Below are 195,730 nucleotides of genomic sequence, written 5' to 3'. Positions count from 1 at the left end.
GGAGAGCCTCATCCTCGGCAATGCGTACCATCCGCCCGTGCTCGGGTTGAGCCGTCGTGCACTCGGCACGTAGAGGGCATTGGCCGCATACCTTTGCATCGAATTCCACGACAGACCCAGGCTTGAAGGGCAGCCTCTGGCCTCCTGGGCATGTGACTGTCCGGCTCCTCATGTCCAGCTTGAATGCTGACTTGGGCAACAGTTCCCCATTCTGTGTCGCCCACGGCTTGCACAGCACCTCGCCTCGCTGCTCCAGCACCGACTCCACCACCGGGCTTTTGATGTACCCACGGTCGATGTACAGCTCGCCAATCTCCATTCCCTGCCGTTGCATGTCCTTTTGGAGTTCTGGGGTGGCTTCCGCCTCGGGCCGATTTGCTGGGGTGACGGTGCACGCCACGATGAGGTCCAACTCCATCTCCGCCGCGATGTGTTGTTTGAAGCCGTTGAAGCGCTTGCTCTGGCTCTTGCGCCCGTGACGCATTTCGCCGTCTTCCACCGACACGCGCCTGTCGTGCGCCACGGTCTGGCGGATGCGCACTCCTCCTCCGTCCGGGTCCGGCTCCAGGTCCTGGCCGCGCAGTTGCTCGAGCGTCTTGAGGTGCCCCGCCAGGGGCTCCTCCACGAGTTGCTCGGGCAACTCCCGCCGCAGCCATTGCACCAGGCTGTCCAATTGTTGGATGAGGACTTGAAGCGCCCGTGTCCTCTGCCCGGCTTCATTCCAATCCACATCCAGCGCCTTCTTCACGCTCGACTCCAGCAGCAGGGGAATGCCCGCCTCGCGACACACCCTGTCAGTGGAGCATTTCAGCAGCCCCGCGACGCATGCCACCACCTTGCGCGCGGCATGACCCAGCAGGTTGAAGGTGTCCTCGACGCGGCCTGCTCCCTCCAATGGGCGCGAGTCGATGGCCACTCGCAGCGAGGACTTCAGCGCGCGCCAGCCGAACTCCTGCTGGCCCATGGCCACCTCCACGCTCTTCTCCAGCAGGCGCCGGTCCATGTTGGCGCCAATGAGGCGGTGGCGGAAGTCGCACAAGGCCCCCTTGGAGAAGGCTGGCTCGCTGTGGCCCAGGCAATCCAGCACCATCTGCACGCGCAGGTCGAAAACAGTCAGCTCCACCATGGTGGCATCCGAGGCGCCCAGATAGCCCTGAAGGAGCGTGGCCATGGCCATGCGTGCCGGAGGCAGCGGTTCTTTTCCCGCCCCCGTCTGGCGATACATGGTTTCCAACTCGGCCTGGAAGGCCTCATCGAAGAGCTCGTGGCGGTGTCTGCGCAGGAAGGCGAAGAGCTTCCCGGTGCTCTTCATCCGCTCGATGATGCGCTCCTCCTGCTCGCTCAGCTCCTGCTTGGGCCTCCACCGCTCTATCTCCATGGTTACCTCGCTCCGCCTCACGGCTGAAGTAAGGTGTCCATCCTGCCCCTTCTCTGTCGAGCCTCCTTCCAAGCCCTCGAAATCTCTAGAGCTTCAATCCGTCCGGTGCTCTAGGAGGACGATGTCCGGCTCGATGGTTCCGCGCAGACCCGACCAACCCTCTTGCGTCACGATCTGGCTCATCATGTCCTCGGGCATGTGTCTCCACTCGCCCGTCTGCGGATCGACGTAGAAGCGCGGATGGAGCAGGTACTTCCCCTTCAACAGCTTATCGAGCGCCTGGCTCAGACACGGCCAGGCCGTCTCGTGCTTGAAGAGTCCCAGGTAGGCGGCCCACGTCGTGCGCTCCCCCACCTTCACCTCCTGGCATTGCTCCCGCGTCGGGCTCTTCCCACCGAAGTGGTACTCATTTACTTCCTGCTCCGCGCTGCGCACGCACCGCACGATCTCCTCTTCGACCTTCTTGAGCAGATCCGTCGCCAGCGCCACGCCCCGGCGCTCGGCGGAGCCGATGTGCACGGTCGTCATCATCACTCCCGCCATGCCAGCGACAGCGACCTTGGCCGCCAGCGAAGGAGTTCGCCCCACCGTCCCGGCGGCCTCCTCCGCGACCCGCGCCAGTTCGGACGAGCCGGTGCAGCGTTCCCACTGACCCGGATTCTTCTTGAGGCAGCACTCCGGGGTCAGGTCCCGTGGACCACACTCCATTCCGAGCAAGGCCTCATCCGGCTCCGACAGACACCCCGCATGGAGCACGGCCAAGAGCACCAGCAACCGCACGGCCCCACTTCTTGCGGTATGCAGTATGGGGGCTACCATGGAGGTCACCATGACGAAGCGCGAGAACGGCGGAGTGGAACCCGGGAGCGAACAGCCCGCCATGGTAGCTGGAAGCGCGGGCAATCGCTGGTCTCGGCGCCGTCTGTTGCTGGGGGCCCTGGGGCTGGTGTCCGTCGCGGCAGTCGGCAGCCAGCTCGCCCTGGATGGGTTCGATGAAGGCAAGCCGAGCGCCGACGAGAACCCCTGGGAGGATCTGTCGCAGCAGCGCCTCTGGCTCTGTTTCGCAGGCCATCCTGGTGCGTACTCCTTCCTGGACCGGATGCTCCGGCCGCCCATCCACAGGACGAATGCGCCCGCACGGTTGATACGGGCATGTCTCCACCTGGAGCACGGCTCGCTGGACGCGATGCGGCGCGACCTGGGGTGGCCCGAGGTGAAGCACACGCAGGAGGCAGCCCTGCTGCTGGCGCTCGCCGAGCGCCGCGCCCGGTCCCCGGATTGGCGGCATGCCTTCTTCGAGTCCTGGGTCGAGCTCGGACGTCCGGATTTCAGCAAGAGCCCCCTGCTGCCCGAGCCCGTGATGAAAGACGAGAACCTCGTCCCCCTGGTGCATGACGAGAAGATGCCGCTCGCGGGGCCCCAGGGATTGCCGATGCTGACCGTCGTCCCAGAGCAAGATGACTTCCTGGAATGGGGGCCCGGCGAAGTGCGCATCAGCGACTCCGTGCCCCTGCTCATGGCCCTGCGCGAGCGGCTGTTGCTACTCGGAGCGGAGACGCCAGCACGCCAGCAACTGCTGCCCGCCGCGGAAGCGAGGCTCACTCAGCTCACTGGCCCCACTCCTTCCACCCTCCAGCTGGCCCTGCGCGTCTTCCTCGCGGAGCGTCCCCCCGAGGCCCTCTTCCAACGCCGCGACCTGGAGGCCCTCGAGCCGCTCGTCTCCCTGGAGTGGAAGCAACCGTCCAGCGAGCCTTTCTTCCGGGAGATGCGTGAGTCCCTGAAGGACGTGTTGCTGCTGCCCGGCCACCATGCCTTCCTGCTGGCCACCTGGGCCCAGGGAGTATCGCTGGGCAAGGAGCTGCAGCGGCGCGCCCGGGCCAGCGCAGCCCACCTCAACGAGAACGAGCGGCGGTGGATGGGGCGGCTGCTGTGGGAGGTCGGCACCCGCCTGCGCGAGCAGCACTCTCGCCTGGAGCTGGAAAGAGGACTGCTGCTGCAGGTGTACGGCTCCGAGCTGACGGGTCACAGCCCGACGCGGATGGAGAGCATCGACCTGTGGGTGGACCTGGGCAGGTGGGAGGAGGCGCTGAAGCGCTCGGGCTTCAAACGCTGGCCCCTGGCCTCGCTGCATGAGGAATCCTGCGAGCCCCGGATGCGCGACGAGCACACCTGGCTGAAGGCCTTCGCGGGCAAGAACGAGCTGCCCTGAAGCCGTCTGCGTGCGCCCTCAAGCCGCTTCCGTCCGGGGCACCTGGGCGAGGGCCACGCGAAGCTCCTCGCGCACCGCACGCAGATCCTCGGGGAGGGCCTCGGGGGCGAAGCCCGCGTCCATCTCGCGCGCCACGCCCTCCAACTTGAGCCGCCAGGAGGCGAGCCCCTCGGCATCACCCTCCCCGGGCCTCGCGTCGAGCACGGCGCGCCCGGCCTGGGCGATGCGCTGTGCGCGAGCCAGGGGGCCCGCGCTGGCCTCGAGCGCGGCGGCGGACAGGGCCGGGTTCTCCGAGTGCGCGAGCAGTTCCCGCAGCACATCGCGCGCGAGCGCCTGGGCCTCCTGGGTGGGCACGGCGTAGACGAGAGGCCACAGGTCGGCCATGCCCGGGGTGGCGCGCCCGGCGAGCGCGGCGGCGGCGGCCACCAGGCGCTGGGCCTTCACCATGCGCCGGTCGCTCAGGGAAATACCCGCGCCACGCAGGGTGCGCAGCGCGTGGGCCAGGTGGGGACGCACCGGCCCGAGGTCCGCCTCGCGCGCCGCCCGGGCCAGCACATCCAGCGCCTCCAGCGAAGCGGTGCGCGCCTCCTCGGCCTTCCACAGCGACGCGCCACCGGCGAGCAGATCCTCCAGCCGCGGGTCCGGCACGGGCGCGACGAAGGTGCGGACGAGGAAACGGTCCGCGAAGGCGGCGAGGGCCTCGTCCTCGGGCAGGGCGTTGGAGGCGCCCACGCACACGCGCAGGGGGCAACTCATGCGGGTGTGGCCGCGGCGGAAGACGCGCTCGTTGAGCAGGCCCAGCAGCGTGTTGAGGATGGCGGTGGAGCCGAGGAACACCTCATCGAGGAAGGCCACCTCGGCCTCGGGCAGCATGCCGGCCGTCTCCGTCTCCACGAGCCCCTCGCGCAGCTTGCGCAGGTCCACCGGACCGAAGATTTCCGAGGGCTCGGTGAAGCGGCCCAGGAGGTACTCGAAGTAGCCGCCGCCGAGTGCCCGCGCGGTGCGGCGCACGGCCTCGCTCTTGGCGGTGCCGGGCGGGCCGATGACGAGCAGGTGCTCACCCGCCACGGCACACAGCGCCACCAGCTCCACCATGGCCTCGCGCTCCACCAGACCCTGGCCGGCGTCGGTGAGGGCGTCACGAACCGAGCGGGCAGCCTCGTCGAATGAGAAAGACATGGAGCGGGACTCTACCCGGCCCACGTCCACGGCCGAACGCCCACCGGGAAACGTACCCACTGTATGGGTAGACCCGATGGGGCGGGTCTGGGCTAGACTCCGCCCCGCATGCGACACGTTGCGAGTCTCGGAGGCCTTGTGTTGGCGCTGTGGGCGGGGACATCGGCAGCGGGGCCCTGGCGGGGTTATGCCTCGGCCACCACCGGCTTCGTCCTCGATCACACCTCGGGCATCCGGGCCATGGGTGGTGCGTTGCAGCTCTATGTGGGCGCGGAGACGCCCTTCGGGCTGTCACTCGGGCTGGTGGGTGAAGGTGCCGAGACGTGGGGAGCAACCATCAATGGCCAGCAACTGCAACTGGACTACCAGTCGGTGGGGCTGGAGATGAGGCTGCGCTTCCTGCGGGATGGAGGGGTGAACCCGTGGGTGGGGCTGAGGGTGTCGCAGAGCCGCTCGACCCCGCTGACGCTGGATGACCTGGGCTCTCCGCGGCGGATGCTGCACGCCGGGTTGAGCACGGCGGTGCGGCTGGGGCTGGACGCGTGGCTGGGCGACCACCTGGGCATCACGGCCTCCACGGCGTGGCAGTGGTGTGACGTGCGGGTGGACAGCTCCATGAGCCCCTCGCTCGACGAGTGTGCCAAACCGCTGCACAGCATCCTGCTGGGCCCCACGCTGCGCTTCTAGCCCGCGCCCCCAGGTGTTCACTGTCGCGCGGCGCGCCGGTGCCGGGCCCACGAGGCCCGGCCACGGCCCGGGGACGGTGGCTAAGGTGGGCGCATGAATCGCGAATATCACCGCTGGTACAGCTCCCGGCTGGGCCGGGACATGGAGGTGCTGCTCTTCGGGCACTCGGGCGAGCCGGTGCTGCTGCTGCCCACCAGCCGGGGCCGTTTCTATCAAGCGGAGGACTTCGGGCTCATCGGCGCCATCGCGGACCGCATCCAAGCGGGGCGCTACGTCGTGGTGTGCCCGGACTCGGTGGACGGGGAGAGCTGGTTCAACACGTCCATCCATCCGCATGACCGGGTGGCGAGGCACGCGGCGTACGAGCAGTACCTGTTGCACGAGGTGGTGCCGCTGCTGATGTCGCGCAGCACGGGAGGCCGGCTGACGCTGGGCGGGTGCAGCTTCGGAGGCTTCCACACGTACAACATCGGGCTGAGGCACCCGAACACCTTCCGGCGGCTGGTGTCGATGGGGGGCAAGTTCGAGACGGCGGACTTCCTCGACGGCCACCAGGACGACAGCGTGTACTACCACTCGTGCATGCAGTGGCTGCCGGGGGTGTCGGACGCGGCGCAGCTGGCGGCGCTGCGCCGGGTGGAGATGGTGCTGGCGGTGGGCGAGCACGACTTCTGCCGGCCCTCGAACGAGCACCTGTCGAAGCTGCTGTGGTCGAAGGACATCAACAACCACCTGGCCATCTGGTGGGGAGGCACGCACGACTGGCCGGTGTGGCGGGAGATGATCCAGCACTACCTGCCGTGGTGAGGAGTGGGGCTCAGGAGCCCTGCCGCTCGCGCTCACGCAGGGCGACGAACTCGGCGGCGAAGTCGAGGAACTTGCGGATGGCGCTCTCGTGGTCGCCATCGCAATCCCGCAGGTACTTCACGTCCCAGCCCTCCCCCGGGAGCTCATGCTTCACGTCGCGGAGCCATTGGAAGAAACGGCGATACTCCTCATCCTTGATGCCGTTGGCGTCTTCGCAAGAGAGATAGCCATCGATGAAGGCCGCCATTCGGATGACGTTGATCTCCCCCATGTCCAGCAACAATCCTCGCGTCTTTTCCTGCCGCAAGCGCATCAGATAATCGAGCAGATAGACATGGCGGCGCGGCGCGACATCCGGTGGAGAACCCTGCTCATTCATGGTTTGGACACCACCTCCCAGGTGATTCCTTTCTGGGCATGAAGCCGGGAGAGGTAATCGGACAGTTTCATCCCGAATGGCCCTGTATACGCATCATGAATCATGTCCCCGACCCTGACAGCCACATGGTAGCCAGTGCGAGAGACGGAAGCATGCTTGGCGTTCGCAAGTTCGAAAACCATGTAGGGCTTCGTTTCATCGGTCTTGAACGCGATGTATTGCGGTGTCTGTCCAAGCTTGCCGTAGGCGGTGTGAATGAACTGGGCCACCTGCTGGCACCTGCCGGCCGTCTGATTCGCGACGTTGTAGGCAGCTTGCAGGTCCACCAACCACGCCGGTGCAGCCCGCCCCGTATGCAACTGGTACATCGTGATGGCGCCAGCGATGTCACCGCGAGCCACGTACGCCAGTAGCTTGACCTGGAAGGTGTTCGCGGCCAGCACACTGGCCTGGACCACCGTGGCCGCCACCATGGGCGATGCAGCCTGAACAGGACCGGACGCGGCCCCCACCACCAGCAGGAGCCCGAACACCCATCCTCGAAGCCTTCGCACCCTCACGCCTCCAGGGGACGGAGGGTGCCGGCGCTCTGACGCTCGAAGCGCCAGAAGAGCGCGAGCGCCACGGTGGTGAGCCCCAGGCACAGGCCCCACCAGATGCCCACCACGCCGAGCTTCAACCCGAAGCCCAGCAGCAGCGCCACCGGCAGGCCCACCCCGTAGTGCCCCACCAGGTTGGCCAGGAAGGTGAACCGCGTCTCCCCCGCCCCGCGCAGCACGCCCGCGCCCACGCCCTGGATGCCATCGGAAATCTGGAAGACGGCCCCCACCATCAACAACGGCACCAGCAGGGGAATCACCTCGGACGGCGTGCCCATGAGGCGGGCCAGCGGCTCGGGGAAGAGGGCGAACACCAGCGCGCACAACGACATGAAGCCCGCGCCCGAGACGAAAGCCATCAACCCGCTCATGCGCGCCCGCGGCGTATCGCGCGCCCCCACCGCCCAGCCCACCCGCACGCTGCCCGCGTTGCCAATGCCCATCGCCACCGTGAAGGAGAGGCTGGCATAGGAGATGGCGATCTGATGCGCGCTCATGCTCTCCGGCCCCAGCTTCCGCGCCAGCAGGCCCGCCAACGAGAAGACGCCCACCTCCGCCGTGATGTGGAGGCCAATGGGGACACCCACCCGCAGAGCCTGGAGGATGTCCGCCCGGACCGGCCGCACCGAGGGCAGGCCCCCGGACACGGGAATCTGGCGCACCGACCACGCGACGATGGCCCACTGCAGCACGCAGCACAGCAGCGTCGCGATGGCCGAGCCCTTCACCCCCATGGCGGGAATCAGGCGCAGCGGCCCACACCACGCGGGCAGCACCTCGCCGCCGAAGACGAAGAGGATGTCCGCGCCCAGGTTGAAGATGTTGGCCACCACCGTGGCCACCACCAACGGACGGGTGAGCGCCGCCGCCTGCAGGTAGGAGCGCGTGTTGATGAAGAGCAGCACCAACGGCAGGCTGGGCGCACGCCAGGCGAGGTAGTCCTGCACCAGCGGCAACTCCCCGGCCCCTACCCCGAAGAGGGGCAACAGCCAGGGAACCACCACCACCATCGGCACCGCCAGCACGCTGCCCGCCAGCAGCGCCAGATAGCTGCCCTGCCACAGGAGTGCCCGCGCGCGCGTCGCGTTGCGCGCTCCGAAGGCCTGCGACATCAGCGGGTCCACCCCCATCATCAACCCCACCGCGAGGCTGCTGACGGCGAAGAAGACGGAGGTGGCCACGCCAATGGCGGCCAGGGACTCGGTGCCCGCCCGGCTCACCACCGCCGTATCCACCAGGCTCATCATGGCCTGCCCCGCCTGGGCGATGGCGACGGGCAGGGCGAGCTTCCAGAGCTCTCGGAACTCTTCGCGGCGGCTGGGCAATGAAGCGGGTGGCATGGGCGCGAGGGGCTATAGCGGGTTTCCGCCTGGGATGCGCGGCTACCCTCGCGGACGTCCCAACCCCTGCTCGCCTGACCCATCAGCCGGCCGCCTGCTCCCCCAACAGACGGACGGCCGTCCCTCCCTCACTGCGAGGTGTAGGGGTTGAAGCGCGAGGTGGCCAGGGGCGAGGCCAGGTTGCTCACGTGGGACACGCGCACGCCCGCGTCGCCGATGGCGTACACGTAGTCATCCGCCATCACGCTGCGGCGCACGGCGGGCGTGTACACCCAGCTCCACTGGTTGAAGTTGATGACCTGGTACGCGTCCTTCATGGAGATGGAGCCCACCGGGGTGAAGCCGGCGGCCGTGTCCACGCGGAAGACGCGCAGCTCGCTCACGAAGTTGTTCCAGTAGTCAGTGGAGGACGACTGCGTCCAATCCGAGAAGGGAATGGCCAGCAGCCCCTTGGCCGGGAAGTAGTTGAAGGCCTTGTGGTCATAGAGCGCCTCGCTGTAGCCGTAGACGGTGCCCACCAGATGCGTGGCGGTCTCCCGCGGGTTGGCCATGTCCGACACGTCGAAGAGGCTCACCTTGACGGCACGCCCGCGCCAGTCGCCGTTCTCCGGCACGTGCTGGCCCACCGTCAGCAGGTGCGAATCCCCCACCGGGTGGATGTACGAGGAGAAGCCCGGCACCTTCAGCTCGCCCACCTTGCGCGGGTGCGCGGGGTCCGACAGATCGAAGGTGAAGAGCGGATCCACCTGCCGGAACGTCACCACGTAGCCCTTCTTGCCCATGAAGCGCGCGCTGTAGATGCTTTCACCCTTGGCCAGCTCCTCGCTCTGCCCCAGCAGCTTCAGCTGGCCGCCCTCCTGCGCGTAGGTGAAGACGCGGTTGGTCGTCTCGGTGCGGCCCCACTCGTTGCCTGACTCCGCCACCCGCGTGCTGATGGTGGTGGCCACGCGCAGCACGCCCTCGTGCTCGTCCATGCTGAATTGATCCAACAGGAAGCCCGGCACCGTGGCACTGGCCACGTACGAGGCGCGGTGCGGCTGGCTCAGGTCCAGCTTGTGCACATAGGTGTGGTCCGTCTGCCCCGCCTGCGGCCACCACCACCAGTGGCGCGCGGCCATGTAGAGCGCGTCCGCGGTGGCGTACACCTCACCCGGCTCGGACACCAGCGTGACGCGGCCCGGCGGCTGGAACGTCTGCGCATCCAGGTCCAGCGACGCCACGGTGACGAACCCCACCCGGGTGGGCGCGTTCGTCTTGTGGAAGTCCTGGCAGTCGTAGCCCAGCATCTCCACGGTGCCATCCGGCAGCTTGCGCCGGCCCTCGGGCACCCACTGCGTGAGGGGGCTCGCGCGGATGAGCTGCTCGTTGTTCGCCATCAGCCGGTCGATTTCCTTCTCCAGCCGCCCCTGGTCCTCCCAGAGTTCCTTGGAGTAGTCGGGCCAGAAACGCACGCCCGAGGGCCAGCGGAAGAAGTCCCGCATCACCAGCCGCGCCGAGCCGTCCGCCAGGCGCGCGTCCTGGTAGCCACCCGGCAGGTACACCTCGCCCGTCACCTGGGGCGCGGCGAGGTCCGTCACATCCACCGTCGTCACCTTGGTCGTCGAGGCGCCGCCGTAGCCACAGGGACCCATGGAGGCGCAGTCCGCCACCATGCCACCGGCGCTACCGGAGCCACTCGAGACCGGGGACGGCTCGGACACCACGGAGAAGACGACCACCTTGTTCCCGTGGAGGAACATCTGCCGGGGCCAGCCCTCGAGCGTCACCGAGGACTCCACGCGCAGCGACGCGGCCGGCCAGGAGCGGTGCACGTACAGCTTCTTCCCGGAGAGGACGAAGATGCGCGTGCCGTCGTTCTTCACGAAGTCCGCCTCGTCCACGCCCTCCACCTGGTTGTTGGTGCCGGTATGGTCCTTCGGACCGCTGCTCCCACCGCCCGACGCATCCCCTCCAGCGGCGGGCGGAGCGCCATCCGCGTACTCCAACGGGCCGCCGAACCAACCGCCCCACCCCTTCCAATAGGAGGGCTTGGAGCTCTCCATCCTCGAGCGCATGTCGAGCACCGCGGCGTCCTCGAGATAGGACTCGAGCGCCGCGCAGCTCCCGAAGGACTCCAGCCGCGCCCTCATCTGCACCGGCTGGTTCTCGGGAATGCCGCTCCTGTCACTGCACGCCGCCAGTCCCAGCAGCGCGAGCGCCAACCCACTGTGTGTCTTCATGTTCGTGACTCCTCGAAATCGTCTTCCGGCCTGAGGTGCGGCGGGCTTCTGCCACCCGTGTGCCAGGAGCCGGGCGCCTCACGGGATGCCCGGGATTTCGCGGAGTTGGAGACGGACTGCCCGTGAGAGGAGCCTCGGAAAGTCGAGACCCCTCACACCGGACAGCCGGAAAACCGAGAGCGCTACAGCCCGCAGAAGGGCTGGATGCGCGCCTCCGTCACCTCGAAGCCCACGGCGAGCGACGACACCACCGATGGCACCGCGGGAGGCTGGTTGTAGAGCAGATAACGGGTGGAGTCCGGCATCAGGACGAGCGACTCGGAAAGGACCAGTTGCCCGCGCGGCCGCAGCTCGAGGAGCCGGTCACCCTTGTCCGTGAAGGTGATGGCCGTCAGGGACGGCGGGGCCGTCCTCGATTCCTGCCAGCGGAAGAGTGCCACCTCCGGCTCCACCGCCCCAGGCTGCGCCGCCAGCTGCATGCGCTGGACCTCCTTCTCGAAGGTCACGAAGGACATCGACGACTCACAGGGGGCCACCGGACCGCACTTCGTGGAGGAGACCCGGGACTTCGCCGGGCTCCCCGTCTCGAAGCCGTTCTCCACGTAGTACACGAAGTACTCCGATGCGCTGTCCGGCAGAGGAAGGATGAAGGGCGAATGGGGGGGCGTGCTCAGCGAGTGCTTGATGGCCATGGGTCTGCCGAGTACGCCCGCGGTCGAAACGGTGGCCGTCTGGTTGTAGTAGGCGACGCTGCCGTTGGTGTCCGTGAACATGTCCTGGTACGCCACCACGAACCCATCCCCCGAACCATCCGGCGAGGCCTGGAACCAGAGGTCCGAGAACACGGTGCCGAGCCGGGTAGGCCCCTTGCGGCTCCCCTCGTCGAGGTTCCGGGCCACCGTGACCACGAAGGACTCCTCCGGCGTCTTGACGAGCACGAGGATGTGGGTCTTGTTGACGGCCAGCTTGAGCAGGTCCGGCGCGATCGTCGAGCCACTGCCGGCCGAGGCGTCATAGGGAATCTCGATCGCATCCTTGTTGGTGAGGCTGCCCGCCCCATTCACCGTGGCCAGATAGACCCGATAGAGGGACGGCCCCGTTCCCTCCGGGGCCTGCACGCCCACCCACGCCACCGCGACCGTGTCGCCCTGGGCCGCGAGCGTGGGCAGCTTGAAGGACATGAAGGGATGGGAGAACTCCTTGCCCAACGTCCAGGTGCCATCCGCGGTGAGGGTCCTCGTCACCAGGCGCCCTGTCTCCGCGGTCAAGGTGAGCAACGTGTCCTGCGAACCGTCGGGCATGCGCCGCACGGCGATGGCGGCCGCGGAAGAGGAACCGTCGTGCTTGAGCGTCAGCTCGAGGGGGTTGGCCCAGTTGTCGGACTCGCCGTCGCAGTCGTTGTCCTGGCCATCGCACTTCTCGAACACCGGAGTGACCACATCCTCGCAGGGCTCGAAGATGCCCAGGGCATTGCACAGCTTCGTGCCCGCACTGCATACGCCCCTGTCGGAGCCAGAGCCACAAGCCACGCGTGTGCCGGGCTCGCACTCCAGCTCACTGCGGGGAATGCAACGCTCCACGATGCACACCAGACCCGGCGGGCACGGATGGTCCGAGTTGCATTCGTAGTAGGTACCGGGGCGTTCGGCCTCGAGCTCGGCGATCGTCGGGACGGTGCAGGCGAAGGCCCCCGCGAGACAGGACAGCAGCAGGAGCTTGGAAACGTGGCTCACGGCGACCCCCCTCCCGTGGAGGTGGAAGCAGGAGCGCTGGAGCTCCCGGGAATGAGGAACGTGGCGAGCGCTCCCAACGCGGCCGCGCTCGCGGTGCCGAACAGGATGTTGGCGATGAGGGCCTGGCGCTCGGCGTCCTTCAGGCGATCGGTGCGCACGTCATAGTAGGTGGTGTCGAGCGCGGACCGGACGCTGGTGGACGATTGCAGGCCGAAGAAGCTCGCCGCTCCGCCGGCCACCGCGCCCGTGCCCAGCAGCACCAGGGGCAGCACCCGGGGACCGGACGCCGCCGGGGTATTGGCGGAGGGGACATAGGCGGGCGCCTGGGGCCGCGGCTCCACGTTGGCGGTGAGATCAGGGGAGGACTGGACCGGGCGATCCGCCGGCGCGGTGGCCACGGGCGCCGGGGTGCTCTTCCCGGAGAGGCCCAGATCGGCCAGGACGGCCCGGCGAACCTCCTCGAAGTCGCGCTCCAGCTTGGGGGATACCTTCACGGGCAGCGTCGCGTCCGGCTTCAGGTAGAGCCCGGTGCGGAACGCGGCCAGCGACTCCTCCCGCTGCCCGAGCTCCGCCTGCACCACGCCCTGGTACAGGGCCACCGGCACCTCCTGCTCGATGCCCTTCGCCAACGCCTTGGCCCGGCTCAGCTGAGCCAGGGACTTTTCGTACTCAAAGCTCTCGTAGAAACGGACAGCGGCGGAGAACACGCTCTGGAAGTCCTCCTGGACGGCCGGAGTCTTGGTGGCCGGACTCTTGCGGGCCGGGCTCTTCCGGGCGGGCGGCTTCCGGGCGGGAGCGGCGGCGAGCGCCTGGGCGGGCAGGCATGCCGAGAGACAGAGAGCGAGCAGCCGCGCTCGCCCTGTCCGGAGGGAACTGGCTTTCATGATGCGCCAACGTAGCAGGAGGGAGCCCGCCGCTGGCAGCCCCCCCTCTCCGCGCCCGAGACGCGGTGGGCATATGATGAGGCCGCATCCGCCTCCAGGAGAGGGTTTTGACGCAAGTCGGCAAGTACCAGCTGGTCAGCAAGCTCGCCACCGGAGGCATGGCCGAGGTGTTCCTCGCCCGGGTGGAAGGGCCGATGGGCTTCGAGAAGACGCTCGTGCTCAAGCGCATCCTGCCGCACCTGGCGGAGGACCCGGCGTTCGTGGGGATGTTCTTCACCGAGGCGCGCGTGGCCGCGCAGCTCAACCATCCCCACATCGTGCAGATCTTCGACTTCGGCCAGGCCGACGGCACCTACTACCTGGCGATGGAGTTCATCGACGGGCCGGATCTGCGCACGCTGTCCACGCGGGCCGTGCAGGCGGGAGTGGCGCTGCCGCCGGCCTTCTGCGCGAAGGTCATCTCCGCGGCATGCGAGGGCCTGGCCTTCGCCCATGACTTCGTGGACCCGGCGAGCGGCAAGCACCTGGAGCTCATCCACCGCGACATCAGCCCCGACAACATCCTGCTGTCACGCCAGGGGACGGTGAAGGTCGTGGACTTCGGCATCGCCAAGGCCACCAACCAGAGCCACAAGACGAAGACGGGCCTCATCAAGGGGAAGATCGCCTACATGCCGGTGGAGCAGCTGCAGGGCCAGCAGCTCGACCGGCGCGTGGACGTGTACGCGCTGGGGCTGGTGCTCTACGAGCTGCTCACCGGTCAGTACCCCTTCGAGGCCACCACCGACGTGAGCATGATGCAGGCCATCCTCTTCGAGCCGCTCGTGCCCGCGTCGTCGCGGCGCCCGGACCTGCCCCAGGCGCTGGTGAGCATCCTCGACAGGGCGATGTCCAAGGTGCGTGAGCAGCGCTATCCGGACTGCGTCTCGTTCCAGGCGGATCTGGAGCGGTTCATCCTCTCCACGGGCCAGACGGTAGGTGCCCGGGACATGGCGCAGTGGGTGGAGCGGCTGTGCCCGAGGAACAGCGGGCCGGCGAAGCCCAATCCCAGCGACCGGGAGGACGTCGGCAGCAGCGCCACCCTCATGTCGCCCAAGCAGACGCCGTCCAGCGTCAAGCACCGCGCGACCATGGCCGTCCCGCTCGATGCCTCGGAGACACCTGGGAGCCAGACGAGCACCGCGCGCTTCCCGACCGCGCTGTCCCATTCCACCGCGCGGGACACCGAGCCCCCCTTGGAGCCCACGCTGATGTCTCCCAGCCAGCGTGGCCTGCCCGCGGTCCAGTCCGGGAAGCCAGCCGCGGCGGAGAATACGGCTGCTCCCGCGAAGAAGGACGCCCCCCGCCGCGCCGGTCTGGCCGCGATGGTGGGAGGCCTGGTGCTCGTCGCCGCGGGCAGTGGCTTCGTGCTCTCCCGCGCGACCAGCGCCCCTCCGGAACCCGTGCAGGCCATGTCCACGCCGCCAGCGGGACCTCCACCGGTGGCCGCCCCGCCGCCCCAGCCCGAACCGGTGGTGGCAGCCCCGGCGGCTCCAGCCCCAGCGGCACAGCCCGAGCAACCGGCGGAGGCCAGCGAGCCCGTGGCCGCGCAGACTCCCGAGCCCGCCGGAGAGCAGCCCCGGCCGGAGCCCGCCACGCCTGAGCCCACCAAGGCGCAGCCGGCGCAGCGCAAGCCCGCGAAGGCGAGGCTGGAGTTCCGCGTCCGGCCCTATGCCACCGTGTTCCTCGACGGGAAGGCGCTCGGTCAGACGCCGCTCAACAAGCCCGTGCAGGCCACCATTGGTACGCACACCGTGCGGTTCCTCAACCATGAGTTGGGAAAGGACATCTCCCGGACCATCGAGGTGAAGGCCGGTCAGCCCAACATCATCACGCACGACTTCTCGAAGTAGGGGCTCACCCGAAGTGGTACGCGGAGAGCCGGATGCCGAGCATCGTCCCGTTGTACGCGAGGCTGCCGCGGTCCTCTCCGGCCGCGCCCGCGATGACCATCAGGGGCAGCAGGTGCTCTTCGCTCGGATGGGCCTGACGGGCCGCGGGCGCCGCCGCCCACTGTGAGAGCCGCTGGTCGCGCTCCTTCGGCTCGAGCGTGGCGGCCTCGCGCAACCACGCGTCGAACGTCTCCGAGACACCGCGGGCGCTCGGGCCGAAGAAGTTGCGCAGATCGTGGTACGTCATCCCGCTGCCGATGATGAAGACGCCCTCGTCGCGCAGGGGCGCGAGCGCCCGTCCCATCGCGAGGTGCTCGCGGGGATCCAACCCCCGCTTGAGGGAGAGCTGCACCGTGGGCACCTCGGCATCCGGGTAGGTGAGCTTGAGCGGGACGAACGTGCCGTGGTCGTAGCCGCGGCTCGCATCGGTGGCCGTCTGGAAGCCCGCGGCGCCGAGCAACTCCCGCACCCGCTCGGCGAGCCGCGGCTCACCCGGGGCGGGCCAGGTGAGCTGGTACGACTCGGGCGGGAAGCCGTAGTAGTCGTAGAGCATGGGCGGCCGCGGGCTCGTCATGACGGTGGGCACGGGCTCCTCCCAGTGCGCCGAGATGACGAGCAACGCTCGCGGCGGTGTCTTCGGCAGCGCGCGGACGGAGCGCAGGTAGCCGGCGAGTGCATCGAGGCCCGCCTGATCGCCGAAGCCGAGATCGACGAACGGCCACGGGCCACCACCGTGGGGCATGAAGACGACGGGCATCCGCTGTCCGCCGGAGCCCTTCCGCTGCTCTTCCGGGCTGGCCTGCGTGTCACCGCTCAGGCTCGAAGCCGCGGCGAGGGTCGCGGCACCTACCAGGCCCACGGCCAGTGCACGCCGCCGCGTGACTCCATCACCCTGCTCGTCGCTCATGTGCTGGCTCCTCCGTCGGGAGGAGGATGCACTCACCGGGCGTCGTTGTCACACTCGTGCGAGGGACGGAACGGCAGGGCCCAGAGCCGCTGGCCGTGGGCCTCGTCCCAGGCGAGGAAGAAGACATCCCAGCCGGAGCGCACGAAGCCCACCGGGTCCGAGGAATCCATGCCCGGAGCCACCTCATCGAGCGGCACCGCTCTCCCGGGCGAGCCGTTGCTCACCCAGGGCTCGCGGCCGTGGTCCGGCGTCTCCGCGTTGAAGAACAGGTTCCCATCGATGGCGGTCAGCGCCTCGGGCAATGAGCCCCCGGCACCCGGAACGAGGTCCTCGAGGAGGCGCGTGCCGGAGGCCGTGCCATCGCTCACCCACAGCTCGCGCCCGTTCATCCCATCGTCCGCGGAGAAGAAGAGCCGGCGTCCCAGCGCGGTGAGTCCGCCGGGGAACGAGCCCTCGGAGCCGGACCAGATGTCCTTCACGCGCTGCGTCCCCTTCCGGGAGCCATCGCTGCGCCACAATTCCTCGTCAGCGGCGTTCCCCTCCGAGCTGGCGCTGAAGTACAGCCGCCCGCCCATCGCCACCAGGTCATGCAGCGTGGGGAACATGCTCACGAGCACGGGGGCCCCGCCGCTCGTCGTCATCCACAGCTCGGCCATGGTGTCGTCGTGGACGCTGGTCGACACGAAGAACAGCTTGTTGCCCACCACCGTCAGCGACTCCAGGCCACCGCCCTCGCTGGACCTCCGGAACAGCTCGGCGGCGGGGGACTTCCCGTTGGTCCGCATCAGCCGCATGAAGAATCCCTGGTAGTGGCTGATGAAGTAGAGCGACCCATCTCCCCCGCGCGTCAGCATGTAGGGGCCGGTGCCCTCGGGGCCGGGGTCCAGGTCCTCGACGAGCCACGTCCCCGCGGGCGTCCCGTCGCTGCGCCACAGCTCGCGCCCGTGCTCGGGGTCTCCAGCGGAGAAGTAGAGCAGCCCGCCGAACTCGATGAGTGCTCGGGGATACGAGCCATCCGCGCCGGGCCAGATGTCCTTCACCAGCCGGGTGCCCCCGGAGGAATCATCACTCACCCACAGCTCGCGCCCGTGCTCGCCGTCGTCGGCGACGAAGAAGACCCGGTTGCCCACACGGGTGAAGCCCATGGGCTCCGACCCTTCCGGCCCGGGACGGACATCCTTCAAGAGCGAGGTGCCACGGCCTCCGGTGCCGGTGCTCACCCAGGGCTCGCGGCCGCGCATCCCATCATCGGAGGCGAAGAAGAGAACGTGCTCGCCGCGGACCAGTCTTCCCGGCTCCGATTCGTCCGAGCCAGGAGCGACCTCCAGCAGAGGAGAAGCGGCGCGGCCACAGGGCTTCCAGCCTCCGGCTTCCAGGAGGGCCTCGCCGGCCTGGGCCTGGGCGGGAGTGGAGAGCAGGGCCAGCAGCACGGAGAACGGACGCCAGCACCTCATGGGAACCTCTCGGGTGGGGTGGGACGGCCCGCAAGGTGGGGGCGAGCGGTCCCACGGCCACCCGAGCGAGGGTCCGGGGTGAACAACCCTCGGCGAACAATCCCGGCAAGCCCACCATTTGGCTCGGACCGTGGGGCCGGGTTGGCGGGCGGGCAAGGCCACTTAGGTTTTGACCTCGAATCAGCGGAGACCCGTGGAGGCGGAGATGTCCATGAAACCGATTCTTTCCCAACCGCGCGTGCTCGCGCTGTGGCTCGTGGGATGCGCGATGTTGGCGGGCCCGGCGTGGGCGCAAACTCCCGCGCAGGTGGGGCAGTGGTCGAACGTCATGGCCTGGCCGCTGTCCGCCACCCACGCGAGCCTGCTGCCCACCGGCAAGGTGATGTTCTTCGGCGAGTTCGCTCAGGGGGATGACCCACCGGGGCTCTGGGACCCGGGCACGGGTGGAGTCAGCCGGCTGCCGGCGCCGGGCTACAACATCTTCTGCGCGGGCCACTCCTTCCTCGCGGACGGCCGGCTGCTCCTCACCGGCGGGCACATCGAGAGCCACGTGGGCCTCGAGGACGCGACGGTGTGGGATCCGTTCACCTCGAGCTTCATCCGCCAGCCGGACATGAACGATGGGCGCTGGTACCCCACCAACGTGACGCTCGCCAACGGGGACGTGATGGTGATCTCCGGCGAGACGGTGGGCACCGGCATCATGAACGAGATTCCCCAGCGCTACCTGGCGGCCACCGGGACGTGGCGGGACATGACGACGGCGCGGCTGAAGCTGCCGTACTACCCGAGGATGTTCCTGGCGCCCGATGGCCGGCTCTTCCTGGCGGGGCCGCAGCGGCTGAGCCGCTTCATGAGTACGAGCGGCACGGGCTCCTGGACCTCCGGGCCCTCGAGCAACTACGGCACCCGGAGCTACGCGCCCGCGGTGTACCTGGATGGACGGGTGCTCATCATCGGGGGAGGAGATCCACCGACGGGCACGGTCGAGCAAATCGATCTGAACGTGGCCTCGCCGGTCTGGCGGTACATGGCGCCCATGAGCACGCCGCGGCGGCAGCACAACGCGGTGTTGCTGCCGGACGGGACGGTGCTGGTGACGGGCGGCAGCCGGGGCAGTGGCTTCGACAACAAGAGCTCCCCCGTCTTCCATGCCGAGGTGTACAACCCCGCGACCAACCGCTGGACGCGGCTCGCCAGCAACACGCTCTATCGCGGCTACCACGCCACCACGGTGCTGCTGCCGGATGGGCGCGTGCTGAGCGCGGGAGGCCGCAACGCGAACTCCGCGGAGGTCTTCTCGCCGCCCTACCTCTTCAAGGGAGCGCGGCCCGTGGTGAGCTCGGTGCCTGACGTGGTGTCGCCGGGGACGACGTTCACCGTCTCGACGCCGGACGCGAGCCGGGTGACGAAGGTGACGCTGATAGCCCTGGGCTCGGTGACGCACGCCTTCGACCAGAACCAGCGGCTGCTCACCCTGCCCTTCACGCGCGGCAGCGGCACCCTCACCATCACCGCCCCGGCGAACAACAACCGGGCGCCGCCGGGCTACTACCAGCTCTTCCTGGTGAACGACGCGGGCGTGCCCTCCGTGGGACGGATGGTGCGGATTTCGACCGTCCCGTAATCCCTTTCAAGGAAGTGACCCAACAACCCCTCTCCCCTCGGGAGAGGGTCAGGGTGAGGGTGTCTGTCCCTGTTCTTCAACCCATGGACCCCAACTGTGGGCAGGGGGTTCAACCCGGGATTCGTGGCACCCTCACCCCGTCCCTCTCCCGGTGGGAGAGGGGAGATTGGGCTCAATCCCGGCGGCCGGAGAGCAACTGGGTGAGCTGGCGCGCCACCTGGGCGCACTGCTCGGCGTCGCGGCCCTCCAGGGCCGAGTAGCCGGTGGCCAGCAGCGAGCGGACGTTGATCATCGCCGCGTCCGCCTCGTCACTGGGATTCTCCTCGGCGGAGCGCTGCAGCAGCTTGGCCAGCTTCTCGCCACGCTCCAGCAGCTTGCGGAACGTCTCCTCCGTCTTCTTCGCGTCCGCCTGCGCCTGCCTCTGCGCGTAGGCGGCCTGCTCCTTCACGAGCCGCTCGGCCTCCTGGCCCGGCAGGTGGGGACGCGCCTCCAGCTTCACCGCCTCGCTCAGCCCCGACTTCAGGTCCGTGGCGCGCACCGACAGCGTGCCCTCGTTGGACAGCTCGAACGTCACCTCCAGCGGCGTGTCCGAGCGCGAGGCGCCCTGGAGGTTGCGCAGCACCACCTCGCCCAGCTTGCGGTTCTCATCCTGCATCTCGCTCTCGCCCTGGAAGATGGGGATGCGAGCCTCCGTCTGTCCGTGACGGCCCGGGTGGAAGACGTCCTTGGCCACCACCGGCACCGAGCTGTTCCGGGGAATGAGGTGCTTCACCCTCCCGCCCATCACGCCCACGCCCAGCGAGTTGCCCACCACGTCCAGCAGCAGCGCGGCGCCCGACTGCCGCGCCAGCTCGTCCGCGTGGATGGCCGCGCCCAGCGCCACCGCCTCGTCCGGGTTGACCTCGGTGGAGGGCGCCTTGCCGAAGAAGTCCGTCACCAGCCGGCGGATCAACGGCACGCGCGTCATGCCGCCCACCAGCAGCACCGTGTCCACGGAGTGCGGGTCCATCCCCGCTTCCTTCATCACCGACTCGCACACCGAGAGGCACCGCTTGGACAGCGGCTCACACAGCTGCTCGAAGAAGCTCCGCGTCAGCGCCGTCTCCAGGCCCGTCAGCTTGCGCGCCGGCTGGGTGTGGTCCCCCAGCCCGTCCAGGGAGATGAGCGTCTCCTCGTACTCCGTCAGCTCGCGCTTGGCCTGCTCGGCGGCCACCTTCAGCTTGTGCATGGACACCACGTCCCGGTGCACCAGCTCGCGGTGGTTGTCGTCCACCTGCGCCAGCAGCCATTCGACGATCTTGAGGTCGAAGTCCTCGCCGCCCAGCGCCGGGTCTCCTCCGGTGGCCTTCACCTCGTAGACGCCGTCCGTAATCTCCAGGACGGTGACATCGAAGGTGCCGCCGCCCAGGTCGAACACGAGCGCATGGCCCTGGAAGCCACGCGACAGCCCGTAGGCGAGCGCCGCGGCGGTGGGCTCGTTGATGAGGCGGATGGCGTCCAGCCCGGCGATGGTGGCCGCCTCGCGGGTGGCCTGGCGCTGGCTGTCATCGAAGTTGGCCGGAACGGTGATGACGCACTTGCTCACCCCGCGCCCGAAGAAGGCCTCGGCATCCAGCTTGAGCTCACCCAGAATCATCGCGGACACCTGGGTGACTGGCACGGTGCGCCCGGCCATCTTCACGCGCACGTCTCCGGTGTTGCCGCCCGCCAGCTGGTAGGGCACCACCGCTTTGGCCTGCTGGACCAGCTCCGGGGTGAAGCGCCGCCCGATGAAGCGCTTGGTGGCCCACACCACGCAGTCGGGGTGCTCCTTCGCGAGCTCCTGGGCCTTGGTGCCCACCACGCGCTCGGCCAGCTTGGGGGTGAGTCCCACCACGGAGGGGGTCAGCCGGCCTCCCGCGCGTGAGGGGATGATGCGAGGCCGGCCCTCCTCCACGGAGGCCACGGCGCTGTTGGTGGTGCCCAGATCGATGCCGATGACGGGGTCGCGCATTGAAGGAAGTACATGATACGCCGGAGAAGCGCGGACCCGGAGTCCCCTGGTGGACCTCCCCGGCGGGTACAGCCCCAGGGGAACTTATTGGAGACTCCGTAAGGGGAACACGGCCCGGCGTTGCCCCCGGCCGGGGGGCGTGCTAAGGGCCGCCGCGCCATGGTGAACGTGTCAATCGCCCGCCGTTACGCCCGCGCGCTCCTCGATGTCGCCACTGAAGCTGGCCGCGCCGATGCCGTGTCGGAGCAGCTCACTACCCTCTCCAGCGCCGTCGGCCAGAGCCGCGAGCTGGCGGACGTGCTGTTCAACCCGGCCTACACCCGCGAGCAGCGCGCCCGCGTGGTGGAGTCGCTCCTCAAGGCGCTCGGCCAGGTGGAGCCCGTGCTGGCCAACACCATGCGTCTGCTGGTGGACCGCAACCGGCTCGGCTACCTGCCGGACATCGCCCGCCTCTACCGGGACATGGTGGACGCCCAGGCCGGCCGCGTGCGCGGCCACGTCACCAGCGCCATCCCCCTGTCCAACGACACCCTCCAGTCGCTGGCCGGCACCCTCAAGCAGCTCACCCAGCGCAACGTGGTGCTGGAAGCCCGCGTGGACCCCTCCGTCCTCGGTGGTGTCGCCGCCCAGGTGGGCAGCACCCTCTATGACGGCACCCTGCGCACCCAGCTCGAGCAGCTTCGCCGCGAGCTGAAGCAGCGCTAGCCGTCTCGCTTGCTGGACTCCCGAGGAAGCCGAGTTGTCGGCTCCTCCCCACTTCCCGGCAAGCCCGGTATTCCCAGGGGGCCAGGGAAAGGCTATGGTGTGACCACACGGGTCCCAGCCCGTGTCCTCCACCATGGCGCAGCCCGTCCTCCACCGCTCTCATGCCGCCCCTATGGCCCCTTCTTTTTCCGAGGAGGCCCAGCAGTGCTTCGGGGCGCTACTCCATGCGTCGGGTATTGGACTGGCCTTCCTCGACAAGGAGCTGCGGTTCCGCTTCGTCAGCACCGCGCTGATGACCCTGAGCGGACTGCCCGGCAGCGCGTACGAGGGCCGCACCGCGGGCGAGGTCTGGCCCGGGATGGCCAAGGAGCTGACGCCCCTGCTCCAGCGTGCCCTGGCCGGCGAGCAGGTGTCGGGCGCGCGGGTGTCGGGCCAGCCGGGATTCCTCTCGAATACCCACGTGCGGCACTTCCGGGTCACGGTGCTCCCGGCGTCCTCGGGCGGAATGCGCTCGGGCGTGGGGCTGATGATGGAGGACGAGACGGAGCGCGTGGAGCGGGAGCAGGCGCTGCGCGAGAGCGAGGAGCGGCTGCGCGGCCTCGTCGCCGTCTCGTGTGACGGCTACTTCCTGCATGACGCGGGCATCGTCCTGGACGTGAGCCCCGCGCTGGCCAACCTCTTCGGTAGCCCGGCGGAGGAGATGGTGGGCCAGCCGTTGGCGCGCTGGGTGGCGCCCGAGTCCCGCGAGGCGGTGCAGCGGGCCGTGTCCCGGCAGGTGGAGTCCCCGTACGAGCTGACGGGGCTGCGCGCCGACGGCAAGCGCCTCTTCCTGGAGGTGCTGGGACGGCCGGTGGAGTTCTGCGGACGCAGCGTGCGGATGACGGCCGTATGGGACATCAGCGCGCGCAAGGCCGCCGAGGAGGCCGCGGCCCGGGCCGACACCTTCCGCGAGCAGTTGCTGGGGGTGGTGGGCCATGATCTCCGCACCCCCCTCTACGCCATCCAGCTCAGCGTGGGCGCGCTCCAGCGCGGCGGTGGGTTGAGCGAGACCCAGGCCCGTCAGGTGACGCACGTGTCCACGGCGGCGCGGCGCATGGAGCGGATGATCCACGAGCTGCTGGATTTCACGCGGGCGCGGCTGGCCGGGGGGATTCCGGTGCGGCCGGCGCCGCTGACGCTCGACAAGCTGCTGGAGCGGGTGGTGGAGGAGTTCCAGGCGTCGCACCCCGCGCGGCTGATCGTCTCCAAATCCGAGGGAGACCTGCGGGGGAGCTGGGACGAGTCGAGGCTCGGCCAGCTGCTGGACAACCTGGTGGGCAACGCCGTGCAGCACAGCCCCGAGGACACGCCGGTGGAGGTGAAGGCGGTGGGGGTGCCGGACGGCATCACCCTGACGGTGCGCAACGAGGGTCCGCCGGTGCCGTTGGAGGAGCGGGCGACGTTGTTCGAGCCCTTCAAGCGGGGCAAGCGCGCCAGTGGCGATGGGCTGGGGCTGGGCCTCTACATCGCCCGGCAGATCGTAGTGGCCCATGGGGGCCGCATCTCGGTGGAGTCCGGAGTGGGGCTGGGCACGCGTTTCATCGTGTGGCTGCCCCGGCACGCCCCGGGCTCCTGAGAGGGAAACCCCCTCCCCTCCAGTGTCGCTTACAGCGCCGATGACAACCGGTGCCCACGAGGGCCCTTGCGCGTTGCGGTGGGGGGGTACGCGTGGTAAGGGGGCCCCGCCATATAGGTTTCTCTGGCGGCATTCCCACCGGCCGCCCCTGTGCAAGGACGCAAGATGGAAATCCGCGCCGACGAGATCAGCAGAATCATCCGCGAGCAGATCAAGGACTACGGCAAGAAGGTCACCATCGCCGAGACCGGGACCGTGCTCTCCGTGGGCGACGGTATCGCCCGTGTCTACGGCCTCGAGGGTGTGCTGTCGGGCGAGCTGGTGGAGTTCTCCAACGGGGTGAAGGGCCTGGTGCTCAACCTCGAGGAGGACAACGTCGGTATCGCCATCATGGGTGACTTCAAGGACATCCGCGAGGGTGACCTGGTGAAGCGCACCTCGCAGATCGCCTCCGTGCCCGTGGGCAAGGGACTGCTGGGCCGCGTGGTGAGCCCCCTGGGCGAGCCGCTGGATGGCAAGGGTCCCATCACGTCCACCGAGACGCGCCGCCTGGAGGTGAAGGCGCCCGGTATCGTGAAGCGCAAGAGCGTGCACGAGCCCCTGCAGACGGGCATCAAGGCCCTGGACGCGCTGGTTCCGATCGGCCGCGGTCAGCGCGAGCTCATCATCGGTGACCGCCAGACGGGCAAGACGGCGGTGGCCATCGACGCCATCATCAACCAGAAGGGCCTGAACGTTTACTGCGTGTACGTGGCCATCGGCCAGAAGCAGTCCACGGTGGCCCAGGTGGTGGAGAAGCTGACGCGCGCGGGCGCCATGGAGTACACGGTGGTGGTGACGGCGAACGCCTCGGACCCCGCGCCGATGCAGTTCTTCGCCCCGTACGCCGGCGTGGCCATCGGCGAGTACTTCCGCGACAACAAGATGCACTCGCTCATCGTGTACGACGACCTGTCCAAGCAGGCCGTGGCGTACCGTCAGCTGTCGCTGCTGCTGCGCCGTCCGCCGGGCCGCGAGGCTTACCCGGGCGACGTGTTCTTCATCCACAGCCGCCTGCTGGAGCGCGCCGCGAAGCTGTCCGACGAGGAGGGCGCCGGCTCGCTGACCGCGCTCCCCATCATCGAGACGCAGGCCGGTGACGTGTCGGCCTACATCCCGACGAACGTCATCTCCATCACCGACGGGCAGATCTTCCTCGAGACGGACCTGTTCTTCGCCGGTGTGCGTCCCGCCATCAACGTGGGCCTCTCGGTGTCGCGCGTGGGAAGCGCGGCGCAGATCAAGGCCATGAAGCAGGTGGCCGGTACGCTGAAGCTGGACCTGGCGCAGTACCGAGAGCTGGCGGCGTTCGCGCAGTTCGGCTCGGACCTCGACAAGGCGACGCAGGAGACGCTGGCGCGCGGCGCCCGCCTGGTGGAGGTGCTGAAGCAGGGCCAGTACGAGCCGATGCCGGTCGAGAAGCAGGTGATGCAGCTGTACGCGGCGACCAACCGCGAGGACGCGAACAAGCGCGGGTGGATCCGCCAGGTTCCGGTGTCCGACGTGGTGCGCTGGATGCGCGAGTTCATCGAGTTCTCGGATGGCCGCCACCCGCAGGTCGCCAAGGACATCGCGGCCAAGCGCGAGCTGACGGCGGACATCAAGACGGCGCTGAACAAGTGCATCGCCGAGTTCAACGAGGTGTTCCAGGCGACGGCGGGCGCGAAGATCTGATCAACGCCCCGAGCTGAAGCCTCACAAGGCCCCGCGCTCCGAAAGGAACGCGGGGCTTCGTGTTTTCAATATCCCCTCGCCCCCCCGGGAGAGGGACAGGGTGAGGGTGCCACGTGCCACGGGTTGCTACGAGACGACCCGTTTCGCGACCCCGAGCGCCTTGTCCAGATACCCGGCGAGCTCGGTCAACCGGGCCACGGCCTGGGTGACCTTGTTCAGCTCATCGGCGGCCTCGGCGAGGGCGTGGTTGGTGTTGTGCATGGAGTCGGTGGCCTGCTTGAACTCGGCGGAGTTGGCGTCGAAGCGGGCGCCGAGCAGTTGCATGAGCAGCTCGCGCAGACGCTTGCCATGAGCCAGGTACTGGGCACGGGTCTCTGCGGGCAGGGCACCACTCATCGACAACTCGAAGCTGCGCTCGACGATGCGGGTCAACGTCTGGGTGTCGAAGAGCATGGGGCTTACTCCTTCTTGGGAGGCTCGCTGATGCGCTGGACGGCGGCGGCGGCGGTCTGCACACGGCCCTGGAAGGACTGCATGGCGGCGGAGAGCTCCTCGAAGGACTCCACCTTGCGCTCGGAGCGGGCGAAGAGGAGGAGGGCCTCGTGGGCATCGCGCAGGGCGCGGGCCATCTCCACGGGCTGGGCCACCACGAGGGCCTCGTAGGTATCGGAGGCGCGGCGGATGTCGTCGAGCACGGCACGGCGCTCGGCGAGGGAGAGCTTCTCGCGGTTCAGGTTGTAGAACATGACCCGGGAGGCGAGGGCCTGCTTCGCCCCGGTGAGACGCTGGGGCCCGAGCACTTCCACGAGGTCCGACTCGAGCAGGTCGAGGATGGCGTTCACCTGGGGTGCGCCCTGCTCGATGCCCTTCTGGAGGGCCGCGGCCTGCCGGGCTTCGAGGAAGAGCGAGGTGGCCACGCCCACGAGCGTCGTCACCGGCTCCACGTACCGGCTGGCCGAGGCATCTCCCCTGCCCGCCAGCGACTCCATCTGCTTGCCCAGGGTACCGAGCTGCGTGCCCAGGGCCTGGGAGCCCTCGGACAGCTTGCCGGGGTTCTCCGCGCCCGCGAGGGTGGCCAGCCGCTCGGCGTAGACGCCGAGCAGGGCAATGGCGTCCATGCGGGCCTGGATGGACTCGGGGGAGAAGAGCTTGCCCACCAGGGGCGTGGGCCGCCCCGCGGCGTCACTGGCGAACACCTCCAGGGAGGTGTCGTACAGCCGCTCGTCGAGATAGAGGTCACGCTCGAAGCGGTTGAGCTCCGAGTAGTACCGGCCGAGCGCGGTACTGGCCTCGGTGCTGCCCTCCTGGAAACGGGCCACGGGCTCGCGGAAGCTACCCGGTGTCTTGCAGCCCGCCGGCAGCATCAGTGCGAGCGCCAGCGATACACCCGCCAGGGTCCGCGCCCCTCCTCGCATCCCTCTCATGGGCTCCTCCTCCGTCGGTATGGAGTCGACCCCACCAGCCTACTGCTTCTTGATGACAGCGGTGCCCTCCACGTCCTCCGTCCAGGAGGGGGCGGGAACCAGAACGGTGTCCGGTGAACGTGGCGGGGGCGGCTTCTCGCGGGCCGCCTCGCGCTCGGCCTGGACCTCGGGCGGAGGGGGCACGTCCGTGTAGACGGCGAAGCGCACGTCGTAGGAGCGGATGACCTGCTTGCCAAAACCCCGCTCGAAGGGACGGGAGAGCAGGACGGCGTCCGCCCCGGCCTTGCACGCCGTCTCACGCAGTGCCTCGACGCGCCCCACCTGCCCCATCCACTGGTTGCCGTCGAGGGTCAGCGTGCCCAGCACCTCGTAGGGACGCGAGGGCTCCGAGGGCTCGACGCCCTCCTCGAAGAAGTCGAACGCACAACCCTCCGGCTTGGAGGGCCACTTCTTGAACTCGGCGGGCTCGCGCGTCGCCCCCGGCGTGGCGCAGGCGCTCGCGAAAGCGCCCACGAGAAGAACGAGGCACGCGCGCATCACGTGCCTCAGCCGCGCAGGCGCGGGAGGATGGCGCGCAGGCTCGGGTCCATGCCGCCGCGCGAGCCGAGCGCGGAGATGGCGCGGCGCTCGTACTCGAGCGTGTTGGCGCGCTGCACCAGCTGCACGTGGGCGCCGAGCGCCGCGGGCATCGCCAGGTCCAGCTCGTAGATGTCTCCGGCCACCAGCGTCGTCTCCGGCGAGGTGTCCGTCTCGTTCCAGATGCGGCGCAGCGCATCGTAGTAGCGGCCCCGCCGCAGGTGGACGGGACGCACCAGCGCCTCCACCTGCATCGTCTCCGGCACGGCGGAGAAGATGGCGTCCTCCGTGGAGGACGGCTCGATGAGGAACTTGCGCGCATCCCCCGAGACATGCAGCCGCTCGCGGCCGCGCGGGGCGAGCTTCGTCAGCTTCGCCTCCACCGTGGCCGTGTGCGCGTTGGTGACCACGTGCACCGGCAGCCCCGTGTCCAGCAACGCCTCCAGCACCTCTTTCGCCTCGGGCTTGAAGGCCATGCCCACCTGCGCGTACGCCTCGCGGTAGAGCGTGTCCAACAGCGCCGCGCGCTGGGCCTTGTCCTGCATCACCCCGAGCCGGTCACACAGCCGCCGCGCCACGAAGTTGGCCAGCAGGTACGGGTCCGCCGTGGCCGGCGCCACGATGCGGCCTCCCACCTCCCAGCCGTGCTCCTCGTTGCTGGCCAGCACCCCGGCCTCCACGTCCGCCCACCCCGCCTCCATCACATCCCGGCCGAGTTCCTCGGACAGGCGCCGGCGGAAGTGCTGGACGAAGGGCGCGCCTTCCGCCGCCGCGTCGGTGAACGTCCCGTCGAAATCCAGCACCACACATCGAATCGCCATCGTCCTGAGCCCCTCTCTGTCGCAGGAGGTAGGAAATAGGCTCCCGCCCCCCCCGGAATCAAGCCGGGGCGCGTCAGCCCGAGGGTGGAACCACTGGTGGCGCGGGCGTGTCAGACCCTCCGTGTAGAAGGGAGTCGCGGTCGGCGGAGGAACCGTGGGCCCTGGCGCCGGGGAGACGCTGGGGCCCACGGGGATGTCAGACCCTCCGAGTACAACCGAAAGTGTCGGCGCGAGGTAGGCGCCGTCAGGCTCCGGCGGTCCCCTGGGAAGGCCACCGGTGCATTCATGCAGTAGGGCTGCACTTCCGCCTGGCACCTCATGGGTGCGGGGGCGGCGGGGGCGGCGCGTCCGGTTCCCCTCCCCGGGCGCGCCGCCTCAACTTTTTCGGCCCCTTCCCTCTTCGCTCATGACGCGGGTGTCCGCAGGGCGCGCTCGGCATACACGCCCGGCAGCGACACGCTGAAGGTGGAGCCCTCGCCCGGGGTGCTGCGCGCCTCGATGGTGCCGCCGAGCGCCTGGACGATGGTGCGGGTGATGTAGAGGCCCAGGCCCAATCCTCCGTAATGGCGCTGGGACACGGCGCGCTCGAAGCGCTCGAAGATGCGCGAGAGGTTGCCCGGGTCGATGCCGATGCCCTGGTCCCGCACCAGCAGCACGGCGTGCCCCGCTTGCGTGGACACGGAGAGCTCCACGGGCTTGCCGGCCCCGTACTTGAGCGCGTTGGTGAGCAGGTTCGTCACGACCTGGTCCAACCGCAGCCGGTCCCACCGGCCGACGACGGGCCCCGGGGCGCTCAGCGTGACGCGGCAGCCGGCCTTGGTGGCCTGGGGCTCGAAGCGGCCCACCACCTCGCGCACCACCTCCACCAGGTCCACGTCCTCCCAGTCGAGCTCGAGCTTGCCGGCGCCAATCCGCGAAACATCCAACAGGCTGTCGATGAGGCGCGAGAGCCGGGACACCTGCCGCTCGGCGGCGTCCAGGTGCGCGAGCAGCGCCCGGCTGTCCATGGCCCCATCCCCCGCGACCCGGGCGGACCTGCGCAGCGAGTGCAGCTTGAGGCGCAGCGGCGTCAGGGGCGTCTTCAGCTCGTGCGAGGCGATGGAGAGGAACTCGTCGCGCACCTGCACGGCCTCCTTCGCCTCGCGGAAGAGCCGGGCGTTGTCCACCGAGCTGGCGGCGCGGCGCGCCAGGTCCTCCGCCAGCCGCAGCGTCCACTCGTCATACTCCCGGCCCCGGGCATAGACGAGCGTGAGCGCCCCGAGAATCCGTCCCCGGCTGAGCAGCGGCACGCACACGTAGGAGGCGAGGCCGAGCTCGTGCAGCAGCCGCGTCTGGTGCTCGTCCCGCGCGCCCGCGCCGAAGAAGGACTCCGGGACGGTGGGCAGCCACTCCGGCTCGCCGGTGCGCAGCACCCTGGCCAGGCCGCGGGACGCATTCCAGTCCAGCTCGAAGTGGCGCAGCACCTCGTACACCCGCGCCACCATCTCCGGCTCGCGGTGGGCCGCCGCGACCCGCTCGAGGCCGCCGTCCGCCGTCAGCAGGTCCACCGCGCACCAGTCCGCCAGCGTGGGCACCACCAGCCGGGCCACGTGGGCCAGGGTGGCCTCGTAGTCCAGGGAGGAGGACAGCACCGCGCTCGCACGGGCGAGGAAGGAGGCGGACTCCTCGGAGCGCCGCTGCTCGGTGATGTCGATGTGGATGCCCACCCACTCGCGCACCTGCCCATCCTCCGTCGCCACCGGCACGCCCCTCACGGACATGGTCCGGTACGTCCCGTCATGCCGGCGCAACCGGTGCTCGGCCTCGAACACCTTCCGCAGCCGCAGCGCCTCCACCCACTGCCGGACCGTCCGCCCCCGGTCCTCGGGGTGGATGCACTCCAACCAGCCGTAGCGCCCGTCGAGGTACTTCTCCCGCGGCTGGCCGGTGAAGGCCCTCCAGCTGGGCGAGTCCGCGGAGACACGGCCCTCGGCGTCCGTCGTCCACACAATCTGCGAGACGGCATGCATGAGGGAGCGGAAGCGCTCCTCGCTCTTCTGCAGGGCCTCGTGCTGGCTCCGCAGGCTCGCCGACAGCTCCTCCGCCTTCAGCCGGGCGCGCATCTGCGTCGTCACCTCGCTGGCGCACACGAGGATGCCCTCCACGCGCCCCACGCCGTCGCGCAGCGGCTGGTACACGAAGTCGAAGAAGGCCGTCTCCCGCCCTCCCTGATGGATGGGAATCGCCTTGCCCGCCACCGGCTCGCCCGTGCGGAAGACATGGTCCATCAGCTCGAAGACGTGCTGCCCGTCGATCTCCGGATGGGCCTCGCGCGCGGGCTTGCCGAGGATGTCCCCTTGCCCGACGAGCCGCAGGTAGAGCGGATTGACATAGGTGTAGACGTGCACGGGCCCCTGCAACAGGGCGATGGCCACGGGGGCCTGCGTGAAGACGCCGTGAAGCCGCGCCCGCTGGACGGCTGCTTCCAGGAGCGCCGCATGCTCGCGCGCCAGCAACTCGGCCTGCTCCTCGCGCAGCCGGGCCGCCCGCTCCTTGAGCTCCCGGTCCTTCTCGAACAGGCCCACGAAGAGCGTCACCTTGGCGCGCAGCACCTCCGGCTCGAAGGGCTTGGTGAGGTAGTCCACCGCCCCCTCCACGTAGCCCCGGACGATGGAGGACTCGTCCTTCTGGTAGGCCGAGATGAGGATGATGGGCGTGTCCCGGTGCCGCGCCCGCTGGCGGATGAGCCGGGCCGTCTCGAAGCCATCCATCCCCGGCATCACCGCGTCCAGGACGATGACGGCGAAGTCCTCCCGGAGCAGACACCTCAACGCCTGCTCCCCGGACGTGGCCTGCGTCGTGCGCACCTGGAGCGGCTCCAACACCCCCTCGAGCGCCAGGAGGTTGGTGGGGTGGTCGTCCACCAGCAGGACGGCGGGCCTGGCAGTCACCCTCGTCACGGTCGGCCTCTCCCTCGTCAATCCAGCGGACTGCCAGTCAGGCACGTCCCATGCCTGGCCGCCCCTGCCCGGGCTCGCGCGGAGGCCCTCCATCCCAGAACCCAGGAGCCCACCCGGCCCATGCCCATCCCCCCCAGGCCGTCCACTGCGCGCCCTGCTCGGAAGGGGGTGGGCCCCGCGCACCTCACGCGAGGCAGGAGGCGGGGTTTTTCTCAGCCCCTGGGAATCCCTTGGAAACGCGCAGTGGAGGACGTCCAGCCCGTCCCCCCACGCCCCCCGAGTGGACGTGACGGTATGGTGGAAGCGGGGGGAGTCCACGCAGTCATGTCCCAGCTCGATCGACCCGGTCCTCCGGAAGCCGCGGCCCTGCTCGCCGAGCGCGAGCACCTGAGGGCACTGCTGCGGCTGATGCCGGTGGGCGTCTTCATCGTGGATGCGCGGGGGTGGCCGCTGGAATCCAACCCCGTGGCGGAGAGCATCTGGGGCGGCCCGCTGCCGCGGGTGGGGCTGGAGGAGTACGGCATCTACGAGGGCTACTGGCCGGGAAACAGCCGGCGGCTGGAGGCCCACGAGTGGGCACTGGCGCGCACGCTGCGCGACGGGCACCCGGTGGTGAACGAGGAGGTGGACATCGTCGCCTTCGACGGTGCGCGGCGCACGGTGCTGCACTCCACCACGGCGCTGAAGAACCCCCAGGGCACCATCGTGGGCGCGGTGGCGGTGAAGGTGGACATCACCCCGCACCGGCAGGCGGAGCACGCCGAGGCCTTCCTCTCCGAGGCCACGCGCCTGCTGGTGGAATCACTGGACTGGGAGGGCACGCTGCGAGCGGTGGCGCGGCTGGCCACGCGCCAGCTGGCCGACTACTGCATCATCGACGTGGTGGGCGAGGACGGTGAGTTGCACCGCCTGGTGGCCGCCGCGCGGGAGCCGAAGCACCAGCCGCTGATGAACGAAGTGCTGCGTTTTCCGCCGAAGGTGGGCAGCCCCAGCCCGCTGTCGAGGGTGTTCCACGAGGGCCGCCCGCTGCTGCTGCCGGACATCACCCCCGAGGTGCTGAGCATGACGGCGCGCTCGCCCGAGCACCTGCGGGCCCTGGAGCAACTGGGGCCGCGCGCGTGCATGGCGGTGCCGCTGTCGGTGGGAGCGCGCCGGGTGGGCCTGCTCGACTTCATCCTCGCCACCCCGGGCCGGAGCTACACGGAGCGGGAGCTGAAGTACGCCGAGGAGCTGGCCCGGCGCGTGGCCTTCGTGGTGGAGCACGCCCGGCTCTACCGCGAGGCGGAGCAGGCAGTGGAGGCGCGGGACGAGTTCGTCGCCATCGCCACGCATGAGCTGCGCACGCCGCTGTCCGCGCTGAGTCTGCAACTGACGGCCCTGCAGCGGGCGGTGGACGCGGGCCGCATGCCCACCGAGGACAAGCTGCGGCGGTCGCTGGTGACGGCCCGGCGCCAGACGGAGCGGCTGGAGCAACTCGTCAAACACCTGCTGGACGTGTCGCGCATCTCCACCGGGCGGATGGAGCTGGAGCTGGAGTTGGAGGACGTGGACCTCGCGGAGCTGGTGCGCTGGGTGGTGGTCCGCTTCGAGGAGAAGCTGGCCGAGGCGGGCTGCACCACGGTGGTGCGCGCGGACGCGCCCGTGGTGGCGAAGGTGGACCGGCTGCGGGTGGAGCAGGTGGTGATGAACCTGCTGTCCAACGCGATGAAGTACGCCCCCGGCCAGCCGGTGGAGCTGCACGTGGAGCGAGGGGAAGGGATGGCGGTGCTCGGCGTGCGGGACTCCGGCCCGGGCATCACCCTGGAGGCCCAGGCGCGCATCTTCGAGCGCTACCAGCGGGCCTCGGGCAAGCACTCGCGCGAGAGCCTGGGACTGGGCCTGTACGTGGCCCGGAGGATCGCCCGCGCCCACGGCGGCGAGCTGAAGGTGGAGAGCACGCCCGGCCAGGGCGCCCACTTCTTCCTCCACCTTCCGCTCGGCTGAACGCCCCTCCCCGCCGTCCCACGCCCGGGCGATTGGCTTGCGCCGCGCCATATTTCTGAGCATACTCATTTTTGAGCATGGTCACTTCGCGGAGAGGAAGCGCCCGCCCGAAGGCCGCCGAGGCCCCGGGACTGAGGGAGCGCAACAAGCAGGAGAAGCTGGAGCGCATCCGCGAGGCGGCGCGCGAGCTCTTCGCGAGCAAGGGGTTCGCGGAGACGACGACGCGGGAGATCGCCGAGCGGGCGGGCGTGGGGACGGGGACGCTGTTCCTCTACGCACGCACCAAGGAGGAGCTGCTGATGCTCGTCCTGGCCGAGAAGGTGGAGGCGGTGCAGGAGGAGCGCTTCCGGACGCTGCCCACGCAGGCGCCGCTGCTCGAGCAGTTGCTGCACGTCTTCGAGGGCTTCTTCCGGTTGTACGCGAAGGACCCGGCCCTGGCGCGCATGTTCATCCGGGAATTGGTCTTCATGGAGCCGGGGCCCACCGGGGAGCGGATGCAGTTGGAGCGGGCCTTCGCGGCGCGGCTGGCGGGGCTGGTGGCGGCGGCACGCGAGCGCGGCGAGGTGGCCGGGGACGTGGACCTGGAGATGGCGGGCTTCAACTTCTTCTCGCTGTACCTCACGACGTTGATGGGCTGGCTGTCGGGGGCCCTGGGCCCCGGGGACAGCTGGCGCCCGATGCTCGAGCGTTCCTTCGCCCTTCAGTTGAAGGGGCTCGGGCCGGGGGCGGGGACTTCTGGAGGAAACAAGCGGAGGCGGTCATGAGCATCGAGGCAACCCTGACGCTGCGGCAGGCGCGCGAGCGCTATTTCGAGGAGAACGGCTTCGGGCAGGGCGGCAACTACGACGAGCGCTGGGTGCGGGTGGACGTGGGCCCGGTGCCATTCTGGTTCCCCAACTCGGCCGAGCGGGTGCGGGCGCTGCGCTTCCATGACCTGCACCACGTGCTGACGGGCTACCGCACGGACTTCCCCGGCGAGTGCGAGATTTCGGCGTGGGAAGTGGCGAGCGGGTGCACGGACCACTGGGTGGCGTGGCTGCTGAACCTCTCGGGGATGGGCGCGGGGCTGTTCTTCATGCCCCGGCGGATCGCGAGGGCCTTCCAGCGGGGCCTGCACACGCGCAACCTCTACCGCTCCGAGTACGGGGAAACCCTGCTGGGCCGGACGGTGGAGGAGATGCGGAGCGCGCTCGGGATGGACGTGCCGGTGCCCGCGCCGACGTGGAAGGACCGGATGACGTTCGCGGGCTGGTCCGCGGCGGCGCTGCTCATGTCGGCGGTGGGCACGGCGGCCTTCCTGGCCCCGGTCGCACTGGCGGCGTGGGCGCTGGTGAACTGGCTGCGCTGAACGGTACGAGCCCGCGCCACCCCTTCCCCCTTGAGACCTACCCGCGCGCCCTGAATATCCTTGGAGTTCAAACCACGCGAACCGAGGGGCCCGGATGGAACGAACAGCGAGCGACGCGGAGAAGCGCCGGCGCCGGTGGCTGCCGTGGTGGCTGCTGGCGGGCTCGCTGGGGGTGACGGTGCTGGGCGGATGGGGGGCGTCGCGCTCCATCTCGTCGCTGATGCAGCGGGTAGAGCAGCTGGAGCGCGAAGCCAGTGAGTCCGAGGCCCGAGTGGCGGAGCTGCAGGTGTTGAGGGACAGCATGGCGCGGCGGATGCGCCTGCTGGAGCAACAGCAGCAGGGATTGACCACGCAGACCGCGGCGCTCAACAAGCGAGCCGGGGATCAGAACGTGTTGCTCGCGCGGCGCGAGGCGGCGCGCACGGAGCTGGAGCAGTTGCTGAAGGCGGAGCTGGAGAAGGGCGAGGTCTTCCTGACGGAGACGGAGGGACGGCTGCGGGTGGAGCTGGCGGACCGGGTGCTCTTCGAGCCACGCAAGGCGGCGCTGACCCCGGCGGGAGCGGAGCTGTTGGCGCGGGTGGGAGCGAAGCTGGCGGTGGAGGGCCACCTGGTGCAGGTGGCGGTGCACACGGACGCGGTGCCAGAGACGGCACCGGAAGCGACGAGCTGGGAGCTGTCCTCGGCGCGAGCGGTGACGGTGGTGCGGCTGCTGGGGGAGAAGACGAAGCTGGGCCCGGAGCGGCTGGTGGCGGCGGGCTACGGGCCGTATCACCCGGTGGTGGTGGATGACGGACCGCTGGCTCGGGAGCGCAACCGGCGGCTGGAGCTGCAGCTCATGCCCGCGCCGCCGAAACCCACACCGCCTCCTCCGCCGCCCGCGGACCAACGGCTGGCCAAGAAACGCACGGGACAGACGCGGTAACTGGAGCGAGGCACTCCCGGAGACGCTTCACGGCGGTGTGCGCCCGGTGCATTCTCGGCCCTGGCTCATTCCGCTGGGGAACACGTGGCTCGGCTCGGTTGGCTTCACCTCTCGGCGTTCCTCTGTATCTCCTGCACCGCAACGTTCCAACCAGCGCCCTACCTGGCCCAGCCATCCCGGAGCGGGCAACTCACCGGCGCGCGGTCTCGATTCGACCAGTCATGCGGCCCGGCCTGTGCCGCTCCGGTCAATGCAAGCACCGGGGAGCTCATCGCGCCAGCGGCGACCCGGGTTGGCCAGGTGCTTGGGAAGGTCGTTCAGGCCGCGGAGGCCGTCCAGGGCCTCAATACCCTCGAACGGGCCCTGACCGGCGCGGAGTTGGATCTCGTCGAAGCAACCCTCAAGGCGTGCGTGGCGCAGGCGCACGCGGACATCAACGAGACCTATCAGCAGCGGGGTGAGGCATTCAGGTTCGAGAACGGGAAGTTCCCCAATGACGCCGAGTGCCTGAAAAGAGTCGGCTTCGATGCGGCGGGCGAAAAAGAGACCCTTGCCCAGGAACTCGGGAGGCTCAAGCACGCTGCGGCCTTCGCCTGCTTCAAGGCTCGCCTGCCTCCGGACCTCCGCGAGAACTTCACCGTTGAGCCTCGCTACAAGCCCGACCCCGAGGTGAATGGAGTCGTGCTGACGGACAAGGGCGTCAATACCCTCCATCCCGATTTCGTGGTGCACGGAACGAGGAATGCCACCGACGTGCAATGCGTCTACGAACTCAAATTCCCCTGCCTCTCCGCCCAGAAGTTGGCACCGCACAAGACCTCCTGGGCAGAGGCACAACTGAAAGCCTACCAGCTGCTCTCGAACCGATGCCCCGCGGCCATCATTTCTCCCGCCGGGCTCTTCCAACTCGGCATCCCCTGATGACTTTCCCAGTTCCTCGCATCCGCCACCGTGGACCATGCCCCGTCCACGTCAAGCTCTGGAGTGGCAAGCCACCCCGCGTTCCCCCGCGCGAGCTGCTGGCACGAGGCGTTGTCCGCTTCGCCTTCTACCTGCCCTATGACCACCCGGACATCGCCTCCGGCGTAAGCCATGCAGTCAAGAGCTACCTGGATACGGTGGGGCAGGGCCCCAGAGCCATCAATCACGTCTACACAAATGACGACGAAGGCAACCCACTGAACAAGGAGACCTGGGACTATCTTCACCACCTCCTCCGGCCTGAGCGGCCGTTCCGCTTCATCGAAGAACTCAGTGATCCCACCCTCTACCGCCTGCAGAAGAGGGGCTTCGCCACTCAACTCATCTTCGATGGTGGCTTCGGCAGCACCAACGGCTACCAACTCTGGTACCGGGCCCGCCTTCCCACGCGTACGCCCCCTCCCAACCTGGTGAGCACCCTCACCGCGACCCTCCCCACCGAGTACCTGAAAGAGCACGGATCCACGAAGGTGCGAGAGCTCGCCCTGGAGATGGCCTCCCAGCTGCGTTTCGCCACCGGTCACGTGGGCCTCGCCCTGCAGCTCTACTGGCCCCTGCGCTCCAGGGACGATGCCTTCCGCGCCGAGCTCCTCCGCTACCCGGGCATCGACCTGCGCCCGGCCTGGCTCTTCGAGCACCGGATGGGCACACGTGTCGATGGCGTCCACTGGCTCAACTTCCTCGCGCGGCCCGTGCTGGACCAACTCGGTGGAGCCGCGGCCCTTCGCGCTCGCCTCCACTCCCCCGGAACCACCGTGCACACAATCGACGAGGAGCGCGTGGTCGTCGCCCTCGGCGAGCACCCTGAAGCAGGAGACCTCTCCACCGGGCAGACCCTCCCCGCGTACCGGGAACTCGCTCGGGTGCTGGAGCCCTGGCTCGAACCGCTGGACCTCTCGGACACCACCTCCCTGGACCAGCCGCCCACCTACTCGAGCCTGCTCCTCACCCAGGACGAGGCGAAGCGCTGGTGGAGGCGCTTCCTCGACTGACACCTCGCACCTACATGCCTCCACCCCTCCCCGGAATCCGCGCGGAAAAATGCCGTGAATAAACCGGGCGGGCGGCCGTCCGAGCCTCTGGTCACCCACTGGCGCCCATTTTCCCGCCCCGGAGAATCCCTGTGCCCTCCTTCCGGCAACTGCTGTGCACCTCCCTGGCCTCGAGCCTGCTCTTCACCGCTGGTACCGCCGAGGCGCGCTTCGGTAAGCGCTCCGACTCCTCCAGCAACGACAAGGTGCACGACGCCAGCCCGGTGGGTTCGAGCAACAGCAGCGGGGGCGGTTCCAGCTCCGGCGGTTCCAGCTCCGGCGGCTCCAGCTCCTCGAGCGACGTCGCGGACACCGTGGGCACCATCCTGGACATCATCCACATCGCCGCGGATGTCGCCGAGATCGCCGCGCACGCGTCGCACTACGAGGCGACGGCCACCTACGAGACGACCTACCAGCCCCCTCCGGCCCAGGTCCAGGTGCAGGCCCAGGTGCAGCTCGCACCCGGCGAGCAGCCCATGTACCCCTACGGGCAGGAGCCGGTGGTCCAGCAGCAGGTCCAGCAAACGCAGGAGCGCAACCGCAACCTGCTCATGTTCCGGGTGAACGCGGAGGGGCTCGCGCTGGCATCAGGAGGCTCGGCGATGGGGCTCAACGCGGGCATCGAGGGCCAGCACTGGGGCGTGGCCCTGGCGGGGACCGGCATGCGGATGCCCACGGACGACGGCACGCCGGGCCAGGACAAGATCGACCTCTTCAACCTGCACCTGACGCTCGCGGTGTACACCGACGACCAGACCCGGCTGCGGCTGGAAGGCGGCATCGCCTCGGCGAAGGCACCGAGCGCCACCTTCACGGGCCCGAGCTTCGCCGTGTCCTTCGAGCGGTGCCTCAACGGCGTGTTGGACCTGGAGACCCGCGCTCAGGTCGTCCCGGCGCCGCACTTCCAGCTGGATGCCCAGGCGGGCCTCGCGCTGCACCTCAGCGCCATCAACCTGCGCGCCGGCTGGCGGGTGATGACGCTCGACGACAAGGGCCAGGTCGACGGCGTGCGGAACCGCGACTACTTCAGCGGCCCCTACGCCGGCGTCGGCCTGTACTTCTAGCGGCTCCCCTCCTCTCCCCTGCGCTTCGGAGAGGGAGGGATGGCCACGGACCCGCCGGCCGGGTCCGGGCGCGCCGCTCCGGGCTCACGAGCCGGAGATCCCCTCGGAGGAGGCCTCCATGGGAGCCGAAGCGCCGGTGGACACCGTGGTGCCGGTGGACTCGGTCTTCTTGCCCCGGCGCTTGGGCGGAGGCGCGAGCTTCGGCGCCGAGCCGAACAGCCGCTCGTACGTCTCCGGGGTGTTGATGTTGACGACCACGCCCGGGTCCTTCACCGGGATGCGGCGCATCTGCAGGCCCCGCACCGCCACCTCCAGCTGCGCCTCCGTCGAGTCCCTGTCCCGCAGCCGCTCGGCGGCGCCGCGCGAGAGGATGATGGGGAAGCCCGAGGCCCCCTCGAACTCGGGGCGGATGGCCTCCACCGAGTCCCCCATCGCCTTGATGAGCGACTTGAGCGTGGAAGCACGCAACGCGGGCATGTCCACCGGCTGCAGGAGGATGATGTCCGCCCCCTCCTCGAAGGCCGCCTCCAGTCCGGCCTTCACCGAGCTGAGCTGGCCGTCCTGCCACCGCTCGTTCTCCACCAGGTGTACGGCGGGATGCTGGTCGCGGACGGCCTCGGCCTCCTTGCCGATGACGCCGATGACCGAGCAGCCGGCCTTGCCAAACGTCGATGCGAGCGACTGCAGGAAGCTCTTGCCCCCCTCGTGCTCGATGAGCGCCTTGGAGTAGCCCATCTTCCTGGCCTCCCCCGCAGCGAGGATGATCGCCACAGCCTTCATGCCACGCCTCCTCCGGCCCCCACCGGTTGGCGTGGGGGCGACCCCCTACACCCTGGCAAGCGCGAAGCGATCTGGCCGCGCCCCCGGGGGCAGCCCGTTGGGAAGTCGGCATTCAGCAGGCCGCTGATGTTGACCATGCACGCAAGTGCTACGCCTTTCCGCCCATGATCGAACTTCCCACCTTCATCACCCGGCGCTTCCCGTACCGCTCGCGCTTCGCCCCGACTGTCTTCGGGCGGATGCATTACGTGGACGAAGGGGAGGGGCGCCCGGTCCTGCTGCTGCACGGCAACCCCACCTGGTCCTTCCTCTATCGCGAGGTGATGGCGGGCCTGGCGGGAGGACCGTACCGGGTGGTGGCGCCGGACCTCATCGGCCTGGGGCTGAGCGACAAGCCCCGGGAGCTGTCCGCGCACACGCTGCGGCGCCATGGCGAGTCCCTGCTGGAGCTCGTCCAGGGACTGGAATTGAAGGACGTGGTGTTGGTGGTGCAGGACTGGGGAGGCCCCATCGGCGCGTGGATGGCGGCGCGGGCGGGCGGCCGGGTGACGGGGCTGGTGGTGATGAACACCGCGCTCCTCAAACCCGAGCGCTTCCGCACCACGGCCTTCCACCGCTTCTCCCACATGCCGGTGGTGAGCGACGTGGCCTTCCGGCTGTTCAATTTCCCCCTGCCCGTGCTGGGGCGCACGCAAGGAGACCCGTCCTCCATCTCTGGAGACGTGGCGAGGGCCTATGCATGGCCGTTGAGGAAGGTGGTGGACCGGGCGGCGCCCCTGGCATTGGCGCGCATGGTGCCCAACGGCCCGGAGCACCCCACGGTGGCCGAGCTCACCGAGGGAGACGCCTGGGCCCGCTCCTTCCAGGGACCCGTGGAATTGGTGTGGGGAGTGAAGGACCCCATTCTCGGCCGGGCACTGCGGCGTCACCGCGAGGTGTTTCCGCGCGCCCGTGTCACCGAGACTCCCGCGGGCCATTTCCTCCAGGAGGAGGTGCCCGAGGAGATTGTGGCCGCCATCCGTCGGGTGGCGGCCGCGCGTTAGTGCAACCAGGTGGAGCGCACGCCCTGCCCGCCCGGCAGGAGGACGACGCGCGGCCGATCGCCTGCACTTCCTTCCGAAGCGAGCGTGGCGCGGGCAGTCAGAATTTCAGTCATGCGGGCCAGCGGGAGCGTGGACCAGATGCGGTGCAGCTCCTCCTCGGAGACATGGCCGAGGATTTCGCCGTGTCGTTCATCCACCACTGGCAACAGGTGCACGCCGTAACGGTGCATCACTTCGAGCGCGCGCATCACCGTGTCGCGGGGATAGAGGATGATGTCAGGCATTGCAACAACTTGGGGCTCGACAGTGCGGCGCGTCACGACTACCTCCAGTGAAGAAGCCCCTTCGGGCTCTCTCCGGCTGTAGCAAGCGGCTTGCCGTTGGGGGGATGATGGGGCATGTCCGTGAAGCCCCCCCGTACGCCGTCCCTCCCGGCGCCCCCCCTGCGTCAGCCCGAGGCCGCTCCCTCCAACCCTCTGGAGAAGGTGGGCCAGGCGCTGCAGAACGCGGCGAAGAACGTCAGCACCCACGTCAATCGGGTGGTGGACACCTTCGAGGCGCGGCTGCCCACGGGCGTGAAGCCCGCCGCGGGAAAGACGGGCTGGGAGGGCATCACCCTCACCGGCAAGCCGCTCCAGATTCCGCTGGATGCCCTGAAGAAGGTGGACCTGGGCGACCTGCGCAAGGCGCTCGAGCGCATCTTCCCGCCGAAAATCCGGGACGAGGAGGGCAAGAAGCTCGTCGATCAGACGAAGGACTTCCGCGAGACGCTGGGCAAGGTGCGCCAACTGGCCCTGGAGCTGGAGATGACGCCGGCCCACCACCCGCGCCGGGCCGAGCTGCAGAAGGCGCTGGAGGCGGCCGAGGGCAAGCTGAAGGCGGACTCCGGCTACACGCGCACCACGGCGCCCAAGCCGGGAGCCCTGTGGGTGGACCCGCAGTTCTTCGAGAAGGAGCTGGCGGGCGGGAAGCTGCACGCGAGCCACTTCCCCACGGGCACACCGGTGACGAAGCCGCCAGCGCCCATGGACTTCCTCTTCGGCAACGGGCCGCGCGAGCTGAAGCTGGGCGAGGGCGCCTCGGCACGCACGGTGCGTACGCCCGAGGAATACAAGGCGGCGGTGGCAGCGCGGCGGGCGGAGCTGGGAATGCCCGTGAAGGACGGAGAGCCGCAGGGTGTGCACCTGAGCCTCCAGGGAGGTGGCGGCAAGGGCAAGCGCTACGGCGCGATGCTGGCGGAGATGTATGAGCTGGGGGTGGTGCCCACGAGCCTGAGCGGCACCTCGGCGGGCTCCATCGCGGCGGCGTTCGCGGCGACGGGTGCGGGCCCCGAGCAGATTCAAGCCCTGGCGAAGGATCCCCGGTTGAGCAACCTCTACGACTGGGACCTGGACATGAAGGATGGAGGCCTCCTCAACGGGGAGCAGGCCTTCGAGCTCTTCGACCAGGAGCTGCGCAAGCTGACGGGCATCACGGACCGGCCGGTGACGTTCGCGGACCTGAAGGTGCCGCTGCAGTTGATAGCGGCGAAGGCCTACGACAGCGGGGCGGGGGCCAACGGGATGACGTCGGCCAAGGACCGCATCTTCGTCTTCAGCCAGGAGACGACGCCGGACACTCCGGTGGCGCTGGCGGTGCGCGCCTCGATGGCGATTCCGGGCGTCTTCGAGCCGGTGCAGGTGGTGGACCCGGCGACGGGCCGGCGCATGCACCTGGTGGACGGCGGGGCGCTGGACAACCTGCCCATGGGCTACAACAAGAACGGCCTGCCGGCGATTGGCGCGTCGCTCTACACGCGGGCCACGGGCCATCCGGCGGACCACCAGGACACGACGAAGCCACTGCCCGCGGGCAACCTGGACGCGACGAACGTGCTGTGGAACGCACTCAACGGCTACACGCTGCTGAAGGACTCGGGGGCGGACTACAACGACTACATGGACCGGACGAAGCCCCAGGCCAACCAGTTCATGCTGACGCTGCCGACGTGGGACCTCACGGACCCGAGCAAGGGCGACAGCACGCTGAAGTTCGGGTACGACGACAAGGTGGACCCGGCACTGGACGGCCAGTCGCGCCAGGTGACGCGCGACTTCCTGCGCGACTTCCTCGACGACCTGCGTGTGCCGGGCTCGCGAGGGACGAACTTCAAGGCCGAGGTGCCTCGCGACCTGCGCTTCGACGTGCCGGTGGACGTGAAGGGCAAGCGCTACCAGGTGAGCTACGCGGGAGGCGACACGCTGGTGGCGAAGCCCGCGGGTGGCGGCAAGCCCATCGAGCTCGCGGTGGGCCGGCAGCGCATCGAGGCCATGTACCTGGACAACATGGCCTTCGGAGATCTGCGGAACCAGCTCGCCTACACCCTCACGAACCCCAGGAGCGTGAAGCCGAGCTGGCTGCCCTTCTGACCGAATATCCCCTCTCCCCTCGGGAGAGGGTCGGGGTGAGGGTGCCCGTCCCCGTTCTCCAACCCATGGACCCCAATGTGGACCAGGGGTTCAACCCAGGATTCGAGGCACCCTCACCCCGTCCCTCTCCCGGAGGGCGAGGGGAAATGGCCGCGCTTGCGCCCAGGGGACTCCCTCACGGACATACGTGAAGGGGCTTATCGGCGAGCGCTCTTGCTCCGGGCCTGGTGCAGGCGGAAGTCCTCGTGCCAGGCGCCGTTGAGGCGGGCGAGCACCTCGCGGGAGTCGCTGGAGCGCTGCTTCTCCAGGGTGAGCTGCATCTGGCTGTCACCCACCAGGTAGCCGTTGGCGTACATCGTGTTCGTCCCGGGCGTGGCGATGGCCAGCTCCTCGGGAGTGCCGAGGGAGAAGTTGAACACGTCACCGGAGAAGGGCACGCGCTCGACGCCCACGAGCTTCGCCGCGCCAGCGCGGGTCAGCAGGGAGTCACCGGCCTTCAGCTCACCGGCCTGCACCACACCGCGGGTGGCCGTCACCATGGGGTGCGTCTGGGTGACCATCACCTCGCCACCCAGGGCATCCCGCAGCTTCACGAGGGGCTTGCGCTCGCCGCCGCGCGACACGGTCGTCACCGTGAGGGCCTGGCCCTGGCCATTGGCCAGCAGCTGGTCACCCACCTTCACCTGCTCCACCGGCACCTGCGAGCCATCGGCCTTCGTCACGCGCGTGCCCTCGGCGAGGCAGGCGTTGCGCCAGTCGAGGTTGAGGATGTCCTGGTAACGCGAGCGGGTGTAGGGCCGGCTGTTGCCCGCGTAGTCCACGCAGGTGGCCTTCAGCGTGGCGCGCATCATCAGACGCACGTTCTGGTACATGTCCAGGCAGTCCTTGCCGAAGTCCACCAACCCGTCGAAGGGGGCGTTGAGCTTCGTGGGGTCATACTCGTCGAAGGACGGCGTCTTGAAGGGCAGGCTCCCCTTGAAAACGCTGGTGCCGGGCATGGTGCCCGCGGAGCAGCGGCCGCCACGCTCCATCAGGACGACGGTCGCATCACTCGTCAGCGCATCCAGGGTGCATTCCGATGGCAGGGTCACCTGGTACCAGCCACGCATGGGCAGGTAGAGGTGGCTCGGGTCGTAGGCGCCGCTGGCGGGCTCCCAGTAGGCCCCGGCGGCGGGGAACCACGTGGTGTGGCTCGCCTCGGGGTCCGCCGCGCCCACGCCCGTGAAGGGCTTGGCGAAGGGCTTGAAGAGGCCGGTGACGGGATCCTTGCTGCCCGAGGCGTAATCACAATCCAGGAAGCCGGCGACGGCGCCACGCTCCAGGCAGGTGCGGATGGGATTGTCGCTGTGCATCTTCCCGATCAGCTCCTTGGGGTAGTGCACGGTGATGAGGTTGATGTCGTGCGCGCCCAGGGCCACCAGGGAGGACTCGGCCACCGTATAGGACAGGTGCTCCTCGCCCGTCTCCTCGTCGAAGGCGATGGCCACCGAGTCGACGAAGAGTTCCTCCTCCGGGCCCACCTTCAGCGAGAGCGGGAGTGGCGGCGTCTCGAGGACGGAGCTGGCGTACTCCTCGAGGGACTCGGTACCGAGCACGCGGAACTGCGTGCGCTCGGGGTTGGCGGCGAAGGCGGTGACGTCCGCGTAGGCGTAGTCGGAGCCCTCGAAGCAGGTGACGAGGCCGGTGGCCTGGAACTTCGCCACCGTGTTGTCGGCGCTGGCCACGTCGGCGAGCGGCAGCAGATGGCCACACCGCGAGTTCTCCGTGGGCCCGCTCGGGGTGAGCCGGTCCTGACGGGCCTTCGGGCCGGGCGTACCGGTCTTCTTCGCCTTGCGCAGCGTCTCCAGCTTGCGGAAGAGCTGGGGCGAGTTCTCCGGCGTGCTGCCCGAGGCCAGCAGGCGGTTCTTCACGAAGCGGAACTGCGTGTCATCCGCCAGGTCGAGCTCCATCTGCGAGTTGCGGCCGCCGCGCGAGAGCCCCTGCGCCTCCAACTGCTTCTCCCAGCCCGCGTAGAGCCGGGCCATGTAGAGCGAGTCGGCCGCCAGGGCCTGCTTGTCCACCTCGCGCGCGGGCGTCTTCTGCTGGGCGCAGCCAGCACCGAGCATCGCCAGTCCCAACATGACCGGGGCGAGGCGCGGAATCATCCGGGACGACGCATTCAGAGACAGTTTCATGGGGTTTGACCTCAGGGGCTGAAGCGGCAATCGGCTCCTCACGGACCATCGCGAGGCGGGCGGAAACTGGGGATGCCTCGCCCAATGGGAAGACGGCCCGGGGAAAGGATTTTCCTTCCCTGTCCAAACACAGACACACTTCGGGGAAAACCCGCGAACAAAGAACAATGCCCTGCGCCCACCGGGAAGGACACACGGCCAGCCGAGCGGATGTCCTCGCCCGGCTCCCCCGCGTGAGAGGGAAGAAGTTGAAAGCCTTTCATGGCTCCCGTGTAGAAAGCTGTAGAAAGGATGGGCAAATCCTTTCCCATACGCGTGTCTGTAGAAAGGATGGGGAAAAGCTTTTCCTTACCTTTTGGCCTGTAGAAAGGTGGGGGCAGGTGAGATTCCACCCAGGACCCCGAGGCTCCCCACCGGAGCATGGCGGAAAAGCAGAAGGGCCGCCCCGGTGTGTCCGGGACGGCCCCTCGGGACCTCGAGCACCTGGCCGTGGGCTACCGGCGCGCGCGCGCCAGCTTCCGGGCCTGAGACAGCCGGAAGTCCTCGTGCCAGGCACCGTTCAGCCGCACCAGCAGCGCCCGCGCGTCCACCCGCCGGGCCTTCTCCAGCGCCTCCTGCATCTGGCTGTCACCCACCAGGAAACCATCGGCGTACAGCGTGCGCGCCTCGGGCCCCAGCCCGGCCAGCTCCTCCGGAGTGCCCAGCGCGAAGTTGTAGACGGCCCCGGCATAGGGGACGCGCTCCACCGCCACCAGCTTCCGGGCACCGGTGCGCGTCAACACCGCGTCACCCACCTTCAGCTCGCGGGCCTGCACCACGCCGCGCGCCGCCGTCACCATGGGGTGTGTCTCCGTCACCCTCACCTCGCGCCCCTGCTCGTCGCGCAGCTTCACCACCGGGTTGCTCTCCCCACCGCGCGTCACCGACGTCACCGTCAGCGCCCGCTCCGTGCCCTGGGTCAGCAGCTTCTCGCCCACCTTCACCTGCTCCACCGGCACGCTCCGGCCGTCCGCCCGCATCACCCGCGTCCCCTCCGCCAGGCACCCGCGCTTGTAGTCCACCGGCCTCACCTCCTTCTTCGACGGGCAGCGGAAGGGCTCCGGCTCGCCGCCATACGGGTCCGGGCAGAAGCCCTCGGTGTAGACCCACATCTCCAGCCGCACGTTCTGCGCGTGCATCAGGCAGTTGCCCGTGCCGAAATCCAGGATGCCGTCGAAGGGGTACTCGCCGGACGCAGTGGGCGTCACCTTCCAGGGCAACTCGCCCTTGCCCACCACCGTGCCGGCCGCCGCGCCCGCGTCACACCAGCCCCCTTCGTCCACCAGGATGGCCGCCACCTTGCTGGTCACCTTCGTCACCTCGCACTCCTCCAGGACGTGGGGCATGAAATGGCCGCGCACGGGCAGTTGGAAGCGTGACGCATCCATCGGCTTCACCGGAGCCTCGAAGTACGCGCCCGGGTCGGGAATCCACGTCGGCGTGCCCGTCGCGCCACCCGAGGCCCTCGTGGCATCCACGTCCACCCCGGCGATGCCCGTGGCTCCCGAGGCCGGAAAGGGCGTCCACGACCCATCCGCCTCCCGGCGCACCAGCCCGTAATCACAATCCAGGTAGCCGCCGATCGCCCCGCGCTCCATGCACACGCGGATGTGCTTCTCGATCGTGTCCCTGAGCAGATCCTTCGGGTGCTCCAGGACGATGTCGCCCTCGCCCAGCCCCGGCACCGGGTGCAACGTGGCCGAGACCGACGTATAGGTGAGCTGCTCCTCGCCCGTCATCTCGTTGAAGGCCATGGCCAGCGAGTCCACCAGCAACAGCTTGTCGTCCTGCCGGGGCACGGAGAGCGCGAGCGGCGGCGTCTCCAACACCTTGCCCGCGTACTCCTCGTGGGACTCACTGGCGAGGTACTGGAAGGACATCTGGTCCTCGTCCGTGACGAAGGCCGTGAGGTCCACGTAGCCGTAGTCCGAGCCGCCGAAGCACGAGGTGAGCGCCGTGCCATGGAAGCGGGCGTTGGCGTCGTCTCCGCCGCCGAGGCCGAGCGGAATCATGTGTCCGCACGCCATGCCGTCCGCCGTGGCCGTCATGCCCGCGGCGAGGACCCCATCCCCCGGAGCATGCATGGGCCGCTCGGGCAGGGGCAGCCGGCGGTGGAGCTCGTCCAGGCGCACGAAGAGCTGGGGCGCGTTGAGCGCGGAGAGCCCCGAGGCCTTCAGCCGGTTCAAGACGAAGCGGTAGTGCACCTCGTCGCTCAGGTCCAGGGGCATCTTCTCGTTGTCACCGGTCTTCAAGGCCTGCGAGCGCAGGGCCGCCTGCCATTGCGCGTAGCGCCGCGCCATCTCACGCGAGTCCTCCGCGAGCTGCTGCGTGTCCACCTGTCCGGAGGCGGGGGTTTGCCGCTGCTGGCCGCACGCGGACGAGAGCGCGGCCACCATCATCAGGGTCAGCAAGGAACTTCTCATGATTCCATCCGAAGCAAGGGGGATGAGGGTGCACCTCCCCTATCCAGGGAGGAGGAGCCCTGGTGACGTGGTCACGGGTGGGGTTCAAGGTGATGGGTCGGAGTGCACACGTCCCGGCTCACCGCCAACGTGTATCCGCCTCGAGCGGCGTGCAGAGGGAACGCGGTTGCCTGTTGAATCCCGGAACACCCGAGCCAGACGTGCGTCGCACGCCCGACGTTCAAGGGTGACTCCAGATGGACGCGGCCCTCCGGAAGCGCCGGAGGACCGCAATCCCTCTCGGGAATTCAGAGCCCGGGAGGGAAAACTTTTTCCTACTTCTTCTTCACCGACTCGAGCAGCTTGCGGAAGTTCTTCTCCGCGCCGGCGACGGTACGCTCGGGGCCGGTGAGCTTGAAGAAGAGCGGACCCTCGGCCCCCTCGACGATGGCGCCCAGCAGACGGTAGCCGGGCTTGGGCGTGGAGGGGCCCATCATGGGGCCGCCGCCGGTATAGGTGCCCTTGACGTCCAGCGTGGTGACGGCGAGCCCGTTGAGCGTCTCCTTCTTGGAGCGCGCGTCCTTCTCGCTGATGGGGGTGCCATCCGCCTTCTGGAACTGGCCCAGCCAGCGCTTCACGTTGGCGTCCACCGCGCCGCCCTGGCCGGCGCCGAAGTAGAAGATGGCCAGCTCGGCGGCCTCGGCATCACCCTTGGCCGGAGCGATGCGATAGGTGGCCACGCGCATGGGCCGGGTGCCCTGCGTCTCCCAGCCCGAGGGGGACGTCCAGGTGAGGCCGCCCGCCTCGGGAGCGGCCTGGGGAGCCTGCGCCTGTGGGGCCGGGGGAGGAGTCTGCTGCGCCTGGGCCTGGGCCACGCCCACGGCCGCCATGAGTGTCATCGCACCGAGCAGTCTTTTCATGGGCCCAACCTATATCCGGGAACCGCCCCACCGGCATCGTCCGTCTTCCACCCGACGCGAAGCCGCGACCCCCGGCCCCCTCTGTCCGGCAGCGCACGCGCCATGGCCCGGAAGGCGGGGATGCCACACTCCAGGTACGAGTCAACCTTACCCCCCCAAAGGCAAACGCAGTCGGTCGTCGCGAAGAAGGACTCGCGTATGAAGAAGACACTCACGGTCGTGACGCTGCTCGCCGCGGGCGCCAGCCAGGCAGCCGGCATCGCCATCGACACCCAGGGCTCCCGCGCCACCGGCATGGGCTCGACGGGTGTGGCGAGCTCGAAGGATGCCGCGTCCATCTACTACAACCCGGCGGGCATCCTGGGGGTGAAGACGCTGGACATCCAGCTCGGCGACTCGCTCATCCTCGGGCACCTGGGCTTCACCGCCAATGCAACGGGCGTCGAGCAGACGCAGAATCCGGTGGCTCCCCCGCCGCACGGCTACATCGTCTACAAGCCCATCGAGCAGTTCGCGGTGGGCGTGGGTGTGTTCACGCCCTATGGCGCCAGAAGCGAATGGCCGGAGGACTTCGTGGGACGGCAGATCGCCCGCGGCTCGACGGTGACCACCTTCGACATCAACCCGACGCTGGCGTATGCGCCGCTGAGCTGGCTGCGGCTCGGGGTGGGCTTCCAGTCCGTCTACGGAATGCTCGATGCCAACCGGCAGATCGTCGTGCCCCCGCCCTCCCCCGCCGCCGGAGCCACGGGGGAGCTGGCGTTGTCCACCAGCGCCTGGGGCATTGGCTACAACGCGGGCATCCAGGCGGATCTGCTGCAGGGGACGGTGACGCTCGGCGTTCAATACCGCAGCCGGGTGGTGATGGACCTCGCGGGCGACGCGGACTTCTCGGGCTTCCCGGACCCGGTGGCCCCGGCGTTCCCGGATCAGCCCGTCCAGCTGGATATCGAGATGCCGGCCACGTTGGGGCTCGGCGCGTCCGTCAGGCCGCTGGAGAAGCTGACGCTGGCCGTCGACGTCAACTGGGTGCAGTGGTCCAGCATCCAACAGATCCTCTTCGAGTTCCAGACGACGCCCGAGTTCAACCTGCCCTCCGTCAAGAACTGGGAGGACCGGTGGAACTTCCACGTGGGCGGTGAGTACATGGTGACGAACGCGCTGGCGGTGCGCGCGGGCTTCGTCTACGACCCGACACCCTCTCCCGCGGAGACGCTCGCGCCGGACCTGCCGGACGCCGACCGCATCCGCGTCTCGCTGGGCGCGGGTTATGCCTTCGGGGGCTTCCGGGTGGACGCGGCCTACCAGTTCGTCTCCCTGCTGGAGACCGAGAGCACCTTCCCGCCGCTGCCAGGCACCTACCAGGGCTCCGCCCACGTGATTGGACTGACGCTCGGTTACTCGCCCTGACGCGCTCGCCCTGCTAGGGAGCACACCTGGGTGAAGAGGGGGCCCGGCACTACCGTGTGCCGGGCTCCGTCATTTCAAAGAGGTGTGTGAGGACATGAGCTCCCAGAAGCCCGGACGCAACGACCCCTGTCCCTGCGGAAGTGGCAAGAAGTACAAGGCCTGCCATGCCGCCGAGGATCGGGCGAAGGAGGCGGCCGCCGCGCCCAAGCCCGCCGCGCACCCGCTCGCCAATGACTTGCAGGCGGCGATGGACATGCTCGGGGGCGGGGACATGTCGCGCGTGTCCGAGGGGTTGGACCACCTGGGCGAGCTGTTGACGCAGTGGGGCCCGGCCCCGGGCCTGCGCTTCGATGCGGCGGCCTTCGACAAGCACGTGTCGCGGGAGCTGGAGCGGCTGGAGGACGCCGTGGCGAGGGACCCGGCGCAGGCGCGCAACTCGCTGCGGCTGGGCACGGTGCGCGAGCTGGGGACGCGGGCGTTCCTGGAGAAGCTGCGGACCACGTTGTTGGTGCGGGCCACGACGGCGGGCCTGAGCTCGGAGGACCGGCAGACGCTGTGCCTGGGAGCGCTGCTGGCCACCACGCCGAAGACGGGCAGCTTCCGGCCCGAGGACCGGCCCGTGCTGGACGTGGTGTTCGGCGTGCAGTTCCGCGAGTGGGGCGCCCGGCATGGCCAGGAGCTGGCGGCGAAGCTGGAGACGCTCGCCGAGCACGCGGACCTCTCGGACGAGGCGCGCGAGGTGCTGCGCAAGGCGGGCGAGGGCGAGATGGAGCCGCTGGTGAAGTACGTGGAATCGGATCCACAGCTGGCGGCGCGCATCACCCAGGAGGCCAAGGAGCGCTCGGGGCGGGTGGAGGCGGCGATGCGCCAGAGCATGACACCCTCCGTCTTCACACCCGAGGAGCAGGTGTGGCTCACCAGCGTGTTGTGGGAGCCGCTGAACGCGTTGAAGGCGCCGGGGATGGACGCGAAGGCCCGGAGCGCGGCGGTGGCCTCGTTCCTGGGGGCGGTGAGGACGGCCCTGGACACGGACCGGGAGATGCTGCCGGGGATGCTGGAGCGGATGCGGGCGAAGGCGAAGGACACGGCGTTGGACGAGACGACGCGGGCCTTCTTCGCGGACGCGGCGGTGGCCTTCGAGGCGGAGCCGGTGCGGATGATGTTGGCGGCGATCCTCACGTCGTACAGCGAGCCGGCGGCGCGCTCGGCGGAGGAGCAGGTGGTGAGGGCGGACCTGGAGGCGAAGACGAAGTGGACGGCGGAGGACCTGGAGCCCTACCGGAAGCTGCTGGGAGACATGAACCTGCCGGCGGCCGCCGAGCGGATCCACCGCGCCCAGGAGTGGCTGCGCGCCCACCCCATCGCGATGTAAGGGATTGCGAGCACCCTCTCCCCCTGGGAGAGGGCCGGGGTGAGGGTAGAGGTCTCCCGCACCACAGGTGAAGCCGGCACGGGCGGGAGGCTGGAGGACGAGCGGCGGAGGCACCGAGGAGAGCCGCTCTTCCAGGATGATCCAGGCTGAAACGAGGGTGGAAGGGTGGGCTCGAGGGGTGTGAGCAGGGTGACGCAACGCGAGCCCCGCGACCCGCCCGGGCTTGAGGCGTATGCTGTGGGGAACCATGACCGCGGCAAGCAAGACGACACCGGAAGCCGTAGCGCGGCACTACGACTACATCACGCCGTTCTACGAGATCATCGGCAGCAGGAGCCTGCACCTGGGCTATTGGCCCCCAGGTGAATCCGGCGGAACCTTCGCCGAGGCCCAGCAGCGCTTCACGGACCTGATGATCCAGCAGCTCGGAGCCCAGAAGGGGCACCGGGTGCTCGACATCGGCAGTGGGCTCGGGGAGCCGGCGACGCGCCTGGCGCAGAGCAGCGGATGCATGGTGGAGGGCATCACCATCAGCCCCCGGCAGGCCGCGCAGGCCGAGCGCTGGGCGAGCCTCCATGGGACGAGCGGGCAGACCTCGTTCACCTGCGGCAACGCCATGTCGCTGCCGTTCCAGGCGGGGTCGTTCGACGCGGCGTGGGCGCTCGAGTCGCTCTTCCACATGCCGGACAAGGCCGCGGCACTGCGCGAGGTGGCGCGCGTCCTCCATCCGGGCGGACGGCTGCTCATCGCGGACATCGTCGTCAAGGAGAAGGCGTCGCAGGAGGACCAGACGTTCCTCCAGAACGCGTTCGTCGCCCGGAGCTACATGAGCCCCGAGGACTACCCGTATCTCATCCGCGACACGGGCTACGAGGTCGAGCACGTGCTGGACATCACCCAGAACGTCATGGCGACCTTCGATGCGGTGTCCGCCGCCATCCGGGAGAAGGAGGAGGAGGTGCGCCGGGCGTACAGCGACGAATTCCTCGCGGCCATCCAGGAGCAATGGACGCGCATCGCGGAGACCGCGATGCGCAGCATGGGCTACATCGTCATCACGGCGAAGCGGGTGTGAGCGGAGTGGCCGCGCGCTCACCCGCGCTGGAACTCCAGGAAGTACTGGTCCGGCAGGAACTCGTGCGTCTGGGTCTGCCGGTAGCCCGCCGCCTCCAGTTCCCCGCGAACCTGCTCGGGTGAGAGCTTGTGCTGCCGGGGTGGCCCCTTCGGCGATTCCACGCGGAAGTCGATGATGACCACCCGCCCCCCGGGCCTCAGCTTCTCACCGAACCGCTTCATGTAGGCCACCCGGTCGCCGATGTGGTGGTACGTGTTCACGATGAGCGCCACGTCCACCGGCTCCGGCAGCTTTGCATCCCCCGGCTCGGCCAGCACCGCTTCCAGGTTGCCCAGGTTCTCGCGCTTCGCGCGCTCACTCATGAAGCGCGCCATGTCCGGCTCGATGTCCACGCCGTACACCCGCCCCTGGGGCACCGCCCGCGCCAGCCTCACCGCGAAGTAGCCCGTCCCCGCTCCGATGTCCGCCACCTTCGCGTCCGCCGGCAGGGACAGCGCCTTCACGACTTCGTCCGGCTTCTGCCAGGCGTCGCGCTCCGGCTCCTCGAAGCGCTTCACCCACTCCTCCGCGTTCTCGAAGCGGTGCGGCATCCCCCCGTGGTGCTCTCCGTGAGCGTGCTTCGTGTGGGCCGGTGCTTCGCTCGGTTCTGGGGATGCTCGGTGCGCGCAGGCCGCGGCGGACAACAGCCATGCGGCGAAGAGGGTGCTCACGGCTCGGGATCGGGGAAAGACACTCGGGGTCATCTTCATCTGGCTGCCTCCGTTTCAGGGGCACCGAGCGTATGCCCCACGGAGCCTGTGTCCACGGCCGTGACAGCGGGATGCTCGATAGCGGTGCAACCCGGGATGCTCGATACCCTCACCCCGTCCCTCTCCCGGGGGGAGAGGGGTTGTTTGGGTGCTCAGAGCTCCGGGAAGATGAGCAGTCCCCTCGAGGTGTCGATGACGTACACGTACCCGTCTCCTGGCACACGCATGCCGATCGCTCCCTCGTAGAAGCTCTTCCCACGGTCCGGGTCCGTCTCGCGGAACGTGTTGTAGTGCGCCACCTCCTTCGGGCTCTCCGGCACCGAGACGTCCAGCACCCTCACCCCATGGTGGTAGTACGCGATGTAGAGCCGATTCCCCTTCAGCACCATGTTGTGGATGGAGGCGTTCTCCTCCAGCTTGTACTCGCCCAACCGCTTCGGTTGCGCCGGATCCGTCACGTCCAGCACCCGCAGGTGCGCTCCCCAGTTCTCCCCTCCCTCGAACGCGATGCGCCTGTCCCCGAACTTCCCCACCGCGTTCGCGTGACTCGTCGCGTACGGGTACTTGTACGCCCCCACCTTCCTCGGATTCGCCGGGTCGCTCACGTCCACCATCACGTACCCGCCCGACCAGTGGTTGATGTACAGCATCCCCTCGAAGGCCAGCGCGTCGTGCGGATAGCCCACCGTCGGATCCGTCCCCGCTCCCACCTCCGCGTAATCACCCAGCCGCATCGGCTCCAGGGGATTCTGGATGTCGTAGATGAACGTCCGCGGCGACGGGCTCGGTGACATCGCGTACAGCCGCTCCCCCTCCACGAACACCGTGTGCACGTCGAGCTGCCCCTGTCCCGACGACACGCTCTTCACCAGTTGTGGGCTCGCCGGGTTCGTGATGTCGAACACCACCACCCCCGAGTCCGCGCTCGCCACGTACAGCGCGTTCCCCTTCGCCCACACCCCGTTCCAATAGTTGTCGTTGGGCAGGCTGAAATACGTCTTGAACACCGGTGCCTCCGGGTTGCGCACATCGAAGACCGTGAGCCCTCCCCGCTCGACTCCCTCCGGCACCGACACCACGTACGCATGGCCCTGGGTCACGTAGATGTCCACCGGCATGCCCGCATCCACGAACGACTCGGAGACGAGTCCCAGCCCCGAGGCCTCCGCCTCGCCCACGCGCCGCTCCCAGCGCTCCGCCACGAAGGTGCCCGCCCCGGTGCGCTTCCCGTTGCGGCAATTGATGTAGCAGCCGTACAGCCGCTTGCCCTCGGCCCGGCACCCCACCACCGAGTTGCGCAAAGTGACCGAGGAGGACTGCGCGCGCGTGCTCGACAGGAAGAAGGTGTCCGCGTCCACCTGCCGCTGCGTCGGCGCCGCTCCCCGGAACGAGTCCTGGCTCCCGTCCGCCGACACGCGGAAGGAACCCGCGCCAATGCCCGGGGACTCCGCGTCGAGCCGGTACAGCATCGTGTAGATGCCATCCCCCGGAATGCCGGCCAGCGTGCCCGTGTCACACCGGGAGACATCGAAGCCCTCCGGGTCTCCACAGGCGAATTCCGTGGTGTTGCGCACCGCGCACGCCGCGTAGCGGCCCGTGTCCACCCAGTCTCCCTCCAGGTCGTTGATGACCGGCGGCTCCGGCGGCTCGCGGCCGCAGGCGGACAACGGCAGGACTCCAAGGGCCAGGACCGCACAGGCACGACGCGTCCATTTCATGTCGGCGTTTCCTTTCGTGGCTCGGTGCGCCCACGATACCGCGCCCCTGAAGGGCCCCGCTCCCACCCGCGCGCACGCCCGGTGAACGAGCGGGCCACCAGACACATATCGGTCCCCTCTCACCGGGCACCGGTATACCCTTCCACCCCAGCCATTTATCGTGCGGGTTCCGCCTCTGGAGGGCCTCCCTTGAATCTCCTCTCCTCGCTCCGCCGCGCGCTGCTGCTGGCACCGCTCGCGCTGTACACCCCTCCCGCCCTGGCGCACCTGGGCTTCCCGGACACCACCAGTGTCACCATCCGCCGCGGCCACCCCGAGGACATGTTCCTCGGCGCCACCTTCGGCGCTCTCATCTCTCGCGACACGGGAAAGACCTGGAGTTGGATCTGCCCCGAGGCCATGAACTACGGCGGCTGGCGCCCGGAAACCTTCCTCTGGCAGCCCGACGGTACCCTGCTCGCGGCCACCGGTGCCTCGCTCATCCGCTCGAACGACGGCGGCTGCACCTGGACGGTGCACAACTACTTCAAGTCCCAGGGGCTATGGCCCAGCGGGCTCGCATCCCCCGCGTCCAATCCCTCGCGCCTGTGGGTGACGACGAACCGCAGCGCCTCGCACAACGGCATCTATCGCAGCGACGATGGCGGCCAGACGTTCACCCCCGTCATGCAGAGCGACACCCTCGTCTTCACCGCCGTGAAGGTGGCGCCCTCGGACTCGCGGCGCATCTACGTCTCCGGCGGCACCGCCACCAACCTGCGCATCTTCCGCAGCGATGACGAGGGAGAGCACTGGGAAGAGCTCTCCCAACCCTTCCCGCAGTTCCCGGAGCCCCGGCCCCCCAACCCCCCCCCGTACGATCTGTTCGTCCTGAAGGTGTCCGACACCAACCCGGACCGGCTCTGGGCGCGCGTCTCCTGGCAGAACTGGACGTACGTGCTGGAGAGCAAGGACGGTGGCCGCACCTTCACCTCCGTGGTCCACCCGGAGGGAGAGGCGCAGGACGGGCTCGGCGAGTACCTCATCGGCATCGAGGTCTCCGCCGACGGCAACACCCTCTGGGCCGCCACGCATACGCGTCTCTTCCGCGTCCGCGCCGGAGAGACCTACGCCACCCAGCTGCCCCTGCCCGACGGCAATGCCTGTGCGCAGCGCGAAGGGGACGTCCTCTACGTTTGCGGCGCCTCGCGCCTGCACGACTGGGCCCTGGCCACCACCGCCGACGAGGGCCAGACATACACGGCCCTCTTCAACCTGCCCGACACCAAACCCCCGGCGTGCCCCGCGGGCACCCCGACACATGACATCTGCCGGCCCTACTGGCCCCAGTTCGCCCCCACCATCGAGGCCGACCCGTACCTGCCACCCGAGGAGACGCCGGATGCCGGGACTCCGCCGGATGGGGGTTCACCCGGCGCCGGCGACGCGGGCACGAACATACCGGATGCCGGCACCACCGATCCCAGACCGGAGGAGCCCCAGCCTCCGCCCAAGAAGGGATGCTCGTCCGCCAGCGGCCTCGTGCCCGCGGCCTGTCTGCTCGTGCTGTCGACCCTCCGCCGCTCGCGGCGGCGCAACCCGGAGAACTGAGCCATGAACGTCAAACACCTGAGCACCGTCTGCGTGGCCGCCCTGGCCCTGGCCACTTCCGCCTGCGAGCCCAACACCCCCACCCCCGTGGATTGCGGAGAGCCCCTCTACGCCGGCAGGTCCACCGATGAGGCCTGGCGCGCCCTGGTGGACGTGAAGCCGCGGCCCATCGACGCCTCCCGCGCCGTCAATCTCCTCTCCCCCTCCGTGGGCGAGGTGTACCCGGCCAGCGCCACCCCGCCCACCTGGGAGTGGACCTCGCCCCTGCGCGCCTCGTTGCAGCGCCCGGCCGAGGGCATGCTCGCGCTGAAGGCGGCGCCCCGTCCCTCGCGCTCCTTCGGCGCCTGGCTGGGAGAGCTCATCCTCCCCACCGCCCACGCGCACCTGCCTCCGTACACGGGAGACCTCTACTGGGTGGAGATCTCCGCCGGCGGTGAGTGCCCCGTGGTCCAGGTACTGACCTCGGAGCTGTCCTGGCAGCTGGACGACACCTCCTGGGCCGAGCTGGGCAAGCACACGGGCAAGGACCTCACCGTGCAGGTGATGAGCGCCTACCTCGTGCAGAACCGCGTCACCGAGGGCCCCTTCCGCCTCGCCGAGCCGCGCACCTTCCGCCGGAGCGCGCAGTGATGCGGCGCCTGCTCGCGCTGCTCGCCCCGCTCGCGCTCGGGGCCTGCACCGGTACGGAACCGGCGGAGCTCGACTTCGCCCATGACACCGCCTGGCCCACCGGGCCGGAGCTGCCCGCGCTCGGTGGCGGGCGCATCATCGTCACCAACAGCCTCGATGACACCGTGAGCCTGCTGGACCTGGACAGCATGCTCTCGCCGGGCTGGGGCGAGCTGGCCCGCATCCCCGTGGGGCTCAACCCCGTGGAGCTGGAGGGGCCGCACCACGCCGCCTTCTCCCCGCGCGGGGACTACTACTACGTGGGCCTCTCCTACTTCGTGCCCGGCGCCGGCTCGGGCCCGCACGGCAACCACGGCAGTGGCACCGCGGACGGCTACGCCCTCAAGCTGGATGCGAAGGACAACCGGCTGGTGGGCTCGGCGCGCGTGGACCGCAACCCCGGAGACCTCATCCTCAGCAAGGATGGCCGCACGCTCTACCAGACGCACTTCGACATCCTGAAAATCCAGGAGGCGGCGAACAGCGGCGTCACCGACGAGAGCAAGATGAACGCGCGCCTGGCCGTCATCGACGCGGACACGATGACGCGCAAGGCGATGGTGAACCTGTGCCCGGCGCCGCACGCGGTGCGTCTGTCCCCCGACGAGAAGCGGGCCTATGCCGCCTGCATCTCGGACGAGGTGGCCGTGGTGCAGCTCGACACGGCGACGCCCACCGTCTCCAAGGTGAAGATGCCCAACGCGGGCACCGCCCTGGCGCCGAGGCACGAGCCGTATGCGCTCACAATCTCGCCCACGGATGGCACGCTGTGGGTGAGCTCGCTCAAGAGCCGCATCGTGCACTACCTGGACCCCGAGTCGCTCACGGTGCGGCCCGAGCGTTCCATCTATGGCCTGCGCGGCGCGCCCATGTTCGGCGTCGTCACCCCGGACGGCAAGACGCTCTACCTGCCCTACCAGGCGGTGGACGCCGTGGCCGTCATCGACACGGCCACGTCCGCCATCCAGGGGGAGATCCACCTGTCGGACGCGGGCTGCCTCAACGTGCACCAGGTGGAGCTCACACCGGATGGCCGGCACGCCCTGGCGGTGTGTGAGGGCGACCACCGGGGCCCGGGCACACTGCACGTGTTGGATCTCCAGGCCGGCGAGGTGGGCACGGTGGTGAAGACAGTGCAGGTGGGCATCTATCCGGACTCGGTGGGCATCCTGCGGAGGAAGCCATGAGGTGGCTGGGATTGGGAGTGGTACTGCTCGCGGCCGGCTGTGGCCCCCGGCCCGCGGCGGAGTACGGCGAGGAGCTGTTCCGTGACGCGGCGCTGTCGGAGAGCCAGTACAACAGCTTCTCGTGCGCCACGTGCCACGCCACCACGGCCACGCCGCCCGCGGACAAGGTGTACGCGGGCCTCTCGCTGTACAACGTGGCGTCCCGTCCCCACTGGTTCGGCGGCTACGAGACACGTCTGCTGGACGCGGTGAACTTCTGCTACACGGCCTTCATGCGCGGTGTCACCCCGCTCGCGCCCGAGGACCCGGAGAGCCGCGCCCTCTACGAGTACCTCGTGAGCATCAGCCCGGACGCCCAGGCACCGGCGCAGCCCTTCACGCTCGTCAAGGACATCGTCGACGTGCCCCGGGGCAGCGCCAGCGAGGGCGAGCGCGTGTACAAGGCCGCGTGCCAGGACTGCCATGGCGAACCCCACACCGGGAAGGGCCGCATCTCGGAGCTCGCCTCCATCCTCCCCGAGGTCGCCAAGGACTACGACACGCTCTTCCCCGGGGTGCCCCACAGGATCGTCTTCATCGAGAAAGTGCGGCACGGCCGCTTCTTCGGCGTGGGTGGAAATATGCCGCCCTACAGCCAGGAATCATTGTCCGACCAGGAACTCGGGGCACTGCTCGAATTCTTGGACCTCTAGAACAAACCCCCGGGAACCGTCGTAGAGTAGACGTCACCTCCCGGGGGTCATACGCATGAGCATGGCGCAGTCGTCGCAGGGATCCGCAGTAACGCAACAGCAGTTGGAGCAGCGTCTGGCCGTGTTGGGGCCCAAGGACACCACGCGTGGATTCCTCTTCGGCTCGGCGCTGGAGTTGGTGCGGAGCGAGGGGAGCGCGGATGCGCTCAAGCGCTGTGTGGATGCGGCGGGAAGCGGCAACTTCACCGCCTTCTTCTCCTATCCCGTCAGCACCTTCCTCAAGCTGACGTACGCCGCCTCGCGCGAGCTGGCCGACAAGCACGGCGGCTTCGACGGGGCGATGCAGCACCTGGGCATGCGCGTCGCGCCGCGCTTCCTCGAGTCCACCACCGGCAAGATGCTGCTGTCGCTGGTGGGCAAGGAGCCCAAGCGGCTCGTCGAGAGCATGCCCTCGGCCTACAAGACGGCGTGGGACCACGGCTCCTGCTCGCTGACGTGGAGCGGCCCCAAGAGCGGGAAGATCGACTACGTCAATGCCGTCCCCGGGGCCTACTTCGCCGGCTCGTTGATGCAGATCCTCAACGCCGCCCAGCTCAAGGGCACGCGCGTCAACGTGCGGCAGAGCACCCTCACCGACTTCTCGGTGGAGTTCTCCTGGGAGTAGGCGCGAGGGCCCCGGCCTCGCGCCCGGGGCTTCTCAGGCCACGCGCACCTGCTGGGGGGCCTCACCCGTGCCCTCCTGGTAGCGGCCCGTCTGGATGGACCAGTCGACGTTGGCGCGCACCCAGCGGCGGATGCCCGTGACGTAGCGCGCCACGTGCGCGTCATGCTCGCCGAACGAGGGCAGGCTCTTCTCCTGCTCCAGGAAGCGCCGCATCGCCGTGTCGTGCATGTCCACCGCCACGTCGATGGCCTCCTGCAGCCCCAGCCCCCGCTCCTTCTGGATGGAGAACACCAGGTTGGGGTGGAACTCGTCCTGGAGATCCTGCGCCAGCGAGAACAGGTCGTTGGCCCACGCAATCACGTCCGTGGCCGTCTCCACCAGTTGCTGCAGGGCCGGGTGCGACAGCACCTCCTCGGGCAGCAGGAAGCCCTCGATGGCCTCCACCTGGGTGAAGCCCATGTACGTGCCCACCGACAGGCGGCGCAGCTGGATGTACGTGTCCACGTCCAGGCAGAGCCGGTTGCCGCGCACCTCCGCCTCCCAGATGGTGCCCTCGAAGTAGCACTGGCAGGCGTGGATGAAGCGCTTCATCCACTGCTCCGGCATCCGCTCGGCGATGCGCTCGCGGATGCTCGCCAGCAGCCACAGCAGCGGCGGCGCGTCGTGGTAGGGAATGGCGCCCTCGAGCACCGCCCGCGCCATCTCGCTCTGCTGGCGCACCCACTCTGCGGGCACCTCGCCCACGTCCACCTGGTCATCCCACGAGAAATTCCAGATGAGGAAGTCCAGCGCCGCGCGCAGGTTCTCCTGCGGCACGTCCGGGTGGCAGCGGCCCAGCAGGAAGGGGAAGTGGCTGCGCTGCAGCTTGCGGAACACCGAGTGTCTCGCGTGCACACCCAGGTACTTGGACCAGCGCTCCAGCGCCTCGCCCTCGATTTCATTCATGAGGGGGTGCAACTCCGGAGTGATCGGGCAGAACAGTTGCGGCAGGTGAAAGGCGCTCATGGTGGTCTCGCTCTCCCCCGGACTGCTGACGAGTCTGCTTCGACACGGAGTCGTGCAAGCCATGGGCCCACGTGAAGGGTTGCCCTTTCCCACCAGACCTCCCACCCCCTGATGCAAGTCTTCACGAGACGAGGGGGGGTAGAATTCCAGTAGGACTTTTTATTCTATCCGGCCCTATCCGGATTTACGGGGAGGTCCATCCGACCCTCCAGGTCATCATGCACCCGCCCCCACCACGCCCTGTGCACGGGCTTTCCGCAGGTCCATCCGGACCCGCCGCCCGCCCGCTCCCCCTGTCCCGTAAGACATTCCTCTGCCTGCGAATGCTCCCTACCTTTGGGTCAGCAGAAGTACGCCAGCAGGAGACATCTATGGGCAGAACCTACAGTTTCGAACCCTTCAAGTCGCAGCAGCCCGCGCAGACCTACCAGGGCTCGGGCGCGCGGCTCGGCAACGCGGAGCACGAGCTCGCGTCGAGCCAGGAGCACGCCACGCTGCCCAAGGCTCCCGCGACCTATGGACAGGCCCACGCCGAAACCGTGAAGCGTTATCGCTCACGCGCCCAGGCGAGGAAGCGCGCCCCCACGGTGAAGGCGAAGGGCACGGCCAGGCCCGCGGCGAAGAAGACCACGGCCCGGGCGAAGACCGCGGCGGCCAAGAAGGCACCCGCCCGCAAACAGACGGCGGCGCCCAAGGCCACCACGGCCCGGAAGCCCATGGTGGAGAAGAGCCCCACCCGGAAGAGCGCGGCCGAGCCCGTGTCGCTGCGCAACGTCGGGCGCAAGGTGCTGTCACGTGCCGCGGCGGCGGCGAAGAAGACCGTGGCGCGCGCCGTGAAGACGGCCACCCGGCGCGTGCCGGCGAAGAAGCGCTGACGGGGAAGCGCCGAGGCGCGCGGCTCGCTCCCCTCTTCACCGGCCCCGGACGCCAAGCCATCGGAACAAAGTCCTTTCAGGGGTGAGTGAATCCGCCTTCCGGGCGCGCTCTTCACGAACTTGTCCAACAGTTGGACAAGTCTGGCGAGACCGTGCCCGGAGGGCTCCCTCCTGCTTTCGAGCTGAGGGCAGACCCCTGAACGGACTTACTTCGGCTGGCTTAGACTCGGGACCGCCATGCGTTACTTCGGAGTGGAAGAAGCCAACCGCCTCATCCCAGTGCTCACCCGCACCTTCACCCTGGTGCGGCCGTTCGTGGAGCGCGTGCACGCACTCGTGCGAGAGCTGGAGGCGCTCCAGGAGGCTGGAGCCGGCCCGGAGCGCACCGCGCCGCTGCGCGGAGAGCGGGATGCGCTCATCGACCGCATCCAGGGCGAGCTGGAGCAGTTCCAGGACCTGGGCGTGGAGCTCAAGGCCGCGGACGGGCTGGTGGACTTCCGCGCGCTCAAGGGCGGACGGCCGGTGTACCTCTGCTGGCGCTTTGGCGAGACGGCGGTCACGCACTGGCACGAGCTGGAAGGGGGCTTCGCCGGGCGGCAGCCCATCGTCCATGCCGGCGAGTTCGCCGCGTCCTACCTGAGCTGAAACTCCTGACGGAGCGGCCCTCGCCCTCCTGCCTGCCCCCAACCCCGGTTCCTGTCCCGAGAGGTACTCCCTACCTTCCGGTCCAGCGCGGGAATTCAAACCACGGGCAAGGAGACAGGGATGCGCACCTATAGCTTCGATCATTTCAAGGCGGACAAGCCGGAGCCCAGCACGACGAATCCAGGTGGTGCCGAGCAGACGCCTCCCGTGGAGCAGGCCAGGCCCCACACGGACGAGGGACTGCACTACGGACGCCAGCACGCGCAGACGGCGGAGCTGTACCGCAAGCACCGCGAGGAGCGGGAGCGCGCCGAGCAGATGCGCGTCTCCGAGACCCCCACGGAGTCCAAGACCGCGCCGCGCGAGGCGATGGAGTCGCGGACCGCCGAGCCCCCACGCCAGGACACGAAGCAGCCCCGGGCCGAGCAGTCCCAGGCGCTCGAGACGGACGAGGCCGGACAGGCGGGCCTGAAGGACCTGGCCCAGCAGGCGGTGTCGAGCGTGCTGGAGGCGGCGAAGGAAGCGGCCAAGGGAAGACCGCTCAGCGGGGCACGGAAGCTGGCCGGTGGGGCGCTCTCCGGCGTGCGCCGGGTCGCCCAGGAGGTGTCCGCCCGGACGGGCCGCACCGTGAAGAAGGAGCAGGAAAAGGTACAGGACAAGGAACAGGAAGGCGGCACGAAGAAGAAGAAGAAGGGACCGAGCAAGAAGCGCTAGCCACGGGCCCCTCGACCCACGCGCCGTTCATCCCCACCTTGGGGAGAAGGTTCTGTCCGGAGGAATCGCATGTTCCGACCCCTGAGCGTGTTGGTGACCGGTGCCACCGGAAAGCAGGGCGGTGCGTTGGCCCGCCTGCTCCTCAAACGGGGGCATCGCGTGCTCGCGTTCGTCCGCTCCCCGGACTCGCCCGCGGCCGAGGAGCTGGCGCAACGGGGCGCGGAGCTCGTCACCGGGGACTTCGATGAACCCGAGAGCCTCGAGCGCGCCATGGTGGGCGCGGACGCCGTGTTCGCCATGGCCACGCCCTTCGGGGGCGGAGGGCTCGAGGGCGAGGTGCGCCACGGCCGCCACCTCATCGACGCCGCGAAGCTGGCCCGCGTGCGCCACTTCGTCTACTCGTCGGTGGCGGGCGCGGACCAGAACACCGGCATCCCCCACTTCGACACCAAGCACGTGGTGGAGGAGCACCTGCGCCGCAGCAGCCTGCCCTATACCATCGTGGCGCCCGTCTTCTTCATGGAGAACTTCCTCGGCGACACCTATGTGCAGCGGATGCGCGAGGGGGTGCTGCCGCTGCCACTGCCTCCCCACCAGGGGCTGCAGATGGTGAGCATGGCGGATCTCGCCGCCTTCTGCGCCCGGCTGATGGAGTGGCCCGAGGAGCTCCTCGGCAAGCGCATCGAGGTCGCCTCCGACGAGGTGACGGGTGAGCAGGCCGCGGCCCTCCTCTCCTACGTCAGCGGCCACAAGCTGCACTACGAGGAGACGCCGCTGGAGGCCGTGCGCTCGGCCAACGAGGATCTGGGACGCATGTTCGAGTGGCTGCGGAATGTGGGCTACCACGCCAACATCTCCATGCTGCGCCGGGACTTCCCCGAGGTGGGCTGGCATACCTTCGAGGACTGGGCACGCGTGCAGGACTGGGACGCGCTGCTGGGCACCGCCTGGCGCGGCACCAACGCCGCCGGGCCCTAGCTTCCACCCCAGGCGGCCACCGCGGCGTCCCGGCATGTCCCCGGGTCCACTCCTTAATGTTCAGGGAGGAGAACCCCCATGCGTACGCGCGCTCCCTGGCTCGCGCTCGCGGCGCTGTTGCTCGCCGCGGGCTGCGTTACCACCACCACCCTGCAACCCCTGCCGAGCACTCCCCTCGCCCAGGCCGGCGTTGCCGTCGCCGAAGCCGATGGCGTGCGCCTGCTGGCCGCTGGGGACGCGTGGAGGGGCAATCCCTCGGACCTCGGGCGCATCGTCACCCCCGTCAAGGTCCACCTCGACAACCAGAGCGGCCGGCCCCTGCGCATCGATCCTGGCTCCTTCACACTCCAGGGCGGCTCCCGGTTCTCCTACGCCGCCCTCTCCCCCTTCGAGATGAGCGAGGAAGGCAACGCGGCCGTGGGGGGCTCGGGCTACGAGGGGGGCAACGTGGCCATGTCCATCGGCGTGGGCGTGGGCGTGTCCCCCTACTGGGCCTGGGGGCCGGGCGCGGCCGGCTGGGGCTATCCCTGGGGCCCGGGCTGGTATGGCCCCGGGTTCGGCCCCGGCTGGTATGGCTCCTACTACGGGCCAGGCTGGTATGACCCCTTCTGGGGACCGTATGCCTCCTGGTACGCGTGGCCACCGCCCGAGCCGCTGCCCACGCGCGACATGCTGCGCAATGCCCTGCCCGAGGGCACGCTGGAGCCGGGCGGCACCCTCACCGGCTTCCTCTACTTCCAGAACGTGAGCGGGCGCGAGGGCACCGTCACCCTCCAGGCGCAGCTGGTGGACGCACGCACCGGAGAGCCGGTCACCACCCTCTCCATCCCCTTCGGCGTGAGCTCCTAGTGCAGGAGCGTGGGGCGCTCGGTGAGCGGCATCGGCGGGTGGGGCAGCAGCGAGTCCTCGCCGATGAGCCCCACCTTGCGGCGGATGGCCTCCCCCTTCAGCGGCAGGCCGAAGAGCGGACCGAAGAGACAGACATCGAAGGCACCCGTGAGCAGGGGAACGAGCCCCCCCAGCGCCATCAGCTTGCCCTTGACCGAGCCCGTGGACAGGCCGCCCACCACCAGGGACGCGCCCGCCAGCATGCGCGTCCACCGCCCCGTCCTCGAAGCCATGAAGCCCACCATCATCATCCACCTCCGGACCCGGGGAAGATGGGCACGAGAGGGCAGACGACACCAGCGCCCCCGGGCCGCTCGCCACCTTCGTGCACCGGCCAACCTTCTGCGCGAGCCTGGTTGCCCGCCGGGTGACGGGCCATCGCTCCGGCCCTAGCTTGAGTGTCCGGGGCCGCCGCCCGGCGGTCCCTCCAGCGTGAGGAGGAGTGGGCACATGGCGGAGCGTTCGGAGCTGCACGAGGGCATGGTGGTCTGGACCCACCGGGGCGAGAAGCTCGGGCATGTCGTCGAGGTGACGGACCAGGGCTTCATCGTCGAGAAGGGCCTGCTCGTCTGGCGCAAGGACTACGCCGTGTCACTCGATGACGTGCGGGAGATCGTCGCGGACGAGGTGTACCTGAGCCATGGCCCCGACAGCCTCCTGTCCGGGCCGCGGGAGATCGCCCGCCCGCCCCGCCGCACCACGCACTGAGGTCCGGAGCGAGGCTCCGAGCGAGCCGTCCAGACGTCACCATCACAAAACACGAATCCCGCTCCATCCTGACGCAAGACCGCGGCTTCTCCATCCACGCCCCGAGGGCCGGGCACGAGAGGAGAAGCCACCGCACGGGAGTCGGTGCCGTGAAGAATCCGGGTGACGTACACAATCTGGAGTCCTCCCTTCTCCAGAATGGAGACCCCCTCACCTTCCCGGTGGACCCCTTCCCGCGCCTACGCCCGATGCGGGAGGGAGCCCCTCAGGAAACGGTCCACCTGCGCGAGCAGGCCCGGGCCGCGGAGGAGCTGCTCGCGGAGCTGCTGCCCCGGTGCGAGGAGTGGCTCGCGACGCTGAGATGGAAGGCCGCGTGCGCCCAGCACCTGCGCTTCGCCGGACAGCTGCTTCCACTCATCAGCGGCGCCGCGTTCCTCACCCAGCTCACCGAGAACATCGGCGTCGTCCGCTACCTGATGGGCATATTGTCGCTGCTGGGCCCCATCGTGGGGCTCTCCTCCCAGCACGTGGAGAAGACGCTGCTGCAGGGGCACACCGCCAGTGAGCTGCTGCCCAAGCTGCTGGAGGCGCGTGCGAACGGGGAGCGGCTGCGGCGCGAGCTCCAGGTGTGGCAGAGCACGGGCACGGACGAGGAGCCACTCCACGAGCTGCTGCTGAAGACCCACCGTGTGGCCCATGACATCCACACGCAGGGGCCGATAATCGGCAAGCTGCCCTGGTACAAGCGCGGCTCCCGGCGGGAGAACTCCCTGTCCGTCCCCGCCCCCGCGTGAGGGGCGGGAAGGGGTGCTCAGGCGCCGAAGTCCACGCGCTGCACCGAGTCGTCATGGCGCGCGCCCTGGTAGACGTGCCAGGCCGCGACCAGGTCCTGGAAGGGCAACCCCACCGAGCCGAAGAGGGTGACCTGCCCGGCATCGGTGCGCCCTGATTTCCCGCCGGCCAGCACCTCGCCCAGCTCCGCGTAGATGATGTCCTCGCCGAGCCCCGCCCCCGCGGGGGCGCCCATGGCGACGTTCAACGCCCGGTGGTCACAGAAGAAGGTGGACTGGCGCAGCAGCCCGGCGGAGAGCTCGGCCTTGCCCGGCTCGTCCGCGCCCAGCGCGGTGACGTGCGAGCCGCCGCGCAACATGCCCGGGAAGAGGAAGGGCTCACGCGAGGGCGTGGAGGTGATGACGATGTCCGCGTCCTCCACCGCCTCCTCCACCGACATGGCCGGGCGCACCGGCAGGTTGAGCGCGTGGTACATGCGGGTGGAGAACTCCACGGCCCGGGCCGCGTCCACGTCGAAGACGCGCACGTGGTTGAGGCTGCGCACCAGCCGCAGGCTCTTGAGCTGCATGGAGGCCTGGGCCCCCGCGCCGATGAGGGCCACCCGGGAGGCGTCCTGCCGGGCGAGCACGTCCGCGGCCAGCGCGCCCACCACCCCGGTGCGCAACGCCGTGAGGTGGCCCGAGTCCAGCATCGCCAGCAGCGCCCCCGTCTCCAGGTCATGCAGCTGCACCACGCCTTGAATGGCGGGCGAGCGGCCGGGGAACTTCGCGTGCACCTTCACGGTGTAGGCGGGAATGCCGGGCAGGGTGCCGGGAAAGACGACCAGTGCGCTGCCCTTGTCGTGCAGGGGAGCGCGGGCCCGCTGGGGCTCCGTGGAGCGGTGCTCCGCGTCCGCGCGGAAGGCCTCGCGCATCTCCGAGAGGAGGGTGAGGGCCTCCATGTGGCGGACAACATCACTGCGGGCGAGGAGAAGGGTGCTCATCTTGCCTCCAACCTAACCCTTCCCCTCCCCCGGGTGGGGCTTCGTCGGTGGGAAGCGGCCTCTACCCTCCGAGGAGGGGCGGCCAGGACGGGAAGGGCTGGCACGCCGCGACGGTGGATGAGGGGAATGCCCTACGACTCCCAGGCTCCTCCTCCAGGAACGCTGGTACGAGGCCGTGCCCATCCACCATGAGCAGACTCAAGGCGGGCCGCGGGGGTTCGCCTTGGGGGAGCGTGCATGAGGGATCAGGAGCCACCTCAACCGCCCGGACCACCCGGGCCATCCGGGCTGGAAACCGAGGGCCAGTACCAGCTCGCGGACTTCCTGCGACGGCACCGGGAGACCCTCCTCGAGGACTGGGAGCGTGCCGTACGGATGCGCCACCCGGAGCCCCTCCCGGACGGAGCCCTGCTGCGCAACCACATTCCCGAGTTCCTCGACCGGCTGGCGGACGCCGCGGAGCAGGCCTCGGTGGAGCAGCCGCCACGGATTCCCGAATTCGTCCCCGGGGAGCACGGCCTGCAGCGGCTGGAGCTGGGCTTCGAGCCGGGTGAGGTCGCCCTGGAGTACGGGCTGCTGCGCCTCTGCATCCTCCGGCGCATGGAGCGCTCGGGCCACTGGCCGGGCATCGCCGAGCTGGAGCTGCTCGACGAAGCCATCGACCAGGGCATCATCACCGCCATCACCCAGTACGCGCACATGCGCGAGCGGATGCTCCAGGCGCTGGAGCGCGTGTCCCAGGCGGCGCTCGAGAGCGAGGACCTGGACACCTTCCTGCCGCGGCTGCTCAAGGTGTTGATGGAGACGGCGGTGGCGGTGGACGGAGCCTCCATCCTCCTGCGCGAGGGGGAGCAGCTGCGGCTGCGGGCGGCGGAGGGGCTCGGGGCGGAACAGGCGCTGGCGGAGGGCCTCAGCCTCCCGTTGGACCAGGGCCTCACGGGCAAGGTGATCGCCGAGGGGCAGCCGCGCACGGTGCGCTCGGCCGCCACCCATCCCCAGCTGGGCTACGAGCCCGTCCGCGAGCTGGGCTTGCGCGCGGTCTACAGCGTGCCGCTGCAGCAGGGCGAGACGCTCGTGGGCGTGGCGCACATGGCGTCACGGACGGTGTTCGACTTCAGCGAGTCCGACAAGCTGCTCTTCCGGGCCATGGTCACCCGCGCCACCGGCTTCATCGTGCAGGCGGAGCTGGCCGAGCGCGAGCGGCTCATCCGGGCCGAGGCCCAGCACTCGCTGGCGCAGCTGGACACGTTGTTGAAGGCCTCGCCGGTGGGCATCGCCTTCCTGGACCAGGAGCTGCGCTACCTGCGCATCAACGAGACCCTGGCCAGCATCCACGGCCACTCGGTGGAGTACCACCGGGGCAAGCTCATCCGCGAGGTGGTGCCCGGCTGGGTGGCCGACCTCTACGAGCCCCTCTTCCGCCGCATCCTGGAGACGGGGCAGCCGGTGTCCAACCACGAGTTCATCAGCCATGGCCCGGACTGCAAGGGCCCGGCGCGCTACTGGCTGGGCAACTACTACCCGGTGCGCTCCGAGAACGGCGACGTGCTGGGGCTGGGCTGCGTGGTGGTGGACATCACCCCGCAGAAGGCGGTGGAAGCCGAGCTGCGCCGCTCCGGGGAGTTGCGCGAGCAGCTCATCGGGGTGCTGGGGCATGATCTGCGCAACCCGCTCAATGCCATCAGCGCCTCGGCCTTCCTGCTGCAGAGGACGGAGGACCTGAGCGAGGGGGCGGTGCGCGCGGTGGAGCGCATCCGCAAGAGCGCGGGGCGGATGGCGCGGATGCTCAATGACATCCTCGACTTCGCGCGCAGCAGCGTGGGGGGAGGCCTGCCGGTGTTGCGCGAGCGGGTGAACCTGCACGACATCGCCCGGGGAACACTGGAGGAGTTGCAGGTGACGCACCCGGGCCGGCGGTTCGAGTTGGAAGCACGGGGAGACGGGTGGGGGTGGTGGGACGCGGACCGGCTGGCGCAGGTGGTGGGGAATCTGCTGAGCAATGCCTTGCATCACGGGCGGCCGGACACACCGGTCCGCGTGGAGGTGCGCGAGGAAGGGGACGAGGTGCTGCTCTCGGTGCACAACGAGGGAGAGCCCATTCCCGCCGAGCTGCAGGCGACCCTCTTCCAGCCCTTCCGGCGGGGCACCACGGGCAAGGCGGCCACCCGCAGCGTGGGACTGGGGCTCTACATCGTCCGGCAGGTGGCCCACGCACACGGCGGCGAGGTGGAGGTGCGCTCCCTGGCGGGCGAGGGCACCACCTTCACGGTGCACCTCCCCCGCGGAACGCCGTCGCCCCCCGTGTAGCGGGGCCCGGGGCTAGGCCGGACGGGGCAGGCGGCTCATGCGCCGGGCGATGCGGAAGCCCATCTCCAGGGCCTGGCGGTAGTTGAGCCGCGGATCGCACAGGGTGGCGTAGTTGCGCTCCAGATCCCTCTCGGTGATGCCGACGGCGCCCCCCATGCACTCGGTGACGTCCTCGCCCGTGAGCTCGAAGTGCACCCCGCCCAGGTGGGTGCCGAGCTGCTCGTGCACGTCGAAGCTCTGCTCCACCTCGCGCAGGACGTCATCGAAGTTGCGCGTCTTGATACCGGAGGAGGTGCTCACGGTGTTGCCGTGCATCGGGTCGCACACCCACAACACGAGCCGGCCCGCCCGCCGCATGGCCTCCACCACCGGGGGAAGCGCGGCCGCCACCTTCTGGGCCCCCATGCGGGTGATGAGGACGAGCTTGCCCGGCTCGTTCTCCGGGTTGAGCTGTTCGGCCAGACGGACGGCGTCGTCGGGAGACACGCTGGGGCCCAGCTTCACGCCCACCGGGTTGCGGATACCGCGGAAGAACTCCACGTGCGCCCCGTCCAGGGCGCGGGTGCGCTCGCCAATCCACGGCAGGTGCGTGGTCAGGTCGTACCAGCCCGGACGCCACGGAACCTGGCGCGTCTGTGCGGACTCGTAGTGGAGGTTGAGGCCCTCGTGGCTGGTGTAGAAGTCCACGCGCGTGAGGTCCGCCACGTTGCGCTCGCCCAGGGCCTCCATGAAGCGCAGGGCCTCGCTGAGCTTGCGGGTGGTCTGCTCGTACTCCTCGCGCAGCTCGCCCGGCACGGCGGCCTGCTGGAAGAAGCTCAGGTCCCAGTACTCGGGGTGGTGCACGTCCGCGAAACCACCGTCACTCAGCGAGCGCACGAAGTTGAGCGTCATCGCCGCGTGGTGGTAGCAGGCCAGCATCAGCCGGGGATCCGCCCGCCGCGCCTCGGGGGTGAACTCGGGCCGGTTGACCAGGTCCCCGAAGTAGCTGGGCAGCTCCACACCGCCGCGCGTCTCGGTGGGCTTGGAGCGCGGCTTGGCGTACTGGCCGGCGATGCGGCCCACGCGGATGACGGGCCGGTGCCCCCCGTGGATGAGCACCAGCGACATCTGCAGCATGATCTTCTGCCGGTTGGTGATGATGTCCGGACGGCAATCGGAGAGCGACTCGGCGCAGTCCCCGCCCTGCAACAGGAAGCGGCGGCCCTGCTGGGCCTCCGCGAGCAGCTCGCGCAGCCGCTCCACCTCCCAGGAGGTGACCAGCGGAGGAAGCCGGCCGAGCTCCGCGACGACGTCCTCCACCTCCTTGGGGGCCTCGTAACGGACGTCTTGGGTGATGGGCTTCGTCTTCCAGGAAGTGGGGGACCAGGTGCTCATGCGCGAGTGCAGGAGTATCACAGGGAGCCCCTGGTCCGCTGGGTGCGACACCGGCAGCAGGGGAGATGACGTCGCGCGTGCTGGACGGGAGGCGCCGCGGGCGGACGCGGGTGGGCCGCGGGCTCTCTCGGAGGTGCGCATGGCCCGGTGTGTGCTTGGGGCGCCCCTGGCATGTCCGGACCCCATGACCTCTTCGTCCGCTACACCTTCGGCCACCCCGAGCGCGCCGCCGCCGAGCTGCGCGCCGCCCTGCCCTCCCACGTCTCCGCCGAGGTGGACTGGGACTCGCTGCGGCTGGAGTCCGGGAGCGTGGTGGACCCGGAGCTGCGCAAGACGGAGACGGATCTGCTCTTCTCGGCCCGGCTGCGCACCGGTCAATCCTTGCTGCTCTATGTGTTGCTCGAGCACCAGTCGTCGGTGGACCGGTGGATGGCGTGGCGCATGCTGCGCTACGTGGTGCGCTGGGTGGAGTCGTGGCGGCAGGCGCATCCGGAGAGCACACGGTTGCCCGTCATCATCCCGCTCGTCATGTACCACGGAGCGGATGGGACCTGGACGGCGCCACGCCGGGTGGAAGAACTCTTCGACCTACCGGAAGAAGAAGGGGCGCGGGAACACTGGCGGGCCATGGTACCGCGCTTCGAGTACCTGCTGGATGACCTGAGTGCCGAGCGGGAAGAAGCGCTGAGGGCGTGTCCCGGTCCCCCGCTGGTGCGACTGACGTGGCTGGCCTTGCGCTACGGCCGCACCGCGGAATTGGCCCACCGTCTACCGGACTGGACGGTGCTCTTCGCCCAGCTGCGGGCCACTCCTGATGGTGCCGAGAACCTCCGGATGCTCGTCCGTTACCTGCTCTATATCGGGGACAGCGCGGCCCGACAGGCGACGAGGCAGGTGTTACATTCGGTGGTGGATGCGCAACGCGCGGAGGAGCTGATGCGGAGCTGGGGCGAGAGGCTCATCGACTGGGGGATGCGACGGGGGTTGGCACGGGGCAAGGTCGAGGGACGCGCCGAAGGACGTGCTGAAGGACGTGCCGAGGATGTGATGCGGATTCTCGCCGCACGCCGTGTGTACGTTCACGACGAGGCCCGGCAACGCATCCTCTCCTGCACGGACATCTCCCTCCTGGACCGATGGTTCGATCGCGCCCTGGACGCCCGCACGCTCTCGGACGTACTGGACGAGCCGGCGCAGTAGCGCACCTCCGCGTCCGGCTCACTTCGCCGGTGGCGTAAGGGCCAGGGTGTGGAGGGCCTCGGCGACCATGCGGGTGGTGGCGTCGAGGTTCTCGAGGGAGATGAACTCGTCCGGAGCGTGGCCCATGTAGAGGTCCCCGGGGAAGGCCGGCCCGAAGTCGACGGCGCGCGGGAAGAGGCGCGCGTAGGTGCCACCCCGCACGGACAGGGGCTTCGCGTCCGGGGCATTGCGGTGCCGCTTGTAGATGTCGAGCAGCGTGGTGACGAGCGGTCCCGAGGTGTCCGCCACATGCGGCGCCCCCACGTAGCGGGCGCCCTCACCGCCCTTCACCTCCTTCACCCGGCCACCGGTGTCGCGCTCGAGCCGGGCCGCGGCCTCGTCGAGCGAGGCGTTGAAGGCCGCGCTGTCCTTGCCCTGGGGCCGGCGCATGTTGATGGCCAGGCTCACCTTGCCGTCCTTCACCCGCAGCACGTTGGGCGTGACGAGCAACCGGCCCATCAGCGCGTCCTGGTAGGCCACGCCCAGCTTCTCACCCCAGTGGTCTCCGTCGAAGCGCTCGGCCACCACCCGCAGCAGGGTCTGGATGCCATTGGGCTCCAGCGGCAGCTTCGCGGCCACGGCGGACAGGTCCCACAGCGCGTTGGCCCCCTCCTCCGCCACCGAGGCGTGCACCGCATTACCGTGGGTGGTGAGGACGAGCCGCGTGCCCTCCTGCTTCACCTCGGCCCGCAACGAGGGACGCGCCGTGCGCACCGCGTCCACGGCCTCCCGCACGGTGGCGAGCGCCTTCTCCGGCTCCAGGCCCGCGGGCTCCAGCTTCAGCGTGGCGGCACCGGGCACCTGGGTGAGGAACTCACCGGCGGTGACGTCCACGGCGCGCAACTGGCCCGGCGTGGGTTGCGCGGGCGTCGCGCCCACCTCGGCCTCGAGCGTCCAGGCGACGAAGCCTCCCTGCGCCGCCACCACCGGGTAGTCCGAGTCCACCGAGATGACGTGCGCCGGGTGCGGCTTCTGCGTCTCCGCGTACTTCGCCATGCCGGTCCAGTCACTCTCCTCGCCGTTGCCGATGATGACGAGCACCCGGCCCTGGGTGGGGCTCAGCCCCAGCTCCTTCGCCATCGCGAGCGCCACCAGGGTGGATGCCAGCGGGCCCTTGTCATCCTCGACGCCGCGGCCATACAGACGGCCCTGGGCGACATAGGGCTCGAAGGGAGGCTTCTTCCACTCGTGCGCGGGCGCGGGGACGACGTCGCCGTGGAAGACGAGCCCCAGCCGTGGCTCGCCCTCGCCCCACGACAGCTCGAAGACGTCGTTCTCCCCCACGATGCGGAAACCCAGACCGCGCGCCTTGGCCCACTGCTCCAGGAAGCGGCCCATGGCGGCGAACTCCGGGCTCTTCGCCGCGGGCAGCTCGCTTCCGACAGTCTTGAAGCGGACGAGGGACTTCGTGAGCTCCACCACCGCGTCCAGCGAACAGGCGCGGACATACTCGGCGTAGCGCTCGGCTGGCTGCTTGCCCTTCAGGGCCTGGGCGGAGAAGCGGGCGGCGCGAGCCTTCGGCGAGCCCTTGCAGCGGGCATCAGCGGCGAGGGCGAGCGAGGGAATCAGGAAGCACAGGGTGGCGAGCAGTCGGGTACGCATCGCGCCCCGGTGTACACCAGTGCCCGGGAGGTGTCCCGGGCACCTGTTCCCCAGAGGGGATGCCGCTCTCTAGCGGCCGTGGCGGCGGGTACGGACCGGAACCGGTACCGGCACCCGCCGCAAATGACCCCCGGACTGGTCGTCCTCGTCCCGGACGCCGGCACGCGCGAGGTGCTTGGACAGGCGGCCCACCAGCATCAGGCCCGCCATGCGGAAGTCGGAGAAGAGCGACCAAAGCGGGTACTTGAAGGTCGCCGGGCGATTGCGCTCGAGGGTGAAGTGGCTCACCCACGCGAAGCCGTAGCCGGACACCAGCGCGAACGGGAGCAGGTTCGCCTTGCCCGTCAGCCCCGCGGTGACGGCCAGGCTCACCGCCACCGAGGTGCCCAGGAAGTGCAGCCAGCGCGTGCTGGGTAGCGAGTGCTCACGCAGATAGTACGGCCAGAACTCGGCGTAGGTCGGGATGCGCTCGTTCATAGGTGGATTGTGCTTCCGGAGCCTCCCCATTCGTCAACCCTCTGCCACGTCTCTTTGGCGATCTGGTGTCATTCGGCCTAGGGTTGACCCACTTCAGGAAGACGGATCGTGAACGACTGGACGCCCAAGCCCATTCCCTCGGCCGCCGTCTCGAAGCTCCCCCTCACCCCGGAAGAGGGCTTTCTCCTGTCGCGTCTGGACGGATTCACGTCCGTGCGGCACCTGCCCGCCCTCACCGGCTTTCCTCCCGAGCGCGTCCAGGCCATCCTGGCCCGCCTCGTCGAGCACGGCGCGGTACTACCCGCGCCTACCCCCGCCCCCGCGCCACCACCCGCCACGCCCGCCGCGAGGAGCGGGGCCGCATCCGAGGAGCCCCAGGCCGAGACCGAGGAGCCCGGGGAGGAGGAGCCCGCGGAGGAAGCGGAGGAGCCCGAGGACGCCACGGTCGAGGCCGCCGCGGGCAACTGGCGGCAGCTGTTCGAGCGGCAGTTGCATCCGCTCCCCGAGGACCAGCGGGCGAGCCGGGCCCGGTCGGCCGAGGACCCGGAGCTGTCCGCCTTCTGCTTCGACCCGGTGCCGGCGGTCATCAAGTCGGTGCTGGAGAACACGCGGGTGGGGCTGGGGCACGCACGGCTCATCGCGAGGCACCACCACAACCCGGTGGGACTGGAGGCGCTCTGTGGCCGGGCGTCGTTCGCATCGGACGCCGGGGTGCGCCGCTGGCTGGTGCGCAACCCGCAGCTGCCGGTGAGCCTCTTCCGCCGCCTGTGGGGAGGGCGCCGGCTGATGGAGCAGTACAAGGTGGCGATGGACCGGGACGTGCCCGAGGGCACCCGCCGCACCGCGCGCGAGGTGATGCGCACGCGCTTCAACACCGCGCCGGCCGAGGAGCGCGTGGAGCTGATCCTCAACACGGAGGGCCGGGTGCTGGCCTCGCTGGTGGGGCTGGCGGTGGACGGCAAGACGGCGGCGCTGCTGTGCGGACGCACCTACCGCTCGCCCATGCTCATCCAGAACATCGCGCGCTGGAGCGCGGCGCCGCCGGCCCTCATCGTGCACCTGCTCAAACAGGAGGCCGTCCGCCGGCAGCCCATGCTGCGCCAGTTGCTGCAGCGCCATCCCAACGCTCCGGCGGACGCGAAGCGCGGCGGGTAGCGGCCGAGCCCCTCCATCACCGAACAGGAGAACTCGCATGAGCAGCCGAGTCGCGATGCTGACGCTGTCACCCCTGCTGCTCATCGCGACGGTGGGCTGCCCCCATGCCTGGAGCAGGGAGGGAACCATCGAGCAGGCCCTGGAGCGGGACATGATCGAGTACTACTCGATGAAGGACTGTGCGCTTGACAAGCGAGAGTGGGAAGATGCCTGTGCGACGTTTTACGAGAGGGAGAACAATCCCGCGGCACAGCAAGTCTGCCCCCCCGAGTGTCGCCCCACGCCTCCATCTGGCACTCCGTGAGACGGGAGAGTTCCATGAGATGGCATGCCCTCCTGGCCTCCGCGCTTGGCCTTCTTCTGGCACTGCCATTGGCGTGGCTGCTCCATGTCGCCACATCAAGAAAGGGAGCGGAAGAGCCACGCTCCCAAGGCAAGCCTCCTGTACCCATGCTCTCAAACGAGCAGCGGCGAGCCCTCCTCACCTACGGGCAATCGTGCGTTTCGGATAGGGACTGCGAGTCGCCCCTCCGGTGCTTCTTCAGCACCCACACGATGAGCCGTTACTGCACGGACAGCCGATGCGTGACGGACCTGCAATGCCAGGAAGGCTTCGTCTGCCGGACCCAGACCACCTCGGGTGGAGCACCCCTCCGCGTCTGCTCGCTGACAGGCATGCGCAAAGAAGGCGAGGCATGTTGGGAGCATGCGTCCAGCCGTGATGACGCCTGCGAGAAGGAGTTGCTCTGCCAGTCCCGATGTGGCCGCCCCTGCCAACCGGAGGAGCCTTCGTCCTGTCCCGAAGGCTTCTTCTGTCAGGAGGGGCCATTGGACGGACCCTCCTGCCTCCCCACCTGCGAGGGCCGGACCTGCCCCGACGGTCAGCGGTGCGTTGCCCTGGACAGGCCCCCGCTCAAAGGCAGACACGCCTCTATCTGTGCCACGGTGTACGGACAGGATTGCCAGCAGAATCCCTGTCCCCAGGACCAGCTCTGCCTGCTACAGACCTCACCACGGCCCGTGGATGCGGTGTGGATGCAGTGTGTCTCGGGCTGCGGCGCAGGCGCGCCGCCCTGCCCCGAGGGCACCGTCTGCAACCAGTACATGTGCCACAAGACCTGCTCCCCCGAGGACGCCTCCTCCTGCGAGCCCGGCTTCACCTGCCACCGCAAGACGGACAAGGAGCCGTGGCGGTGCGTGCCCACTCCCCGCGCCGCCGCCAACTCCTCGCCGTAGGGCCTTACTCGAAGATGCGGCCCTCGAGCGCCTCGATGGCGGCGCGAATCTCCGGGGGCACGGGCACCTTCTCGTACGTGGGGTAGCGCAGCGTGACGAGCACCGCTCCGCCCCGCGCATACCGCACCCCACTGTTCGCATCCTCCACCGCGTACTCCATGGTGATGCTGGTGTTGCCCAGCCGCGTCACCCGCGCTCCCACCACCAGCTCCGCCGGGAAGACGACGGGGCGCAGGTACTCCGCGTTCGTCGCGGCGACGATCGGCCCCACCCCGCCCTCGGGCTTCTGCATCTCCGCGCTCACCAGCCCCACCCGGGCCATGTAGGCGATCCGGGCCGCCTCGAACCAGGTGAAGTAGCGCGCGTTGTTCACGTGGCCGTACGCGTCCATCTCGCCCCACTGCACGGGGAAGCGCACGGTGATGGGAAACTCGTTCATGGCCTCGTCATGCACCACGGCCCAGGCCCTCCCGGCAACCGGAATCTTCCGCCCGCTCGCCCGCTCCCCCTCCATCTGCCCCATCACGTCCCGGGCCGGGGAGTTGACCCGGGCCCGGGGCTGGGGGACCGTCGCCTCCAGTGACACCACACGAGCCCGCCACCGCGAAGAAGCCGCAGCCCGCGGAGACGCCCGAAGCGCCCTCCCACGACGTCACCCTCCACGAAGCCGGCGAGCCCGACGACTCCGGTACCGCCACCCGGCCCGAGCAGCACGCGGACATGGTGCGCTGGCTCCACCCGTCCATGCTCATCCGCACCGGCATGGACGCGCTGGTGGCCGCCGTCTTCGGCGCTCGCGCGGACCACCGCCTCGTCGAGGCCGTGGTGCGTCCCCAGCCGCCCTACTTCGACTACTCGGAGGAGTCCCCCGGCGAGGACTTCTGGCTGGACTACGTGGCCGACACCGGTGACGGGTGGAACCCCACCTACGCCGTGGCCCGGCTGCTCGCGCTGCCCTCCCTCGAGGTGAAGGACCCCACCGGCCAGGCCCATGCCATCGAGCGTGGACGCATCCTCGTGTTCGGCGGCGACCAGGTGTACCCGGGCGCCAGCCGCGACACCTACGAGGAGCGCCTCGTGCAGCCCTACGAGGAGGCCCTGGGCCGCACCCAGGAGCCCAGCCCGGACCTGTTCGCCATCCCCGGCAACCACGACTGGTATGACGGCCTGTCCGCCTTCATGCGGCTGTTCTGCGCCAACCGCTGGCTGGCCGGCCGGCGCACCCGGCAGAGCCGCAGCTACTTCGCCCTCAAGCTGCCCCAGGGCTGGTGGCTCGTCGGCACCGACGTGCAGCTCGACAGCGACATCGACGTGCCCCAGGTGGAGTACTTCCGCCAGGTCGCCACGCACATGAAGCCCGAGGATCGCATCATCCTCTGCAACGCCGAGCCCGCCTGGGTCATGGCCACCACCGCCAAACGGCGGCGCGGCTACCTGGAGAACAACCTCGACTACCTCCAGGAGAAGGTGTTCGGCCGGCGCATCAGCCTCTTCCTCGCTGGAGATCTGCACCACTACCGCCGCCACGAGGACCCCGAGGGCAAACACAAAATCATCGCGGGCGGCGGCGGCGCCTTCCTCCACCCCACCCACGCTCCGGCGGCGCGGCGGCTGCGCGACCGGTACACGCTCAAGAAGAGCTTCCCGGACGAAAAAACCTCCCGGAAGCTCGCCCGGCAGAACCTGATGCTCATCCGCCACAGCCCGCTCTTCGGGTTGATGACGGGCGCGCTCTACCTGCTGCTCGCGCTGGTCACGTACACGGAGATTGGAAGCTACGGGCTGACACAGTTCCCCCAGGTGCTCTCCGCGGTGGCGTCCTCGGTGGTGACACGCCCCTGGTCCCTGGTGCTCGGGCTGGCCACGATCGGCGGGCTCATGGGCTTCGCGGACAAGGACTTCGGACGCTGGCGCTGGCTGGCCGGCGGACTGCACAGCCTGGCGCACATCACCGCCGCGTTCCTCGTGGCCTGGGGCGGCATGTACTTCACCGCCAGCGTCCTGGGCATCTGTCAGGAAATCCTTCCCGGCAACACCATCCTCGTGCCCGGGGCCACCCTGTGCGCCGCCGGGTGGAAGCACGTGTGGGCCAAGTTCTTCCTGGGCGCCTTCTTCACCTTCCTGGGCGGCTTCCTCGTCGGGCCCTTCATCATGGGCCTGTACCTGATGGTGAGCGTCAACGGCTTCAAGGCCCACTCCAACGAGGCCTTCATTTCGCTCGCCATCGACGACTTCAAGAACTTCCTCCGGCTGCGCATCGACAAGGACGGACAGCTCACCGTCTTCCCCGTGGGCTTGAGGCGCGTGCCTCGCCAGTGGAAGGAGACGCACGCCGGCCCCTACGCGCCCGCCTATGAGCCGGATGACCCCAGGGCCACCCCGCCCGAGCTCATCGAGCCGCCCATCCGCGTGACACCCCGGAGCCCGCGCTCCTAGCCATCCGCCCCGCTCCATCCCCGCTCAATCCCACAAGGGGGCGGAGCACTCGCCGCACTGGCGCTGCGCCAGATCCAACCACTCCAGCGCCTCGGCGAGCACCCGCGCCGTGGGCTGGCCGTGCACCTCCACCACCCCGTACAGCTCGCCGAAGCGGCTGGCCACCGCCACCACCGCCGTCCCGGGCACGCGCCCGAAGCACTCGGAGAGCTTCCACGTCACCGTGCCCTGCTCGTCCTTCAGTGCTCCTGGCAGCACTGGCTCTCCGGGCTGGCCGGGCATCATCACCGTGAAGGCCTCCACCTCCTCCTCGTGCCATCCGGGCGCCAGCGCCTCCAGCTCCGCGTGCAATCGCTGGCAGTCCTCACAATTGGCGTGCAGCAACGCCACCACCATCTCCCGCCGTTGCCAGGCCTTGCGCGTCCCGCGCTCGTGCCCATCCTCGGTCGCGAGTTGGAACAGGGGGATGTCTCGTCGCAGCGGCATGGTCCACCTCCTCTCTTCCAATAACACCCACCTGGCCCCTGAATCCCATACAGTGGCTCCACGGGATTTCCGGGAACATCTGATTGATCTCGCAGCACACCGGCCTGTTTTGGTGTAAAATTCCCGCATGACTGGCTTGTTCCTCTCCGTGCAGTCTCGCCCTGCCCTCATCTGCCTGCTGGCCGCATGTATCGCCCTGGGTGGTACCGGGTGTGCCACGGCCTCACGGGCAACCACCTCGGCACTCCCCGCGCCGGAGCCCATCGCCAAGACGGCGCCGGCCCCCGCCCCCAAGCCCGAGCCGGCTCCCGCCCCCGTGGCCAAGGCCACGCGGCCCAAGAAGCGCGCGGTGTCCCGGTCCGCGCCGATCGCCGAGGTGAAGACGGAGGCGAAGGCGGAGGCGAGGACGCCGGTGGCGGCCCGGACGGCCGAGCTGAAGAGGCCCCAGCCCGAGGCGCCCGGTGCGGGCGAGCCGGTGGCCTTCGAGCCCGCGGTGATGACGCGTCCGCAGCGGGTGAGCGGCAGGGAGCCGCAGTTGACCCCCGAGGCCCGGGCCGAGCGCGTGCGCGGCACGGCGCTGGTGCGCTGCGTGGTGACGCGGGAGGGCCGGGTGACCAACTGCCGGCTGCTCAATGGCCTGCCCTACATGGAGCAGGAGTTGCTCGAGGCCCTGTCCACCTGGCGGGTTACTCCCGTCATGGCCCAGGGCAAGCCCCTCGACGTGGATTACACCTTCGTCCTGCGCATCCCCACGGGGTGAGAGGCGGACGTCATGTCCGTCGGGTGTTCCCAATCGTGAGCGCCCGGGTCCGGGAGATTGAGCGATGCGCAGGCGGAAGCCTACGACCGGAACCTTCCTCAGGATTCCCCTCGCCGATGGCTCCTTCGGCTATGCGAGGCTGCTCGAGTCCCCGTATGCGGCCTTCTACGACTACAGGACCACGGCTCCGGACTCCGATCTGGACCGGATCGCATCGAGCCCCATCCTCTTCAGGATCGCTGTCCGCCATCTGGCCCTCGAAGAGTGGGAAGTCCTGGGGCGCAGGGCACTCGAAGCGCCCCTGACCGAGCCCGTCGTCCAATTCATGCAGGACAGGGGGGACTTCCGCCGCTGCACCATCTTCGACACAGCAGGGCATGAGCGAGCCGCCGAGCCCCAGGAATGTGTGGGTCTCGAGCGGGCGGCGGTCTGGGAACGGGATTCCGTGGAGGGACGCCTGCTGGACGCCTTCCAGGGAAGGCCCAACGCCGATGTGGAGCACCTCAAGGTCCGTCTGCGGTGACCCGGGCCGCCCGCCTGGGAAGCACCTGCCCGCCCCTCCGGCAAGGTGAGGAGGGATGGCACACGGGCGGGCCCCGCGTTAAACCCGCCACATGCCCAAGGGTTCCGTCTTCGGTGGGAAGGCCCACGGCCTCCGTCTCGAGCGCATGCGCTCCTCGCCCCGTTTCCTCGACGGGTTCTTCAAGAACACCGCCGGAGTAGGCCCCGGGCTCAAGCCGGGCAGCGCGTTCTCGACGATGGGCGAGTTCTTCTTCGGCGGCAATCAACGCACGCCCCCCGGACCCCTGCCCCTGGAGAGTCCGCTCGCCACGTGGGCCCGGCCGGTGGACACGGGGCTGCGCGCCACCTGGCTCGGACACTCGACGGTGCTGCTCGAGGTGGACGGGCTGCGCGTGCTCACGGACCCCGTCTGGGGCGAGCGCGTGTCCCCCTGGGCCTTCGCGGGGCCCAAGCGCTTCCACCCCGTACCGGTGACGCTCTCGCAGCTGCCCCCGCTGGATGCGGTCATCGTCTCGCACGACCACTACGACCACCTCGACTACCCCACCATCCTCGAGCTGGCACGCACGGACGTGCCCTTCTACACGTCGCTGGGCGTGGGCTCGCACCTGGAGGCCTGGGGCATTCCACCCGAGCGCATCACCGAGCTGGACTGGTGGGAGTCCGCCACGCTCCCCCGCGGCGAGCTGCGCATCACCGCCGCGCCCTCGCAACACTTCTCCGGCCGGGGCCTGGGAGATCGCAACCGCACGCTCTGGTCGTCGTTCGTCATCGAGAGCCCGAAGCACAAGGTCTTCTTCAGCGGCGACACGGGACTCACTCAGGAGTACGCGGAGATCCGCCAGCGGCTCGGGCCGTTCGACCTCGTCATGCTGGAGGTGGGCGCGTACCACCCTGCGTGGGGCGACATCCACCTCGGCCCGGAGAACGCGCTCGAGGCGTTGAAGCTGCTCGGCGGTGGCGCGTTCCTCCCGGTGCACTGGGGCACGTTCAACCTCGCCATCCACGCGTGGGATGATCCAGCGGAGACGCTCGTGCGGCTGGGACAGGAACAACGGGTGCACCTGGTGATGCCGAAGCCAGGCGTGCCGGTGGAGCCGTCCCGGGTGGAAACCGTGGAGCCGTGGTGGCAGTCCGTCCGCTCAAGCGAGGCTGCGCGCGAGGCTGCCCAGGGTGGCCATCGCGCCCTCGAGCCGCGGTGACCAGGGAAAGCCGCAGCTCAGGCGGATGAAGTTCCCGTAGCGCTTCTGCGCCGAGAAGATGGGACCGGGCGCGATGCTGATGCCCGCGTCCAGCGCCCGCGCGTGCAGCACCAGCGCGTCCACCTTGCGCGGCAGCTCCACCCAGACGAGCGAACCTCCCTCGGGCCGCGTCACGCGCGTGCCCTCCGGGAAGTGCTCCGCCACGGCCTCCACCATCCGCTGCACCTGGGACGCGAGCTGCCGCCGCAACGCGCGCAGGTGTTTGTCATAGCCTCCGCTGCGCAGGAAAGCGGCGATGGCGAGCTGGGGCAGCGTGGGCATGCCCACCGTCTGCGAGAACTTGAGCAGCTCCACCTTCTCCCGGAAGCGCCCCGGCGCCACCCAGCCCACCCGGTAGCCCGGCGCCAGCGTCTTGGAGAACGAGCCGCACAGCAACACCAGGCCCTCGGTGTCATGCGCCTTCGCGGGCCTCGGCCGCTGGGGGCCGAAGTGCAGGTCCCCGTAGATGTCGTCCTCGATGAGGGGAATGCCACGACCGGCGAGCATCCGCACCAGACGCTGGCGGTTCTCCTCGGGCATGCAGCTGCCCAGCGGGTTGCTGAAGCTGGGCACCACCAGCACCGCGGCCACCTTGCGCTTCGCCAGCGCCGCCTCCAGCGCGTCCAACTCCATGCCGTAGCGGGGGTGGCTCGGAATCTCCAGCGCGCGCAGCCCCCGCGCCTCAATGGCTTGCAGCGTCCCGTAGTAGGCGGGGGACTCGATGGCCACGATGTCGCCGGGACGCGCCACCGCGGACAGGCTCAGGTACACCGCCTCCGAGGCGCCACAGGTGATGACGAAGTCCTCCGGCGCGAGCGGGCAGCCCCAATCCAACGAGCGGCGCGCCACCTGCTGCCGCGTCACCAGGCACCCCGGAGGCATGTCGTACTCGATGGCCATCTCCCCGGCCTCGCGGGCCAGCAGGGCCAGCTCGCGGTTGAGGCGCCGGGCGGGCAGCAGCTCCGGAGAGGGAAACGCCGCTCCCAGGGGAACGACACGCGGATCTCCCGCCGCGCGGTACACCCGGGACACCAGCGCGCTCACGCTCACCGGCGAAGCCGAAGCCGCCGGCTGGGACACCTGGGGCTCGGCGAGCAGGGGACGCTGGCGCCGGCGCACGTAGTGTCCGGACTGGGGCCGCGTCTCGATGAGTCCCCGCGACTCCAGGTGCACATACGCCTGCAGCACCGTGGACACGCTCACCCGCTCGCTCGCGCTGAGCTGGCGCACCGAAGGCAACCGGTCTCCCGCCCGCAGCGTGCCCACGGAGATGGCCTCGCCGAGCCGCTCGGCCACCTGCTCGTACAGTTTCATCGCGCCCTCCACTCCAGACACCGGGGCCACCGCCTCCCTTAACGGGGTGGCGCCTCCAAACCCAGATACAGCTGGCCCCCGCGAGGACCAGCACAGTTCAACCCCTGGCAACTGTACCGGTAACAAACGCGCGCCGCTGAATCTGTTCCGCTCGCCACGAAAGGCCCATGTTGAGCACACCAGAGGAGGCGGAGAGATGACCTCGAGACCGCTCGTCGCCGGTGGAGAGCCCGCGAGCCTGACGCTCGCCCAGGGCGCGCTGTGGACGTACCTGCCCCGCGTGGGAGGGCTGATGCTCTCGTGCCGCGAGGGGACGGTGTGGCTCACCCGGGAGGGAGATGGCGAGGACCACGTGCTGAAGGCCGGAGACGCGCTTCAGGTGGAGGGACGCGGCCGGGTGGTGGTGCAGGCGTTGGACCCCGCGCGCCTGTGCCTCGCGCCCACGCCGCGCTCCGAGTCCTCGCGCACGCTCGAGGGGCTGCTGCTGGGCGCGCTCGGCGTGGTGGCCTTCAGCCTCACACTGCCCGCCACCCGGGTGGCCGTGCCGGAGCTGGGCAGCACGGTGGTGGGCCTGGGCCGGGCGCTGGTGGCGGCGGTGCTCGCGGGGCTGCTGCTGGCCGTGCGCCGCGAGCGGCTTCCCGAGCGCCGTCATTGGATGGGCCTCGCCCGGGTGGCCGGAGGGGTGGTGGTGGGATTCCCCATCCTGTCCGCGCTGGCGCTGCGCCACATGCCCGCCTCGCACAGCGCGGTGCTGGTGGGACTGTTGCCCGCGGCCACCGCCGTGGCCGCCGTCTTCCGCGCGCGCGAGCGTCCCTCGTGGAGCTTCTGGCTGTCGGCGCTGGCGGGGCTCGGCTGCGTGCTGGGGTTCGCACTGGCCCAGGGCGCGGGGCTGCCCACCGGGGGGGATGCGCTCATGCTGCTGGCCGTGGCCGCGGCCGCGGTGGGCTATGCCGAGGGTGCGGTCCTCGCCCGTGAGCTGGGCAGCTGGCGTGTCATCTGCTGGGCCCTGGTGTTCGCCGCGCCCTTCCTCACGCCCGTGGTGGCGCTCTCCGTGGGCCCCGAGATGCTCTCCGCCAGCCCGCGCGCGTGGCTCGGCATGGGCTACGTCTCGGCGGTGAGCATGTTCCTCGGCTTCTTCGCCTGGTACCGGGGACTGGCGCTCGGGGGCGTGGCGCGCGTCAGCCAGCTCCAGCTCGCCCAGCCGCTGCTCACCCTGGGGTGGTGCGCGCTGCTGCTCGGCGAGCCGGTGGGGCACGGCACCCTGGGCGCGGCCGCGCTGGTGCTGCTGTGCGTCTTCACGGGCGTGCGCAGCCGCGTGCGCGTCACGCCACGGTGAGGATTTCCGCGCCCTGGTCCGTCACCAGCAGGGTGTGCTCGAACTGAGCGGTGCGCTTGCCGTCCGCCGTCACCGCCGTCCAGCCATCGTCCCACACCCGGTGCTGCCAGTGGCCGAGCGTGATCATCGGCTCGATGGTGAACGTCATCCCCGGCTCCATGATCGTCGTTGCCTGGGGATCGAAGTGGTGCGGAATCTGGAGCGAGGTGTGGAAGCGCTCGCCGATGCCGTGGCCGCAGTAGGCGCGCACCACGCCCATGCCGTTCTGCGTGGCGTGCGCCTCGATGGCCTTGCCGATGACGTTGATGGGCAGGCCGGGCTTCACCGCCTCGATGCCGGCCATGAGGCACTCGCGCGTGACGCGGATGAGGCGCTCGTTCTCCGGGTCGATCGTGCCCACGGCGAAGGTGGCATTGGTGTCGCCGTGCACGCCATCCAGGTAGATGGTGATGTCGAGGTTGACGATGTCACCGTCCTCGAGCGCCCGGTTGTCGGGGATGCCGTGGCAGATGACCTCGTTGACCGAGGTGCAGATGGACTTGGGGAAGCCGTGGTAGTTGAGCGGGCTGGGGTAGCCGCCGCGGCGCACGTACTCTTCGTGGGCGATGGCATCGAGCTCGTCGGTGGTGATGCCGGGGCGGATATGGGCGGCCGTGGCGGCCATGACCTCGGCGGCGGCCTTGCAGGCGCGGCGCATGCGGGTGATGACATCCGGGCTCTTCACCTCGGAGGGAGGGAAGATGCGAGCGGGCCGCCCCGACACGGCGTAGTCCGGACGGGGGATGCTGGGGGGGACGGTGCGCATGGGGCTGATGACGCCCGGCCGGATGCCCCGCGAGGGGGCTTCGGGCCCCCGCTTGCGCGCTTCCACGGTATCCGCGCCCCGGTGGCACTTCTTGTACTTGCTGCCACTACCGCACCAGCACGGGTCGTTCGGTTTGGGCAATACCGCGGGTGCGGCCCGCACAGTGGAAACGTCGTTCATACCCTCGACCTATAGCCGCTGGGGCCGCACCGCGCACGCCTTCTCGGCTGCCTGCCTCGTGGGTCCGCCAGCCAGGACACACCGCGGCAGGTCGTCCCCCCTGGCGCCCACCGTGCGAGGCTCCACCCCGTCCCTCCTCCTAGAGCAGGAACCCCATCCTCGGTGCCCTGACGGCACGGCCCCGGCCCCCGGCATGGCGGCAGCACGGACAGCACCCGAGGCCCTGGCACACACGGCCACGCTCTGCGACGCTCGAGGCAGGAGTGTCCCGCCATGCGACCTGTCTCGTGGATGCCCGCCGTGCTCGCCACGCTACTGCTGGCCCTTTCCGCCCCGGCCCAGGACTCACCGCCGCTGCCCTCGGTGGATCTGGGCGTCCGCGAGTTCCTCTTTCATCCGCAGCTCGTGTCCAACCGGACGGACGAGGACGTGTGGCTCGTCGCGAAAGGCAGCGGCTCCTCCGCCCGGGTGTTGCGCAGCGCGGATGCCGGCCGCTCGTGGCGGTTGGACGCGAAGGCGGGCTGGGCCCTGCAGCAACCCCTCCTCGTCCGCGCGGACAACACCCTCAACCGCCTCGTCTGGTTCACGCCCGAGGTGGGCGTCGCCACCGGTGACATCGGCGCACGGGTGCTACGAACCACGGATGCGGGACGCTCCTGGAAGTCCATCCCGCTCGAGGGCGGCCTCTTCTGGGCATACGATCTGGAACGCGCGGGCCAGCGGGCATGGCTCTGTGTCTCGACCGGGCGCATCTTCCGCAGTGACGACGCCGGGGCCCGCTGGCACGAGCTGAAGGGCTCGCCGTTCGATGACGGGAACCACTGCATGGACATGTCCTTCCTCTCCCCGGAGAGCGGTTGGGCCCTGGGAAGGAATGGGTCCGTCTGGGCCACGGAGGACGGAGGAACGAGCTGGCAGCGCCTGTCCGCACCCGAGCCGTCACCGCACCGCCAACCCGTCCCGGCGCCCCAGCAGGGCCCGAGCCGCGTGGTCCGCCTCACGGCCCAGACCGCCTGGGTCCAGACGTCTGGCGAGCGCTTTCTCACCACCGACGGTGGGAAGAGCTGGCACTCCAGACCTGGAGCCACCGGTGAGAAGGATGCGCCCCTGGTCTCCGCGCGCGCTCCGGATGGCCGGCGCATCATCACCGTGGGCCCCGCGGGTGATGGCGTTCCGGTCGAGCAGTGGGTTCCCTTCCTCGGAGAGGGCGGCGACGCGGCCACGGTGGGTGAGCACACCGTCGTGGCCCTGGACGACGTGGGGGTGTCCCTCCATGTCTCGGGCCAGTTCGTGCGCGCGGGCCCGCCCGTCAGCCAGGGCTCGGATGTCCTCACCCCGCTCGAAGGCATCGCACGGAAGGACTCCGGAACATGGATGGGGTGGGTGGGCGATCAGCTCCTCGCCTCCCGGGATGAAGGCCGGAGCTGGTTCCGGGTGGGCAGCGTTCCCCAGACACCCCTGCGCGCGCTCGCCCTCCTGAAGGAAGACACGGTCCTGGCCGAGCTCGGCAACGGGACCCTGCTGCGCTCGGAGAACTTCGGGCGCGCCTGGTCACCGAGCACGAGTCCCATGGACGTCTACGACTTCGCGGTGGCCTCGGGCCGTGACGCAGCTCCAGAGACGCCCTTCGATTGTGTGCTCACCACGCCGTCCGCGTCGATGAAGGTCCGCATCGAGGAGACGGGTTGTTTCCATCACATCGCGGATCTGCTCTCCGTGAAGCTGTCTCCGGACGAAGCCGAGCTCGCGGTGGAGTACACCGAGAGACAGCGGAACGAGCGCGAGCAGGTGAAAAGGAAGCTCTCCCGCGCACAAGGAGAGAGCATCGTCCGGAAGTTGCTCGAGGCGGCGGTCCGTCAGGAGACGTCGTCCGGCTGTGGGTCCACCACGAGCTTCAAGGCCACCCTCGAGTGGTCCTGTCCTTCGGGGAAACTCCAGGAGGGGAAGGTGGAGTTCCACGCCTCGGACTGCGACCCGCGCCCCGGCATGGCCCCCATGCATGGCTACACACGGTCCCTGGGCCTCCATCAAGCCGCGTCGGAGGTGTTCGCGGGCGCCCCGTGAGCGGAGGAAGGCCTCAGCGGCCCACCTGCTCGCTGCACGCCATGCAGTGACGCGCCTCGGGGATGGCCCGCAGCCGGTGCCGGCCGATCGCCCCGCCGCAGCGCGAGCAGTGCCCGAACCGGCCCTGCTCGATGCGCACCAGCGCGTCGTCGATGTCCCTCAACTCCCGCTCCTCCCGCTCCGACAGCCGCGCCTGGACCCGCTCCGCGCGCTTCTCACCCGCCTCGTCCACCAGGTCCGGCTCCCGCCTGCTCCCCTGCCCACCGGCCTCCGTCAGGGTGAGCCGCAGCAGGCCTCGCAAGCTGCTCCGCCGCTGCATCAACGCGGTCCGTGCCTCGTTCCTCAACGTGTCCATGGCGCTTCCCCACTTCTCCGGCGCGCCCCAGGGGGACCACCGGCCAGTGGTCGCAGCCCATTTCAGGAACCGTGCCTCCCGCCGCCCTCTCCTGGGAAACCCGCCCCCCACGCGCAAGCTTTGCGGCCCCCACGACGTCCTGTGCACCCATTGCGCAGGCGGGCTCCCAGCTCCTCCCGATCGCGAGCTGGAACACCCCTTGCTCCAGGTGTGGGCATGCACGAGGACACGCGATGACATCCCTCTCCACCCACCCCACGGGCTCGCTCCTCCAGGGACTCCTTCCCCGCGAGCACGGTGTCTGGTTCCAGCTCGGCCTGCCCCTGGCCACCGCCCTCTTCGTCTCCGGCGCGCCCGCCAGCGCCCTCTGGCTCGCCGGCGCCGCGCTCGCCTGCCTGCTCGCCCATGAGCCGTTGCTGCTGCTGCTCGGCCACCGGGGCGCGCGCCGCGGCGAGCGGGATGGCGCCCGCGCCCGGTGGTGGGGCCTGCTCGTCGGTGCGTGGGGTGCACTTGCCTTCGTGCTTGGCGCGCTCTCCCTGCCCGCCGAGGCCCGGCCCTTCCTCATGTTGCCCGTCATCCTCGGCGGCGAGGTGCTCCTGCTCGCCTGGAAGCGGCAGGAGCGCACCCTCTCGGGCGAGGTGCTCGCCGCGCTCGCGCTCGGAGCCTGGGCCGTGCCCATCGCCATGGCCGGAGGCATGCCCGCCTCCACCGCGCTGACGCTCTGGGGCACCTATGGGTTGTCCTTCGGGCTGGCCACCCTGGCCGTGCGCACCGTCATCGCCAGCCACCGGCCCCACGCACACCGCGAGCGGCTGCGGTGCACGGGCGCGGCCTTCGTAGCCGCCGCTCTCCTCAGCGCGGTCCTCTGGGCGCTCGCCTCCGGGCTCCAGCCCCTGCGTGTGCTGGCGCTGCTGCCCGTGGGCCTCGTGGCGCTCGGCCTGTGCGTGGCCCTGCCCTCACCCCGCAAGCTGCACTCCATCGGCTGGACGCTGGGCGTGGCCGGCACCCTCACCCTCGTGCTGCTCGGGGTGGGGCTGTCCTGAGTCCCACGCCCTGAGTCCTACAGCGGCCGGGGAGAACCGCCCGTCGCCGGCTGACCCGATGCGACACGCGCCGAGGCCTGCTTGCGCGCCCGCTTCTCCACCGCGCGCACCGTGTCCAGCACCGCGTCCTTCTGGCCGAACCCCGCCAGGAAGCCGGGAATGGAGCCACCGGTCTCCACCGTGAAGCGGTAGACGAAGTGCGCCTTGCCCTCACCGCGCGGGGTGATGACCCAGCTGCCCTCGTTGTGACGCAGCCGCACCACACCCTCCTGCTCCGGCAGGGCCTGGTTGTCCGCGGACCACTTCTGGCGGAACGTGCCCGTCCCATCCGCCTCCAGCAGCTGCTCGTCCACCACGCGCACCACGTAGTCCCGGTTGGAGACGACGGGCAGGTCCAACTTCGTGTACGTGACGCGCGTTCCCTCGGGCCCTGTCGACAGCACCCGCGATTCCGTCACATAGGGCATCCACTGCCGGAAGCTCTCATGGTCTCGAAGCACCGACTGGATGTCCTGGATGCCGGCATTCATCACGCCTTCCGCCCAGATTTCCCGGCAGCCGGGAATGTCCGCCCGTTTGCGAACCCGGATGGTCACCTCGCCGTCGGCGACCTGTTCCCACCCGTCCTCGGCACTCGCTCCCCCCGCCACCAACGCCATCACCAACACCGCGAGCCCTGGCAGACCCCGCATGTTCGACTCCCCTCACTCTGCGGCGGGTCCTGGCCAGCTCCCCGCCCTCCACCAACGCCCACCCCGCCAGAAGTATCGACTTTTGGCACCGGCCAGGGCACGAACGTAGGCATATGACCGGGAACCTGACAGCCCCCCCACCCGAGCGCGGGCTCTTCTGTAATCGCACCCTCAACATGAGGGCCATCAAGGCCATCGGCTATGACATGGACTACACGCTCATCCATTACAAAGTGGAGGCGTGGGAACAAAGGGCCTACGAGCACATGCGCGATCGGCTCGTGGCGCAGGGCTGGCCCGTGGGCCACCTCACCTTCGATCCGATGCTGGCCATGCGCGGCCTGATCATCGACACCGAAAAAGGCAACCTCCTCAAGGCCAACCGCTTCGGCTTCGTGAAGAAGGCCCTCCATGGCACCCGGCCCATGGACTTCGAGTCCCAGCGCAACGAGTACGCCCGCACCATCATCGACCTGTCCGAGCGGCGCTGGGTTTTTCTCAATACCTTGTTCTCACTTTCCGAGGCGTGTCTGTATTGCCAGGTGGTGGATCTGCTGGATGCCGGCATGCTCGCCGGGCCCATGGGCTACACGGACGTCTACGAGCACGTGCGCCGCAGCCTGGACGCCACGCACATGGAGGGCGCGCTCAAGGCGGAGATCATCGCCGACCCGGGCCGCTACGTGCTGGCCGAGCCGGACACGGCCCTGGCGCTGTTGGATCAAAAGAACGCGGGCAAGAAGCTGCTGCTCATCACCAACAGCGAGTGGGCGTACACGCTGCCCATGATGCACGCGGCGTTCGATCCCTTCCTCAAGGGGATGACGTGGCGCGAGCTGTTCGACGTGGTCATCGTCAGCGCGCGCAAGCCCGAGTTCTTCACCACGCGCTCCTCGCTCTTCGAGGTGGTGACGGCGCAGGGACAGGAGGGGCTGCTGCGTCCGCACTCGGGGCCGCTCAAGCCGGGAGTGCCCTACTTCGGCGGCAGCGCCACGGAGGTGGAGCGCTCGCTGGGCATGAGCGGGGATGAGATCCTCTACGTGGGCGACCACATGTTCGGCGACGTGCACGTCACCAAGAACGTGCTGCGCTGGCGCACCGCGCTCGTCATCCGCGAGCTGGAGGACGAGATTCGCGCCATCAGCGCCTTCCGGGCCACCGAGGCGCGGCTGGCCGAGCGCATGCAGCACAAGGAGCGGCTGGAGGCCGAGGCCTGCCAGGTGCGGCTGGAGTTGCAGCGGCGGCGGCTGGGTTACGGCCCGCGCGAGCCCTCACCTCCGGACGAGCAGTTGCACACCCGCGCCTCCGAGCTGCGCCTGCAACTGGAGGAGCTGGACGCGGAGCTGGGCCCCATGGCGCGCGCCGCCAGCGAGCTGTCCAACCCCATCTGGGGCCTTCTGACGCGGGCGGGCAACGACAAGAGCCACCTGGCGCGCCAGGTGGAGCGCTACGCGGACATCTATACGTCCCGGGTGAGCAACTTCCTGTTCGCCACGCCCTTCGTCTACCTGCGCAGCCCGCGCGGCAGCCTTCCGCACGACCCGACCACCCCGGGCGGCACCCCCGTCTTCCCCCCCTCCACCGCCGGAGGAGGCGACACGAGCGCGCCCTGAGGCTCCGGCCGCGACCGGGAGCAACGGGTCCGATTGCTGGACCAGCTGCTCCGCCGCGCGGCCGGGAGGTCTCCCCCGAGCACCTGCCCGCTACTGCGTGCGCCGCCACAGGTCCTGCAGATCCGGCGGCAGGTTGCTCTCCACGTCCTGGGCCTCGCCCTCCGAGATGTGTTCGCGCAGGCCCAGGAACACGGCGCGCACGAGGGTCTCCACCTCGGAGGCGTCCTTGCCCAGGTCCTCCGCCACCACCCGCAGGAAGTCGTCCCGCGTCCGGCCATACGTCCGCGCCGGCTTCTGCCCCTCCTCCTTGGGCAGGAACTCCAGCAGCTTGCGCGGCAGCTGCGCCTCCAGATCCTTCGCCTCCTCCGGCTGGATGCGGTGCAGCAACGCGTTGATGACCGACACCGCCGCACACTCAACCACCCCCGGCTCCAACTTCCCGACCTCGGACAGGTGCTTGATGAAGACGGCGTAGCTGCGGCCAAGGTGGGATTGGTGGCGCTTCTCACTGCGGCTCATGGGTCCGCCGGTGGGCGTGTCGGCCATGTGGATCTCCTCTGGAGTGTCGTTTTCTGGAAGGTGGGCATGGGCGGGGGGCTGGCGGGAGCGGCCGATCAGGAAGGAGCTTCTGGGGACCCGGGCTGAGGGGACGGACTGGCTCGGGGAAGGCCGGGAGGCAGGGGAGCGGCCAGGCGACCTGGCCGATCAGCAAGGCGTGTCAGACCCCCCTAGTATGAGTAGAGCCGTGAGCCACTCGACCACCAACGGCGCGTTGCGAGTCCTTGAGCAGGGCAACCTTCTCGACGGGGCGGACCTGATGCCTGTCCAGAGCCGAAGCGGGCGGAAGAAGCGGGCTCGCAAGCCGGCGGCGCCCCCCAAGAAGATGGGATTCGTGGCGGCGCTGTCGCTGGTGGTGCAGCACGGGCGGCAGTTGGCGAAGGAAGTGGGGAAGACGGCGTTGTCGCGCTGCCCCCGCTGCGGCCACATCGGCCCCACCGAGCAGGACTTCGGCACGCGCATCATCCGCGGCGAGCGCCGGCCGCAGTCCTGGTGCCGCAACTGCCGCAAGGTTCACCTGCCGCCCCTCAAGGCCGTGCCGAACCGCTCGGGCCGCGCCGTGAAGGCCACCCTGGTGGAGACGGCCAACGAGAAGCCCGCGAAGTCCAAGCGCTCCGCCGCCCGCACGGCCGAGTCCGCGCCCACGTCCGCTCCCCGGGAAGGCCTGCTCTTCTCCATCGACGAGCTCGCGAAGGGCAAGCGCCGCACCTCCTGAATCCCCCTCCCGTCCCGCGAGCGGGCGATCAGCGCCCCGAGCCGCCCCCCGCTGAGATGACGGTGCCGTCCGCCGGGCCCATTCCTCTCCTTGCAGAGGAGGGAGAGCACCATGGCGGTTCGATCGGACTCGGTCGGCATCAAGAACCGGCGCCACGCGGCGACGTATGCCGTGCAAAATGGCCCCCAGTCGAGCAAGGGCAGACCCATCCCCTTCCGGGATGAGCTCCCGCTGCTCCGGCGCGAGCGGCTCCTGGCCCGGGCACGGCTGGGGCCGGCCTCGGAGCCCCACCTGCCGAAGCGTCCCCACGGAGAGGTGCCCGTGCGCGGGCGCAAGAAGCCCCCCAGCCAGATGCACCTCAAGCGCGACGGCGGGTGAGCCCCCGCGCGCAACAAATCCGAGACGGGCGCGATTCGCGGACTATGCTGGGAGCGAATGAGCGACTCGCTGTTCTCCTCGGAGTTCGAACCGGCCGACACCCGCTACCTGTGGCGGCTGTGGTTCGCGGACCTTCTGGACCTGGCCACCTCGGCGCTGCTGGGTTGGGGAGCGCTGCGGGCGCTGGACGTGGACCGGACGCCGGGGGCGCTCGTGGTGGCCGCGGTGGTGACGTGGGTCGCCATGTCCCTGGCGGGCGGGCTGAGCGGGTGGACGTTGTGGCGGGGTGTCCTCGGCCTGCGGCTGGTGGCGGACGGGAGCCCGCCGGGTCCAGTGCGCGGCCTCGTGCGGGCCGTGCTCGTCCCGGTGGACCTGATCATCTCGCCCTTCGTGCAGCGGCGCTACTGCGATCGCATCCAGAAGGTGCAGCCGGAGGCCGTGCCCGCGTTCACCAAGAAGTGGCAGCGCGGCCTGGTCTGGCAGGGCTTCTGGCTGGTGATGGTGTTCGCCTCGGTGTGGTTCATCGTGCTGCCCACGAAGCGCGAGGCGCTCGGCTACCTGAAGAAGCTGGACGGGTGGCGCTGCTGCAACGCGAAGACACCGCCCTCGCCCTTCAAGTGCTCCACCTCCGTGTCGCGCGCGCTGAGCGAGGCGGAAGACGGGGACGCGCAGGCGCAGGCCATCGTGAAGGACTGCCCGCGGGCCACGGCCGGGTTGGGGCGCTGAGCCAGCGAGCGCCCGGCATACGGGTGAGCCAGCGGGGGGATGGAAAACCAGCCCGGGCGTCCTTACCTCCGATGCAGGAGGCCACTCTATGGCAGTCAGGACCCGGGTAGCAGGTATCAAGAACAAGAGGCGGGTGACGAGCGCCGACGAGGCTCAACCCAACCTTCAGTCCCAGGGTGTCGGCAGGGGCAAGAAGACCGTGCCGCGCGACCAGGCCGCGGCCCTGCGGCGGCAGAAGCTGCTGCGCAAGGCTACCCCTGGCCCGGCCATGACGGAGCCCGTGGGGCACGGGCCCGCCACCACCGAGGTGCGGCCCGGCAAGCGGACCGTCACCCGGCGCAAGACGAAGCGCGGGAACGCCCTGTAGCGCTTCCCCATCCACCGACAACCCAGACACCCCTGTGATGGTCCGGCCTCCCCTGGTCATTCCGGCCGGCCATCCCTACCTCCATTGGGGGGGAGAACCCATGCCAGAGAAGACCCAGCAGTTACGTGCCAGACGCGCCAAGGCCAAGGGCACCACCCTGACGGTGAAGGCCTCGGACATCGGTGAAGTCCCCGCCGGCAAGAGCACCCACGCCCTGAAGAAGAGCGGTGGCGTCGTCGGCCGCGCGAAGACGACCGAGCGCTCCGTCAGCCGGCGCCGTCCGCCCGGCGAGGGCAAGAGGGCCCAGAGTCTCAAGCTGCCCCTGCCCGAAACGGGGAGCTCCACCTCGCGCCGCAAGACGATTCCGGACGAGGCCGCCGCTCAGTACCGCCACGGGCCGCACCGCAAGACGGTCGCCACCGAGTCCGCCGCCGCCTACCGCCGCGAGGAGCGTCCGAAGAATCCCCGCAACGAGGCCAAACAGCGCCAGGAGACGCGCGCCAAGCGCGGCTCGCCCGTGCAGGGCCGCAAGAAGGCCCCGAGCGAAATGGACATCACCCACCGCGGCGGCCCGCGCAAGCGCCTGCCCATCCACGGCGGCTGAGCGCCCGGCCCCTCCTGACGAGCAGCCTCCACGCGCCCAGCCCCCATACCCAGGGGCTCGCGCCCGGCGCTCCCGTGCAACCGCTCGCCTCCTCGGGGAGCGGTGCCGGGACACAGGGAGTGAAGCAGCGGCACGCGTCCTCGCCCTCGGGCTCCAGGCGCGCGCAGACGCTGCCCGCTCCGCATTGCGCGTCCTCGGAACACAGGGCGCCGTAGTTCCCCTCCTGCAACGCGGGCTGGAGGCAACGCGCCGCTCCTCCCTCCGCCACCGTCTCGCACGCGAGCCCCGCCGGGCACTGCGCATCGCTCGTACAGGGGGCGGTGCACAGGGACTCGAGGGGTAACTCCGGGCCTCGTGGCTCCCGTTGCCCGGCGAGGAAGGGCTGGATGAAGTCCTCGAGCAGCGCGTCCACCCGGACGTTGAAGGCCTCCTCGCGGCAGGCCACGTCACCACTCGCCGTGACTCCCACGAGGACCTCGCCTCCCTCCGCGCCTCGCACCAGCACCGGCCCTCCACTGTCCCCCACGCAGCTCATGGACGGCGCGGGGTCCGCTCGGAAGCCGCTCGCTTCCACCTGTGTCAGGACCAGCGTTCCCTGGCGGCGCTGCCCCGCGGGGGCGCTCGCGTCCTTCGTGTCTCCGAAACCCACCACCCGCGCGGATTGGCCTGGCTCCAGTGGAGCCTTCCCGGGCTCGGGAAGTGGGAGGGGAGATTCGTTCACCGGTTTCGCCAGGCGCAGCAGCGCCGCGTCGTAGGCGTGGCTCGTTCGCTCGTAGCCCGGGTGCCGCACCGCGCTGGCCACCCGGACGAAACGGCCCCCGGGCTCGGGCTCCGGCAACAGCTTCGTCCCGAGGAAGACCTCGTAGGCCCCGTCCGTCCCGAAGATCTCCAGGCAGTGCGCCGCCGTCAGCACCACGTCCGGGGCGATCAGCGACCCCGTGCACAGCAGCGTGAGCGGCTCTCCCGTACAGCGCGCCCGCCTCGCCAACAGGGCGACCACCGCGGTGTCATCCGGGGCCTCGGTTCCCGAGACCACGGTGTCCGCTCGGATGGAGGGGCTCGGCGTGGGCGATGTCGGGGCACAGGCACTCAGCATCCACAGCGCGAGCCACAGCAGGACTTGGGTTCCGCGCAGACCCTCACCCCAGCCCTCTCCCAGAGGGAGAGGGTGATCGCAACCCGGGTTCATCCGATACCCTCACCCCGTCCCTCTCCCGAGGGGAGAGGGGATGTGTCCGGAGCTGGTGCTCACCGCTTCACGCGACGCTCACCGCTTCACGTGACCTTCACTGCTTCATGCGACGCTCACCGCTTCACGTGACCTTCACCGCTTCACGTGACCTTCACCGCTTCACGCGATGCTCACCGCTCCGCCTGCTCCTGGCTCGCCTGTCCCGCCAGGGCCGCCGTCTGCTCGTGCAGCGTCGCCAGCCTCGCCCGGTGACGCGACAGCTGTATCGCCAGCCGCCTCGCCTCCTCCTTGTTCCCGCTCGCCTCCGCCTCCGCCCTCTCCTCCTCCAGCCGCTCCACGTCCCGCGTCATCAGCTCCGTCATGCGCACCAGCTTCCCGTGCTTCCACTCCGCCGTCTGCGGCTTCTCCGGCTCGATGGGATCGTTCTGCTGCGGCAATGGATTGGCCACCTCGGGCTCCGGCACCACGTCCCCCGGGCCAATGGGCACCACCGTCGCCCTGCGCTCCTCGGACGTCCCCCCCTCGCCCTGCCTGGACTTCACCTTTTCGGCCAGCCGCGCGCGCGCATCCGCTGGAATGGATATGGACGCGGACGGAGCGCTCGGAGACACCGTCACGGGCGGCGGCGCCCCGGCCGGAGCTACGGCCGGCGGCGGCCCGGTGGGCACGAAGCGAAGCATCAGCGCGGCCCCCAACACCAGGGCCGCACCGAGCGGGAGAAGGACACGGGACCGGTTGTTCATCGCTCCTCCATTCTCTCCCAAAACCGTCCGGCGCGCCGCCCCTACAGGCGCAGTTTCCAGCCGTCCGGGTGCTGCTCCACGCGCAGTAACATGGGCTGCTCGCGGACCTTCCCGTCCCGCGCCACCCGCGCGCGCACCACCACCGCGCTCGAGTCCCGCCCGTCCACCTTCGCGTCCAGCACCTCCACCAGGGAGACGCCGTGCTCGTTCAGCTCCTGCACGGTCGCCTGGCAGGTGCCGCCCTCCTTGCCGGTCAGCAAGGGAGCGAGCACCGCGCAGTCCCCCGAGGGCAGCTCCTCGAAGAAGCGCTGCACCGTGGTCCGCGCGGCCTCGGTCTTCCGGGACTCCGTATTACAGCCGAGGGCGGCCACCAGGCCCAGCCACAACGCGGCACGAGGCACCGCCCTCACGTTCAGCCAGCGCATCTCAGTAGCAGTTGCCAGCGAACATCTCGTCGTCGCTCGCGGAGACGAACTGGTCGTCGCAGTAGGCACTCGCCAGCGCGTGGCCGTTGCGCACGCAACCGTCATGGTTGGTGGCGTCCAGCGTGTACTGGGTGTCACCACCGCAGCCACCACCGCAGCGGCCGAAGCAGATGCCCATCACCTTCGGGCGGCTCCAGTGGTCCGGCTCGCCGCACACCCACGAGGTGCCGCTCATGTAGAACTCGTCGCCGCTGCACGAGGTGTGGTCACCGAGCTGGGCGATCTGCTGGTTCTTCGCCAGGTCGAAGCCGCCGTGCTGGCAGTCGTGCTTGGCGTACGAGTACCAGTTGTACGAGCCACCGCAGCTGCCCGTCCAGGAGCCGTTACACTTCGCGTAGCTGCACAGCATGGTGTAGCCACGGCCCTGCTCGCCCATCACCGTGCGCTGCAACTCCACGGAGGTGGGGTGCTGGGACCAGAGGCTCACCGCGCGCCGCAGGTACCTGGCCTCGGGCGCCGCCGCGTCACCCGCGGGAATCTGCGCGTTGAGCGCCGCGTACAGGCCCGTCAGCACCTCGCGGTCCCCGTCCAGCATCTGCGTGTCCTGGCCCGTCGCCTCGCCAAAGCCGTCCAGGTCCGACACGCCATTGACCGTGTCCACCAGGCCCGTCAGCGACATGCCGTTCTGCCGCACCTCGATCCGGTAGACGCCCTCCTCCACCTGCTTCGAGGAGAAGCTCGCCTCGGCGCCCGCCTGCGCGAAGCGGCCGGTCACCGCACCGGACTCCTGCTTCAGTTCCAGGCCGTCCACCGCCTGGGCCTCCGGGCGCGTGCTGCCACCACAGCCCAACAGCATCACCGCCGCGACTGCTCCCAAAACCTTACGCATGAGCTCGCATCCTTCCTGCACCGGTTATTTCCGATTCGCAGAAAATGAGAGACTCTCGCGATTAACGGATTTGTTACATTCCATCAAGTCGAGACGCGTCAAAGGCGTGGGCCAACAGGGTGGAAGAGGGGCAACGCCCCCGCGGCGCGCACGAGGCCCTCGGCGTCCTCGGGGAGCGACTCGTGGGCGCCGATGGCGAGCACCCCACCGGGCACCAGCCGCTCCAACAGCCGTGCCAGCACCTCGCGCTGCACGGGCCGGGCGAAGTAGGTGAAGGCCACGTTGCGGCACAGCACCAGGTGGAAGGGGCCCTCGGGCATGCCCTGGCGCAAGTCCTGGCAGCGGAAGTCGAGCCCCTCGCGGTACTCGGGCCGCAGGCACAGCTCCTCGCCCTCGGAGGAGAAGGCCTGGTCCACCCACCCGGAGGGCAGCTCGCGCAGCGTGGCGCGCCGGTAGCACCCACGGCGGGCCCGCTCCAGCAGCGAGGCATCCGCGTCGGTGGCCACCAGCTCCAGGCGGAACTCCGGGAAGCGCGGCCACAGGCCCAGCCGGAAGAGCACGGCCACGGTGTACGGCTCCTCCCCCGAGGCACACCCCGCGCTCCACACGCGGAAGACGGACTCACCCCGGGACCGTACGGCCTCCAATATCTGTGGCAGCAACGATTCACGAAGCGCCTCGAAGACGCCCTGATCCCGGTAGAAGCGAGAGATGGTGACCCGGCACAGCGCATCCAGCACGGCCCGCTCGGCCGGGTCCGCCTCCAGCCGCTCGAGGTAGGCGGGGAGCCCCACCACCCCCAGCGCCTTCATCCTCCGGCCCACGCGCTTGCACACCTGCCCGCGCACGCGGCGGAAGCCCTCGTAGCGCAGTTGCAAGTGCAATGCGGCCCATCGCAGCAATTCCAGACACTCGGCATCCGTCACGAGACACCTCCTCCGCTCCGCCGTGCCCACCCTTTCACCACCGGCCCTCCTGAACCCATACATGGAGCAGGCGCACGGCGCGCGAGTTCTCAAAAACTGGAAGTGGCGAGGCCCCCACGGTTGTTGAAGGCCAGACGGGCGAGATGTCCTCCCGGGCAAGAGGCTCGAACCGGCGATCGTCTTCACCGTTGAGAGGTCGGCGGGCAACCCCCACCTTGGCCCGACGAGTGCCGGCGAAGGCCGGCAGGAGGCAGTCATGGCCGGAGACCTGAAGCGCCCCTACCCGCGGTCCACCCTCTTGCTCACGCTGGCCGTGCTCGCGGGCTGCGGCTCCGGCGAGGAGTGGAAGCCAGAAGAGCTCGCGAGCCAGGAGCACGAGCTCCGGAGCGGGCCCCGGCGCAAGCTCTCCGGAGGCGGGACTCAGTGGGTGAACACGCTTCGCAGCGCGACGGAGACGGATGCGCCCGTGGCCGTGGTGCACGACTCGCGGGGCAACGTCCTCACGCTGGGCAACCACCGAACCCCCATCGACTCCGAGGAGAGCGTGCCTCCAGGCACTTCCGTCCTGGTGCTCTCCAAGTACTCGATGCAGGGCAGGCTGCTGTGGACGCGGCTGCTCGCGGCGCCCCCGGGCACGGGCACTCCCTACGTGCGGGGACTGGCCCTCGCCGTGGAGCCCTATGACACCGTGCTCCTCACGGGCGTGCAGAGCGGTGGGTTGGAGCTTGGCGGACGCGTGCTGCCCGCCGGGGCCTTCCTGGCACGGATGGATGGGAACGGAGCGCCGATGTGGTCCCGTCCCCTGCCCACCACCGCCACGAAGCTGGCCGTCAACACGCGGGGCCACATCACCGTCGCGGGCACCCTGACGGGCCAGGTGGACTTCGGCAACGGACCCGTCACCGGCGCCAGCAATCCCTACCTCGTCCAATACGATGCCCAGGGCACTCTGCGCTGGGTGCATGTCGATTCCGCGCGCGGCGTGACCATGGACCTCGCGCAGGATGACGCGGGAGAGCTGTACCTGGCCGGCGGCCGCTTCGTCCCGCCTTCCCCGCTCCTCGTGCCCTCCGTCTCGCGAGTGTCCGCCGAGGGCACTCCATCCTGGACGCGGTCGCTCGAGGGCGCCACGGGCGTGGCCATGAGCGTGGCGGCCCATGGTGGGCAGGTGGTGGTGTCTGGCTATTTCACGGGGAAGATCGTCTTCGGCGGCCGGGAGTTCGACGCGTACACGAGCCGCGGCTTCGCGCTCGCCTACGAAGAGGAGGGAGCCGCGCTCTGGGGCTCGCTGCTCGGCAGCACGTGGGGGCTGGTGGAGATGGACCACGGCTCGGGCCTGGTGGTGGCCGGCCGCTACACGGGAGGCGAGGACTTCGGCCTCGGGCTCGGCACGATGGAAGGCTATCCGGGCGCGACCAACGTGTACGTGCTGCGGCTCCAGCGTCCCTCGGGGAAGCTCCTGTGGAGCCACACGTACCCGTCCGCCCAGACACTGCCGGTGGACCTGTCCGTGTCACGCCAGGGAGAGACCGCCCTCACGGGTACCTTCCGGGCGCCGGTGGACTTCGGCACCGGCCCGCTGAGCCCCACGCCGGGCGCCAATACCTTCCTCGTCCAGATGGAGCGCTGAGGGCGGAGCGGAGGTCAGTCGAGGAACCTGCGCTCCCAGCGGCGTCTCTCTTCCGGAGAGAAGTCCTTGTCGTACTTGGGCCCTTCATAACGCCAGGGCTCCAGCACGCGCGCCAGCTCACGGTAGGCGGGCAGCGTGCGGCCCTGCTCGGTGTCGCCCGCCTCTGGCCATTCTCCGAGCGTCACCACCGCCCGGCCTCCGTCCAGGTCATGCACCGTGGTTCCCGGCGCGTGCAGCCGCGCACGCAGGGCGTCCACGCCGCCCAGTTCGCCCAACACCGGCTGGCCCAGGAAGGTCAGCCACGAGGGGCCGCGCACCCGCGTGCCAATGTTGTACGAGAAGGACTCCACATCGGGGATGTCCATGCCCGGGTAGCGGAAGCACCGCTCGCGAACCTCTTCACCGTTCGGACCCAGGAAAGCCAGGCCTCCGTTGCCAGAGCAGAAGGGCAGAGGAGCCGCCAGTTCCAGCGCCAGTGCCCGGACCCGCTCCGGGCCGTGCTCCTCCAGGTACTCCGTGGAGAGCCAGAACGATGCCGCGCACGCCTCCATGTCCGAGCCCCGCCACTCCGGGTCGTCGAGCCGCCTGCCCTGGTACTCGAAATGGTACCTCTGCGGACCGCTCGCCCTGGCATCTACCAGGATGACACGTGGCCAGGGTTCCTCCAGCAATTTGCGCCGGTTGATCACCCAGCCTTCCGCATTGAGTACCTGGCCATCCCCCTCGTCGTCCACATAGAAGCCGAGATTCTCCGCTCCTACCGCGTTCACGTAGGTGTCCATCGAGCGCACCACGGCCCGCGCCATCTCCGTGTGCGGCCGGCGCATGTAGAAATCCAGCCGTAACCCCTCGGTCACCGAGTAGCCACCAAACCTCGTGCGCAAACGGATCCTCGGATAACGCTCACTCACCAGAAGACTCCTTCCCGAGGACCAATGAGATGGACTTCGGGCCCGAATGCCTCCTTGTATATATCGCCTTGCCGTTCACCCGCGTACCGATGACCCGGAGGGTACGTTCTCCACACGGGTTCCTGGTCGAAGTTCACACAGCGGAACTTGAAGTCATAGACAACCAGCACCTGGAGCGGGTCTCCCGTATGGATGACCACATCCGGCTCCAGCGTCCCCTTCAGTTCCTCGCCCCCTTGCCGCAGCAGCTTCGCCAGTTCCTCGGGGGTGATGAGGGACTTCTCCTTCGACGTCCTGTTGAACCGGTAGCGCGGCTTGAGGCTGAACTTCAAGCCCAGCTCACCCAGCTTCGCCTGCGCACACGCCAGTGCCACTTCGTGCATCTCCAACCCGAGACGGATGGCCCACGTCACGCTCCGGCCCTGTGCGTCCACCGTCATGGCTTTGCACTCGGCTTCCTTGGGAACCAACCCCTCGAAGGTCCCCTTGAGCCGCGACAACACCTCCGTGCGCGCATTGTTCGCGCACTCCTTCATTTTCTCCTTGATGGAGGTCATCATCTCGGGACTCAGCGCGTGGCCTACCGCCGCGGCGGACGCCACGGCCGCCCCCACCGTCTGCACCGGCCCGGTGGCCACCTCCCTTCCACTCACGGTGGCGCAGTAGAGAGGGTTCTTCAGACAGCTGGCGCTCAGTGAATCGAGCGCATACTGGCGCGGGGCTTCACGGCCGAGCGTGCTCGCACAGGCCTCGAGCAGCGAGCAGACAGCGACCAGCCCTCCCCAACGGCGTACGAAACGGTGCGGCATGCCCTCTCCTTTCGTGGAGCCCATCATGTCGCGGCGCCAGCAACCAGACACATCCCTCGGGCGGAGGCCATGAACGTGCGTGTCCCACAGTGACGCGTGCGGCGGTCACGCGGGATACGCCGCTTCCGTCACCGTCCCTTCTCCTGCCCACGGCTCCGATGGGTTTCCGACACCACCCCATCCCTCCAGCACGAAGAAAGCGATTGGTGGGGAAATTGCTCAGGGCCGTCTCCGAGCGAGGAGGTCCCACGTGTCCAAGAAGTTCCCCCACGGCTGGCGGAAGGTGCTGGCGGGCCCGGCCTGTGCGCTCCTGCTCGCCGGCTGTCCGAGCAACGAGCTGCGGAAGGCGAAGGAATTGCCGCCCACCTCCCAGACAGAGCTTCCCGAGCCCAACAACCCGGCCTGCCAGGGCCCGAGGGCTCCGGGCCGCGTCACCCTGCACCGGCTCAACCGCGCCGAGTACGACAACACGGTGCGCGACCTGCTGGGAGACACCACCCGCCCGGCGCGAGACTTCCCTGCGGACGACCACGGCTACGGCTTCGACAACAACGCGGACGTGCTCAGCCTGGGGCCACTACTGATGGAGAAGTATGCGGCCGCGGCGGAGAAGCTCGCGGAGTCCTCGTGGCCCCGCGTGCGCACCTGCACGCCCGACCCGGCGGACCCGCTGCCCTGCGCGCGGCTCATCCTGGAGCCCTTCGCCCGCCGCGCCTGGCGCCGGCCCGTCACCCCGGCCGAGGTGGACCGGCTCCTGGCCTTCCTCCCGCTCGCGCGCGCACATGGCGAGGGCTTCGACGCGGGCATGAAGCTGGCCCTGCGGGCCGTGCTCCTCTCTCCGCACTTCCTCTACCGCGTGGAGCTGGACCCGGACCCGGCCTCCACGGCGCCCCGCCCGCTCAACGGCCACGAGCTCGCCAGCCGCCTCTCGTACTTCCTGTGGAGCAGCATGCCGGACGAAGCGCTCCTGGCCGCGGCGGACGCGGGGACACTGCGGAGTCCCGACGAGCTGGAGCGCCAGGTGCGCCGCATGCTCGCGGATCCGAAGGCCGAGGCACTGGTGGACAACTTCGCCGGGCAATGGCTGTACACGCGCGCGCTCGACTCGCTCCACCCGGACCCGCTCCTCTACCCCTTCGACGACTCGCTGCGCGAGGCCATGCGCCAGGAGACGCGGCTCGTCTTCCGCGAGTTCCTCCACGGTGACCACCCGGCGAAAAACCTGCTGGACGCGAACTTCACCTACGTGAACGACCGGCTCGCCCGGCACTACGGCCTGCCCCCTCCGGGCACGAGCCAGATGACGCGGGTGGACCTCTCCGCGCACCCGGAGCGCGCGGGCCTGTTCGGACAGGGCTCCATCCTCGCCGTCACCTCGCACCCGGACCGCACCTCGCCGGTGAAGCGGGGGCTCTGGGTGCTCGAACAACTCCTGTGCAAGGCACCACCTCCCCCTCCGCCCAACGTGGAGGGCCTGCCACCGCCGGTGGACCCGAGCATGGGCATCAAGCAACGCATGGCCCGGCACAGCAGCGATCCCACCTGCTCGGGGTGCCACCAGTTGATGGACCCCATCGGCTACGGATTGGAGAACTTCAACGCGGTGGGCGCGTGGCGGCAAAAGGAGGAAGTGAGCGGTGCCCAGGTGGACCCGAGCGGCGAGCTGCCCGGAGGCGTCCGCTTCAAGGATGGGGTGGAGCTGCGCACCCTCCTCGGGTCGGACCCGGGGCTGGAGCGCTGCATCGCCCAACACCTGCTCACCTACGGGCTGGGACGCGGGCCCTCGAGCGCGGATGCCTGCACGCTGGACGACATCGCGAGCAAGGCCCGGACGAGCGGAGGCCGGCTGTCGGACCTCATCCTCTCCGTCATCCGGAGCGAGGCCTTCACCTCGCGCGGTGGGGAGGCGGAGGACACGAACGGGGAGGGTTCACGATGAAGGACTCCAAGCTGTCACGGCGGACGATGCTCCGGGGCCTGGGAGCGCTGATGGCCCTGCCCCTGCTGGAGCAGATGAGGCCCGCGGTGGCCCGGGCGGCGGAACCCGGCGCCACGCCGCTCCGGCTGGCCGTCTTCTACGTGCCCTGCGGCCTCTACATGCCGAACTTCACGCCTCGCGGCACCGGGCGGTCCTGGACACTGTCTCCCACGCTGCAACCGCTGGCACCGGTGAAGGACGACGTGCTGGTGCTCTCCGGGCTGTCGCACGAGCCAGGGCGGCCGGACGAGTTCGGCCACCACGCGGCGGGCACGGGCGCCTTCCTCTCCTGTGTGAAGGTGGTCAAGACGAGCAGGCAGGATGACATTCGCGCGGGCGTCTCCATGGACCAGCTCGCCGCCAAGGCCCTGCGGCCCCACACGCGCCTTCCCTCGCTGGAGCTGGGCAACGACGGAGGCGACGGAACGGGCTCGTGCGACGCCAACTTCAGCTGCGCCTATGCGCGCAACATCTCCTGGGCGGGGCCCACCAGTCCCCGGGCCAAGGAGACGAACCCGCAGGCGGTGTTCGACCGGCTCTTCGCGGGCTTCGACCCGGATGCGACGCGGGCGCAGATCGAAAAGCGAAAGGCCTACGAGCAGAGCATCCTGGACTTCGTGAACGACGACGCGAAGGCGCTCCAGCAGCGGCTGGGGACGAAGGACCGGCGCAAGCTGGACGAGTACTTCACCAGCGTGCGAGAGCTGGAGCTGCGTGTGGCGGCGCTCGATCAGCAGGCCCCCACGTGCTCGAAGGGCCCGAGGCCCGAGCGAACGAACGACGTGCGCGAGAAGACGAAGGTGATGTGCGACCTGATGGTGCTCGCCTTCCAGTGCGACCTGACGCGGGTGGCGACCTTCATGCTCGGCAACGGGCGCAGCGACCGGGTGTATGACTTCCTCGGGCTGACGACGGGGCACCACACGTACTCGCACCACCAGCACCACGCGGACAACCACGCGGCGCTCGCGAAGATAGACCGCTGGGAGATGGAGCAGTTCAGCTACCTGCTGCAGCGGATGAAGTCGGTACGCGAGGGGGATGCGACGCTGCTGGACAACTCCCTGGTGTACTTCGGCAGCGAGGTGGCGGACGGCAACTCGCACGGGCACTCGGACATGCCGGTGGTGCTCGCGGGGCGCGGCGGGGGCGCGGTGACTCCCGGACGGCACGTGCGCTACGGCGGGGAGCCCATCGCCAACCTGTTCATCTCCATGCTGGACTCGGTGGGCGTGGACGTGAGCCGCTTCGGGGATGACGGCACGGGCCCCCTCCCCCGCTTGAAGGAGTGAGCGCTCAACATCACGGCCACGCTCTGTCAGGTGCTGGCCGTTGCGGGCGTGCGGCGCTGGCCCTCGCTCGCGTGTTGGGTGTTGGCTTCCCCGGGGGCAACAGGGAGAAGCCATATGCCGCGCCGCCAGATGGTGATCCCAGGCACGGGAGGAGTGCTCTACGAAAGCGCCGCGGGAGCGCGGGCCGCGACCATCTTCGAGCTCCTCACCCAGGCCGGGGCCGCACAGACACTCCGCTGCAAGCACGGGTTGGATCCCGAAGCACTTGAGCCGCTCGAGAACACGCTCGTCGCCCGCGGGTTCATGACGCTCGCCTACGAGCCCTTCGCGCACGCGTTCCCCAAGTGGGACTTCTTCGATTACGACTGGCGGCTGGACATCCGCTACAGCGGCAAGCGTCTCGCCGAGCACCTCCAGGCAGAGGCCTCCCGCGGTGACCGTTGGCGGCTGGTGGCGCACTCACAGGGAGGGCTCGTCGTCCTGGCGGCGGCCCGGCTCCTCGGCGCGGAGGAACTGGCGCGGCTCGTCCAGGGCGTGTGTTTCGTGGGCGTGCCCTTCTTCGGAACGGTGAACGCCCTGATGGCCCTGCTGGAGGGGACCTTCTTCAATCGCAGCATCCCGAAGGAGGTGGTGCGCACCTGGCCCGCCATCTACCAGATGCTGCCGCGCTGGAGCGTCACCCGGGGCAATCCCAACCGGCCCGAGCTGCTCCTCGACGCCACCTGGATGAACGCCGGGCTGATGCCCGCGCCCGGTGCGCCCGAGGACTTCTCACAACACATCGACAGAGGAATGCTCGATCGGGCGCGAGCACTCTACCGGGCCACCTCGACCGGCTACTTCGAGCCCCTGCGCAAGCTCGACTTCATCCGCATCCTCCAGGGCAACAACCTGAAGACGGCGTTCCGGCTCCCCCAGTTTCCAAGCACGGAGGAGATCATCTCCGTGGACGGCGACACGCTCGTCCCGGACCAGTTCACACGCGACAGGCTGCCCTCCTGGGTTCAGGACGAAGCCACCATCCGCCGCCTGCCCGCCGCGGAGCACTCGCTGCTCTGCGGTGACGCCAACGTCTTCGGACTCTGCCTCTGATGCGCTCCACTCCGCTCCCACTCCTCGCCGTCCTCCTGCTCGCGCTGGCTCCGGCCGCCGCTCAGACACCACCAGCCACCGGGTCCCCTCCCATCGCGGACAGTGACGGGGATGGAGTCCCGGACCTGCCTCCTGGCCAGACGGAGGCGCCCGCGTGCCATCCCGGCCGGATGGAGGCGTGCGCCGACAACTGCCCGCTCGATGTGAACCCCGGCCAGGAAGACAGCGACGGAGATGGAGCGGGAGACCTCTGTGACCCGTGCCCGTTCGTCCCCGTGAAGGACGGCGAGCACGCGGACGCGGATGATGATGGCGTGGGCGACGAGTGCGACACCTGCCGTCTGCCCAATCCCCGGAACGAGAGCGGCGAGCAGGCCCCGTGCCCCGAGCAGCAGGCCTACTCGGAGTGGAAGGATCCCAACCCGCTCGGCCGGCGGTTGCAGTTCTTCATCCGCCCGCTCGCCCTGGGGTACCGGTACCAGGGGAACTGGGTTGGCTCGACGGGCCTCGGGCTGCACCTGGGAGGCTCACTGGGCGAGTGGCGCTTCGACGAGAAGGGCACGGCCTTGAAGGTGCCCTCCTGGTACTGGTCCGCCGGGGTGTATGGCGATTCGGTGAACCTCTTCGCGGCCGAGCACCTCGGCCCCTACGCGGCGCTCGACTTCCGGCCGATGCAGTGGGCGCCCTATGCGCGCTCGTGGGCCAAGGAGTTCAAGTTCGGCGTCGGCGCGCACCTCTTCTGGTCCAAGCGTCTGGAGGGCGTGGAGAACCGCCCCCTCCATCTCGGCGTGGGACCCCGGGTGGGCTTCCTCGACATCATCTCGGTGATGCCCTTCGCCCAGTTCGATCTCGCCAACAGCGGCGGCTTCTCCTGGGGCGGGATGCTGGTGTTCGACTTCAAGGTCCTCCAGGACCTGGGCGTGCCGCTGGCGAAATGAGCAGAACAGTTCGTCCAGAAGGTTTGTAAACAGGTGCTCCGCCATGGCGGAGGGCGTCCAACCGGCATGTGGCCGTTTTCATTCGGGATTTCCCGGATGGCGATCGGGGGTCTCGCGTAGATTCCAAGAGCATGGGAAATCCAGACGCAACTCCTGGGGGGACATCGCGACAATCATTGCAGGAGATTTCGCATGTCCACCTACCGCATCCGCCCTGGCGACACCCTTTCCGCGCTCGCTTCCCGGTTCAAGACCAGCGTCTCGGCGTTGGCGCGTCACAACAAGATCGCCAACCCGAACCTCATCTACGCGGGAAGGACGCTGCGCATCCCCGGCCGGGGTGACAGCTTCGAGCCGACCAAGAGCGGCGGGACGCGCGGCGGCGGCCGCCCCGGCGGCACGGGTGGCACGAGCGGCGGCGGAAAGGTCCAGGGAAGCGGCGGCGCCGCGAGCCCGGGCAACGTGACCCCCGCGATGCGCAAGCTCGCGAGCGCGGGCCGCGCGGCGGCGCTGGGCATGGGCGGGTACAACAGCCAGGGCCTGTGCGCCACGGGCGTGAGCCGGGCCATCCAGAACGCCTTCGGCTTCAAGGTCTGGGGCAATGGCAACCAGATCGACAACAACCTGCCCCGCGACAAGTTCAAGCAGGTCAACATGTCGCTCGAGCAGGCGCTGAAGATTCCGGGCCTCGTGCTCACCTGGGAGAAGACCCCGTCGCGCCTGGGCAGCATCTACGGCCACACCGCCATCACCACCGGTGACGGCCGCTCCTCCGTGAGTGACTTCATCGAGCGCAACACGCTCGGCGCCGGTGGCCGCAGCGGGCTGAAGATCTTCATGCCGACCATGTAACGCCCACCTCACCGTGGAGCACCGCCGCCTCCGGGGACGTCACCCGGGGGCGTTGTCGTTTGAAGAGGGCACGGTAGGCTCGCCGTGGATGCACGAACCGCCCGCCTCGCCTCCCCTGCCCCGGTGGAGGCATACGCTCCTCGAGCTTCTGCTGACCACCCTCCTCCTCGCGGGAATGTTCCTGTGGTTTCCCCTGATGCGGACGGATGCCTTCTGGGCGCAGCTCGAGGGCCCCTCCATCGGAGGACTCTCGCTCGCGCTGGCGCTGCTCCCCGCGCTGCTCGTCCACCGCCTCTCGTTTCCGTTCTTCGACGCGTTCCTCGAGCGGGACGGAGAGATGGCAGCCGATCGCATTGACAAGCCGCACGACCTCGCCGCGGTGGTCATCCAGCTGCGGCCCTTCCGCTCGCTGCGCGTGCGCCAGGCCACGACCTTCCTCACCTTCTTCAACCTGCTCGCATCCTCGAGCGCACTCGCGCTGTGGCACGGGCATTCCACCGCGCACGCCTCGGAACGCCTGGAGGTGCGGTGCCAGGTCACCGGCTTCAAGAAAGGGCGCGGCGAGGATTCGCGCTGGATCCTGACGTTCGAGTGCCCGCTGCCGGGTGCGGCACCGGCGACGGCACAGACCCGGCTGCCGGAATGGCAGTGGCTGGAAGGTACACCCCCACCCCACGCGCTGCGGGCCCGCCTCCAGCGTGGCGGGCTGGGCGGCTGGCTGGTTCCACTGGAGACGGTGGAGCTCGAGGCACGGCGCCCCACACGATGAACCGGGCCAGCGTCACTCCGGAGTTTGATAGGACCCCACCCATGAACGACCCGCGCACCATCGCCGAAGGCTTCCTCACGCACCAGGTCACGAACCAGGTCCCGCCGCTCAGCTATGACGCCTGGGCCACCGACACGGTGTTGCGTGAAGCCGTGACGCGGGAGGGTGGCGGCTGGGCGGAGGCCGAGATCGCGAAGTACGGCCCCGTCGTGGGCGGGGAGTCGATGCAGCTCGGGTTCACCGCCAACGAGAACAAGCCGAGGTTCCGTCCGTTCGACCGGTACGGCAACCGTCTGGACGAGGTGGAGTTCCACCCCGCCTACCATCGCCTCATGGAGCTGGGCATCGCCCATGGCGTGCCGAACTTCGCCTGGAGACACGAGGACAAGCCCGGAGCCCACGTGGCCCGCATGGCGCTGTTCTACCTGCACAACCAGGCCGATCAGGGCACGAGCTGCCCCCTGACGATGACCTACGCCAGCGTGCCCACGCTGCGCCGCCAGCCGGAGATCGCCCGGGAGTGGATGCCCCGTGTGAGCTCGACCACCTATGACGCGCGGTTCATCCCCGCGGCGCAGAAGGGGGGCGCCACCATCGGCATGGGCATGACCGAGAAGCAGGGTGGCTCGGACGTGCGCACCAACAGCACGCGGGCGCATCCGCTCGGGAGCCGCGGGCCCGGACAGCTCTATGCGCTCGTGGGCCACAAGTGGTTCTTCTCCGCGCCCATGAGCGACGCGTTCCTCGTGCTCGCGCAGGCCGAGAGCGGGCTGTCGTGCTTCCTGCTGCCGCGCTTCACGCCGGACGGCGAGCGCAATGCCATCCGCGTCCAGCGCCTCAAGGACAAGCTCGGGGACTGGAGCAACGCCAGCTCCGAGGTCGAGTTCCACGGCGCCACCGCCTGGATGGTGGGCGAGGAGGGCCGCGGCGTCTCCACCATCCTCGAGATGGTGGCCCTCACGCGCCAGGACTGCATGATCGGCTCGAGCGGCCAGATGCGGCAGGCGCTCGTGCAGGCCATCCACCACACCCGGCACCGCAGGGCCTTCAGCAAGCGGCTGATTGAACAGCCACTGATGATGAACGTGCTCGCGGACCTGGCGCTCGAGTCCGAAGCGCATACCGTGCTCACCGCGCGCGTGTCGCGGGCCGTGGACGCGAGCCACCGGGAGACCCGGGAAGCGGCCTTCGGGCGGATCGCCACGGCCATTGGCAAGTACTGGGTGTGCAAGCGCGCGCCCGCCTTCATCAACGAGGCGCAGGAGTGCCTCGGCGGTGCGGGCTACGTGGAGGAGTCGAACCTCGCGCGGCTGTACCGGCAGGCCCCGCTCAACTCCATCTGGGAAGGGAGCGGCAACATCCAGTGCCTCGACATGCTGCGTGCCGTGACGCGCGAGCCGGCCAGCCGCGACGCCCTGTTCGAGGAGATCCTCGCCGCCCGCGGTGGACATCCGGCGCTCGACGCCGAAGTCGCGCGGCTGACGAAGGAGTTCGACGACCAGGGCACGCTCGAGTCACGCGCGCGTTACATCGTCGAGCGCCTCGCGCTGGCACTGCAGGCGTCCCTGCTCATCCGCGCCGGCAACAAGCAGGTCTCGGACATTTTCTGCGAGTCGCGGCTGGCCGGTGCACACGGACAGACGTTCGGCACGCTGCCGGGCCACGCTCCGTTCCACGCGCTCATCCAGCGCGCCTTCGCGGAGTGAGCCGGGGCGCCCGCTGTGTTATTTCTTCACGGGTCTTCAACCCGGAGGAAACCATATGGCTGGCAAGAAGCTGCTGATGCTGGTGGGCGACTACGTCGAGGACTACGAGGTGATGGTGCCGTTCCAGGCCCTGCAGGCGGTGGGGCACACGGTCCACGCTGTCTGCCCGGACAAGAAGGCGGGAGAGACGGTGCGCACCGCCGTGCACGACTTCGACGGAGCCCAGACGTACAGCGAGAAGCCGGGCCACAACTTCGCCGTCAACGCCACGTTCTCGGAGATCGAGGCCTCGCAGTACGACGGCCTGGTGATTCCGGGCGGCCGGGCGCCGGAGTACCTGCGGCTCAACCCGAAGGTGCTCCAGGTGGTCCGCCACTTCGCCGAGGCGAAGAAGCCCATCGCGGCCGTCTGCCACGGGCTGCAGGTGCTCGCGGCGGCGGGCGTGCTCGAGGGCAGGCGCTGCACGGCCTATCCCGCTTGCGGCCCCGAGGTGACGCTCGCCAAGGGCACCTACGTGCAGGTGCCGGTGGATGACGCGGTGATTGACGGCAACCTCGTCACCGCGCCCGCCTGGCCCGCGCACCCGAAGTGGATCGCCGGCTTCCTCCAGGTGCTGGGCACGCGCATCCAGCACTGAGTCACTTCGCCCACGCGGGTGCGTGGAGGCGGCGGGAATTGAACCCGCCGCCTGGCACTCCCAAAGCGGGCCTGACGGAGTTTCGTGGAAGTTTGGCGGTAGCGTGTGCCCTGCCGGGGTGTGGCCGGAGGGGACGGTGTTGGGCGCTCTAAAGAACGTGCAGATCGTCCACTTCAACAGCGTAGGTTTCGCCCTGTTTGATCGCCGTCACCGAAAGTGTCAGGTCGCTGCGGCCTTCCTCTCGAGTCCACAGAGGTACATCAAGGGTGACCGCATCCGGCTGAGACGTCTGTTCATGGATATCTACAAGCCTCTCACCGTCAACTGGCAAGGGAACAAGAGTCCGCCCATATTGCTCGACAGCAGTTCTCAACTCCGCTTCGGTCAGGCGCCCTGCTCGGCCATCCGCTGCGATCGCCGCATACCGTCCCGCCACCAGATCCTCTATCAGGCGCCGAACCTGACCCATCAGTTTCACGTCCACAGTGCGGCCTCCTACCGATTGCCGGGAATTCTGGTCGGTGTTGATGGCGTGACGCCGATCGATTTGAAGTAATCATCGGCGCGGCCAATGAGCGTTTGTGCCTCCTCAGGAGACAGCCCCGCGCGTCGCAGGGCCCCATGCTGTAGCCGAAGCGCTCCCTCACCGCCCCCCTCTCACCTGGGAGGGGGGTGCATGGGTCAGCGGGTCAGCGGGCGCGGGGAGAGCACTCGCCCTCGCCCCGGAAGTGCCCCACCGTGCGAACCAGCGCGGTCACGAAGTCCCGCAGGTTTCGCACGTTGGCGGCGCCTCCCGTTCCGTACTGGCCCATGGGCAGCTCCGTCAGGTCCACCTGCGCCAGCTCCTCCAGCGTCACTTCTCCGTCCGCGCCCGAGATGCCCAGCTTGTCGGCCGCGGCGAGCGCGTCGAACCGCATCTTCGCGTCCGTCGACTGGAGGTCGTCGAAGAAGAGGTGGTCGCCGTGAATGGTGAGCTGCACTGTCTCCTCGCCACCGTCCGGCACGGTCAGCCCCTCACCGAGGTCCGGGTGCTCGCAGTGCTCGTAGAGCGTGTTCAAGGGAAAGCCCCAGGCGAACCGCTTCGTCACCGCCCCCTTCGTGGCCGTCCCCTCCATGTACACGGACCAGCCATTCTCCTTCAGCAGGTTCACGTCCGCCGCGCTCGCGTTGCCCGCCTCCGCGCTCGCCGAGGGCGCGATGGCAAAGCTCACATCGTCCCAATCCGCCGCTGGCAGCGCGGAGAAGCTCGCCACCGTCACGGGCCCTGGCTTGTGCACGTCGAACACCTTCGCTCCCACCGACTCCGCCGCCACCTCACCGCCGTGGCCGGCCACCTTCAACTCGCCGAGCGTCACCAGGAACTTCGAATACTTCACCGTCCAGCCGTCCTCGAAGTCCTCGGCGGGGATCTCCTTCTCGATGAAGTCCTCCCCGTACGTGGTGAAGGTCACGTTTCCCGAGCCCTGGCTGCACGCCATCAGCCCCATCAGTCCCACGCCCAGCATCAGCTTCTTCATTGCGTTGCTCCTTCTACCCACGTCACGACGTAGGCACTCGTGTCTTCCACGCCGCGCACCAGGGCGTTCATCGCCTGGCTCCCAACGGGGAATGTGGAAACACCACCCTCGCCTCCGGAGGACGCCGTGGCGAAGTCGATACGGCCCAGCCACCTGGCCAGCTCCACCGTGATGCGCACCCGTCCCGCCTCCTGCTCCAGCGTCCGCTCGAAGCGGATACCCTCGATGGGCTTGGGCAGATCCATCTCCGCGTCGAAGCGCACCTGCCGGCCATCCGTGTGCACCGCCCGTCCCCGGACGCGCACCGTGTGGCCCCGCAACACGTTCTGGGTGTCACTCGCCGCCGTCGCCGGGGACAGTGTCAGCTCCATCGAGCCGTACGCTCCGGTCACCGCGTTGGCCTCACCCAGGACCGTGGGCTGTGCCGCCAGCAGGTCCACCGTCGTGGTGCTCAGCACCTCTCCCAGCGCATCGCCCGGCACGTAGTGGCCCGGGTGGGCCCACGCCGTTCCGCCGAGGAGGGCATAGGGCTCGAAGCGAGGCCACCGCGCGGAGAGCAGCACGCGCCCCTCGTAGAAGCGCACCGTGCCTACCGAGACGTGGACGGACTCCGGCGTCACCGTCCAGCCCCGCTCGTTCGGGCCTGTCATCGGTTGGACCGTCATCTCCACGGGAAAGGTGCGCCGCTGCGCCCCCGTTCCACAGCTGGCCAGGAGTGTCAGGGCGAGCATTGCCCACGGGAGAGAGACTCGTTTCATAGATGGACCTCCAAGGTGAGCGAGGCCGTCCGGGGCGGCCCCGCGGTGAAATGCCGGGCGGGGACGAGGCCCGCGGGGGCCTGGGGGTCGAAGCGGGAGCCATAGACGAACTCCCCGTCGCGCCACCGGGAATCGAGGGCGTTCTCCACCTCCAGCCGCAGGCCCACATTGCGCCACCGTGCCCCCAGCAATGCGTCCGCGAGGAACACCGTGCGGCTGTACTCATCGAAGGGAAGGGGCCTCGGGCCGATGAGTGTCAGTCCAAGCCCCGCCGTGAGCTCCACCGGCTGCCCCACGAGCGTGAGGGTCCGTGTCCAGCCCACGTCCCCCCGGGCCACCAGCGGTGCGAAGTAGGGCAGCAGGGTGTTCGTCTCGAGCACCCGTGCATGCGCCACCGTCGCGCTCAGTGCCGCCGTCACACCGGGAAGCGGGCGGGCCTGGAGCGCCCCCGAGAGACCCGCGCGGACCGTCTCTCCCGTGAAGACCGTCGTGCCCACCGTGTGGTCGAAGACGAAGTCATCCTCCACCTGCGAGGCGAACAGGCTCAGCTGTGCCGCCACCCGCTCTCCATCCCGCCGGGCTCCCAGCTCCGCGCTGCGCACCGAGACGAAGGGCGCGCGCTCCCCCTCCGCCAGGCTCCGCGCCTGGGGAGAGCGGAATCCATCTCCGTAGCTCGCGAACAATCGCCAGAGGGGAGTGAGGGAGAGCTCGAGCCCCGCCTTCGCGCCCAGATGCGTCCCGAAGGCGTTGCGGGAGTAGCCCTGGCCGTCGTGGTAGCGGGGATCCCGGAACGCCAGCGCGTCGAACACCTCCACGCCCAGCGCGTCCGCCCGGCCTCCGAGCAACAGCTTCCAGCGGCCGAGGACCAGCTGTGCCTCCGCGTAGCCCCACACGTCCGTCTGCACGAAGTTCGAGTCCACCTCCTCCGCGAAGAAGGTTCCGTCCGACTCCCGGTAGCGCCGCTGCGTCTGGGTGGCTCCATCCCGGCGGGCACCGAGCCCCATCTCCAGGGCCACGTCCTTGCCGAACGCCTGGACGAGCCGCCGGTACTCCGTGCGCGCGCCCAGCGTCCGCGCTCCGTGGGTCTGCTCCAGCCCGTCTCCTCGCGCGTCCACCCGGAAGCCCGTGAAGTTGTTGCGCAGGCGCAGGTCCGTCAGCAGGCCGAACACCTCCAGCAGCATGCGCTCCGAGCCGTGTCTCGGCAGTTCCACCCCGAGCAGCAACTGGTGCCGCGTCGCCGCGCCTCCCTGCCTTCCGAAGGGCGCATCGTAGAAGCCGCTCCGGCCCGCGAGCAGGTCGTCCTCGCGCACCACGCCGGGGGTGTCGAACCGGGTGGTGTAGCTGCCCACGAGCGCTCGCACGCGCAGCGCGCCCGCGCCCGTCTCCACCTTCGTCACCGCCTGGGCCAGCAACGAGGCCCGGCCGAAGGTCCTCCGTGGACCGAAGCCCTTGCCCTCGCCCAGTTCCACCGCGGCGAAGGTCTCCGCTTCGTCTCCCGGCCGGACCGCGGCCACCACCCGGCGCTGTCCGTATTGCCCCAGGGTTCCCGCCAGCAGCACGCCGGGCTCCTCGAGGCCCAGCTCCATCCGCACCGTCCCCGCCACCGCGAAGTCTCCCTGGAAGGCCCGGTAGGAGCCTTCCGTCACCCGCAGCTCCCGCACCACCTCGGGGATGATGAAGTTCACATCCGCGTAGCCCAGCGCGTGGATGTGGCTCACCTCGTTGACGGGCAGTCCTCCCACGTTCAACTCCACGTCCTGTCCGTGGAGCGCGTCGAACCCGCGCAGGAAGAGCTGCTGCGCCTTGCCCTCTCCACCGTGCCGTGAGGCCACCAGCCCCGGCACCAGCCGCAGCAGATCCACCGCGCCCGTCCTCGGAGCCGTGTCCAACACCTCGCGGTCCAGCGTCACCTCCGACGCGCTCCGCGCCGGCCGCGTGGCGCGCACCGTGGTGTTCGCGGACGAGGGCGTCTCGGGTTGCGTCGCGGGGGGCTCCTGGACCTCCGGCGATGGCGCCTCCTGGCGCTGCTCCACGGACACGGGAGGAACGTGCACCATCCCACCCTCGTCCCAGGGGGACGCGGCGGCACAGATCAATAGACAGAGAGAAATCACGAGATGCAGCCACACCTGGACCCTGGCGCCACGCGCGGCCGTGAACACACGGCGCACGTCACCCGGGGTCTCGAAGCCCGCACGGACAAATGCCACGCGCTCCCGCGTTCACGGGGCGCACGCTCTTTCTTCCGGGAAGGGCTTTCCTATGGGCCCTGAGGCATCGCCGTCGGTCGCGGTGGGTCACCCGGCAGCAGCAACGGGCCCCGGAAGACCGCCCACCGGATGGGCACCCAGCGCGTCACGGGCGCGAACACGTGCACCTTCGCCACCGCCACCGCGAGCAGATGCTCCACGGAGCCCGCGAAGTGCTGGTGTCCGTGGGCCCTCAGGACGGGCCCACGCTCGTCGTCCTGCTCGGCGTGGGGGGCGTGTGCATGGCCCCCCGCATGCACGTGGGAGTGGCCATGCGCCGCTTCCCATCCTCCACCGTGGCCCACCGTCGCGTGGAGCACCGGAGCCAGCGCGAGCCCGTACACCAGGACCATCAGGCCCAGGCATCCCAGGTCTTGGCGGTCATGGGCGTCCAACAAGGGCGGCGTGCTCCGGTTCAGGGAGGGATGGGGGCGGGCTCTCCCTACCGGGCTTCTCCTGGACATGCAAGGCGCCTCACCGCCCGTGCTGGCCGCTCCGACGATGGGTTCGGAACCTTCTGGAACCTCGGGTCCCCGAATCTCATACTCCCTGGCCTGGTAAGGAGCCCCACGTCGAACGCCATACAGGCGAGGAGAAAGCCATGCGTTACATTGATGGATTCGTTGCCGCGGTGCCCGCATCCAACAAGGAGGCCTACCGCAAGGTGGCCGCCGATGCCGCGCAGGTCTTCAAGGAGTATGGTGCGCTCCGGGTCGTCGAGTGCTGGGGCGACGATGTGCCGGACGGCAAGGTCACCGACTTCAAGGGCGCGGTGAAGGCCGAGCCCGGGGAGATCGTGGTCTTCTCGTGGATCGAATGGCCGTCGAAGGCCGCGCGCGACGCGGGCAACCAGAAGATGATGGAAGACCCGCGCATGAAGGTGAACACGGGCACGATCTTCGACGGCAAGCGAATGATCTACGGCGGGTTCGAGATGCTGATCGACACGTGACCCCCGCTCCACCCAGCAGTCCGCATCACGGGCGCTTGCCGAGAACCCCGGCAAGCTCCTGGATGTCCTTGACCACCAGGTCTGGCTTCGCGGCCAGGGGGTAGAGCGCCTGACCAGGACGCGCCACGAAGACGGCCTGGAATCCGGCGGACTTCGCCCCGGCCACATCCCAGCCGTGGGCCGCCACCAGGATGGCATCCTCCGGTTCGACGCCCATCTGCTCCGCCGCCCAGCGGTAGGCCCGCAGGCCGGGCTTGTAGACCTTGATGTCCTCGATGCTCAGGTTGCGTGTGAACAACTCCGTCAGCCCGGCATTCTGGAGCTGCGTCTGAACCCCGGCATATGAGGAGTTGGTCAGGGTCACCAGCGTGTAGCCCTGAGCCTTGAGTGCCTTCAATCCCTCGAGCACGTCAGGATGGGCCGGCAGCTCGAGCAAGGGCGTGACGATCGCGGTCTTCGCCTGTTCCTGAGTCAGTTCGATTCCGTTGTTCCGGGCCACCATCATGAGGGCGGCCGTGCCGACCGCGCCGAAGTCGTGGTAGTTCTCCGTGACTGTCTCGACCAGCGAGTAATGCAACATGGTCGAGAACCACAGTGGGAGCAGGTCCTGCCTTCCGCCCAGGGCCCCACCGACGGACTGACGCATGGATTCCAGGTCCAGCAGCGTCTCGTTCACATCGAAGAAGATGACCTTCCGCGTTGGGGCGGTATGCCTTTTCGGCGGCGTGGCACAGGACGCGTGGAAGCCCACCAGCAAGCAGGCCAGCAGTAGCGACAGCAGATGACGGACGGAACGCATCGGATTCTCCTGGTTCAGGGCTCATCAGAGCGGGTGACATCCCAGCGCGGCAGCCCGGGTCATGGCGGAGGCTCCGCGCGCGCCTCGCCATACGGAAGCACCACCGTGAAGGTCGAGCCCGCTCCGGGAATACTCTCGACCAGGATGCTGCCGCCATGGGCCTCGACGATCTGCCGGGCAATGAAGAGCCCGAGCCCGAGCCCGCCGTAGTGCCGATCGGAGACCGCCCGTTCGAACTTCTCGAAGATACGGGCCCTGGCCTCACTCGGAAATCCGATGCCCTGATCCCGGACCACGAGCCGCACCGTGTCCGGCCCGGGCTCGACCCTGACCTCCAGCGGCTTTCCCGCTCCGAACTTGATGGCATTCTCGAGCAGGTTGGTGACGACCTGCTCCATTCGGAACCGGTCCCACTTTCCGATGGCGGGACTCCCGGTGCGGATCTCCATCGGAGAACCGCTGCGTGCCAGTTGCTCGCCCAGGTCATCCACCACGTCACGGACCACCTGGCGGAGGTCCACCTCCTCCCGCATCAACTCGAAACGCCCCGCGCCGATGCACGAGACATCGAGGAGCTGCTCGATGAGGGTGCGGAGCCGCTCGGCCTGGGCTTCGATGCGGGGCAGCTCGCGCAGCAGGATGCCGGTGCGAACCGGTTGCTCCGGAGCACCCTGGACCGCCCGGTGAAGAATCGACAGGCGGAGCTTCAGGGACGTCAGGGGCGTGCGGAGCTCATGGGCGGCGACTACGAGGAAGGCATCCCGTATGCGGATGGCATCCTGGCCCTGCTGATACAGCCGCGCATTGTCATACGCGAGGGTGGCGTGCCGGGCCACCTCCTGGGCCAGCTCGAGCTCCTTGCTCCCGTAGCGCCGTCCCAGCGGGCCCGAGCCCAGGGTGAGCACCCCGAGCATGTTTCCTCGCGAGATGAGGGGCACCGAGATGGCGCTCCGGGTTCCGAGCGCGATGATGAGCTGCGTATGTTCCTCGCTCTCACACGTGGCCCGGATCTCCTCCTCCGACAGCTCGGGGTAGAGCCTGGGCTGACGGGTCCGAAGCACCTCGCTGGCCGGGCTGTTGCTTCCCTCCCGGGCCGGGTAGCGTTCGGCGAGCGTGTCGAGCAGGGGGCGCTTCGTGGGACTGACATGCGCCCCCGCGAGCCGGCGGATCTGCCCCTCGACCATCACGTCGATCACGCACCAGTCCGCGAAGTGGCGCACGCATAACTCACCCAGGCGCGAGAGGGTCTCACTGTAATCGAGCGTCTCGGAGAGGATGAGGCTGGCCTCCGCGAGGAACGAGACGTTCCGGTGCGCCTCCGCGAGCTCGTGGGTCCGCGCTCGCACCTGCCGCTTCAGCGCCTTGTTCCAGGTGATGACCGTCCCCACCACCACCGCCACGCCCACGAGCAGAATCACCACGACCCGCCAGAAGAGGGGATCCCGGTAGAACGGTGGCGCCCTCGCGTAGACCCATCGCCTCCAGATGGTCTCCTTTTCCTTCTCCGTTATTCGATCCAGCCCCTTCTGGATGATGCGAAGCAGGATCTGCTCATCCTTCCGGACCCCCATCGCCAGCTCATATTCGTAGGGGATCCTTCCCGCCACATGGAGGTTCGTCAGGTTCTCCTGGGTGACGTGGAAGGACAGGGCCGTGACATGCAGGATCATCGCGTCGACTTCGCCGGTCGACAGGCGCAACAGTCCCTCGAGATCATTGGGAACGGGGACGAGTTGGAGCTCGGGATGGGTGCGCTTCAGATACTCATGGGCTCCGAAGTTCTCGCCGACCGAGATCCTCAACCCCCGCATCTCCTCGAGGGTGAGCCGCTCCCAGGTCCCCTGGCGCACGACGATGAGGATGGGAATGCGGACGTACGGCTCGGAGAAGACGAGGTATTCCATGCGCTCGGGGGTCCTGGTCAACCCGCTCGCCAGGTCCACCCTTCCCTCGCGCATGTTCTGGAGCACCTCGCTGACGGTGGTGGGAGGAGCCTCGCGAAACTCGACGCCCAGCTTCGCCTCCAACAACCGGACATAGTCCGCGGTGATGCCACTGAACTCTCCCTTGTCGTTGATGAACGACAGGGGAGCGTTGATGTAGGGGCCGAGCACGATGCTGTCCGCATTGCGCTCGAGCCACTCCCGTTCCTCCGGGGTGAACGCATCCCGGGCATTCCCCTCGAAGAGCCCGCGCCCGAACACGAAGGCCGCTCCGGCCAGGACAATCAAGCCGGTGAGGACAAGCCAGCGGTGTACCCGTACTTGTTCCCGGAGCATCGGAGAGCACGCCTCCCGTCCCCGGTCACGAGAGCGGAATCCGAAGAGCCTGGATAGGGGGAACCCTCGGAAGTGGCTCGAAGCGAACGCGGAGTGTCAGGCAAACGGCCCGGGCTGAAGTGTCCATGCGCCGGAAGTGCGATGAATCACATCCCAGCCACTCCCAAGGCCGTCCCGCGGGCCAGCATGTCCGCGGCTCCTCGCGATGCTACCTTCGCCGCTTTCCTGAATCCCACGCCGGGAGTATCACCCCATGACCGAAGGTTCTTCGCGCGCTTCACGGCATGTGCTCGCCGCGCTCCTGCTGAGCACCGTGTTGTCCGCCGCGCCAGCACGAGCCGATGACGGCAACACTCCTCTGGAGGACAACCGCCACATCACCGGGTTCTATATCCAGATAGCCCCCACGTTCCAGGCGCTGCTGGATCCAGACTTCCAGCCCGGAGGCACGAGCAGTGTCCGCCCCAGCTGGTTCCTCTTCGCGCCCCACGCATCACAATCCGCGGGCAAGGGAATGCTCGGCGCCGCCCTGGCCCGACACCTCCTCGACGCAGCCCGGGGACGGCCCTCGTTCTCCGCTCCGGAGGCGCTCGGGCGGGCAGGCCTCACGGGTGTCCCGCACCTGTCCCTGGAGCAGCTCTCCCTGGAGCTCATGTTCCAGGGTCTGCCCACGGATGCGGCCGCCGCGCTCGCCGCGCTCACCACCGCGATGAACGCCGAGGCGCTCGCGGATCCCCGCACCCTCACCCGCACCGCCGCGCGTCTGGCCTTGCTCTACTGGAGCGCCCCGGCGTGGCACCCGCTCGACAAGGCGGAGTCCGTGGTGCTCACGCTGGAGCGCACGCTGCACGAGGGCAACGTCGCCATCTTCACGGACATCGGCGGCACGGCGGCCGCGTACCTGACGTGGCGCCAGTCCGCCGGAACGGTGACTCCGGAGCGCGTGCTCACGGAGTTCTCCCTGCCGGGCGCGAGTCCCGCCCAAGCCCGGCTCGCCTACGACTACGCGCTCGCCCATGCGTCCGACTCCCCGAGACCCCACGCCTTCGACGCGATCTTCCCGGGAATGAACAGCCAGAACCTGATGGTGGCGGGCCTCGCGCTCTACGAGAAGGCGCGGCTCACTCCCGGGCTCCAGGCGCGCGAGGCGTTCATCGCCATGGCCAACAACTACCTGGCGTGGCGCGAGCAGCACGACATCGTGCAGGCGGTCTTCACGCCGGCCCGGCCCCGTTGGGACGAGGTGTCACGCTCCGCGTTGATGCGGGCGATGACGCCGATGCTCGTGGTGCACTTCGGCCCGCTCGAGTGGACGTTGGCGGGTTACGCGTATGCCCGGCCAGACCGGGATGGCAATCCCCTCACCTCCCAGCCCACGGAGTACAACTGGGCGGTGTTCTGGGATCGCTGGCCGCCGATCCTCGACTCGTTCGAGCTGGGCTACAGCGACCCCGAGGCCCTCTGGGAGATGCCGGAGCCCCTCAAGGATCCCCTGGCCCACTGACCGTCCAGGAATGAGACAGCAGCGGACAGGCGCCCGCTCGAAATGCCGCCCGCAGACAGAAACGGCGGGCGGACCGATGATTTCCAGCCGGTCCCGCCGTCCATGGGTGGAAGCTCGCATCTGGAGCCATTTCCCCGGTCAAAAGGAGCCACCATGACGATCCAGGCAGCCACCCCCTACCTCATCCTCAACGGCAGGGCCGAGCAGGCGATTGCCTTCTACCAGCGTGCCCTCGGCGCGAAGGTCGAGGCGATGCAGCGCTTCGGAGACGTCGACCAGAGCTGTCCCACGGCGCTGAAGAACCGCGTCATGCACGCGCAACTGCGCGTGGGCGACGCGATCCTGATGTTGAGCGACAGCAACGAGGACACCCCACTGAAGGGCGGGAGCGTGAACATCGCCCTCCAGCTCGACGATGCCGATCAGGCCAGGCAGTGCTTCGACGCGCTGGCGGCGAAGGGCACCGTGGTCCAGCCGCTCATCGACGCCCCGTGGGGCGGGATGTTCGGCGCCCTGAGCGACGAGTTCGGCATCAACTGGATGTTCAACAGCGCCCGGGCCAAGAAGGCCTGAAAAACAACGGGCCCCGGATTCCGAAGAACCCGGGGCCCGGACCCTGGTGAGCGCGGAGCTCAGGGTTGGAGGATGGGCGGGTCGTACGGCCACGGCCACGGGTACGGGGGGTAGATGATGATGATGTTGGCGAGCCCCTGCACCTTCACGGGCGTGGAGCTGTTCGTCGTCGTGTCGTTCCCGAGCTGGCCGTAGTTGTTCTGGCCCCAGGCCCACACGGTGCCATCCTGCTTGCGCGACGCCGAGAAGTAGCCGCCCGCCTCGACCTGCGTGCTGCCCTCGTAGCCCGAGACCTGCGCGGGGGAGTAGCGGTGGGTCGTCGTCCCATCGCCCAGCCCGCCGTAGCCGTTGTAGCCCCAGGTCCAGACGCTGCCGTCCTGCTTCTGCGCCATCACGTGGTACCAGCCCGCCGCGAGGTCCGCGACGCCGCTGAGCCCCGTCACCTGCACGGGCGAGTAGCGGCTGGCCGTCGTCCCATCGCCCAGCCCGCCGAAGGCGTTGTAGCCCCAGCCCCACACGGTGCGGTTCTGCTTCAACACCAGCGTGGAGTAGCCACCCGAGGTGACGGCGAGGGCATCACCGATACCCGGCACCATCACGGGGTAATAACGGTTGGCCGTCGTCCCATCGCCGAGCTGGCCGTAATAGTTGTAGCCCCAGCCCCACACGGTGCCGTCCTGCCTCACCACGCTCGAGTGGTAGGTGCCGGCGGAGAGGCCGAGGACAGGGCCGAGAGCGAACACCTGCACCGGCGTGTTGCGGGCGACCGCGGTCCCGTCACCGAGCTGGCCGTAGGAGTTGTGACCCCAGCTCCACACGGTGCCATCCGTCTTCATCGCCAGGTTGTGATAGCCGCCCGCCTCGACGGCGAGGACGTCGGTGAGACCCACCACCTGCACGGGCGCGGTGCGGGAGATGTTCGTCCCGTCACCGAGCTGCCCCTCACTGTTGGAGCCCCAGGCCCACACGGTGCCGTCCTTCTTCAACGCCACCGAGTGGAAGGTCCCCGCGGAGACGGAGACGACGTTGCCGAGGCCAGACACCTGCACCGCCATATCCTGGTGGGTCGTCGTCCCGTCACCGAGCTGGCCGTAGGAGTTGTGACCCCAGGCCCGGACGGTGCCGTCGCGCTTCAGCGCGAGCGCGTGGTAGGCGCCCATGTCGATGTCGGTGATGGTGCTGGCCAGCGACTGCACGGGAGAGGAGCGGTGGGTCGTCGTCCCATCGCCGAGCTGGCCGTAGGAGTTGTAGCCCCAGGCCCGGACGGTGCCGTCCGTCCTGGTGACCAGCGTGGAGGTGCCGCCCGCGGAGAGCGTGGAGACGTTGGTGAGGTTGGACACCTGCACCGGAACGATGGCATTGCTGGTGGTCGCGTTACCGAGCTGGCCGTAGTAGTTGTAGCCCCACGTCTGCACGGTGCCGTCCGGCATCAGCGCCGCCGAGTGCCCATCTCCCGCGGAGAGGGTGGTGACGTTGCTGATCAGCGACTGCACCGGAATGTAACGGTGGGTGGTCGAGCCATCTCCCAACTGGCCGCTGCCATTGTTGCCCCAGGCCTGGACGGTGCCATCCTGCTTCATCGCCAGTGAATGGGTGTAGCCGGCGAAGACGCGGCTGATGCCGCTGACCGGCACCGGCACCGGGGAGAGGCGGTTGGTGGTCGAGCCGTCGCCGAGCTGGCCATAGCCGTTGTAGCCCCAGGCCCGGACGCTACCGTCCTGCCTCGCGGCCACCATGTGATAGCCGCCCACGGCGATGTCGGTGACGGAGCTGAGACCCGGCACCTGCCCCGGCGTGGGGCGATTGGTGGCCGTCCCGCTGCCGAGCTGGCCGTAGTAGTTGTAGCCCCAGGTCCAGACGGTGCCGTCCGCCTTCAGCGCCACCGTGTGATAGGTGCCCGCGCCGATGGCGACGACGTCGCTCAGGCCAGACACCCAGCGCGGCGAGAGGCTATAGGTGGCCGTCCCATCGCCGAGCTGGCCGTAGTAGTTGTAGCCCCAGGTCCAGACGGTGCCGTCCTCCTTCAGCGCCACCGTGTGATAGCCGCCCACGGCGAGGTCGACGACGTTGCCCAGCCCGGGCACGTTCACCGGCGAGTGACGCGGGGCGACCGTCCTGTCACCGAGCTGGCCGTAGTAGTTGTAACCCCACGTCTGCACGGTGCCGTCCGCCTTCAGCGCCGCCGTGTGATAGGTGCCCACGGCCGTCATGGGGCATACCTGCCGCACGTGCTTGTAGACCGACCTCACGTTGGAATGGCAGATGGCGCGGTTGCCCGCGCTGTCCAGGACCATGGGCCAGGCCTTCACCTCCAGCACATGCAGGCCACAGCTGATGCCTGACTGGCTCACGTGCCAGGTGTCCGAGGTGTTGGTGCGCTCCTCGGTGGTGATCAGCTTGCCATCGAGGCGGTACTCCAGCCGTACTCCGTTGGAGGAGGCGGAAACGGCCCAGCTTCCACCTCCAGCCAGCAGGTGCTCGTAGGAGCTGGCGCCAACCATGGTGAGGTCGGTGACGGACAGGTCCGCACAGAGCGCGTCCTGCACGGTGCCCAGGGGCTCCTCCCCTGACAACGGCGTTTCAGGTGGAGCACCACAGGCGGCCAGCAACAGTCCGCCCAATACGACGCGGAGCGACGAACGGAACAGATCTTGGAACATGTACTTCCCCCCTGTACGGCGAGGTGTAGAAGTACACTTATACACGAATTACCTGGAGAAACAAGCTTTCCATGGATAGCGGACCAACCCCCTCATCCCCGGGCAGAGAGGATCTCCAGCAAAAGGCGTGCGGTCAGTCTCGCGGTGCGCGCGTTCTCGTCGTGGGGCGGAGAGAGTTCCATGAGGTCTGCGCCGAGCAGCCGCGGTTCGGCCGAGACGGTGCGCACCACGTCGATCATCTCCCGCGAGGAGAGGCCGCCCACGCTCACCGCGCTGACGCCCGGGGCCACGGCGGCGTCCGCCGCGTCGATGTCCACGCTGAGGTAGAGCGCATCCGCGTCCTTCATGACGAGGGAGAGGGCCTCGCGGGTGACGGCCACGGCCCCGCGCTCGGCGATGTCCTCCACGGTGTAGAGGTGGATGCCCTGCTCGCGGGCCCACGAGAGGTAGTAGCGGGAGTTGGCGAGGTAGCGGATGCCCAGCATCGCGGTGCGCGAGCCGGAGAGGATGGGCGTCTCCAGGGCGCGGCGGAAGGGCGTGCCACTGGAGAGCGAGGACTCGTGGTCGTACTCGCGCACGTCCAGGTGGGCATCGATCGTCACGAGCGCCAGGCGCAGCGAGGGACGCGCGGCGGCGAGCCCGCGAATCAGCGAGCCGGTGAGGCCGTGGTCTCCACCGATGAAGATGGGACGCGCGCCCGCGGCGAAGAGGTTGCGGGAGGCCTCCTCGATGCGGGCGTGGGTCCTGGCCCCGTTCATGGAGGCGAGCGTGAGGTCTCCCATGTCCACCACCTCGCCGAGCTCGCGCTGGCCGTCGAAGGTGCCATAGGCGCCGAGGGCCTCGCGCAGGGCCTTGGGGCCGAAGCGGGCACCGGGCCGGGAGGGAATGCCGCCGTCATAGGGCAGGCCGAGCAGGACGGGCCGGTCCTGGAGTGGCGTGCCGGGCGTGAAGGAGCGCAGGAGGGCGGAAGCGCGGGGGTCGCGGGAATCGGCGGCCGGGCGCAGGCCAGCGAGCGGGTCGTGCGGAGTATCCAAGGTCGGCTCCGTGTAGGGTGGGGGTGTCTCGGTCCTCGGGCCGCATCCTTGCCATGAATCGAGCCCACATCGAAGTGTCGCAACGGAAAGGAGCCCCCATGAAGCCCTCGACGTTCCGCCTGCTCGCCCTCTCGCTGAGCCTCCTGACGATGGGCGCGGTCGCGAAAACCAAGGCGGCGCCCGGCGCCAGCTCGTCCCTGGCGGCCGAGATGCTGGCCGCGCACAACCAGGCCCGCTCGAAGGCGACGCCCACGCCAGCGCCGGCACTGCCCCCACTCACCTGGTCCCCGGAAGCGGCGAAGGTGGCGCAGGCGTATGCCAATCAGTGCAAGTTCGAGCACAACCGGAGCCGGGACAAGAAGTTCGGGGAGAACCTCGCCGCCGCGGCGCCCCCAGGCTCGAAGACGAACGCGCAGGTGGTGGAGGACTGGATGTCCGAGGTGGCCGACTACTCGTACGCGACGAACAAGTGCGCGCCGGGCAAGGTGTGCGGCCACTACACGCAGGTGGTGTGGCGCAAAACGACGCACGTGGGCTGCGCGACGGCCATCTGCACGAAGAACTCACCGTTCGGCGCGCAGTTCCCCACGTGGCAGCTCTGGGTGTGCAACTACACGCCACCGGGCAACTTCGTGGGCCAGAAGCCATACTGAGCCCATACGGTTCGATTGACCCCGCTCCCACGGAGAGACCATGCCCGAGGAACAATCCAAGCAGCTCTACGTCGCCGTCCTGCTCTACGAGTCCACGTCCGAATCGGGCGGCAAGAAGCCCCTGTACGAGGAATCGTTCGTCCTGCTCCAAGCGACGAGTGAAGAGGAGGCCCGCGCCCGGGCGGCGGAGCACGCGCGCCAGCAGGAGACCCGGTTCGAGAACGCGGAAGGGGAGCGCATCCACTACTCCCTCAAACACGTGGTCGATGTCAGCCCCGTCCTGGACGACGACTTGAAGGACGGCGCGGAACTCTACGCGCGCCACTTCAGGGACTACGGCGCGTACCATGCCTTCGAACCGTTCCTGGGAGGCTCGGTCGACTGATGAGAACACTCCTCTCCTTCATCGTAGCGGCCGTGGCGTTCTGCATCACTCCGGCCGGGCAGGACCTGGACTTCATCCCGTCCGCCTACGCCGCCAACTGTGTCGCCAAGGAAAACCTCAAGGAGAAGGCATTCTCCTTCATCAGCAGATGCCGCAAGGGCAGCATCCAGCGGGAGTTCCCGGGCGAGCTGAAGGAGGAGTCGCTCGGCATCATCAAGAACGGCTCCTCCGCCATCCACAAGAAGGCGTGGAAGCTGCTCAACGACAACCGCTTCGCCAAGTAGCTCCGAGCCACCTCACTGCTTCAGGTTATCGGCCAGGAAGCCCTTCACCTGCTCCCATGCGGCCTCCGCGGCCTCGGCGTTGTAACGCCCCGGCGCCGACGGGTTCGCGAAGGCATGCGGCGCGTCGTACTTCAGGATGCGGTGCGCCACTCCCGCGTCCGACAGCGCCTCGTCGAACTCCTCCACCACGTCGTTCGGAATCGACTCGTCCTTCGACCCGAAGACGCCCAGCACCGGCGCCTTGATGCTCTTCAGCTCGTCCACGTTCAGCACCGGCCGCCCGTAGTACATCACCACCGCGTTCAGCTCCGGAATCGTCATGCCCGCGCGCAGCGACCACGCGCCACCGAAGCACCAGCCCACCACTCCCGTGCGCGTCGACTGCACCCGCGAGGACGTCATCAGATACTGGTGCGCCGTCTTGAGAATCGCCTGCGAGCGCGCTGGATCCACCGTCTTCATGGCCGCCATCGCCTCCTCGGGCGTGGCCGCCACCTTGCCGCCGTACAGGTCCACCGCCAGCGCCGCGTAACCCTGCGCCGCCAGCCGATCCGCCCAGTGCATGATGTGCTCGTTCAGCCCCCACCACTCGTGGATGACCAGCACCCCCGGCACCGGCTTCCGCGCGTTCTCCGGCAGGCTCAGGTAGGCCCTCGCCCCGGCAATCTCCAACATCTGCCCCTTGCGCGGCGGCGCCGCCTCCGCCTTCAGCTCGTGCAGCGCCTGGAACTCCTTCTCCGTCAGGCCGCCCAGCTCCTCGCGCCGCGCTTCCGAGCTTCCCTTCTCGCCCCCCTTCTCCGCTCCCTGCTTCGCCGCACAGCCACTCAACGACAGCCACACCACTGCCGCACACCCCAGCATCGTCCGCAGGTTCATCCGCATCCCCTCCTCCGGGCCGCTCTCGTTCGCCAGGCCCTGGAGCGCTCTCCGGCGTAACGCGCCCCCACGGCCCACGCCAAGCGCTCCGTGGAGCCGCTCGCGGCCGGGTGCAAGAAAGACGACGGGCCATCGGTGCCCCCCGCAGGGAGGCGGCCCGATGGCCCGCGAGAACCACTTAGCCCTGGAGGACTACTTCCTGGCCGGCTGGCCACCCGGAGCCGCCGGCTGACCCGGCGCCGTGGGCTGGCCCGGCATCGCCGGCATCGACGGGGGCGGCTCGTTCTTCTGCACGTCGAGCAGCTCCACCTCGAACACCAGCGCCGAGCCACCGGGGATGCCCGGCGTGCCACGGTCGCCGTAGGCCAGGTCGGACGGGCACACCAGCTTGGCCTTGCCGCCCACCTTCATCTTGCCCACGCCCTCGGTCCAGCACTTGATGACGCCGTTGAGCGGGAACTGCGCCGGCTCGTTGCGCTTGTACGAGCTGTCGAACTCCTTGCCGTCCGGCAGGGTGCCCCGGTAGTTCACCTTCACGATGTCGGTCGGACCCGGCTGCGCCCCGGTGCCCTCCGTCTGCGACTTGTAGATGAGGCCGGACTCGGTGCGCACCGCGCCCTCCTCCTTGGCCGCCTGCTCCAGGAAGCCCTTGGCCTTCTCCTTCTCCTTCTCCGCGCGGGCGGTGGAGCGGGTGCGCGCCAGCTCCGGCAGCTTCGGCCCGAAGGTCTGGATGTCCACCGCCGGCTCCTTGTTCGTCACCGACGCCGTCAGGCCCGCCTTCACGAACTCCAGCTCCTCGGGCGTCATGTCGAAGACCTGGATCTGCCGGCCCAGCGTGAGGCCGAGCGCGTAGAACGTCTTCTGATCATCCGTCTGCGGAGTCGCCGCGGCACCACCGCCGCCGCCACCGCTCTGCTGCTGACAACCCGCCACGGCGATCATCAACGCCACCACCAGAAACTTCCTCATGTGTCCTTCCTTTCCAACCAGGGCGGCGACCGCCACCCATGCCGGCGCCCTTATACAAGAAGAAAGCGGCGGTCCGGCGGGGGAGCGGAACGTTCTTATCTTTTTCCGGTGGATCGGGACCCGGAGGGGCGGAATGTCCCGCCTCGTCCCCGAGTGGGTGGCCCGGGCAGGCCGGCCATCCGGAGGCACTCGGTCATGGACATCGACGTGCGGCGCGTCCTGGACTCCCTGGGAGACCCCCTGCTCGCCCTGGATCGCTCGGCGCGCATCGTCCATGCCAACGCGGGGCTGAAGGAATTGCTGGGCTGGTCCCGGCTGGAGTTGCTGGGCCGGCCCATCACCACCGTGTTTCCCGGAGGGCTGCCCGGGTGGCCCCGGGAAGAGCCAGCCCCCCGTCCCATGTCCGCCCCTCCCCAGCGGGTGGGGGCCCTGGCACGGGATGGACGTCTCCGGGAGGTGGAGGCGCGGCTGTCCCCCTGGCCCGGGGGAGAGAACGAGGGGCTGCTCATCGTCTCCCTGCGCTCGCTGGACGCCCAGGTGGAGCTCGAGCGGCAGCTGCGGCTGAGCCAGCGGGTGCAGGTGCTGGAGGCAGCGCTGACGCAGGTGTTCTCGTCCGCCTCGGACGAGGAGGAGGCCGCCTACGCCATCCTGCGCGCCTGTGGGGAGCTGGAGGGCTGGACACTGGGCACGTACTGGCGGCTGGAGCGGGGGGACTCCGTGCTGGTGCTGGCGCCCGTCACCCTCTGGACGGCGGACGAGAGCCTGGGCGGCTTCGTGCATGACACGCTGCAACGCACCTTCGCGCTCCCCGAGAGGCCACCGGGCCAGCGGGAAATCGTCTGGAGCCAGGACGTGGCACGGGACGTGCGTTTCCCGCGCGGGGACGCGTCGGCCCAGACGGGGCTGCACGGAGGGCTGCTCGTCCCGGTGCCGGGTGGCGACCGGGTGCATGGCATGTTGGAGCTGCTCAGCCGCGCCCCCCGGGAAGACCGGGAGGCGGACGAAACCCTGGGCAACGGGGTGGGCCTCTACTTCGGCCGCATCCTGGACCGGATTCAGCAACTGGACCTGGAGCACACGCGCGCCGAGGCCCCGCGCTCGCTGTGGGACTCGGACCTGCTGGGGCTCTTCACCAGCGATGCCCAGGGCCGGGTCCTGGACGCCAACCCCACCCTGCTGCGGATGCTGGGCTACTCCCGGCGGGACGTGCGCGAGGAGCGCCTCACCTGGTCCACCCTGACGCCCCCCCGCGAGCGCGCCCTGACGGAGAGCGCCCTGCGGCGGCTGCGCACCGACGGCAGCTTCCACTCCTTCGAGGGCACGCTGTTGCGGAAGAACGGCGGCGGCCTGCCGGTGCTGCTGGGCTCCACGGGCCTGGGCGAGGGGCGGGTGGTGACGTTCGCGCTGGACCTGTCGGACTGGAAGCCGGCGGAGGCCTCCGCCGAGCAGGAGGTGGATGCCCGGCTCCACGCGCTCATCGCCCACGCGCCCGTGGTGCTCTTCTCCCTGGACCGGGACGGCGTGGTCACCCTCTCCGAGGGCCACGGCCTGGTGAGGATGGGCTTCAAGCCCGGCCAGGTGGTGGGCATGTCCGTGTTCGACATCTACCGTGCCGAGCCCTCCGTGCTCACCCATGTGCGGCGGGCACTCGCCGGGGAGGAATTCCTCTCGGTGGAGGCACTGAGCAGCGGGTTGCTGTACGAGACGCACTGGGTGCCGCTGCGCGACCCCGAGGGGCGGCTGGCGGGCACGCTCGGGCTGGCGGTGGACGTCACCCGGCGGGAGTACGAGGCACGCTGGAGGGCCCGGCTCTTCTCCGAGGCCCAGGAGGCCCGCGCGGAGGCGGAGCGGATGGTGCGGCTGCGCGACGAGTTCCTCAGCGTCGCCTCGCACGAGCTGAAGACGCCCCTCACCTCGCTGAGCCTGCAGCTGCACACGCTGCTGAAGCGGGCGCGCTCCCGGCCCGGGGACGCCGAGCTGGCGCAGCGGCTGGAGAAGGCGCAGCGGCAGCTCTACAAGCTGTCGCGGATGATGGACGAGCTGCTGGACGTGTCCCGTCTGGCGGAGGGGCGGCTGCGGCTGGAGCTGTGCGACGTGGACCTGGAGCAGCTGGTGCGCGAGGTGATGGAGCGCTTCCAGGAGGAGGCCTGGCGCACGGGCTCGCGCCTGGAGCTGCGGGCCGAGGGGCCGGTGGTGGGCCGCTGGGACCGGACGAAACTGGAGCAGGTGGTGACCAACCTGATGACCAACGCACTGAAGTACGGGGCAGGAGCACCGGTGGAGGTGCGGGTGCACTCCAGCGGGGCCCTCGCGCTGCTGGAGGTGACGGACCACGGCATCGGCATCGCGCCGGAGAACCTGGAGCGCATCTTCGGCAAGTTCGAGCGCGCCGTGTCGGTACGCCAGTACGGTGGGTTTGGACTGGGGCTGTACATCGTCCGGCAGCTCGTCGAGGCGATGGGAGGAGGCGTGAACGTGGAGAGCACCCCGGGCGCGGGCGCCACCTTCCACCTCGTGCTGCCGCTGGCCGGTCCCGAGAGCGGCCTGGGACCACCGCCTCCCCAGGCGGGTCTCCATTGACGGCGCTCGGCTGCTCGGTGCCCAAACGACTGGACGGCGGTCCAGTCCGCGGGCGGAAGAAGGCCGTATATTTTCCAGCGTTCGCGGGCACACGTGGTGCGTTACATCTCTCGATGCTGTCTCACGCCCCGTTCGTGATACGGCGGCATACCCGGGATTCTGGGAGGAGCCGTGCAAGCAGGGGACGCGCCGCGCACCAGCATCTTGCTAGTGGATGATCAACCCGCCGACCTGGTGGCCCTGGAGCGCCACCTGGCGCCCTTCGCGCTGCACCTGGTGAAGGCCTGCTCGGGAGAGGAGGCCCTGCACTGCCTGGAGGACGAGGACTTCGCGCTCGTGCTCATGGACGTGCGGATGCCGGGGTTGGATGGCTTCGAGACGGCGCGGCTGCTGCGCGAGAACGAGGTGCGTCCGGTGCCCCTCATCTTCCTCACGGGGGCGCCGACGGAGGAGCACTCGCTGGCGTACGAGAGCGGGGCGGTGGACTGGCTGCGCAAGCCGGTGGAGCCGGAGATTCTGCGGGCCAAGGTGCGCGTCTTCGTGGAGTTGCACCGCGAGCGAGAGGAGCTGCGGCGCCAGCAGATGCAGCTGCGGGAGCGGGAGCGGGAGGTGCTGGAGGCGCGGCGCCTGCGGGCCGAGGCGGAGCGCGAGCGGCTGGTGGTGGAGCTGCGCGAGGCGGTGCGGTTGCGCGAAGAGTTCCTCTCCGTGGCCAGCCATGAGCTGAAGACGCCGCTGACGCCGCTGGCGCTGCGTCTGCAGTTGATGAAGCACGGGCTGGGGCAGGAGCCGCCGGACGTGGAGCGGTTGCGCGGGCATGTGGAGGTGGCGAACGGGCAGGTGCGGCGGATGGCGTCGCTGGTGGACAGCCTGCTGGACGCCACGCGCATCACCAGCGGCCGGCTCGCCCTGCGCCGCGAGCGGGACGTCAACCTGGCGGCCATCGTGCGCGACGTGGCGGCCGGCTTCGAGACGCAAGCGGTGCGCGCGGAATGCGCCATGGAGATAGAGACCCCCGCCCGGCTGCTGGGCCAGTGGGACGTGTTGCGGCTGGAGCAGGTGGTGGCCAACCTGTTGTCCAACGCGCTCAAGTTCGGCGCCGGCGGACCCGTGCAGGTGCGGCTGGAGGAGCACGCGGGGTGGGCCCGGCTGACGGTGCGCGACGAGGGCATCGGCATGGACGAGGAGGTGCGCGCGCGCATCTTCGGCCGCTTCGAGCGAGGCGTGTCGGAGCGGCACTACGGAGGACTGGGCCTGGGCCTCTTCATCACCCATGAGGTGCTGAAGGCCCTGGGCGGGCGCATCCACGTGGAGAGCGCTCCGGGGCGGGGCTCCACCTTCACCGTCGAGCTGCCGTGCTCGTGTCCCGAGGAGGCTGGCGGAGGTCCCCGCCATGATGCCTGAGTCCCAGGGGGCACGCGGCCCCCAGCGGGTGCTCGTGGTGGACGACAGCCCGTCCGACCGGCTCATGGCCGTGCGCGCCCTCACCCGGGCCTTCCACGGACTCCAAATAGAGGAGGTGGGGGAAGCGGAGCAGTGGCTCCAGGTGCTCGAGCAGCCCCGGTTCGACGCCGTCATCGTCGACTACCAGCTGCACTGGGCCACGGGGCTGGAGTTGCTGCACACCCTCCAGCAGCGCTGGCCGGGCGTCCCCGTCATCATGCTCACCGGCACGGCCGAGGAGCGGCAGGCGCTGGAGGCCGTCCAGGAGGGGCTGGATGAGTACCTGCCCAAGACGCCGGAGTCGTACGCCCACCTGCCGCGCACGGTGCGCTTCGCCCTGGAGCGGGCCCGCCAGCGCCAGGCGTTGCGCGAGTCGAGCGAGACGCTGCGCCTCGTCATCGAGGGAGTCTATGGGCACGCCATCTACCTGGTGGACCCCCAGCGGCGCATCATCAGTTGGAACGCGGGCGCGCAGGCCATCACCGGCTACAGCGAGGTGGAGGTGATGGGACAGCCCATCTCCTCCCTGCTGATACCCGAGGAGCTGCGGGGCGAGCAGCTCGAGCGGATAGTGGAGGAGGTGGAGCAGCGGGGCGCGTACACGGGCGAGGGCTGGCGGCTGCACAAGGATGGAAGCCGCTTCTGGGCGGACATCACCGTGAGCGCCCTGCGCGAGGAGGGAGGCGGGCTGCGCGGCTACGCCGTGGTGATGCGCGACGCCACGGAGCGCAAGCGGGCGGAGGAGGAGCGCAAGCGGGCCAACGAGTTCCGCGAGCGCCTGCTGGGCATCGTCAGCCACGACCTGCGCAGCCCCCTGCAGGCCATCTCGCTGCAGTCGCAGTTGCTGTCGCGCCGGGTGCATCTGGAGGTGGTGCAGACGGCCACGGCGCGCATCCTCCAGGGCGCCGAGCGCATGACGCGGATGATCGCCGATCTGCTGGACTTCACCCGGGGGAGGCTGGGGGGCGGCATCCCGGTGGAGCGCGAGCCGGGGGACCTCTTCACCTTCACCTACGAGGTGCTGGAGGAGCTGCGGATGACCACGCTGCAGACCCGCATCTCCACCCAGGCCACGGGGGATGGGCGGGGTGACTGGGACAAGGATCGGCTCACGCAGGTGGTGCAGAACCTGGTGTCCAATGCCTTGAAGCATGGGGAGAAGGGCAAGCCCCTGCGGGTGACGATGGAGGGAGAGGGGGAGCTGGTGGTGCTGTGCATCCAGAATCAAGGCACGCCCATTCCACCGGAGCTGTTGCCGCACCTGTTCGATCCCTTCCGGCGAGGCCGGGGAGAGGGCGCCAACGACGCGCTGACGGGAGGGCTGGGGCTGGGCCTCTACATCGTGCAGGAGATCGTCCAAGCGCACGATGGGAGCATCACGGTGACGTCGGATGCGCGGAGTGGAACGACGTTCACGCTGCGACTGCCGCGCCATGCACTGACGCCGAGAGAGCCGGCGGGTGAGCACCCCGGCCTCGAGGGGTGGTAGACCGCGAGTCCAGGAGGGAGAGACATGACGCAGGCCTCGATCGGAATGGGAGTGGCGCGGGTGGAGGTGGAGGTGACGATCTCCGCGCCGCGGGAGCGGGTGTGGAGGGCGCTGGTGGAGGAGGCGGGCCAGTGGTGGCCGAAGGACTTCTACGTGGGCCGGGAGCCGAAGGGCTTCGTCATCGAGGCGCGCCCGGGAGGGAGGGTGTTCGAGGACTGGGGCGGGGATGCGGGGGCGCTCTGGTACACGGTGCTGGTGGTGGAGCCACCGGCGGTGTTGGAGATGGCGGGGCACCTGACGCCGGCGTTCGGCGGGCCGGCGACGACGACGGTGCGGCTGACGCTGAAGGAGCAGGGAGGGGAAACGGTGGTACGGGTGGAGGACGCGGTGTTCGGGCGGGTGGACGAGAACACGAGCCCGAGGCTGCGAGAGGGCTGGCGCACGCTGATGGGGAGCGGGGGCCTGAAGGGCCACGTGGAAAAGAAGGCGCCGTAGAAGCCGGGGAGACCCCTCCCCCACTCGAGCCCAATCACCCCTCGCCCTCCGGGAGAGGGAAAGGGTGAGGGTGCCACGGGCCCTGGGTTGAACCCGTGCACCACCCGGAAGCCTGCCCGTCCGCTGTGCCACCAGGCCACCAGCGTGTCCTCTGGTCGCATGGCGAAGCCCGAGTCACGTGCCCACCCTGCCCCGAGAGGAGCGAGGGGGGGGACGATGAAGGCACGAGAAACAATCAGCGCACTGCTCCTGCTAGCGGGGCTCCTCACGGGAGCCCAGGCCCGAGCCGAAGACCCACAGGGCAAACACGGCTGGGACATCACGGTGGAGGCGAACACGGACTTCCCGCTGTCGGTTGGCGGGAGGCTGGGGGTGGAGTCGCCGTGGCGGCTGAGGCTGTCGACCTCGCTGGGTTACATGCCGGCGGCGTACGTGGGGCTGGTGAACGACGTGGGGGTGGGGCTGGACGCGTACGGCCGTAACGAGGCGGACCTCATCGAGAGCTCGCTGAAGAACTCGCTGGTGTGGAGGACGCACGTGGGCTGGAGGCCCTTCGCGCGAGCGGGCCTGTACGTGGAGGCAGGCTATGGACTGGTGGCGCTCGGCGGCGAGGTGAGTGCCGAGGACGTGCTGGCGTCGCTGCTCGGCATCGAGCCACCTGGGGACGCGGAGGCGCTGACGCGCGAGTACCGGGTGCGCTCGGTGTTGCACATGCTGGACGTGGAGGTGGGCTGGCGCTGGGGGCTGGGCGCGGGGTGGACGGCGCGCACGGCGCTGGGAGCGGCCTTCACGCTGGACTCCAACACCCGGGTGGAGCCGCAATTCCAGCCGAGCCAGCCGTTGCTCGTCACCGCCTTCTCGCGCCTGGCGGAGGGCCAGCTGGACAGGACGTTCGAGCGCTACGTGCACCTGCCGGTGCTCTCCTTCTCCATCGGCTACGCCTTCTGAGGTGACGGCGGAGGGCGGGTGAGGCAGAATCACCTGTGACGTCAGCCGACGTGTCGGGTTACAAGTTGACACCCGACATTCCTTTGTGGTCAAATCATGAATAATCGTATTTGACCTCAATGGAGGTGGAGTGTGCGTACCTGGAAGGCCCTGCTCGCCACATGGGCGTTGCTGAGTGCCACCGGGTGCGGTCATGGGGAGGCGGTACGGAGGGAGGAGCCCGAAGCCGGGCTGAGGGTGGAGTGTGCCCGGGGCGACGAGGGAGCGTGCGGAGCGGAGGAGTCCCGGGAGGAGACGCGGAGCAAGGGAGGGACGGTCTCCGCGCGCATCTGGGCGCTCATCGCGCAGGGGCAGTTCGCGGAGGCGCAGGTGCTGATCGCCGAGTCCGCGGCGGCGGGGCTCATCACCCAGCAGACGGCGGCGCGGATGGGAGAGCGCATCACGCTGCTCACCACGCGGCTGGGACAGGTGCCGGCGACGTTGCAGCGGGTGAAGGACTTCCCCTCTCAGTTGCGCGACCACTCCCTCTTCCAGATCAAACAGATGCTGGAGAGCAAGGACTTCACCCTGGCGACGCAGGCGCAACTGAAGCTGGCCGAGAAGCTCCTCGAGCAGCAGGAGCGGTTGATGGAGAAGGTGCAATGACGAAGACGCCCTTGCATCCCACGGTCGAGGAGCTGCTCGAGAAGCTGCGCGAGGCCCGGGAGGGCCGGGGTGTGGAGCCGCTCCGGCTGGAGCAGGTGAGGCGTTATCGCGAGCTCGTGGCGGAGAACCCCACGTTCACCCCGGCGCTGTTGGAGTTGGGACGGCTGCTGCAGCTGACGGACGAGCCCGGAGTGGAGACCGAGAAAGCCTTCGTGGAGATCCAGCGGTTGCTGGAGCAGGCCGTCGAGGTCTCGGGACGAGCGGCAGCGCCGGTGGTGGAGCTGGGCTACTTCCTGGACACCATCCGAAACTCTTCCGAGAAGGCCACGCCGCTGTACGAGGAAGGAGCGAGGAAGGCGCTGGAGACGCTGGAGGACGCGTGGGCGGGACTGCTGCGCGCCTGGGTGCACGAGCGGACGAAGGAGTCACTGAAGAAGGCGCTGGAGCTGAGCGAGCTGGCGGAGAAGGTCTTCCCGGACTCGGGCCGCATCCAGGGAGTGGTGCACGACGCGCGAAACACGGCCATCCACGATGGCCTGCTGAAGCCCTGAACTCCCTCTCCCCCCGGGAGAGGGCTGGGGTGAGGGTATCCGGCTCCAGGGTTGCACCCATGGGGCCCCGGCCCGCTCCCCGAGCAACCGAGGCCCACGGAGCGCCCATGTCCCCACCGTGGGCCCGGCTCGCGTACGCTGAACACCGCCCATGAGCCTGCTGCGCCGAGCGAAGCGAGAAGACAATCCCGAGTTGTTGGAGCTGTTCGGAGCGGTGCCGATGCAGGGCGAGCTGGTGCTGGCGACGCAGCGGGCGCCGGACTTCTTCCGGCTCTACGACATGCAGCGGGGGGACACGGAGCTCTGGGTCAACGAAGTCGAGGACGGGCTGGACGGGATGGGAGCCATCCTCGTGCGGGACGGCTGGCTGGAAGGCAGACCGTGCCGGGTGGGCTACCTGGGAGACCTGCGCACGCGCTTCTCGGCGAGGCGGAGCCGGGGCCTGGCGCGTTTCTACGGCCCGGTGCTGGAGGAGACGGCGAAGCGGCTGGGCGTGGAGGCGTTCCTCACGTCGGTGATGGCGAGCAACGCCGCCGCACTCCAAGCACTGGTGAAGCGCAAGAAGCGCCGCGAGGCCCAGCCGCACTACGCACTCCTGCGCCGCTTCTCGGCGGTATCGGTGCACTTCACCCGCCGCCGGGAACCCAAGCAGAACCGCTACCACGTGCGGCGAGCCACCCCCGAGGACGTGCCGGCGATGGAGGCACTGCTGGACGAGGACCACCGCACGCGGCCCTTCGGCTACCGGTACGACCAGGGAGAACTGCGGCACCGGCTGGAGCGCTGGCCGGGAATGAGCGTGGAAGGCAGCTACGTGGCCTTCGACGGGAGCGGGAAGCTGGTGGGGTGCACGTCGGCGTGGGACCCCGAGGCGGTGAAGCGCTACCGGGTGATGGCGTACCGGGGCTCGATGCGGTGGGTGAAGTGGGGCTACGACGCGATGGCCACGGTGCTGCGCGCGCCGAGGCTGCCCGAGCCCGGCAACGACTTCCGCTACTTCTACCTGTGCAACACGAGCGTATTGGGAGAGGACCCGGCCATCCTGCGCGCGCTGGTGGAGCGGGTGTACGCGGACCACCATGGCCGGGGCTACCACTTCTTCTCGCTGTACCTGGGCGAGGACGATCCGCTCGCCCCCGCGCTGGCGGGCTTCTTCCAGCGCAAGCTGGACTTCCATCTCTACGCGGTGACGCCGGCCAGCATGGCGCGAGAGCACTTCCCCACGGGACGCACCGGCTTCGAGATGGCGCTGGCCTGAAGCGCTGTCCGCTCAGTACGACGAAAAGGGAGGCCGCACCATGACGAGCTTCGGGTACGCGCAGCGGAACCCCGACTTCTCGTAGTTGCGTTGCGAGGCCGTGGCCGGCTCGGTGGAGGCGGTCACCAGATCCGCACCGTGCTCGGCGGCCCAGGCCATGCGCGCCTGGATGAGCGCGAGCTGCAGGCCCTTGCCCCGGTACAGCGGCACCACGCCGTCCGCGGACAGCAGCGCCACGCCGTCCGTCACGGACACCACGCCCACGCCACGGGGCTCGCCATTCTGGAGCGCCAGGAAGCAGGTATTGCCCTGCGTGCGGACGATGCCCACCCCACCGGACAGCTCCAGCTCGGACGCGGCGGGCCGGCCCAGGTAGGCGAGGAAGAAGAGCTCGGCCCAGCGCAGCTCCTCGCCCGGACGCACCGGCCGCACCTCGATCCCCGGCACGGGCGGCGGCACGGGCGTGGGCTGCCGGTACCAGACCTGGAGGAAGCGCTCCACGCGGTAGCCACGCGCCCCCAGCTTCCCGGAGAGCGAGGGCTCACAGAAGGGATTGAGCTCGATGCGGACGGCGCCCCCGCCCTGCCCCAGCAAGTCCTCGATGCGATCGAGGTCCGACAACCCCACCATCCCATCGAGCCCCACGCCGATGGCCGCGGAGAAGGACGAACGGGGCCCGAGGAACAAGGCGCGCCCTCCCGCGACACGCAGCGCGGGGACGCCCTGCCGCGAGGAGATGGGGGTGCGATCAATCTGCTCCGCCTGGGCGTTCTCGATGCGCCGCGCGAGCATGCGAGGGTCTTGCACTGGATGAGCTGGCATGGAGTCTCCCACCGCGAGTCTGCTCGCAAGCCCCCGGGAGGGTCGAGCACGCTTGCGAGACATACGTCCGGCATCTCATGCTTGAGGGATGCCAAGACTTCAACTCCTGGGATGCGTGCTGGCCCTGCTCCTCGCTGGCGCCGGGTGTACGGCGGGCCGGGTCCATTCCACACCTTCCGGGAGCGATGGCACCGAGGCGCGTCTGGAACGGGCCCGGCTCGCGCTGCGAGGGCCGGACCACGAGGCCGTGCTCACGGACCTGGAGAAGCTCGAGCGCGAGCTGGAGGCACAACTGAAGGAGCGCCCCGAGGATGCGCGGCTCCACGGGCTGCTGGCGCGCACGGCCTTCTACCTGCAACGGGAGGAGAAGGCCTTCACGGAGGCCGGGCGGGCGCTCGCGCGCGAGCCGGACCAGGCCGAATCCCACTACATCCAGGCCTTCCTGCTCGGCGGCCAGGACAAGGCCGGGGAGGCGCTCGCCCACGCCACGCGGGCCACGGAGCTGGAGCCGAAGCAGGGCCGCTACTGGCAGCTGTTGGGAACGCTGTACCTCCAGCTCGACAAGCCGGTGGAGGCGCGTGGGGCGCTCGAGAAGACGCTCTCGCTGGAGCCGAGGAACGCACAGGCGCTCTTCGTGCTGGGCCTGCTGGCCATGGACGAGGGCAGGCCGGACGAGGCGCTGGCGGCGTACGAGAAGGCGCGCGAGTACGAGCCGGATCTCGCGATGGCGCACTACAACGCCGGGCAGTTGATGCAGCTGCGGGGCGAATGGGCCGCGGCGCTGGAGCGCTTCCAGAAGGCGGCGGAGCTGGAGCCGGGAGACTGGAGGACGCGGACCAAGCTGGTGCAGCTGCACCAGGCGCTGGGCAACAAGGAGAAGCGGGACGCGGAGCGCGAGGAGGTGCTGCTGCTGCGGCAGGCGGGCAAGGTGGACAAGGACTACTTCGTCCGCGAGCAGTTCCAGGAAGCGGGCCGCACCGTCATGGCGGTGGAGAACTTCGAGCTGGAGGGCGACTGGGCCAAACGCTACGAGTTCCAGGTGTTCACACCGGACCAGGAGCGGCCCGCGCTCGTCATCTCACTGGGCTCGTACTCCTACGCCAACGTGTTCGCGCGAGAGAAGGATCCGGAGGGCCCGCGCCTGTTCCACCTGGACGGCTACCACCCGGACGGCGGGCACGACACCTATGGATTCTTCAACGGCGAGCCGTCCTACGACGAGACGCGGGAGATGGTCGTCTCCATCCTGAAGGGCGAGCTGAAGCCCATGTCCACCACGAAGCCAGGAGTGAACTGAACCGCGGATTCATCCCCCATGCGAGTGAGGCGGGGGATGGCGTGCGCAGGTAGTTTCCCGCTGCGTCCAACCCGGAGCACGGAATGCGCCGCCTGGCCCCTCGCGGAAGAACTGTTCGTCCACTGCTCGCCGCGGGGCTGCTCACCAGCGGGTACACCTGGGCCGAGGCCCCTCGAAATCCGCCCCCTCCGCCTCCCTTCAAGGTGCTGCGCGCGGAGGAGGACTACCGCTACCTCCGCGCCCCGGACGCACCGCGCACGCCCCTCGATGGGATGAAGTACCTCCCGCTCACGCGGGAAGGCACCGTGTTCCTCTCGCTGGGGGGCGACGTGCGCCAGCGGGTGGAGTTCTACCGCCACCCGGACTGGGCCGAGACACCCACCGCGAACACCGCCTGGCTGCAGCGCTACATGCTGCACGGGGACTTGTGGCTGTGGGACCGGGCCCGCGTCTTCCTCCAGCTCAAGAGCGGGTGGACGCTCTGGCGCTACGGAGGCCCGGGCCCGTTGGATGAGGACCGGGTGGATGTGCACCAGGCCTTCGTGGAGATACGCCCGTGGGAGCACGCGGACGAGGGACTCCAGGTGCGGCTGGGACGCCAGGAGCTGCAATTCGGCTCGGCCCGGCTCGTCTCCGCGCGCGAGGGGCCCAACGTGCGCCTCGCCTTCGACGGCGTACGCACGCGGTTGAGAGCCCACCACTGGGACGTCTCCGCCTTCGCCGCGTGGCCCGTGGCCACGGAGCCCGGCGTCTTCGATGATGGCCCGGTACGCACCCGCGGCTTCTGGGGCCTGTACGCGGTGCACCCGCTGCCCGTGCTCCCGGGCGCCAACGTGGACCTCTATTACCTCGGCACCTCGAACGAGCTGGCGCGCTACGCCCAGGGCGAGGGCCGCGAGCAACGCCACTCCTTCGGCACCCGGTGGTGGGGGACGAGCGGCCCCTGGGACTACAACCTCGAGGCCGTGCTGCAGGTGGGCCGCTTCGCCCGTGCACCGCTCCTCGCCTGGACGGTGGCCAGCGACACCGGCTTCACCCTCCAGAGCCTGCCGCTGTCCCCGAGATTCGGGCTCATGGCGGACATCGCCTCCGGAGACCGGGACGCGGGGGACCCATCGCTCCAGACCTTCAATCCGCTGTTCCCGCGCGGCAGCTACTTCGGGGAGATCGGCATCCTGGGGCCCTACAACTTCATGGACCTGCACCCCGTGCTGCGCCTGCACCCCACCCCCACGCTGGTGCTGACGGCCGAGTGGACCGGCTTCTGGAGGCAGAGCGTAGCGGACGGCCTCTACGGCCCGAGCGGCGTCCTGGTGCGGCCTCCCAACGGGAGCAACAGCCGCTGGGTGGGGCACCAGGTGAACTTCACGGCCACCTGGGACATCGGCCGGTACGTGCGCCTGTACGCCACCGCGTCCCGCTTCTTCACCGGCACCTTCCTGCGGAGCACGGGCCCCGCGCGGAACGTCGACTTCCTCCAGGCCGAGGTGGCCCTGCGCTTCTGAGGCAGGAGCCCGCGCCCCCTCTCACTTGGAGAGTCCCTCTCTATCAATTCGAACGGCCCTGGCACGTCCACGCGACCCCACCCTCGTCTCATCAACCGGTTACGCGGTGGTACGGGCGTTGCTCGGAGCCATGAAGCATGAACCCACAGAGGAGCAACCCATCATGACCCTCCCCGGTCCCACTCCCCGTCTCCTGACAGCGCTGCTGGTGTTGTTGGGCGCCTGTACACCGCGCGGGACGCGGCCCGCTTCCGAGCAGGCCAGTCTCATCGTCGTCAACGCGAAGGTGACCACCCAGGACCCCCGGCGTCCGGAGGCGAGCGCCCTGGCCGTGAAGGACGGCCTCATCCTCGCGACCGGAAGTGACGAGGAGGTGCGAGGCCTCGCGGGGCCGGACACCCGTGTCATCGACGCGGGAGGCCGGCGCCTCATCCCCGGCCTCAATGACAGCCACAACCACGTCATCCGCGGGGGCCTCAACTACCACCTGGAGCTGCGCTGGGACGGAGTCCGGAGCCTGCGCCGGGCGCTCGGCATCCTGCGCGAGCAGGCCGCGCGCACGCCGAAGGGCCAGTGGGTGCGCGTGGTGGGCGGCTGGACGGAGTTCCAGTTCGACGAGCGGCGCATGCCCACGCTCGAGGAGATCAACGAGGCCACGGGTGACACGCCGGCCTTCATCCTCAACCTCTACAACCAGGCCATCATCAACCGCGCCGCCATCCAGGCGCTCGGCTGGGACGCGAGCACGCCCAACCCGCCCGGAGGAGAAATCCAGCGCGGCGCGGACGGCCGGCCCACGGGCCTGCTGCTGGCGAAGCCCAATGCCCTCATCCTCTACTCCACGCTGGCGAGGGCGCCGAAGCTGTCGCGCGAGGAGCAGCTCAACTCCACGCGCCACTTCCTGCGCGAGTACAACCGCTTCGGGCTCACCAGCGCCATCGACGCGGGTGGAGGTGGGCAGAACTTCCCGGACGATTACGGCGTGGTCGAGGAGCTGGCCCGGCGCGGCGAGCTCACGTTGCGCATCGCCTACTACCTCTTCGCGCAGAAGAAGGGACAGGAGCTGGCGGACTACCAGCGCTGGGTGGGCATGACGAAGCCCGGCACCACGGTGGGCCTGCTGAAGCCCAACGGCTATCTGATGAGCGGAGCGGGAGAGAACCTGGCGTGGGCCGCGGCCGACTTCGAGAACTTCCTCGAGGAGCGCCCCGAGCTGGAGCCCGGCATGGAGGCGGAGCTGAAGCCCATCATCACGCTGCTGGTGAAGAACCGCTGGCCCTTCCGCATCCACGGCACGTACGACGAGTCCATCCGCCGTTTCCTGGACGTGTTCGAGGCGGTGAATCGCGAGACACCGTTCAACGGCCTGCGCTGGACCATCGATCACGCGGAGACGCTCAAGCCGGAGACGATGGCGCGGGTGAAGGCGCTGGGCGGGGGCGTGGCGGTGCAGAGCCGCATGACGATGCAGGGCGAATACTTCGTGAATCGCTACGGGGCGAAGGCGGCCGAGGACGCGCCGCCGTTGCGCGCCATGAAGGAGGCGGGGATTCCACTGGGAGCGGGGACGGACGCCACGCGCGTGGACACCTACAATCCCTGGGTGGCGCTGAGCTGGATGACGACGGGAAGGACGGAGGGAGGGCTCGTGCTGACGCCGCCGGACAAGAGGCTGAGCCGCGAGGAGGCGCTGGAGCTCTACACGGTGGGCAGCGCGTGGTTCTCGGGTGAGGAGGAGCAGAAGGGCCGTCTGGCACCGGGCCAGGTAGCGGACTTCGCCCTGCTGTCCGAGGACTACTTCACCGTGCCGGAGGAGCGGATCCGCGCGCTCGAGTCGGTGTTGACGGTGGTGGACGGAAAGCCGGTGTACGGAGCGGGCGAGTACACGGGACTGATGCCGGCGCTGCCTCCCATCACCCCGGCGTGGAGCCCGGTGGCGCACTTCGGCGGCTACGGAGCACCGGGAAAGACCCCCTGAACCCCCGTGTTGCGCCTACTCCCCTCTCCCTCCGGGAGAGGGACGGGGTGAGGGTGCCACGCGCCCCGGGTTCCCCCCGAGCGGACCTCACCGTGCGACCGAGCCCTCCTCGCGGGCCTCTTCCTTCCGCACGGGCACCTCGAGGGTGAACGTGGCCCCCTGACCGCGGCCGGCGCTCTCACAGGAGAGCGCTCCGCCCAGTTCCTCGGCGGCCAGCGCGCTGGTGTGCAGACCGAACCCGTGCCCGTCCTTCTTCGTGGTGAAGCCATGGGTGAAGAGGAGCGGGACGTGCTCCGGGGCAATCCCCACGCCGTTGTCGGAGACGATGATGCACATCCGGCCCGGGCTGGCCGGCACCACGCGGATGGTCAGACAGCCGTCCGGGCGTCCACTCTCCTTCACGGCGTGGCGCGCGTTGCTCAGCAGGTTGAGCAGGATCTGGAGCAGCTTGTGCCGGTCCACCCAGACGGGAGGCACGGCGGCGTACTCGCGCCGCAATTCGATTCCCGCCTTGCCGAAGGAAGCCGACTGCAGGCGTACCGCGCCGTCGATGAGCTCGGGCAGGGACACCTCCTCCACCACGCCGGAGAAGCGCGCGTACTGCTGCTGCATGCCCACCACGACGCGGATGTGATCCACCCCGTCGCACAGCGCCTGCAGCTCCGCGAGCACGGCCTCCTTGTCCTGGGTGAGCTGGGTGGTGAGCGCCTCGAGGTAGGCCGGGAGCTGCCTGCCCCGAGGATCCTCGGTGAGGAACGCGCCCAACCGCGCCTCGTTCTCGCGCAGCAACTGCACGGCCTTCTCCAGGCTGGACACCCGCAGACCTCGAATCCGCTCGGACACGATGCCGGCCGACACATTCACGCTGTTCAGCGTGTTGCCCACGTTGTGCAGCACGCCCGTGGCCACCTCCGCCATGCCCGCCTGGCGCGAGGCATCCACCAGGCCCCGGTGCAGCTCGCTCAGCCGCGCCTCGGCCGCCTTGCGCTCCGTCACGTCCCTGCCGAAAACGGTGAGCTTCAGCACCTCGCCAAGCTCGCCCCACACGGGGCTGACGGTCAGCTCCAGGTCGATCATCTGCCCGCGATCCCCCAGCGCCGGCAGGCTCACGTCCTCCTTCAGCCGATGACCTTCCCGGGCACGCTCCAGCCGCTCCTTCCAGCGCTCCTGCCGCTCGGGGGACAGGTCGCGGAAGATGAACGCGCCGGGGGGAATGTCTCCGCCGAAGATGCGCTGGAAGTACTGCTTCGCGGACTGGTTGGCGGTGAGCAGCCGCCCCTCCAGGTCCAGGGAGCACACGACGTCATCGGTGCTCTCGATGAGGCTGGACAGCTCGCCCTCGTTCTCGTGCAGCGTCCTGCGGGTCTGTTCGATCGTCGCGTGCGCCTCGGTGCGGAAGGTGAGGAACAAGGACGTCACCGCCCAGCCGAACGCGATGAAGACGGCCGTGAAGATGCCCATGGACCACTCCATGGCGCTCAACCCCGGTTGCGCGGTGGCCAGCGGGAAGAAGACGAGCGGCGTCAGGGCGCACAGCACGGACATGAACAGTCCGAGCCGCCACCCCATCAGGTAGACCGCCATGACCGGGACGAGCACGCTCGCGGCATGCGTGGACATGGCCAGCATGTCCAGGGACAGGGCCGTCGTGAGGATCGACGCCCACAGGAAGAGGCACAGCCACAGCGCCGGGAGGCGGGGCGAGGCACGCCACCGCAACAGCACCAGCACCCCCAGGAAGAACACACCGGACAGCGCGCTCGGTCCCCCCAGGCTCCAGGCGTACGGGGTGAACTGCAGGAGCCCGGTGAACACCATGGAGCCCCCGAAGCTGCACAAGGCCAGCGCGACCACCATGCGGGCCCGGCTCAGTTCCAGGGGAGCGCCATGAAGGAGGGGCGCCGGGATGAACACATCCAGCCGTTTCACGAACCGGGCCCAGAACGCGGCGAACCGATCCGTCCACCCGCGCTGGACCACTCCCCTGCTGTCTCCACCCCCCCCGGTGTCGTCGCTCGGCATCGTCCTCTCTCCGGGTCGCTGGCCGCGACTATGCCGCAACCCGCCCCGGAAACAGAGACCTCCTCCCCTGCTCAGGAAGCGAGCACGCCCCGGGGCTCGGCAGCGGGCTCGCCCAGGGGCAGCAGGAGGGTGAAGGTCGTCCCCACGCCCTGCTCACTGCGCACCCGAAGCTGCCCGCCCATCTTCTGCACCAGCGAGTGGCTGATGGACAGCCCCAGCCCGGTGCCCGAGCCCGCCGGCTTGGTGGTGAAGAAGGGATCGAAGATGCGCGGCAGCACCTCGGGAGGAATCCCGTGGCCGGAGTCCGACACGTCCACCCGCACGAAGCCGCCTTCACGCGCGGTGCGCACCCGCAGGGTGTGGCGCTGCGGCGCGCCGGGCTGCATGGACTGGATGGCGTTGATGACCAGGTTGAGGAACACCTGGCTGAGCCGGCTCTCGCAGGCGAACACGGGCGGCAGCTCGCCGTCGTACTCCTTCACCAGCGTCGCCGTGCGCTTGAGCTCGGAGTGGGCCATGCGCAGCACGAAGTCGAGGCTCCCGTTGACGTTCACCGGCGCCAGCGCGTTGTCCGGCGCGCGCGAGAAGAAGCTCATGTCGCGCACGATGTCCCGGATGCGCTTGCAGCCATCGAGCGACTCGGCGATGACCTCCTTCGCCTCGGTGAAGACGCCGGCCAGATGGGCCGGGAAGCCGGGCGTTCCCGTCAACTGCCGCTCCAGGTCCTCACTCCAGCCCTGCAGGTAGCCGAGGTTGGAGAGCACGTAGGCCATGGGGTTGTTGATTTCATGGGCGATGCCCGCCGCCAGCGCCCCCACCGACGCGAGCCGCTCGTTCTGGATGCTCTGCTGCTCCAGCCGCCGCTTCTCGGTGAGATCATGCCCCACGAGCAGCAGGCGCCGGGAGGAGCCGACCTCCTGGAGCGAGGCCACGACGTCCAGCGCGAAACGCTCGCCGCGCGGGGAGCACAGCCCCAGGTTCTCCAGGCGCAGGGTGCCGCGCGAGAGCAGGGACTGGAGCGACTGGCGCAGCGGCTCGCGCTCATGCTCCGGCGCGAGCGCCTCGAAGGAGGTGTGGAACAGCGTGGGGGCCGCGCGCCCCAGCAGCCGCTCGGCCACCGGGTTGACCTCGATGATCCGCCCCGCCTCGTCGAGCAGGAAGACGGCATCTCCGGAGGACTCGAACAGCTGGCGGTTGCGCGCCTCGGTCTGCTTCACCTGGAGGCGCAGCTTCAGGAGGAGCTCCACCTGCCGTTTGAGCGCGAGGAGGTTACGGCGCTGCTGCTCGTCGAGCACGCGCGGCTGGCGATCGATGACGCACAGGGTGCCGAGGGTGAAACCATCCTCGGACAGGATGGGGGCACCGGCGTAGAAGCGGATGTAGGGGGCACCGGCCACCAGCGGATTGGCGGCGAAGCGCGGATCCTGGGAAGCGTCCTCGACGACGAGCACGTGCTCGCGCTCGATGGCGAAGGTGCAGAACGACACACAACGCTCCGTCTCGCGCACACCGGGGAGGCCCACGTTCGCCTTGAACCACTGCCGGTCCCGGTCCACCAGGCTGACGAGCGCGATGGGCACACCGCACAGTTGCGCCGCCAGTTGGACGATGTCGTCGTATTCGGACTCGGGGAGCGTATCGAGGATGTCGTACCGACGAAGAGCCTGCAGACGCTTCTCTTCGTACAAGAGACCGGGAGGAAGCATGCCGTCTTGATCTGCATTCCCTCCCGGGATGCGGCAGTGCCCAGAATCAGCACTGTGGAAAACACAACACTGGCGGATGTGTCCTTCAACACGGAGGAAGTAGCCGGATTGAAGTCGGCCAACGCCACTGTTCCTCCCCCGCCTTCCTCAACCCGGAATCCAGTAGAGGCTGCGCCGAGTGCGCAGCACCTGCTCCAGGAATTCCGCGAAAGAACTCGCGACCTGCTTGCAGTAGGCCGGGTCCGGCCATGCCTCGTGGTCACCGTCAAAAAGGGGGTAGCGACCCTTCTCCTGGCGGCTCACATCCACCAGCACGTAGTTGCCGTCCTGTACATCGCAGAGGGCGTACACCGAGGCGGGTCCGTGCGCGTCATCATCGTTTCTCTTTCCGAAGATGGCGACTCTCGCCCGGACGATCTCCGAGAGGGGCAGGAGCTGGTAGGGTGAATCGGGAAGCCGTTCAATCAGCTCGGCGCCATTGCAGTGCAGATAGAAGGCCCGCAGGTCCGGATCCAACGTCCAGCCCACCCGCCGCTCGAACTCTTCGATCTCCTGGGGAGTGGCGGGGGGATACGGAAAATGGTCGCGCGAGATCTCATCGAGCAGGCAGCGCATGGACGTAGCCATCGTCCGCCGTGCTTCAGTCGAAGCGGTGGTGTTGCCGCGTGTCTCGCATGAAGGCGTACACGAGCAGCGAGCAGAGGATGCAGCCGGTCACGTACCAGAAGAACCACGTCTCATGGCCGGCCAGCTTGAGCCAGGTGCCCACGTACTCGGCGGTGCCGCCGAAGATGGAGACGGTGAGCGCGTAGGGCAGCCCCACCCCCAGAGCCCGGATGCGAGCGGGGAAGAGCTCGGCCTTCACCACCGCGTTGATGGAGGTGTAGCCGGAGATGATGACGAGCGCCGCCAGCACCAACAGGAAGGCGGTGAAGGCATCGCGCGTGCGCGTGAGCGCCGTGAGCAAGGGCACGGTGCAGAGCGTCCCCATCACGCCGAACCACAGGAGCACGGGCCTGCGGCCGACCTTGTCGGAGATGAGGCCGAACACCGGCTGCACCAGCATGTAGAGGAAGAGGGAGGCGACGGAGATGAGCGTGGACTGGTCCCGGGTGAGGCCCACCGAGTTGACCAGGAACTTCTGCATGTAGACGGTGTACGTGTAGAAGGCGAGCGTGCCGCCCATGGTGAGCCCGACGACGAGGGCGATCTCCCGGGGATGGCGCAGCAACTCGCGCATGGGGTGGTGCCCCGTCTTCTTCGCCGCTTCGGCCTGGAAGGCCTCGGTCTCCACCATGTTGCGGCGCATGTAGAAGCCGAAGACGGCGAGCGCGGCGCCACAGAGGAACGGAATGCGCCAGCCCCAGGCCTCCAGTTGAGGGCCGGTGAGCACCAACCGCTGCAACACCAGCAGTGTCACCGTGGCGAGCAACTGGCCCATGATCAGGGTGACGTATTGGAAGGAGCTATAGAAGCCGCGGTGGCGGGAGGTGGCGACCTCGCTGAGATAGGTGGCACTGGTGCCGTACTCGCCTCCGAGCGAGAGCCCCTGGAGCAGCCGTGCGAGGATCAGGATGACTGGGGCCAGGATGCCGATGCGCTCATAGGTCGGGCACAGGGCGATGATGAAGGAGCCCAGGCACATGAGCGTGACGGAGAGGGACAGCGCGGCGCGGCGCCCGCGCAGGTCCGCGTAGAGGCCCATGAGCCAGCCGCCCACCGGACGGATGAGGAAGCCGAGCGCGAAGACTCCAGCGGTGTTGAGTTGCTCCACCACGGGGTTGTCGTGGGGGAAGAACGACTTCGCGAAGTACAGCGAGAACGCCGAGTAGATGTAGAAGTCGTACCACTCGATGAGGTTGCCCACCGAGCCGCCGAAGATGGAGAGCAGGCGCTGGCGCACGCCCGGGTCGGCGGTGGACAGGGACTCGGCGGACGAGGACGCGAGGCCGGAGGATTCCAGGGACATCTCAGCCCTCAGTCCTTCGTGACGAAACGGAACACGTCGGCGAGCGCGCTCACGAAGCCCATCTCCTGGATGGCCCGCAGCTCACCGCCATCGAGCCACACGCCGTGGCACCGCTCGCACACGTCGAGCAGGACCTGACGGTCACGCTCGCTGCGGACCTTCTTCATGACCTGGCGGGGCTCGCACCGGGGACAGGCCAGCTCGCGCGTCTGGACCTCCTCGGCCGGCAACTTGCGCCACTCGATGAACCGCACGTTCACGTTGGATTCCAACCGCCGCAGATCCTCGCCCTCGAGCCAGTGCCCTTCGCACTGGGGGCACTGCTGCGCCTCCACGTCATCCGGGCGTACGGGGGTCATCACCTTGTCACAGCGTGGGCAGTTCATGATGCCGCCTACGGTATCAGGGCTCAGATCCAGAAGACGATGCCACGCTCCTCGTCACTGGGTCCCTCGCCGTGTCCGCCCTCGAGCAGCCAGCGGCGGTAGGCCTCGATGTCCGCATGGAGCAGATCCGCCTCGGTGCCGGCGAAGACGCCGCCTCCGGGACCGTTGGTCAGCCCCTCGCGCTGCACCTTCATGATGTCCACGTCCTGGCGGATGACCTGCGTGGTGTACCAGCGCACCAGCGGCATGAGGGCCCGTGCCACCAGCGCTCGCGGCAGGTCATACGGCAGCCGGTAGCTGATGGCCGTGTAGACGAGGCTGTCCGTGGGGCCGATGGGCGTCACCTGCGAGTTGATGGCGAAGCCGCTGCGGTCGCCCCACATGTAATCCACACGGGTGATGTTCGGGATGAAGTAATGGTCCGTGTGGACCATGGGCAGGCCACTCGGGTTGAAGATGCGGCCCAGCCCCGTCACCGTGTCCTGCTCCTGCTGGTAGGTGACGAGCACGCTTCCCTCCGCGCGCTTCACCCGGGCAGGCACCCGCTTGCGCGCCGGGTCGCGGAACCACCCCCGGTGCACGAAGACCGTGTGTGGCACATCCATGAAGTTCTCCACCAGATTCGTCACCCCGTTGGGGAAGCGCGTGACCATGAAGTACACGGTCCACTCGGGCTGACCCCAGTACGGCACGCGGAAGGCCGGGCGGCGGGCACGCTTCGCGTCTCCACCCATGAAGACGTAGACGAGCCCGTCCTGCTCCAGCGTGTCGAAGCGCTGGAGCTTCCCGAGGTCGCACGGGCGCACCTGGAGGCCCGCGCGCGCATGGCCCTGCGCATCGAGCGCCTCGCCACACTGGCTCGGCCCGAGCGAGGGCACCTCCACCACCGCGCCCGACGCGTCATACGTCCAGCCGTGGTACGGGCAGCCGATGCGGCCGTGGAAGACATCGCCCGCCGACAGGCGCGCGTTGCGGTGCAGGCAGCGGTCGCGCAGCGCCGCGGGCCGGCCGTGCTCGTCGCGGAAGAGCACGAGGTTCGTCCCGAGAATGGTGCGCGCCAGCGGCTTGCCCTGGGGGAGCTCGGTGGACAGGCAGGCGACGTACCAGAAGTCCTTGAGGGCGCCACAGCGGGTGAGGTCGGCCTCGGCCTCGAGGTCCACGGCGGGCGTCGTGACGAGCGCGAGGCTCGCGGCTTCGAGTGGGTTCCTCATGGGTGCTTCGGTCCTTGCTGGGAGAACCAAGCGGTCCAGCCTGCCTGGCGATGGAGATCCGTGGGTTTGATGTCGCCAGCGCGCTGGCCGAGCGTGATGCAGCGGGCCTCGTAGTGGCGCGCGCCCTCGGTGACGCGGAGCGCGCTCACGGGGCCGAGCTGGCCGAGCTCGCGGGCATAGCGGTAGTGGTAGCCCTCGCACAGGGCGCGCTCGAGCGCCTGGGCGGCCTCGTGCAGGCGCGCCTCGGGCACGTCGGTCTCGAGGAAGAGCCGGTAGGCCGGTGGCGCGTGGGGCTCCCACTCGGGAGCCACCATGGCGAACGGAGGACGCGCTCCGCCGAGCACCGTGGGCAGCAGCGATTCGAGCACGGTGGAGACGCGCGTGGCGGCGAGCTTCTCTCCGACGAGATCACTCACGGCATCAGCCCGGCCCAGGAAGCGCAGACAGGGCGTGGCGTGGTGGAAGCCCTCGACGCGGACGAGGTCTCCGATGCGGTAGCGCAGCAGGCCGCCGGAGGTGGAGAGGAGGACGGAGTAGGTGCGGCCGGCTGCGAGCTCATGCGCGAGCCGGGGACGGGCCTCGGGGTGCTCGGGGTCGAGGAACTCGAAGAAGTGGCTGCGGATGGCGAGCACGGGGGCGGGGGCGTCGAAGAGGGGCAGCGTGACGACGCCCTCGGTGGCGAGCAGCCCCTTGCCCTGGACTTCGACACCATGGAAACGGCGGCGGGCGGGGGCGACGGAGTGCGCGGCCTGGGCATCGGTCCACATGCTGAGCAGCGCGAGCCGGGGCCAGAGCATGCGTCCCTGGAGTCCGGAGCGCAGGGCCTCGCGAAGCACGCGAGCGCGCTCGGGCCGGGGAGAAAACCGCATCTGGGCAATCACTCCCTCTCCCTCTGGGAGAGGTCTGCACACCCCGCGTTCCAAATCCTCGGCCAGCCGCTCCCCATGCCGCTCCAGTGCATCCATGAGCAGCGTGAGGAAGCTCGGATTCCACACGCTCAGGAGCGCCAGCTCCTCACAGGCCACGAGGAACCACAGCGTCACATACCGGCACGACTCGACATCCGGCAGCCGGGCCACCGCACCGGGCACGGCGAACACACGCGAGAGCACCGGCTGCAGGAAGCGCGGGAAGTACGCCAAGTCCTCCACGCTCCCCACTGGAATTCCCCCGGCCGTCCGCCCCTGTTTGCGCCCGATCGGCGAGATGGACCAGTAGCTCGGACCCTCGCGCACGGCGGGGCGCGAGTGCAGCAGGTCGAACAGCATCGGCGCGAGCGCCCGGTGGAATTCGTCGAGCAGCCCCCTCGTCATGGGCACGTACTTGGACGCCCCCGAGGAGCCTCCCGAGGGCTCGAAGCGGATCACGGGTTCCCGGGTGAGGACGTGGGGTGTCCCTGATTTGAGCGCCTCGATGTCCGGCAGCACCGAGTCCGGCGTCGAGATGGGAACCGCCTCCTGGAACTCGCGTGCCGTGCGGATTTTAGAGAAGCCGGGGACCCTCTTGGATTGGGTCGTGTCCCTCGTGCCCCGGAGGATCCGCGCGAGGTTCTCGGATTGGGTTTCCTCGGGACGCTGGAGCGCTCGGTGGAACAGGAACGCGGCCGGCGCCTGGGCCGCCATGAGCCCCGAGAGTAGACGGCGTGATGTCAGCATGGGTTCAACCTGGGACCCGAGATACCCTCACCCCGTCCCTCTCCCGGAGGGCGAGGGGATATTGTGACAGTGGGGATGAGGACTCACAGATGAAGACTCACAGATGAGGACTCACAGATGAGGACTCACGGTGGTGGTGCTCGCGGTGATGGTCATGCCCTCACTCCCATCAGCTTCAGGCCTCGCCTCGTCCACAGCCGCACCTGCTTCATCGACAGCTCCGTCAGCGCCCACAGCAGATCCCTCGCTCGGATCTCCGCCAGGCACACCAACTCCTCCCCCTCCACGTGCGCCGGGTTCTTCCTCGCGAAGAACCCAATGTGCGGATGCGCCGCGGCCTCCCTGTCTATCGGCGACACCCCATCCCTCACCCGGTAGTGCGCGCCCGCGAAACGCACCGTCCCCTTCGTCTCGTCGTATTGCTCGCCAAACCAGCGCCCGGCCAGTGCTCGCAGGAAAGACACCCGCTCCGGCGGCGCTTCCCAGTCGTGCCGTGGCACCGTTCGCGGGAAGTGGTTCACCGCCAGCAGGTAGGTCTTGTAGCCCGCGCTCAACAGCAGCCACAGCAGCGGCCTCATCGGGTGGCGCAGCTTGCGCGCGAGCATGAAGCGCCCGAAGCGCACCTGCAGCTCCTTCTGTCCCCAGTAGTCCGGGTGGATGACGGTGTCTCCCGAGAAGACGACCTCCACCGCCCGTCCCTCCACCTGCTCCTCCGAGACGCGCAGCGTGCTGAAGCCCACCAGCTCGCCCGAGCGTCTCGCGGACAGGAGGATCACATACTGTTTGCCGGCCAGGTCCCGCGCGAAACGCTCGGCGCTGACGCCCGCGTAGCACACCTGCATCAACGCGAGCATCTGCGCGCGCTGGTGCTCGGTGAGCGACTCGCGCGAAACGGTGGCTCCCTTCAAGGCGGAGAGCATCGGACTCCCTATGGGCTGCCGCGCAGGCCCGCGGTCACGGCGGGCTGCGAGAGGACGTGGTAGCGATCGGCCTCGAGCTGCACGGTCTGCACCTCGCCGCCATACCAGTGGACCGAAGCCGTCACCGGGCCCGCATGCCTCCCGAGCCCGAAGTGCAGGCGTGGATCCGCCGAGGCACTCAGGCCCCCCATCAGCCCCACCTCCCGCACCTGCTCCACGCGCTTTCCACCCTCCTCGTAGGACACGACGACCCGCGTTCCCACCGCGCTCCGGGCCGTGCGCCGTCCATCACCCACCAGCGACAGGCCCACGAAGTGCGCCGCGTCCCCGCCCGCTCCATCGCGCAGCGTGTTGCGGTAGACGGACGCGGGCCCGTGCTGGTTGGAGATGACCGCATCCAGGTCCCCGTCGTCGTCCAGGTCCGCGAGCAGCACGCCGCGCGAGTTGTCCGGGTCATCCAGGCCCAGCTCCTTCGCCACGTCCACGAAGTGGCCGGGCTTCTCGTCGCCGAGGTTCAGGTACGCGCGGCGAGGCTCGTTCGGGTAGATGGTGCGCCCACGGATGTCGCCCCACTTGTCCGCGTACGTGTGCACCTCGGGGCCGGACTGCATCAGCTTGTGATTGACGTACCAGTAGTCCTTGCGCCCCGAGTCGTAGAGGTGGTCCAGCCGGTCATCGATGTGCCCGTTGGCCTGCACGATGTCGGGCCACCCGTCGTTGTCCAGGTCCCCCGCCGCCGCGCCCCAGCCGAAGCGCCGCTCGTTGAGCGCTCCGCGGAACGTCGCCTCGTCCTTCAGCTCGGGGACGAACGGCTCCTTCCCCGGGTACGTCATCCACAGCAGGCTGCCCTCGGCCTGGAGCGAGTGGTGCACGTTGGACACGTACACATCCAGCCACCCGTTGCGGTCGAAGTCCGCCACGCTGGAGTTCATCCCCTTGTACGTGTCCTTGCCGATCTCCCCGAACAGCTTCCCCACCACCCGGCGGAAACGCTTGCCCTGCTCGTTCAGGTAGAGCTCATCCGGGCCGAAGTCGTTGGCGATGTACAGGTCCGTCCACCCGTCCTGGTTCAGGTCCACCGTGCTCACGGCGAGCGACCAGCGCGTCTCGTCCAGCCCCAGCTTCACGGAGTCGAGCTTCTCGAAGGTGCCATCGCCCCGGGCGCGGTAGAGCACGTTGAGGCCGCCGTTGTCCGCGTTGTGCCAGCCGTTGTGGAAGAAGCGCAGCATGCGCCGGTCCCCCGCATACTCGGGCGGCGGCAGCTTGAAGAAGTTGAACGGGGTGGGCGTGGCGTAGTCCGGCAGGTGCGTGGTGAGCGCGTTGGCCACGAAGAGGTCCAGGTGCCCGTCCCGGTCGAAGTCGAGCAGCGTGACGGCCATGCTCACCGAGTGGTCCCCCACTCCGGCCCGCGTGGTGACGTCCTCGAAAGTCGCGGTGCCCGTCTCGCGCAGCTGGTTGTGCAGCAGCTTCGAGGGCCCGAAGGCCACCGCCACCGCCAGGTCCTGGTCACCATCCCCGTCGTAGTCCACGAAGGTTCCACCGGCGGCCGCGCCCTCGGTGGTGTAGCTCGCGGCGATGTGCTCCAGCGCGGGCACCTTCACGCGCTCGAAGCGCAGGTCCCCCACGTTGCGGTAGAGCGCGGCACGGTGCTCGTCCGACTTGAGCGGATTCGTGAGGAAGAGGTCCAGCTTCCCATCCCCGTCGAAGTCCCCGGTGGCCACGGCGTCGCCCACGCTCAGCACCCACTTGGCCACGTGCAGCACGCGCGGGTCCACCTTCAACAGCACGTCCCCCATCGTCGAGCCGAGCCCCGTATGCGAGGCCTCCAGCCGCTCCATGTGCAAGGGCAGCGGCCGCGATTGCACCGAGGGCGCCACCACGAGGAAGTAGCCCGCGGCCATCACCGCGCCGAGTCCCCCCACCGCCGCCAGGCGCTTCAAGGGCCCCGGCGAGAAGACTCCCGCGAAGTATGCGCGAGGCCCGCGCTGCCACAGGGCGCGTCCGTGCAGGAAGAGGAAGCGCGCCGTGGCACACGTGAGGGCCGCGTAGAAGAAGGTGAAGACGCTCTCCTTGAGGTGGAGCACCAGGTCCACCAACGTGAGGGCGAGCGCCAGGAGCACCTGGGCCCGGGGCGTCTTCGGCGACGTGCCCGGATCGGTGATCATGTAGAAGGTGAAGATGAAGAAGGCCGGCGCCCCCAGCGTGCCGAGGAAGAGCACCTCGGGCGGCAGGTGGTGACGCAGGATGTACGCGCGCAGGGCCGTCTGCAGCGCATAGAAGAAGAGGAAGCTCAGCACCAGCCAGGTGCGGCCCACGCGGAAGAAGAAGAGCACCAGCGCGGCCATCACGATGAAGGCCGAGAGCGCCACCTCGCCATTGGCCCACTGGTAGGCCGGCGCCGCGGTGATGAGCTCGCGCGTGAAGAGCAGCGAGGTGGCCACGCCGAACATCGACGGGTTGAAGACGTGGCGGCCCTCGAACGTGAGCACGTACTTGGAGCCGATGGTGAGCCACACTGGCAGCAACAACAGCCAGCTCGAGTGCGAGTAGTTGAGCAGCAGAGCCAGCGAGCAGCACGAGATGTAGCCACTCAGGGGCACCACCTTCTCGCGGCGCAGCAGCCAGCCCAGGCCCGCGTCCAGCGCGCTGCCGGCCGTGACGATGGCCAGCATCTGCCACGGGTTGCGGTTGAAGCCGAAGAAGGAGAAGCCCAGCACGCCGTACAGCGTGAGGATGGCCGCGAAGGGAATGCGCGGGTCGTTCCACCGGGGCCACACCCAGCCCCAGCGCTCGGCGCGCGGGGCCGTTTGCAACCCGGTGCCCACCGGCGCCGGATGTGCCATTGCCTGCTCAGCTCTCATTGGGACGCGCCTCCGAGCGCGCGCCGAGAGTGCACCGCCCCCGTCCCTCTGTCCAGGACGGGCGGGGGGCTTGCATGACCCCCCTGGAGCCTGCCCACCATCACGTCGATTCTCATGCTCCCCTCCTCGTGCGCGCCCCCCACCGCGGACTCCGGGCACATCCCGCTTCGTGCTCCCGTCCCCCCTGAGCTTCTCGGCCGCGCCACCGTGCCGGAACTGCTGCGCCTCGCCTTCACCCAGTGGGTGTGGATCTTCCTGTGCTGGGTGTGCATGGCGCGGGCGCCCGCCCTGACTCCCCTGTTCGCGCTGCTCATCGCCGGCCGGCTGCATGCGCTCGGCGTCGTGCTCCATGACGCCATCCACCTGCCCTGGCGCCACAAGGGCCCCGCCCTCCGGCTGTTGGAGCTGCTCGCCGGCCTCCCCGTCGCCAACACCATGGAGGCCATGCGCTACCACCACCTGCGTCACCACCGCGACGCGGGCCTCCCCTCGGACCCCTACCGGCGTCCTCCCGCGAGCCCCTGGCGCCAGTTCGTCGTGTGGCTGCGCATCTGCCCCATCCTCCCCTTCTGGGTGCTGCGCGGTCCCTTCGGGCTTCTCGCCTGGCTCATCCCCACGCTGCGCACCCCGTACGCGCGGCTCTTCCTCCAGGATCGCTCCGGCGAGGATCTCACCCACGACGCCGAGGTGCTCGACTGCGCCCGCGCGGAGACAGCCCAGGTCCTCTTCCACCTCGCGGTGCTCGCCGCCGCCCTGCGCTGGCCCTCGGTGGTGGGCCCCGGTTACGGACTGCCCTTCCTGCTGGCCTCGGGCCTGTGCGCGTGGCGGCTGCTCGCCGAACACACACCCCGTACCGTGAACGGGCGCACCCTGCGTGATGTGCTCGCCTGCACCTCGGATCATGGACTCGGCTGGATGGGCCGGCTGCTCACCGCGCCGCTCCACGTGGGCTGCCACGTGGTGCACCACCTGCATCCCCAGGTGTCCCTGCACCACCTGCCCCGCCTTCGCGACTGGTACCTCCTGCGCTACCCTGACCTCTATCCCCCCCCGCGCCGTCCCTGATGCTCGCCCCCCTCACCCGCGTCCTCATCCTCGCCCTGCTGGGGTTGTCCGCCCTGCTCGGCTTCGTCTTCTGGCGCAGGCAGAACGTCCAGGCGGCCCGCGGCGGCCGCATCTCCCCGCCCAAGCTCGCCTGGCTCTTCTACGCCATCTTCCTCTGGTTCCTCCTCTGCCCCATCGTGGCGCTCGACTCCTCCGTGCACCCGGACCTGCGCCTGGTGCTCGGCGGCTTCGGCGCCTTCATGTGGCTGCGCGGCGTGGCCGAGCTCTACATGCTCTACGTCTCCCACAACTGGCGGCCCCCGTACGGCATCGGCCATGACGTGCTGTGCATCTTCCAGCTGCTCGGCGGCCTCTCCTGGTACCAGCTCCGCCGCGACGGCCCGCCCTCGCCCCTGGACGTGTGGACCCTGTCGCTCATCGCCCTCGTGCTGGTGAGCCTCATCGTCGAGGTGCTGTACGCCACGCTCTTCTTCCACGCCGTCGCGGGACACACCACCGGCGAGGACGGCATCTGGTTCGCCGACGAGGCGCAGGCCCGCTTCCGCCGCATCAACCGCATCACCCTGGCCTGCAACATTCCGCTGTACGCGGGACTCGGTGGACTGCTCGCGGTGGCCCTCGGATTCGCGGTATAGGCAGCGTCCCGCTTCCTCCCAGGCCGGTGCAAGGAAGCGCGAACACACCCATCCGGGGGGAACACCACCATGACGCTCAAGACGCTCGCTTCCGCAGCCACCCTTCTGCTTGCCCTCTCGCCGCTCACCATCGCCTCGGCGCAGTCCGCCACCGAGAGCGTCTTCCTCTTCGAGACGCTGGACAGCTACGAGATCAAGAGCCTGAACTGGCTCAAGATCACCGGCATCGTGAGCGGCGAGGCGACGCCCCGCACCGTCGAAGTCAATGCTGGCGTCTCCGAAAGCTACAGCCAGTACCTGCGCGCGTGTGAGCGCATGGCGCTCATGGCCATGAGCAAGCCGGGCCAGTACTACTTCGAGCTGCGGCACGCCACCTACTACTCGTCGCCCCAGGTCACCGGCTGCAAGCTCGTGCGCCGCTAACGCGCTTCCCCTGAACGGACAGACGGAGGGAAGACATGACGCGATGGATATGGCTGGCGCTCGCGCTGGCGCTTGGGAGTGCGCAGCTCGGCTGTGATGAAGAGTTGCCCCCCGTGGCCTCGAAACAGGACAGCGACTTCGACGGAGTTTCGGACGCGGCGGACTGCGCGCCCCAGGACCCCGCGCGCTGGCGGACCGTGAGCGGCACCGTCTACCTCGACGGAGACCGGGACGGGCACTTCTCCGCCACCCCGGCCGGCAACTGTCTCGGTCCGGATTCGGTGGCCTCCGCGCAGCGCCCGGGCACGGACTGCGATGACACGAACGCGAGCATCTGGCGCATCGTCGAGTTGTACGCGGACAAGGATTGGGACGGATACGGGGGTGGAGAGACCGAGCCGCGCTGCATCGGCAACGCGCCGCCCGCGGGCTACTCCGAGACCGACCAGGATTGCGCGCCCACGGACCCCACGCGCCACCGGTTGATGACCTACTTCTACCGGGACGCGGACGGAGATGGCGCCTCCGTCTTCGGCGAGGGCCAGGTGTGCGCCGGCTCGCTGCTCCCCGATGGCTACTCCACCAGCGCCGGCTCCGGCTTCGACTGTGACGACACCCGCGCCGACCTGTGGCTGGGGATCGGCCTGTACCGGGACGTGGACGGGGACGGCGTGGGCAGCGGACCCCAGGAGACGCGCTGCCTGGGTGGCACCACGGAACCCGGCTACGCCTCGCGCTCGGGCGACTGCGCCCCCGAGGACAGGACGCGCTGGACGCAGGCGCGCTACTCCTGGCGCGACGCGGATGGAGACGGCGCCTGGGTGGCCGAGCCGGGAGAGTTGTGCATCGCCTCCACCCTGCCGCCCGGCTACTCCGCCTCGTGGCCCTCCTCCATCGACTGCGATGACACCCGGGCCTCGGTGAGCGTCTCGTGGACCCTCTACCCGGACACGGACGGGGATGGGGTGGGCGCCGGCACCAGCCAGACCCTGTGCGCGGGCACCACCCGGCCCGCCGGCTACGCGGACACCAGCACCGACTGCGCTCCCGGCGACGGCACGCGCTGGCAGACCCTCACCTACCAGTACCGCGATGCCGACGGGGACACCTTCACCGTGGCCTCCAGCGGCTCCCTCTGCCACGGCGGCACCACCCTGCCCGCGGGCTACGCGAACACGGCCAAGGGGAACGACTGCGACGACACGCGCGCGAGCGTGTACCAGCTCCTCCAGGGCTACCCGGACGAGGACGCGGATGGTGTGGGCGCCGGCAGCGCCTCCACCTTCTGCACGAGCAGCACCCTGCCCACGGGCCACTCCGCCCAGGGCACCGACTGCGCTCCCAGCGACGCGAGCCGCTGGCGGAGCCTCTCCTTCCAGTACGTGGACGCCGACGGCGATGGCCGCACCGTCCCCTCCAAGGGCTCCGTGTGCACGGGCAGCACCCTCCCCCCTCCCTACGCCACCACGGCCACCGGCAACGACTGCGATGACGCCAACCCCGCCCTCTTCCTCTGGCGCGTCCTCTACCCGGACAGGGATGGGGATGGTGTGGGTGCCCCTCCTCGCGCCGTCCTGTGCCTCGATGACGGACCCGTTCCCCCCGGTTACTCCATCTACGGGTTTGATCCGGACGACTCCAGGCCGGGCGTGTGGGACGTCCCCGAGGATCCCGAGACAGAAGTCCTGCTTCTCGGCGGGTGAGGGAACCGCTTACTCGCTGAGAAAAGAAAACCGCGACTTCACCGTCCTGTTTCCGTTCCAGAGAATATCTGCTAATACTGCATTTAACGCAAAATTCTAGGAACCCGGTAGCCTGCCACTGTGCGTCAAACGAGCATGGCAGGCTAGCGACGTGACGGTGACGGGGAGGTTACGGGCCCCCCACCCGTAACGCACCGTCATGGCCGTATCTCCCCTTCACCCCTGGAAGGACGGAAGATGAAGGTCTCGTTTCTCAAGAATCGCGTAACCCGCACGTGGATGATGGGCTTGTGCCTGCTGGCGGCGCCCGCCGCCCAGGCCACCAGCGTCAGGGTGCTGGATCCGCGGTTGCCCACCGTGAAGCCCACCAGTCCCGAGTTGGAGCCGGAGACGCCGGTGCAGCGTCTGGTGGTGAAGTTCCACGAGGGCACCCGGGTGCGCGTGCGCGGTGGCGTGCTGCAGGTGCTGTCCGGTGAGCGCAACCCGGACGAGCGGGGGCGCATGGCGCGCCACGGGCTCTCCGAGCTCAAGGTGTACGTGGACCTGCTGGCCGCGCTGAGGGTGTTCGTGGACGTGCCGCGCATGGGCCCGCCCGGACGCCTCTTCCGTCAGGACGAGCTCACGCTGGCCGAGCGCAAGCGTCTGGCCGAGGAGCGCAGCGGCAAGGAGATGGCGGACCTGGATCTGTACTTCGAGGTGCCGCTGAAGCCGGGGACGCTCGCCGCGGACGTGAACGGGCTGGTGATGCGGCTCAACGCGCTCGATAGCGTGGAGATCGCCTACGCCGAGGCGGCGACGGAGCCGGCGTGGTTCGGCCTCGAGGTGTCCGGCCAGGCCGGGGCCATGAGCGTGGGCTACGAGGGCCTGCAGGGCTACCTGGACGCGGCTCCGGGAGGCATTGACGCGCGCTACGCCTGGACGGTGCCGGGGGGCACGGGCACGGGCGTGAAGATCGTCGACGTGGAGGGCGCCTGGAACGGCGCGCACGAGGATCTCCCGAACTTCTTCCACGTGGGGGGTGTGCAGTACAACGACCTCGGCTGGCGCAACCACGGCACGGCGGCGATGGGGGTGATGGTGGGGCAGAACAACGGCTACGGCGTCACGGGCATCGCGCACGGGGCGCAGGTGGGCCACGAGGGCATCGCCGGGCAGAGCATCGCGAGCGCCATCACGCGCGCGGCGTTGGCGGTGGGCAAGGGCGGCGTGGTGCTGCTGCAGTTGCAGGCGAAGGGGCCGCGCAGCACGCAGGACTGCACGTGCAACACGAGCCAGTGCGATGAGGTGCCGCTGGAGTACTGGCGGGCCAACTTCGACGCCATCGCGCAGGCCACGGCCAGTGGCGTGCACGTGGTGGAGGCGGCTGGCAACGGCAGCGTGAACCTGGACTCGCCGACGTACCGCGGTGCGTTCGATCGCTCGGTGCGGGACTCGGGTGCCATCATGGTGGCGGCGGGCACGGCGGGCACGCATGCGCCCATGTGCTGGACCAACCACGGCAGCCGCGTGGATGTGCACGCCTGGGGCGAGAAGGTCGTGACGCTGGGTTACGGAGACCTGTCCAGCGCGGGCGAGAACCAGTCGTACACGGGCACCTTCAGCGGGACGTCCAGCGCGGCGCCGATCGTGGTGGGCGCGGTGGCCAACCTGCAGGGCATCGCGAACGCCACCGGCAAGGGTCCGCTGGAGCCACGCGCCCTGCGTGCGCTGCTGCGCGCCACCGGCACGCCGCAGGCCTCCAGCACGAAGCAGATCGGCCCCATGCCCAATCTGCGCCAGGCCATTCCCCAGCTGCTCGCGAAGTAGACACTTCGGGCGGACGGTGAAGTGAGAACGGAGTCCCGGAGCACCGGGGCTCCGTTTTCGTTTCCGGGGTGGAGCGCGCGGACAGCGGACCTACGCGGAGAGGGCTTCCTCGTCTCCGTGGATGAGCCAGCGCCGTGCCGACTGATCGTCCGTGAAGCGGCGGAGGATCTTGTCCGTCCCGCTCTCGCGCGCCACCCGGTTGAGCTGCAACGCGGCCATCTGGCTCTCCACCATCTCCGCCACCCGCTTCACGCCATTCTGGATGCCGAACTGCTGCACGTCCCGCAGCATCTCCGCCACCGGCGGCGCGGAGGGGCGGAAGGTGCGCATGTCCGCCTTGATTCCAATGTCCCGCCCGGCCAGCGACAGCGTGGCGGCACTCAACTCCTCGACGAACCTCGTCATCTCCTCCGGGCGGATGAACCCATCCAGGACGAGCTCGATGATGCAGTTCTGCTTGTCGACGTCGATCCGATACACGTCCGCTCTCCTTCGTGAGAGCTGAAGAGGAGTCGAGCCTAACATTCCTCCCCTGGCAGGAGAGGTCCCCCCTCCCACCATGTCGGGTAGTCAGCTTCTCTCCAGGAGGGTGAGCAACAGCTCCAACCCTCGCGCCGCCGCCGCCCGGCGGATCGTCTTCCGATCCCCCGTGAAGACGTGGCGCTCACACACGTGCGTCCCATCCCGCCGCGTCACCGCGAGGTACACGAGCCCCACCGGTTTCGCCTCCGAGCCACCCGATGGACCCGCGATGCCCGTCTCCGCGAACGCCAGCGTGGCGTGCGAGCGGGCCAGCGCCCCCTGTGCGAGCGCCAGCGCGACCTGCTCGCTGACCGCGCCGTGGGCCACCATCAACTCCACCGGCACGCCGAGCTGCTCCGTCTTCGCCTCGTTCGAGTACGGAACGAAGCCGCGCTCCACCACCGCCGACGCCCCGGAGATATCCGTGAGGCTCGCCGACACGAGTCCTCCCGTACTGGCCTCCGCCAGCGCCAGCCGCTCACCCGCGCGCCGGCAGGCCTCCAGCACCCGTCGTGCCCGCTCCTCCAACGAGGGCTCCTCCATGGATCAGCAGCTCGCTTCCGGGGTGGCACACAGGACCGTCACCAACGTCTCCTCCTTGTAGCCCACGCCCACATATCCCGGCCCCAGGCGGATGTGCACCGCCGGGTGCGGGAAGGACCAGCCTCCCTCGAGCCGGCTGGCCGGTGCTGGACGAAAGCCCGCCGTCCTCAACCGGTGGCTCCACGTCTCCACCCGCTCGTGCCGCTCGTACCGCTGCGAGTCGTCCACCGCGCCGAGGATGTCCTCGAACTCCCGGCCGAAGAACAGCTTGATGCCGTTGCGCTCGCGCTCGGGCAGGCCCAGCGCGTCCACCAGCTCGAAGTTGTGCGAGAAGTGGTGCCACGCATTGTGAAAGCGCTCGGACAGTGAATCGGTGGCGTGGTCCGAGTTCGGCTCGACCAGCACCACGGCGGCGGGCTCCACGGTGCGCAACCGGTGGAAGAGCTCCTGCCGGTCCACCCCCGCGGCCATATGGTGCATGGCGAAAGCCGCGTGCACCAGCCTCGGCCCGGGCATGTCGCGCAGCAGGGCCCAGTCCTCCTCGTCGAGCGCCTCGATGACCTTGGGAATGCCCAGGAAGCGCAAGGCAATCCCCATCTCCCCGGCGAGCGCCGTGAGGGACGTCTCCGCCTGACGCAGGCTCCGCGGGTCCGGCTCCACGCCCACCACGGTGAGCCGCCGCAACGGGGTGCCCATCTCCGCCAGCCGGCGCAGCAACGCCGCCTCCTGCCGTCCCGTGCCCAGGCCCACGTCGATGAGCGTGGCGTCCTCGTGGCCCTCGAGCAGCCCACACAGCAGGTCATTGGCGATCCGTCCCGCCATGCCCACCATGGGGAGCCGCTCGGCCACCAGGTTGAAGAGGGAGATTTGGGGCAACTCGAAGCGCCGCAGGTAGAGGTTCATCTGCTGCGCCTCGCCCACGCCCACGCGCCGGGCGAGCGCCGCGGCGAAGAGGAAGTACTGCATGTCCTCGGGCACCCCATCCACGTCCAGCCGCCGGGTGAGTGCCCCCAGGGAGCGCCGGGCCGCGGCCGACTGGCCCGTCCGCAGCTCCTCCAGGGCCCGCGTGAGCAACGCGTATTTCTCCGCTCGCATGTCCGTTCCCTCCAGCCCCTCGGGATGGGAGTCCAGAGGGAATTGAATTCAAGGGGACCGATTGGATCCCCAGCGGGAGGGAAGGAGCGGAAGTTGGGACGGAGGTGCGCTAGCGGCGGCGCTTGCCGCGTCCACCTCCGAAGGCGATGAGCAGCACGCCGCCCACCACGCCTGCGGCGCCGAGCACCAGGTCCCGCTGCGTGCGCTCGGAATATCTACCGGTGAACGTCTCCATGGCGCGCTCCGACAGCGAGCCGCTGGCGCGGTAGGCGGTCACCAGGAAGACGGTACCGGCGACGACGAGCATGAATCCCAGGATTCGGGCAATCCCCACGGCGTTTCCCCTCGAAAGTGTTGAGCCACGCAGGTTAGTGCGGAATGGGCCCCTCGGGGGTAGCTTCCGCGCCCATGGCGACCTCCCTCCTCGAGCTCTTCCTCACCCGCGCCCGTCAGGCTCCCGGACGGCCCGTCCTGGACTTCGAGCAGCAGCGCTTCACCGCCGGACAGCTCGCCGGACACGTCACCGCCTTCGCCAGTGCCCTCCAGCGCCGCGGGCTGAAGCCCGGCGAGCGCGTGGCCCTCTTCCTGGAGAACAGCCCCGCCTTCGTCATCGCCTACCTGGGCACGCAGTACGCCGGGGGCGTCGTCGTCCTCGTCAACACCCAGTACCGGCAGGTGGAGCTCGGCCACATCCTCTCCGATGCCGGCGCACGCGTCTGTGTCACCGGGGCCGCCGGGGCCGAGGAGCTCGCCCCGCTGAAGGCCCAACTGCCCGCGCTGGAGTGGCTCGTCACCGTGGAGACACCGGACGGGCCCCTGCCATGGCCCGACGTGGGCTTCGACGCGCTCCTCGCCGAGGGCGACACCCACGCCTCCCTCCCCATGCCCCGGGGCGAGCATCTCGCCGTGCTCGGCTACACCTCCGGCACCACCGGCCGCTCCAAGGGCGCCATGCTGCTGCACCGCAACCTGCTCGCCAACGTGCGCGCCGTCACCGAGGCCTGGCGCTGGACGGAGAACGACAGGCTCCTGCTCACCCTCCCGCTCTTCCATACCCACGGCCTCATGGTGGGCCTGCACGGCACCCTCTACTCCGGCGGCAGCGTGGACCTGCGCCGCCGCTTCGCCGCCCCCGAGGTCCTCTCCGCCCTCCAGGAAGACGCATCCCTCACCCTGTTCTTCGGCGTGCCCACCATGTACGGCCGGCTCGTCGAGGAGGCCCGCCGCACCGGGCTCCGTCCCCGTCCCCTCCGGCTGCTCGTCTCCGGCTCGGCCCCGCTCAGCCCCCAGCTCTTCCACGACGTGGCGGAGACGTTCGGCCAGCGCATCCTCGAGCGCTACGGGATGACGGAAACCATCATGAACACCACCAACCCCTACGAGGGCGAGCGCCGTCCCGGCACCGTGGGCATGCCCTACCCGGGCCAGGAGGCACGCGTGGTGGACGTGCGCACCCGCCAGCCGCTGCCGGACGGCGAGACGGGGGAAATCGAGGTCCGCGGCCCCCACGTCTTCGCCGGCTACTGGCAGCGCCCGGACGCCACCGCCGAGTCCTTCGACGCCGAGGGCTGGTTCCGCACCGGGGACCTCGGCATGCGGGACGGGGACGGCTACTTCCATATTACCGGCCGCGCGCGCGAGCTCATCATCAGCGGCGGCTTCAACGTGTACCCGCGCGAGGTGGAGGAGGTGCTCGCCACCCACCCGGGCGTCGCCGAGGTGGCGGTGCTCGGCCTGCCGGACCCGGACTTCGGCGAGCAGGTGGTGGCCGTCGTCGTCCCGCGCTCGCCCCCGCCCTCGGCCCAGGCGCTGGCCGACTTCTGCAAGGACCGGCTCGCCAGCTTCAAGAAGCCCCGCCGCGTCGAGTTCGTGGACGCCCTGCCCCGCAATGCGCTCGGCAAGGTGCAGAAGCACCTGCTGCGCGAGCACCTCCAGACACACGCCGCCCCTTCGAGCGTTCAGAAACCAACAGAGCCGTGAGCGTTCGGACACATGCGGACACTCGCAGCGGAATTCTCCTCGGGACGTATGCGGGGCCAGTAGTGTCCACTTGGCGAGAGAGGAGACGGGGAGCGTGAACGAAGCAGAGCAGCCCGAGGAGACCACGCGCCGGGTGCGGACCGGGTCCACCGGTCTGGACACCCTGCTCAGGGGTGGGTGGCTCCACGGTGGCACCTATATGGTCACCGGGGCGCCCGGGACGGGGAAGACCATCCTGGGCAACCAGCTCTGCTTCTCGCACGTGGCCAACGGCGGGCGGGCCGTGTTCGTCACCATGCTGTCCGAGTCCCATGGGCGCATGACGGAGCACCTGCGCCGCATGCGCTTCTTCCAGCGGGACGTCATCGGCCAGTCGCTGCACTACGTGAGCGGCTACGCCACGCTGAAGTCCGAGGGGCTCGAGGGGCTGGCGAAGCTGCTCTACCGCTCGGTGCGCGAGCACGAGGCCACGGTGCTGGTGGTGGACGGACTGCTGGCGGCGCAGGAGAGCGCCGGCTCGGTGCTGGCCTTCCGCGAGTTCCTCCATGGCCTGGGCGTGCACAACGCGCTGGCCGGCTGCACCACCCTGGTGCTCACCAACCGGCAGGAGAACGCGGCGGATCCGCAGTTCGCCATGGTGGATGGGGTGGTGGTGCTCGAGCTGCAGCAGCGGGGACTCCGGGCGGTGCGCACCGTGGAGGTGACGAAGCTGCGCGGCGAGGCCCAGCTGCTCGGCCGGCACACCTTCGACATCACCGAGCGGGGGCTGAACATCTACCCTCGCCTGGAGAGCCTCCACCGCCACCCGCCCCAGGAGAAGCTGGACCTGGAGCGGCGGCAGGGCTTCGGCCTGGCGCGGCTGGACGAGATGATGCAGGGCGGGGTGCGTCCCCACTGCTCCACGCTGCTGCTGGGCTCGCCGGGCAGTGGCAAGACGCTGATGGGGCTGCACTTCCTGGAGTGCGGCGCGCGCCAGGGCGAGCCCGGCCTCTATTTCGGCTTCATGGAGACGGCCCCCCGGCTGCTGGCGAAGGCCGACGGCGTGGGACTGCCCCTGCGGCCGGCGGTGGACTCGGGCCGGGTGGTGCTGGAGACGCGGGCGGCGGTGGAGTCGCTTCCGGACGCGCTGGCGCACGAGCTGCTGGGCCTGGTGGAGCGCCACCGCATCCAACGGCTCGTCCTCGACGGCCTGGAGCCGCTCCTGCAGGAGCCGCTAGAGCCCAACCGGGCCCCGGACTTCCTCACCGCGCTGCTCAACGTGCTGCGCTCCCGGGGGGTCACCACGATGATGACCCAGCAGACCCAGGTGCTCTTCGGGCCCCGGCTGGAGGCGAAGGTGGAGGGCGTGGAAGGCATCGTCGACAACATCGTGTTCCTCCGGTATGTGGAGTTCCGCTCCCAGCTGTACCGGATGCTGTCCATCCTCAAGATGCGCGAGAGTGACTACCAACCCGCTCTGCGCGAATTCTCCATCTCGACTCGGGGCATCGACGTGGCCGAGACCTTCGAGAGCGCCGAGGCCATCCTCACCGGATTGGCCCGTCCGCTGAATGTGAAGACCAAGCGCTCCCGCCCCAAGAAGGCGGTGCGTCGCCTGCCCTCCCGGAAGCGGAGCCGCTCATGAGCAAGCTCCTCATCGTGGACGACGAGGTGGCCATCCTGGAGGCCCTCACGGACATCCTCTCCGTGGAGGGGTACGAGGTGTCCACCGCCGCCAACGGGGCCGAGGGACTCGACCACGTGCGCAAGGACCGCCCGGACCTCATCCTGCTGGATTTGATGATGCCCGTGATGGACGGCCAGGAGATGCTGCGCCGGCTCAAGGAGGACCCGGAGCTGCGCCACACCCCCGTGGTGGTGATGAGCGCCGGGCGCGTCTCCAAGTCGGAGCTGCAGGGCAGCCGCTTCCTCGCCAAGCCCTTCGAGCTCGATGACCTGCTGGACACCGTGGCCGCCGAGCTGAACAAGGGGCACTGAGAGGCGCCCCCCTCTTCCCCTGGCCTATCCCTGCCCCGTGGCCGCGCGGAACAGGTGCGTGCGGTAGTGCGTCAGCTCGGCGATGCTCGCGCGCAGGTCCGCCAGCGCCGTGTGCCCCGACGACGTCTTCCTCAGCGGCACCATGTCCGGGAACCACGCGTTGCCCAGCACCTTGATGCTCGTCACGTCCACCTGCCGGTAGTGCAGGTAGCGGTCCAGCATCGGCATGTACTTCACCAGGAAGCGCCGGTCCGTGTGGATGGAGTTGCCACAGAGGATGCCCTCGTTCATCCCACAGTGCTGCATCACCAGCCCCGTGATTTCCCGCTCGGCCACCCGCAGCGACGTCGTCGACTCGCGCACCTTCTTCAGCAGCCCGTTGCGCGTGTGCATGTCCTTCACCACCGGCTCCATCCGCCCCAGCACCTCGTCCGGCTGCCAGATGACCCGCTCCATCTCCGCCTTCGGCACCAGGTCCGGCCCCGTGATGATGACGCCAATCTCGATGATGGCCGATTCGTCGGGGTCCAGTCCGGTCATCTCCAGATCGAGCCAGACGAAACACAAGGGATATGTCGGTGCGGGCATGGGAGGCGCAGTCTAACCCGCGGATTCCAGAACGGGGACGGATACCCTCACCCCGTCCCTCTCCCGGCGGGCGAGGGGTGGATGGTCAGGGCCTCGTCTCGACCTCCAGTGCCGCGCCGAGGAAGCGCGTGAACCAGCCCGCCGCCAGCGCCGCCACCCGCTCCAGTGCCCCCCGCTCCTCGAACAGGTGCGTCGCCCCCGGAATCACCTCCAGCGCCTTCGGCGCCAGCATCCGCTCCAGCGCCCGCTGGTTCAGGTCCAGCACGATGTCGTCCGCCCCGCCCACGATGAGCAGCGTCGGCGCCATCACCCGCTGCAGCGCGCCCCCCGCCAGGTCCGCCCTCCCTCCCCTCGACACCACCGCGCCGATCGCCTCCGGCTTCTCCGCCGCCGCCACCAGCGCCGCCGCCGCCCCCGTGCTCGAACCGAAGTAGCCCACCCGCAGCCGGCTCAACTCCGGATTCGCGAACACCCAGTCCGTCACCTGCCCCAACCGCCTCGCCAGGAAGTCGATGTCGAAGCGCAGCGCCGCCGTCACGTCGTCCTCCGCCTCCTCGTCCTCCGTCAGCAGATCGAACAGCAGCGTCCCCAGCCCCGCCGTCCTCAACGTGTACGCCACGTACCGGTTGCGCGGACTGTGCCGGCTGCTCCCGCTGCCGTGCGCGAAGATGACCAGTCCCTGTGCCCCCTCCGGCACCGCGAGCGTCCCGCCGAGCACCACCCCGCCCGCCCGCACCTCGACTTCCCGTTCCACCGCCATGTCGCTCCTCCTCTGCCGCTCAGACCCACCACGCATCCCCGGCGTTCATCGCCGACTCGGGGCCCTGCTGCTTCCTCATCCGCCCCAGCACCGCCTGCACCTCCTCGTCGGAGGTCTGCCGGAAGTCGTCGTAGTACTCGCCCACCGAGCTCATGAACTCGGCCGGGTGCACGCACACCACGCCGTCCACCTCGGGGCGCAGCGAGTCCAGCGACTCCACCGCCCCCACCGGCACCGCGAGCACGATTGCGCGCGGCCGCCGCGTCCTCAGCGCCCGGATGGCCGCCCGCACCGTCCCGCCCGTGGCCACGCCGTCATCCACCAGGATGACCGTGCGGCCCGCGATGTCCGGCGCGGGATGCGGTCCCCGGAACCGGGCGATGCGGGCCATCACCTCCTGGGACTCCCGCTCGGCCGTCTGCATCACCTCCGTCTCGGAGAAGCCCAGCGAGCGCATCATCTCCCGGTCCAGGAAGAGTGCTCCCCCCTCGGCCACCGCCCCCAGTCCCAGCTCCGGCTGCCCCGGCGCGCCCACCTTGCGCACCACCCACACGTCCAACGGCGCCCCCAGCTTCCGGGCCACCTCGTACGCCACCGGAAGTCCGCCTCGCGGCAGGCCGAGCACCAGGGGAGAGTGGGCCCCATACTCCGTCAGCAGGTCCGCCAACTGCCGGCCCGCATCCGTCCTGTCTCGAAAGCGCATGGGTCCTCCTGGGGGCGAGGGTCTCCCTCTAGGAGAAGCACGGCGCGCGCCATTGGCTCCCGACGCGCCTCCGAGGGCCGGGCCGCCTTCTCGGCACGGGTGCGCGAATCCCGCGACCATGCCCACCTGGAATGAGGGATGATGGCCACGACCCGCCCGGGCCAGCCCGGCCCCGCGGGCTTCGGAGGGGACCATGGAGCTGACCGTCTTCAGCGGCACCGCCAACCGCCCCCTGGGCGAGGCACTCGCCTGGGCGCTCGGAAGTCCCCTCGGTGACTGCAAGCTCGAGCGCTTCCCGGATGGCGAGCTGCACGTGGAGCTCGGCGAGGACGTGCGCGGGCGCAACGTGGTCATCATCCAACCCACCGTGCCGCCCGTGGGGGAGAACCTGCTGGAGTTGCTGCTGATGGCGGACGCGTGCTGGCGCGCGGGCGCCGCGCGGCTCATGGCGGTGCTGCCCTACTTCGGTTACGCGCGGCAGGACCGGCGCGCGAGCCCCAGCGAGGCCCTCGGCGGCAAGCTGGTGGCGGACCTGCTGGTGCGCGGGCGCTTCGACCGGCTGATGGCGGTGAACCTCCACACGCCTTCGCTGGAGGGGTGCTTCACCGTGCCGCTGGAGCACCTCGACGCGGGCACGATGCTGGCCGAGGCCGCGCGCCCCTACGCGGGCCCGGGCGCGGTGGTGGTGTCCCCGGACCTGGGCGCGGTGAAGCTGGCCGAGCGGTATGCGCGGCAACTCGGGCTGCCAATGGCCATCGTCCACAAGAGCCGGGTGAGCGGCTCCGAGGTGAACGTGCAGGGCCTGGTGGGCGAGGTGCGCGGACTGCGGCCCATCATCGTGGATGACCTCATCTCCACCGCGGGCACCATCGCGGCGACGGCGGAGACGCTTCACAAGGAGGGCTGTGCCGACGACATCACCGTGGTGGCCACGCACGCGCTGCTGGTGGGCCCCGCGGTGGAGCGGCTGAGCAAGGTGCCCATCCACCGCCTCATCTCCACCGACAGCGTGGTGCCGCCCAAGGGGCTGCCCTTCCAGCACGAGGTGGTGAGCCTCGCTCCGCTGCTCGCCGACGCCATCTGCCGCGTCACGGCCCACGTGCGCCCGCGCTGACGGAGGGAGACCTCCCGGGCGCGCTCTTCAGCAACTTGTCCAACTGTTGGACAAGTTGGCGCCGCTCGTCACCGGAGGGTGCTCAGGCGCGCAGCAGCGTGACCCGGCGGCCCGTCGGCGTCGTGGCGGGGGTGGCTCGGGTGCGCTCGGCGATGGGCGGCTGACCACTCCTCCGGTCGAAGATGACGAGCCATCCGCTGTCGAGTCCCAATCCCCCCAGATAACCGTCGAGCTGAGCCAGCCCGTCCTCCAGCGGGTCCTTCTCGCCTTCTCGCCACACCTTCAGCTCCAGGGCCAGGGTGTCCGGCCCGTAGCGCAGGCACAGGTCCATGCGCCCCGTGCCAATGGCGTACTCGCGCTCCAGCGTGCCTCCTCCATTGGCCACCCGGTGCAGGAAGGCCATGAGCACCAGATGAGGCGCGATCTCGTGGTAGGGCGCGGTGCCCAGCAAGGGTTGGCCGTGCTGTCTCCAGAACGCCAGGAACGCCTCCATGAGGCGCTCCATGTCGAGCCGGCCATCGGCCCGCAGCCACGTGGCGGGCAGTGGGGGGAGAGACGCGAAAGCCGTGTTCGCCAGCACCCTCGGGATGATCTCCCGGTAGAGCGGGTTGGCGACCTCCAGGCCCCCCGTCCGCGCCATGCGCACCAGTCCCAGGTCCTGGGCGAAGCGCAGGTCATCCTCGGGCACGTTGCCCAGGGCGAGGCCCGCGAGAATGGGCTCGAGGATGCGCCGCACGCGCGATTCACGCAGGCGCTCGGCGAGACTGTCCAGGTGGGTGTCCTGACGCCGGAGGAGGATCTCCTTGGCGGCGTCCACATGGGCGGCGGTGAGCACCTGACTCCGGTCGGGCACCAACTGCTCCACCATCTGCCGGGCCAGGGCGTTGACCAGCCATGGCTGGCCTTGCGTCCAATAGAAGGCCCGGTCGATGGACTCGGCAAGGAACACCTGTCCGGTGTCGTCCGTGTGCTGTTGGTACAGCTCGGCGACTTCGTCGCGCGTGAAGTTGCGCAGGGTGAGCGACTCGACCTTGATGTTGAAGGGACTGGAGGTCCCCAGGTGGCCGCGGTCACCGGAGGTCACCTTGTAGTCACGCACATCACGCAGGCCGCACAGGACGACGGAGGTGGGAAAGGCGGTGGGGCGGTCGGGGAAACCTGCGCGCAATTGACGCAATACACTCAGGAGACTCTGGCCTCGGAGGGCGTCGATCTCGTCGAAGAACAGCACCAGGGGCCGGGGGCAGACACGAGCCCAAGCAGCGAGGGCGGTCCCCAGGAGCGCGCTGTCAGGTGCGTCGGGGAACGGAGGCGGACACAACTCCGTAGGCAGATGGAGTTCGGCACTGCGGCGGATGCGCGAGAGAATGGCTCGCTGAGCCTCGGCCAGATCGTCGCCAGCCACCTCACCCTCTTCGCAGGAGAAATGAAGCGCGGCGTAACGTCCAGAGGCGGTGAGTTCTTCAGCCAGGGCTCGCAGCGCCGTCGTCTTGCCCACCTGCCGGGGAGCATGGAGAACGAAGTAGCTCTCCTGGTCGATCAGGGGGAGCACTTCGGGCAGGCGCCGCAGAGCCGGAAGCATGTAGTTGCGGTCCGCGCGGCAAGGACCAGCGGTGTTGAACCAGCGAGGCATGGGGTGAAGGTAACACCTTCCCGCCGCATGCCTCTCCCAGACATCGAGTCGCTCACGCGCTCGCCCGCTCCGTCCGGCGCCGCTGCACCAGTGTCTCGAACACGAGATACGACAGCAGCACCAGCGCCGCGAACACCACCGTCGTCCACACCAGCCACCGGTACTCCAGCGGCTCGCTCATGTGCCCCAACACCGCCTCCATCAGCGAGCCGGGCCGGTTCAGCACGTTCCAGCTGTTCCACCGCTCGAAGCGCCCCAGGTAGATGCCGTAGCCGCACAACACCGACGCCGCCAGCACCCCTCCCCACGCCGCCACCCGCCCCCACCGCTCCTCCAACAGCCGCTTCCACACCTCCAGCGACAACAGCCCCAACAGCCACCCCGTCGCCGCGAAGCTCGCCAGCATCGCCGCGTCGAACCACAGCGGCACTCCCGGCCTCGGCTTCAGGTGGATGAAGTCCGTCAGCAGGTACGGCGCGTTCGGGAACGCCAGCAGCCACGCCCTCCCAACGGCAGCAGGTTCCACCCCCTCGCCCACCCTCGCGCCTGCAGCAGCCTCGCCACCAGGGCAATCCCGTACGGCACCCACGCCAGGAACAGGTTCCACACCAGGAAGATGAAGCTCTTCCTCCCACTCCACTCCAACCGCAGGTGGAGCATCACCACCGCCACCGCGCTGCTCAGCAGCACCGGCAACAATCCGTGATGGCACAGGAGGGACAGCACTCGGGAGCGGGAGGTCGTCATGGGATTCACCAGGGTGTGGCCCCGAGGCCACGGGCAGGTCCAGCCCCTCGCGCCCCCGGCTGACACGAAGGCACGGCAACCGTGGCCACTCGGAGACAGCTCGTCACTTGGGCGGGGCTGGAAGGCATCCACCCGGCGGACAGAGCAAGCCCCGGGCCATTCCCCCGGCCTCCGGTTAATCTCCCCTCCATGTCCGATACGTTGCTCACCCACCTCGAAGCCGGAATCCTCTCCCTCACCTTCAACCGGCCCCAGAAGAAGAACGCCTTCACCGGCGAGATGTACGAGGCCGCCGCCCGCGCCCTCGTCGAGGCCGATTCCAATGACGCCGTACGCGTGGTGGTGCTCACCGGCTCGGGCGGCGCCTTCACCGCCGGCAACGACTTGAAGGACTTCCTCGAGCACCCCCCCACCGGCGAGGACAGCCCCGTCTTCCGCTTCCTGCGCGCCCTCGCCCACTTCTCGCGCCCCGTGGTGGCCGGCGTGGACGGCGTCGCCGTGGGCATCGGCACCACCCTGCTGCTCCACTGTGACTACGTCGCCGCCTCCGAGCGCGCCGTCTTCAGCATGCCCTTCGTCAACCTCGGCCTCAGCCCCGAGGGCGCCTCCAGCGTGCTGCTGCCCCGCGCCGCCGGCCTGGCGCTCGCCTCCGAGCTGCTCATGTTCGGCGAGCCCTTCGACGCGCCCACCGCCCTGCGCGCCGGCATCATCAATCAGGTGGTACCCGAGGCCAGCCTCGCCGAGACGGTCCAGAAGCGCGCCGCCGCGCTCGCCGCCAAACCCGTCGAGTCCCTGCGCCTCACCAAACGCCTGCTGCGCGAGCCCCTGCGCGCCACCGTGGACGACGCCCTCTCCCGCGAGGGCGCACTCTTCGTCCAACGGCTCGGCTCCGCCGAGGCCCGCGAGGCCTTCAACGCCTTCCTGTCCAAGAAGAAGTAGCCGGCGCCCGGGGGGCCTACGCCGCCCCCTCCAGCAGCGCCGCCTCGCCCCGCAGCCGCTCGGCCGTCAGCTTCAGCCTCCGCACCACCCGCCCCATGTCCGCCGGCGACACCGGCGGCCACACTCGCGGTGGAGTCCTCGGCAGGCTGGGTCGCTGTGGACCCTCCCCTGACGTCGTCTCTTCCGAGGGGGATGACTGGGGAACCACCAGGGGAGACAGGCCGTCGTCCGTCGCCTGCGCCATCGTCGCCTCCAAGGGGGGGAACCTCCACTCCGGAAACGTGACTCCGGGTGAAGAGGCTAGGCACCCCCTCTTGGAGCGTCAAGGCAGCCGGGCTCTGGCTGGAGAATCTGTTTTCCATCCAAAGCCCGGAAAGCCCTGAGTGTCCTGGGGACGACAGGATTCAGCGGCCGGGACGCGCCGGCACCTTCTTCGGCGAGGCGAGGAAGGACTCGACGCTAGAGCCCTGCGCCGCCTTGAAGGCGATGCACAGGTCCATCCTCTCCAACGCCTGCGCCAGCGAGCGGGTTCCACCCGGGGCGCGCTCCATGCGCTCGGTGAGGAAGGCGGCGGCCTCCTGGCGGTGCACCGGATCGCAGTATGCGGAGAACGCCCACACCAGCGCCCCCAGCCGCTCCTCCGGCATCCGCGCGGCGAGCGCGTCGTAGTTCTCCTTCACGAAGGCGGAGGCCACGTCCCGCGAGCGCACGTCCTGGCCCGCGGCGAAGAGCAGCCACGCCACCTCGCGCATGTCCACCGACGGGTCCAACAGCAGCTTCAGGTTCTCGCCCACCAGCGCGGGGTCCCGGAAGCCCGCCAGCGCGCTCACCAGGTGCTCGCGCTTGCGGCGATCCTTCTCCGAGCGCATGGCCGTCATCACCTGGCCATGCAGCGCGGCGTCCCCATGCGCCGAGGCGATGCCCAGCGCGGTGCGCAGCAGCTCCGGAGAAGCCGTCTTGCCGTCCGCCAGCCACTGCTGCGTCACCTGCTTCGCCTCGGCCACCAGCCGCGGGTCTCCTCCCTGCCTGCCCGCGAGCTCCAGCAGCACGGGCCGCAAGAGGCGCGTGTCCTCGTCCTCCCTGGCGCGCGGGGTGAAGCCGAGCGCCCGGGCCCGCGCCCCATACGTGTCCCGCAGGAAGCGGGCCCGGTCCGGCTGGCGCGCGTCCGACAACAGCGAGGGCCTGAGAATGGCCAGCAGATCCAACGACGCCTGGAACACCTGACGGTCCTGCTCCCCGGCCAGCCCCGGCAACAGGCCGAGCGCGTCCGAGGCCGGCATCGCCCCGGCGTTCACCAGCGCCTGCACGTCACCGATGAGGGCCACGCGCTCGGCGCGCGAGAGGTGGCGGCTCTCGGTGGACATCAGCCGGCCCAGCATCTGCGTGTCCAGGGCGGAGCGGTAGTAACCCGCGCCGTCCGCGTTGGGCATCACCCAGGTGGGGCACGTCTTCGCCTCGGGCAGGGGAAGCTCGGCGGACTCGCCCTGGAGCACCGTGCAGGCGCGGCCGGACACCTTGCCCGAGCCGTAGCGCACGCACAGGGGCACCTTCCACTCCTGCTTGGCGTCGCCCGCGGAGCCCAGCGGCAGGAAGCGGCTCTGCGACAGCCTCAACACCGGCACCTTGCCGGTGCAATCCAGCCGCGTGGTGACGAGCGGCGCGCCGCCCTGGTCCAGGAAGGAGCCCAGCACCCCGGATACGTCCTGGCCCGCCTCGGCCGAGAGCGAGTCGAGGAAGTCCTTCGCGGTGGCGTTGCCGTGGGCGTGGGCGCGCAGGTGACGCTGCACCCCGCGCTGGAAGACGTCCCGGCCCAGCCAGCCCTCCACCATGGTCAGCACCGCCGCGCCCTTGCCGTAGGTGATGCCATCGAAGGCGCCGAGGATGTCATCCGGCCGCTGGATGGGCTGACGGATGCGGCGCGCCGTCACCAGGCTGTCCGTGCTCAGCGCGAAGGAGCGGCCGCGCACCCGCTCGATGGGAGCGTCCCACGTGGGCTGGGCGGACTCGAGCATGCGCGGCTCCGCCCAGGTGGCGAAGGACTCGTTGAGCCACAGGTCGTCCCACCACGCCATCGTCACCAGGTCGCCGAACCACTGGTGCGCCAGCTCGTGCATCTGCGTGTCGTAGAAGCCGCGCTGCCGGCTCAGGGAGTCCTCGGCGGGCTTGGAGAGGATCAGCCCCGAGTTGAACGTCACCAGGCCCGGGTGCTCCATGGCACCGCCGAACAGCGGCACCGCCAGCACGTCCAGCTTCTCGTACGGGAAGGGCATGCCGAAGTAGCCCTCGAGATGGGCCAGGATTTCGGGCGTCACCTTCGCGGCATAGGTGCCCTCCACGCTGCGGCCCTTCGGGGTGACGATGCGGGTGCGCACCGCCTTCTGCCCCGAGGGCGCCGCCTCGAGGAAGTCGAACGGGCCCACGCCAAAGGCGATGAGGTAGCTGGGCAGCGGCTGCGTCCGGGCGAAGCGGAAGGTGGTGCCCCCCGCGGCGCGAGGCTCCTCGTTCACCAGCGGGGTGTTGGTGACGGCCACGTTGCCCGCGGGCACGTGGAAGGTGAGCTGCCAGGGCACCTTGAAGCTCGGCTCGTCGAAGCACGGGAAGACACGCCGCGCCCCCACGGGCTCGAACTGGGTATAGGTGTACCAGGCCTCATCGTCCTTCGCGCGGAAGGCACCCGACGTCTCACGCTCGGAGAGCTGGCCCTCGTAGACGATGCGCAGGTGCGCGGCGCCGGGCTTCAGCGGACGCGACGGGACGAAGCCGAGGAAGTCCTCCTTGCCCTTCACCCACGTGAGGACCTCGGACGCACCGTCCACGGTGAGCGTCGCCTCGCGCACGGTGAGGTGACGGCCGTGGAGCCAGAGGGCGTCCGTGGCCTCCTTCACCTCCAGCTCCATGGCCACCACGCCCTGGAAGACGGGGGCCGCGGGGTCCACGGTGAGCTCCACCGTGTAACCGGTGGGGCGCACGTGGGTGGGCAGCCGCAAGGCAGGCGAGACGGGAGTGGGCCGGGTCGTGGCCACTACTTCCGGCGCGGGACTCGACGCGGAAGGAGGACTGGCCTCGGGAGTGGGAACGGGCTGGCGGGCACCACAAGCCGTCAGGGCGGCCAGGAGGGCGAACGACGCGCGTCGGGGCATTCTGGGCATGGCGCAGGGTCTAACCCAGGACGGGCAGGCAGGGTAGCGACGGGCAGTGGGAGCCCCCTTGCCTGCCACCCCACTTCCGGGTGGAGTGCGCCGCCGTGTCCTCCCCCGCTCCGTCCCCCCAGTCCCCGCCCCTTCCCCTTCCGCTCCCGCCCGCCCGGCTCGTCCAGGTGCTCGGAGAGCGCCCGTCTCCCGTGGTGGGGTGGCTCGCCAACCGGGTGATGGACGCGGTGTGCGCGCTGCCCGCCTCCTGGAAGGACGGACTCGCCCGCTTCGTGGGCTGGCTGGCGTTCACCCTCGGCATCCGCCTCCGCGTGGCCCTGGAGAACCTCACGCACGCCTACCCCGGCATGAGTGACGCGGAGCGGCGCCGGATAGCGCACGGCGCCTACGTCACCATGGCGCGCGTGGTGCTCGAGTCCATCGACAAGAAGGACCACGTGGACACCCACTGGGAGATTCCCGAGGTGAAGGGCGAGGCGTGGGAAGCGCTCCAGGCGAACATCGCCAGGAAGCAGGGCGCGCTGCTGGTGACGGCGCACTTCGGCAACTGGGAGCGCGCGGGGAAGATGCTGCTGCGGCGCGGCATTCCGCTCAACGCCCTGGTGCGCCCGCTGAAGGGCGCGCTCAACATGCGCATCGTGGACAACCGCATCGGCGCGGGCGCGGGGCTCATCTACCCCAAGGGCGCCATCGCCGAGGCCCAGGAGGCGGTGCAACTGGGCGAGACGGTGCTGATGCTGTTGGACCAGTCGCTGCCGGCGAAGGCGGCGGTATTCGTGCCCTTCTTCGGCCGGCCCGCGTCCACCACGCCGGCCATGGCGGTGGTGGCCCAGCGCACGGGCGCGCCGGTGTTCGTGGTGATGGGGATTCGCGACGAGAGCGGGCAGAAGCTGCGGCTGGAGGTGGAGGGGCCCATCACCGTGCCCGAGGGACTGGGCGAGCAGGACGCCATCACGGCGCACACGGCGGCGGTGACGGCGGTGTTGGAGAAGTACGTGCGGCGCTACCCGGACCAGTGGCTGTGGCTGCACCGGCGCTGGAAGGTGCAGCCGCCCGCGGAAGCCTCGTCAGCCCCCCAGGGTTGAATCCACGAGGACGATGACGCGGACCCTCTTCATCGGAGACGTGCACGGCTGCTCGGAGGAGCTCGACGCGCTGCTGCACGCGTGCGGCCACCGCCGGGGAGAGCGGGTGGTGCTGGTCGGAGATCTGGTGGCGAAGGGTCCGGACTCGGCAGGCGTGGTGCGCCGGGCGAGGGAGCACGGGTTTCTCGCGGTGCGCGGCAACCATGACGAGCACGTGCTGCGCTGGCACGCGGGGAAGATGCCCGCGAGCAAGAAGCTCAAGCGGGAGCACAAGCAGGTGCTGGACACGCTGGAGGACGAGGACTGGGCGTACCTCGAATCGCTGCCCGTGCACCGCCACTTCCCCGAGCTGAACGTGCGCGTGGTGCACGGCGGCCTGGTGCCCGGCGTGCCGATGGAGGAGCAGAAGCCGGAGCTGATGCTCAACCTGCGCAGCATCACGCCGGAGGGAGAGCCCTCGAAGAAGATGGACGCGGGCGTCCCGTGGGCGAGCCTGTGGAAGGGGCCGGAGCTCGTCATCTTCGGCCACGACGCGCTGCGAGGCGTGCAGCGCCACCCGTATGCCATTGGCCTGGACTCGGGCTGCGTGTACGGCCACGAGCTCACCGCCTACGTGCTGCCCGAGGCCCGCTTCTACTCGGTGAAGGCGAAGCGCGTGTACATGGACCTCGACGGGCCTCCGTGAGCGGCCTCCGGGCTCGCGGCCGGGCAACTTGTCCAACTGTTGGACAAGTTGGCGCCGTTCGCGCCCGGAAGGCGCCACCTGTCATCACCCCTCGGGCGGACGGACCACCAGCACGGGCCGGTCGGCGCGCGCCATGACCTCCTTGGCCACCGAGCCCATCAACGACTTCTTCATCAGCCCTCCACGCCCGTGGGTGCCCACGCACAGCACGTCCACGGACAGGCGCTCGGCGGCCTTGAGCAGCACCGTCGCCACGTCCTGACCCGACAGCACCTCCACCAGCACCTTGCGCCCCTGCGCATCCGCGTCCCGGGGCAGCAACTGATGCAGCCGCTGGCGCAAGTCCCGCTCCTGTTCAATGGCCTGCCGCGGGTTCTCCGCCACCGTCACCACGTGCACCGTGCCCCCGTTGGGCAACAGCGAGAAGGCGTACGGAATGGCCCGGTTCGCCGCGTCCGAGAAGTCCGTGGCCACCAGCACCGTGCTCAGCCCCGGAATCGGAGCCGCCGAGCCCTTCGCCGTCACCTCCACCGGCACGCTCGCCACCGACATCTTCGCCAGCCGCAGCGCGTGGTGCGACACGCTCCACAGCTTGCCCAGCGCGCGCCGCTGGTGCGAGCCCACCACCAGCAGGTCCACCTGCTCCTCCGCCGCCAGCGCCACCAGGTGGTCCGCGATGCGCCCCACCCCCGGCGCCAGCTTCAGCTTCGCCGGCGACTGCCCCATCGTCTCCAGCGGCGACACCAGCGAGCGCACCTCCTGCTCCAGCGCCCGCTGCAGCTCCGGCGTCACGTCCTGGAAGGACGGCGGCTGCGCCAACCCCATCCGCTGGTACTCCTCGTGCGGCCAGTAGATGCGCCCGGCCACCACCTCCACCGCACCGTACTTCCGCAGCCCCTGCAGCCAGTCCCGCGCCGCCTCGAAGGGCAGCGAGCGGTCCACCCCCAGCATCACCTTCAGCGGACGCGTCCCCTTCACCCACGCCTCGAAGGGCTCCGCCTCGCGCACCACCAGCAGCGGCACCGGCAGCGCCGTGGCCAGCCGGTCCACCGTGCCGCCCACCCCCAGGAAGGGCGAGGCGCTCGTCGGCCCCGCCGTCAACACCAGCCCCGCCCCCTTCTCCTGTGCGAAGCGCGCCAGCTCCTCGGCCGGCTCCCCCGTCAGCAACTGGTGGCTCACCCGCGCCCCCAGCTTCTCCAACCGCCGCACCTCGTCCTGCAGCGCCGACGCCGCCGTGTCCCGCAGCGTCTGCCCGAAGGCCCTCGCCAGGTCGCCCGGCAGCACGTGCACCAGGAAGAGGGGCTCGTCCAGCTTCCGCGCGAGCTCCGCCGCGGCCGTGGCCGCTCGCTGCGCGGCATCCGAGAAGTGGGTGGCACAAAGGATCGTCATGGCAGCTCCCGCACGGGCCTCTCGGCCCGGGTCTCAATGAATCGATTCACGTCCCGTGCCGGGCACTCTAGCCACCCACGCCTCCCGGGAGCGGGACAATTCGCGTCCTCGGGACCTGTAAATGCTGCGCACCCCGTGGAATCCACCGCAAAGCCTGCGTGCCCGCCCTCGGAGCGCACGGGCGGACAGCCCTGCCCCCCGGCTCGTGAGCCCCGCATCGCTACCTTCAGCAGAGAGGCCCTGGAGGTCCCCATGTTCCGCTGCGCGTCCTGTGGTGCCTTCAACCGTGTCCGGGAGCCCCATCCCCCCGGCCAGCCCACCTGCGGCCGGTGTCAGCGTCCGCTCGACCTGTCGGGCAGGCCCCAGGAGGTGGAGGGGGGCGAGCTCTGGCGCGCCGTGGAGGCCTCGCCCGTGCCCGTCCTGTTGGACCTGTGGGCCCCCTGGTGCGGGCCTTGCCGCGCCGCCGCTCCCATCCTCGACGCCGTGGGCCGCGCCCATGCCGGCCGCCTGCTCGTCCTCAAGCTGAACACCGAGGAGCAGCAACAGGCCGCCAGCCAGCTCGGCGTGCGGGGCATTCCCACGTTCATCGTCTTCTCGGGTGGCCGGGAAGTGGCCCGCCGCAGTGGCCTCATGCCGCAACCCGAGCTGGAGCGCTGGGCCCTTGCGTCGGCCCAGGGCGGAGGACCGTGGGCCTCGGCGTGAGCAACCCGGGGTCCGGATACCCTCACCCCGACCCTCTCCCGGAGGGCGAGGGATGGGGGGCGCAGGATGGAAAATGGCGTTGGCTCCTCACGGACTTCCACGAGCCCATTGGGGGGCCCGGAGAGGAGTGATGATGCGGATGCGATTCCGGGACAGGAACGAGGCGGGACGGCAACTGGCCGAGCGGTTGAGGACGGTGGTGGAGGAGACTCCGGTGGTGCTGGCGCTGCCACGAGGCGGAGTGCCGGTGGGCTACGAGGTCGCGACGGCGCTGGAAGCCCCGCTGGAGGTGCTGGTGGCGCGCAAGCTGGGCGTGCCCTGGCGGCCGGAGCTGGGAATGGGAGCCATCGCGGAAGGTGGCGCGCTGTATCTGAACACCGAGGTGCTGGCCTACGCGGACCTGACGAACGAGGACGCGCTCGAGGTGGCGCGACAGGAATCGCGTGAGCTGGGGCGGCGGGTGCGGCTGTACCGGGGAGAGCGGCCCCTGCCGGACGTGAAGGGACGCACGGTGCTGCTGGTGGATGACGGCCTGGCGACGGGAGGCACGGCGCGGGCGGCGGCGCGAGCGGTGCGCGTGCTGGGGCCCCGGCGGCTGGTGCTGGCGGTTCCCGTGGCGGCGGCGAGGACGGCGAAGGCCCTGCGCGGCGAGGAGGTGGACGAGGTGGTGGCGGTGCAGGAGCCCCCCATGTTGGGCTCCGTGGGCGTCTGGTACGAGGACTTCCACCAGGTGGACGACGAGGAGGTGCTCGCCCTGCTCATGCGGGCGCACCACCCCGGAGCCTCGCCGTCCCCCTGAGCGTCCGTTCTCTCAGCGTCCGGCGAAGGTGCCGCCGTCGACGTTGAGCGCGTGGCCCGTGACGAAGGACGCCGCGTCGGAGCACAGCCACACCACGGCCTCGGCGACCTCCTGGGGCTGGCCCACGCGGCCGATGGGGTGTGTGGCCGCGAGCCTCTCGCCCAGCTCGGGATGATCGCGGAAGATGTTCTCCACCAGCACGGTGCCGCGGATGACGGCCGGGCACACGGCGTTCACGCGGATGTTCTGCTGCGCGTACTCGAGCGCCGCCGTCTTCGTGAGACCGAGCACCCCGTGCTTGCTGGCCGTGTAGGAGCCGAGTCCCTTGGTGCCGATGAGCCCGGCCATGGAGGACATGTTGACGATGGAGCCACCGCCCTGCGCGAGCATCTGCCGCACCTGGTACTTCATGCACAGCCAGACGGCCCGGAGGTTGGTGTTCAGGACGACATCCCACTCCTCCTCGTCATACTCGTGGAGGGCCTTCGGCGCGGTGGTGGTGCCCGCGTTGTTGAAGGCCACATCCAGCCGGCCATAGTGCTCGACGGTGCCGCGCACGAGCGACTCGACCTCCGAGGCATTCGTCACGTCCGTGCGGACGGCGATGGCCTCGCCGCCCTGCTGGCGGATGAGCTCCACCGTCTCCGCGTTGCCCTCCTGGCCCCGGCTCGCGATGACGAGCTTCGCGCCAGCCCGGGCCATGGCAATGGCCGTGGCGCGACCGATTCCCGAGCTCGCGCCCGTCACCAGCGCGACCTTTCCTTCCAGCTGCTTCATCTGTCACTCCTTGAAGATGGCGACCGCGGCGACCCCCTCCGGCCCCATGTAGCCGCGGTACATGCCCGACGAGTTGAACGGCATGGCGAAGTTACCCTGTGCATCCATGGCGATCACCCCGCCCTCCCCCCCGGCCTTCACCAGCACGTCCAGCACCACCTGGTTGGCGGACTCGAGCAGCGGTAGGTCCAGGTACTCCATGCGGGAGCAGATGTCGCGAGCGACGGTGTAGCGGATGAAGTACTCGCCATGGCCGGTGGCCGAGACGGCGCAGCGCTCGTTGGCATAGGTGCCCGCGCCGATGACGGGGACGTCTCCCACGCGCCCGAAGCGTTTGTTGGTCATACCGCCCGTGGAAGTGCCCGCGGCGAGGTTGCCCGCCTGGTCGAGCGCCACCGCGCCCACGGTGCCGAACTTGTGTTCCTGGCCCGCGGGGTGCTCCCAGAAGGTCTGGGGGCCCTGGGGCTGGCCCTGCTCGGGCGGCGTCTGCTGCTGCTTCTTCTCGGCCTCCAGCGCGCGCTGCAGGGACTGCCAGCGCTCCTCCGTGTAGAAGTAGCCCGGGTCGACGAGCTCCACGCCCTGCTGCTTCGCGAACGCCTCGGCGCCCGCGCCAATCATCATCACGTGCGGGGACTTCTCCATCACGGCCCGCGCGAGCACGATGGGGTTCTTCACGTGGTGCAGGCCCGCCACGGAGCCGGCCTCGCGGGTGCGCCCGTTCATGATGGCGGCGTCGAGCTCGTTCTTGCCATCATGGGTGAAGACGGCGCCCTTGCCCGCGTTGAAGAGGGGCGAGTCCTCCATGACGCGCACGGCGGCGGTGACGGCATCCAGGCTGGAGCCCCCCTTGGCGAGGATGGCGTGGCCGGCCTGGAGGGACTCGGCGAGGACGGCGCGGACGGCGGCCTCGCGCTCGGGGGTGAGGGACTCGCGCTTGATGACGCCCGCGCCGCCGTGGATGACGATGCCCCAGCGCGGGGCGGGTTTGGAGACGTCGCCGGAGGAGCTCATGCGCTTCTCATCTTCTCGTCGGGTAGTGAGGGACGTGGAGCATCCGAGGGGCAGCAGCAGGGCCGCCAGCGCGGCGGCGGAGAGGGCACGGCGGAGCGGAGCGGGCATGCGAGGAGTCCCTGGGGAGTGACGGTGTATGCCCCCTCTCCCTCTGGGAGAGGGCTGGGGTGAGGGTCTACTCCAACTCGCTCCGAGGCTCACGGAAGTAAGGCCGGCTCCAGCGTGAACAACGCCCTGAACAGAGTGGCGCGGTCGGGCTCGAAGTGGTCGAGGCACAGGCCAGGAATCGGTACCGAGACCCACTGGACAGGAAGCGGCTGATACCCGAACACCGACTCGATGGTCCGGGTCACCTTCGATGAGGAAGAAGTGAGCGCCTCGGGCAGCGACTCGAGGAAGAGAGCAGCCGCCGGGCTCTCGCGCCTGCCCGCGCGATAACGGTGCTGGGTGCCATAGACGAAGTACAGAGGCGCGAGCAGGCTGACACAGCCCACCACCTCCCACGAAACTCCATCCGCCTTGTCCTGGGGCTCGATGGAGTAGACACAGCACCGATAGCCACCATCGTGGGTGTAGGCCGTGGCATCCCCCACTGAAATTCCTGGGAAGGCCTCCTCGAGTGCGCCGCGCAGGGTGAGCCATCGGCTCCGGTCGGCCATGGCCTCGTGCCACCGCGCATGAAACCGGTGCCACTCGGGGCTGGCTCCGTGCTCGTGGTCATCGAGCGTCCGGCCCGCCGGGTAGTACTGGCGGCAGACCTCCATCAACTCGGGCACCGTGAAGCGAGTCATGGCGCCACCATCGTCAGGACCTCGACCGGCACCAGCGCCGGGTCGCAGTCCGCCTTGACTCGAGAACCCACGATCGCCTTCGGCATGCTTCCCTTGAGGATGGCCTTGAACCGTTCACACGCCATTCCCGGCAACACCGCCTTGGACAACGCCGCATAGGCGGCCAGGTTGGCCTGCTCGGCCGAAACGCGCTGGGCCAATGCAGTCGAGATCTCCATCTCGTGGCTTCGCAAAGGCATCCCGACCTCGAACTGGCACATCACATTCAACCCCGTGTTGACGTTGGTGAGCCTCACGCGGACACAAGCGGCCTGCCAGCCCTCCGGCCCAGAAGACGCCGTCAGCGGCACGAGCACCTTGAACTGGAAGTGCTCGGGCAGCAGCCCACCCTCCACGCGGTTGGAGCCACACGTCCCAGGGACCTGGGCCGCGCCCATCAGCAGGAGCGCCATCACGCAACTGCCCAGGAGTCGTCCCATCGCGGCCCTCCACTCGTCACGAGAGGGTACGGTGCCGGAAAGGCCGTGCTCAACGCTCCGGACCCGTCCTTCGACAACTTGTCCCACTGTTGGACACCTGTCGCAGCGCCATGCGCAATCCCCTCGGGCCCGCTGGTGTTTCCGGCGGCACGGTGGCGTGCGAAGAACGTGTGCACCGAGCCCTCACGCGTGAGAAGAAGCGCCCCACCGGAAACGGGAAGGGAGCCGCGCATGAACGACTGGAAGCTGCCGTGGGAAGGTGGATGCCGCTGTGGACGGGTGAGGCTGAAGATCAGCGCACCGCCCTTGCTCACCATGGCCTGCCACTGCACGGGCTGCCAACGGATGAGCGCCAGCGCATTCTCCTTGAGCGCCGCCATCCCCACCGGGGGATTCGAGCTCACCCAGGGCGAGCCCGTCATCGGTGGCCTCCACGGCGAGCACCAGCATTTCTTCTGCCCGTACTGCATGAGCTGGATGTTCACCCGGCCCCACGGCATCGACACGTTCGTCAACCTCCGCGCGACGATGCTCGATGACCCGAGCTGGTTCACCCCGTTCATGGAGACGTGGACGAGCGAAAAGCTCCCCTGGGCGACCACTCCCGCGGTGCACAGCTTCGCGAAGCTGCCCGAGTTCCACGAGTACAAGGGACTGACGGACGCGTACGCGGCGCAAGCACGGAAACCGGGCTCGCTCCCTCGAAAATAAGGGCCCAGGAGGGACCCTCCGGGCACGGTCTCGCCAGACTTGTCCAACAGTTGGACAAGTTCGTGAAGAGCGCGCCCGGGAGGCGGACAGAACCCGAGAGCACGGCTTACGTCTCCACCTTCAGGTAGCTCATCATCTGCTCCACCGAAGTAGAGTCGACACTCCCGATTCGCGTCAGCATCCGGCGCGACGGAACTCCAACTGAGGGGGGACAACATGGCCGCCAAGAAGAAGCCTGCAGCGAAGAAGACTCCGGCGAAGAAGGTCGCCGTGAAGCAGCCTGCCGCGAAGAAGACTCCGGCGAAGAAGACTCCGGCGAAGCAGCCCGCCGCCAAGAAGACTCCGGCGAAGAAACAGGCCACGGGCTCCAGCAACCTCGGAACACGGGAGCGGCCCTGGACGCTCAAGACTCCGCCCGGGACGTCGGAGTTCGAGGCTTTCCGTGACGACACGCTCGACCCGCCCGCGCTCATCGTGCGCGTGGGCAAGACCGAGCTGCGCTACCACCTGCGCTGCATCGACGACCTGCACGCCCTGCTCGTCAGCCACGGTGACTGGATGCCCCTCGGTGGTGCGGATGAACAGAAGCCCGCTCCCGAGGGCAGCGTCGAGGCGTGGGGGCGGTCACCGAAGAACCCCATGGGTGGCTGGTACGGACTCAAGAAGGGCCTCCGCGGACGGTTCGGCGTGTATGTGCCGCCCGTCCTCGAGGCGCTCGGGCTCGCCGAGGTCGAGCACCAGCCCAGGAACAATCGGATGCGCGCGCGCAGCTCATAGCGCGGAAGAACGGCAGGGAGCCCTTGATGGGTTCCCGGCCTTGACCACGCCGTTCGACGCCAGCCCGGTCACCCCACGCCTGCTTGGACTGCATACGAGTTGCGCGCGGCCCCGAGTGGGAAAGGAGCGGTATGCTGCTCCCCGTGCGGAACACAGGGGCGAAACGTGAGGCGTACGAGGAGGAGTTGCTCCTCGCGTTGGACGAAGGACTGCTCTCCCACGAGGAAGCGGAGGCCCTGCGCGAGGAGGCCCTGCGCCTGGAGCGCGGCCCGCTCGAGCTGCTGAGGGAACGGGGCAAACTCTCCGAGGACACGCTGCACATGCTCCGCGAGGAGCTCTCCAGCGAGGACACGGGCCGGCACGAGGACACGGGCCGTCGCGAGAACCCGGACACCGGTGGCGCCCAACCCGAGGAGGCCGCCACCCTCGCCCCCGGCGCCGCCAGCCCGGCCCCCGCGCCCTCGGGCACGCCGTCTCCCTCCGGCGGCCCCGCCTCCAGCGAGCCCCGTGAGCCCGCATTCCCCGTCCCCGGGTGGGACCGCTACCAGCCCGTGCGCTTCCTCGGCCAGGGCGGCATGGGGCTCGTCTTCCTCGCGTATGACCCACTGCTGCGCCGCAACGTGGCGCTCAAGTTCGTGCGCGGCGAGGATCCCGAGCTCGCCCGCCGCTTCCTCGCCGAGGCCCGCGCCCAGGCTCGCGTCCGCCACGAGCGCGTGTGCGAGGTGTACGAGGTCGGCGAGGTGCACGGCCGCGGCTTCATCGCCATGCGGTACGTGGATGGACAACCGCTGGGCCGGCTCGCGGGCTCGCTCACCCTGGAGCAGAAGGTGCTGCTGCTGCGCCAGGCCGCCGAGGGCGTGCACGCCGCCCACCGCGCCGGGCTCGTCCACCGCGACATCAAGCCCGCCAACATCGTCGTCGAGCGCACGCAGGATGGGCTCCTCTCCCCCTTCGTCATGGACTTCGGTCTGGCGCGCGACTGGAAGGAGGAGGGCACCGCCTCGGGCGAGGTGCTCGGCACGCCGCACTACATGGCCCCCGAGCAGGCCCGCGGCGAGGCCTCCCAGCTCGATCGCCGCGTGGACGTCTACGCCCTGGGCGCCTCGCTCTACGCGCTCCTCACCGGCCAGCCCCCCTTCACCGGCGCCAATGCCCTCGAGGTCATCAACCGCCTCCAGTCCGAGGAGCCCAGGCCCCCGCGCGCACTGGACAAGGACATCCCCGCGGACCTCGAGGCCATCGTCCTCAAGTGCCTGGAGAAGGAGCGCCCGGCCCGCTACGACTCGGCGCGCGCGCTCGCCGAGGACCTGGACCGCTTCCTCTCCGGCGAGCCCGTGCTGGCGCGCCAGGGCCTCGGCTACCGGCTGCGCAAGAAGGCGCGCAAGCACCGGGTGCTGCTGTCCCTGGGCTCCGCCGCGCTGCTGGTGGTGATGCTGGCCCTCGGGCAGGCGGTGCTCGCCCGCCGCGAGGTGGCCGAGCGCGAGCGCCTCTCCCGCAGCTTCACCGAGCGCGTGGAGCGCATGGAGGCCGCGGCGCGCTACTCCGCCCTCTCCCGGCTGCACGACACGCGCAAGGACCGCGAGGCGCTGCGCGCGGAGATGGCCGCCCTGGAGGCCGAGGTGCGTCAGGCCGGCGAGCACGCCGTGGGCCCGGGACAGTACGCCCTGGGCCGCGCGCTGCTCGCCCTGGATGACAAGGAAGGCGCGCGCGAGCGGCTCGAGTCCGCCTGGGCGCACGGCTACCGCGAGCCCCGCGTGGCCTGGGCGCTCGCGCTGGTGCTCGGTCACCTCTACCAGGAGCAGTTGCTGCAAGAGGTGGAGCGCCGCAGCCCCGAGCAGCGCGAGGCCCGCCGCCGCGAGGTCCAACAGCGCTACCGGGACCCGGCCCTCGCGTACCTCCGCCAGGCCGAGGGCCCCGGCGTCCCCGCCCCTCCTTTATATGTGAAGGCACTGCTCGCCTTCTTCGAGGACCGTCACGAGGAAGCCCTGGCCCACCTGGACGCCATGGGCACCACGCAGCCCTGGTTCCACGAGGGGCCGCTGCTCCGGGGCGACATCTTCCTGGCCCGGGCCAACCAACGCTGGAGCCAGGGAGAGCCCGCGGCCGCCCAGAAGGACCTCGACGCCGGCCGCCAGGCCTATGCCTCCGCCATCTCCACCGCCGAGAGCTCGCCCACCGTGCACTCCTCCCTGGCGATGCTGGAGGCCTCCGCGCTCGTCATGGAGCTGTATGGCCAGGGCAACGTCCTGCCTCATTACGAGCGCGGCCAGGAGGCGCTCTCCCGCGCGCTCACCGCCGCGCCAGATCACGCCCCCTCCCACCTGGCCGTGGCACGCCTGCACCGCCGGCTCGCCGAGCACCGCTTCCAGAAGGGCGGCGGCGGCGTGGAGCCCCTGCTGGAGAAGGCCCTCGCCGCCGCGCGCACCGCCCAGGAGCTCGCGCCCTCGGACCAGGCCTCCCTGAACATGGCCGGCACCTACAGGCTGTGGGCCCGCTACCGGCAGCAGCAGGGACAGGATCCGCGCGAGCAGCTCCGCCTGGCCCTCGAGTCCTTCGAGCGCGTCCGTCCCCAGGGCCGCGACTACTCCTTCTTCGCCAACCTCGGGATGACCTGGCGGGTGTGGGCCGATTACGAGAGCGAGCGCGGGGGAGAGCCGCTCGTCGCTCAGGGCAAGGCCATCGACACGTACCTCGCGGCCATCCACCTGGACGAGAAGCAGGCGGACGCGTGGATCAACCTTGGCGGCGTGTACCGCAAGCGGGCCACTACCCAGGGCACCCCGGACAAGGCGGGGGACCTGGCGCGGGCCCGGGACGCGGTGGAGCGGGCACTGAAGATCAACCCCGCCAATGCCGTGGCCTGTTACCAGGGGGCCTATGCCTCCGCGCTGCTCGCCCGCCACCACCGCGACCGCGGCGAGGAGTACGGGCCGCACCAGGAGAAGGCACTGGAACTCTACCGGCGGGGGCTGGCCATCAACCCCAAGCTGCCCCAGCTCCACGATGGCCTGGGCGCGGCGCTGCTGTGGCAGGCCGAGCAGGTCTGGGACGACGGGGGTGACCCCGAGCCCCTGCTCGCCGAGGCCTGGAAGGCCTTCGAGCAGTCCCGGGACGTGGCGCCCCAGCAGGCCTACGCGTACCACAACCTCGGCGAGGTGCGGGTGACGCGGGCCCTCTTCCAGCTCGCGCGGCGGGAGGACCCGGGCCCGGGCCTGCGCGCCGCCCTGGAGTCCTATCGCCAGGCGCTCGCGCTGCTGCCGGGCGATGCGGACCTCTGGGCCAACCAGGCCCGCGCGCACGTGCTGCTGGCCACCTGGGCGCTGGAGCGGGGGGAAGATCCGAGGCCGGCGCTCGGCGAGGCCGAGAAGGCGCTGACGAAGGCGCGCGAGCTCCACCCCCGGTTGGGCAACGCATGGCGCTACCTCGGCGAGGCGCTCGGGGTGCGGGCCCGTTGGCTGGCCCGTCAGGACAAGGCCCGGGACGAGGACTTCGAGCAGGCGGCGAAGGCCTGGCACCAGGCGCTGGAGCTGGAGCCACGGCGCCCGGAGTACCAGCTCTCCGCCGGCGGCTTCTACCGCGATCGGGCCGGGTGGAAGCAGCAGCGGGGCCTCGACGGCGCCCCGGAGCTGGAACGGGCCCTCGAGCTGGCCGGACAACCCCTGGCCAGCCGGCCCCGGTGGGCCCGGGCCCGGGCCGTGCGCGCCAGCGTGCTCCTGGCGATGGCCGGGCCCGCCGTCACCGCACGGCAACAGGCGTGGGGCCACGAGGCCCGGGAGGAGCTGGAGCAGGCGCTGGCCCACAACCCCCACCTCGAGCCCGAGTGGCACCACCGGCTCACGGCCTCGAGGAGGCTCGTGGCCGGTCCGCCCACGCCCTAGCCCCGCTTGCCCTTCGCCTACTCCTCATCCTCCTCCTTGGGATCCGTCGCCACCTCCAGCTCGCCCTGCTTCGCCTCGAAGTCCCCGGGCTTCTTGTACTCCCCGGACCCGGGCGAGCTCGTCGTGTCGGGCTCCACGGTGAACGGGTACCGGCCCCCGGCAGTGGAGAGGACCTCGAGGGGGCCGGTGGCCGCCTTATCGGACCTTCTGCCGTCGAGGTGGAAGGGGCCGCTCTCGATCAGGCAGCTCGAATTGACGAAGCTCACCACCACCTGGCTGTTGTCCGTGACCACGAAATTCACGGATTGGCCGTGCGTGACGGGGTACACGGAGGGCAGGCTCTGGAGCTGTCCGTTGGAATCGCTCTGGATGTTGACGGGCACGGTGGGTAGGTAGGTCTTGTTCTTGGACGTCATGGACTCGGACTCCTGCGGTGAATCCCGCGCGGGGACGTTGGAAGAACGCTCCCCACGGGAAGTTGCAGGCACCGTACCAGCGAAACTGACATGCCCGCTCCCTCGGGAGCCCGCGACCCCGGCCCACGCCAGGGCCCTCCCCCACGTCACGGGCACGTCGCGGACACGTCAGGCCCTGGGCTGACGTGTCAGTCCGCGCCGAGGCCCAGCTCCCGCACGCGGCGCTGGAGGGCGCGCTTGGAGACCTCGAGCCGCCGCACCATCTCGTCCAGGTCTCCCTGGCACTCCTGGAAGCAGCGGGTGATCTCCTCCGGGCTCAGGTCCCTCGCGGTGCGGATGAGGGAGCTCTTGTCGATGAGCACGTAGACGGAGGAGCGGGGAATGCCCAGCCGGTCCGCGGTGGCCTTGAGGTCCCACGAGCTGGCGCGCAGGGCCTCCAGCAGCTCCTGCTCGCCCACGTCCGAGGGCTTGCGCCGGGCGGCCTTGTCGTCGGCGGAGTCGGGCTCCTCGGAAGCGGCGGAGGGGGCCCGGGTGGACACGGTCTGTCCGGGGACGGCGGCGGCGGCGGAGTCCAGCTCCTGCTCGAGCCGTGCATCCACGCGCAGGGAGGGCAGGCCGCGGCTGCCGATGACGAGCTGCCGGGCCACGTTGCGCAGCTGGCGGATGTTGCCGGGCCACGCGTAGCGCACCAGGCGGACGGCCAGCGGCGCGGGCAGCCACGGCTCGGCGCGCGGGTCCGGGGACGACAGCCGCTGTGCCTCGCCCGTGGTCTCCAGCTCCTGACGGGCGAAGTGCATGAAGAGCAGGCCGATGTCCTCGCGGCGCGCGCGCAGGGGCGGCACCTGAATCTCGAAGCCCGCCAGCCGGTGCAGCAGCGGCGCCTTGAAGACACCCTCGCGGATGCGCTCCTCCAGGTTGGCGTCCGTGGCGGTGACGAGCCGCACGTCCACGCGCACCGGGGTACTGCCGCCCACGGGGAACACCTCGCCCGTCTCCAGCACGCGCAGGAGCGCCACCTGCACCTCGGGTGGGGCCTCGCCCACCTCGTCGAGGAAGAGCGTGCCCCCATGGGCGGCGCGGAAGAAGCCCTCGCGGTCTCCGGCGGCCCCCGTGTACGCGCCCTTGCGCGCGCCGAAGAGCTCGGCGGACACCAGCTCCTTGGAGAGCGCCCCCAGGTTGACGCTGATGAAGGGCCCGTTGCGGCGCTTGCTGTTCTCGTGGATGGCGCGCGCCACCAGCTCCTTGCCCGAGCCCGTCTCCCCGCGGATGAGCACCGGCACGTCCAGGTCGGCCACGCGCACCACGTCCTCGCGCACCCGGCGCACGCCCTCGCCCTGGCCCACCATGCCCAGCTCTCCCGGGCCGGTCTCCGGCGAGGAGGAGGCATGGTGCAGCAACACCACCACGCGCTCGGCGAGCTCCAGCGGCACGCCCGCGGCCAGCTCCTCGGACGAGAACTCGCGGCAGCCCACCAGCGGCTGCCCCGCTACCCGGACTCCCGTGCCATCCTCCGGCACCAGCACCCGCACCCCACCGCGCGCTCCGGGCTCGAACTGCACCGGCTTGCGGCTGATGAAGGGGTCTCCCAGCGGCAGGGCCAGGACACTGCCGGGACGGGAGAAGTCGGGGGCATTGCGCGACAGCGAGGCCGTCCGGCCCGGCGCGGCGATCATTTCGCTCAGCAGCCGCCGCTCGCCAATCCGCTGGGGCTGGGGATGGGAAACGATGGTCAGGGCCGGCACGATGTGCGGGGCCGCAGCCTCCCTGCCACGTGAGTGCACGGCGGTCGTCGAGAGGTCGTCGGAGAGCTTCTTCTGCATGGGGCCAGTTCGGGGCGTCAACGCCAGAAGAAGTCTACACCGCCCCCACCCCGCCGTGCTCGGGCCCGGCACCACACCGGGCGGGCATTTCCCGGCTTCCCGGCCCACGGCCCCCTCTTTCCTACCCGGGAGGTCCCCTCACCTGGCGGGGAGCCTGCTTGGGTACCAAAGCATTTCGAGCGACAACTCCATCGCCTCGAAAGGCTCCGCGCGGATGAGTTGATCCCCAGCGTAGTTGCCCGCGAGTACCCAACGGTCATGCTCGCGCCGGAAGACCTCCAGCGTCCGGTTCACGGGCTCGATGAGCCAGACGTGGCCCACCTGCTCGCGCATGTAGACCGGCATCTTCTTCACCCGGTCGAAGCTCGCGGTTGAAGGCGAGAGCGCCTCGCAGACCCAGTCCGGAGCCTGGGTGAAGAAGGGCTCGTCCGGATAGACCGGCATCCGCGTACGCCGCCACCCCGCGAGGTCGGGAACGAGGATGTCGGAGCCCAGATGCAACTCCGGCTCGTGGAAGATCCACCACCCGCCGGGCCCGCCCCGCCCCCACTGGAAGGGTCCCGAGAGCTCCCCGACGAGGGCCGTGGTGGCTCCGGCATGCCGATTGGCGGGCCGGGGCGAGGCGACGAGCTCTCCCGCGACGAGCTCTCCCACCACCGTCTCCGGCAGGGCACAGAGGTCCTGGTACGTCGCGGGTTTCTTGACCGTGACCGTCATGGGTTCGGCCAGGAGAAGACCACGCCTCCCCCAGCCCGGGGAAGCATGCACATGGGAGAGGCAGGGCTCCATTGCTCAACAGGTAGCATGGCCCCGCCCCTACTTCTACAGTAATCAACACTGACCTGACCTGAGCGGTCACCCCTCTGGAGTGGACCGCCCCGTGGACCCGCCAGCACGGGAAGCTGGCGGGCCCGGCGAGCCCCGCGCCTACTGGGCGCAGTAGGTGTTGCGGTCGATGATGGCCACCACGCTGACGATGGAGCCGGGCCGCACGACGAACTCGCTGGCGCCCACGTGCTTGTCGTCCTGGCTGCACCAGTCATAGGTGTAGCCCAGGCCCGTCCACGGGTAGTGGGTGGACTGCCAGAAGCCGTAGCTGGAGGCGTAGTTGTTGGAGATCCACGTCCGGTGGTCGCTGGACACGCCGGCGGGGAAGGACAGGCCGCACGTGGAGTCGGTGATCTCCGGATCCGGGCAGGGGCGGAACATGTCGCCCGGCTTCACCCACATCTCGACGAACTGCCGGCTGTTGTCCGCCGCGGTGGCCGGGGGCAGGCCGAGGAACTGGTTGACGCGGGCGATGCGCGCGGTGTCATCCGGCACCGTCTTGCACAGCTCCTTGAGCTGCGGCACCGCGGTGACCCAGATTTCGCGGGACAGGGTGTTGTCACCGATGGCGTAGCCGGTGAAGGTGGTCCACGCCACCATGCGCACCGCGCTCTGGTCCGCGTTCCACGACAGGCGCGTGTTGGACGGGGTGATCGCCCACAGGCCGTCGGTGACCTCTTCCGGGGTGGCCTCGATGGCGTCGCTGACGGCCGCGTCGTAGGACTCCTGCGTGCAGGCGGCGGGCTGCTGGGGCTCGGGCTCGGGCTCCTCCTCGGGACCACACGCCACCAGCGACACCAGGGCCATCGCGAGCCAACGCGAACGCGGCATACCTTCGTGCTTCATTTCTCTCTCTGCTCCTGAAAGGGGGGAACCGAGCACTCTCACAGAGGAAGCTCGCGGCGCAAACGGGTCCCGGACTACCCCGCGTTCCCAGATTCCGAGAGAGAAGCACCCGGGAACCCGCGGCCGGGCATGGCGTGTGCAACCCGGCTGCACCTGCGACAGGGAGGGGCGTGCGGACGCGCAAGGATTGCGCGCGTGCCACGCAGTCCTTGCGCGCGCGCCACCTTCCGCCGGGCCCGTCCCTCGGAAGGAGGCTGGCACGGGACATGGAATGGAGAGGGGCATGGCTCGCCTCCTCATCGCCGTCGATGGCTCACCTCCGTCCCTGCGCGCCCTGGAGTACGGCGCGTCCCTGGCCGCGAAGCTGGGGGTGGGAGTCCTCCTGCTGCACGCGATGCCGCGGGGGGTGCTCCCGCTGGGGATGACGCCGTCATCGCTGGCCGAGCTGCTGCACACCCAGGAGGCCGAGGGGAAGCGGTTGCTCGCGGCCCTGGCGGACAAGGCGCACCCGCACGGCGTGGAGGTGGAGACGGAGCTGGGTGTGGGGGACGCGGCGGCCGTCATCGCCGGGCGGGCGGAGGCGGCGGACATCCAGATGGTGGTGATGGGGAGCCGGGGGCAGGGAGCGGTGGCGCGGCTGCTGTTGGGCAGCGTGGCCGCGCAGGTGGTGCACACGGCCACGAAGCCGGTGGTGGTGGTGCGATGAGCGGGTCCGGAGGAAGTGCGATGCGTCGGATACTGGTGGCGGTGGACAGCACCGAGGTGGCACGCGAGGCGGCGCGCGTGGCGCTGGAACTGGGCGGGCGGGTGGGAGCCCAGG

181 protein-coding genes (1 of these 181 running past the window's edge) are annotated in these 195,730 nt (G+C 69.5%); 95 read left to right on the top strand and 86 right to left on the bottom strand.

Translation table 11 applies throughout. The features are described from left to right. Both BO221_RS38880 and BO221_RS38875 read right to left on the bottom strand, forming a co-directional pair. On the bottom strand, window positions 1-1,378 hold a 1,378-nt coding region (locus BO221_RS38880; protein ID WP_073565900.1), incomplete at its 3' end, for an IS1182 family transposase. A gap of 93 nt (window positions 1,379-1,471) precedes the next feature. Beyond that, window positions 1,472-2,158, bottom strand: a complete 687-nt coding sequence (locus tag BO221_RS38875) for a hypothetical protein (protein WP_073565899.1) — start codon at window positions 2,156-2,158, stop codon at window positions 1,472-1,474. A 49-nt stretch (window positions 2,159-2,207) separates the two neighbouring features. On the opposite strand from BO221_RS38875, the gene BO221_RS38870 reads away from it, so the two are divergent. Next, window positions 2,208-3,587 (top strand): hypothetical protein, encoded by a 1,380-nt coding sequence (locus BO221_RS38870; protein WP_073565898.1) that lies wholly within the window; start codon window positions 2,208-2,210, stop codon window positions 3,585-3,587. A gap of 18 nt (window positions 3,588-3,605) precedes the next feature. Here BO221_RS38870 and BO221_RS38865 read toward each other — a convergent pair whose 3' ends face one another. After that, window positions 3,606-4,766 (bottom strand): AAA family ATPase, encoded by a 1,161-nt coding sequence (locus BO221_RS38865; RefSeq protein ID WP_073565897.1) that lies wholly within the window; start codon window positions 4,764-4,766, stop codon window positions 3,606-3,608. Window positions 4,767-4,904: 138 nt separating this feature from the next. On the opposite strand from BO221_RS38865, the gene BO221_RS38860 reads away from it, so the two are divergent. Both BO221_RS38860 and BO221_RS38855 read left to right on the top strand, forming a co-directional pair. Next, entirely contained in the window at window positions 4,905-5,453 is a 549-nt protein-coding gene (locus BO221_RS38860; protein WP_233166454.1) for a hypothetical protein, read from the top strand. 93 nt (window positions 5,454-5,546) lie between these two features. After that, window positions 5,547-6,260 carry an esterase family protein gene (locus BO221_RS38855; protein WP_073565895.1) on the top strand — a complete coding sequence of 238 codons (714 nt, stop codon included), beginning with the start codon at window positions 5,547-5,549 and terminating at the stop codon, window positions 6,258-6,260. Between the two features lie 10 nt (window positions 6,261-6,270). Here the strand turns inward: BO221_RS38855 and BO221_RS38850 are convergent, their stop codons facing one another. The 6 genes from BO221_RS38850 to BO221_RS38825 form a co-directional block, all read right to left on the bottom strand. After that, entirely contained in the window at window positions 6,271-6,639 is a 369-nt protein-coding gene (locus BO221_RS38850; protein ID WP_073565894.1) for a hypothetical protein, read from the bottom strand. Then, the gene (locus BO221_RS38845) at window positions 6,636-7,172 is read right to left on the bottom strand and encodes a hypothetical protein (protein WP_073565893.1); all 537 of its coding nucleotides are present in this window, start codon (window positions 7,170-7,172) and stop codon (window positions 6,636-6,638) included. Before BO221_RS38845 ends, BO221_RS38850 begins: the two co-directional genes overlap by 4 nt. A 23-nt stretch (window positions 7,173-7,195) precedes the next feature. Further along, window positions 7,196-8,578, bottom strand: a complete 1,383-nt coding sequence (locus BO221_RS38840) for an MATE family efflux transporter (protein WP_073565892.1) — start codon at window positions 8,576-8,578, stop codon at window positions 7,196-7,198. A 128-nt stretch (window positions 8,579-8,706) separates the two neighbouring features. Next, entirely contained in the window at window positions 8,707-10,797 is a 2,091-nt protein-coding gene (locus BO221_RS38835; protein ID WP_073565891.1) for a beta-propeller domain-containing protein, read from the bottom strand. 182 nt (window positions 10,798-10,979) lie between these two features. Beyond that, window positions 10,980-12,530 (bottom strand): hypothetical protein, encoded by a 1,551-nt coding sequence (locus BO221_RS38830; protein WP_073565890.1) that lies wholly within the window; start codon window positions 12,528-12,530, stop codon window positions 10,980-10,982. Continuing rightward, window positions 12,527-13,414, bottom strand: a complete 888-nt coding sequence (locus BO221_RS38825; protein ID WP_083682078.1) for a hypothetical protein — start codon at window positions 13,412-13,414, stop codon at window positions 12,527-12,529. Before BO221_RS38825 ends, BO221_RS38830 begins: the two co-directional genes overlap by 4 nt. 107 nt (window positions 13,415-13,521) lie before the next feature. On the opposite strand from BO221_RS38825, the gene BO221_RS38820 reads away from it, so the two are divergent. Continuing rightward, window positions 13,522-15,306 carry a serine/threonine-protein kinase gene (locus tag BO221_RS38820; protein ID WP_073565889.1) on the top strand — a complete coding sequence of 595 codons (1,785 nt, stop codon included), beginning with the start codon at window positions 13,522-13,524 and terminating at the stop codon, window positions 15,304-15,306. A 4-nt stretch (window positions 15,307-15,310) separates the two neighbouring features. Here the strand turns inward: BO221_RS38820 and BO221_RS38815 are convergent, their stop codons facing one another. Together BO221_RS38815 and BO221_RS38810 are read right to left on the bottom strand one after the other, a co-directional pair. Next, on the bottom strand, window positions 15,311-16,252 hold the full coding sequence (locus tag BO221_RS38815) for a class III extradiol ring-cleavage dioxygenase (protein ID WP_083682076.1): 942 nt from the start codon (window positions 16,250-16,252) through the stop codon (window positions 15,311-15,313). Between the two features lie 32 nt (window positions 16,253-16,284). After that, a complete protein-coding gene (locus tag BO221_RS38810) occupies window positions 16,285-17,706 on the bottom strand; it encodes an ELWxxDGT repeat protein (protein ID WP_083682074.1) in 1,422 nt (473 codons plus the stop codon). Between the two features lie 211 nt (window positions 17,707-17,917). Here BO221_RS38810 and BO221_RS38805 point away from each other — a divergent pair, with 211 nt between their 5' ends. Then, window positions 17,918-19,333, top strand: a complete 1,416-nt coding sequence (locus tag BO221_RS38805; protein ID WP_158079990.1) for a galactose oxidase-like domain-containing protein — start codon at window positions 17,918-17,920, stop codon at window positions 19,331-19,333. Between the two features lie 172 nt (window positions 19,334-19,505). On the opposite strand, the gene BO221_RS38800 is transcribed toward BO221_RS38805, so the two are convergent. Then, complete coding sequence (locus BO221_RS38800) at window positions 19,506-21,326, bottom strand: Hsp70 family protein (RefSeq protein ID WP_073565887.1); 1,821 nt, start codon at window positions 21,324-21,326, stop codon at window positions 19,506-19,508. A gap of 159 nt (window positions 21,327-21,485) precedes the next feature. Between BO221_RS38800 and atpH the strand changes: the two genes are divergently transcribed. From atpH to atpA, 3 genes are all read left to right on the top strand, one after another. Further along, entirely contained in the window at window positions 21,486-22,031 is a 546-nt protein-coding gene (gene atpH, locus BO221_RS38795; protein ID WP_073565886.1) for an ATP synthase F1 subunit delta, read from the top strand. A gap of 172 nt (window positions 22,032-22,203) precedes the next feature. After that, window positions 22,204-23,646 (top strand): PAS domain-containing sensor histidine kinase, encoded by a 1,443-nt coding sequence (locus BO221_RS38790; RefSeq protein WP_233166453.1) that lies wholly within the window; start codon window positions 22,204-22,206, stop codon window positions 23,644-23,646. Window positions 23,647-23,811: 165 nt separating this feature from the next. Then, complete coding sequence (atpA, locus tag BO221_RS38785; protein WP_073565885.1) at window positions 23,812-25,359, top strand: F0F1 ATP synthase subunit alpha; 1,548 nt, start codon at window positions 23,812-23,814, stop codon at window positions 25,357-25,359. A 126-nt stretch (window positions 25,360-25,485) separates the two neighbouring features. On the opposite strand, the gene BO221_RS38780 is transcribed toward atpA, so the two are convergent. The 5 genes from BO221_RS38780 to BO221_RS53075 form a co-directional block, all read right to left on the bottom strand. Then, window positions 25,486-25,812, bottom strand: coding sequence for a hypothetical protein (locus tag BO221_RS38780; protein WP_073565884.1), 327 nt, complete (start codon window positions 25,810-25,812; stop codon window positions 25,486-25,488). A gap of 5 nt (window positions 25,813-25,817) precedes the next feature. Beyond that, window positions 25,818-26,783, bottom strand: coding sequence for a hypothetical protein (locus BO221_RS38775; RefSeq protein ID WP_143195931.1), 966 nt, complete (start codon window positions 26,781-26,783; stop codon window positions 25,818-25,820). A 39-nt stretch (window positions 26,784-26,822) separates the two neighbouring features. After that, window positions 26,823-27,320 carry a hypothetical protein gene (locus BO221_RS38770; protein WP_073565882.1) on the bottom strand — a complete coding sequence of 166 codons (498 nt, stop codon included), beginning with the start codon at window positions 27,318-27,320 and terminating at the stop codon, window positions 26,823-26,825. A gap of 8 nt (window positions 27,321-27,328) precedes the next feature. After that, entirely contained in the window at window positions 27,329-28,180 is an 852-nt protein-coding gene (locus tag BO221_RS38765) for an HAD family hydrolase (protein ID WP_073565881.1), read from the bottom strand. Window positions 28,181-28,584: 404 nt separating this feature from the next. Further along, entirely contained in the window at window positions 28,585-31,119 is a 2,535-nt protein-coding gene (locus BO221_RS53075; RefSeq protein WP_158079989.1) for an ATP-binding protein, read from the bottom strand. Window positions 31,120-31,443: 324 nt separating this feature from the next. Here BO221_RS53075 and BO221_RS38745 point away from each other — a divergent pair, with 324 nt between their 5' ends. The 7 genes from BO221_RS38745 to BO221_RS38715 all read left to right on the top strand — a co-directional run bounded on the left by BO221_RS38745 (window position 31,444) and on the right by BO221_RS38715 (window position 38,451). Then, window positions 31,444-33,102: an ATP-binding protein gene (locus BO221_RS38745; RefSeq protein ID WP_073565880.1), complete on the top strand. Its 1,659-nt coding sequence runs from the start codon at window positions 31,444-31,446 to the stop codon at window positions 33,100-33,102. Window positions 33,103-33,179: 77 nt separating this feature from the next. Further along, on the top strand, window positions 33,180-33,866 hold the full coding sequence (locus tag BO221_RS55105) for a TetR/AcrR family transcriptional regulator (protein WP_073565879.1): 687 nt from the start codon (window positions 33,180-33,182) through the stop codon (window positions 33,864-33,866). Continuing rightward, the gene (locus BO221_RS38735; protein ID WP_073565878.1) at window positions 33,863-34,450 is read left to right on the top strand and encodes a hypothetical protein; all 588 of its coding nucleotides are present in this window, start codon (window positions 33,863-33,865) and stop codon (window positions 34,448-34,450) included. Before BO221_RS55105 ends, BO221_RS38735 begins: the two co-directional genes overlap by 4 nt. 94 nt (window positions 34,451-34,544) lie before the next feature. Continuing rightward, window positions 34,545-35,372, top strand: a complete 828-nt coding sequence (locus tag BO221_RS38730) for an OmpA family protein (RefSeq protein ID WP_083682068.1) — start codon at window positions 34,545-34,547, stop codon at window positions 35,370-35,372. 300 nt (window positions 35,373-35,672) lie between these two features. Then, window positions 35,673-36,293, top strand: coding sequence for a hypothetical protein (locus BO221_RS38725; protein ID WP_073565877.1), 621 nt, complete (start codon window positions 35,673-35,675; stop codon window positions 36,291-36,293). Next, window positions 36,293-37,345 (top strand): type VI immunity family protein, encoded by a 1,053-nt coding sequence (locus tag BO221_RS38720; RefSeq protein ID WP_083682066.1) that lies wholly within the window; start codon window positions 36,293-36,295, stop codon window positions 37,343-37,345. The genes BO221_RS38725 and BO221_RS38720 overlap by 1 nt, the downstream gene beginning before the upstream one ends. Before the next feature lie 131 nt (window positions 37,346-37,476). Further along, a complete protein-coding gene (locus BO221_RS38715) occupies window positions 37,477-38,451 on the top strand; it encodes a hypothetical protein (RefSeq protein ID WP_073565876.1) in 975 nt (324 codons plus the stop codon). 84 nt (window positions 38,452-38,535) lie between these two features. On the opposite strand, the gene BO221_RS38710 is transcribed toward BO221_RS38715, so the two are convergent. Further along, window positions 38,536-39,231 (bottom strand): NTP transferase domain-containing protein, encoded by a 696-nt coding sequence (locus BO221_RS38710; RefSeq protein ID WP_073565875.1) that lies wholly within the window; start codon window positions 39,229-39,231, stop codon window positions 38,536-38,538. Between the two features lie 164 nt (window positions 39,232-39,395). On the opposite strand from BO221_RS38710, the gene BO221_RS38705 reads away from it, so the two are divergent. Next, entirely contained in the window at window positions 39,396-40,274 is an 879-nt protein-coding gene (locus tag BO221_RS38705; protein WP_073565874.1) for an alpha/beta fold hydrolase, read from the top strand. Here the strand turns inward: BO221_RS38705 and BO221_RS38700 are convergent. After that, the gene (locus BO221_RS38700; RefSeq protein WP_073565873.1) at window positions 40,271-40,594 is read right to left on the bottom strand and encodes a CBS domain-containing protein; all 324 of its coding nucleotides are present in this window, start codon (window positions 40,592-40,594) and stop codon (window positions 40,271-40,273) included. The two genes, BO221_RS38705 and BO221_RS38700, sit on opposite strands and share 4 nt — an antisense overlap. Window positions 40,595-40,672: 78 nt before the next feature. Between BO221_RS38700 and BO221_RS38695 the strand changes: the two genes are divergently transcribed. After that, entirely contained in the window at window positions 40,673-42,682 is a 2,010-nt protein-coding gene (locus BO221_RS38695; protein ID WP_073565872.1) for a patatin-like phospholipase family protein, read from the top strand. A 197-nt stretch (window positions 42,683-42,879) separates the two neighbouring features. On the opposite strand, the gene BO221_RS38690 is transcribed toward BO221_RS38695, so the two are convergent. From BO221_RS38690 to BO221_RS38680, 3 genes are all read right to left on the bottom strand, one after another. Continuing rightward, entirely contained in the window at window positions 42,880-44,856 is a 1,977-nt protein-coding gene (locus tag BO221_RS38690; protein WP_143195929.1) for a Hint domain-containing protein, read from the bottom strand. Between the two features lie 494 nt (window positions 44,857-45,350). Next, a complete protein-coding gene (locus BO221_RS57460) occupies window positions 45,351-47,318 on the bottom strand; it encodes a Hint domain-containing protein (RefSeq protein WP_143195928.1) in 1,968 nt (655 codons plus the stop codon). Window positions 47,319-47,632: 314 nt separating this feature from the next. After that, entirely contained in the window at window positions 47,633-48,217 is a 585-nt protein-coding gene (locus tag BO221_RS38680) for a hypothetical protein (RefSeq protein ID WP_233166452.1), read from the bottom strand. A gap of 198 nt (window positions 48,218-48,415) precedes the next feature. On the opposite strand from BO221_RS38680, the gene BO221_RS38675 reads away from it, so the two are divergent. The 3 genes from BO221_RS38675 (at window position 48,416) to BO221_RS38665 (ending at window position 52,074) form a co-directional block, all read left to right on the top strand. Continuing rightward, window positions 48,416-49,627, top strand: coding sequence for an OmpP1/FadL family transporter (locus tag BO221_RS38675; RefSeq protein ID WP_073565868.1), 1,212 nt, complete (start codon window positions 48,416-48,418; stop codon window positions 49,625-49,627). Window positions 49,628-49,721: 94 nt separating this feature from the next. Then, complete coding sequence (locus BO221_RS38670; protein ID WP_073565867.1) at window positions 49,722-50,999, top strand: YecA family protein; 1,278 nt, start codon at window positions 49,722-49,724, stop codon at window positions 50,997-50,999. Window positions 51,000-51,246: 247 nt separating this feature from the next. Next, a complete protein-coding gene (locus tag BO221_RS38665; RefSeq protein WP_073565953.1) occupies window positions 51,247-52,074 on the top strand; it encodes a methyltransferase domain-containing protein in 828 nt (275 codons plus the stop codon). 17 nt (window positions 52,075-52,091) lie between these two features. On the opposite strand, the gene BO221_RS38660 is transcribed toward BO221_RS38665, so the two are convergent. Both BO221_RS38660 and BO221_RS38655 read right to left on the bottom strand, forming a co-directional pair. Further along, on the bottom strand, window positions 52,092-52,664 hold the full coding sequence (locus BO221_RS38660; RefSeq protein ID WP_233166451.1) for a class I SAM-dependent methyltransferase: 573 nt from the start codon (window positions 52,662-52,664) through the stop codon (window positions 52,092-52,094). Window positions 52,665-52,975: 311 nt separating this feature from the next. Continuing rightward, window positions 52,976-54,541, bottom strand: coding sequence for an LVIVD repeat-containing protein (locus BO221_RS38655; protein WP_073565865.1), 1,566 nt, complete (start codon window positions 54,539-54,541; stop codon window positions 52,976-52,978). A gap of 189 nt (window positions 54,542-54,730) precedes the next feature. Between BO221_RS38655 and BO221_RS38650 the strand changes: the two genes are divergently transcribed. Genes BO221_RS38650 through BO221_RS38630 form a run of 5 tightly spaced genes read left to right on the top strand, consistent with a single transcriptional unit; the run spans window position 54,731 to window position 59,343 of the window. Further along, a complete protein-coding gene (locus tag BO221_RS38650; RefSeq protein ID WP_073565864.1) occupies window positions 54,731-56,131 on the top strand; it encodes a sialidase family protein in 1,401 nt (466 codons plus the stop codon). 3 nt (window positions 56,132-56,134) lie between these two features. Further along, a complete protein-coding gene (locus tag BO221_RS38645) occupies window positions 56,135-56,761 on the top strand; it encodes a hypothetical protein (protein WP_073565863.1) in 627 nt (208 codons plus the stop codon). Then, window positions 56,761-57,987: a YncE family protein gene (locus BO221_RS38640; protein WP_073565862.1), complete on the top strand. Its 1,227-nt coding sequence runs from the start codon at window positions 56,761-56,763 to the stop codon at window positions 57,985-57,987. The genes BO221_RS38645 and BO221_RS38640 overlap by 1 nt, the downstream gene beginning before the upstream one ends. Then, on the top strand, window positions 57,984-58,679 hold the full coding sequence (locus tag BO221_RS38635) for a c-type cytochrome (RefSeq protein WP_073565861.1): 696 nt from the start codon (window positions 57,984-57,986) through the stop codon (window positions 58,677-58,679). Before BO221_RS38640 ends, BO221_RS38635 begins: the two co-directional genes overlap by 4 nt. A gap of 55 nt (window positions 58,680-58,734) precedes the next feature. After that, window positions 58,735-59,343, top strand: coding sequence for a TIGR02265 family protein (locus BO221_RS38630; RefSeq protein ID WP_083682060.1), 609 nt, complete (start codon window positions 58,735-58,737; stop codon window positions 59,341-59,343). Between the two features lie 33 nt (window positions 59,344-59,376). Here the strand turns inward: BO221_RS38630 and BO221_RS38625 are convergent, their stop codons facing one another. Continuing rightward, the gene (locus BO221_RS38625) at window positions 59,377-60,348 is read right to left on the bottom strand and encodes a hypothetical protein (protein ID WP_073565859.1); all 972 of its coding nucleotides are present in this window, start codon (window positions 60,346-60,348) and stop codon (window positions 59,377-59,379) included. A 371-nt stretch (window positions 60,349-60,719) separates the two neighbouring features. Here BO221_RS38625 and BO221_RS55100 point away from each other — a divergent pair, with 371 nt between their 5' ends. The 5 genes from BO221_RS55100 (at window position 60,720) to BO221_RS38600 (ending at window position 64,409) form a co-directional block, all read left to right on the top strand. Beyond that, the gene (locus BO221_RS55100; RefSeq protein WP_158079988.1) at window positions 60,720-61,223 is read left to right on the top strand and encodes a hypothetical protein; all 504 of its coding nucleotides are present in this window, start codon (window positions 60,720-60,722) and stop codon (window positions 61,221-61,223) included. Window positions 61,224-61,460: 237 nt separating this feature from the next. Then, a complete protein-coding gene (locus tag BO221_RS38615; protein ID WP_073565858.1) occupies window positions 61,461-61,868 on the top strand; it encodes a DUF2203 domain-containing protein in 408 nt (135 codons plus the stop codon). Between the two features lie 120 nt (window positions 61,869-61,988). Continuing rightward, a complete protein-coding gene (locus tag BO221_RS38610) occupies window positions 61,989-62,582 on the top strand; it encodes a hypothetical protein (RefSeq protein WP_073565857.1) in 594 nt (197 codons plus the stop codon). A 69-nt stretch (window positions 62,583-62,651) separates the two neighbouring features. Beyond that, window positions 62,652-63,560, top strand: coding sequence for an NmrA/HSCARG family protein (locus BO221_RS38605; protein WP_073565856.1), 909 nt, complete (start codon window positions 62,652-62,654; stop codon window positions 63,558-63,560). Between the two features lie 78 nt (window positions 63,561-63,638). Further along, complete coding sequence (locus tag BO221_RS38600) at window positions 63,639-64,409, top strand: hypothetical protein (RefSeq protein WP_073565855.1); 771 nt, start codon at window positions 63,639-63,641, stop codon at window positions 64,407-64,409. Here the strand turns inward: BO221_RS38600 and BO221_RS38595 are convergent. Beyond that, entirely contained in the window at window positions 64,406-64,681 is a 276-nt protein-coding gene (locus tag BO221_RS38595) for a YgaP-like transmembrane domain (RefSeq protein WP_233166450.1), read from the bottom strand. The two genes, BO221_RS38600 and BO221_RS38595, sit on opposite strands and share 4 nt — an antisense overlap. A gap of 217 nt (window positions 64,682-64,898) precedes the next feature. Between BO221_RS38595 and BO221_RS38590 the strand changes: the two genes are divergently transcribed. Next, the gene (locus tag BO221_RS38590) at window positions 64,899-65,156 is read left to right on the top strand and encodes a hypothetical protein (RefSeq protein WP_073565853.1); all 258 of its coding nucleotides are present in this window, start codon (window positions 64,899-64,901) and stop codon (window positions 65,154-65,156) included. A 149-nt stretch (window positions 65,157-65,305) separates the two neighbouring features. Next, window positions 65,306-65,950, top strand: coding sequence for a hypothetical protein (locus tag BO221_RS38585; RefSeq protein ID WP_073565852.1), 645 nt, complete (start codon window positions 65,306-65,308; stop codon window positions 65,948-65,950). Window positions 65,951-65,967: 17 nt separating this feature from the next. Here the strand turns inward: BO221_RS38585 and BO221_RS38580 are convergent, their stop codons facing one another. Next, window positions 65,968-66,930, bottom strand: coding sequence for an ornithine cyclodeaminase family protein (locus tag BO221_RS38580; protein WP_073565851.1), 963 nt, complete (start codon window positions 66,928-66,930; stop codon window positions 65,968-65,970). A gap of 237 nt (window positions 66,931-67,167) precedes the next feature. On the opposite strand from BO221_RS38580, the gene BO221_RS38575 reads away from it, so the two are divergent. After that, window positions 67,168-69,237 (top strand): ATP-binding protein, encoded by a 2,070-nt coding sequence (locus BO221_RS38575; protein ID WP_233166449.1) that lies wholly within the window; start codon window positions 67,168-67,170, stop codon window positions 69,235-69,237. 12 nt (window positions 69,238-69,249) lie between these two features. Here the strand turns inward: BO221_RS38575 and BO221_RS38570 are convergent, their stop codons facing one another. Then, on the bottom strand, window positions 69,250-70,611 hold the full coding sequence (locus BO221_RS38570; RefSeq protein ID WP_073565850.1) for a class II 3-deoxy-7-phosphoheptulonate synthase: 1,362 nt from the start codon (window positions 70,609-70,611) through the stop codon (window positions 69,250-69,252). Between the two features lie 171 nt (window positions 70,612-70,782). On the opposite strand from BO221_RS38570, the gene BO221_RS38565 reads away from it, so the two are divergent. After that, a complete protein-coding gene (locus BO221_RS38565) occupies window positions 70,783-71,811 on the top strand; it encodes an Rpn family recombination-promoting nuclease/putative transposase (RefSeq protein ID WP_073565849.1) in 1,029 nt (342 codons plus the stop codon). Window positions 71,812-71,829: 18 nt separating this feature from the next. Here BO221_RS38565 and BO221_RS38560 read toward each other — a convergent pair whose 3' ends face one another. Beyond that, entirely contained in the window at window positions 71,830-73,452 is a 1,623-nt protein-coding gene (locus BO221_RS38560; protein ID WP_073565848.1) for a Sapep family Mn(2+)-dependent dipeptidase, read from the bottom strand. 69 nt (window positions 73,453-73,521) lie between these two features. Further along, window positions 73,522-73,929, bottom strand: coding sequence for a DUF962 domain-containing protein (locus BO221_RS38555; protein WP_043410590.1), 408 nt, complete (start codon window positions 73,927-73,929; stop codon window positions 73,522-73,524). 108 nt (window positions 73,930-74,037) lie between these two features. On the opposite strand from BO221_RS38555, the gene BO221_RS38550 reads away from it, so the two are divergent. The 3 genes from BO221_RS38550 (at window position 74,038) to BO221_RS53065 (ending at window position 76,320) form a co-directional block, all read left to right on the top strand. After that, window positions 74,038-75,084: a hypothetical protein gene (locus BO221_RS38550; RefSeq protein ID WP_073565847.1), complete on the top strand. Its 1,047-nt coding sequence runs from the start codon at window positions 74,038-74,040 to the stop codon at window positions 75,082-75,084. Window positions 75,085-75,121: 37 nt separating this feature from the next. Beyond that, the gene (locus BO221_RS38545) at window positions 75,122-75,388 is read left to right on the top strand and encodes a hypothetical protein (protein WP_073565846.1); all 267 of its coding nucleotides are present in this window, start codon (window positions 75,122-75,124) and stop codon (window positions 75,386-75,388) included. A 731-nt stretch (window positions 75,389-76,119) separates the two neighbouring features. Next, window positions 76,120-76,320, top strand: a complete 201-nt coding sequence (locus BO221_RS53065; protein ID WP_083682058.1) for a hypothetical protein — start codon at window positions 76,120-76,122, stop codon at window positions 76,318-76,320. Window positions 76,321-76,324: 4 nt separating this feature from the next. On the opposite strand, the gene BO221_RS38535 is transcribed toward BO221_RS53065, so the two are convergent. After that, complete coding sequence (locus tag BO221_RS38535) at window positions 76,325-76,906, bottom strand: acyl-CoA thioesterase (protein ID WP_369865934.1); 582 nt, start codon at window positions 76,904-76,906, stop codon at window positions 76,325-76,327. A gap of 134 nt (window positions 76,907-77,040) precedes the next feature. On the opposite strand from BO221_RS38535, the gene BO221_RS38530 reads away from it, so the two are divergent. After that, on the top strand, window positions 77,041-78,756 hold the full coding sequence (locus BO221_RS38530) for a hypothetical protein (protein ID WP_073565951.1): 1,716 nt from the start codon (window positions 77,041-77,043) through the stop codon (window positions 78,754-78,756). Between the two features lie 24 nt (window positions 78,757-78,780). On the opposite strand, the gene BO221_RS38525 is transcribed toward BO221_RS38530, so the two are convergent. Beyond that, window positions 78,781-79,242 carry a hypothetical protein gene (locus BO221_RS38525; RefSeq protein ID WP_073565844.1) on the bottom strand — a complete coding sequence of 154 codons (462 nt, stop codon included), beginning with the start codon at window positions 79,240-79,242 and terminating at the stop codon, window positions 78,781-78,783. 127 nt (window positions 79,243-79,369) lie between these two features. On the opposite strand from BO221_RS38525, the gene BO221_RS38520 reads away from it, so the two are divergent. The 3 genes from BO221_RS38520 (at window position 79,370) to BO221_RS38510 (ending at window position 81,726) form a co-directional block, all read left to right on the top strand. Further along, entirely contained in the window at window positions 79,370-80,002 is a 633-nt protein-coding gene (locus tag BO221_RS38520) for an energy transducer TonB (protein ID WP_073565843.1), read from the top strand. Window positions 80,003-80,066: 64 nt separating this feature from the next. After that, window positions 80,067-80,525, top strand: a complete 459-nt coding sequence (locus BO221_RS38515) for an Imm26 family immunity protein (protein ID WP_073565842.1) — start codon at window positions 80,067-80,069, stop codon at window positions 80,523-80,525. Window positions 80,526-80,616: 91 nt separating this feature from the next. Then, window positions 80,617-81,726, top strand: a complete 1,110-nt coding sequence (locus BO221_RS38510; RefSeq protein ID WP_073565841.1) for an MBL fold metallo-hydrolase — start codon at window positions 80,617-80,619, stop codon at window positions 81,724-81,726. Here the strand turns inward: BO221_RS38510 and BO221_RS38505 are convergent. After that, window positions 81,667-83,079: a PLP-dependent aminotransferase family protein gene (locus tag BO221_RS38505; protein WP_073565840.1), complete on the bottom strand. Its 1,413-nt coding sequence runs from the start codon at window positions 83,077-83,079 to the stop codon at window positions 81,667-81,669. The two genes, BO221_RS38510 and BO221_RS38505, sit on opposite strands and share 60 nt — an antisense overlap. A gap of 196 nt (window positions 83,080-83,275) precedes the next feature. Here BO221_RS38505 and BO221_RS38495 point away from each other — a divergent pair, with 196 nt between their 5' ends. Next, complete coding sequence (locus BO221_RS38495; RefSeq protein WP_158079987.1) at window positions 83,276-84,415, top strand: EamA family transporter; 1,140 nt, start codon at window positions 83,276-83,278, stop codon at window positions 84,413-84,415. Here the strand turns inward: BO221_RS38495 and map are convergent. After that, entirely contained in the window at window positions 84,402-85,400 is a 999-nt protein-coding gene (map, locus tag BO221_RS38490) for a type I methionyl aminopeptidase (protein ID WP_073565839.1), read from the bottom strand. The two genes, BO221_RS38495 and map, sit on opposite strands and share 14 nt — an antisense overlap. Window positions 85,401-85,673: 273 nt before the next feature. Here map and BO221_RS38485 point away from each other — a divergent pair, with 273 nt between their 5' ends. Next, entirely contained in the window at window positions 85,674-87,464 is a 1,791-nt protein-coding gene (locus BO221_RS38485) for a hypothetical protein (protein ID WP_143195927.1), read from the top strand. Window positions 87,465-87,477: 13 nt separating this feature from the next. Here the strand turns inward: BO221_RS38485 and BO221_RS38480 are convergent, their stop codons facing one another. Then, window positions 87,478-87,819, bottom strand: coding sequence for a TraR/DksA family transcriptional regulator (locus BO221_RS38480; RefSeq protein WP_233166448.1), 342 nt, complete (start codon window positions 87,817-87,819; stop codon window positions 87,478-87,480). 233 nt (window positions 87,820-88,052) lie between these two features. Between BO221_RS38480 and BO221_RS38475 the strand changes: the two genes are divergently transcribed. Continuing rightward, window positions 88,053-88,862, top strand: coding sequence for a YwiC-like family protein (locus tag BO221_RS38475; protein ID WP_073565837.1), 810 nt, complete (start codon window positions 88,053-88,055; stop codon window positions 88,860-88,862). Window positions 88,863-88,879: 17 nt separating this feature from the next. Here BO221_RS38475 and BO221_RS38470 read toward each other — a convergent pair whose 3' ends face one another. Further along, the gene (locus BO221_RS38470; RefSeq protein WP_073565836.1) at window positions 88,880-89,554 is read right to left on the bottom strand and encodes an START domain-containing protein; all 675 of its coding nucleotides are present in this window, start codon (window positions 89,552-89,554) and stop codon (window positions 88,880-88,882) included. A 113-nt stretch (window positions 89,555-89,667) separates the two neighbouring features. On the opposite strand from BO221_RS38470, the gene BO221_RS38465 reads away from it, so the two are divergent. Continuing rightward, entirely contained in the window at window positions 89,668-91,167 is a 1,500-nt protein-coding gene (locus BO221_RS38465; RefSeq protein WP_073565835.1) for an HAD-IG family 5'-nucleotidase, read from the top strand. 90 nt (window positions 91,168-91,257) lie between these two features. Here the strand turns inward: BO221_RS38465 and BO221_RS38460 are convergent, their stop codons facing one another. Beyond that, a complete protein-coding gene (locus BO221_RS38460; RefSeq protein ID WP_073565834.1) occupies window positions 91,258-91,713 on the bottom strand; it encodes a DUF2267 domain-containing protein in 456 nt (151 codons plus the stop codon). A 199-nt stretch (window positions 91,714-91,912) separates the two neighbouring features. Here BO221_RS38460 and BO221_RS38455 point away from each other — a divergent pair, with 199 nt between their 5' ends. The 5 genes from BO221_RS38455 to BO221_RS56685 all read left to right on the top strand — a co-directional run bounded on the left by BO221_RS38455 (window position 91,913) and on the right by BO221_RS56685 (window position 94,515). Continuing rightward, complete coding sequence (locus BO221_RS38455) at window positions 91,913-92,440, top strand: zinc ribbon domain-containing protein (protein WP_073565833.1); 528 nt, start codon at window positions 91,913-91,915, stop codon at window positions 92,438-92,440. A 111-nt stretch (window positions 92,441-92,551) separates the two neighbouring features. Beyond that, window positions 92,552-92,818, top strand: a complete 267-nt coding sequence (locus tag BO221_RS38450) for a hypothetical protein (RefSeq protein ID WP_073565832.1) — start codon at window positions 92,552-92,554, stop codon at window positions 92,816-92,818. A gap of 57 nt (window positions 92,819-92,875) precedes the next feature. Next, window positions 92,876-93,544, top strand: coding sequence for a hypothetical protein (locus BO221_RS38445; RefSeq protein WP_073565831.1), 669 nt, complete (start codon window positions 92,876-92,878; stop codon window positions 93,542-93,544). A gap of 88 nt (window positions 93,545-93,632) precedes the next feature. After that, entirely contained in the window at window positions 93,633-93,911 is a 279-nt protein-coding gene (locus tag BO221_RS38440) for a hypothetical protein (RefSeq protein ID WP_073565830.1), read from the top strand. A 100-nt stretch (window positions 93,912-94,011) separates the two neighbouring features. Next, the gene (locus tag BO221_RS56685) at window positions 94,012-94,515 is read left to right on the top strand and encodes a hypothetical protein (protein ID WP_233166447.1); all 504 of its coding nucleotides are present in this window, start codon (window positions 94,012-94,014) and stop codon (window positions 94,513-94,515) included. Here the strand turns inward: BO221_RS56685 and BO221_RS38430 are convergent. The 5 genes from BO221_RS38430 to BO221_RS38410 form a co-directional block, all read right to left on the bottom strand. Beyond that, a complete protein-coding gene (locus BO221_RS38430; protein ID WP_233166446.1) occupies window positions 94,466-95,551 on the bottom strand; it encodes a trypsin-like serine protease in 1,086 nt (361 codons plus the stop codon). The genes BO221_RS56685 and BO221_RS38430 overlap by 50 nt on opposite strands. Before the next feature lie 326 nt (window positions 95,552-95,877). Beyond that, entirely contained in the window at window positions 95,878-96,450 is a 573-nt protein-coding gene (locus BO221_RS38425) for a hypothetical protein (RefSeq protein ID WP_073565829.1), read from the bottom strand. Between the two features lie 41 nt (window positions 96,451-96,491). Beyond that, window positions 96,492-96,875: a hypothetical protein gene (locus BO221_RS38420; protein ID WP_073565828.1), complete on the bottom strand. Its 384-nt coding sequence runs from the start codon at window positions 96,873-96,875 to the stop codon at window positions 96,492-96,494. Window position 96,876: 1 nt separating this feature from the next. Continuing rightward, window positions 96,877-97,764: a hypothetical protein gene (locus BO221_RS38415; protein WP_073565827.1), complete on the bottom strand. Its 888-nt coding sequence runs from the start codon at window positions 97,762-97,764 to the stop codon at window positions 96,877-96,879. Between the two features lie 98 nt (window positions 97,765-97,862). Continuing rightward, window positions 97,863-98,690: a protein-glutamate O-methyltransferase CheR gene (locus tag BO221_RS38410; protein WP_073565826.1), complete on the bottom strand. Its 828-nt coding sequence runs from the start codon at window positions 98,688-98,690 to the stop codon at window positions 97,863-97,865. Window positions 98,691-98,946: 256 nt separating this feature from the next. Here BO221_RS38410 and BO221_RS38405 point away from each other — a divergent pair, with 256 nt between their 5' ends. Then, entirely contained in the window at window positions 98,947-100,320 is a 1,374-nt protein-coding gene (locus tag BO221_RS38405; RefSeq protein ID WP_073565825.1) for a hypothetical protein, read from the top strand. A 14-nt stretch (window positions 100,321-100,334) separates the two neighbouring features. Here the strand turns inward: BO221_RS38405 and BO221_RS38400 are convergent, their stop codons facing one another. Both BO221_RS38400 and BO221_RS38395 read right to left on the bottom strand, forming a co-directional pair. After that, on the bottom strand, window positions 100,335-101,231 hold the full coding sequence (locus tag BO221_RS38400) for a type VI immunity family protein (protein WP_083682050.1): 897 nt from the start codon (window positions 101,229-101,231) through the stop codon (window positions 100,335-100,337). Next, entirely contained in the window at window positions 101,228-102,040 is an 813-nt protein-coding gene (locus BO221_RS38395; protein ID WP_083682048.1) for a hypothetical protein, read from the bottom strand. Before BO221_RS38395 ends, BO221_RS38400 begins: the two co-directional genes overlap by 4 nt. 250 nt (window positions 102,041-102,290) lie before the next feature. On the opposite strand from BO221_RS38395, the gene BO221_RS38390 reads away from it, so the two are divergent. The 8 genes from BO221_RS38390 to BO221_RS38355 all read left to right on the top strand — a co-directional run bounded on the left by BO221_RS38390 (window position 102,291) and on the right by BO221_RS38355 (window position 111,304). After that, on the top strand, window positions 102,291-103,979 hold the full coding sequence (locus BO221_RS38390) for a DUF1592 domain-containing protein (RefSeq protein ID WP_073565824.1): 1,689 nt from the start codon (window positions 102,291-102,293) through the stop codon (window positions 103,977-103,979). Next, window positions 103,976-105,310 (top strand): DUF1552 domain-containing protein, encoded by a 1,335-nt coding sequence (locus BO221_RS38385; RefSeq protein WP_073565823.1) that lies wholly within the window; start codon window positions 103,976-103,978, stop codon window positions 105,308-105,310. The genes BO221_RS38390 and BO221_RS38385 overlap by 4 nt, the downstream gene beginning before the upstream one ends. A 114-nt stretch (window positions 105,311-105,424) precedes the next feature. After that, entirely contained in the window at window positions 105,425-106,402 is a 978-nt protein-coding gene (locus tag BO221_RS38380) for a triacylglycerol lipase (protein WP_073565822.1), read from the top strand. Beyond that, the gene (locus BO221_RS38375) at window positions 106,402-107,340 is read left to right on the top strand and encodes a hypothetical protein (protein ID WP_143195926.1); all 939 of its coding nucleotides are present in this window, start codon (window positions 106,402-106,404) and stop codon (window positions 107,338-107,340) included. Before BO221_RS38380 ends, BO221_RS38375 begins: the two co-directional genes overlap by 1 nt. Before the next feature lie 192 nt (window positions 107,341-107,532). Next, window positions 107,533-108,192 carry a LysM peptidoglycan-binding domain-containing protein gene (locus BO221_RS38370; RefSeq protein WP_073565820.1) on the top strand — a complete coding sequence of 220 codons (660 nt, stop codon included), beginning with the start codon at window positions 107,533-107,535 and terminating at the stop codon, window positions 108,190-108,192. Between the two features lie 88 nt (window positions 108,193-108,280). Then, window positions 108,281-108,961 carry a hypothetical protein gene (locus BO221_RS38365; RefSeq protein WP_073565819.1) on the top strand — a complete coding sequence of 227 codons (681 nt, stop codon included), beginning with the start codon at window positions 108,281-108,283 and terminating at the stop codon, window positions 108,959-108,961. Window positions 108,962-109,002: 41 nt separating this feature from the next. Continuing rightward, window positions 109,003-110,667 (top strand): isovaleryl-CoA dehydrogenase, encoded by a 1,665-nt coding sequence (locus BO221_RS38360; RefSeq protein ID WP_073565818.1) that lies wholly within the window; start codon window positions 109,003-109,005, stop codon window positions 110,665-110,667. Between the two features lie 55 nt (window positions 110,668-110,722). Further along, the gene (locus BO221_RS38355) at window positions 110,723-111,304 is read left to right on the top strand and encodes a DJ-1/PfpI family protein (protein WP_073565817.1); all 582 of its coding nucleotides are present in this window, start codon (window positions 110,723-110,725) and stop codon (window positions 111,302-111,304) included. A gap of 148 nt (window positions 111,305-111,452) precedes the next feature. Here BO221_RS38355 and BO221_RS54305 read toward each other — a convergent pair whose 3' ends face one another. The 5 genes from BO221_RS54305 to BO221_RS38330 all read right to left on the bottom strand — a co-directional run bounded on the left by BO221_RS54305 (window position 111,453) and on the right by BO221_RS38330 (window position 116,181). Further along, window positions 111,453-111,782: a hypothetical protein gene (locus tag BO221_RS54305; protein ID WP_143195925.1), complete on the bottom strand. Its 330-nt coding sequence runs from the start codon at window positions 111,780-111,782 to the stop codon at window positions 111,453-111,455. 211 nt (window positions 111,783-111,993) lie between these two features. Next, entirely contained in the window at window positions 111,994-112,821 is an 828-nt protein-coding gene (locus tag BO221_RS38345; protein ID WP_073565815.1) for a hypothetical protein, read from the bottom strand. After that, complete coding sequence (locus BO221_RS38340) at window positions 112,818-113,579, bottom strand: hypothetical protein (protein ID WP_073565814.1); 762 nt, start codon at window positions 113,577-113,579, stop codon at window positions 112,818-112,820. Before BO221_RS38340 ends, BO221_RS38345 begins: the two co-directional genes overlap by 4 nt. Then, a complete protein-coding gene (locus tag BO221_RS38335; protein ID WP_083682046.1) occupies window positions 113,576-115,636 on the bottom strand; it encodes a TonB-dependent receptor in 2,061 nt (686 codons plus the stop codon). Before BO221_RS38335 ends, BO221_RS38340 begins: the two co-directional genes overlap by 4 nt. 203 nt (window positions 115,637-115,839) lie before the next feature. After that, window positions 115,840-116,181, bottom strand: coding sequence for a hypothetical protein (locus BO221_RS38330; RefSeq protein WP_233166445.1), 342 nt, complete (start codon window positions 116,179-116,181; stop codon window positions 115,840-115,842). Between the two features lie 248 nt (window positions 116,182-116,429). On the opposite strand from BO221_RS38330, the gene BO221_RS38325 reads away from it, so the two are divergent. Next, entirely contained in the window at window positions 116,430-116,780 is a 351-nt protein-coding gene (locus tag BO221_RS38325; protein ID WP_073565812.1) for a DUF1428 domain-containing protein, read from the top strand. Window positions 116,781-116,805: 25 nt separating this feature from the next. Here the strand turns inward: BO221_RS38325 and BO221_RS38320 are convergent, their stop codons facing one another. Both BO221_RS38320 and BO221_RS38315 read right to left on the bottom strand, forming a co-directional pair. Continuing rightward, window positions 116,806-117,579: a haloacid dehalogenase type II gene (locus tag BO221_RS38320; RefSeq protein ID WP_083682044.1), complete on the bottom strand. Its 774-nt coding sequence runs from the start codon at window positions 117,577-117,579 to the stop codon at window positions 116,806-116,808. A 59-nt stretch (window positions 117,580-117,638) separates the two neighbouring features. Beyond that, entirely contained in the window at window positions 117,639-119,858 is a 2,220-nt protein-coding gene (locus BO221_RS38315; protein WP_073565811.1) for a transporter substrate-binding domain-containing protein, read from the bottom strand. A 253-nt stretch (window positions 119,859-120,111) separates the two neighbouring features. On the opposite strand from BO221_RS38315, the gene BO221_RS38310 reads away from it, so the two are divergent. Continuing rightward, the gene (locus tag BO221_RS38310; RefSeq protein WP_073565810.1) at window positions 120,112-121,362 is read left to right on the top strand and encodes a hypothetical protein; all 1,251 of its coding nucleotides are present in this window, start codon (window positions 120,112-120,114) and stop codon (window positions 121,360-121,362) included. Between the two features lie 153 nt (window positions 121,363-121,515). Beyond that, the gene (locus BO221_RS38305) at window positions 121,516-121,935 is read left to right on the top strand and encodes a VOC family protein (protein WP_073565809.1); all 420 of its coding nucleotides are present in this window, start codon (window positions 121,516-121,518) and stop codon (window positions 121,933-121,935) included. A 59-nt stretch (window positions 121,936-121,994) separates the two neighbouring features. Here the strand turns inward: BO221_RS38305 and BO221_RS38300 are convergent, their stop codons facing one another. Next, window positions 121,995-124,595 (bottom strand): RCC1 repeat-containing protein, encoded by a 2,601-nt coding sequence (locus BO221_RS38300; protein ID WP_233166444.1) that lies wholly within the window; start codon window positions 124,593-124,595, stop codon window positions 121,995-121,997. 92 nt (window positions 124,596-124,687) lie between these two features. Further along, window positions 124,688-125,629 carry an agmatinase family protein gene (locus BO221_RS38295; RefSeq protein ID WP_073565807.1) on the bottom strand — a complete coding sequence of 314 codons (942 nt, stop codon included), beginning with the start codon at window positions 125,627-125,629 and terminating at the stop codon, window positions 124,688-124,690. Between the two features lie 98 nt (window positions 125,630-125,727). Here BO221_RS38295 and BO221_RS38290 point away from each other — a divergent pair, with 98 nt between their 5' ends. From BO221_RS38290 to BO221_RS38280, 3 genes are read left to right on the top strand one after another with little or no spacing between them, the layout of a single operon-like run. Further along, window positions 125,728-126,282: a CAP domain-containing protein gene (locus BO221_RS38290; protein ID WP_369865933.1), complete on the top strand. Its 555-nt coding sequence runs from the start codon at window positions 125,728-125,730 to the stop codon at window positions 126,280-126,282. Between the two features lie 40 nt (window positions 126,283-126,322). Continuing rightward, window positions 126,323-126,667 carry a DUF4288 domain-containing protein gene (locus BO221_RS38285; protein ID WP_143195924.1) on the top strand — a complete coding sequence of 115 codons (345 nt, stop codon included), beginning with the start codon at window positions 126,323-126,325 and terminating at the stop codon, window positions 126,665-126,667. Beyond that, entirely contained in the window at window positions 126,667-126,951 is a 285-nt protein-coding gene (locus tag BO221_RS38280; RefSeq protein WP_073565806.1) for a hypothetical protein, read from the top strand. Before BO221_RS38285 ends, BO221_RS38280 begins: the two co-directional genes overlap by 1 nt. A gap of 12 nt (window positions 126,952-126,963) precedes the next feature. Here the strand turns inward: BO221_RS38280 and BO221_RS38275 are convergent, their stop codons facing one another. Together BO221_RS38275 and BO221_RS38270 are read right to left on the bottom strand one after the other, a co-directional pair. Beyond that, window positions 126,964-127,827, bottom strand: a complete 864-nt coding sequence (locus tag BO221_RS38275; protein WP_233166443.1) for a dienelactone hydrolase family protein — start codon at window positions 127,825-127,827, stop codon at window positions 126,964-126,966. Window positions 127,828-128,019: 192 nt separating this feature from the next. Beyond that, window positions 128,020-128,796, bottom strand: coding sequence for an FKBP-type peptidyl-prolyl cis-trans isomerase (locus BO221_RS38270; RefSeq protein WP_073565804.1), 777 nt, complete (start codon window positions 128,794-128,796; stop codon window positions 128,020-128,022). Window positions 128,797-128,991: 195 nt separating this feature from the next. Here BO221_RS38270 and BO221_RS53055 point away from each other — a divergent pair, with 195 nt between their 5' ends. The 8 genes from BO221_RS53055 (at window position 128,992) to BO221_RS38220 (ending at window position 138,202) form a co-directional block, all read left to right on the top strand. Further along, on the top strand, window positions 128,992-131,376 hold the full coding sequence (locus tag BO221_RS53055) for an ATP-binding protein (RefSeq protein WP_083682040.1): 2,385 nt from the start codon (window positions 128,992-128,994) through the stop codon (window positions 131,374-131,376). 171 nt (window positions 131,377-131,547) lie between these two features. Further along, on the top strand, window positions 131,548-132,777 hold the full coding sequence (locus BO221_RS38250) for an ATP-binding protein (RefSeq protein WP_073565803.1): 1,230 nt from the start codon (window positions 131,548-131,550) through the stop codon (window positions 132,775-132,777). Then, entirely contained in the window at window positions 132,767-134,305 is a 1,539-nt protein-coding gene (locus BO221_RS38245; protein WP_083682038.1) for an ATP-binding protein, read from the top strand. Before BO221_RS38250 ends, BO221_RS38245 begins: the two co-directional genes overlap by 11 nt. Window positions 134,306-134,329: 24 nt before the next feature. Continuing rightward, window positions 134,330-134,800 carry an SRPBCC domain-containing protein gene (locus tag BO221_RS38240; protein ID WP_073565801.1) on the top strand — a complete coding sequence of 157 codons (471 nt, stop codon included), beginning with the start codon at window positions 134,330-134,332 and terminating at the stop codon, window positions 134,798-134,800. Between the two features lie 216 nt (window positions 134,801-135,016). Beyond that, window positions 135,017-135,748: a hypothetical protein gene (locus tag BO221_RS38235; protein WP_073565800.1), complete on the top strand. Its 732-nt coding sequence runs from the start codon at window positions 135,017-135,019 to the stop codon at window positions 135,746-135,748. 132 nt (window positions 135,749-135,880) lie between these two features. Next, on the top strand, window positions 135,881-136,393 hold the full coding sequence (locus tag BO221_RS38230; protein ID WP_073565799.1) for a hypothetical protein: 513 nt from the start codon (window positions 135,881-135,883) through the stop codon (window positions 136,391-136,393). Beyond that, window positions 136,390-136,944 (top strand): hypothetical protein, encoded by a 555-nt coding sequence (locus BO221_RS38225; RefSeq protein WP_073565798.1) that lies wholly within the window; start codon window positions 136,390-136,392, stop codon window positions 136,942-136,944. Before BO221_RS38230 ends, BO221_RS38225 begins: the two co-directional genes overlap by 4 nt. A 151-nt stretch (window positions 136,945-137,095) precedes the next feature. Continuing rightward, window positions 137,096-138,202 carry a hypothetical protein gene (locus BO221_RS38220; RefSeq protein WP_073565797.1) on the top strand — a complete coding sequence of 369 codons (1,107 nt, stop codon included), beginning with the start codon at window positions 137,096-137,098 and terminating at the stop codon, window positions 138,200-138,202. Between the two features lie 12 nt (window positions 138,203-138,214). Here the strand turns inward: BO221_RS38220 and BO221_RS38215 are convergent, their stop codons facing one another. Then, window positions 138,215-139,024 carry a GNAT family N-acetyltransferase gene (locus BO221_RS38215; RefSeq protein WP_158079986.1) on the bottom strand — a complete coding sequence of 270 codons (810 nt, stop codon included), beginning with the start codon at window positions 139,022-139,024 and terminating at the stop codon, window positions 138,215-138,217. Between the two features lie 88 nt (window positions 139,025-139,112). Here BO221_RS38215 and BO221_RS38210 point away from each other — a divergent pair, with 88 nt between their 5' ends. The 3 genes from BO221_RS38210 (at window position 139,113) to BO221_RS38200 (ending at window position 143,804) form a co-directional block, all read left to right on the top strand. Continuing rightward, a complete protein-coding gene (locus BO221_RS38210) occupies window positions 139,113-140,321 on the top strand; it encodes a tetratricopeptide repeat protein (protein WP_083682034.1) in 1,209 nt (402 codons plus the stop codon). An 83-nt stretch (window positions 140,322-140,404) separates the two neighbouring features. Next, window positions 140,405-141,826, top strand: a complete 1,422-nt coding sequence (locus BO221_RS38205) for an alginate export family protein (protein ID WP_073565794.1) — start codon at window positions 140,405-140,407, stop codon at window positions 141,824-141,826. Between the two features lie 163 nt (window positions 141,827-141,989). Beyond that, window positions 141,990-143,804, top strand: a complete 1,815-nt coding sequence (locus BO221_RS38200) for an amidohydrolase (protein ID WP_073565793.1) — start codon at window positions 141,990-141,992, stop codon at window positions 143,802-143,804. A gap of 87 nt (window positions 143,805-143,891) precedes the next feature. On the opposite strand, the gene BO221_RS56680 is transcribed toward BO221_RS38200, so the two are convergent. The 9 genes from BO221_RS56680 to BO221_RS38155 all read right to left on the bottom strand — a co-directional run bounded on the left by BO221_RS56680 (window position 143,892) and on the right by BO221_RS38155 (window position 156,516). Next, window positions 143,892-145,826, bottom strand: a complete 1,935-nt coding sequence (locus tag BO221_RS56680) for an ATP-binding protein (RefSeq protein WP_083682032.1) — start codon at window positions 145,824-145,826, stop codon at window positions 143,892-143,894. A 71-nt stretch (window positions 145,827-145,897) separates the two neighbouring features. Further along, the gene (locus BO221_RS38190) at window positions 145,898-147,532 is read right to left on the bottom strand and encodes an ATP-binding protein (RefSeq protein ID WP_083682030.1); all 1,635 of its coding nucleotides are present in this window, start codon (window positions 147,530-147,532) and stop codon (window positions 145,898-145,900) included. A 147-nt stretch (window positions 147,533-147,679) separates the two neighbouring features. Continuing rightward, window positions 147,680-148,159 carry an SMI1/KNR4 family protein gene (locus tag BO221_RS38185; protein ID WP_073565790.1) on the bottom strand — a complete coding sequence of 160 codons (480 nt, stop codon included), beginning with the start codon at window positions 148,157-148,159 and terminating at the stop codon, window positions 147,680-147,682. 13 nt (window positions 148,160-148,172) lie between these two features. After that, window positions 148,173-149,501: an MFS transporter gene (locus BO221_RS38180; RefSeq protein ID WP_073565789.1), complete on the bottom strand. Its 1,329-nt coding sequence runs from the start codon at window positions 149,499-149,501 to the stop codon at window positions 148,173-148,175. A gap of 8 nt (window positions 149,502-149,509) precedes the next feature. Further along, a complete protein-coding gene (locus BO221_RS38175) occupies window positions 149,510-149,887 on the bottom strand; it encodes a zf-TFIIB domain-containing protein (RefSeq protein ID WP_073565788.1) in 378 nt (125 codons plus the stop codon). A gap of 23 nt (window positions 149,888-149,910) precedes the next feature. Beyond that, window positions 149,911-151,098, bottom strand: coding sequence for an aromatic ring-hydroxylating dioxygenase subunit alpha (locus tag BO221_RS38170; protein WP_073565787.1), 1,188 nt, complete (start codon window positions 151,096-151,098; stop codon window positions 149,911-149,913). Beyond that, entirely contained in the window at window positions 151,095-152,753 is a 1,659-nt protein-coding gene (locus tag BO221_RS38165) for a GH3 auxin-responsive promoter family protein (protein WP_073565786.1), read from the bottom strand. Before BO221_RS38165 ends, BO221_RS38170 begins: the two co-directional genes overlap by 4 nt. Before the next feature lie 152 nt (window positions 152,754-152,905). Continuing rightward, window positions 152,906-153,673, bottom strand: coding sequence for a hypothetical protein (locus tag BO221_RS38160; protein WP_073565785.1), 768 nt, complete (start codon window positions 153,671-153,673; stop codon window positions 152,906-152,908). 8 nt (window positions 153,674-153,681) lie between these two features. Beyond that, window positions 153,682-156,516: a CRTAC1 family protein gene (locus BO221_RS38155; protein ID WP_198956270.1), complete on the bottom strand. Its 2,835-nt coding sequence runs from the start codon at window positions 156,514-156,516 to the stop codon at window positions 153,682-153,684. 132 nt (window positions 156,517-156,648) lie between these two features. Here BO221_RS38155 and BO221_RS38150 point away from each other — a divergent pair, with 132 nt between their 5' ends. The 5 genes from BO221_RS38150 (at window position 156,649) to BO221_RS38130 (ending at window position 162,166) form a co-directional block, all read left to right on the top strand. Continuing rightward, entirely contained in the window at window positions 156,649-157,599 is a 951-nt protein-coding gene (locus BO221_RS38150; RefSeq protein WP_073565783.1) for a fatty acid desaturase, read from the top strand. Further along, window positions 157,599-158,234: a hypothetical protein gene (locus BO221_RS38145; RefSeq protein ID WP_073565782.1), complete on the top strand. Its 636-nt coding sequence runs from the start codon at window positions 157,599-157,601 to the stop codon at window positions 158,232-158,234. The genes BO221_RS38150 and BO221_RS38145 overlap by 1 nt, the downstream gene beginning before the upstream one ends. A 69-nt stretch (window positions 158,235-158,303) precedes the next feature. Next, entirely contained in the window at window positions 158,304-158,657 is a 354-nt protein-coding gene (locus BO221_RS38140) for a hypothetical protein (RefSeq protein WP_073565781.1), read from the top strand. A gap of 35 nt (window positions 158,658-158,692) precedes the next feature. Then, entirely contained in the window at window positions 158,693-160,360 is a 1,668-nt protein-coding gene (locus BO221_RS38135) for a hypothetical protein (protein ID WP_073565780.1), read from the top strand. A gap of 237 nt (window positions 160,361-160,597) precedes the next feature. Next, window positions 160,598-162,166 carry a S8 family peptidase gene (locus tag BO221_RS38130; RefSeq protein ID WP_073565779.1) on the top strand — a complete coding sequence of 523 codons (1,569 nt, stop codon included), beginning with the start codon at window positions 160,598-160,600 and terminating at the stop codon, window positions 162,164-162,166. Between the two features lie 90 nt (window positions 162,167-162,256). Here BO221_RS38130 and BO221_RS38125 read toward each other — a convergent pair whose 3' ends face one another. The 4 genes from BO221_RS38125 to BO221_RS38110 all read right to left on the bottom strand — a co-directional run bounded on the left by BO221_RS38125 (window position 162,257) and on the right by BO221_RS38110 (window position 164,660). After that, a complete protein-coding gene (locus BO221_RS38125; protein ID WP_073565778.1) occupies window positions 162,257-162,646 on the bottom strand; it encodes an STAS/SEC14 domain-containing protein in 390 nt (129 codons plus the stop codon). A gap of 90 nt (window positions 162,647-162,736) precedes the next feature. After that, the gene (locus tag BO221_RS38120; RefSeq protein WP_073565777.1) at window positions 162,737-163,231 is read right to left on the bottom strand and encodes a CinA family protein; all 495 of its coding nucleotides are present in this window, start codon (window positions 163,229-163,231) and stop codon (window positions 162,737-162,739) included. A 3-nt stretch (window positions 163,232-163,234) separates the two neighbouring features. Continuing rightward, window positions 163,235-164,326, bottom strand: coding sequence for a GRAS family protein (locus tag BO221_RS38115; RefSeq protein ID WP_073565776.1), 1,092 nt, complete (start codon window positions 164,324-164,326; stop codon window positions 163,235-163,237). 109 nt (window positions 164,327-164,435) lie between these two features. Further along, complete coding sequence (locus BO221_RS38110; RefSeq protein ID WP_083682028.1) at window positions 164,436-164,660, bottom strand: DUF3185 family protein; 225 nt, start codon at window positions 164,658-164,660, stop codon at window positions 164,436-164,438. Window positions 164,661-164,734: 74 nt separating this feature from the next. Here BO221_RS38110 and BO221_RS38105 point away from each other — a divergent pair, with 74 nt between their 5' ends. The 3 genes from BO221_RS38105 to BO221_RS38095 all read left to right on the top strand — a co-directional run bounded on the left by BO221_RS38105 (window position 164,735) and on the right by BO221_RS38095 (window position 168,283). Continuing rightward, window positions 164,735-166,306 (top strand): AMP-binding protein, encoded by a 1,572-nt coding sequence (locus BO221_RS38105; protein WP_073565775.1) that lies wholly within the window; start codon window positions 164,735-164,737, stop codon window positions 166,304-166,306. A gap of 94 nt (window positions 166,307-166,400) precedes the next feature. Further along, entirely contained in the window at window positions 166,401-167,930 is a 1,530-nt protein-coding gene (locus tag BO221_RS38100) for an ATPase domain-containing protein (RefSeq protein ID WP_073565774.1), read from the top strand. Further along, on the top strand, window positions 167,927-168,283 hold the full coding sequence (locus tag BO221_RS38095) for a PleD family two-component system response regulator (protein WP_073565773.1): 357 nt from the start codon (window positions 167,927-167,929) through the stop codon (window positions 168,281-168,283). Before BO221_RS38100 ends, BO221_RS38095 begins: the two co-directional genes overlap by 4 nt. Window positions 168,284-168,307: 24 nt before the next feature. Here the strand turns inward: BO221_RS38095 and orn are convergent, their stop codons facing one another. The 3 genes from orn to BO221_RS54295 all read right to left on the bottom strand — a co-directional run bounded on the left by orn (window position 168,308) and on the right by BO221_RS54295 (window position 170,334). Beyond that, complete coding sequence (orn, locus tag BO221_RS38090; RefSeq protein ID WP_073565772.1) at window positions 168,308-168,871, bottom strand: oligoribonuclease; 564 nt, start codon at window positions 168,869-168,871, stop codon at window positions 168,308-168,310. An 85-nt stretch (window positions 168,872-168,956) separates the two neighbouring features. After that, entirely contained in the window at window positions 168,957-169,631 is a 675-nt protein-coding gene (locus BO221_RS54300; RefSeq protein ID WP_233166442.1) for a dienelactone hydrolase family protein, read from the bottom strand. A 19-nt stretch (window positions 169,632-169,650) separates the two neighbouring features. Beyond that, on the bottom strand, window positions 169,651-170,334 hold the full coding sequence (locus BO221_RS54295; protein ID WP_073565770.1) for a phosphoribosyltransferase: 684 nt from the start codon (window positions 170,332-170,334) through the stop codon (window positions 169,651-169,653). A 193-nt stretch (window positions 170,335-170,527) separates the two neighbouring features. Between BO221_RS54295 and BO221_RS38075 the strand changes: the two genes are divergently transcribed. Further along, window positions 170,528-171,448 (top strand): ribose-phosphate pyrophosphokinase, encoded by a 921-nt coding sequence (locus tag BO221_RS38075; protein ID WP_073565769.1) that lies wholly within the window; start codon window positions 170,528-170,530, stop codon window positions 171,446-171,448. Between the two features lie 82 nt (window positions 171,449-171,530). Here BO221_RS38075 and BO221_RS38070 read toward each other — a convergent pair whose 3' ends face one another. From BO221_RS38070 to BO221_RS56675, 3 genes are read right to left on the bottom strand one after another with little or no spacing between them, the layout of a single operon-like run. Beyond that, window positions 171,531-173,081, bottom strand: coding sequence for an ATP-binding protein (locus tag BO221_RS38070; protein WP_073565768.1), 1,551 nt, complete (start codon window positions 173,079-173,081; stop codon window positions 171,531-171,533). A 52-nt stretch (window positions 173,082-173,133) separates the two neighbouring features. After that, complete coding sequence (locus BO221_RS38065) at window positions 173,134-173,607, bottom strand: DUF1361 domain-containing protein (RefSeq protein WP_233166441.1); 474 nt, start codon at window positions 173,605-173,607, stop codon at window positions 173,134-173,136. Continuing rightward, a complete protein-coding gene (locus BO221_RS56675) occupies window positions 173,544-173,828 on the bottom strand; it encodes a hypothetical protein (protein ID WP_233166440.1) in 285 nt (94 codons plus the stop codon). The genes BO221_RS38065 and BO221_RS56675 overlap by 64 nt, the downstream gene beginning before the upstream one ends. A 189-nt stretch (window positions 173,829-174,017) precedes the next feature. On the opposite strand from BO221_RS56675, the gene BO221_RS38060 reads away from it, so the two are divergent. After that, a complete protein-coding gene (locus BO221_RS38060) occupies window positions 174,018-174,767 on the top strand; it encodes an enoyl-CoA hydratase (protein ID WP_073565767.1) in 750 nt (249 codons plus the stop codon). A 16-nt stretch (window positions 174,768-174,783) separates the two neighbouring features. Here BO221_RS38060 and BO221_RS54290 read toward each other — a convergent pair whose 3' ends face one another. Further along, a complete protein-coding gene (locus tag BO221_RS54290) occupies window positions 174,784-175,011 on the bottom strand; it encodes a hypothetical protein (protein WP_143195923.1) in 228 nt (75 codons plus the stop codon). Window positions 175,012-175,171: 160 nt separating this feature from the next. Continuing rightward, the gene (locus tag BO221_RS38055; RefSeq protein WP_369865932.1) at window positions 175,172-177,907 is read right to left on the bottom strand and encodes a M1 family metallopeptidase; all 2,736 of its coding nucleotides are present in this window, start codon (window positions 177,905-177,907) and stop codon (window positions 175,172-175,174) included. A gap of 104 nt (window positions 177,908-178,011) precedes the next feature. Here BO221_RS38055 and BO221_RS38050 point away from each other — a divergent pair, with 104 nt between their 5' ends. Both BO221_RS38050 and BO221_RS38045 read left to right on the top strand, forming a co-directional pair. After that, the gene (locus BO221_RS38050; protein ID WP_073565765.1) at window positions 178,012-179,001 is read left to right on the top strand and encodes a lysophospholipid acyltransferase family protein; all 990 of its coding nucleotides are present in this window, start codon (window positions 178,012-178,014) and stop codon (window positions 178,999-179,001) included. A 13-nt stretch (window positions 179,002-179,014) separates the two neighbouring features. Then, window positions 179,015-179,686 (top strand): metallophosphoesterase, encoded by a 672-nt coding sequence (locus BO221_RS38045; RefSeq protein ID WP_073565764.1) that lies wholly within the window; start codon window positions 179,015-179,017, stop codon window positions 179,684-179,686. 84 nt (window positions 179,687-179,770) lie between these two features. Here the strand turns inward: BO221_RS38045 and BO221_RS38040 are convergent, their stop codons facing one another. Further along, window positions 179,771-181,075, bottom strand: coding sequence for a universal stress protein (locus BO221_RS38040; protein WP_073565763.1), 1,305 nt, complete (start codon window positions 181,073-181,075; stop codon window positions 179,771-179,773). A gap of 252 nt (window positions 181,076-181,327) precedes the next feature. Between BO221_RS38040 and BO221_RS38035 the strand changes: the two genes are divergently transcribed. Next, window positions 181,328-181,777 carry a co-chaperone YbbN gene (locus BO221_RS38035; protein WP_073565762.1) on the top strand — a complete coding sequence of 150 codons (450 nt, stop codon included), beginning with the start codon at window positions 181,328-181,330 and terminating at the stop codon, window positions 181,775-181,777. Between the two features lie 130 nt (window positions 181,778-181,907). Next, window positions 181,908-182,576: a phosphoribosyltransferase gene (locus BO221_RS38030; RefSeq protein ID WP_198956269.1), complete on the top strand. Its 669-nt coding sequence runs from the start codon at window positions 181,908-181,910 to the stop codon at window positions 182,574-182,576. A 12-nt stretch (window positions 182,577-182,588) separates the two neighbouring features. Here BO221_RS38030 and BO221_RS38025 read toward each other — a convergent pair whose 3' ends face one another. From BO221_RS38025 to BO221_RS38010, 4 genes are all read right to left on the bottom strand, one after another. Then, the gene (locus BO221_RS38025) at window positions 182,589-183,353 is read right to left on the bottom strand and encodes an SDR family oxidoreductase (protein ID WP_073565761.1); all 765 of its coding nucleotides are present in this window, start codon (window positions 183,351-183,353) and stop codon (window positions 182,589-182,591) included. Between the two features lie 3 nt (window positions 183,354-183,356). Continuing rightward, on the bottom strand, window positions 183,357-184,472 hold the full coding sequence (locus BO221_RS38020) for an isoaspartyl peptidase/L-asparaginase family protein (protein WP_073565760.1): 1,116 nt from the start codon (window positions 184,470-184,472) through the stop codon (window positions 183,357-183,359). An 89-nt stretch (window positions 184,473-184,561) separates the two neighbouring features. After that, window positions 184,562-185,155 carry a hypothetical protein gene (locus BO221_RS38015; RefSeq protein ID WP_073565759.1) on the bottom strand — a complete coding sequence of 198 codons (594 nt, stop codon included), beginning with the start codon at window positions 185,153-185,155 and terminating at the stop codon, window positions 184,562-184,564. After that, window positions 185,152-185,634, bottom strand: coding sequence for a hypothetical protein (locus BO221_RS38010; protein WP_143195922.1), 483 nt, complete (start codon window positions 185,632-185,634; stop codon window positions 185,152-185,154). The genes BO221_RS38015 and BO221_RS38010 overlap by 4 nt, the downstream gene beginning before the upstream one ends. A 231-nt stretch (window positions 185,635-185,865) precedes the next feature. Between BO221_RS38010 and BO221_RS38005 the strand changes: the two genes are divergently transcribed. The 3 genes from BO221_RS38005 (at window position 185,866) to BO221_RS37995 (ending at window position 191,000) form a co-directional block, all read left to right on the top strand. Continuing rightward, entirely contained in the window at window positions 185,866-186,345 is a 480-nt protein-coding gene (locus tag BO221_RS38005; RefSeq protein WP_073565758.1) for a GFA family protein, read from the top strand. A gap of 216 nt (window positions 186,346-186,561) precedes the next feature. After that, the gene (locus BO221_RS38000) at window positions 186,562-187,122 is read left to right on the top strand and encodes a DUF6855 family protein (RefSeq protein WP_198956268.1); all 561 of its coding nucleotides are present in this window, start codon (window positions 186,562-186,564) and stop codon (window positions 187,120-187,122) included. 131 nt (window positions 187,123-187,253) lie between these two features. Then, window positions 187,254-191,000 (top strand): serine/threonine-protein kinase, encoded by a 3,747-nt coding sequence (locus BO221_RS37995; RefSeq protein WP_073565757.1) that lies wholly within the window; start codon window positions 187,254-187,256, stop codon window positions 190,998-191,000. Window positions 191,001-191,017: 17 nt separating this feature from the next. Here BO221_RS37995 and BO221_RS37990 read toward each other — a convergent pair whose 3' ends face one another. The 4 genes from BO221_RS37990 to BO221_RS37975 all read right to left on the bottom strand — a co-directional run bounded on the left by BO221_RS37990 (window position 191,018) and on the right by BO221_RS37975 (window position 194,910). Beyond that, the gene (locus BO221_RS37990; protein WP_073565756.1) at window positions 191,018-191,416 is read right to left on the bottom strand and encodes a hypothetical protein; all 399 of its coding nucleotides are present in this window, start codon (window positions 191,414-191,416) and stop codon (window positions 191,018-191,020) included. 188 nt (window positions 191,417-191,604) lie between these two features. Next, complete coding sequence (locus BO221_RS37985) at window positions 191,605-193,236, bottom strand: sigma 54-interacting transcriptional regulator (RefSeq protein WP_073565755.1); 1,632 nt, start codon at window positions 193,234-193,236, stop codon at window positions 191,605-191,607. A gap of 138 nt (window positions 193,237-193,374) precedes the next feature. Continuing rightward, complete coding sequence (locus BO221_RS37980; protein WP_073565754.1) at window positions 193,375-193,953, bottom strand: Uma2 family endonuclease; 579 nt, start codon at window positions 193,951-193,953, stop codon at window positions 193,375-193,377. 210 nt (window positions 193,954-194,163) lie between these two features. Beyond that, window positions 194,164-194,910, bottom strand: coding sequence for a hypothetical protein (locus BO221_RS37975; RefSeq protein ID WP_073565753.1), 747 nt, complete (start codon window positions 194,908-194,910; stop codon window positions 194,164-194,166). A gap of 283 nt (window positions 194,911-195,193) precedes the next feature. Between BO221_RS37975 and BO221_RS37970 the strand changes: the two genes are divergently transcribed. After that, window positions 195,194-195,616, top strand: coding sequence for a universal stress protein (locus tag BO221_RS37970; RefSeq protein ID WP_073565936.1), 423 nt, complete (start codon window positions 195,194-195,196; stop codon window positions 195,614-195,616). A 20-nt stretch (window positions 195,617-195,636) separates the two neighbouring features. Then, a protein-coding gene (locus BO221_RS37965) for a universal stress protein (RefSeq protein ID WP_073565752.1) crosses the window boundary here: on the top strand, window positions 195,637-195,730 show its beginning. 416 nt of this gene lie beyond the right edge of the window; only the first 94 of its 510 coding nucleotides appear in the window; it begins with the start codon at window positions 195,637-195,639; its stop codon lies off the right edge, out of view.

This window comes from Archangium sp. Cb G35, from assembly GCF_001896145.1.
Taxonomy (GTDB): domain Bacteria; phylum Myxococcota; class Myxococcia; order Myxococcales; family Myxococcaceae; genus Archangium; species Archangium violaceum.
Note: the sequence above shows the minus strand (reverse complement) of the source record. Positions and strands in the feature narration are given on the sequence as shown.

Bases quoted from the DNA above. Each gene is read 5' to 3' on its own strand.
- BO221_RS38345 (WP_073565815.1), bottom strand. From the start codon at position 112,821: ATGAAGAAGCTGATGCTGGGCGTGGGACTGATGGGGCTGATGGCGTGC.
- BO221_RS38130 (WP_073565779.1), top strand. From the start codon at position 160,598: ATGAAGGTCTCGTTTCTCAAGAATCGCGTAACCCGCACGTGGATGATG.
- BO221_RS38015 (WP_073565759.1), bottom strand. From the start codon at position 185,155: ATGACTCGCTTCACGGTGCCCGAGTTGATGGAGGTCTGCCGCCAGTAC.
- BO221_RS38040 (WP_073565763.1), bottom strand. From the start codon at position 181,075: ATGACGATCCTTTGTGCCACCCACTTCTCGGATGCCGCGCAGCGAGCG.
- BO221_RS38270 (WP_073565804.1), bottom strand. From the start codon at position 128,796: ATGAGGAAGTTTCTGGTGGTGGCGTTGATGATCGCCGTGGCGGGTTGT.
- BO221_RS38825 (WP_083682078.1), bottom strand. From the start codon at position 13,414: ATGAAAGCCAGTTCCCTCCGGACAGGGCGAGCGCGGCTGCTCGCTCTC.
- BO221_RS38610 (WP_073565857.1), top strand. From the start codon at position 61,989: ATGCGCACCTATAGCTTCGATCATTTCAAGGCGGACAAGCCGGAGCCC.
- BO221_RS38405 (WP_073565825.1), top strand. From the start codon at position 98,947: ATGGCCGGAGACCTGAAGCGCCCCTACCCGCGGTCCACCCTCTTGCTC.
- BO221_RS38480 (WP_233166448.1), bottom strand. From the start codon at position 87,819: ATGGACACGTTGAGGAACGAGGCACGGACCGCGTTGATGCAGCGGCGG.
- BO221_RS38655 (WP_073565865.1), bottom strand. From the start codon at position 54,541: ATGAAATGGACGCGTCGTGCCTGTGCGGTCCTGGCCCTTGGAGTCCTG.
- atpA (WP_073565885.1), top strand. From the start codon at position 23,812: ATGGAAATCCGCGCCGACGAGATCAGCAGAATCATCCGCGAGCAGATC.
- BO221_RS38425 (WP_073565829.1), bottom strand. From the start codon at position 96,450: ATGAACAACCGGTCCCGTGTCCTTCTCCCGCTCGGTGCGGCCCTGGTG.
- BO221_RS38695 (WP_073565872.1), top strand. From the start codon at position 40,673: ATGTCCGTGAAGCCCCCCCGTACGCCGTCCCTCCCGGCGCCCCCCCTG.
- BO221_RS37980 (WP_073565754.1), bottom strand. From the start codon at position 193,953: ATGACGGTCACGGTCAAGAAACCCGCGACGTACCAGGACCTCTGTGCC.
- BO221_RS55105 (WP_073565879.1), top strand. From the start codon at position 33,180: ATGGTCACTTCGCGGAGAGGAAGCGCCCGCCCGAAGGCCGCCGAGGCC.
- BO221_RS38185 (WP_073565790.1), bottom strand. From the start codon at position 148,159: ATGGCTACGTCCATGCGCTGCCTGCTCGATGAGATCTCGCGCGACCAT.
- BO221_RS38515 (WP_073565842.1), top strand. From the start codon at position 80,067: ATGCGCAGGCGGAAGCCTACGACCGGAACCTTCCTCAGGATTCCCCTC.
- BO221_RS38020 (WP_073565760.1), bottom strand. From the start codon at position 184,472: ATGCCCGCTCCGCTCCGCCGTGCCCTCTCCGCCGCCGCGCTGGCGGCC.
- BO221_RS37985 (WP_073565755.1), bottom strand. From the start codon at position 193,236: ATGCAGAAGAAGCTCTCCGACGACCTCTCGACGACCGCCGTGCACTCA.
- BO221_RS54300 (WP_233166442.1), bottom strand. From the start codon at position 169,631: ATGGCGGTGGAACGGGAAGTCGAGGTGCGGGCGGGCGGGGTGGTGCTC.
- BO221_RS38660 (WP_233166451.1), bottom strand. From the start codon at position 52,664: ATGCCGCACCGCTTCGAGAACGCGGAGGAGTGGGTGAAGCGCTTCGAG.
- BO221_RS38665 (WP_073565953.1), top strand. From the start codon at position 51,247: ATGACCGCGGCAAGCAAGACGACACCGGAAGCCGTAGCGCGGCACTAC.
- BO221_RS38510 (WP_073565841.1), top strand. From the start codon at position 80,617: ATGCCCAAGGGTTCCGTCTTCGGTGGGAAGGCCCACGGCCTCCGTCTC.
- BO221_RS38765 (WP_073565881.1), bottom strand. From the start codon at position 28,180: ATGGCGATTCGATGTGTGGTGCTGGATTTCGACGGGACGTTCACCGAC.
- BO221_RS37975 (WP_073565753.1), bottom strand. From the start codon at position 194,910: ATGAAGCACGAAGGTATGCCGCGTTCGCGTTGGCTCGCGATGGCCCTG.
- BO221_RS38595 (WP_233166450.1), bottom strand. From the start codon at position 64,681: ATGGCTTCGAGGACGGGGCGGTGGACGCGCATGCTGGCGGGCGCGTCC.
- BO221_RS38275 (WP_233166443.1), bottom strand. From the start codon at position 127,827: ATGAACCTGCGGACGATGCTGGGGTGTGCGGCAGTGGTGTGGCTGTCG.
- BO221_RS38640 (WP_073565862.1), top strand. From the start codon at position 56,761: ATGCGGCGCCTGCTCGCGCTGCTCGCCCCGCTCGCGCTCGGGGCCTGC.
- BO221_RS38810 (WP_083682074.1), bottom strand. From the start codon at position 17,706: ATGAGGTGCTGGCGTCCGTTCTCCGTGCTGCTGGCCCTGCTCTCCACT.
- orn (WP_073565772.1), bottom strand. From the start codon at position 168,871: ATGCCCGCACCGACATATCCCTTGTGTTTCGTCTGGCTCGATCTGGAG.
- BO221_RS38005 (WP_073565758.1), top strand. From the start codon at position 185,866: ATGAACGACTGGAAGCTGCCGTGGGAAGGTGGATGCCGCTGTGGACGG.
- BO221_RS38375 (WP_143195926.1), top strand. From the start codon at position 106,402: ATGCGCTCCACTCCGCTCCCACTCCTCGCCGTCCTCCTGCTCGCGCTG.
- BO221_RS38735 (WP_073565878.1), top strand. From the start codon at position 33,863: ATGAGCATCGAGGCAACCCTGACGCTGCGGCAGGCGCGCGAGCGCTAT.
- BO221_RS38285 (WP_143195924.1), top strand. From the start codon at position 126,323: ATGCCCGAGGAACAATCCAAGCAGCTCTACGTCGCCGTCCTGCTCTAC.
- BO221_RS38605 (WP_073565856.1), top strand. From the start codon at position 62,652: ATGTTCCGACCCCTGAGCGTGTTGGTGACCGGTGCCACCGGAAAGCAG.
- BO221_RS38145 (WP_073565782.1), top strand. From the start codon at position 157,599: ATGCTCGCCCCCCTCACCCGCGTCCTCATCCTCGCCCTGCTGGGGTTG.
- BO221_RS38520 (WP_073565843.1), top strand. From the start codon at position 79,370: ATGACTGGCTTGTTCCTCTCCGTGCAGTCTCGCCCTGCCCTCATCTGC.
- BO221_RS56680 (WP_083682032.1), bottom strand. From the start codon at position 145,826: ATGCCGAGCGACGACACCGGGGGGGGTGGAGACAGCAGGGGAGTGGTC.
- BO221_RS38615 (WP_073565858.1), top strand. From the start codon at position 61,461: ATGCGTTACTTCGGAGTGGAAGAAGCCAACCGCCTCATCCCAGTGCTC.
- BO221_RS38565 (WP_073565849.1), top strand. From the start codon at position 70,783: ATGTCCGGACCCCATGACCTCTTCGTCCGCTACACCTTCGGCCACCCC.
- BO221_RS38680 (WP_233166452.1), bottom strand. From the start codon at position 48,217: ATGAAAAGACTGCTCGGTGCGATGACACTCATGGCGGCCGTGGGCGTG.
- BO221_RS38505 (WP_073565840.1), bottom strand. From the start codon at position 83,079: ATGAAACTGTACGAGCAGGTGGCCGAGCGGCTCGGCGAGGCCATCTCC.
- BO221_RS38530 (WP_073565951.1), top strand. From the start codon at position 77,041: ATGGTGCGCTGGCTCCACCCGTCCATGCTCATCCGCACCGGCATGGAC.
- BO221_RS38205 (WP_073565794.1), top strand. From the start codon at position 140,405: ATGCGCCGCCTGGCCCCTCGCGGAAGAACTGTTCGTCCACTGCTCGCC.
- BO221_RS38635 (WP_073565861.1), top strand. From the start codon at position 57,984: ATGAGGTGGCTGGGATTGGGAGTGGTACTGCTCGCGGCCGGCTGTGGC.
- BO221_RS38245 (WP_083682038.1), top strand. From the start codon at position 132,767: ATGATGCCTGAGTCCCAGGGGGCACGCGGCCCCCAGCGGGTGCTCGTG.
- BO221_RS38160 (WP_073565785.1), bottom strand. From the start codon at position 153,673: ATGCTCTCCGCCTTGAAGGGAGCCACCGTTTCGCGCGAGTCGCTCACC.
- BO221_RS38835 (WP_073565891.1), bottom strand. From the start codon at position 10,797: ATGAAGACACACAGTGGGTTGGCGCTCGCGCTGCTGGGACTGGCGGCG.
- BO221_RS38385 (WP_073565823.1), top strand. From the start codon at position 103,976: ATGAAGGACTCCAAGCTGTCACGGCGGACGATGCTCCGGGGCCTGGGA.
- BO221_RS38865 (WP_073565897.1), bottom strand. From the start codon at position 4,766: ATGTCTTTCTCATTCGACGAGGCTGCCCGCTCGGTTCGTGACGCCCTC.
- BO221_RS37995 (WP_073565757.1), top strand. From the start codon at position 187,254: ATGCTGCTCCCCGTGCGGAACACAGGGGCGAAACGTGAGGCGTACGAG.
- BO221_RS38445 (WP_073565831.1), top strand. From the start codon at position 92,876: ATGAGCGACTCGCTGTTCTCCTCGGAGTTCGAACCGGCCGACACCCGC.
- BO221_RS38070 (WP_073565768.1), bottom strand. From the start codon at position 173,081: ATGCCTCGCTGGTTCAACACCGCTGGTCCTTGCCGCGCGGACCGCAAC.
- BO221_RS38190 (WP_083682030.1), bottom strand. From the start codon at position 147,532: ATGCTTCCTCCCGGTCTCTTGTACGAAGAGAAGCGTCTGCAGGCTCTT.
- BO221_RS38115 (WP_073565776.1), bottom strand. From the start codon at position 164,326: ATGCGAGCGGAGAAATACGCGTTGCTCACGCGGGCCCTGGAGGAGCTG.
- BO221_RS38200 (WP_073565793.1), top strand. From the start codon at position 141,990: ATGACCCTCCCCGGTCCCACTCCCCGTCTCCTGACAGCGCTGCTGGTG.
- BO221_RS38575 (WP_233166449.1), top strand. From the start codon at position 67,168: ATGAGGGATCAGGAGCCACCTCAACCGCCCGGACCACCCGGGCCATCC.
- BO221_RS38000 (WP_198956268.1), top strand. From the start codon at position 186,562: ATGGCCGCCAAGAAGAAGCCTGCAGCGAAGAAGACTCCGGCGAAGAAG.
- BO221_RS38495 (WP_158079987.1), top strand. From the start codon at position 83,276: ATGACCTCGAGACCGCTCGTCGCCGGTGGAGAGCCCGCGAGCCTGACG.
- BO221_RS38730 (WP_083682068.1), top strand. From the start codon at position 34,545: ATGGAACGAACAGCGAGCGACGCGGAGAAGCGCCGGCGCCGGTGGCTG.
- BO221_RS38215 (WP_158079986.1), bottom strand. From the start codon at position 139,024: ATGCCAGCTCATCCAGTGCAAGACCCTCGCATGCTCGCGCGGCGCATC.
- BO221_RS38235 (WP_073565800.1), top strand. From the start codon at position 135,017: ATGAAGGCACGAGAAACAATCAGCGCACTGCTCCTGCTAGCGGGGCTC.
- BO221_RS56675 (WP_233166440.1), bottom strand. From the start codon at position 173,828: ATGACGACCTCCCGCTCCCGAGTGCTGTCCCTCCTGTGCCATCACGGA.
- BO221_RS38555 (WP_043410590.1), bottom strand. From the start codon at position 73,929: ATGAACGAGCGCATCCCGACCTACGCCGAGTTCTGGCCGTACTATCTG.
- BO221_RS38775 (WP_143195931.1), bottom strand. From the start codon at position 26,783: ATGAGAGGGATGCGAGGAGGGGCGCGGACCCTGGCGGGTGTATCGCTG.
- BO221_RS38870 (WP_073565898.1), top strand. From the start codon at position 2,208: ATGACGAAGCGCGAGAACGGCGGAGTGGAACCCGGGAGCGAACAGCCC.
- BO221_RS38305 (WP_073565809.1), top strand. From the start codon at position 121,516: ATGACGATCCAGGCAGCCACCCCCTACCTCATCCTCAACGGCAGGGCC.
- BO221_RS38290 (WP_369865933.1), top strand. From the start codon at position 125,728: ATGAAGCCCTCGACGTTCCGCCTGCTCGCCCTCTCGCTGAGCCTCCTG.
- BO221_RS38645 (WP_073565863.1), top strand. From the start codon at position 56,135: ATGAACGTCAAACACCTGAGCACCGTCTGCGTGGCCGCCCTGGCCCTG.
- map (WP_073565839.1), bottom strand. From the start codon at position 85,400: ATGAACGACGTTTCCACTGTGCGGGCCGCACCCGCGGTATTGCCCAAA.
- BO221_RS38525 (WP_073565844.1), bottom strand. From the start codon at position 79,242: ATGCCGCTGCGACGAGACATCCCCCTGTTCCAACTCGCGACCGAGGAT.
- BO221_RS38780 (WP_073565884.1), bottom strand. From the start codon at position 25,812: ATGCTCTTCGACACCCAGACGTTGACCCGCATCGTCGAGCGCAGCTTC.
- BO221_RS38135 (WP_073565780.1), top strand. From the start codon at position 158,693: ATGACGCGATGGATATGGCTGGCGCTCGCGCTGGCGCTTGGGAGTGCG.
- BO221_RS38280 (WP_073565806.1), top strand. From the start codon at position 126,667: ATGAGAACACTCCTCTCCTTCATCGTAGCGGCCGTGGCGTTCTGCATC.
- BO221_RS38560 (WP_073565848.1), bottom strand. From the start codon at position 73,452: ATGCGTACCCGACTGCTCGCCACCCTGTGCTTCCTGATTCCCTCGCTC.
- BO221_RS37990 (WP_073565756.1), bottom strand. From the start codon at position 191,416: ATGACGTCCAAGAACAAGACCTACCTACCCACCGTGCCCGTCAACATC.
- BO221_RS38415 (WP_073565827.1), bottom strand. From the start codon at position 97,764: ATGCGTAAGGTTTTGGGAGCAGTCGCGGCGGTGATGCTGTTGGGCTGT.
- BO221_RS38225 (WP_073565798.1), top strand. From the start codon at position 136,390: ATGACGAAGACGCCCTTGCATCCCACGGTCGAGGAGCTGCTCGAGAAG.
- BO221_RS38590 (WP_073565853.1), top strand. From the start codon at position 64,899: ATGGCGGAGCGTTCGGAGCTGCACGAGGGCATGGTGGTCTGGACCCAC.
- BO221_RS38175 (WP_073565788.1), bottom strand. From the start codon at position 149,887: ATGAACTGCCCACGCTGTGACAAGGTGATGACCCCCGTACGCCCGGAT.
- BO221_RS38450 (WP_073565832.1), top strand. From the start codon at position 92,552: ATGGCGGTTCGATCGGACTCGGTCGGCATCAAGAACCGGCGCCACGCG.
- BO221_RS38325 (WP_073565812.1), top strand. From the start codon at position 116,430: ATGCGTTACATTGATGGATTCGTTGCCGCGGTGCCCGCATCCAACAAG.
- BO221_RS38340 (WP_073565814.1), bottom strand. From the start codon at position 113,579: ATGAAACGAGTCTCTCTCCCGTGGGCAATGCTCGCCCTGACACTCCTG.
- BO221_RS38370 (WP_073565820.1), top strand. From the start codon at position 107,533: ATGTCCACCTACCGCATCCGCCCTGGCGACACCCTTTCCGCGCTCGCT.
- atpH (WP_073565886.1), top strand. From the start codon at position 21,486: ATGGTGAACGTGTCAATCGCCCGCCGTTACGCCCGCGCGCTCCTCGAT.
- BO221_RS38105 (WP_073565775.1), top strand. From the start codon at position 164,735: ATGGCGACCTCCCTCCTCGAGCTCTTCCTCACCCGCGCCCGTCAGGCT.
- BO221_RS38060 (WP_073565767.1), top strand. From the start codon at position 174,018: ATGTCCGATACGTTGCTCACCCACCTCGAAGCCGGAATCCTCTCCCTC.
- BO221_RS38675 (WP_073565868.1), top strand. From the start codon at position 48,416: ATGAAGAAGACACTCACGGTCGTGACGCTGCTCGCCGCGGGCGCCAGC.
- BO221_RS38485 (WP_143195927.1), top strand. From the start codon at position 85,674: ATGCGACCTGTCTCGTGGATGCCCGCCGTGCTCGCCACGCTACTGCTG.
- BO221_RS38150 (WP_073565783.1), top strand. From the start codon at position 156,649: ATGCTCCCCTCCTCGTGCGCGCCCCCCACCGCGGACTCCGGGCACATC.
- BO221_RS38360 (WP_073565818.1), top strand. From the start codon at position 109,003: ATGAACGACCCGCGCACCATCGCCGAAGGCTTCCTCACGCACCAGGTC.
- BO221_RS38545 (WP_073565846.1), top strand. From the start codon at position 75,122: ATGAGCAGCCGAGTCGCGATGCTGACGCTGTCACCCCTGCTGCTCATC.
- BO221_RS38790 (WP_233166453.1), top strand. From the start codon at position 22,204: ATGGCCCCTTCTTTTTCCGAGGAGGCCCAGCAGTGCTTCGGGGCGCTA.
- BO221_RS38440 (WP_073565830.1), top strand. From the start codon at position 93,633: ATGGCAGTCAGGACCCGGGTAGCAGGTATCAAGAACAAGAGGCGGGTG.
- BO221_RS38600 (WP_073565855.1), top strand. From the start codon at position 63,639: ATGCGTACGCGCGCTCCCTGGCTCGCGCTCGCGGCGCTGTTGCTCGCC.
- BO221_RS38745 (WP_073565880.1), top strand. From the start codon at position 31,444: ATGTCCCAGCTCGATCGACCCGGTCCTCCGGAAGCCGCGGCCCTGCTC.
- BO221_RS38570 (WP_073565850.1), bottom strand. From the start codon at position 70,611: ATGAGCACCTGGTCCCCCACTTCCTGGAAGACGAAGCCCATCACCCAA.
- BO221_RS38025 (WP_073565761.1), bottom strand. From the start codon at position 183,353: ATGAAGCAGCTGGAAGGAAAGGTCGCGCTGGTGACGGGCGCGAGCTCG.
- BO221_RS38690 (WP_143195929.1), bottom strand. From the start codon at position 44,856: ATGAAACTGTCTCTGAATGCGTCGTCCCGGATGATTCCGCGCCTCGCC.
- BO221_RS38095 (WP_073565773.1), top strand. From the start codon at position 167,927: ATGAGCAAGCTCCTCATCGTGGACGACGAGGTGGCCATCCTGGAGGCC.
- BO221_RS38045 (WP_073565764.1), top strand. From the start codon at position 179,015: ATGACGCGGACCCTCTTCATCGGAGACGTGCACGGCTGCTCGGAGGAG.
- BO221_RS53065 (WP_083682058.1), top strand. From the start codon at position 76,120: ATGCAGTGTGTCTCGGGCTGCGGCGCAGGCGCGCCGCCCTGCCCCGAG.
- BO221_RS38720 (WP_083682066.1), top strand. From the start codon at position 36,293: ATGACTTTCCCAGTTCCTCGCATCCGCCACCGTGGACCATGCCCCGTC.
- BO221_RS38395 (WP_083682048.1), bottom strand. From the start codon at position 102,040: ATGCCGCACCGTTTCGTACGCCGTTGGGGAGGGCTGGTCGCTGTCTGC.
- BO221_RS38120 (WP_073565777.1), bottom strand. From the start codon at position 163,231: ATGGAGGAGCCCTCGTTGGAGGAGCGGGCACGACGGGTGCTGGAGGCC.
- BO221_RS38170 (WP_073565787.1), bottom strand. From the start codon at position 151,098: ATGAGGAACCCACTCGAAGCCGCGAGCCTCGCGCTCGTCACGACGCCC.
- BO221_RS38805 (WP_158079990.1), top strand. From the start codon at position 17,918: ATGAAACCGATTCTTTCCCAACCGCGCGTGCTCGCGCTGTGGCTCGTG.
- BO221_RS38180 (WP_073565789.1), bottom strand. From the start codon at position 149,501: ATGTCCCTGGAATCCTCCGGCCTCGCGTCCTCGTCCGCCGAGTCCCTG.
- BO221_RS56685 (WP_233166447.1), top strand. From the start codon at position 94,012: ATGCCAGAGAAGACCCAGCAGTTACGTGCCAGACGCGCCAAGGCCAAG.
- BO221_RS38850 (WP_073565894.1), bottom strand. From the start codon at position 6,639: ATGAATGAGCAGGGTTCTCCACCGGATGTCGCGCCGCGCCGCCATGTC.
- BO221_RS37970 (WP_073565936.1), top strand. From the start codon at position 195,194: ATGGCTCGCCTCCTCATCGCCGTCGATGGCTCACCTCCGTCCCTGCGC.
- BO221_RS38355 (WP_073565817.1), top strand. From the start codon at position 110,723: ATGGCTGGCAAGAAGCTGCTGATGCTGGTGGGCGACTACGTCGAGGAC.
- BO221_RS38310 (WP_073565810.1), top strand. From the start codon at position 120,112: ATGACCGAAGGTTCTTCGCGCGCTTCACGGCATGTGCTCGCCGCGCTC.
- BO221_RS38855 (WP_073565895.1), top strand. From the start codon at position 5,547: ATGAATCGCGAATATCACCGCTGGTACAGCTCCCGGCTGGGCCGGGAC.
- BO221_RS38030 (WP_198956269.1), top strand. From the start codon at position 181,908: ATGATGCGGATGCGATTCCGGGACAGGAACGAGGCGGGACGGCAACTG.
- BO221_RS38580 (WP_073565851.1), bottom strand. From the start codon at position 66,930: ATGAGCACCCTTCTCCTCGCCCGCAGTGATGTTGTCCGCCACATGGAG.
- BO221_RS38240 (WP_073565801.1), top strand. From the start codon at position 134,330: ATGACGCAGGCCTCGATCGGAATGGGAGTGGCGCGGGTGGAGGTGGAG.
- BO221_RS38300 (WP_233166444.1), bottom strand. From the start codon at position 124,595: ATGTTCCAAGATCTGTTCCGTTCGTCGCTCCGCGTCGTATTGGGCGGA.
- BO221_RS38330 (WP_233166445.1), bottom strand. From the start codon at position 116,181: ATGGTCCTGGTGTACGGGCTCGCGCTGGCTCCGGTGCTCCACGCGACG.
- BO221_RS38140 (WP_073565781.1), top strand. From the start codon at position 158,304: ATGACGCTCAAGACGCTCGCTTCCGCAGCCACCCTTCTGCTTGCCCTC.
- BO221_RS38625 (WP_073565859.1), bottom strand. From the start codon at position 60,348: ATGAGCGCCTTTCACCTGCCGCAACTGTTCTGCCCGATCACTCCGGAG.
- BO221_RS38155 (WP_198956270.1), bottom strand. From the start codon at position 156,516: ATGGCACATCCGGCGCCGGTGGGCACCGGGTTGCAAACGGCCCCGCGC.
- BO221_RS38365 (WP_073565819.1), top strand. From the start codon at position 108,281: ATGCACGAACCGCCCGCCTCGCCTCCCCTGCCCCGGTGGAGGCATACG.
- BO221_RS38075 (WP_073565769.1), top strand. From the start codon at position 170,528: ATGGAGCTGACCGTCTTCAGCGGCACCGCCAACCGCCCCCTGGGCGAG.
- BO221_RS53055 (WP_083682040.1), top strand. From the start codon at position 128,992: ATGGACATCGACGTGCGGCGCGTCCTGGACTCCCTGGGAGACCCCCTG.
- BO221_RS38815 (WP_083682076.1), bottom strand. From the start codon at position 16,252: ATGAGCGACGAGCAGGGTGATGGAGTCACGCGGCGGCGTGCACTGGCC.
- BO221_RS38420 (WP_073565828.1), bottom strand. From the start codon at position 96,875: ATGCGCTGGCTGAACGTGAGGGCGGTGCCTCGTGCCGCGTTGTGGCTG.
- BO221_RS54290 (WP_143195923.1), bottom strand. From the start codon at position 175,011: ATGGCGCAGGCGACGGACGACGGCCTGTCTCCCCTGGTGGTTCCCCAG.
- BO221_RS38470 (WP_073565836.1), bottom strand. From the start codon at position 89,554: ATGCGGGGTCTGCCAGGGCTCGCGGTGTTGGTGATGGCGTTGGTGGCG.
- BO221_RS38010 (WP_143195922.1), bottom strand. From the start codon at position 185,634: ATGGGACGACTCCTGGGCAGTTGCGTGATGGCGCTCCTGCTGATGGGC.
- BO221_RS38460 (WP_073565834.1), bottom strand. From the start codon at position 91,713: ATGGCCGACACGCCCACCGGCGGACCCATGAGCCGCAGTGAGAAGCGC.
- BO221_RS38315 (WP_073565811.1), bottom strand. From the start codon at position 119,858: ATGCTCCGGGAACAAGTACGGGTACACCGCTGGCTTGTCCTCACCGGC.
- BO221_RS38465 (WP_073565835.1), top strand. From the start codon at position 89,668: ATGACCGGGAACCTGACAGCCCCCCCACCCGAGCGCGGGCTCTTCTGT.
- BO221_RS38380 (WP_073565822.1), top strand. From the start codon at position 105,425: ATGCCGCGCCGCCAGATGGTGATCCCAGGCACGGGAGGAGTGCTCTAC.
- BO221_RS57460 (WP_143195928.1), bottom strand. From the start codon at position 47,318: ATGAGAAGTTCCTTGCTGACCCTGATGATGGTGGCCGCGCTCTCGTCC.
- BO221_RS55100 (WP_158079988.1), top strand. From the start codon at position 60,720: ATGGGCAGAACCTACAGTTTCGAACCCTTCAAGTCGCAGCAGCCCGCG.
- BO221_RS54295 (WP_073565770.1), bottom strand. From the start codon at position 170,334: ATGCGCTTTCGAGACAGGACGGATGCGGGCCGGCAGTTGGCGGACCTG.
- BO221_RS38710 (WP_073565875.1), bottom strand. From the start codon at position 39,231: ATGAAGGCTGTGGCGATCATCCTCGCTGCGGGGGAGGCCAGGAAGATG.
- BO221_RS38320 (WP_083682044.1), bottom strand. From the start codon at position 117,579: ATGCGTTCCGTCCGTCATCTGCTGTCGCTACTGCTGGCCTGCTTGCTG.
- BO221_RS38335 (WP_083682046.1), bottom strand. From the start codon at position 115,636: ATGGTGCACGTTCCTCCCGTGTCCGTGGAGCAGCGCCAGGAGGCGCCA.
- BO221_RS38705 (WP_073565874.1), top strand. From the start codon at position 39,396: ATGATCGAACTTCCCACCTTCATCACCCGGCGCTTCCCGTACCGCTCG.
- BO221_RS38840 (WP_073565892.1), bottom strand. From the start codon at position 8,578: ATGCCACCCGCTTCATTGCCCAGCCGCCGCGAAGAGTTCCGAGAGCTC.
- BO221_RS38210 (WP_083682034.1), top strand. From the start codon at position 139,113: ATGCCAAGACTTCAACTCCTGGGATGCGTGCTGGCCCTGCTCCTCGCT.
- BO221_RS38630 (WP_083682060.1), top strand. From the start codon at position 58,735: ATGAGCATGGCGCAGTCGTCGCAGGGATCCGCAGTAACGCAACAGCAG.
- BO221_RS38165 (WP_073565786.1), bottom strand. From the start codon at position 152,753: ATGCTGACATCACGCCGTCTACTCTCGGGGCTCATGGCGGCCCAGGCG.
- BO221_RS38055 (WP_369865932.1), bottom strand. From the start codon at position 177,907: ATGCCCCGACGCGCGTCGTTCGCCCTCCTGGCCGCCCTGACGGCTTGT.
- BO221_RS38800 (WP_073565887.1), bottom strand. From the start codon at position 21,326: ATGCGCGACCCCGTCATCGGCATCGATCTGGGCACCACCAACAGCGCC.
- BO221_RS38220 (WP_073565797.1), top strand. From the start codon at position 137,096: ATGAGCCTGCTGCGCCGAGCGAAGCGAGAAGACAATCCCGAGTTGTTG.
- BO221_RS38670 (WP_073565867.1), top strand. From the start codon at position 49,722: ATGAGCTCCCAGAAGCCCGGACGCAACGACCCCTGTCCCTGCGGAAGT.
- BO221_RS38035 (WP_073565762.1), top strand. From the start codon at position 181,328: ATGTTCCGCTGCGCGTCCTGTGGTGCCTTCAACCGTGTCCGGGAGCCC.
- BO221_RS38770 (WP_073565882.1), bottom strand. From the start codon at position 27,320: ATGCGCGCGTGCCTCGTTCTTCTCGTGGGCGCTTTCGCGAGCGCCTGC.
- BO221_RS38475 (WP_073565837.1), top strand. From the start codon at position 88,053: ATGACATCCCTCTCCACCCACCCCACGGGCTCGCTCCTCCAGGGACTC.